The sequence below is a fragment of the Rhodococcus sp. NPDC019050 genome (genome assembly GCF_055664235.1).
The window spans coordinates 1-230,686 of record NZ_JBVOON010000002.1; the positions used below are offsets into that span (position 1 = coordinate 1).

Below are 230,686 nucleotides of genomic sequence, written 5' to 3' on the forward strand. Positions count from 1 at the left end.
CGTTTCGGATCCCTCAGTCAGGCAAGGGGGTTCATGATCGAGTTCACCGAATGGTACAACCACGAACATCGCCACACCGGAATCGGGTTGCACACACCCGCCGATGTCCACTTCGGTCTGGCCGCCGGCAAGGCGGCCGAACGCCGAGAGGTACTCGATACTGCTCGTGCCCGGCATCCGCATCGCTTCGGCACCACGGCAGCGCCGAAGATCCTCGACCTGCCCGACACCGTCTACATCAACCGGCCAGGCGATGATCCCGAGGCCACCGTGGAGGACGCCACGATAGCCGCCTGACACCCACTGGACTCAAACCCCTTGACACATTCCGGTTGGACGTAGAAGTCGAGCCTCCCTACCAGACATACACGCTGGGCGCAGGTGACTCGATCTTCTACCCCCAGAATGCTCGTTCACGCTGGACCGCTCTTGACCAGAAGCCGACGCGGCTACTCCACGTTGTGGCGCGGCCTCGGCAAGTCTGACGCGCATGGCACATCAACTTGAGTTAGCAGCCCCAGCGCGAGGGCGGTTCCGGGCAGTCGGTTGACGGTGGTCGTATGGGGCGCCGCGTGATCTGACGGCGCCCCGATATACGCCTAGCCCGCGGCGTCGGGAGTTTCCGTTGGTGTCGCGAACCGCACCGCCACCGCCGGTGACGGCACTACGGGTTGATCCGCAAGCGACAGCTGTTGCGGGCCCGCAACCCCAAATTCTAGGCCTGCGTCGTGGCAGATGGCAGGCCTGAGATTGGCGTGAGCCCATGCCCCGAGCTGTTGATCTACTGCGTGGTCGCGGCGCTCTCGATCCGTTCCTCGGGCCGGTTCCTTGATGCGGAATCGAGGGCTACCGTGGGTGTTACGCCATCTGAATTCCGCCGACTCGTTCTAGATCCACATAGAACGAGCACTGTCGTGCGCATTCGCGAAGGTGGTGATCAATACCTCTGATACCTCGAAGGACACCGAGGCGCATTCGGTGCCCTTCTGAATTCGTCAGCCAGGATCCTGCGGGATCGATGTGACTCATGAGGTTGTGACCACTCATGACAATACCCCTCTGCGCCCGGATAGGGCCAGGAAGCACGCGGTGCACTGCGCTATCCGATGACCTGGGTGATCGATGATGGCCGCGTACCGGCGCCGCACCGATGATCCGGAGTCGATTGCGGCGTGTATCAGGAACTTTGAACCACGATCGGTTGATCCGGGCGCGTGGGCGGTGGTGGGGCCGTGGGTGCGGGAGACGGTCGAATTGTCTGCACCGACGCTGCTCAGTCAGGCTGCGAACGCGCTCAAGGTACTCACCCGGCTGGCGGTGTGGGCTCTCGACGAGGGACTCGGACTCGACAGGGAGGTGGTGCTGACCCCGGATGTGCTCGAGCGGTACCGCCTGGTCGGGATGAGGGAGTTGGCGCCGACGTCGCGGGCTGCGGAGATGTCGCGGCTGCGGCGGCTGGCCCGGGTGGTGACGGTGCGGGCCCCGTGGCCTCCCGCCGGTGAGCGTTCGTCGCGACACGAGCTGTCGCCGCCCTACACCGATGCCGAGATCGCGGCATTCTGGAGATGGGCGCCGCGCCAGAACGGGCCGTTCCGGGTGCAGGCCATGACGGCTGTCCTGGCGCTGACCTTGGGAGTGGGCGCAGCGGGGAACGGCGGTTCCTTTTTCTCGCCTCGACTCTCCTTTCGGCGGGGCGCCGCAAGAGCCGATACCGGCCGTGACAGCCCAGAGGCGCGAGGCGTATCCAAGTGGGCTGGGACGTCCCACCGGAGTCCGGTGACGGGTTCAGCCGACAGCCCAGGTCAACAGGCCGAGCAGACGCACATCGGTCAGGGTCGCGATCCCGCGTACCTGCTCAGCTTCGGACCGCGCCAGGCGGCGGAGCAGCGGGAGGGCATGACGGGCGACGACGGCTTCGAAAATTCCGGTCCAAGCCGGGAATATGACGCTCAGTGCTTGGTGGTTCGGAAGTCGTAATCCTCATCCATCCCGCTAGAAAGCCAAATTTCCTCGGCGCCAGCGAAGCCGGACTTGGGGTGGGAGTCGTCCTCGTCACCCCACGACGAATCGTCGGCTAGGTGGTCCTCACCCTGCATGCACCTGCACGGAAACACCTGCTGCGCAACTACCTCTCCATTGACGACCTCATTAACAATGCGTTCGTGTGCTGGCCCAGTTGGCATGTTGTGATGATATGAGCTTCTGGACAATGCCGGGTATGTCGTTAGCGTCACCTTGAAGTCAGAGAGGATCATCAACGCACTCTCGGCAACTGGTGTCGGCGACCAGAATCACCGGGATATTCAGGGGCAGTATCGCTTTCAGCAGTCGAAGGCGCACTGCGTCATGCACGAGCGGAAGGTCCAAAGGTTGGCCGGCCGCGTCTCGTGCCACGGCGACCGCGTCGGGGCAGTCCCATAGCACCAGCGAGGTGCCGCCGTAGTAGGCGGTGCGGTACCGGATTCCCTCGATCTTCTCCCTGGCCGGTTGATCCTCGTAGATTGCCCGCGCCCACTCCTGGGTTCGTTCGCGAGGCAGGTCGGCGTCGGCCAAGGCAGGAAACGCCCCGAGCGCCATCGCCGCCCCGGGGGTGTCCATCGCATAGGTCTGCACCTCGCGGGTCGGGACGACCTGGCTGATTCGTCGCCGCGAGCACAGCGGTGCGACCCCGGCCTGGCCGAACACTTCGCATGCGGCGGTCGCCAGATCCTCGCCCACATACAGCACTGAACGTCCGGCGGGATCGAGCGCCGGGGCTCGAAACGGTGGTGTGTGGTGGTCGAAGCGATGCAACGGGCCGTAGGAGCGGAAGGTGACCCCGTCCGGAGTGTGGGAGGCCTGGTGATAGACCCGGAACCAGGGACGTTGGGCACCGGTCGACTCCGGAGCCCAGGTCCACCGGAAATCTGCGTGGGGCAGCGGACGGGTGGGGCTGGGTAGCGGACGCGCCATCAAGCCGCCGTCAGAGCATGGATCACCGCGAACACATGCTCGCGATCACGCAGCATCTCCTGCTGGGGGGTGCGGCCGTCGAAGTCGACATTCGGGCGGGTCATCCACCGCGACAGGCTCACCACTCCGCCGGGGAAGTCGCGCACGAGCCGGGCCAGGTCCGGCAGTACCGGTTCGGCGTCGTCCGGGGTGAACTGCCAGGCAGGAAACCGCCATTCCCGCCCGTCCCTCAGACCGATCAGCCGGTTCTGCACGCGCATGTCCGACACCGTCTGTGTCGAGACGTCGAGCATCTCGGCAACCTCGGCGCGACTGAACGAGGCGGTGAGCTGCTCTCGCCGTTGTCGGGCCTGCAGGTGCAGGTTCTCGCGTTCGAGCGTCTGGGCCTCCTCGACGTCGATCACGGGCCCCCAACTGTCCTGAACCTCGGCATCGCGGGGGTGGGTGTCAATACCTGATAAGGCATCGGCGAGATGTCGCAGCGCAGAACTTACTGCTTCGGCCACCGGTTCAGGCAGGTCGAGACCTCGGTCAGCGGGATTCTCGCTTGCCGGTACGTGATCGCAGAGCTGTATGCGCACCTCGGTCGTTGCCGGGGTGGACACGGACCTCGTGCTCGCAAGATCTTGCTCCGGTGCGGTGCAGGCTGTGAGTAGGACATACGCTCCGGTGCTGGCATCGCGCCGCGTGCTAGGGATCGGCATGTGTCCTCCTCGGAACTCACTACACTTTCCATGATACGCGGGATATGCGGGTAATGCGCCTCTGCTCTCGGGAGAAGGGTAGCGAGGAGACGGGCCCAACGTGAGGCTCGGTAACGTCATCCCGCGAGCAGGATCGCCGACGGCGAATTCGCTGCCACCACGGCCGCCGTGTTGCCTCGGACCCCCACGGTGCAGCACGTCGTCACCGTCGGCCCGGCCACCGAGGTGGACTGGGGGAGTGTGCCCGCCGTCGACTTCCACAAGGCTGCCACCCCGGAGTCCTCCGAGCGTGATTTCGAGGCGCGAAGCGACGATGATCTGTTCATCATCTACACCGGCGGCACCACAGGAATGCCGAAAGGCGTGATGTGGCGCCACGAGGACTTCTTCCACGCCGCTCTCACCGGCGGGAACCCGTTCGGCGACCCGTACGGCAGCGCGGAGCAGGTGGCAGCCGCGGTCCCGCATATCCCGGAAATGTCGTGGATGCTCACCGCGCCGCTGATCCACGGGGCGGCGTTGTACAGCCTGTTCACCGCATTCTGTGTCGGTGCCACACATGTGCTGATGCCCGCCTTCGATGCGACCGAGGCGCTTTCGCTCATCGAGCGCGAGCGGGTCATGACGTTGACCCTCGTGGGTGACGCCATGGCCCGTCCACTCGCCGATGCCATCGCCGCATACGGAGCGGACTACGACCTGAGCTCTCTCATGGTGCTCGGGTCCGGTGGAGCTCTGTTCTCGAAAGGGGTACGCGAGCAACTGGTCTCACTCCTTCCGGGCACGACGGTCCGCGACGGATTCGGTTCGTCCGAGTCCGGGGTGGACGGCAATCTCGAGATCGGTGCCGACGGGGTCATGCGGATCGCGGCCAAGCCGACCGTGCGGGTGGTCGACGAGCGGCTTCGTCCCGTCGAACCGGGTTCGGGCGAGATCGGGTACATCGCCCGGGCCGGCCACGTCCCACTCGGGTACTGGGGGGATCCGGAGAAGACCGCGGCAACCTTTCCCGTCATCGACGGCGTGCGGATGTCGATCCTCGGAGACATGGCGCGGGTCGAGGAGGACGGCACCATCGTGTTGCTGGGTCGTGGGTCGATGTGCATCAACACCGGTGGCGAGAAGGTCTATCCGGAAGAGGTGGAGATGGCCATCAAGAGTCATCCCGCAGTGATGGACGCGCTGGTCGCGGGCGTCGACGACGAGCGTTACGGCCAGAAGGTCGGCGCGGTGGTCCAGCCCCGCGACGGGCACGAAGTCCCCTCGCTCGACGAACTGATCGACCATGTCGCTTCCCTTGTCGCGCGGTACAAGGTTCCCCGCACAGTGGTCGGTGTCGAGGCGATCGTCCGGTCACCCGCAGGCAAGGCCGACTATCGCTGGGCGAAGGCAACTCTCCAGTCGGCCGAGTGACCGGCCCACCCGTGCGCGTCCCCGGGGCGGCTGCCGGAGATCGGTAGACCCGGACTCCGGGCCGAACGTGTGAACTGCAACACCCGGTGGCGCCGGTTGAAGAGATCTGTCCCAGTGCGACAAGCGATGTCGACACCGGCGCGCCTTTCCGGTCATCGGAGCGGAGTGGTGTCCGGTACCGGTGGATGAGAGTATTCATCCTCGGTGTCGTCCGAATGGGGAAGGGTGGCGGACATGCCGAGACTTGCGGAGATGCGCGACGCCGCCGAGCCCTCTTCGGCCGAGCAGCGCGCGCGGCACGCTCGGATTCTCCGTGTAGCGGCCCAGTTGGGCGCAGAGAAAGAACTCGAACGCGTCCAGATGCAGGAGGTCGCGAAATTGGCGGGCGTCGCGCTCGGCACGCTCTACCGGTACTTTCCGTCCAAGACGCATCTGTTCGTCGCGGTGATGCTGGACCGGATCGATCGGCTGGACGCGCAGGCCGAGCGGCGCTCGCCCACATCGTCGTCGCCGTGCGACGCTGTCTACGAGACGCTCGTGAGGGCCGGCAGGGCGCTGCTGCGAGCGCCGTTGCTGGCCAACGCGATGCTCCAGTCCGCGGGGACCTCGAATGCGGCCACTGTCCCGGACGCGGCGAAGATCGACCAGCATTTCCAGCGGTTGCTTCTCGACGTTGCCGGCATCGACGAGCCCACCACGCGTGATGCCACCGTATTGCGGCTCGTGGTGGCACTGTGGTTCGGCCTGCTTCAGTCGGCGCTCAACAACCGTACTTCGATTCCCGAGGTCGAATTCGACCTGCGGGTCGCGTGCGAGCGGCTTCTCGGCGATCTGCCCGGCAACCCGCGCTGACCCTCGATCCCGCGTCCGATCGACCCCTGCGGACGCCCTCTTACGTGCACAGTCCCGCTCGGTGGGACGACACGGTTCCACACCCTGCTGCTAAATAGAATAAATTTCAGTAATTCCGAAATGGCAAGGGAGTGGCATGAGCAACGTCGTCATCGTCGAGGCCGCGCGGACACCGATCGGGCGCCGCCGTGGTCAATTGGCGGGAGTCCATCCCGCGGTGCTGCTCGGCGCCGCACAAAAGGCACTGCTCGACCGGACGGGTCTGCCGGCGGACCGAATCGGTCAGCTCGTCGGCGGCGCTGTCACCCAGGCGGGGGAGCAGTCGAACAACGTCACCAGGCAGGCATGGCTCCACGCGGGCCTTCCCTATTCGACGGGTGCGACCACGATCGACTGCGCGTGTGGCTCCTCCCAGCAGGCCGTCCACATGGTCGCCGGTCTCATCGCCTCCGGCCAGATCGATGCCGGTATCGGTTGTGGCGTCGAGGTCATGAGCCGGGTGTTCCTGGGTCAGGCCAACGCCCCGGGCACCGGCAACCCGTACCCCGACGACTGGGCCATCGATATGGGTGACCAGTTCACCTCCGCCGAGCGGATCGCCGCCAACCGCGGTATCGGACGCGGCGATGTCGACGCATTCGGACTGGAGTCCCAGCGCCGTGCCGCGATCGCATGGGCCGAGGGCCGCTTCAACCGCGAAATCGTGCCGGTCGACGCACCCGTCGTCACGAAGGAGGGCGAACTCACCGGAGAGATCGCCACCGTTACTCGCGACGGTGGACTCCGCGAGACCACTGCGGAGGGACTGGCGGGGCTGCGGCCGGTCATCGAGGGAGGCATCCACACAGCCGGCAACTCGTCGCAGGTCAGCGACGGCGCGGCTGCGGTTCTGCTGATGAGCGAGGACGCAGCGCGGGAAGCCGGACTCCGGCCGCGCGCCCGGGTCCTCGCCTCCACACTGGTCGGTTCCGATCCGTACTACCATCTCGACGGCCCGATCGAGTCCACCCGCGCGGTCCTCGAGCGGGTCGGAATGACGTTGTCGGACATCGACATCGTGGAAATCAACGAGGCGTTCGCTTCAGTGGTGCTCTCGTGGGCCCAGGTGCACAAGGCCGATATGAGCAAGGTCAACGTCAACGGCGGTGCGATCGCACTCGGCCATCCGGTCGGCTCGACCGGGTCGCGATTGATCACCAGTGCCCTGCACGAACTCGAGCGTTCCGACCGCTCCACGGCATTGATCACCATGTGCGCGGGCGGCGCGCTCTCGACGGCCACCGTCATCGAGCGCATCTGACACCCTGTTCGGCCCGGCGGTACGCCATGTCGGAGGCGTACGTCCGCCGGAAAATTGGAATTTCTTCTAACAAAGGATGCGTTCATGACTCTGGGCTTGAGCGATGAGGACCGCGACCTTCGCGACTCCGTGCGTGGCTGGGCCGGACGCCATGCCACACCCGCGGTGATCCGCGAGGCTGTGGAGGCGAAGACCGAAGCTCGGCCTTCGTACTGGGGTTCGCTCGCGGAACTCGGAATGCTGGGTCTCCACCTGCCGGAGTCGGTCGGTGGTGCCGGGTTCACGCTGCTCGAAACGGCAATCGTGGCCGAAGAACTCGGCCGCTCGATGGTTCCCGGACCTTTTCTGCCGACGGTCGTCGTGTCGGCCGTACTTCACGACGCCGGGCGCACCGACGAACTCGCGGGCTTGGCGGACGGTTCGGTGTTCGGTGCTGTCTCGCTGCAACCGGGCGGGTTGAGGATCTCTCGCGACGGTGGCTCGGTCACCTTGTCAGGTACGTCGAGCCACGTGCTCGGCGGACAGGTGGGGGATCTGTTCCTGCTCGCCGCAAACGATGCCGGAGAACTCGCCTTCGTGCTCGTGCACCGCGACCGGCTGGAGGTCACCGACCTGCCCGGCTACGACGTGGTCCGCCGGAATGCCGAAGTGACCGTGGACGACTTGCCTCTGGCCGCCTCCGAGGTACTGGAGGCTTCTCCCCAGAGGGTGCTCGACATCGCCGCGACGCTGTTCGCCGCGGAGGCAGCGGGCCTCGCCGACTGGGCCACGACCACCGCTGCGGACTACGCCAGAGTTCGTCGACAGTTCGGCCGGGTCATCGGCCAGTTCCAGGGCGTCAAGCACAAAGCGGCACGGATGCTCGGCCTCACCGAACAGGCACGCGTCGCGGCCTGGGACGCGGTGCGCGCGCTCGGTGAAGATGTCCCGGCAGCCGAATCCTCGCTGGCCTCTGCTGTTGCCGCCGCCGTCGCACCCGAGGCCGCATTCCAGGTCACCAAGGACTGCATCCAGATCCTCGGCGGAATCGGATACACGTGGGAACACGATGCCCACTTGTACATGCGCCGCGCACAGACCCTGCGGATCCTGTCGGGCTCGACAGCATCCTGGAAGCGCCGAGTCGCCGGACTCACCCTCGGCGGTGCCCGGCGCGTGCTGGGCATCGAACTGCCTCCCGAGGCGGAGAAGATCCGCGCAGACGTGCGGATCGAGCTCGAACCCGCATCGGACCTCGAGGGCGCCGAGCGCACCGCATACCTCGCAGAGAAGGGCTACACCTCACCGCATCTGCCGGCACCGTGGGGCAAGAGCGCCGACGCGGTGACCCAACTCGTCATCGCCGAGGAATTGCGCGCCGCGGGACTCGAACCGCACGACATGATCATCGGCAACTGGGTGGTGCCCACTCTGCTCGCTCACGGTAGTGAGGAGCAGATCGAGCGTCTGGTGCCGGGGTCGCTGCGCGGTGACATCGTGTGGTGCCAGCTGTTCTCGGAACCCGGCGCGGGATCCGACCTTGCATCGCTGTCCACCAAAGCCACCAAGGTCGAGGGTGGCTGGAAGCTGCAAGGACAGAAGGTCTGGACCTCGATGGCACGGGTCGCGGACTGGGGAATCTGCCTTGCGCGGACGGACGCGAGCGTGCCGAAACACAAAGGGCTGTCGTACTTCCTGATCGACATCAAGAACACCGAGGGCCTCGATATTCGTCCACTGCGCGAGATCACCGGTGAGGCGCTGTTCAACGAGGTGTTCTTCGACGAGGTGTTCGTCCCCGACGACTGCCTGGTCGGTGAGCCGGGTGACGGCTGGAAACTCGCTCGTACGACTCTCGCCAACGAGCGGGTGTCCTTGTCGCACGACTCGTCGCTCGGAGCGGGCGGGGAAGCCCTGCTGGCACTGGCCGAGTCGATCCCCGGTGGACTCGACGACGAACAGCTCACCGTGCTCGGCAAAGTGCTGTGCGACGCCCAGTCCGGCGGCCTCATGGGTCTGCGCTCCACGCTTCGTACCCTGACCGGTGCTCAGCCGGGCGCCGAATCGTCGGTGGCCAAACTGCTCGGAGTCGAGCACATCCAGCAGGTGTGGGAAGTGGCGATGGAGTGGGCCGGCCCGTCCTCGCTCGTCGGCGGACAGGACCGACGGTCTGCGACACAGATGTTCCTCAACGTGCAGTGCATGTCGATCGCCGGTGGCACCACGAACGTCCAGCTGAACATCATCGGTGAACGGATCCTCGGCCTGCCGCGCGATCCCGAGCCCGGAAAGTGAGAGCCCCCGCATGAATCGCACCTTCGTGGTCGGCGTCGGCATGACCAAGTTCGAGAAGATCGAGACCCGTGATTGGGAGTACCCCGACATGGTCACCGAGGCCGTGTCCAACGCGCTCGCGGACGCCGGTGTCGACTACGCACAGGTCCAGCGCGCGGCGGTAGGTTACGTCTTCGAAGCGTCCACCGCCGGGCAGCGGGCACTGTACGAAACGGGCCTGACGGGTATCCCGATCGTCAACGTGAACAACAACTGCGCCACCGGATCGACGGCGCTGCTGATGGCCCGTGAGTGGGTTCAGGCGGGGTTCGTGGACTGTGCGCTCGCCGTGGGTTTCGAGAAGATGACCAGAACCGCGCTGACCGGCACGGGGGAGATGCCGAAGGTCACCACTCTCGACGACCAGCTGAAGATCATGGTCGAGAAGTTCGGCTGGGCCTCCGGTCCGATGACCGCGCAGCTCTTCGGCAACGCCGCAGCCGAGCACATGGAGCGGTACGGCACCACCGCCGAGCAGATCGCCGCGGTCGCGGTCAAGAACCACGCGCATTCGGTGAATAACCCGTACGCGCAGTTCCGGGACGAGTACACCCTGGAGCAGGTCCTGGCGGACAAAATGATCCACGCTCCGCTCACACGCTCACAATGCTCGCCCACCTCGGATGGCGCCGGCGCCGCGATCGTGGTCAGCGAGACGTTCGTACGCGAACACGGGCTCGAAGACCGGGCGGTCGAGATCGTCGGACAGGCGATGACCACCGACGGTGCCGCGGCGTTCGCGGAGAACTCGATGATCGACGTCGTCGGCGCGCCGATGACCCGTGCGGCCGCGGAGCAGGCATTCGCGCAGGCAGGACTGACGATCGCCGATGTCGACGTGATCGAACTGCACGACTGCTTCGCCATCAACGAGATCATCACCTACGAGGGCCTGGGCATGTGTGCGCCCGGCGACGGTGGAAAGCTTGCCGAGTCCGGCGCCACCACCTATGGCGGGCAGTGGGTGGTCAACCCCTCAGGAGGACTGATCTCGAAGGGACATCCTCTCGGTGCCACCGGTCTCGCACAGTGCGCCGAGTTGACCTGGCAGCTGCGCGGAGCAGCGGACGCCCGCCAGGTCGACGGCGCTTCCGTCGGCCTGCAGCACAATCTCGGTCTCGGCGGGGCGTGTGTCGTTACCCTCTACCGGTCCGGAACCCTCTCGAAGGAGTCGTAACCCATGCCGATCGATGTGACCGCCGCGCTGACGGCCGACCCGACCGTCCGCGAAGCCGGCTGGACCGAGCGGGACGTGATGCTCTACCACCTCGGCCTGGGTGCGGGTGTCGACTCGCTGGACCCGGCCGAGCTGGGATGGGTCTACGAGAAGAACCTGCGGGTCCTTCCCACATTCGCCATGGTTGCGGGACAAGGAGTCTCGGCCGGCGCGGTCACACCCGCCGGGCTGAATCTGCCGGGAATCGACATCGATCTGCGCAAGATCCTTCACGGCGGGCAGTCCCTCACCGTGCACGCCCCCATCCCGGTCTCGGGCGCCGCGACGATCTCGTCGCGTGTCGCCGACGTATGGGACAAGGGCAAAGCGGCGGTGATCGTGCTCGAGCAGTCCGCGCAGGACTCCGGTGGAAACCCGTTGTGGACCACAGCGATGCAGATCTGGGCGCGAGGCGAGGGCGGCTTCGGTGGCGATGCCGGGCCTGATACGTCGAACGCGGTGCCGGAGCGGAGCGCGGACAAGGTCCTCGTGTCCCCGACGAGTACGCAGCAGGCACTGGTGTACCGGCTCAGTGCCGACATGAACCCTCTGCACGCGGACCCGGCATTCGCGAAGATGGCAGGTTTCGACCGGCCGATCCTGCACGGGCTCGCCTCGTACGGCATCGTCTGCAAGGCGGTGGTCGACGGCGTGCTCGACGGAGACCCCACCCGGGTCCGGACGTTCTCGGTGCGGTTCGCCGGATCGTTGTACCCCGGAGAGACGATCGAGACCGCGGTGTGGCGCGACGGCGACACCCTCACCGTGCTCGCGACCTGCCTCGAGCGCGACGGGCAACCGGTGCTCACCCACGCCACGATGGAGATCCGATGAGAGTCGATCCGAACGTCCACCCCACCGTCGGGAATGCGCCCGACGGCACGATTCTGACGTCGGCCCCGCAGGACACCGCCGTCGATCGGGCCACTGCCGCCGCTCGGCGCGTGGTGGACGCACTTCTGCGCACCGATCGCACCAACGCGAATCTCGAGCGGGTCGCGGAGGAACTCGACAACATCGCCGAGCATCTCGAGGAGCACGCCCCGGAAGTGCAGGAGCGGCTGGTCGACATGTGGCACGGGGAGGGTGTCACCCGGCACGATCCCGTCACCGGGCCGGAGAATGCGCTGGCGCCGCCGTTGGTGCTCGCCGGTCGTGCGGACGGATCGGTGGAAGGGGTTGTGACGCTGACCTTCCCGTACCAGGGCCCGCCCGGGCACGTGCACGGCGGTGTGTCCGCGCTGCTGATCGACCACACGCTCGGGGTGGCGAACGCCTGGGCCGGACGAAGCGGAGCCACCGCGCAACTCAACGTCCGATACCACCGGCCCACCCCGTTGTTCGAACCGCTGACCGTGACAGGCCGGTTGGTTCGGCAGGACGGCCGCAAGATCGACACGGTGGGAGAGATCAAGACCGCCGACGGCACCGTATGTGTGTCCGTCGAAGCGCTGTTCATCGACAAGACGGTTCCCCGTCCGCGCTGACGGTCACCCACCACCATTGAGCGTCAACGAGATCCGGGAGTGAACACGATGGGCAAACTCGACGGGCGGGTCGCCGTCGTCACCGGTGCGGGCATGGGCATCGGCCGTGGAGTCGCCGGCGCACTCGCTCGTGAGGGTGCCGACATCCTGGTCGCCGAGGTGGACTCGGAGGCGGGCGCCGACACCGCGCGGTGGCTCACCGACCGGTGGGGCGTCCGCGCGGAGTTCGTCCACACCGACGTCACCGATCGGGAGCAGGTGCACGCGATGGTCGACACTGCCACCCGGGAGTTCGGCCGCCTCGACATCCTGGTCAACAACGCCTGGCGGTCGCTGGGATTCGCGCGGATGGAGAAGACGCCGGAGGACTCCATACGGGCAGGCTTCGACATGGGCGTGATGGCCGCGTTCTGGGCGATGCAGGGCGCCTACCCGGAACTGGCGCGGCACGGCACCGGACGGGTGATCAACATGTGCAGCCTCAACGGCGTCAACGCGCACATGTACTCGGTGTCGTACAACGCTGCGAAAGAAGCGTTGCGCAGCATGACCCGCACCGCGGCCCGCGAGTGGGCGCCGAAGCAGGTGTGCTGCAACGTGATCTGTCCCGGAGCGCAGAGCGCAGCCTATCGGCGGGTGGCGGAGGCCGATCCGGAGATGGCGGCAACGCAGGCCGCAGCGAACCCGATGGGCCGGATCGGTGACCCGCTCGACGACATCGGCACCGTCGCGGCATTTCTCGCGAGCGACGACTCGCGATATCTGACCGGCAACACGCTGTTCGTCGACGGCGGCAGCCACATCAACGGCGTGCAGTGGGCGCCGAACGTGGACTGACCGCGCCTGCTCAGCCGACCTTGACGCGCTCGGTTGCGGTGTAGACGTTCATCGTGTCGCCCCGCAGGAATCCCACGAGGGTCAATCCCGACTCGGCGGCCAGGTCCACGGCGAGCGACGACGGTGCCGAGACCGCGGCGAGCATCGGCACCCCGGCCATGACCGCCTTCTGGACGAGTTCGAACGACGCGCGCCCGCTCACCATGAGCACGCTGTTCGAGAGTGGGACCCGGCCGCTGGTGAGCGCCCAGCCGAGAACCTTGTCGACCGCGTTGTGCCGTCCGACGTCCTCGCGCACCGCGAGTAGTTCGCCGTCCGGAGTGAACAGCGCCGCGGCGTGCAGACCGCCGGTCGAGGCGAACACCTGCTGCTTGCTGCGCAGGGTGTCGGGCAGCGTGGTGAGGGTTCCGGCCGCGAGCATGGGCGAGTCCGCGTCGGTGAGCGGGAACCGGGTACGGGTGCGCACCTGATCCAGCGACTCCTTGCCGCACACACCGCACGCCGACGTGGTGGTGAAGGAACGCCGGCCGACTCCTTCCCCGATCGTGACACCGGGGGCGAGCGCGACGTCGAGGACGTTGTAGGTGTTGGCGCCGGTTTCGTCGACTCCGTCGCAGTACCGGACCGCCGCGATGTCCTCGCGGTCGCCGATCATGCCTTCGCCGAGCAGGAAGCCGTGCACCAGATCCACATCGTGGCCGGGCGTTCGCATCGTGATCGTCAGCGCGTCGCCGCCGATCCGGATCTCGAGCGGTTCCTCGACGGCGAGGGTGTCGGGTCGCCGAGACACTCGGCCCGCCGTGATGCGCAGTACGGGTCGACGGGCGGTCACGCGTCCCATCATTCACCTCCGGTGCCGGAGCGGGATCTCCCGGCAGTGCTGTAATCGCTGCGCTGGCAGCGGCGTTCGTATTCGTTGCGGGTCGTGCGTCGGCGTACGGTTTTCTGCCCGGCCGGACACGGGGTCGCTCCCGGACGAGGTGTCGTCTTCCCACGATACGGAAGTCCCGCCCGGAACGCTCCCACGGCCGGGTCGGGCCGGATACGTCGTCAGTCGCGGCGGATCCAGCCCGTAACGAGATCTTCACGGCTCGGGAGCGTGCGGGTTTACATGCCCGGTCCACTCTCAGGGAACGGTGATGAACAAGGAAAGACCCTCGCCGATCGATGGGCCGAAAGGTCTTCCCTCAGGACTGGACAAGGTGACCCTATGGAACAGGCACTTGCTGCTGCGGATACCGCCTGGATACTGGCGGCGTTCACGGCCGTCGCACTGATGGTCCCGGGCCTCGCGCTGTTCTACGGCGGCATGCTCGGCGTCAAGAGTGCGCTCAACATGATCATGATGGTGCTCGGCGGGTTCGCGGTGGCGGGCGTCGTGTGGGTGTTCTTCGGCCCCGCGGCCGTCCTCGGCGACAGTGTCGGCGGACTCGGCCTGATCGGCAATCCGTTCACAGATGTCGGACTCGGCTCGCTGCTCGAAGAAGATCCCGCCGGTGGGATTCCGGCCGCCCTCACCGCCGCCTTCCACCTGCTCTTCGCCGGAATCACGGTGGCCATCATCGCGGGCGCGGTGGCGGACCGGATGAAGTTCTCCGCATGGCTCGTGTTCTCGGGGATCTGGCTCGTGCTCGTCTACTTCCCCGTTGCGCACTGGGTGTTCGCCTTCGACGACGAAGACGCCGGCACCAAGGGCGGATGGATCGCCAACACGCTCGGCGCGCACGACTTCGCGGGCGGCACAGCCGTCCACATGAACGCCGGAGTCGCCGCGCTCGCGGTCGCCCTCGCACTCGGTGTCCGGCGTGGCTTCCCGCATGTGGCGCGGCCCCACAGCCTGCCCCTCGTCGTCCTCGGCGGCGGCATCCTGATGTTCGGCTGGTTCGGGTTCAACGGCGGATCCGCGGGCGGTGCCAACCACACCGCCGGTGTCGTCGTACTCAACACGATGGCCGCGGCCGTGGCCGGCTTGCTGGGCTGGATCCTGGTCGAACGCATCACGGAGAAGCACGCCACCACTCTCGGTGCGGTGTCCGGCATGATCGCCGCCCTCGTGGGCATCACCCCGGCTGCGAGCCTCGTCTCGCCGCTCGGCGCCCTCGCGGTCGGCGTCGTCTCGGGTGCCGTCAGCTGTTTCGCGGTGGGGTGGAAGTTCAAGATGGGCTACGACGACTCCCTCGACGTGGTCGCCATCCACCTCATGGGTGGTGTCGTCGGCACGACTCTCATCGCGTTCATCGCGACCGCCGCTGCTCCGGCCGGAGTCGACGGCCTGTTCTTCGGCGGCGGCATCGATTTCCTCGGTCGCCAGATCGTCGCGATGGCTGCGGTGTTCGCGTACTCGTTCGCGGTGACTTTCCTCATCGCGAAGGTCCTCGACAAGATCATGGGTATCCGGGTGGACGCCGAGACCGAGAAGATCGGCATCGACGTGCCCGTGCACGGCGAAACGGCGTACGTGATGGATTCCTTCGCCACCGGTACGCAGTCGAAGATGCGTCCGTCCGACTTCGCGGAGGACCGCGACATCGTCGTACCCACCAACTAGCGACGGTGCCCTGAGCATCCCTGACGGGCGAAGTGCCCCCGCCGGTGTCTTCCGGCGGGGGCATCGTCATCCCTGGTGGTTGTCCGGGTAGGCGGTCACGGCGAGGAAGCGGATCGGCAGTGTGACGAGTTCGTTCGGGCCGTGCACGCCCTCACCGTCGAGCAGAAGCGAGTCCCCGGCAGTGAGACGATATTCCGAATCGCCGTGGCCGTAGAGCATTTCGCCCTCGAGCATGTACAGCAGTTCGGTGCCGGGATGCTGGAAGAGCGGGAAGACGTCGCTCGCGTCGGTGAGCGTCACCAGCACCGGCTCGAGACGCTGGTGTTGCCCGCGGAGCGCGCCGAGCAGCTCGTAGTGGTGACCGGCGCGGGTGCCGCGGCCGACGATCTCGGCGCCCTGGCCACTCTTGGTGAACACTGCTTCGCGGTGTGCGTCGGCGCCGCGGAACAGCGAGGTGACGGGCACGTCGAGGCCCGCGGCCAGACGTGCGAGCGTCGACAGGCTGCACGAGGTCTGTGCGTTCTCGATCTTCGAGAGCATCGCTTTGGAGATCCCGACCTTCGCGGCCATGTCGCCGACGGAGAGTCCGCTGGCGAGACGCAGCGCCCGCACCTGATGCGCGATGGCGCGTTCGAGGTCGACGCCCGTGGGGGTGTCCCGGGGGACCTCCCGACCGGAGGTGTCGTGGAGGACGGCGCGGTCCGGTCTGGTCATATCGGCAGACTACATCCTGTTTCCCGACAGTAGACAGCCAACGGCACCTCCGACCGGAGCATCGGAGGTGCCGTGGGGAAGCAGGGTCAGAACGCTCGTCCTGGAATCCATTCGGTGCCCGCGAGGGGTACGCGGGCCATCGCCGCGGATTCGATCGTCAGGGCCACCAGGTCCTGCGGTTCGAGGTTGCGCAGGTGCGACTTGCCGCACGCGCGCGCGATGGTCTGAGCCTCCATAGTGAGAACCCGCAGATAGTTCGCGAGCCTGCGTCCACCCTCGACAGGATCGAAGTTCTTCTGCAGTTCCGGATCCTGGGTCGTGATGCCCGCCGGATCCTTGCCGTCCTGGAAATCGTCGTAGAAACCGGCGGCCGAGCCGAGCTGCTCGTACTCTGCCTGGTACCTAGGGTCGTTGTCCCCGAGTGCGATCAGCGCGGCCGTCCCGATCGCGACGGCGTCGGCGCCGAGTGCCATCGCCTTCGCGACGTCGGCACCCGACCGGATGCCGCCCGAGACGATGAGTTGCACCCCACCGGGAGTGCGATGCACGCCCATCTCCTGCAGGGCCTGTACCGCCTGCGGGATCGCGGAGAGGGTCGGGATCCCGACGTGCTCGATGAAGACGTCCTGAGTCGCTGCGGTGCCGCCCTGCATGCCGTCGACCACTATCACGTCCGCCCCGGCCTTCACCGCGAGTTTGACGTCGTAGTACGTCCGGGTCGCGCCGATCTTGACGTAGATCGGCTTTTCCCAACCGGTGATCTCGCGAAGCTCGATGATCTTGATTGCGAGGTCGTCCGGTCCCGTCCAGTCCGGGTGCCGGCACGCGCTGCGCTGATCGATACCGACGGGCAGGGTGCGCATTCCCGCAACCCGTTCGGTGATCTTCTGGCCCAGCAGCATGCCGCCGCCACCGGGCTTCGCGCCCTGCCCGAGAACGATCTCGATGGCGTCGGCTTTGCGCAGGTCGTCCGGGTTCATTCCGTACCGCGACGGAAGGTATTGGTAGACGAGAGTTTTGGACTGACCGCGTTCCTCGGGGGTCATTCCGCCGTCGCCGGTGGTGGTGGAGGTGCCGACTTCACTCGCACCTCGTCCGAGCGCTTCCTTGGCGCCGCCGGACAGTGCTCCGAAACTCATTCCGGCGATCGTGACCGGGGTGTCCAGATGCAGCGGGTACTTGGCGTGACGATCGCCGAGTACGACGTCGGTGTCGCACCGCTCCCGGTAGCCCTCCAAGGGATAGCGGGACATCGACGAACCGAGGAACAGCAGGTCGTCGAAGTGGGGGACCTTGCGTTTGGCGCCCCAGCCGCGGATGTCGTAGATGCCGGTGTCGGCGGCACGCTGGATCTCGTGGATGACGTTGCGGTCGAAGGTCGCCGATTCGCGCAGTCCGGGCCGGAAGGTCATGGAGGTCTCCTCGCTGTCGTGCGGGTCGGGTTCAGTACGCCGACGCGTTGTCGACATGGAAGTGGTAGAGGGTGCGGGCGGAGCCGTAGCGAGTGAATTCGGCCGGGTCGGCGTCGAAACCCGCGGCGTCGAGCAGGTCCTGCAGTTCGGCGACATGCTCGGGGCGCATCTCTTTCGCGACACAGTCGGCACCGAGCGAGGCAACGGTGCCCCGCACGTAGATCCGCGTCTCGTACAGCGAGTCGCCAAGCGCCTCGCCGGCGTCGCCGAGCACGACCAGTCGTCCGGCCTGTCCCATGAACGCACTCATGTGCCCGATGTCGCCGCCGACGACGATGTCGACTCCCTTCATCGAGATCCCGCACCGCGCTGCGGCGTTGCCCTCGATCACGAGCAGGCCGCCGTGGGCCGTCGCCCCCGCGGACTGGGACGCGTCGCCCCTCACCCGCACGGTGCCGGACATCATGTTCTCCCCGACGCCCACCCCGGCGTTCCCGTCGATCGTGACGTGGGCGTGCTGGTTCATGCCGGCGGCGTAGTACCCCGCGTGCCCGTCGATGTGCACGTCGATCGGCCGGTTCAGTCCGCATGCGAGTGCGTGCTGCCCTCGGGGGTTGGTGACGTGCACGGCGGCGGGTGCTTCGGTCGCCTGTAGTGCCGCGTTGAGTTCACGTGTCGTGGTCACACCGAGGTCGTAGGCGGTGATGGTGGGAAGCGTGTCGGTGGTCATGGAATTCTCCGGCGTCGAAGTGGAAGCGGCAGAACTGGTCAGCGGTGCCATACGTAGACCCGTTCGGGTTCGGGTTCGAAGATGTGCGCGTCGGAGATTCCGGGAAGCTCTGCCAGAGCTCGGAACTCGGATGCCATGGCGACATAGCCGTCGGTTTCTGCGACGATCGCAGGTTTGCACGCGATCGGGTCGCGCACCACGGCGAACGAATCGGCGGTGGACACGAGCAGGGTGTAGAAGCCGTCGAACCGCTCACCGAGCAATCTCAGCGCCTTGTCGAGGTCGGCGCCTTCGGCGAGGTGCTTGGCCACGAAGCGAGCTCCGACTTCGGTGTCGTTCTCACTGTCGAACACCACGCCCTCGTCTTCCAGTTCACGTTTGATCGAGAGATGGTTCGAGAACGAACCGTTGTGCACCAGGCACTGGTCCGGGCCGACGGCGAACGGGTGCGACCCCGCGGCGGTCACCGCGGATTCGGTGGCCATGCGGGTATGGCCGACACCTTGGTGACCCGACGCTCCGGGAAGACCGAAGTGTTCGGCGAGTTGCAGCGGATTGCCCATTCCCTTGAGCACCGTGACGTCGGCACCGAATCCGATCACGGTCGCGCCGGGGTCCACCCGGCGGACCGACTCGGCGAGCAGCGCCGCCGGAACCGGGGCGTGCAGGACGGTGGTCGGCGCGAGGTCGATCCCGGTGACGGGCACGCCCAGTGCCTCGCCGAGGGCCGCGGGCAGGGACGGGTCGGCGCCCAGGACGGACACCGAGGAATGCCCCTCCGGGGAGAACACCGGGTCGCCGTAGATGGCGACGCCCGCCGAGTCCGGGCCACGGTCCACCATCCGGCCGAGCATGCCGGTCAGCAAGTGACCCAGCCGTGGTTCGAGTGAGGCGTCACGAAGGTGAAGCCCGACGATTCCGCACATGTCGTCTCCTGTGAGTGTCAGAAAGCGGTCAGATAGTTGTCGATCTCCCACGGCGTCACGGTGCTGTGCCACTGGAAGAACTCTTCGCGCTTGAGAGAAGTGAAGTACTCCGCGACCCCGGGGCCGGCTGCGTCGAGCGCTGCGGTCACGACGGGGTCGCCGGCGAGAGCGTCCATCGCGTGGAGCAGCGTCATCGGCAACGCATCGGACGCGACGCCGTCGCCGGGAGTGCCGGGATCGAGTTGACGGTCGATGCCGTCGAGTCCGGCGGCCACGGTGACGGCGGTCGCCAGGTACGGGTTGGCGGCGCCGTCACCGCCGCGCAGTTCGATCCGGTGACGGTCCGGTACCCGCAGGTAGTGGGTGCGATCGTTTCCTCCGTAGGTCGCGTGACGCGGCGACCAGGTGGCACCGGAGGTGGTCGCGGTCGCACCCGTGCGTTTGTACGAGTTCACCGTCGGTGCCAGCACTCCTTGCAGGGCGCACGCGTGATCGAGAATTCCGCCGATGAAGGAGTAGGCGAGGTCGGACAGTCCCAGTCCCCGCGGGTCGTCGGGGTCCGGGAATGCGGCGTGGTCGCCCTTCCACAGCGACATGTGCAGGTGCATGCCGGAACCGGTCCGATCGGCAAATGGCTTGGGCATGAATGTTGCTGTCATACCGCGTTGTTCGGCGAGAACGGAGATCAGATAGCGGAGAGTCATCACGCGGTCGGCGGTGACGAGGGCTTCGTCGTAGCGGAAGTTCTGTTCGAACTGCCCGTTGCCGTCCTCGTGGTCGTTGGCGTAGTTGCCCCAGCCGAGGGTGTTCATCGCCGACGAGATGGAGGTCAGGTGCTCGTACATGCGAGTGACGTCGCGGGCGTCGTAACAGGGCTGGCGCGAGGTGTCGAGGAGGTCGGCGGTGCGCAGGGTGCCCTCCTGACCGCGCTGGACGAGGAAGTACTCGATCTCGGCGCCCACCTTGACCGTGAGCCCTCTGTCGGCGGCGGCGGCGAGCGCCTTCTTCAGGATGACACGCGGAGCGAACGGCCAGGGTGCACCTTCGACGTGGGGATCGCAGTGGACGAGGGCGAGGCCCTCGCGGATGAAGGGCACGGGCGTGAACGAGGAGAGGTCGGGGAGTGCGACCAGGTCGGGATCCTTCGGTACCTGGCCGATGGCACCCGCTGCGTATCCGGCGAACCCGACACCCTCGTTCTGCAGTTCGTCTGCCGATTCGACGGGAACCAGCTTGGCGCAGGGCTTTCCGGACAAGGTGGTGAACACGGCGAGGATGAAACGGGTATCGGTGGCGCGTGCGAGGGACGCGAGGTCGGTGGCGTGGTCGGGGGCGGCGATGGCGGAACTCTCGAGCGGATGTCCGTTCGTCGACTGCAACCGCCGGGTGGTGAGGTCGGTGGCTTCGAGCGTCATGGAAACTCCTGAGTTTCGGCGGCGGCGAGGTTTCGTGGGTTGTTTCATGGGGTGAATCGGCGTCGAATGTAATGAAACACCGCAGGCATGACGGAGGTGTTACACAGCGGAGAAACGTTGGTGACGCTGCCTCTGTTCGATTCGATCGGATCGGATCGGATCGGATCGGTGCGGGTGGCTCAGCTGCCCCAGTGAGCCGGGGCCGAGAGGCGACGCGGGAGTTCGGTTTCCCGGTTTCCCCGCGCGGCCGCGATCTGTGGCTGCGTCACGTACAACGCGGTCGACAGATCTGCGCCCTCGAGCCGGGCGTCTCTCAGGTCGGCGCCGAGGAGATCCACCCCGGACAGAGTGCATTCGCGCAGATCAGCCGCGATCAGGCACGCACCTCGCAAATCGGCACCGAACAAGTTGTACGAGCGCAGATTTCTGCCGGCCAGGTCCACATCCGGACGTGCCTCGGGAAAGATGTCCCGCCCGTCCGCCCGGTACGCGGATCGCACTTCTTCACTGATGTCCCGCAGCATGGTTGCGACCGTCCTGTGCAACGAGTCCATGTCCGTCGCCAACAGTGCGTCGAGGGGCCCGAGCGATGTGGCCGCGACGAGGGCTTCGAGACGCTGCGCTGCGCGCGCGGTGTCGGGATCGAAGGTGCGTGCCCGGGCTTCCGCCAGGTGCCAGAGCATCTCGTGGAGTTGCCGGGTGATCGTGAAGGCCGCGAACATCGTGCGCCGATCGTCGGGGTGGTGCGGTTCGGTGCCGCCGAAGTGCCGCTGGGAGACCGCTTGCCCTGCGCCGAAGCAGTCGAAGACCGTGCAGCCGCGGAATCCTCTGGCGCGCAGCGAGCTGTGGATCAGGCACGAATGGTCCGGCCCGAGGTTCGGGCACGGTGCTCCGGCAGGCTTGTCGATGGGGAAATCCGCCGATCCGGAAAACCCGAAGGCGTTACAGCACAACGCGAAACAGTTCGCGCAATCGGATTTCAGCGACGAGGGGAGGGGGATGGACGAGGGGAGGGGGATGGACGAGGGGAGGGGAACGGTGACGGACATGGGTGCTCCAGAAGGTGATGCGGGTGCGGATCGGGGAAGGGGGAACCAGGGTCCGGTTCCCTGCCGAAGCACACGGAATCACCACACCGCGGAGAAGCGACGAGTAGTCGTCGCGGTGGGTTCGGCTCACAAAGACAGCATGCGTATCACTGCCGACACCGTAGCAAGTGCGGCGACCGGCCATCAACAAGCGCAGTCCTAGACGAGGTCGGCAGTCGCCGGTGGTGCATCGTCGCGGAAAGCACTGATCATCGGAGCCGGCACCGCGGTTTCGCCGAAGATGCCCATGTGCGATGTCGCCGACAGGATGACCAGGCGCGCGGACGGTGCCTTCTGCGCTGTCCCCGCCGCCGCTTCCTCGTCACCGCCGCCCCGCATTCGGAACATCGCCACCGCATGCTCCGGCTTCACGCCGTCCGCATCACCCACCACGACCATCGTCTTCGCGGAGATCGACCGCAACTGTGCAACACCGATGTTGTGATCTTCGGTGTTGAGTCCCTTCATCTTTTCGATATAAGTCGCGAACGCGCCGTCGTGCGGCGTGTGGTCCACGAACGCTTGCTCCAGGGGAGTGCCGGCGAGGTGCTCGGCGCCGAGATTCTCGATGGCCGCGAGCACCGACGGGTACGAGCCGTCCCGGCGGTAGGTGGCGGACAGCAAGACCAGCTTGTCGACGAGGCCGGGGTGCCGGAGCGCAAGTGCAGCGCGACCCGGCCACCTCGCGAGTACCCCATCACGTCCGCGCGTTCGATCTCGAGAGCGCGCAGCAGTGCTGCAGCATCGTCGGCGAACTGTTCGTACGACATCGCGCGCGGGGTGTCCGGGGTGCGGCCGTGCCCTTGCTGATCGAAGACGATCACCGGACGTTCGTCTGCGAAGGCGGATACCCACGACGCCATGGAGTCGGTCCCCATGAACGCGCCCGGTATGAGCAGCAAAGGGAGCGCCGAGGAATTGCCGAGTGCGCCGTGTACTTCGTGATAGAGACGCAACCCGTTGATCGAGACATGACCACTGCGAGAGGCCTTCACATCCATGTTGTCCTCCGCGACCACTACTCGGCCTCCGTCCCCGGTCCGTACAGCCGGGCGACATCGGGGGAGTCGAGCCAGTTGGAGTAGGTGGGGGATTGTGGCCAGCCTTCAGGCGAATCTTGCCACTCCTCCTGACGTCCCCACGGCAGCACGTCGACCAGTGGGAAGGTGTAGGTGAGCTGTTCGGTGCCGCGTCCGGTGGTGTGCCAGGGTGCGGTAGACGGTGTCGCCGTCGCGGAGGAACACGTTGACCGCGAAGCCCCCGCCCGGGGGCGCGTCGACGTCGGCGCCGAACGAACTCTCCGACGACGAATACCATTCCATCTTGTTGCCGACCTTGGCCTTGTAGGCAAGCGCTTCGTCGATGGGGCCGTTGGTGACGACGACGAACCGAGCGTCGTAGTTGTCGAGAATGCCGAGCCGCGTGTACTGCGGCGTGAGGCCGGTGCAACCGGGGCACTGCCATTCGTCGCCGTCGGACCACATGTGGTTGTAGACGATGAGCTGGGAACGGCCCTGGAACACGTCGACGAGCCGGATCGGGCCGTCCGGTCCGATGAGCGTGTAGTCGGGTAGTTCGACCATCGGCAGCCTGCGGCGCTGAGCGGCGATGGCATCGAGTTCGCGGGTGGCGGCCTTCTCCCGCATGCGCAGGTCGTCGAGCGCGCTCTGCCAGGTCTCACGGTCGACGATCGGGGGGGAGGGCACGGGCGGTCTGCTGAGTCATGGTGTCTCCCGGAGTCGGAGGTTCCGTTCCCCGGTGTCGACCTGATACGGACCCGAAAGTCATCGCGGCCGTGTCGCCCGGAATGTCTTCGTCGGTGCCTGCCTCCCGATTCCGTGGCCGGATGCCGCAGTGTCGATGAGATCGGAGCTCTCCTCCGGTCAGTCCGTATGAAGATCGACCCCTGTCCCGACCTGGAGAGGTGACCGACAGATGACAACCGTCCACATCGGCGAGATCGACCTGGGCATCGAAGCCTTCGGCGACGAGAAGGCACCTCTCGTCCTCCTTGCGGGCGGGCCGACGATGCTTTCCTGGCCGGACGAGCTGTGCGAGCATCTCGCAGCGGGAGGTCGACGGGTCGTGCGGTACGACCTGCGCGACAGCGGCGAGTCGACGAGGGACGACCCTGCCGCACCCGCCTACACGCTGCGAGACCTCGCCGGCGACGCGGCGGCTCTCGTCGATGTGCTAGGCGGTGGGCCTGCCCACTTGGCGGGAATCGGGGTCGGCGGAATGGTCGCCCAGGTCGCGGCGCTCGACCACCCCGCTGTGTTCCGGGCACTCACCCTGGTCGGCACCCGCGCGGTTGCGCCCGGACAGTGTGACCCGGACCTCCCCGATCATGACAAAGAGACGATGGAGAGCCTGTTTGCGCTGCGGATTCCCGACTGGAACGACCGGCAGGCGGTGGCGGAATTCGGCGCCGCTCAGGCGGAGCGCCTCGGTAACGATCCCGACGTCGCACGCGCGACTGCCGCCCGCATCTGGGACAGAACGCCCGGCACCGCACCGGCGACGCACGCGGCGGACCAAATGGGGACGGTCTTCGCCGCGCTCGACTGCACACCGCGCTGGCGCGAGCGGCTTCCCGACATCGAGGTCCCCGCACTCGTCGTCCACGGTCGCCGGGACCCCTTCTTCCCTCTCGGCAACGGTGAGGCGATCGCCCGTGAGATCCCGGGTGCACGACTACTCGTTCTCGACGACGCCTCGACAGAAATCCCGACGGCATCTGTCGGCGAGGTCGCCGACGCGATGCTGTCGCTGCCCTGAACCGCTATCGCATCTCGCCGGCGCCGATATAGGGGTGGAGGCTCGCCAGAGGCTTGCCCTCGTCGAAGCGGGAGAAGCGGAAGTCGTCACCGTCGACCGCTGGGTCGCTCGAGATGCCGTCCAGTAGAAGGTCGGCGGCGAGGCGCCCGACGGCGGGAGAGATCTTGTAGCCGTGACCGCTGAAACCGGCCAGCAGGAACAGACCAGGAACGGGGGACGGCCCGATGACGGGATTGTAATCGGGTGTCACGTCGTAACATCCGGCATAGGACGACGACAGTCGGGGGTCGGGCATGTGGGGGAGCAGGCGGTCGAGTTTGCCGATCGCGGTGGAGACGACATCGTCGTCCGCCCGGTTGGAATACGTGTCGGGGTCGGCCCATTCGGGATCGGAATGGTCGCTGTTGCCGACGAGGAGGTCGCCGTTCGGTTCGCGTCTGATGTATTGCAGATTCACCAGGTCCGAGAAGGTGGGAACGTCAGGGGTGGGTGTTCCCTGATCGACGAGCAGAATCGACTCCCGCTGCACTCGTACGGGAACGTCGATTCCGGCGGTGGCGCCGAGCGTGGGGGACCACACTCCCGTGGCGAGAACGACTGTTTCGGCGTGGATTTCGGTTCCGTCGGCGAGAAGGACACCGTAGACCTCGCCGTTCTCGCGCTGCCTCAGAGAGACGACCTCGGCCGACTGCCGGATCCGGACTCCGAGGCGCCGTGCCTGCGTGGCGTAGGCCATGCCCGTCATATACGCGTCGCCGTGCCCGCCGAGTGGTTCGTACGCAAAGGCCGAAAAATCGTCGAGTGCGATACCGGGCCACAAGTGCGCGACGTCGTCACCGTCGAGTGATTCCACGGGCACGCCCAGTTCGCGGTGCATCGCTGTGTTCGCGATCAGGGGAGCGACGTTGTTCGCTCCGACTCCGACGACGTATCCGGTCCGACGGAATCCGATGTCCGTGCCGAAGATCTCGTCGGCCGACGCGAAGACCTGCACCCCGTGCCAGGCCATCGCGGCAAGTGATCGCACCCCGTAATGGCACCGGACTATTCCGCTCGATTTTCCGGTCATGCCGGAGCACAACGTATTTCGTTCGAGGACGAGGACATCGGTTTCCCCGCGTTCGGCCAACGACCAGGCGGTGGCCAATCCCTCGAGTCCGCCTCCGACTATCACTACGCGGGCACTCTCTGCCATCGCTGTCCTCGCAATCGCGCTGGTGTTTCCTGATGGCAAACAGTGTTGCATATCGAGAAACGCGCCGGGAGTGCGGCAGTGTGACAGCAAGGTAAACGATCACGGGGCAGCCCGGCGCGATCGGTGGAGGACTCGATCGCGCGCCGTCACAACCTCCGGCTCCGGCGAGTGTCGTCGCGACCCGTGGGGTCCGGGTCCGACCCGAGGTGGGGGACGGTGACCGGACGCTTCTGGGACCGCCACCACGCTGTCGTGGCGTGCGATCGCAGGACTTCGACGGTGCGAGTGATCGCTTCGGGATCGCGCAATTCGCCACGCGCTTCGGGGTTTTCCATGTAGTGCTCGACGGCTGCGTCGATGATTTCGGGTGCGATCCGGAAGGGCCGGCGGTCGACACGCACAGCAAACCCCTCACCGTTGGTGTGGGAAGCGACTGTGAGCACGGTGTTGTCGAATCTTCTCCACAGGGGAACCGGCGACGAGAAGGTTGCGTGGTGGCCGGGACGGACCCAGACGGTGAGGAATTTCCAGTGGCTGTTGATTTGGACGAGCAGGAGGTCATCCCACGGTATCCACGCGTCGTGGGCGTAACCCCGGAGGTGGAGTCCGTCGTGCCGGATGGCGATGTGGCCGGCGCGGACACGTCCGAGAAGGATCAACACGACCATGAGTGCCTGATACCCGCACATGGCTACGAGGAGAATTGCCAACAACGAGGGCTTGAACTCCTCCTCGGTCGCATAGATATCGGTGGCGGACATGTCGGCAGGGGGCGTGTCGGCTTTCAGCAGGAACACCGCGAAGACGGTGAGTGCAGGCAGCGCCACGAACATGGTCAGGTTGTAGATCAACCGTGATTGACGGAGCAGGAGAGCCGGTGTGCCCTCGTCGGTCCCGACGGTGATGTCGGAACGCCGGGTGCGAGGGCCGTGCATCAACAAGACCAAGACCGGGAGGAGCCAGATGAACACCCCGAATCCGAGCGTGAACCAGAGCTGATCGGTCGCGTAGGTCGGACCGAACACGATCCCGCTCGGACCGACATGCACCGCATCTTCGAGGGCGACGACGAGCATGCCGATGCTGAGAAAAATCAATGCAGCAGCGGTCATGCAATGCCCGTAGACCGTGAGAGTTCCGTAGACCTTCTGCCGGGGCCAGGTATCCGCCTCCGTCGGCGCATCGTCAGTTGCCATCGGTCAGCACCTCTCGGACGGATTCGCCGAGGCTCACCAACGCATCTTTAGCTTCGGTCAGTTCGCGGACTCCCGCATCGAACGTGCTGAGGAACGTCGCGGACGAATCTTCGTAGAGGTGGTCGACGCTGCCGGAGGCCATGATGCCCGCCGCTGTTCCCGCCAGTGCGCCACCCAGCGTGCCTACGCCGGGCGCGATGGATCCGGCGACCGCTCCCGCGATTATCGATGCGGCGAGCCCGGCCGAATTGGAGACCACAGCCTGCTCGAGAGGCTCACCACCTCCGAAATAGTCGAGTCCGACACCGGCAACGACGCCCAGGGCCCCCGTTCCCACGGCCACCCTGGTCGGAACCGGCGCCAGATCGGCGTGTTTCGCGAGCGCGGAAAAAACATCGTCGGTGGATGATTTCGCCTGTCCGAACAGGCGCCGCACCTCGTCGTACGGGGTACCCGGCGCGAGATCGAGCACGGCCTCCATCGACCGCGCCGAATTCTCGAGACACATGGCCGCTCGATCTGCCAGCAGCCCGACGCGTTGGCGCATTTCGGCGGTGAGATAGTCGAATCCGGTGGTGGTGGTGAACAGTGCGGCCCACGCGGGACTCGTCCACCGGTGGGTGACCTCCGCGATGTCGCGCGCCCACCGACGGTGCACATCCGTTGCGGCATCCGCGATCTCTTCGTACGTGCGGAGCAGCGACTCGTCCGAATGCGGGCCGGGATCGCCGATGGTGTCGCACACGACCGGCAGTCCGGCACTCGCGGCGCGGTCGCGAATATCCGACATATCCGCGAGAGCCGAAGCGAGCGCAACCGACAGTGTGTCGAAATCGTCCGCAGCGGAGAGCGTCCTCGCGTGAAGTTCGTCGATGACCTGCACGATCCGCGAGGCCTCGCGCAGATACCGGTCGGACGCCTCGCCCTCCCACGCATCGTCGGCGATGCGGCGGGCTTCTTCGGCGTCGTCCCCGGTCGCTGCGACGGCGGCCGCGAGGTGTCGGCGGATCGAGTGCCCGACGCGCGAGATGTCGGCGGGGTCGCCGTCGATGAAAGTATCGATCGGCACGGCTCACTCGCCCCGGTCGGGCCAGGCGGTAACGATCCGCGCGGCGGTGCCGGCGTCGCTGTCGCGGTACGCCTCGGCGCAGGAATTGAGCATGCCCGCAGTGATACCGAGCGTCTGCACGAGACCGGCGACATCAGCAGCGGCTCGACCGAGTATTCCGGCGAGCGTGCCGGTGGCCGCACCCCCTCGCACCGTCTCGGGAAGCGGGTCGAGTGCCGTCGCCACCACCCGGGCGGAGTCTTCGTATCGTGCTGCGGCACGCAGGAGTTCGCCCGGATCGACGCCCAGGCTCAACGCGTCGCCTGCCGGCGCATCGCGTCCCCGGTGCCAGTGTGAGGGTCTTCGCGGTCGTAGGACCCTGGGGCACAAGGACTTTGCAGAAATGGTGCTGGTTCATGCGACGGTAAGGTCACGACGATCCCCCTGATCGGCCGGCGACGCCGGACCCCCCGTCCGGCGACATCGGCGACAGGGTATCAAGATCGAATCGATTGTGCGCGCTGTGGGCTACACGCCCGCGCGTACGGTGCTCAGGCGCCCTGCCACACCGTGTCGAAGGGGGTGTTGCCGGAAACGCGGCCTTCGATGCCCTTGGTGACGAAGTCCTTCGCGATCTGCACCGCGCGAGTCACCTCGGTGCCCTTCGCCAGCTCCGCGGTGATCGCTGCGGCGAGAGTGCATCCGGCACCGGAGACGCGCTCACTGCCGATCTTGGGTGCCGAGAGCAACGTCACCTCTCGGCCGTCGAACAGCACATCCACCGCATCGTCGCCGGTGAGTTCGACGCCGCCCTTCGCGATGACGTACTGCGGGCCGAGGTCGTGGATGCGCTTTGCTGCCTCGACCAGATCGTCGACGGAATCGATGCTGTCCATGCCGGACAGCGTGCGTGCCTCGAACAGGTTCGGCGTGACCACGGTGGCGTGGGGGAGTACTTGGGTGCGCAGCGCGTTGTCGGTGTCGAGTGCCGCGCCGGGTTCCTGCCCCTTGCAGATCAGTACCGGGTCGAGCACGACGTGCCGCCAGGTCCGGCGGCTCAGTGCGTCCGAGACCACGTCGATCGTCGCGGGAGTGCCCAGCATGCCGATCTTCACGACATCGAGGTCGTGGGCCGCCGTCGCCGCCTCGATCTGGTCCGCGATGACCTGCGGTTCGATCGGCACGAACCGGTGGCCCCAATTGTTGTTCGGGTCGAATGACACGATGCAGGTGATGGTGCCGACGCCGTACACGCCGAGTTGCTGGAACGTCTTGAGGTCCACCTGCAACCCGGCACCGCCGGTGGCTTCCGATCCGGCGATGACGAAGGCGAGATCGACCACGATGAGTTCTCCGTTCGGCTGGGGTGATCGCGGACGGCTCACGCGATCGGTAGCAGGCGTCCCAGCCTAACAACAGGGCCCTGGCCGCCTGTACGGGTCATCGGGCGAAACGCCCGGTGTGCGCGGTCTGTGTCCTGCAGCATGGAGATATGTGACGGATGAGGCGAGGGACGATGACACGCTTCTTCGGTGTGGTGCTGGTGCTCGTGGCGGTCGTCGCTGCCGGTTTCTACTTCGCCTTGCGGGGCGTATCCGACTCCGAGTCGACCCGGTCCGTCGAGGACACCGAGGTAGTTCTCGACGGCACTCCCACGACATGCGGCGAGTTGTTCGGCGCGCCGTGCAGCGTGGACGTGCAGACGACCTACAACCGGATCGCTCCGCGACTGGACGATTTCGTACGGGGCGCCGACTTCGGGCCGTGGGCCGCGACGATCGGTTTCGACGAGTCGGCGATCCTCGTCGTCGAGGCATGCAACCTCATCGGCCGGCCGGGGCAAACCGACCTCGAATTCGTCGACCTCGCCCGCGTCCGGTATCCGAATGCCGGAAGTCCGGAGCTGTTCCCTTTCTGGCAACGCGCACGGGAGGGGCTGTGCCCGCCTCCGTCGTGACCAACCCGTGAGGTGTGCTCCGACGCTAGGGTTCCGGCATGACTGCCTTCGACGACCTCGACGACTACCTCGCGTTGCCGCGTGCCACAGCCCTGGTGATGTCGCCCGACGGGACTCGGCTGGTCCTCGCGCAATCGGCGCTCGACGAGAAGGCCACCGCCTTCACCGGATCCCTGTGGGAAATCGACCCGGCCGGTCACGCGCCTGCCCGTCGACTGACCCACCGCGTGACCGGTGAATCGAACCCGGCGTTCACAGTGGAGGGCGACCTGCTGTTCACGGCGTCCCGGGTCGACGGAGAACCGGCCTCGCTGTGGCGGCTTCCCGCGGCCGGAGGCGAAGCAGCACCGGTCGCCGGTCGCAAGGGTGGCATCGCGACGGTGCATGCCGCGACCGGTGCAGACCGCATCGTCGCCACCGCGAGCGTGCTCGGTCATCAGGAGAGCGACGACGAACGGATTCGGGAAGCGCGCGACGAGGCGAAGGTCACGGCGATGCTGCACACCGGATACCCGGTGCGGTACTGGGATCACGACCTCGGACCGGACCGCCCGCATCTGTTCGTCGTCGGGAACAACGCAGAACTCGTCGACCTGACGCCGGGTATCCGGGGTGCTCTGCGCGACGCGCAACTCGATCTTGCCGCCGGCGGGTCGTTCGCAGTGTCCACCTGGGTCGTATCCGGTCCGCGTGCGTCCCGGCGGACCACCCTCGTGCGGATCGACCTCGCGACCGGGCTGCGCACACCGCTCGTCGACGATCCCAGCGGAGACGCGCTCCACCCCGTTGTCTCGCCCGACGAGACCAGGCTCGCTTACCTGCACGAGGCGGCAAGCGATCCCGACACGCCCCCGAAGGCGACCTTGCGCGTGCTCGACCTCGCGACCGGCACCACTACGGTTGCGGCACCGGGCTGGGAGCGTCTGCCCACCTCGATCGCGTGGCTTCCCGACGGGTCCGGACTCGTCCTCACCGCGGACGACCACGGACGCGCGCCGATCTTCGTACTTCGCTCGGGAGTCGACCGTCCCGTCGCTCTCACCGGCGGGGACGAGGCGTACACGGATGTGCGTGTCGCACCCGACGGCACTTCGCTCTACGCACTGCGCGCGTCGTACCGCATGCCGCCCCACCCCGTCCGCATCACCCTGACAGGATCCGACGCCGGCACCGTGACTCCGTTGCAGGCAGCCACCGAACTACCGGACCTGCCGGGCCGGCACACCGAGGTCACCACGACCGGGGCCGACGGAACGCCGCTGCGCGGTTGGCTGGTGCTGCCCCACGACGCGAGCGACCGGTCACCCGTCCCGCTGCTGCTGTGGATTCACGGAGGACCGATGGGCAGTTGGAACACCTGGTCGTGGCGGTGGAATCCGTGGCTGATGGTGGCGCGCGGGTACGCCGTGCTGCTGCCGGACCCCGCACTGTCCACCGGGTACGGCGAAGAGTTCGTCCGGCGTGGCTGGGGCCGGTGGGGTGCCGAACCGTACACCGACCTGATGGCGATCACCGACGAGGCTGTCGCCCGTACCGACATCGACGCCGAGCGCACCGCGGCGATGGGTGGATCGTTCGGCGGCTACATGGCGAACTGGGTGGCCGGGCATACCGACCGTTTCCGCGCCGTCGTCACCCATGCTGGGCTGTGGGCGCTCGACCAGTTCACGCCGACCACCGATGTCGCCTGGTACTGGCAGCGGGAGATGACCCCCGAGATGGCCGTCGAGAACTCTCCGCACCTTTTCGTTGCCGACATCGTCACTCCGATGCTGGTCATCCATGGTGACAAGGACTATCGCGTGCCGATCGGCGAAGCCCTGCGGCTGTGGTACGAGTTGCTCGACGAATCCGGCTTGCCCGCGGAGGACGACGGCACGACCGTCCACCGGTTCCTTTACTTCCCGTCCGAGGGCCACTGGGTGCTCAGCCCTCAGCACACCAAGCTCTGGTACAGGGTGGTCGAGGCGTTCCTGTCCGAGCATGTCCTGGGCCGGCCACTCGAACTGCCGGAGTTGCTGGGCTGAGGACTGCTGCGGATCGGTCCCGTACCGGGTCCCGGACGCGGGCGGCGGCAGACGGGCCGTGTCCAGCCGGTTTGTGCTCGACGCTTACGATTGGCTGGTGACCAGTGCGCCAGAGAACCCCCAGAATCCCGCAGATGCCCTCCCCAAGAGCTGGGACCCCAGCGCTGTCGAGGCCGAGCTCTATCAGGGGTGGGTGGACGCCGGTTACTTCGAGGCGGACCCGGCAAGCGACAAGCCGGGCTACTCCGTCGTGCTGCCGCCGCCCAACGTCACTGGCAGCCTGCACATGGGGCACGCACTCGACCACACGTTGATGGATGCGCTGACCCGCCGCAAGCGCATGCAGGGCGCGGAGGTGCTCTGGCTCCCCGGAATGGACCACGCGGGCATCGCGACCCAGACCGTGGTGGAGAAGCAACTCGCCGCCGACGGCAAGACGAAGGAAGACTTCGGCCGCGAACTGTTCATCGAGAAGGTGTGGGACTGGAAGCGCGAGTCCGGCGGAACCATCCAAGGCCAGATGCGGCGCATCGGTGACGGAGTCGACTGGTCTCGCGACCGTTTCACGATGGACGACGGCCTCTCCCGCGCCGTCCAGACGATCTTCAAGCGCATGTACGACGACGGCTTGATCTACCGCGCCGAACGCCTGGTCAACTGGTCGCCGGTGCTGCAGACCGCGATCTCCGACATCGAGGTCAAGTTCGAGGAGGTCGAAGGCGAACTCGTGTCGCTGCGCTACGGTTCCCTCGACGACAACGAGCCTCATGTGATCGTCGCGACCACCCGTGTCGAGACCATGCTCGGTGACACCGCCGTCGCGGTGCACCCCGAGGACGAGCGGTACAAGCACCTCGTCGGAACGACGATCTACCACCCCATCACCGGCCGGCAGATCCCCGTGATCGCCGACGACTACGTCGATCCGGAGTTCGGGACGGGCGCGGTGAAGATCACCCCCGCGCACGATCCCAACGACTTCGAGATGGGCCTGCGTCACAACCTCCCGATGCCGACCATCATGGACAAGACCGGCAAGATCGCGGACAGCGGAACGCGTTTCGACGGCATGGACCGTTTCGAAGCGCGCGTCAAGATTCGTGAGGAACTCGCCGAGCAGGGCCGCGTCGTCGCGGAGAAGCGTCCGTACGTCCACAGTGTCGGCCACTCGGAGCGGTCCGGTGAGACGATCGAGCCGCGCCTGTCGATGCAGTGGTGGGTCAAGGTCGACAAACTCGCCGAAGCCGCCGGTGACGCAGTGCGCAACGGCGACATGGTCATTCACCCCAAGAGCCAGGAACCGCGCTGGTTCGCGTGGGTCGACAACATGCACGACTGGTGCATCTCGCGGCAGTTGTGGTGGGGTCACCGCATCCCGATCTGGTACGGCCCCGAGGGGCAGGTGGAGTGCTTCGGCCCCGACGAGACCGCGCCGGAAGGCTGGAAGCAGGACCCCGACGTGCTCGACACGTGGTTCTCCTCCGGCCTGTGGCCGTTCTCCACGATGGGCTGGCCCGACAAGACCCCGGAACTCGAAAAGTTCTATCCCACAAGTGTTCTCGTCACCGGCTACGACATCCTGTTCTTCTGGGTCGCCCGCATGATGATGTTCGGCACGTACGTCGCCGGCGACGACGCGGTCGGCGGCGGCAAGGTGCCCTTCAAGGATCTGTTCCTGCACGGGCTCGTGCGTGACCAGTACGGCAAGAAGATGTCCAAGTCGCGCGGCAACGGCATCGATCCGCTCGACTGGGTGGACCGTTTCGGCGCCGACGCGCTGCGCTTCACTCTCGCGCGCGGTGCGAACCCCGGTGCCGACTTGTCCGTCGGCGAGGATCACGCGCAGTCGTCGCGGAACTTTGCGAACAAGCTGTTCAACGCGACCAAGTTCGCGCTCATGAACGGTGCTGTGGTGAGTGAGATCCCTGCGCGCAGCGACCTCACGGACGCCGACCGGTGGATCCTCGACCGGCTCGAACAGGTGCGGACCGAGGTCGACGAGGCCTTCGAGAAGTTCGAGTTCTCCAAGGCGTGCGAAGCGCTCTACCACTTCGCGTGGGACGAAGTCTGCGACTGGTATCTCGAGCTTGCCAAGGTCCAGTTCGCGGAGGGTGATGTCCGGGCCGCGAACACGAAGGCCGTCCTCGGCACGGTGCTCGACCAGTTGCTGCGGATGCTGCACCCGGTCATCCCCTTCGTCACCGAAACGCTCTGGAAGGTGCTCACCGGGGGTGAGTCGCTGGTGATCGCGTCCTGGCCGGCCGCGAGTGGTGTGCCCGCCGACGTGGACGCCCTGCGCCGCGTCGAGGACATGCAGAAGCTCGTCACCGAGATCCGCAGATTCCGCAGCGACCAGGGGCTCAAGCCCTCGCAGAAGGTCGCGGCCCGGCTCGCGGGTATCGAGGACGCAGATCTCGTCGCCCAGGTCCCGGCGGTGCGGTCGCTGGCGCGTCTCACCGACCCGGACGACGGATTCGCAGCCACCGCGTCCATCGAGGTGCGCCTGACCCGTGCCACCGTCACCGTCGAGCTCGACACCTCGGGCAGCATCGACATCGGAGCCGAGATCGCACGGCTCCGCAAGGATCTCGCGGCGGCCGAGAAGGATCTCGCTGCCACGTCCGGCAAGCTGTCCAACGACGCGTTCCTCGCGAAGGCGCCCGAGCCGGTGGTCGCGAAGATCCGCGCGCGCAAACAGGTCGCCGAAGAAGAGATCGCCCGTATCGACGCCCGTCTGAAGGAGTTGGGCCAGGCGTGAGCACCGACAATGCCGGGGGACCGTCCCCGGTCGACGTCGCCGAACTGGCGCTGGTCGAGGCCGAACTCGACCAGCGCTGGCCGGAGACCAAGATCGAGCCGTCGCTGGCGCGGATCGCGGCACTGATGGACATCCTGGGCTCGCCGCAGAACAACTACCCGACGATCCACGTCGCGGGCACCAACGGCAAAACCTCCGTCACCCGGATGATCGACGCACTCCTGACGCGGATGCATCATCGCGTGGGCCGGACCACGAGTCCGCACCTGCAACTCGCGACAGAGCGCATCAGCATCGACGGCGCTCCCGTGTCTCCGCGCACCTACGTCGACACCTACCGTGACATCGAGCCCTACGTACGGATGGTCGACGAGCAGTCCGAGGCCGCGGGCGGGCCGAAGATGAGCAAGTTCGAGGTGACAACCGCCATGGCGTTCGCGGCGTTCGCGGACGCGCCGGTCGACGTCGCGGTCGTGGAGGTGGGTCTCGGAGGCCGCTGGGATGCCACCAATGTGGTGACCGGCCAGGTCGCCGTGATCACCCCGATCGGGATCGACCACACCGGCTATCTCGGGGAGACGCTCACCGAGATAGCGGGGGAGAAGGCAGGGATCATCAAGAAGGCCCGCGGCGACGATCTCGTCCCGCGCGACACCGTGGCCGTCATCGCGCAGCAGGAACCGGAGGCCATGGATGTCCTGCTGCGGCAGTCCGTCGAAGCCGACGCTGCCGTGGCGCGCGAGGGGTCGGAGTTCGCGGTCGCGCGTCGCGCCGTGGCGGTCGGCGGCCAGCAACTCGACCTCCAGGGCCTCGGTGGCGTCTACACCGACATCTTCCTGCCGCTCCACGGCGAACATCAGGCGCACAACGCCGCGGTGGCGCTGGCTGCGGTCGAAGCGTTCTTCGGCGCCGGACCGCAGAAGCAACTCGATGTCGACGCCGTACGCGACGCGTTCGCCTCGGTCGTCAACCCCGGACGACTCGAGCGCGTGCGTAACGCACCGACCGTCTTCCTCGACGCCGCACACAATCCGCACGGCGCGAAAGCGCTCGCCGCCGCGCTCGCCGACGAGTTCGACTTCCGTAAGCTCGTCGGAGTCGTCAGCGTCATGGCGGACAAAGACGTCGCGGGACTCATCGAGGCGCTCGAGCCGGTGTTCGACGAGATCGTGGTGACCCACAACGGCTCGCCCCGCGCGATGGACGTCGAGGAGCTTGCCGACATCGCCGTCGCGCGGTTCGGCGACGAACGGGTGGTTACCGCGGACACGCTCCCGGATGCGATCGAGACCGCCATCGCGATCGCCGAGGAAGTCGGCGAGGCCGGTGAGGCAGTATCGGGTGCGGGCGTCGTGGTGACCGGCTCGGTGGTGACCGCAGGTGCTGCCCGCAGTCTGTTCGGAAAGGAACCCGCGTGACCAACCAGAACCCGGCGGAACCGGAGTTCGGACCGCCCGCCAAAGACCCGTGGAAGGGTTTCCGGGGTGTGATGGCCGGAACGCTCGTCCTCGAAGCGATCGTCGTACTGCTCGTACTTCCGGTGATTTCCTCTCTCGGTGGCGGCCTGACCGCCTGGTCGGGCGGTTACGTCGTCGGGATCGCCGTGGCGATGATTCTCGGGGCGGGAGTGCAGGGACGCTCGTGGGCGATTCCGTTCAATCTCACGTTGCAGGCTCTTCTTCTGCTCGGGTTCCTCATCGACCTCGCACTCGGCGCGGTCGGCGTCATCTTCGGTGTCGTGTGGGCCTACCTGCTCTACCTGCGGAAAGACATCAAGGACCGGGAAAGCAGGGGTCTGCTTCCGGGTCAGCGGGGCTGACCTCTACGCTTGTCGGGTGACTGAGCGCACCCTGGTACTGATCAAGCCCGACGGCGTTGCCCGCCGGCACGTCGGAGAAATTCTGTCGCGCATCGAGCGCAAGGGCCTCGACATCGTGGCTCTCGAGCTGCGTGTTGCGCCCGTGGAGGTCGCCGCGGCCCACTACGCGGAGCACGACGGCAAGCCGTTCTACGACTCGCTGATCGAGTTCATCACCGGCGGCCCCCTCGTGGCCGCCGTCCTGGAGGGTCCCCGCGCGATCGCGGCGTTCCGTCAGCTCGCGGGCGGCACCGATCCGGTGGAGAAGGCGGTGCCGGGCTCGATCCGAGGCGACCTCGGTCTCGATCCGGGCGAGAACCTCGTTCACGGCTCCGACTCGGTGGAGTCTGCCGAGCGCGAGATCGCACTGTGGTTCCCGGCGCTGGCGGGTAACTAGCCCAACCGGCGGTGGTCGTCCGACCACCGCGAGTGTCGCTGCGGCAACCGCCCGCGACGACCCGAAAACGAGCTTCGCAGACCGACCGACGGCGCCCCACGGGGCGCCGTTGGCGTATCCGCGCACACCTGTGTGGGATACTGGGGGAGGTTGCACCGTGCGAAACCCGTCCGGGGCGACCGAACGACATCACGGATCGATGCCCGACATCGCTGTGGCCGAGGACGAAGGAACCACCTCGCTCCGCGACATGCTGGATGTTCCGGCGCTCGAACCGCGATCAAGCCAGGCATCGCTCGGCTGTGCAGTGATAACGGGCACCGCACGACCGCGTGATGCGCGACCGGATGAACTCGCGCCCCCAGGCGCGGGCATACAAGCAGCGCCCTCGCGTGGCCGCTCACATCGCACGAGTCGGTGATGGACGCGCCCGGGGGCTTAGGAGACTTACGTGGCCGATCAAGAGCCGCCGGAGAACACTTCCATCGGGTCATCGGACGCCGTCGTCGACGGTACCGAGACGCCCAGTCTGCCCGCGAAGATTCGCGTGCATGCGCTCGCCAAGATGCTGGGACTGACCAGCAAGCAGGTGATCGCCAAGGCCACCGAGCTCGGCACGCAGCTGAGCAGCGCACACGCGACGCTGCATCGGGACGTCGCCCAAGAGGTGTACGCGGCACTGAGCACCCCCTCCGGCGCAGCGACGCCCGAGGCGCGCTCGGACACGGCCCCGCCGGCGGAGACACCCACGCCGGATACCACCCCGGCCGAGGTCACCGAGACCCCGAGCACTGCGACGACCGCCCCGGCCGACGCCCGCGTTGCTGAGCCCGTGCCCGCCGAAGAGCACGAGCCGACCACCGAGCGGGAAGCGGTTCAGGAGTCGGCGGTCGGCGGACCGGCCGGGCTGTTCACCTCGCCGGAGCAGCACACGCCGCTGTTCACGCCGCCCGAGCCCGCCGCGGCCGATGCGGTCGCCGCCCCGCTGTTCCTGCAGCCGGTTGCTCCCGCAACCCCCGAGGACGACGCCGACGAGGAGCCCGTGCGCCCGCGCCGGCGCCGGGCACGCCGTGGTGCAGCGGCCAAGGACGCCGACGAGCAGACCGTCGAGAAGAACGTCGAGAAGACCTCCGGAAAGACGACCGGAAAGTCCGGTGACCCCGAGGCCCCGACCGAGCAGGCCGACGAGACCGAGAGCCGCGAGACGAGCACCGACGGTGCCCGGACCCAGGGGCCGGACGACGACCAGGACGAGCATCCCCGTCGTCGCCGTCGCGGACGCCGCGGCAGGGGCCGCGGACGCGGCGACAGCGGCGACACCGATCAGCACGACGAGTCCGAGCACGACGAGAAGGCCACCGAGGACGACGACCGCACCGAGGGCGTCGCGGCTGCGGACTCCGGCGACGAGCGCGCCGACAAGGCAACCGCCACGCCCGACGAGGAGTCGTCGGACCAGGCCAAGACGGATCACGCCGGCTCCGACGACGACAACTCGGACGACGACGAGCACAGCGACGGCACCTCGCGTCGCCGCCGGCGTCGCCGCCGTCGTCGTGGATCGGCCGACACCGATACCGACACGACCAGCGACGACGATTCGGTACCCACCGTCGTGCACGAGCGTGAGCCGCGTCCGAAGGCCCGCGTCAAAGACGAGGTACAGGGCATCAGCGGCTCGACGCGGCTCGAAGCCAAGCGTCAGCGCCGCCGGGACGGGCGCGAAGCGGGCCGTCGCCGCCCTCCGATCCTCACCGAGTCCGAGTTCCTGGCACGCCGCGAATCGGTCGACCGGGTCATGGTCGTCCGCGAGCGCATGTCGGGTGCCCACGCGGGCATGACGCAGGTCGCCGTGCTCGAAGACGGCATTCTCGTCGAGCACTTCGTGACGACCTCCGGGTCCGCGTCGATGGTCGGCAACATCTATCTCGGCCGCGTCCAGAACGTGCTGCCGTCCATGGAAGCCGCATTCATCGACATCGGCCGCGGCCGCAACGGCGTGCTGTACGCCGGTGAGGTCAACTGGGAGGCCGCGGGCCTGGGAGGCAACTCCCGCAAGATCGAGCAGGCACTCAAGCCCGGCGACATGGTGGTCGTGCAGGTCAGCAAGGATCCCGTCGGTCACAAGGGCGCGCGTCTGACCACACAGATCAGCCTCGCGGGCCGCTTCCTGGTGTACGTCCCGGGTGGTTCGTCGACCGGCATCAGCCGGAAACTGCCGGACACCGAGCGCAAGCGTCTCAAGGACATCCTGCGGGAGATCGTTCCGGCCGAGGCCGGCGTGATCATCCGGACCGCCGCGGAAGGTGTCAGCGAGGACGAGTTGGCGCACGACGTCACCCGCCTGCAGACGCAGTGGGAGACGATCAGCGCCCAGGCCGACAAGGTTCAGGCCGAGGCGTCCGGGCATCCGAAGGCGCTGTACGAGGAGCCCGATCTTCTCGTGAAGGTCGTCCGCGATCTGTTCAACGAGGATTTCTCGAAGCTGGTCATCGAGGGCGACAACGCCTGGAACACCGTCGAGTCCTACATCCGGACCGTCGCACCCGATCTGCTGCCCCGCGTGGAGCGATACCGCTCCAACAACTCGGTGGACGTGTTCGGCGCGCACCGCATCGACGAGCAACTCGCCAAGGCCCTCGACCGCAAGGTGTGGCTGCCTTCGGGTGGCACGCTCGTGATCGACCGCACCGAAGCGATGACCGTGGTCGACGTCAACACCGGCAAGTTCACCGGGTCGGGCGGCAATCTCGAGGAGACCGTCACCCGCAACAACATCGAAGCGGCCGAGGAAATCGTTCGCCAGATGCGGTTGCGCGACATCGGCGGCATGATCGTGGTCGACTTCATCGACATGGTGCTCGAGTCCAACCGCGACCTCGTGCTGCGCCGTCTCACCGAAGCCCTGGGCCGAGACCGCACCCGCCATCAGGTGTCGGAAGTCACCTCGCTGGGCTTGGTGCAGATGACGCGCAAGCGCCTCGGCACCGGTCTGGTCGAAGCGTTCTCCACCACGTGTGAGCACTGCAACGGCCGCGGCATCATCGTGCACTCGGAGCCGATCGAATCGAAGCCGCAGGAAGAGTCCTCTCGCTCGCAGAGCGGCGGTTCGCGACGCAAACGAGGTCGCGACAAGAGTGCTCCGGAACCGGTTCCCGAGGTCGCGGAAGAAGCTGCGGCACCGGCACCCTCCCAGGAGGAACTGGCCAGGCGCGCCGCACATCCGGTGGCGCTGGCGATGGCCGCGCATCGTCCGGATCACAGCGAAACGGAATCCGCGGACTCTGCTGTGGCCGAGTCGACGGAGTCGCCGGTCGGTGAGGCCGCCGGTACTCCTGCAGCCGAAGCCCCCGAGGCAGTGGCCGTGGACAGTGCTGTGTCACCTGTCGCGGCTGCATCACCTGTCGCGGAGTCTGCGGCGGAAGAAGACGTCGCGGAAGTGAAGACCCGGACCCGGAGCCGCCGTAGAGCGGATCGGGTGAAGGTCTCCGAACCGTTGCGGGCGGCCGACCCGGTGAAGGTCGCCGAGAGCGCCCGCAGCGAATCGGCCACCGGCGAGGACGCGACCACGGTCACGACCGCTGCCGACGAGCCGGAGGAGGTGGCGGAGGAGATTGCCGCCGCCGAGGCCGCAGTCTCCGGATCCGCTGCCGATGCTCCGAAGAGTGTTGAGGCGGAGAAGGTTTCCGACGCGGAGCCCGCTCCTCGTCGTCGTCGGGCGCGCCGTGTGGCGCGGCCGGCTGCACCCGCGGGTGACTCGGAGGCGGCAACGGTCTTCGTTCTGCCCGCTCCGGCGGCCGACTCGGCGCCGGCGTCACCGCCGGAAGCTGCCTCGGTCACCGCGCCCGACGCGGCGCCCGCGAGCACCGAGGAACCGCCCGTCAAGGTGGTCCGCCGGACACGTTCGCGGCGGGCTGCGGGACGCCCCGCGGGTCCGCCCGTGGACGCAGAAGCATGACCGGGTTCCCCGGACCGGATGGTGCCGGTCCGGGGGCCTCGACCCGGTTTGACCCTGGCCTCCACTTTCCCGTAAACTTGTTCAGTCGCTACTCGGCGATACTGCCCAGCCGCGCCTGGATTCGGGATGGCGGCGGGACCGAGTGAGCACCATACAGACCAGTCGCGACCGCAAGACTGTGGCGCGAGCACGTTCGAAGAAGCAAGGGGTAGCCGTCCGATGGCAACGTACGCGATCGTCAAGACCGGCGGTAAGCAGTACAAGGTCGCTGAAGGCGACCTCGTCAAGGTCGAGAAGATCGAGGGTGAGCCCGGCGCTGCTGTCTCGCTTGCCCCGGTCCTCGTCGTCGACGGGTCCGAGCTGACCACCGACGCCGACAAGCTGGCGAAGGTTTCGGTCACCGCCGAGATCGTCGAGCAAACCAAGGGCCCGAAGATCCACATCCACAAGTTCAAGAACAAGACCGGGTACCACAAGCGCCAGGGCCACCGTCAGAAGCTGACGGTCGTCAAGGTCACCGGCATCAAGTAACTCGAGCTTCGAGCTTCAACCCCCAGGAGGGTTCGTCATGGCACACAAGAAGGGTGCATCAAGCTCCCGTAACGGTCGCGACTCGAACGCCCAGCGCCTCGGCGTCAAGCGTTTCGGCGGCCAGTCCGTCAGCGCCGGTGAGATCCTGGTGCGTCAGCGCGGCACCCACTTCCACCCCGGTGTGAACGTGGGACGTGGCGGCGACGACACGCTGTTCGCCCTCGAGGCGGGTGCTGTCGCGTTCGGTACCAAGCGTGGACGCAAGACGGTCAACATCGTCCCGGTCGCGGCAGACGCCTGATCTGCCGTCCGACAGGACACTGCGAGGGCAAACCTCGCGACATACACCCATTAGGGGCGGGCCAGGGTCGCACACACCCTGTCCCGCCCTTGTTGGTTTTCGCACAGCAAGTTCGTTTTCACACAGCAAGTTCGCCAGTAGATATCGGGAAGCTTCGACAGTTCTCGGACGGAAAGAGGTACACCATGTCCCGCTTCATCGACCGGGTCGTGCTGCACGTCAGCGCCGGTAAGGGTGGCAACGGTTGCGCCTCCGTCCATCGCGAGAAGTTCAAGCCCCTCGGCGGACCGGACGGCGGCAACGGAGGCAACGGCGGCGACGTCATCCTCGAGGTGAGCGGAAACGTTCACACGCTGCTCGACTTCCACTTCCACCAGCACGCCAAGGCCACCAACGGCACCCAGGGTGCAGGCGGCAACCGCAGCGGCGCCAACGGCAACGACCTGGTGCTCGAGGTTCCGGACGGCACCGTGATCCTCGATACCGACGGCAACGTCCTCGCCGACCTCGTCGGCGTCGGCACCCGGTTCGTCGCAGCCCAGGGCGGACGCGGTGGGCTCGGCAACGCCTCGCTCGCGTCCAAGGCCCGCAAGGCTCCCGGCTTCGCGTTGCTCGGCGAGGACGGCGAGGAACGCGACCTCGTCCTGGAACTGAAGTCCGTCGCGGACGTCGGCCTGGTCGGGTTCCCGTCGGCGGGCAAATCGTCGCTCGTGTCGGTGCTGTCCGCGGCCAAGCCGAAGATCGCCGACTACCCGTTCACCACGCTCGTTCCCAACCTCGGCGTCGTGCAGTCCGGTGACACCACGTTCACCGTCGCCGACGTGCCGGGCTTGATCCCGGGCGCGAGCCAGGGCCGCGGACTCGGCCTCGACTTCCTCCGGCACATCGAGCGCTGCGCGGTACTCGCGCACGTCGTGGACTGCGCGACACTCGACCCGGGCCGCGACCCGATCTCCGACGTCGACGCGCTCGAAGCGGAACTCGCCGCGTATCAGCCGGCGCTGTCGGGGGACAACAGCCTCGGGGACCTTGCGGATCGCCCCCGCATCGTCGTCCTCAACAAGGCGGACGTCCCCGACGCCGCCGAACTCGCCGAGTTCGTGATGCCCGAGTTCGAGAAGCGTGGCTGGCCGGTGTTCACCGTCTCCGCGGCGACCCACGAAGGCTTGCGGCCGCTGACGTTCGCGCTCGCGAAGATGGTCGAGGAGTACCGGGAGGCCCATCCGCCTGCCGAGCCCACCCGTCCCGTGATCCGGCCGATCGCGCGGAACGAGAGCGGATTCTCCGTCGTCGCCGATCCCGACGTGCCCGGTGGATTCATCGTGCGCGGCGAGCGCCCCGAACGCTGGGTGCGCCAGACGGCCTTCGACAACGACGAAGCCGTCGGCTACCTCGCCGACCGGCTCGCGCGTCTCGGTGTCGAGGACAAACTGGTCAAGATGGGCGCCCAGCCCGGAGCGTCCGTCACCATCGGCGACGTCAGCTTCGACTGGGAACCGCAGACCGCGGCCGGCGTCGACGTCGTGCGTACCGGCCGTGGCACGGATGCCCGGCTGGATCAGGTCGATCGCGTCGGTGCCGAAGAACGCCGCCATGCCAAGAAGGTCCGTCGCGGCCTCGCTTCCGACGACGACGACTTCTGATTTCGAGTTTTCCGAGGAGAGTTGTGAGCGACACGCGAGAGGTCATCTCCGACGCACGCAGCGTGGTGGTCAAGATCGGTTCGTCGGCGATCACCAGCCTGGTGGGCGGCCTCGACCGCGCCCGGCTCGACCGCCTGGCCGACGCGATCGAGTCGCGGATGCAGGCGGGTTCGAGCGTGGTGGTGGTGTCGTCGGGTGCTGTCGGTGCGGGCCTCGCGCCGCTGGGGCTCACCAGCCGGCCCCGCGACCTGGCCACCAAGCAGGCGGCCGCCAGCGTCGGTCAACTCGCGCTCGCCCACGCCTGGGGCACCTCGTTCGCCCGGTACGACCGGACAGTCGGCCAGGTGCTGCTCACCGCCGACGACATCGCTCGGCGTATCCAGCACCGCAACGCGCAGCGTACCCTCGACCGCCTGCGGTCGCTGGGCGCCGTGCCGATCGTCAACGAGAACGACACCGTCGCCACCGCGGAACTGCGGTTCGGTGACAACGACCGGCTCGCAGCCCTCGTCGCGCACCTCGTCGGCGCGGAGGCGCTGATCCTGCTGTCGGATGTCGACGGCCTCTACGACGGTGATCCGCGCAAGGGCGCGGCCCATTTCATCCCCGAGGTCACCAGTCCCGAGGACCTCGACGGTGTGGTCGCCGGGTCGGGCGGGGCACTGGGCACCGGGGGAATGGCATCGAAGCTGTCGGCGGCGCGACTCGCCGCGGACTCGGGGGTGCCGGTACTTCTCGCCGCCGCATCGGACGCGGCCAGGGCGCTGACCACCGCCGACGTCGGAACGGCCTTCACGCCGCGTCCCGACCGGCTGTCGGCGCGGCTGTTCTGGGTTCGGCACGCCGCCGACACCCACGGCGCACTGCACCTCGACGAAGGAGCGGTCCGCGCGGTCGTCGATCGCCGGAGGTCGCTGCTGCCGGCCGGGATCACCGGAACCAGCGGCAACTTCCACGCCGGGGACGTCGTGGCGCTCATCGCCCCGGACGGCCGGACGGTTGCCCGCGGCGTGGTGGCCTACGACGACACCGAACTCGCCTTCATGATCGGTTTCTCGACGCGAAGCCTGCCCGCCGATCTGCACCGGCCGGTCGTGCACGCCGACGATCTGGTGCGTATCTAGCCGCTACGCGGTCGGCGTCGGCTCGGTGACGTGAGATGCCAACGCTGCCAGCGACTCCGAGGTGCCGGCCTCGATCTTGAGTGCGGCGAGAGAGTCACCCCGCGTCGGTCCCCGGTTGATGATCACCACCGGAATGCTCCGCGCGACGGCCCGCCGCACGAACCGGAGACCGGACTGCACGGTGAGGGAACTCCCGGCGACGACGAGTGCTTCGGCGTCGTCGATCACCTCGAACCCGTCGTCGACGCGTGGCCGGGGCACGATCTCACCGAAGTACACGATGTCCGGTTTGAGCATCCCGCCGCAGCGATCACAATCCACCACCACGAAGTCGTCGGTGTTCGCGACGACCGCGTCTGCATCGGGGGCCACTTCCAGGCCGCTCGCGACACGCGCGCGTTCCGCGAAACCGGGATTGGCGAGGGTGAGACGCTCGTGCAGGGTGAAGCGGGAGATGCGGTGCTCGCATTCCAGGCAGCGCACCTGCGCGTACGTACCGTGCAGGTCGATGACGTGGCGGCTACCGGCTTTGGTGTGGAGCAGATCCACATTCTGGGTGATCACTCCGGATACGCCGCCCGCGCGTTCCAGTGCCGCAAGAGCGCGGTGACCGAGGTTGGGGCGCGCGGAGTCCATGTGCTTCCAGCCGACGTGGTTGCGCGCCCAGTAGCGCCGCCGGAACACGGGGTCGCCGGCGAACTGCTGGAACGTCATGGGGGTCCGCGGCGGAGAACCGGGCCCCCGGTAGTCCGGAATGCCGGAGTCGGTGGAGACACCTGCTCCGGTGAGCACAGCCACCCGCTTGCCGTCCACCAGGGACCTCAGGGCGTCGAGGGAACGTCGAACATCGATCACCCCTCCTACGGTAGGCCGTCCTCGCGGACGGGGGAGCCGGGCAGCAGTGCGCGCACCGCGTCGATCGTGTCGGCTTCTGCCGCAGATTTGTCGGGCCGGTAGCGCAGGACCCGCGCGAACCTCAGTGCCACACCGCCCGGGTACCGGGTACTGACCTGTGCGCCGTCGAGTTCGATCTCCACCACCAGTCTCGGCTCGAGGAACACGGTGTGCGCGTCGCGGTGTGACTCGTGCAGGGGGAATTCGCTTGTCTGCCAGCGCAACAACTCGTCGGTCAGACCCTTGAACGTCTTCCCGACCATGATCGGCGGCCCGCCGTCGGGATCTCGGGCACCCAGGTGCAGGTTCGACAGATACCCGGTCCGCCGTCCGTAACCCCATTCGGCGCCGAGCACCACCAGGTCGAGCGTGTGCTCCGGCTTGACCTTCTGCCACGCCCGTCCTCGTCGACCTGCGCTGTAGAGGGAGGTGAGGGACTTCACCATGACGCCTTCGTGCCCGTGCTCGAGTGACGCCTCCAGATGCGCCTGGGCACCGTCCGGGGAAGGCGACGTGACGGCAGGTATCCGGTGTCCCGCTGCCACCCGGTCGAGGGCCGCGAGCCGCTCGGACAGGGGGGCGTCGAGCAGATCGTCCCCGTCGAGATGCAGACAGTCGAAGAAGTACGGATGCAACAGCAGTTCGCGCTCGCTGCGCGCCCCGAACCGGCTCATGGTCTCCTGGAACGGCCGGGGGCGACCCGAGTCGGTCAGCGCGAGCGTTTCGCCGTCGAGCACCACACCGGTACACGGCAACCCCGCGACGAGTGCCACCAGTTCCGGAACGGAGTCGGTGATGTCGCGCAGCGTGCGCGTGAACACCCACACGCGCTCTCCGGCACGGTGCACCTGGATCCGGGCACCGTCGAGTTTGTATTCGACGCGCACGGCGCCGTCGAACTCGTCGAGGGCCGAGGCGAGGGACTGCGCCGGAGAGGCAAGCATGGGCCGTACCGGACGGCCGACCTCGATCCGGAACGCGGCGAGAGCATCGAGACCACCCTCGAAGGCGGCCGCTGCCGTACCACTCAGTCGTCCGGAGAGCATGAACGCCCGTCGTACCGGCTCGACCGGCAGTTCTGCCGCAGCGGCGACGGCGTCGGTCATCACTCCTTCGAGCGCACCCTGCCTCAGGTCGCCACCCAGCAGACGAACGAGAAACTGCTGTTCTGCGGCGGTCGCGCGGGAGAACAACTCCTCGAGGTGTGCGCGCCGCGCCGCAGCCGAACCGGGGCCCGAGGTCTTCGCGAGGGCATCGAGAATCGCGGCCACTTCGGACACCTCGAGCGTGGCCGACGGCGCGGGGGCGAAGGCGAGCCCCGCGAGCGTGCGGAATCCGACTCCGATGCGCCCCTGCGACAGTTCTCCGGACAGCCACGACACCACCGACTCGACTTCGGTGGGGTCGGCGAGCATGAGCAACCCGCGCAGCGCCTCGGTCTTCGCGCGCCGTGAGCGGGTCGCGGCGACCGCGTCCGACGTCTCCACCACGCTCTCGAGCAACACAGCTCGACGGTAACGCGGCAGCGCGGCCACGGCACCGGAAAACGATGCGGGGTGGTGCCCGACGCGCGAGGATGGGTGCACCTCACCGGGTCGCACGCGGCGGTCCGCGAGCGTACGAGGAGGGGACCTCATGGGGAAGGACTCGTCGGAAGCCGTCGAACTCGACGTGGACGGCTACACGGTGCGGCTCTCACATCCCGAGCGCGTGTACTTCCCTCAGGCCGGGTTGACGAAGCTCGACGTCGCGCACTACTACCGGTCCGTCGGCGACGGGATCGTGCGGGCGTTGCGGGAACGTCCGTGCATGCTGCACCGGTTCCCGTCCGGGGTGGAGGGGGAGAAGGTCCACCAGAAGCGGCTCCCCCAGGGCGCGCCGGACTGGGTCGAGACGGTTCGGGTGCACTTTCCCCGCTACAACCGCGACGCCGACGAGTTGTGCGTGACCCGCGTTGCCGACGTGGTCTGGGCGGTTCAGATGTCCACGGTGGAGTTCCATCCGTGGAACTCGCGCCGCGCCGACGTCGAACGACCCGACGAATGGCGTATCGACCTCGATCCGATGCCCGACTGCGGGTTCGACCGTGTGGTGCGCGTCGCGGGAGTAGCGCAGGAGGTGCTCGGCGAACTCGGTGCGGTCGGATGGCCCAAGACGTCGGGTGGGCGAGGGCTGCACATCTACGTGCGCATCGAGCCGCGGTGGGGATTCGACGACGTGCGCCGGGCCGCGTGCGCATTCGCGCGGGAGGTCGAACGCCGCGCGCCCCGCGACGTCACGACGACGTGGTGGCGCAAGGACCGCGATCAGTCGGCGGTGTTCGTCGACTACAACCAGAACGCTCGGGACCACACTCTTGCGAGCGCGTATTCGATTCGCGGCGTCGCCGACGCGCGGGTCTCGGCGCCGGTCACGTGGGACGAGGTGCCCGACATCGACCCCCGGGATTTCACCGCCGTGACGATGCCCGACCGGTTCGCGAAACTCGGCGACCTGCACGCGGGGATCGACGAGGCCGTCTTCTCGCTCGACGCTCTCCTCGAGTGGGCCGACCGGGACGAAGCGGAGAACGGCGCCGCCGATCGCGCCGACAAGTGATCGGCGGGCGACCGGCGCGGTCAGTACCCGGCGCTCGGATCGATCACGGCGACCGGGACGAGCCCGGAAGCGAACCGGGTGACGTTCTCGGCCACGTGATCGACGTAGGCGGGAATGCGCACCGCCGGCGGATTGGAATCGTGGGGCGTGATCATCGCGTTCGGCAACGACCAGAGGGGATGATCGTCGGGGAGCGGTTCGGGATCGGTGACGTCCAGGCCCACTCCTGCGATGGATCCCCGGCGTAGCGCCTCGACCAGCGCATCGGTGTCGACGAGACGGCCCCGGGCCACGTTGATCACCCACGCGGTCGGCTTCATGGCGGCGAGTTCCGCAGCGCCGACGAGCTGTTCGGTCTCCGTGGTCGACGGCGCGGCGACCACGAAATGGTCCGCGAGGGGCCATATTTCGTCGATCCGCTCGACGGGATAGGTTTCGATCGCACCGGGCACGGGACGGCCGCTCCGCGTCACGGCGAGAGCGTGGGCGCCCAGCGCCGCGAGCATGGGGATCAGCGCGCGCCCGATGCCACCGGCACCGATGATGCCGACGGTCGAACCCCGCAACGTTCCGAGCGTGGGGTAGAAGGCGTCGGGATCCCACGAGGTCGCTGCCAGGTGCGCCGGCAGTGCCCGCACACCGGCCAGGAGCAGCATGAGCGCGTGCTCGGCGACGGTGGCCGAATACGCGCCCGCCGCAGACGTCCAGGTCACCTGCGGATGCGCTCGGATGATCCCTTCGGAAAGCCAACTCTCCACCCCGGCGGCCGGTAGCTGAACCCAGCGGACCGACTGGGGGAGAGAGGTGGGGAACGAGTCGGGTCCGCCGGTCCAGATCACAGCGTCGGGAGCGTCGTCGAGACCGCAGACGATCCCACCGCTGCCGGTGACCGCCCGGTCGAAACGCTCGTCCGGTGCCGGGCCGACAGCAATGCGGGGCGAACGCTCGAAAGTCATGATCCGACTCTAAGCGTCCGCCCCGCAATTGGTCACGTGGTCGCGCCGTGCGCGACGACCCTCCGGAGGTGTCAGGCAGGTTCTACGACGAGGGGGTAGACACCGTTCTCGTCGTGGACCTCGCGGCCGGTCACCGGGGGATTGAACACGCACATCATCCGCATCTTCGTGCGCGGCAGGACGCGGTGGCGTTCGTGGCCGTTGAGCAGGTACATCGAGCCCGGCCCGAGTTCGTACTCCACGTCGTTGTCGAGGTCCTGGAGGGTGCCCTCGCCTTCGACCAGCCACACCGCTTCGATGTGGTTCGCGTAGTGGAACTCGTTGACGGTGCCCGCCTGAATGGTCGTCTCGTGGAAGGAGAAACCGACCTTGTCTCCGGCGAGCACGATCCGCTTGCTGGTCCAGTTACCGTCCTCGGACGTGACGTCGCGGTCGGTACCGGTGATCTCTTCAGTCGTACGAACGATCATGGGTGTCGAAAATCCTTACGGGTGAGAAGTTTTCGGGGAGCGGAAGCGAAATGCGCTCAGGCCTGAACCTTGGCGGTCGCCTCGGCGAGGATGTTGAGCCCGAATTCCAGCTCGTCGTCGGTGATGGTCAGCGGCGGGAGCAGCTTGACCACCTCGTCGGACGGCCCCGACGTCTCGGCGAGAAGGCCTTCCTCGAACGCGAGGGCACAGACCTTCTGCGCGTTCTCGTGGTTCTCGAACACGAGTCCCTGGACCAGACCGCGACCGCGGGTGGAGACGCCGTCGAACATGTCGGACAGGTTCATGAAGGTCTGCCGGATGCGCTCGCCCTTGCGCAGTGTTTCGCGCTGGAGCTTGTCGTCGGCCCAGTAGTGCTTGAGGGCGGCGGTGGCCGTGACGAACGCGGGGTTGTTACCGCGGAAGGTGCCGTTGTGCTCGCCGGGGCCCCACACGTCGAGTTCACGCTTGAACAGCGTGAGCGCGAGCGGCAGGCCGTAGCCACCGATCGACTTCGACAACGTGACGATGTCGGGGGTGATGCCGGCGATCTCGAAGGAGAAGAACGGACCGGTACGGCCGCAACCCATCTGCACGTCGTCGACGATCAGCAGGATGTCGCGTTCCTTGCACAGATCGGCAAGCGCGCGGAGCCATTCGGGACGGGCGATGTTGACGCCGCCTTCGCCCTGAACGGTCTCGACGATGACCGCGGCGGGGCGGTTGAGGCCGCTGCCTGCGTCGTCGAGGACGCGGGAGAACCACTGGAAGTCCTCGGTGACGCCGTTGAAGTAGTTGTCGAAGGGCATCGGCGTGGCGTGCACGAGAGGAACGCCCGCACCTGCGCGCTTCATGGAGTTACCCGTGACCGACAGCGCACCGAGCGTCATGCCGTGGAAGGCATTGGTGAAGTTGATGATCGACTCGCGGCCGGTGACCTTGCGGGCCAGCTTGAGCGCAGCTTCGACCGAGTTGGTGCCGGTCGGGCCGGGGAACTGGACCTTGTAGTCGAGTCCTCGGGGCGCGAGGATGTACTGCTCGAACGTCTCGAGCAACTCCCGCTTCGCGACCGTGTTCATGTCGAGGCCGTGGGTGATGCCGTCGCTCATGATGTAGTCCACGAGCGCGGACTTGAGGATCGGGTTGTTGTGCCCGTAGTTGAGGGCACCGGCGCCGGCGAAGAAGTCGAGGTAGTCCTTGCCGCTCTCGCTGCGGAGCCAGGAGCCGGAAGCCTTCTCGAATACTGCGGGCCAGGTGCGGCTGTAGCTGCGCACCTCCGATTCGAGATGCGCGAAGATATCGGTGTCGCCCGTGGTGCTCGGCTTGTGTTCCAGGATGGTCATGTGGTGGTCCTCCTGCGATAAATAAAATTCGAAGTGATCATTACTCGATTTTTCGAGCGATCACTCTCCGATCGTGTAGAGATCCTCGGCCAGGTGAGAATCCGGAAAATCGTCGGGCGCGAACAAATCGCTCCGGGTGATATGGGTTCCACGGCGGCGAGCCAACGCCGTGAACATCGCGATCGACGCGGCGTTGTCGGGACTCACGGTGGTCTCGAGGCGCGTCACGCCGAAGGGGGCGAGCCGGTCGAGCAGGGTGTCCAGCATCCGGCCGGCTACGCCACGACCACGCTGATCGGCGTCGACGGCGACCTGCCACACAAACAACGTCTGTGGAGAGTCGGGTCGCACATATCCGGTCACGAACCCGACGGGTCGGTCGTGCTCGTCGGTGGCGACCACGGACGACTCGGCGAAATCACGGCACCACAACACATACGCATAACCGGAATTGACATCGAGTACCTCGGAGTCGCGGGCAATCTGCCACAGCCGTTTTCCATCGGCGATGCGCGGGCTCCGGAAACTCAATTCAGCCGGTTCGTCAGACGGGGTACTACTTTCCGTAACAGGCTTCATAAGTCCTCGTAACTTAACAAGAGTTGATGTCGAATTCACCCTTTTCGCCCGGCTCGGGTGCTAAAGTCCGCGCTTCCTGCAGGTAGAGCATGTGGTGTGATACCGGTCACAAACATGTAGCGTCTGGTCTCCTCGTAGCGATTACTTGGGGCTCGCGAGCGCGAACGGCAACACCGCGTCTGCCCCCGCGGCGACGAGAGTTCTCGCCGCCATCGTGAGCGTCCAACCGGTGTCGGTCACCGCATCGACGAGGAGGATCGGACCGCTCACTCCGCTGAGGTCGGGCGCTTCCCACGCGTCGACGAGCGCGGCGATCCGATATGCCGAATTCGCGGCCGTCGCCTCGGGATGCCCGGTTCGGCGTCGTAATACACCTAAATCCTGCAGTCGGCCGAGATGTGACAGACGCGACGCCAGCGAGGCGGTCAGGATCGGATGCGTCGGAGACTCGACCGCCATGACCGCGGTGGGGCGTTGCGCCCAGTCCCACGACGCGAGCACCGCCACCGAAGCCTGCACCACCGCGTCGGGCACGGGGCCGTCCGGCGCGTCGAGAAGGGCGCGGAGGCGGGGACCCCAACCGAGATCGGACAACCTGCCCAGCACCCGGCCCGGTTCGGGACCGTCGGTGATCCGCCCCGACAGTTTCACCCCGAGCGTTGCCATACCGGTGGGCCACTGTCGTCGCGGTGGAAGGTCGACGCCCGGTCGTTCGAGGCGCGCCTTCGTCCGGGCCACTTCCTGCTCGTCCACGGCGTCGGACCACCGCGACCCCGCGCAGTTGTCGCAGCGCCCGCACCCCGGGGTGTCCGCGGACAGTTCCGGATCGTCGAGTTGGCGACGAAGGAACACCATCCGGCACTCGGTGGTGCGCTCGTACTCGATCATCGCGTTCTGTTCGGCGGTGCGTGCCTGCTCGAGCCGGGCGTACCGATCCGCGTCGTACACCCACGGCTGCCCCGTCGCGATCCACCCGCCCTTCACGCGGCGGACCGCTCCGTCCACGTCGAGCACCTTGAGCACCATTTCGAGTCGGGACCGGTTGAGGTCGACCCGCGGCTCGAGCGCCTGGGTCGACAGTGGCCGTTCGGAGTCGAGCGCATCGATGACACGCCGCACCAGCGACTCCTCGGGGAACGCCACGGACGCGAACCACTGCCAGATCTGCCGGTCCTCGGGGCCGGGGAGAAGCACGACCTCGGCACGATCGGTGGAACGCCCGGCCCGGCCGACCTGCTGGTAATAGGAGATCGGCGAGGACGGTGCCCCGAGATGGACGACGAACCCCAGATCGGGCTTGTCGAACCCCATGCCCAGCGCGGAGGTGGCGACGAGCGCCTTGACGCGGTTGGCGAGAAGGTCCGCCTCGAGTTGCTCACGTTCGGCCGGGTCGGTCTGACCGGTGTACGCCGCGACGGCATAGCCGTGGTCGGAGAGCAGGGCGGCAAGGTCGCGCGCGGCCGACACCGTCAGGGTGTAGACGATGCCCGAACCCGGAAGCTCGTTCAGATGCTGGGCCAGCCACGCGGCGCGCCGGGCGGGTTCGTCGATACGAACGACCGACAGGTGCAGCGACGGCCGGTCCAGCCCTCCCCGCAGCACCAGGGTCCCGTTCGACGACGACTCGTCGGCACCGTCGGGTCGCACCGACGCCCCGACCCCCAACTGCGCGGCGACGTCGGCAACCACCCGGTCGTTGGCGGTCGCGGTGGTAGCCAGGACCGGTACCCCGTCACCGAGGTCCGCGACGAGAGTGCGGATGCGCCGGTAGTCGGGCCGGAAGTCGTGGCCCCAGTCGGACACGCAGTGCGCCTCGTCTACCACGACGAGACCTGCATCCCGCGCGAGGGCCGGCAGCACCTGGTCGCGGAAGTCAGGATTGTTGAGCCGCTCGGGGCTGACGAGAAGGACGTCGACATCACCCGATCGGATCCGCTCGTGGATTTCGTCCCACTCGGTCATGTTGCCGGAGTTGATGGTCGCGGCCCGCACGCCTGCTCGCTCGGCGGCGGCGACCTGATTGCGCATCAACGCCAGCAGGGGGGAGACGATCACGGTGGGACCGTGGCCGTGTGCCCGCAGCAACTTGGCGGAAATGAAGTAGACGGCGGATTTTCCCCAGCCGGTGCGCTGGACCACCAGTGCACGCCGCCGGTGGACGACGAGCGCCTCGATGGCGGTCCACTGGTCGTCGCGCAGGCGGGCCTGTGGTCCGGCAAGCTCGCGGAGGAGATGTTCGGCGTCGTCGCGCAGGCCGTCGGTGGGGATGCTCATCGTCCCATCGTGCCCGACGGCACCGACCCGAACGGTGACACCGCGTGCCGGGCCGCTCCAACCGGGGCGGGGCGGGCAGGCGTATTTCTACGACGAACGGACGGTTCGGTCGGTGAGTGGTGCCGAGTGCGCGACGAACGCACTCGCGGTGTGCTCGCGGTCGGGCGAGTCGAGCGCCTGGTCGGGGTGGCGCTTCGTGCCAACCCCTCGGTCGGCAATATGTTCGAAACACTTTGCGGTACAGCTGTTTCCCGGTCCGGTACCCCCGAGGATCACTCGTCTCCGGAGTCCACCGGGAACGTGATCGGCATCGCGCCGGCTCCGCGAGTGTGATCGGCGATTCTCCCGCTCCCTCTATTCTCATCGCCATGCACGCACCCACCCTCTCTTCTGCGCCGTCGAAGGCGGAGACAGTCGCCGGAGTCACCTCCGCAGGCCGCATCCGTAACGAATCCTTCAGGCGCAAGATCGTTTCCGCCGAGGAAGCGGTGCGGCACATCCGGTCCGGCGACACCGTCGCGATCAGTGGATTCGCGAGCGCGGGCACCCCGAAACGGGTCACCCCCGCCCTCGCCGACCACATCCGGCGCGCCCGAGCCACCGGGGACGACTTCACGATCAATCTGCTCACCGGCGCGTCCGTTTCGGCGGAAACCGAACGACTGCTCGCCGAGGCGGACGGGATCGCGCTGCGGATGCCCTACCAGGCCGAACCCACGGCGCGCGGGCGCATCAACGACGGCCGGATGGATTACGTCGACATCCACCTGTCGCATGTCGCTCAACAGGTGTGGGAGGGCTACTACGGCCACGTCGATGTCGCGGTCGTGGAAGTCGCCGGTATCACCGAATCCGGCGAACTGATTCCCGCGACGTCCGTCGGGAACAACAAGACGTGGCTCGATGTCGCCGAGAAGATCGTCCTCGAGGTGAACTCCTGGATTCCCGACGCGATGTCCGGTGTCCACGACATCTACTACGGCACCGCACTCCCTCCGCACCGCACACCGATCCAGCTCACCGACGTCGAGGACCGGATCGGACAGCAGACGTTCCGCGTCGATCCCGCACGCGTGGTCGCGGTGGTGGAAACCGACGTGTCCGACAGCGCCAACCCACTGACCGCACCCGACGCGACCAGCCAGGCCATCGCCGGGCACGTGCTCGACTTCTTCGCGCACGAGGTCGCCGCCGGCCGCCTCCCGGCCGACACGCTGCTGCCGTTGCAGTCCGGCATCGGGAATGTCGCCAACGCGGTACTGGCCGGACTCTCCGATGGCCCCTACCGCGGGCTGACCTGCTACTCGGAGGTCATTCAGGACGGCATGCTGGAACTCATCGCGAACGGAACGGTGCGCTACGCGTCGTCCACCGCGCTGGCGCTGTCCGAGGCGGGACTGGACGAATTCGTCCGCAACATCGACTTCTACCGCAATCACATCGTGCTGCGGCCGCAGGAGATCAGCAACCACCCGGAGATCGTGCGCAGGCTCGGCATCATCGCCATGAACGGGATGCTCGAGGCCGACATCTACGGCAACGTCAATTCCACGCACGTCATGGGTACGCGCATCATGAACGGCATCGGCGGTTCGGGTGACTTCACCCGCAACGGATACCTTTCGATGTTCCTCAGCCCGTCGACCGCGCGCAACGGAGCCATCTCGTCGATCGTGCCGATGGTGCCGCACGTCGATCACACCGAACACGACGTTCAGGTGATCGTCACCGAGCAAGGACTGGCCGACGTGCGTGGCCTGTCGCCGCGGCGTAGGTCCCGCGTCGTCATCGAGCGGTGCGCCCATCCGGATTTCCGCGCCGAACTACACGACTACGTCGAGCGTGCCGAGGCATTACCCGGCGCCGGGCAGACCCCGCACCTTCTGGGTGAGGCGTTCTCGTTCCACGACAGGTTCGCGCGCACCGGCACGATGCGCGCGAACCCGGAGCAGTAACAGAAACCGGAAGCAGACCGGTAGACGCAGCCTCGGGGTGAGGACCCCGGTCGGGGTGGCTCAGGGCCCTTCGACCGGGGCGGGATCGATGTCCTGCTGCGGAAGCGTTTCAGCAATCGCCGCCGAAATGTCCTGCAGGGGAGTTGGTCCCGATCCGTTGGGGACGGTCAGCGCGACGTAGACGGGCCGGTCGACGGCGAACCATGTGCTCGCTTCGATGCCCTCCTGCGCACCCGAGACCTCGAACCACTGGACCTGGTCGACGACCTGCAGCGCGGCGGCCTGATCGAACTCGGCGGGTCGCTCGAGCCCGCACCGCAACACGACCTCGGCTCCGTCCGCGGACTGCCACGCGGCGGCGCCGACCGGCGCGGGGTCGACGAGTTCGGCCCGCTTGTAGTCGCCCAGGTCGTCGGGGAGTGCCTCGACCAGCACCGAGCAGGAGTCGGATTCGGCGTCGGGTGCGGGCACCGGGCCCAGTCCCACCGGCGAGTTCACCGGCGTCCGGGCGACGAAGACGGCGGCGACCACCACACCCACGAGCAGTGCCACCGGCAGTGCGATCGCCGTTGCGATCAGTGCCGGATGACGACGCGCTTCCGCGGGTGTCTCGGTCGGCTCGGACCCTGCCGTGTCGGTGGGTTCCGGCTCGTCGGGATCCTGCTCGGAAGAAGTTGTGTTGTTCATGGTGTCCAGCGTCGGAGGGATGGTGTCGGCAAACGGTAGCGTGAACGAACGTAGCAGGGGGCCTACCGGCCCGTATCCGCTGCCGACCGAGAAAGAGGCGCCCATCACCGTGGCAGATCAGACCGGACCGACCGTCGCCGATATCGGCGAGTTTCCCGCCATCGCCCGCGCGGTCGCGGGGCGCCGGCAACCAGGCACCACGCTGGTGGGGCCGGGCCACGACTCGGCGGTCGTCGCCGCAGCCGACGGGAGGATCGCAGTCTCGACCGACATGCTCGTCGAGGGCCGCCACTTCCGGTTCGACTGGTCGAGCCCGCACGACGTGGGACGCAAAGCGGTCGCGCAGAACGGTGCCGACGTCGCCGCGATCGGTGCCCGTCCGGTTGCATTCGTAGTGGGGCTCGGCTGCCCTCCGGAGACACCGGCCTCCGTGCTCGACGAGATCTCCGCCGGTCTCGGTGAGGCGGCAGAAGCGCTCGGCGCAGGTGTCGTCGGCGGCGACCTCGTCCAGGCGCGCGAGGTGATCGTCTCGGTCACGGTGCTGGGCGACCTCGCCGGCCGCGCTCCGTTGCTCCGGTCGGGTGCGCGCGCCGGTGACACGGTCGCTCTCGCCGGAGCCGTCGGCCGGTCGGCGGCAGGTCTCGCGCTGCTGGTCGCCGGACACGACGGTCATCCCGATCTCGTCGACGCACATCGCGTTCCCGCGCCTCCGTACGAGGCGGGGCCCGCTGCGGCCGACGCCGATGCCCACGCGGGGACCGACATCTCCGACGGCCTCGTCGCCGACCTCGGCCACATCGCCGCCGCGTCGGGTGTTGGGATCGATGTCGACAGCACCGCGATCGCCCCCGACGCGCGACTTGTCGCCGCCGGGGCAGACCTCGGCGCGGACCCGTGGGAATGGGTGCTCTCCGGTGGTGAGGATCACGCGCTGGCAGCGTGCTTCCCGTCCGGCGTGACACTGCCGCCCGGGTGGCGGCGTATCGGAACGGTGCAGGAGGGACAGGGTGTGACGGTGGACGGCCGGCGTCCGCCCGGGCCGGGAGGGTGGCACAGCTTTTCGGCCACTCCCTCGAGATAGGTTGGGCTGCATGGCTGTCTATGCACTCGACGATCGTGTCCCGGATATCCACCCCGATGCCTGGGTTCATCCCGACGCGGTGGTGATCGGGAGCGTCACGCTCGGCGCCCGCGCCTCGGTCTGGCCCACCGCGGTACTGCGTGCCGACTACGGCACCATCACCGTCGGCGAGGAAACCAACATCCAGGACGGCACGATCATCCACTGCACGGCAATCGAGGCCACCGTCATCGGAGCGCGGTGCGTGGTGGGCCACAACGTGCACATCGAGGGCGCGACCATCGGTGACGGGGCGCTCATCGGATCGGGGTCGCTCGTGCTAAACGGGTCGACCATCGGCGCGGGCGCCCAGGTCGCGGCCGGCGCGCTGATCCCACCCCGGTTCGAGTTGCCGGCCCGCCGCATGGCGATGGGCGTGCCCGCGAAGGTCCGCGACGGAGTGGAGATCCCGGAGGGGAACTTCGACGCGAACGCGAAGATGTACGCGGCCAACGCGGAGTACTACCGCACTGCGCTCCGCCGCATCGACTGACCGGCCCTCACCGACCGGCGTATCCGCGACCCGGCACTCCGGCCGCCCGCATTGCAGAAGAGTCCCTGCGATGACGGCACCGGCAGACCGTGCCCCATGATCAGGAGTAGAAGACGTGACCGAGCAGACCGCCCGCATGGGAAAGCCGTTGGCGGAGATCATCGACCCAGGGTGGGCGCAGGCGCTCGAGCCGGTGGCCGACGACATCGCCGCGATGGGGCAGTTCCTCAGGGCCGAACTCGCGGCCGGTCGCCACTACCTGCCGGCCGGGCCCGACGTCTTGCGGGCGTTCACGCAGCCCTTCGAGGACGTGCGCGTTCTCATCGTCGGACAGGACCCGTATCCCACGCCGGGACATGCTGTCGGACTGAGTTTTTCGGTGAACCCCGAGGTGCGTCCCATTCCCCGGAGCCTGACCAACATCTACCGCGAGTACACCGACGACCTCGGTTTGCCGCAGCCTCCGAACGGTGATCTGTCTCCGTGGACGCAGCAGGGCGTGCTGCTGCTCAACAGGGTTCTCACCGTGGCTCCCGGGCAAGCCGCTTCTCATCGCGGCAAGGGCTGGGAAGCCGTCACCGCACAGGCGATCCGCGCACTCGTCGCGCGGGGGACTCCGCTCGTCGCCATTCTCTGGGGTCGCGACGCCGCCACCCTGACGCCGATGCTCGGCGACGTTCCCAGCGTGCAATCGGCGCACCCGTCGCCGCTGTCGGCGTCGCGCGGATTCTTCGGTTCACGCCCGTTCAGCCGGGCGAACGCCCTGCTCGTCGCGCAGGGCGCGGAACCGGTGGACTGGCGACTGGCCTGACCACCGGTTCCGGTAACGGGGGTCAGGACCGGGCGCGCACGGCGGACCAGTCGGGGCGGCGCTTCTCGACGAACGAGTCGACACCCTCGATGCCCGTGGGTGTGGTGGCGGCTGCGGAGATGGCCGCGGCTTCCGCGTCGAGGTGATCTGAGAGCGACCGGGAATCCGACTCGGCGACGAGCCTGCGGATTGCCGCGTACGACTGGGTGGGACCGTGCGCGAGGGTCCGGGCGATGCGCAGCGCCTCGCTCCCGATCTCGTCGTCGGCGACGGTCCGGCTGAGGAGTCCGAGCCGAACGCCCTCGTCTGCGCTGATCACCGCGTCGGTCATGATGATCTCGCGGGCGCGCGCGGGACCCACGATCCGGGGCAGTGTCCACGACATGCCGCCGTCGGGGGAGAACCCGATCGACGGGTAGGCCGCGCGCAGCTTGGTTCCGGGGCCGGCGAGTGCGATATCGGCGTGCAGGACGATGCTCATTCCGGCGCCGGCAGCCCAGCCGTGTACGGCGGCCACGACCGGAACGCCGATCGCGTCGATTTCCCGGATGAAGTCGTGGAACAGGTTGGCGATGTCGAAGAGATGCGCGCCTCGGTCTTCGGCACCTGCGAAGCCCCGGACGTTGCCCCCCGCGCAGAAGTTGCTGCCCTCGCCGACGAGCAGAACCGCGCCGATCTCGGGGCCGGCGGCCCGGAGCGCTGCCGTGCCCTGCTCCATGCCGGCGGGCGACAGGGAAGTGCCGTGTTCGGCGGTCGCCACAGCGATCCGCAGCACTCCGTCCTCGACGTGAACGAGGGACTGATGATTTTCACTCATCCCGGCACCATATCCGGCACCGATACGAACGACGAAGGCCCCCTGCGCTTTACGCGCCGGGGGCCTTCGTTTGCAGCTCGACCGAGGTCAGCGCGTGACCTTGCCTGCCTTCAGGCAGGAGGTGCACACGTTGATCTTGCGGGTGTTGCCCGGGGCAACCTGAGCGCGAACGCTCTGGATGTTCGGGTTCCAGCGACGATTGGTACGCCGGTGCGAGTGCGAGACCGACTTCCCGAAGCCGGGGCCCTTGGCGCATACGTCGCAGACGGCAGCCATGTCGCGAACTCCTTGTGTGTCTAGTGGATAATGCATCTTCTGGATCTTGCTCTGCGTCCTGCAAACACGGGGAACACGAGTCACCCGTGCGAGGCAACTCAAACAGCTTAGCGAACTCCGCGGCGGATGACCAAACCGGACGTGTGCACGGCGCCCGGCTACTCTTTCCGGCAGAGGATGAACAGCGACGTAGAGGGGTGTGAGCTGGTGCTCGAGGTCGGGGACACGGTCGGCGGGCGCGCGCTGCGGCGATGGGCCGAGATCGGGCTCGAAGCCCTCGAAGAGCGGCGCCAGGAGATCAACACTCTCAATGTCTTCCCCGTTCCGGACGGAGATACCGGCACCAATCTCGTGCTCACCCTCCAGTCCGCCGTCGACAACATCGGTGGTCCGGTGGACGGAGCTCTCACCGCCTCGGATGTGTCGGAGCGGCTCGCCCGGGGCGCGTTCCTCGGTGCCCGCGGGAACTCCGGAGTCATCGTCGCCCAGGCCCTGCGCGGTGTCGCCGACGCGGTGGCCGGGCACACGAGCATCGACGGCCGGGGACTGGCCGACGCCCTGAGGCGGGCGTCGGAACTCGTGATGAAAGCGCTGAGTACCCCCGCGGAAGGCACCATCGTCAGTGTTCTCGAGGCTGCGGCGGTAGGAGCCGAGAAGGCAGCCCGCGGCACCGACGCCACCGTCTGCGACGTCACGGTCGCTGCGGCCGACGCTGCGGCGGACGCCCTGCAACACACGCCGGCCCAACTCGACGTCCTGGCCGAAGCGGGAGTCGTCGACGCCGGCGGTCTCGGATTGCTGATCCTGCTCGACTGCCTGGTGGAGATCACCACCGGGCAGCGACCCCAACGGCGCCTCCAGATCACTCGTTCACCTGCCCCGCCCGTCACCGCATCCACTACCGATCGCTCCACGCCGCCGCGTACGGAGACCCAGCAGGACTACGAGGTCATGTATGTCGTCGAACGAGCGGAGAGCGAGGACATCGACGTCCTCCGCGTCCGCCTCGACGCCCTCGGAGACTCGGTGGCGGTGGTCGGGGACGGCGCCGGATCCTGGTCGGTCCACGTCCACTGCTGCGATCCCGGCGCCGCCGTCGAGGCCGGGCTCGCCGCAGGCTCTCTCATCCGCATCGACATCACCTGCTTCGCGCTCGGTGCCGAGACCGACGGCGGGTGCGTGGCGCCGTCCCGCACGCCTGCCTCGGTGGTGCCGCTGCACGCCACGTCCGCCGGGCGGCGCGCAGTGCTCGCCGTCGTGGCCGGACACGGCACGAGTGACCTGTTCGAGAGCGAGGGCGCCTCGGTGCTGCACGCGGATACCGAATTCGGCCCGGACCGGCTGCTCGAGGCCGTGCGGGCACTGCCGGCAGGGGACGTGGTCGTGCTGCCGAACGGCTCGCTGTCGGCGCAGGACGTCGTCGCCGTGGGCGTGCAGGCCCGGTCCGAGAACCGGAACGTGATGTTCCTGCCGAGTTCGTCGATGGTGCAAGGGCTGGCCGCGCTCGCCGTCCACGACCCCGGCCGCGCCACCGTGGACGACGCGTTCACGATGTCCGAAGCCGCCGCAGCCGTCCGGTGGGGATCGCTGCAAATCGCACAAGAACGTGCCCTGACCTGGGTGGGACAGTGCGAACCGGGTGACAGCCTCGGGTTGTCGGGCCATGATGTCGTGGTCATCGAGCATGATCTGGTGGCAGCGGGAGTGTCGCTGCTCGACAAGATCCTCGCCGCGGGCGGCGAGCTCGTGACGATGCTGGTCGGCGCCGACGCTCCCGGCGGACTCGCCGAGCAACTGACCGAGCACCTCGATCACAGTCATCCCGCACTGGAGGTCGTGGTGTACCGGGGCGGTCAGCGCAGCGACCTGTTGCAGCTCGGCGTCGAGTAGTCGGTGCGCCCGCGGGCCACCACACGGAAAAAGCGGAAGGGACGGCAGTGGCGACACTCGCGGACCGGCTCGATCATCTTCTCGGCCGTAAGACGGCGGACGCCCTGTCCGACGCGTTCGGGATGAGCACGGTCGAGGACCTGTTGCGGCACTACCCGCACCGCTACGCCACGCAAGGGGCGGAACTGGGAGACAGCAGCCCCGCCGAGGGGCAGCACATCACGATCATCGCGCGCGTCGAGTCGGCGCAGGAAGTACCGATGAAGTCGCGCGCGGGCAAACGACTGGCCGTCCGGTTGCGCTCCGATCGGCACACCATCGACGTGACCTTCTTCAACCCGCACCGCGTCAAGCACAACATCAAACCCGGTGTGCGCGCGATGTTCTCCGGCACCGTCAAATACTTCCGGGACAAGTGGAGCCTCACCCACCCCAGCTACGTGGTGCTGCCCGAGCCGCGCGACGCCGAAGACCTCGTCTCGGCGGCCCCGGCCCCCGCCCGCGTCCGCGGCGCCGGTGCACTTGCCGGTCTCGCCCGTACCGCCCAGGACGGAAGTGGTGTGGACATGTCGGTGTTCGACCGCGCGCTGATCCCGATGTATCCGGCGACCCGCGACGTCGAGTCCTGGACGGTGATGCGATGTGTGCGCCAGGTCCTCGACCAGCTCGATCCGGTCGCGGATCCGTTGCCGGACTGGGTGCTGAAGGAGCAGGGGTTCATCGGGCTCGACGAGGCCCTCCGTCTGATCCATCTGCCGGACACCAAAGAAGAAGTGGACCGGGCCCGCGATCGCCTCAAGTTCGACGAAGCCGCCGCGGTGCAACTCGCGCTCGCGCAACGCCGCCACGACGTGGAGGTGCGCTCGGCCCCGCTCTGCTCGCATCGCGACGGGGGATTGGCCGACGAATTCGATCGCCGTCTGCCGTTCGAGTTGACCGAGGGCCAGCTCGCCGTCGCCGACGAGATCGCCGCCGACCTCTCGCGCCCGCACCCCATGAACAGGCTGCTGCAGGGCGAGGTGGGCTCCGGCAAGACGATCGTGGCGTTGCGCGCGATGCTGCAGGTCATCGACTCGGGACACCAGTGTGCGCTGCTCGCCCCCACGGAGGTGCTCGCAGCGCAGCACGCACGGTCGCTGACCGCGATGCTCGGCGACCTGGCGTCGGCGGGAGAACTCGGCGCCGACGAACTCGCGACGCGCGTCACCCTCCTCACCGGGTCGATGAACACGGCGCGCAAGCGGAAGGCACTCAACGAAGCGCTGACCGGAGACGCCGGAATCGTCATCGGGACGCACGCGCTCATCCAGGAGGGTGTCGAGTTCTTCGACCTCGGCCTCGTCGTGGTCGACGAACAGCATCGGTTCGGCGTCGAACAACGCGACTCATTGCGCTCGCGCGGTCGGGACGGTGCGTCCCCGCACGTGCTCGTGATGACGGCGACACCGATCCCGCGCACCATCGCGATGACGGTGCTCGGCGACCTCGAAGTCTCCACGCTCCGGGAACTGCCTCGCGGCCGCTCACCGATCGTGAGCAGGGTGGTGCCGGCAAAAGTGCACCCGACGTGGGTCGACCGCGCCTGGGAACGCATCCGGGAAGAAGTGGCGGACGGCCGGCAGGCCTACGTGGTGTGCTCGAGGATCGGTGACGGAGACGCCGAGGACCTCGAGTTCGACCCGGACGCAGAACCCGCAACCCAGCCGAAGGGACGCAAGAGCAAGTCGGGTGCGCAGGAACCGCCCGAGACCACGTCCGTGCTCGAACTGCACGAGATGCTCTCGTCGGGTCCGCTGCGCGACCTGAAGGTGGGATTGCTGCACGGCCGGCTGCCGGCCGACGAGAAGGACGCCGCGATGAGCGCGTTCAACGACGGCGCCCTCGATGTGCTCGTCTGCACCACCGTGGTCGAGGTCGGCGTCGACGTGCCGAATGCGACGGTGATGGTGATTGTGGACGCCGACAGGTTCGGCGTGAGCCAGCTGCACCAGCTCCGCGGGCGCGTCGGCCGAGGTGGTCACCAGGGTCTGTGCCTGCTGGTGACCGATACGAAGCCGGGATCGCCCACCATGACGCGCCTCGAGGCCGTCGCGGGAACGACCGACGGTTTCGAGCTCGCACAACTCGACTTGCAGTTGCGGCGCGAGGGCGACGTGCTCGGCAAAGCGCAGTCCGGCACGGTCACAACTCTGCGATTGCTCTCGCTCGTCGACGACGTGGCGGTCATCGAGGCCGCCCGGGCGTTCGCGCGCACCGTCACCGAGCAGGATCCCGGACTGCGGGAACACCCGGGGCTGGCGAGCATGGTGACTGCCGCGATCGACCACGAGCGCATCGAGTATCTGGACAAAGCCTGAGCCGGGAACCGCCTGTTACGGAGCGCGCACCGCCGCGCGTAAGGGAATGAGAGGTTACCTCCGACACACCCGCACGATTGCCCCGGTGTTACAACTGAGGCGACTGAATTGTTCCAGTCGTCACAGGTAGCCGCGCTTTCCCAGCATATGGAACCGGCCAGCCGATTCGATTGTTACGTCACGGTACCGTCATCCCATGTTCTCCAAAGTGCTTGTCGCCAACCGTGGCGAGATCGCAATCCGGGCGTTTCGTGCCGCCTACGAACTGGGCGCAGGAACCGTCGCGGTGTTTCCGTACGAAGACCGCAATTCGCTCCACCGGCTGAAAGCCGACGAGTCGTACCAGATCGGGGAGGAAGGACACCCCGTCCGGACCTACCTGTCGGTGGACCGGATCGTCGAGACCGCGGTGGCCGCGGGCGCCGACGCGATCTACCCGGGTTACGGATTCCTCTCGGAGAACCCCGATCTGGCAGCGGCCTGTGCCAACGCCGGAATCACCTTCGTCGGTCCGTCCGCCGAGGTTCTCGAACTGACCGGCAACAAGGCCCGCGCGATCGCCGCTGCGAAGGCGGCCGGATTGCCGGTGCTCGCGTCGTCGGAGCCGTCGGCTGATGTCGACGCGCTGGTCGCCGCGTCGGAGGACATGCACTTTCCGATCTTCGTCAAGGCCGTGGCCGGCGGCGGTGGCCGCGGAATGCGTCGCGTCGCCGAGCCGGACCAGCTGCGCGAGGCGATCGAAGCCGCTTCCCGTGAGGCCGACGCCGCGTTCGGTGATCCCACCGTCTTCCTCGAACAGGCCGTGATCAACCCCCGGCACATCGAGGTGCAGATCCTCGCCGACACGTACGGCAACGTCATCCACCTCTACGAGCGCGACTGCTCGCTGCAGCGGCGGCACCAGAAGGTGATCGAGCTGGCGCCCGCACCGAACCTCGACCCCGCGTTGCGCGAGCGCATCTGCGCGGACGCGGTCGCGTTCGCCCGCCAGATCGGCTACCAGTGCGCCGGTACCGTCGAATTCCTCGTCGACGAACGCGGCAACCACGTGTTCATCGAAATGAACCCGCGGATCCAGGTCGAGCACACGGTCACCGAGGAGATCACCGACGTCGACCTGGTGCAGTCGCAGTTGCGCATCGCAGCCGGCGAATCGCTCGAGGATCTGGGGCTGAGCCAGGACAAGATCACCATCCGCGGTGCCGCGCTCCAGTGCCGCATCACGACGGAGGATCCCGCGAACGGGTTCCGGCCCGACACCGGACGCATCACCGGCTACCGGACTCCCGGCGGCGCCGGTATCCGCCTCGACGGTGGCACCTCGGTCGGCGCCGAGATCTCGGCCCACTTCGACTCGATGCTGGTCAAGCTCACGTGCCGGGGCCGCGACTTCGAGGCCGCGGTCGCGCGTGCTCGCCGCGCGGTCGCGGAGTTCCGTATCCGCGGGGTGTCCACCAACATCCCGTTCCTGCAGGCCGTCCTCGTCGACGAGGACTTCCGCGCGGGGCGCATCAACACCTCCTTCATCGAGCAGCGCCCGCAGCTTCTGACGCTGCGCTCGTCGGCGGACCGGGGAACGAAGATCCTCACCTACCTCGCCGACGTCACCGTCAACAAGCCGCACGGTGAGCGGCCGACGACGGTGTACCCGCACGACAAGCTTCCCGACATCGATCTGAGCACCGAGCCGCCCGCAGGGTCGCGCCAGCGCCTCCTCGATCTCGGCCCGGAGGGCTTCGCTCGCGCGCTGCGTGAACAGAAGGCGCTCGGCGTCACCGACACGACCTTCCGCGACGCGCACCAGTCGCTGCTCGCCACCCGCGTGCGCAGCAAGGACCTGCTCACGGTGGCGGGGCACGTTGCCCGGATGACGCCCGAACTGCTGTCCATCGAGGCGTGGGGCGGCGCGACGTACGACGTGGCACTGCGTTTCCTGCACGAGGACCCGTGGGAGCGGCTGGCGGCGCTGCGTGAAGCGATCCCCAACATCAACCTGCAGATGCTGCTGCGCGGCCGCAACACCGTCGGGTACACCCCGTACCCGGAAGCGGTGACCCGCGCCTTCGTGCAGGAGGCCGCTGCGACCGGCATCGACATCTTCCGCATCTTCGACGCCCTCAACAACGTCGACCAGATGCGTCCGGCGATCGACGCGGTCCGCGAGACCGGGACAACGATCGCCGAGGTCGCGATGTCGTACACCGGCGACCTGTCGAATCCGAACGAGACCATCTACACGCTCGACTACTACCTGAAGCTGGCCGAGCAGATCGTCGACGCGGGTGCCCACGTGCTCGCCATCAAGGACATGGCCGGACTGCTGCGCGCACCGGCAGCGGCGACTCTGGTCTCGGCACTGCGTAAGAACTTCGACCTGCCGGTCCACGTACACACCCACGACACCCCGGGCGGTCAGCTCGCGACCTACCTCGCGGCATGGCACGCGGGTGCCGACGCGGTCGACGGTGCGTCGGCGGCGCTCGCCGGAACCACGAGCCAGCCGGCACTGTCGGCGATCGTGGCCGCAGCGGCGAACAGTGAGTTCGATACCGGCCTCGACCTGCAGGCGGTGTGCGATCTCGAGCCGTACTGGGAAGCGCTGCGCAAGGTTTACAAGCCGTTCGAGTCGGGTCTGCCGGCGCCGACGGGCCGCGTGTACACCCACGAGATTCCGGGCGGTCAGCTGTCGAACCTGCGCCAGCAGGCCATTGCGCTGGGACTGGGCGATCGGTTCGAGGACGTCGAAGCGGCCTACGCCGGCGCCGACCGGCTGCTCGGGCGGCTCATCAAGGTCACTCCGTCGTCGAAGGTCGTCGGCGACCTGGCGCTGCACCTCGTCGGTGCGGGCGTGTCGGTCGACGACTTCGCGGCGGACCCGGGCAAGTTCGACATCCCGGATTCGGTGATCGGCTTCCTACGCGGTGATCTCGGCACCCCGGCAGGTGGGTGGCCGGAACCGTTCCGAAGCAAGGCGCTCGCGGGCCGAGCCGACGCCAAGCCCGAAACGCCGCTCACCGCGGACGAGGAGAAAGGCCTGGCCGGATCCTCGCTCGAGCGGCGTCGCACGCTCAACCGGTTGCTGTTCCCCGGCCCCGCCAAGGAGTTCGAGAACCACCGCGAGCAGTACGGCGACACCACCGAGTTGTCGGCGAACCAGTTCTTCTACGGACTGCGGCAGAGCGACGAGCACCGGGTGCGCCTGGACAAGGGCGTCGAACTGCTCATCGGCCTCGAAGCGATCTCGGACCCCGACGAGCGTGGCTTCCGGACGGTCATGTGCATCCTCAACGGCCAGTTGCGTCCGGTGTCGGTCCGCGATCGATCGATCGCGTCCGAGGTCCCGGCCGCAGAGAAGGCCGACCGGAACCATCCGGGCCATGTCGCGGCACCGTTCGCGGGCATGGTGACCCTCGTTGTGGCCGAAGGCGACGCGGTCTCCGCCGGCGACACGGTGGCGACCATCGAGGCGATGAAGATGGAGGCGGCCATCACCGCACCCCGCGGCGGCCGTGTGACACGTGTCGCGATCGGGCCCGTCCAGCAGGTCGAGGGCGGCGACCTGCTCGTGGAGGTGTCGACGGGGGACAGCTCCGAGTGACACGCATCGTTGCCGGGAGTGCCGGGGGGCGGCGCCTGAAGGTGCCGCCCCGCGGAACCCGGCCCACATCGGAGCGGGTGCGCGAAGCACTCTTCAGTTCTCTCGAAGCCCGGATGGATCTCGACGGTGCCGCGGTACTCGACCTGTATGCCGGGTCGGGCGCCCTCGGCCTCGAGGCGCTGTCGCGGGGCGCCGCGCACGCGGTCCTCGTCGAATCCGACGCCAAGGCGGCGGCGGTGATCCGGGAGAACATCGCGACCGTCCGGGTGCCGGGCGCGGTGCTGCGCACGGCGCCGGTCGCGACCGTGCTCGCCACAACCGCCGACCGGGTGTACGACCTTGTCTTCGCCGACCCCCCGTACGCGGTGGACGAGAAACAGATCGCCGGGATCCTCGACGCGCTCCTCGCCGGCGGCTGGGTGGGGGACGGCTCGGTAGTGGTGCTCGAGCGGTCGTCCCGGTCGCCGGAAACGGTGTGGCCGGAGGCGTTCGAGCCGGGACGCATCCGCAAGTACGGGGAGAGCAGGATCGAAATCGCCACCTGCTACGGTGCTGGGTCATGAGCCGCGCGGTCTGCCCAGGATCCTTCGACCCGGTGACCAACGGGCACCTCGACGTCATCGGACGGACCGCCCTCCAGTTCGACGAACTCGTGGTCACCGTGGTGATCAACCCGAACAAGCAGGGCATGTTCACGGTGCCCGAGCGACTCGAGATGCTGTCGGAGGCCACCGCCCACCTCGGAAACGTGACGGTCGATTCGTGGCAGGGCCTGCTCGTCGACTACGCGCAGGCGAACGGCATCTCCGCGATCGTCAAGGGTCTGCGCGGTGCCAACGACTTCGACTACGAACTGCAGATGGCCCAGATGAACCACAAGCTCACCGGGGTCGACACACTGTTCGTAGCGACCAATCCCGCCTTCGGGTACCTCTCGAGTTCCCTCGTCAAAGAGGTCGCGACCTACGGTGGCGACGTCGCCGACATGCTGCCGCCGGCAGTCCACGAGCGGTTGCTCGCCCGCATCGCGGAACGCGCTGCCGCGCGTAACGGCGGCCGCTAGCGACCTTTCTCACTCTCTTCACGGTTTCTCGCGGTTTCTCGACACACCGGCGCGGGGAACACAGCCCTGGGCCGCGCTGCGGCAGACTGGATGAGGCGCGGTCGCAACGACCGGGTGAAGCGAGTGATTGGGGTAGAACGTGTACCGGGTATTCGAGGCACTCGACGAACTGGTCGCGATCGTCGAAGAGGCGCGCAGCGTCCCGATGACCGCTAGTTGTGTGGTTCCGCGCGGAGACGTACTCGAGCTTCTCGACGACGTCCGCGATGCGCTGCCGCCCGAACTCGACGACGCGCAGGACGTCCTCGATCATCGCGACAAGCTGATCGACGACGCGCGTGCGCAGGCCGACAAGACCGTGGGCGACGCCGACGAAGAGGCCCGCATCCTCCTCGAGAACGCGCGAGCGGACGCCGACCGGATGCTCGCCGACGCCAAGGCGCAGGCCGACCGGATGGTGGGGGAGGCCCGCGCCCACGCCGGCGAACTGGTCCAGGACGCGCAGGTAGAGGCGGACGACCTCATCGCCGACGGCAAGCAGCAGTACGAAATCCTCACCGGCCGGGCACGCGCCGATGCCGAACGCCTGGCAGAGGCAGGGCAGGCGTCGTACGAGCGGTCGGTGGCCGAGGGTGAGGCAGAAAAGGCCCGGCTCGTGTCGCAGGCCGAGGTGGTCCAGGCCGCCCACGCGGAATCCGCCCGCGTCATCGACTCGGCGCACGCCGAATCGGACCGGCTCCGCACCGAATGCGACGAGTACATCGACAGCAAGCTCGCCGAATTCGAAGAACTGCTCGGCGGGACACTGCGCTCGGTGGGCCGCGGACGTCAGCAGTTGCGCACCTCCGGCGTTCCCGACTACGCCGAGGCCGACCATCGGGCGGCCCGGCGCCGCTGAGGGGGAGTGCCCGACGGTTTCCTGCAGGCGGCCGGATCGCGTATTATAGAGCGGTTGCCCAAGCACTTGGCAGCGCCGTCTATCCGAAAGTGAGTTTTCGTGTCCTCCCGCCATACCAACGCGCCTCGTCGCGAACGAGAGGGCGGTCTGGTTCTGGATGCGCTCTCCCTGGGCAGGCGCCCCGGCTCCATGCGTACGGTAGAGCGCGTCGTTCCGTCTCCGGCTCGGATCGGGCTCGACCTGATCGCTATCGAGCCGGGTACCGACATCGCACTCGACCTCCGGTTGGAGGCGGTGTCCGAAGGTGTTCTGGTCACGGGTACAGTTCGTTCCGAGGCTGTCGGTGAATGCTCGCGTTGTCTCGAGCCGTTCACCGAACCTGTGGATCTGTATCTCACCGAGTTGTTCGCCTACCCGGACAGCGTTACGGATCAGACTTCCGCCGAAGATGAGGTCTACCGGGTCGAAGACGACCTGATCGACCTCGAACCCGTCCTCGTCGATGCGGTGGGCCTGGAGCTTCCACTCCAGCCGTTGTGCAGCGACGATTGTGCGGGCTTGTGTCCCGAATGCGGCATTCGCCTGGCGATTGCGGAATCCGGGCACGGGCATGAGACAATGGATCCTCGCTGGGCTGGGTTGGCAGCCAAAATCGGTGCAGGCTCCGAAGAACCCAGCAGTGAAATCGACAGCATGAACAACGAGGAGAAGTAGACGTGGCCGTCCCCAAGCGCAGAATGTCGCGTTCCAACACCCGGTCGCGGCGCAGCCAGTGGAACACCACTGCGCCGACGCTCGTCACCTGCCCGAACCGTGGTTGCGGCGAGAAGAAGCTGCCCCACGTGGCGTGCCCGTCGTGCGGTACGTACAACGGCCGTCAGGTGACCGCGCCCGTCTAAGACCGGTACTCACGTGACGAGCAAGTCGACCAATACACCACCCGTGGGCGACGAGGAGGAGTACGAACCTCTCCTCGTCGCCCTCGGCGTGACTTTGGAACCCGAATTATTGATCCTGGCGCTGACGCACCGCTCGTATGCCTACGAGAACGGCGGTCTGCCCACCAACGAACGCCTCGAGTTTCTCGGCGACGCGGTCCTCGGCCTCGCCGTCACTGAAAAGCTGTATCTGACCCACCCGGACAAGTCCGAAGGTGAACTCGCCAAGATCCGCGCGAGCGTCGTCAACATGCATGCTCTCGCGGAAGTCGCGCGCAAGCTCGGCCCCGGCGGACTCGGCGCACATCTGCTCCTCGGCAAGGGTGAAGAACTCACCGGGGGCAAGGACAAAGCCAGCATTCTCGCCGACGGCATGGAATCCCTGCTCGGCGCCGTGCATCTACAGCACGGCATCGACGTCGCCCGCGAGGTCGTGCTGCGACTGTTCAGTGACCTCCTCGAACGCGGCCCTCGCCTCGGTGCCGGCCTCGACTGGAAGACGAGCCTCCAGGAACTCACCGCCGAACGCGGCCTGGGCGTCCCCGTCTACGAGATCACGGCAACCGGACCGGATCACGACAAGGAATTCACCGCCACCGCGATCATCGGCGGCACTCCACTCGGCGTCGGCGTCGGCCGGACCAAGAAGGAAGCCGAGCAGAAGGCCGCCTCCACAGCGTGGCAGGCCCTCTCCGACCGGTCTTCCGGCGACACCACAGAGGCGGACTCTTCTTCCGAGGACGCCTGACACGTGCCCGAACTTCCCGAGGTGGAGGTCGTTCGCCGGGGTCTCGAGGCGCGCGTCCTGGGCGCGACCATCGAGTCCGTCGAGGTGCTGCACCCGCGTGCGGTCCGTCGGCACGAACCGGGCCCGCGCGATCTCGCACTGCAACTGACCGGGCAGCGCATCGACGCGGCGGAGCGACGCGGCAAGTATCTGTGGCTCGTGCTCGAGCCCGGCGACCTCGCACTCGTCGTACACCTCGGCATGAGCGGTCAGATGCTCGTGCAACCGCCGGCGGTGCCGCAGGAGAAACATCTGCGTATCCGCGCCGTCCTCGACAACGGCGCCGACCTCCGATTCGTCGACCAGCGGACGTTCGGCGGATGGGCACTCGCCCCGCTCGTCGACGTCGACGGGGACCGTCTTCCGGTGCCCGTCGCGCATATCGCGCGTGATCCCATGGACCCGCGGTTCGATCCGGCTGCTGTCGTAAAGGTGTTGCGCGGCAAGCACACCGAGATCAAGCGAGCGCTGCTCGACCAGACGGTTGTCTCCGGGATCGGGAACATCTACGCCGATGAAGCGTTGTGGCGCGCGAAGATCCACGGAAACCGCCTGACGGACAGCCTGTCCGCACCGAAACTGAAATCGGTGCTCGAGTCCGCCCGCGAGGTGATGGGGGAGGCCCTCGCCGTCGGAGGGACTTCGTTCGACGCGCTGTACGTCAACGTGAACGGCGAATCGGGTTACTTCGAACGGTCGCTCGATGTCTACGGCCGAGAGAACCTGCCGTGCAGGCGGTGTGGCGCGCCCATCCGTCGCGAGAAATTCATGAACCGCTCCTCCTACAGTTGCCCGAAGTGTCAGCCTCGGCCGCGCGCCGCGACCGGACCGGTGCGCCGCCTCTCCTAGAGTCCTGCCTTCCGTTGCCAAGGCCGGGTAAGCGGTCCTGCGTGCCGTGCCTGTCGGTCGCGCATGGGAAGATTCCCGGTATGGCTGATCCGACTCCTGATACCCCGCCCACCGAGTTGTGGGTGGAGCGCACCGGCACCCGTCGCTACACCGGCCGCAGCTCGCGCGGCGCGGAGGTCGCCATCGGCTCCGAGAGTGTCGACGGCGTGTTCACCCCCGGAGAGCTGCTGAAGATCGCGCTCGCCGCGTGCTCGGGTATGAGCTCGGACTTTCCGCTCTCCCGCCGGCTCGGCGACGACTACGACGCCACCATTCGCGTCGCGGGTGCCGCCGACCGCGAGAACGAGGTCTATCCGCACCTGGCCGAGAACATCGAACTCGACCTGTCGGAACTCGACGCCGACGCGCAGCAGCGCCTGATCGCTCTCGTCGAACGTTCCATCGCCAAGGTGTGCACCGTCGGCCGCACGCTCGAACGGGGCACGAAGGTGACCCTGACCATCACACCGGACGCGTAGGCACGCCGTGACCGAGACACCGCAGCGGCTGACCGCGTGGGTCCACGGACGCGTCCAGGGCGTCGGATTCCGCTGGTGGACGCGGGCGCGAGCCCTCGAACTCGGTCTGGTCGGGCACGCCACCAATCACGCCGACGGACGGGTCCTCGTCATCGCCGAGGGTCCGCGCGCCGACCTCGAACGGCTCCTCGAGTTGCTCCGTTCGCCGGGCACGCCGGGAGACGTCCAACTCGTCGTCGAGAGCTGGGAACCTGCGCGGGGCGGGCTCAACGGATTCGTCGAGCGCTGATTCGCCGGTAAGGTCCTAACCCATGCATTTGAAGAGTCTGACGCTGAAGGGCTTCAAGTCTTTCGCGTCGTCGACGACTCTGCGTTTCGAGCCCGGTATCACCTGCGTCGTCGGACCCAACGGTTCCGGCAAATCGAACGTGGTCGACGCCCTGACATGGGTGATGGGCGAGCAGGGCGCCAAGGCGCTCCGCGGCGGCAAGATGCAGGACGTGATCTTCGCGGGCACCGCGGGCAGACCCCCGCTCGGCCGTGCCGAAGTGACCCTCACCATCGACAACAGCGACGGCGCGCTGCCCATCGAGTACTCCGAGGTGTCCATCACCCGCCGCATGTTCCGCGACGGAGCCGGCGAGTACGAGATCAACGGCAGTTCCTGCCGGCTCATGGACGTGCAGGAACTGCTCTCGGACTCCGGCATCGGACGCGAGATGCACGTCATCGTCGGGCAGGGACGGCTCGCCGCCATCCTCGAGTCGCGGCCGGAGGACCGCCGGGCCTTCATCGAAGAGGCGGCCGGTGTCCTCAAACACCGCCGACGCAAGGAAAAAGCGGTTCGCAAGCTCGACTCGATGCAAGCGAATCTTGCCCGCCTCACCGACCTGACCGCAGAACTGCGTCGCCAGCTCAAGCCGCTCGGCAGGCAGGCCGAGGTCGCGCGCCGCGCCCAGACGATCCAGGCCGACCTGCGCGATGCGCGGTTGCGGCTCGCGGCCGACGACCTCGTGACCCGGCGCGCCGAACTCGCCGGTCAGGACGAGCAGGAACGCACGATCCGGGAGCGCCTCGACCACATCCTGTCGGCGCTCGACGACGCGAACATCGAACTCGCCCACCACGAACAGTCGCTCGCGCAGCTCACCCCGGGTGCGGAAGCGGCGTCGCAGGCGTGGTTCCGGCTGTCCGCGCTGGCCGAGCGGGTGTCGGCGACCGTGCGGGTCGCGCAGGAACGGGCCCGCCACCTGCACAGCGAACCGGAGGACCGCTCCGGGCAGGATCCCGACGAGATGGAAGCTCGCGCCGACCGCATCGCGGCCGAGGAGGCCGAACTCGTCGAAGCCGTCGAGATCGCGCACGGAACCCTCGAGGCGGCGCGGGAACAACTCGCCGCGCAGGAAGAACTCGCGGTCGCCGCGGAACGCGCGCACATGGCTGCGGTTCGCGCCATCGCCGACCGGCGCGAAGGACTCGCCCGGCTCGCCGGACAGGTCGACACGTTCCGCACGCGTGCCGACTCCATCGATTCGGAGATCGCGCGGCTGACCGTCGCGATCGAGGAAGCACGACTGCGCGGCGTCGAAGCCCAAGCTGAGTTCGAGACCGCGCAGGGTCGCATCGACGACCTCGACGCCGGAGAGATCGACGCCGACGCACAACACGAGCGTGCCGTCGCGGCGCAGCGACTCGCCGACGAGCGGGTCACCGAACTGCAGCAAGCCGAACGCGCGGCCGGCAAGGAAGTCGCCTCGCTCGAGGCCCGTATCGACGCATTGTCGATGGGTCTCGAACGCAAGGACGGTGCGGCCTGGCTGCTCGACAACGATCCCGCGGGCGCCCTGCTCGGGTCGCTCGCCGAGAAGATTCAGGTGTCGCCCGGCTACGAGGCCACGATTGCCGCGGCGCTCGGACCGGCCGCCGACGCTCTCGCCGTTGCCTCGGTGCAGAACGCGAACGACGCCGTCGCAGCCCTCGCCGCCGCCGACCAGGGCCGCGTCGCATTCGTCGCGGAGCATGCGTCCGCGCCGGGCGACGCAGGCGATCCGCCCGCGGGTGCGCTCTGGGCGCGGGATGTCGTCGAGTGCCCGGCCGGTCTGCGGGGAGCGCTCGACGCCCTGCTCGCGCGCACGGTCGTCGTCGACGATCTGGCCGCCGCAGCCGAGGTGTGCGCCCGCCGTCCCGACCTGCGCGCGGTGACCCGTGGCGGAGATCTCGCCGGATCCGGGTGGGTGATCGGCGGATCGGATCGTGCCCCGAGCACCCTCGAAATCCAGGCGGCCATCGATACTTCCCGCGCGGCACTCGACCGGGCGGTGCGCCGGTCCGAAGAACTCTCCGCAGCGCTCGCCGGGGCACTCACCGAACAGAAGGATCGCGCCGAACACGTCGAGCAGACGCTCGCCGCCCTCAACGAGTCCGACGCGGCCATGACGGCGGTGTACGAACAGCTGGGACGGCTCGGGCAGGTCGCGCGGACCGCGCACGCCGAATCGGAACGGCTGTCCGCGCAACGCTCGGCGGCGGAGAGGGAACGCGACACCGCCCGGGAAAAGCTCGTCGAGCTCGAAGAACGCCTGCGGCTCGCCGAGGACGAACAGTCCGGCGGCGACGGCAGCGGCACCGACTCGACGGCGGCCGAGCGAGAGATGACAGCAGCGGCCCTCGCCGAGGTGCGCGCGGTGGAGGTCGAAGCCCGGCTCGCCGCCCGCACGGCCGAGGAACGCGCGGAATCTCTACGAGGCAAAGCAGATTCTCTGCGTCGCGCAGCCCGGGCCGAACGAGAGGCTCGCGCCCGCGCCGAGCGCGCCCGGCGGAGTCGCCGTCAGGCCGCGGCGGTCGCAGCGGCGGTTGCGGAAGCCGGTAGCCGGGTCTCCGCGCATCTCGAGACGGTGGTCGCCGAGGCCCTCGCACACCGGGAAGAGCTCACCCGCCTGCGCACCGAATGCACCGAGAAACTCGAGCACGCACGTTCCCTCGTCCGGGAACTCACCACGCAACGCGACCAGCTCACCGACTCCGTGCACCGGGACGAGGTCGCCCGCGCTCAGGCGGCACTGCGCATCGAGCAACTCGAGCAGACGATCCTCGAGCAGTACGGCATCGCCCTCGACGATCTGGTCGCGGAGTACGGACCCGACGTACCGCTGCCCCCGAGCGATGTCGAGATCGCCGAGTACGAGCAGGCGCGGGAACGCGGCGAGCAGGTGGTCGCACCTCAGCCCATGCCGTACGACCGGACCACCCAGGAACGCCGCGCCAAGCGCGCCGAAAAAGATCTCAACACCCTGGGCAAAGTCAATCCGCTGGCGCTGGAAGAGTTCGCGGCACTCGAAGAGCGGTACAACTTCCTCGCCACCCAACTCGAAGACGTGAAGAACGCCCGCAAGGACCTGCTGGCCGTCGTCGAAGACGTGGACGCGAGAATCCTGCAGATCTTCACCGAGGCGTACGTCGACGTCGAGCGCGAGTTCGAGCAGGTGTTCGCGAAACTGTTCCCGGGTGGCGAAGGCAGGCTGGTGCTCACCGAGCCCGGCAACATGCTCACCACCGGCATCGAGGTCGAGGCCCGGCCACCGGGCAAGAAGGTCAAGCGCCTGTCGCTGCTGTCCGGTGGCGAGAAGTCGCTGACCGCGGTGGCGATGCTCGTCGCGATCTTCCGGGCACGGCCGTCGCCCTTCTACGTCATGGACGAGGTCGAGGCGGCGCTGGACGACACCAATCTGCGTCGGCTCATCGGGCTTTTCGAGCAGTTGCGCGAGAAATCCCAGCTGATCGTGATCACACATCAGAAGCCGACGATGGAAGTCGCCGACGCGCTCTACGGCGTCAGCATGCGAGGCGACGGCATCACCCGTGTCATCTCACAGCGCCTGCGCGGACAGAACGTCCCGACATCTGTCCCCGGACCGGAGGAAGACACGCAAGCCTGACAGTATGGGGGCGTGAGTACCGGAGCTTGGATAATCATCGCGGCCGCACTGGCGGTTGTACTCGTTGCGCTCGTCGTCGGTCTGACGCTGTACCGGCGTCGGCAGGTGTCGTTGCAGGTGAAAGACACGCCTGCGCTCGACACGGCAGAGGCGAAGGACCGCTCGGGCGGATACAAGGCGCAGACCGGGTTCAGTTTCACCCAGGGACCGACGGCCACAGCGCCGCCGCAACCGGTCGAGCGGCCGGCGCCGGAGAAGAAGGCACCCGCGCCTCGCACCGTGCCGTTGCCGGAGGAGGTCACGGAGGCATCCGCGCCGACCGCGCCGCCGGTCACGCCGCCGAAGCCTGCGCCCGAGACCGCTCCTGCTCCCGCACCCGAGGCAGAGCCCGAGACCGCGGCGCCCGAAACCGCGGAACCCGAGACTGCGGAGCCCGTGCCCGCAGAGCCCGTGCCCGCAGAGCCCGAGACTGCGGAGCCCGTCGAGCCCGTCGTGGTGACGCAGCCGAGCACCGACACCACCGTCGAGCCCGAAGTGGCCCCCGCACCGGCGGCACCCGAACTCGACGAGATCGAACCCACCGCCGGCCGTCTCGTCCGTCTGCGCGGCCGCCTCGCCCGCTCGCAGTCCGCAGTCGGCAAGAGCCTGCTCGGCCTCATCGGCGGCGGCGACCTCGACGAGGACTCCTGGGAGGAGATCGAGGACACGCTGCTCGTCGCCGACCTCGGCGCCGCGACCACGACCAAGATCGTCGACCGTCTGCGTGAACAGATCGCACTGAACACCGTGCGCACCGAGGCGGAGGCCCGCGCACTGCTGCGCAGCGTCCTCGTCGACGAACTGCGACCCGAACTCGATCGGTCCATCCGTGCGCTGCCGCACGACGACCATCCGGCCGTACTGCTCGTCGTGGGTGTCAACGGCACCGGCAAGACGACCACCACCGGCAAACTCGCTCGCGTGCTCGTCGCCGACGGTCGCCGGGTGCTCCTCGGCGCGGCCGACACCTTCCGTGCCGCTGCGGCCGACCAGTTGCAGACCTGGGCCGAACGGGTCGGCGCCGAGGTCGTGCGCGGCAAGGATTCCGCCGACCCCGCCGCTGTGGCGTTCGACGCGGTCGCGAAGGGCATCGACAACGGTGTCGACGCGGTGCTCATCGACACCGCAGGACGTCTGCACACCAAGGTCGGCCTGATGGACGAACTCGGCAAGGTCAAGCGTGTCGTGGAGAAGAAGGCGGCAGTCGACGAGGTGCTTCTCGTGCTCGACGCCACCATCGGCCAGAACGGGCTGATGCAGGCCCGGGTGTTCGCCGACGTCGTCGACATCACCGGAGTCGTCCTCACCAAGCTCGACGGCACGGCCAAGGGCGGCATCGTGTTCCAGGTGCAACACGAACTCGGCGTGCCGGTCAAGCTCGTCGGTCTGGGAGAGGGCGCCGACGATCTCGCCCCCTTCGAGCCCGAGGCGTTCGTGGACGCACTGCTCGGCTGACCGTCGTCGTTCTTTTTTCGTGTGGCCGCTTCCCTCGACAGAGGGGAGCGGCCACACACCACTTCCACGACCCAGCACCAAGATTTCGGTCGAATCCGGTTTGTCCGGTTGTGATCGAGAGGCCCGCGCGGCCGGTGAAACACAGACGAAACACACTCCGGATCGTCGTTCACACCCTCGAAACAGTGCGGCGCCCCCGATGAAACATGGCACCACCAAGCTTTCCCTCGATGACGACGCGCCGTCCGGCGCGACCAACAGGGAGGTTGCAAGTGGAGGAAGTGGTGAACACCGGGGACGCAGCATGGATGCTGATGGCAGCGTCACTCGTGCTGTTGATGACACCGGGTCTGGCGTTCTTCTACGGCGGAATGTCCCGGGCGAAATCCGTCCTGAACATGATGATGATGTCGTTCGGGGCGATGGCCGTGATCGGTGTCATCTACGTGCTGTGGGGCTGGTCCATGTCCTACGGCTCCGAAGACATCGGCGGCATCTTCGCCAACCCGTTCCAGCACTTCGGTCTGCAGGGTGCGATCTACGACGAGAACGGTGAGTTCCTTCCCGGCCTCGGCGACTACCCGCAGATCATCGACATCGGCTTCCAGGTGACCTTCGCGATCATCACCACCGCGCTGATCAGCGGTGCGCTTGCCGAGCGTGTCAAGTTCGGTACCTGGATGGCGTTCGCAGCAGTCTGGGTCACCTGCGCCTACTTCCCCCTCGCCCACATGGTGTGGGGCGGCGGCCTGCTCTCCGGTTCGGAAGACGGCCTCGCAGCCAAGATCTTCGGCACCTCCGACGACGGTGAAGGCGGCCTCGTCGCCACGGTCTCCCCGATCGACTTCGCCGGCGGCACCGTGGTCCACATCAACGCAGGTATCGCAGCACTCGTCCTCGCACTGGTGGTCGGCAAGCGCACCGGCTTCGGTCGCACCGCGTTCCGTCCGCACAACCTCCCGTTCGTCATGCTCGGCGCAGCACTGCTGTGGTTCGGCTGGTTCGGCTTCAACGCCGGTTCGGCATTCGCCGCGGACGGACTCGCGGGTCTCGCCTGGGTCAACACCACCACCGCTACCGCCGCTGCGATCCTCGGCTGGCTCCTCACCGAGCGTCTGCGTGACGGCAAGGCCACCAGCCTCGGTGCCGCGTCGGGTGCAGTTGCAGGCCTCGTGGCCATCACCCCCGCTGCCGGTTCGCTGAGCCCCGTCGGCTCGATCGCCCTCGGTGTCATCGCAGGTGTGCTGTCCGCCCTGGCCGTCGGCTTGAAGTACAAGTTCGGTTACGACGACTCGCTCGACGTCGTCGGCGTGCACCTCGTCTCCGGCCTCTGGGGCACCGTGGCCATCGGATTCCTCGGAACCGAGACCGGCCTGTTCTACGGTGGCGACTACAAGCAGCTCGTCGTTCAGATCGTCATCGCGGTTGTCGCCCTCGTGTTCACCGCAGTGGTCACCCTCATCATCGCCTACGCCCTCAAGCCGCTCGGCTGGCGTGTGACGGACGAGGAAGAAGCCCGTGGAATCGACGAAGCCGAGCACGCGGAATCCGCGTACGACTTCGCCACCGCGTTGAAGTGACCGAACTTCTTCAACGCACCGAAGTGATAAGAAGACCAAGACAACGGGCAGTGATCGCAGTAGCCAGTGGGCACTGGGAAGGATGAGGATATGAAGCTGATCACGGCAATCATCAAGCCGTTCACGCTCGAGGACGTCAAAGCAGGTCTCGAACAGGCGGGTGTGCTCGGCATGACCGTCAGCGAGGTGCAGGGCTACGGACGCCAGAAGGGCCACACCGAGGTCTACCGCGGCGCCGAGTACTCCGTGGACTTCGTGCCCAAGGTGCGCGTGGAGGTTGTCGTGGACGACTCCGCGGTCGACAAGGTCGTCGAGACCATCGTCGAGGCGTCCCGCACCGGCAAGATCGGCGACGGCAAGGTGTGGATCACCCCCGTCGAGTCGGTGGTGCGAGTGCGCACGGGAGAACGAGGAACGGATGCACTCTGACCCAAACGGGTCCGGAACTCGAGGCCCTGGCCCCGCCGCTTCGGCGGCGGGACCGGGGCCCTCGGTGTCTTCGGGCCACGACACCGTCCACGCCGGAGCCGCCGACCTCACCGCAGCCCGCGACGCCCTCCTGGCCGGCACCTCACGGAACCGCCGCCTCGACACGCCTGCACTGCGACACGCACTGGTCGACCTCCACGAATTCTGGCTGACCACCAAGGGTGCGGAACTGGGCATCAAGCACGACTGCGGCTTCGCGATCGTCGCCGTCGGAGGCCTGGGCCGGCGCGAGATGCTGCCCTATTCGGACCTCGACCTGATCCTGCTGCACGACGACATGGACAGTGCTGTCGTCTCCCGCGTCGCCGACAAGCTCTGGTACCCGTTGTGGGACGCCCACATCAAACTCGACCACAGTGTCCGCACGGTCCCGCAGGCGCTGCAGGTGTTCTCGTCGGATCTGACAGCGGCTCTCGGCATGCTCGAGGCCAGGCACATCGCCGGTGACGTCGAGCTGAGCAACCTGCTGATCGGTGGGGTCCGGCGCCAGTGGCGCACCGGAATCCGGTCGCGGTTCGACGAACTGCTTGAAATGACCGAAACCCGATGGCGGCGCACCGGGCAGATCGCGCACCGCGCCGAACCCGACCTCAAGAGCGGTCGCGGAGGGCTGCGGGACGTACAGCTGCTCAATGCTCTGTCCGTCGCGCAGCTCACCGATGGCATGCCTGGTCTCGGACCGGAGGTACCCGGCGGCGGTCTCGCTGTCGCGCACCGCCGGCTCCTCGATGTGCGCACCGAGCTGCATCGCGTCGCAGGGCGCGGACGCGATCAGCTTCGCGCCCAGGACGCCGACGAGATCGGCGCCGCTCTCCGTATCGGAGACCGGTTCGACCTCGCCCGCGTACTCACCGAATCCGCACGGACGGTGAGTTATTCGGTGGACGTCGGGCTGAGGACCGCCGCGAACTCGCTGCCCCGCAGGGGATTGTCGCGGCTGCGGCGCGGGCCGGTGCGCAGACCGCTCGACGAGGGTGTCGTCGAGCACGGGGGAGAGGTGGCACTCGCCCGCGACGCACATCCGCGGCGGGACCCGGGACTGATCACCCGCGTCGCGGCCGCCGCCGCCCAGGCCGGTCTGCCGATCTCCGCCGCCACACTGACCCGGCTCGCCGACAACGCACCTGAACTCCGGGAACCGTGGCCGCGAGAGGCGCTCAACGATCTGCTCGTCCTGCTCGGCTCCGGGCGACGCGCGGTGGACGTCATCGAATCCCTCGACCGGACGGGCCTGTGGGGCCGGTTGCTCCCCGAATGGGGTGCGGTGCGCGACCTGCCGCCGCGCGATGCCATCCACACCTGGACCGTCGACCGGCATCTCGTCGAGACCGCGGTGTACGCGAGCGAACTCACCACGCGCGTGGCACGTCCCGATCTGCTCGTCCTCGGGGCGTTGCTGCACGACATCGGTAAGGGCCGGGGTGGGGATCACAGCGTCGTGGGGGCCGAACTGGTCCAGCAGATCGGCCGTCGGATGGGTTTGTGGCCCTCCGACCTCGGCATGCTGACCGCGATGGTGCGCCACCACCTGCTGCTGCCGCACACCGCCACCCGGCGCGATCTCGACGACCCCGAGACCGTGGCGTCGGTCGTCGAAGCACTGGACGGCGATCCGGTGCTGCTCGAACTGCTCCACGCGCTGGCGGAAGCCGATTCGCAGGCCACCGGCCCGGGAGTGTGGGGCGACTGGAAGGCATCGTTGCTCCGGGAACTGGTGCGGCGGTGCCGCATGATGATGGCCGGCGAGGAACTCCCCGTTCCGGACCCCATCGATCCGGAACTGGCGGCGCTGGCCGCGGAGGGTGCCACGCACGTCGCGCTCGATCCCCGCGAGGACGGCCGCACCTACGAAGCGACCTTCATCGCTCCCGACGAACGCGGTGTGTTGTCGGACGAGGCTGGGGTCCTGGCCCTGCACGGGTTGCGGGTGCTGTCCGCGTCGATCGGCAGCCATGCAGGCAGCACGGTCAACACGTTCGTGGTGGTGCCACGGTTCGGTGCGCCGCCGGAGGCGAGCCTCCTTCGCCAGGAACTCGGGCGTGCCCGATCCGGCGACCTGGATCTGTTGTCCGAACTCGACGCGAAAGACCGCGCCGCGAGGGAGGGCCGCACCCCGGAGCGGCCCGAGCAGGCCGTGCCCGGCACGTATGCGCAAGCACCACCGCGCCTGATCTGGTTCGACGCATCCGAGCCCGGCCAGGTGGTGCTCGAACTGCGGGCGGAGGACCGCCTCGGCCTGTTGTGCCGGTTGGCCGACGTGTTCGAACGGGTGGGCGCCGACGTCCGCTGGGCACGGGTGACGACGCTCGGCACGACCGTCGTCGATGCCTTCGGAGTGGACCTGACCGGGCTCGACACGCGCGCGTCGCGGGAGCGCCTCGAGCGGGAACTCCTCGCCGTCCTGCCCGCCCCGGAGCCGAAGAAGGCCGGAACGGAGACCTGAACGACCGCGATCCTGCCGCATGGGTGGCCGCACTCGATGCTCATGTATCGGGAGCGGCTACCCTGGTTCGCAGAATTGTCCGCATCTTCGTCATAGCCCAGGAGCGCATTCGGTGTTCGAATCCCTTTCCGACAGGTTGACAGGGGTCCTGAAGGACCTGCGGGGCAAGGGGCGCCTGTCCGACGCAGACATCGACGCGACGTGCCGCGAGATCCGCCTCGCGCTCCTCGAAGCCGACGTCGCCCTGCCCGTCGTGCGTGATTTCATCAAGAAGATCAAGGAACGCGCCAAGGGTGCCGAAGTGCACGGCGCCCTCAATCCTGCCCAGCAGGTCGTCAAGATCGTCAACGAGGAACTCGTCAAGATCCTCGGTGGCGAGACCCGCCGGCTGCGGTTCGCGAAGACCCCTCCGACTGTCATCATGCTCGCGGGTCTGCAGGGTGCCGGTAAGACCACCCTCGCGGGCAAGCTCGCCAAGTGGCTCAAGGACCAGGGCCACACCCCGCTGCTCGTCGCGTGCGACCTGCAGCGACCCGGCGCCGTCACCCAGTTGCAGGTGGTCGGCGAACGCGCGGGTGTCTCGGTGTTCGCACCCCACCCCGGCACGTCCATCGGTGGCGGCGAGAACGCACTCGGCATCACGGCGGCGGATCCCGTCGAGGTGGCCGAGCAGGGCATCACCGAGGCCAAGACCAAGCAGTACGACGTGGTCATCGTCGACACCGCCGGTCGCCTCGGTATCGACGAGGAACTGATGGCTCAGGCCGCCGGGATCCGCGACGCGGTCCACCCCGACGAAACGCTGTTCGTCCTCGACGCGATGATCGGCCAGGACGCGGTCAGCACCGCCGAAGCCTTCCGCGAAGGTGTCGGCTTCACCGGCGTCGTGCTCACCAAGCTCGACGGCGACGCGCGCGGTGGTGCCGCACTCAGCGTCCGTGAGCTGACCGGACAGCCGATCATGTTCGCGTCCACCGGCGAAAAGCTCGAAGACTTCGACGTCTTCCACCCCGAGCGCATGGCGAGCCGCATCCTCGGCATGGGCGACGTCCTGACCCTCATCGAGCAGGCCGAGCAGGTTTTCGACGCCGAGCAGGCCGAAGCGACCGCCAACCGGATCGGTTCGGGCGAGCTCACCCTCGAAGACTTCCTCGAGCAGATGATGGCCGTCCGGAAGATGGGACCCATCGCCAATCTGCTCGGCATGCTGCCCGGCGCCGGACAGATGAAGGACGCTCTGGCCAACGTCGACGAGAAGCAGCTCGACCGGATCCAGGCGATCATCCGCGGTATGACCCCCGCCGAACGGGCCAACCCGAAGATCATCAACGGTTCGCGCCGCCTCCGCATCGCCAACGGCTCCGGTGTGAAGGTCTCCGACGTCAACCAACTCGTCGATCGCTTCTTCGAAGCCCGCAAGATGATGACGGCGATGGCCGGCCAGATGGGCGTCGGTTCCCGCAAGAACCAGCGGTCGAAGAAGGGCAAGAAGGGCAAGAAGGGCGGACGCGGCCCGACTCAGCCGAAGTTGCGGGGCGGCTTGCCCGGCGGATTCCCGGGCCTGCCCGGTGGACTGCCGGGTGGCATGCCCGACCTGTCGAAGATGCCGAAGGGTCTCGACGAGCTGCCTCCGGGCCTCGAAGGATTCGACTTCTCGCAGTTCAAGATGCCGAAGAAATAACTCTCCGTGACAGCGGGGAGCGTCGCGCCGCTCGCGGTGCGGGGCAGGACACTCGACGGCGAGCCCGTCGACCTGTGGGTCGGCTCGGACGGGATGTTCACGTCCGAGTCGATACCCGGCGCGGAGACGGTCTCGGCCGACGGCTGGATCCTGCCGGGGCTCGTCGACGCGCACTGCCATGTCGGCATTCGCTACGGCGGGGGAATCGAAGACCTCGCCGGTGCACGCGCGCAGGCGATCGTCGAACGGGACGCGGGGGTCCTCCTGCTCCGGGACGCCGGATCTCCCGCCGATACCCGCAGCTTCGACGACGACCAGGACCTGCCCCGCATCGTCCGGGCCGGTCGGCACATCGCCCTGCCGAAGCGCTACATCCGGGGCCTTCCGGTCGAACTCGACGACGAATCGCAACTCCCCGACGAGGTCGCACGCCAGGCGCGTGCCGGTGACGGCTGGGTCAAACTCGTCGGCGACTGGATCGACCGCACGACCGGCGACCTCGCGCCGCTGTGGAGCGACGCGATTCTCGTCGACGCGATCGCGGCAGCACATCGAGAGGGTGCGCGCGTCACCGCCCACGTGTTCGGTGAGGACGCACTACCGGGCCTGCTCGCGGCCGGAATCGACTGCATCGAGCACGGCACCGGCCTGACCGACGAGACCATCGCGACGATGGCAGCCGCAGGCACTGCGCTGGTCCCCACGCTCGTCAACATCGACAACTTTCCCGAGATCGCCGACTCCGCAACACGTTTCCCCGTCTACGCGGCACACATGCGCGATCTGCACGCCCGCGTCGGAGACACCATCGGCGCCGCTCACGATGCCGGTGTCCCCATCTACGCGGGGACCGACGCCGGAGGACACGTCCGGCACGGCCGGATCGCCGACGAGATCGCCGCCCTCGGGCGGGTGGGTCTCGACCCGACCGAGGCATTCGCTGCGGCGAGCTGGGCGGCCCGCGCGTGGCTCGGGCACCCCAGCCTCCAACCGGGAACGCCCGCCGACTTCGTCGTCTACGCCGACGACCCGCGCCGCGACCCGGCAGCAGCGTCCCCGGACCTCGTCGTGCTCCGGGGCGCGGTCGTCGGACGGACCCGGGCACTCGCGTGAGCACCGGTTTCGTCCTTTGCTCAGCCATCTGGCAGAATGGACCGCTGTCGTCGCATCCGGTTACGTACCGCGCGGCGGTCACAGGTTAGAGGCAAAACCGGGCGTGCCAAAAGGGCACGTCGTCCGAATTGCACGTGACATGCGCCTAGCGCGCCTCGAAGGAGAAAACAGCCATGGCTGTGAAGATCAAGCTCACCCGTCTCGGCAAGATCCGCAACCCGCAGTACCGCGTCGTCGTCGCGGACTCGCGTACCCGCCGTAACGGCCGGGCCATCGAGACGATCGGCAAGTACCAGCCCAAGGAAGAGCCCTCGCTGATCGAGATCGATTCGGAGCGCGCGCAGTACTGGCTGGGTGTCGGCGCACAGCCGACCGAGCCGGTCCTCAACCTCCTGAAGATCACCGGTGACTGGCAGAAGTTCAAGGGCCTGCCGGGCGCCGAGGGCACCCTGAAGAAGGCAGAGCCCAAGCCGTCCAAGCTCGAGCTGTTCCAGGCCGCTCTGGCACAGGCCGAGAACGAGCCGGCCGCCGCAGCGACCACCCCGAAGAAGAAGAAGGCTGCCAAGGAAGAGGCCACCGAGGCCGAGTCCACCGAGGCCGCCGAGTAATGAGCACCGTGGTCGCCGACGCCGTCGAGCATCTCGTTCGTGGAATCGTCGCCAACCCCGATGACGTCCGCGTCGACCTGATCACGGGTCGACGGGGACGGACCGTCGAGGTCCACGTCAATCCCGACGATCTCGGCAAGGTGATCGGCCGGGGTGGACGTACCGCCACAGCGCTGCGGACCCTCGTCACCGGCATCGGTGGCCGGGGCATTCGCGTCGACGTCGTCGACACCGACCGATAGGCGTACGCAGGTGGAGCTCGTGGTCGGCCGTGTGGCGAAGTCGCACGGCATCAAAGGTGAGGTGGTCGTCGAGGTTCGCACCGACGAACCCGAGGATCGCTTCGCCGTGGGTTCGGTCCTCCGTGGCCGTAAGCCCCGCGAGAAGAACCTGCAGGACTACACGGTGGAAGCCGCCCGGGAGCATTCCGGGCGGCTTCTGCTGCGCCTGAGCGGAGTCGTCGACCGCACCACGGCAGATGCGTTGCGCGGCACCCTGTTCGTCGTCGACAGTGCCGACCTGCCGCCCTCCGACGACCCCGACGAGTTCTACGATCACGAACTCGAAGGGCTGACCGTGCGTATCGTCGCGAACCGGCCCGACGGCGGCACCGTCGTGGGCACCGTACGCGAAGTCCTGCACACCGCCGCCGGGGAACTGCTCTCGCTGCGCCCCGCCGACGACGAACGCGCCGAACTGCTGATCCCGTTCGTCACCGAGATCGTGCCGACCGTGTCGCTCGCGGACGGGATCGTCGAAATCGATCCGCCCGAGGGCCTGCTCGATCCCGACTTCGGGGAGCCCCCTTCGAAGGCGTCACAGCGGGACGGCAAGGGAGACAGGTAGTTCCGTGCGACTCGATGTCGTCACCATTTTTCCCGAATACCTTGCGCCGATGCGCGCAGCCCTGCTCGGTAAGGCCATCGACAAAGGCCTGATCTCCGTGGGCATCCACAATCTCCGCGACTGGACGCACGACGTCCACAAGGCGGTCGACGACTCGCCGTACGGCGGCGGCCCGGGCATGGTCATGAAACCGACCGTCTGGGGCCCGGCGCTCGACGAGGTGCTCGCCGCACCCGACGGGGACACCGACCCCGACGTCCTTCTCGTCGTGCCCACCCCTGCGGGACGGCGTTTCGACCAGGCCACCGCTCAGCGCTGGTCACAGGAGAAGCGCATCGTCTTCGCGTGCGGACGATACGAAGGCATCGATCAACGAGTCTTCGACGACGCTGCGCGCCGGGTGCGCGTCGAGGAAGTGAGCATCGGGGACTACGTACTGATCGGTGGCGAGGTAGCAGTCCTCGTCATGGTCGAGGCCGTCGTCCGGTTGCTCCCCGGAGTCCTCGGCAATCAACAGTCGCACCAAGAGGATTCGTTCTCCGACGGGCTCCTCGAAGGACCGAGCTACACGCGGCCCGCGAGTTGGCGCGGACTCGACGTCCCGCCGGTGCTGCTCTCCGGCGACCATGCGAAGGTCGCCGCCTGGCGCCGGGAGCAATCGCTCGCCCGCACCCGCGACCGCCGCCCCGACCTGCTCACCGGCGAGGACTGACCGCTCGAGCGGTCACTGGTCCGTCGCGCCGCCGAACGCCGTCTCCACCGCGAGGGACATCGTGTCGCGTGCGTGCAGAGCACTGCCGTCGTCGGTGACGTCGTAGAGCGCCAGGTCCGGAAGGATCCCCATGCCGAATCGGGGATCGCCCTCCTCGTAGGTGACCTCTTCCCGCGACGTCACAGCAACGACGAAACGATGGTCCTCACCGAAGAATCCGGTGGACAGGTGCACCCACTCGCCGTTGACGCAGCACATCCACCCTTGTTTCACACCCAGACCGGCCACCCCGGGCAACCCCGCGGGCAGGCCGAACGTCTGGTCGTACCCGTCCGCACCAGTGGGTGTGAAGTCCGTCAGATACCCGATGATCCGGGCGCTCGCCTCGGCGTCGAGGCCGCCGCGGCCGGCGAGCACGTCGTCGTACCAGGTGAGCAGATCCGACGCGGTCGTCGTCGTGTTCCACCACCACGACGAGTAGGGAGGCGTCGTGCCGGTCAGATTGTGACGTTCGGCTACTCGTTCGACCATTTCCGAACCGCCGTGCTGTTCCCACAGCAGACTGGCAGCGGTGTCGTCGGACGCGCGCAGCATGTTCTCGATGAGGTCGTGGTCGTCCTCGCTCAGCGCCACTTTGCCGATCGACTCACGGAAGAGCAGATCGTCGGCAAGGAACAGTTTGACCACCGACGCGGTCTCGATCGGTTCGTCCACGCCACCCATCGTGCGCGCACCCGTGCTGCGGTCCAGCACCGCGACGGTCATCTGCGCGCCCCTGCTCTCGGCGAGAGCCGCGGCCGCGTCGATCCGGTCTCCCAGCGACTCCGGGTCCAGCGACGCCGAACCCAACTGCATGGCGACAACGGACGTGTCGAGATCCGCCACACCCGGCTGGAGTGCGGCCAGAGCAGGCACGAACTCCTTCGACCCGTCGGACTGCGATCCACACGCAACTACCGTTGCTGCTGCAAGCAGCACCGTTGCGTACGACCGAGCACCGGTCCGGCGACCCCGATTCATCGATAGCTCCTATATGCCATTGTGCGGCGCGCAGCTCCAGATCGTCCACGCGTCCGTCGTCGATGCTCCTTCGTCCGGCCCGATGTGGCGCCGGGGGAGCCTCGCAAGGATAAATGTAGGGTCGAGCGTCGTGACAACCGAACCCGACACCGTCATCCGGCGAATCGCCGACGAACTCGACGTCCGCGAACACCAGGTGGCCGCGGCGGTGGCACTGCTCGACGGCGGCGCCACCGTGCCCTTCGTCGCGCGCTACCGCAAGGAAGCAACCGGCGGACTCGACGATGCCCAGCTCCGCACCCTCGAAGAGCGGATGCGATACCTGCGAGAACTCGACGAGCGCCGCGCCGCGATCCTCGAATCGATCGAGGCCCAGGGCAAGCTCGACGACGAGCTCAGAGCCCAGATCCGGCAGGCGGACACCAAGGCCCGGCTCGAGGACATCTACCTGCCCTACAAGCCCAAACGGCGCACCAAAGCCCAGATCGCCCGCGAAGCCGGCCACGAACCCGTCGCCGACGCCCTCTACTCGGACCCCACCACCGATCCCGCCGGATACTCCGCCGAGCAACTCGACGGCGCGCGCGCGATCCTGGTGGAACGATTCGCCGAAGATCCCGATCTCGTCGGTGAGTTGCGTGAGGCCATGTGGACCCGCGGCTGCATGAAAGCTGCCGTGCGGCCGGGCAAGGAGACCGAAGGCGCGAAGTTCGCGGACTACTTCGAGTTCTCCGAACCGTTCACCCAGCTTCCCTCGCACCGCATCCTCGCGATGCTGCGCGGCGAGAAGGAAGAAGTCCTCACCCTCACCCTCGTTCCCGACGCCGACGAGCCGGAACCGGGGCAGCCGTCGTACTTCGAAGGCCGCATCGCCACCCGCTTCGGGATCTCCGACCAGGGCCGGGCAGCCGACCGATGGCTGCTCGACACCGTCCGGTGGGCATGGCGCACCCGACTGCAGGTCTCGCTGGGCGTCGACCTGCGGATGCGACTCAAGCAGTCCGCCGAGAAGGACGCCGTCGACGTATTCGCCGCGAACCTCAAGGACCTGCTGCTCGCGGCCCCCGCCGGAACACGACCCACCATGGGTCTCGATCCCGGTTTCCGGACGGGCACCAAAGTGGCCGTCGTCGACGCGACCGGCAAGGTCGTCGACCACGCCACCATCTACCCGCACCAGCCCCACAACAAGCGAGACCAGTCGCTGGCGACTCTCGCGCAACTCGTCGCGAAGCACGGCGTCGAACTGATCGCGATCGGCAACGGCACGGCGTCCCGGGAAACCGATGCTCTCGCCACCGAATTGATCGCGAAGCTGGGCACCGCGGGCCTCACCAAGATCGTGGTGTCCGAGGCAGGGGCGTCGGTGTACTCGGCCTCCGCGTACGCCTCGCAGGAACTGCCCGACCTCGACGTCTCGATCCGCGGCGCGGTGTCCATCGCGCGGCGCCTGCAGGATCCGCTCGCCGAACTCGTCAAGATCGATCCCAAATCCATCGGCGTCGGCCAGTACCAGCACGACGTGTCGGAGACGATGCTCGCCCGGTCGCTCGGCGCCGTCGTCGAAGACGCGGTGAACGCGGTCGGTGTCGACGTCAACACCGCGTCGGTGCCGCTGCTCTCCCGCGTCTCCGGAGTGACCTCGTCGCTCGCGGAGAGCATCGTCGCCCACCGCGACCAGAACGGGCCGTTCCCCAGTCGCAGCGCCCTCAAGAGCGTCCCGCGACTCGGGCCCAAGGCCTTCGAACAGTGCGCCGGATTCCTCCGCATCCCCAACGGTGACGACCCGCTCGACGCGTCCGCCGTGCACCCCGAGGCCTATCCCGTCGTGCGACGGATCGCCGAACGCAGCGGGACCGGCGTCCGTGACCTCCTCGGCAACACCACGACGCTCCGGGCGCTGCGTCCCGGCGAATTCGTCGACGACAAGTTCGGCCTGCCCACGGTCACCGACATCATCGGAGAACTCGAGAAGCCCGGTCGCGACCCGCGCCCGGAATTCAAGACCGCCACGTTCGCCGCGGGTGTCGAGAAGGTCGGGGACCTGAAGCCCGGCATGGTGCTCGAAGGCGTCGTCACCAACGTCGCCGCCTTCGGTGCGTTCGTCGACGTGGGCGTGCACCAGGACGGTCTCGTCCACGTGTCCGCGATGTCGCGGAGCTTCGTCAAGGATCCGCACGACGTCGTCAAGTCCGGCGAAGTCGTCAAGGTGAAGGTCCTCGAAGTCGATGTACCGCGCCAGCGCATCGCCCTGACCCTCCGTCTCGACGACGAACTGCCGACGGCGTCGCCCGACGCGTCGGACGGCCGTCCGTCCCGCGGCGGTGCACGACGTGGTGGCGCCCCGGCCGGTGGCAAGGGCAGGGGCAACACGCCCGAGGCAGGAAACGGACGGAACAATCGGTCCCGCGACGGGCAGGGCGCCGGCCGGCGCGCCGAGAGTCCGGCCGCGGGGTCGATGGCGGACGCACTGCGACGGGCGGGATTCGGAAAGTAGTCGCACGCTCGTGCGGGGTCGCGTTGCGCCGCGGCGCGGCCCCGCACCTGCGATGCTGAGCAGCATGGGTTGGCCGCCGGTTGTGCGGTAACCGGGATGCTCGACTGGTTCCGCCGCGAAATCGTCGACGAGGGACGCTTGCCCCTGCTCTGCTTCCTCGTCGGCTTCGTGATGGCGTTCGCCTTCATCCGGCTCAGCGTGCGGATGATCCGCGCGAACGTGCGGTGGTGGCCCGGCAACGTCACCCCCGGCGGAGTCCACGTGCACCACGTGGTGTTCGGCGTGGTGGCCATGGTGATAGCCGGAGGTGGCTTGATTGCCTTCTACGAGGACGGGAACCGTGCGGCCGGGGTCGTGTTCGCCGCGCTCTTCGGAATCGGTGCCGCCCTCACCCTCGACGAATTCGCACTGATCTTCTACCTCAACGACGTCTACTGGGAGAAGGAGGGGCGCATCTCGGTCGACGCGGTGTTCGTCGCGATCGCCGTCACCGGCATGCTGCTCGTCGGGCTGCGGCCGCTGGACCTCGGTGATCCGGCAGAGTTCGAGGACACCGGCGACCTGGTCGGCAGGGCTGCGCTCGTGGTGTCCGTGATCGTCGATCTGATCCTGGCGACCATCGTGCTGGCCAAGGGAAAGATCTGGACCGGCCTGGTGGGGCTGTTCTTCGCTCCGCTGCTGTGGGTGGGCGCGATCCGGTTGTCGCGGCCGGCGGCGCCGTGGGCGCGGACACGGTATGCACCCGGTTCGCGCAAGATGACCCGGGCACTCACTCGGGAGCGCAGGATCCGGCGGCCCGTGATCCGCGTGAAGATCGTCGTGCAGGATCTCGTCGCGGGCGCTCCGACACTCGAAACCGTCCGTGGAAGCGTCGAGAATTCGAAGACCGAGGCCGAAGAGGTACTCGACCGGCAGGTGCATCCGGCAACGCCGCCGTCCTCGATTTCACCTGCGGGGGCGTCGTCTGGCACAATTGACGGGTTGCCCCGTTCGGGCACACCTACCTGACCTGGGTACGAACCGGTCGAGCCCGCCTCACGGCGGTTGCCGCCAGGTTCCTCTGCTCGAGCGAACAAGAGGATGTAACCGATGAACACCCTGGACTTTCTGGACGCCAAGTCGCTGCGCGACGACATCCCGGACTTCCGTCCCGGCGACACGCTCGACGTGCACGTCAAGGTTATCGAGGGCTCCAAGGAGCGCGTGCAGGTCTTCAAGGGCGTCGTGATCCGGCGTCAGGGCGGCGGCGTCCGCGAGACCTTCACCGTCCGCAAGGTCTCGTTCGGCGTGGGTGTCGAGCGCACCTTCCCGGTGCACAGCCCCAACATTGCCAAGATCGACGTCCTCACCCGCGGTGACGTGCGTCGCGCCAAGCTGTACTACCTGCGCGACCTCCGCGGCAAGGCTGCGAAGATCAAGGAAAAGCGCTGATCTCCACGCGCTGAACCAAGCGTTCGACAACCCGGCACGGACCTTCGTCCGCGCCGGGTTGTTGCCGTTCGGGGGGTGCGAGGGCACAGACGCTAGGCTGTCGTCGTGGCAGATTCTCCGCACGATCCGGCCGGTCCGGGTGCGCACCGTTACCGCGACGACGCCGTCGCATCCCACGACCGAACATCGGGTGCCCACCACCGGCGTGAGGACACCGAATCGGGTGGCGGATTCTCCCGCAAAGACGACAAGAAGAAGGAAAAGTCCTTCTGGCGTGAACTACCGATCCTCATCGTGGTCGCGCTGGCACTGAGCTTCCTGCTGCAGACTTTCGTTGCGCGGGTGTACCTCATCCCGTCCGAGTCGATGGAACCCACGCTCCACGGATGCCCCGGATGTACCGGTGACCGGATCGTGGTCGAGAAGATCAGCTACCGCTTCAGCGATCCCCGTCCGGGCGACGTCATCGTGTTCAAGGGACCCGATTCGTGGTCCGAAGGATACGTCTCCACCCGCTCCGACAATGTCGTCCTCCGCGGTCTCGAGGAGGTCGGGTCTCTCGTCGGTGTCGTGCCTCCCGACGAGAACGATCTCGTCAAGCGTGTCGTCGCGGTCGGGGGTCAGACGGTCGAGTGCTGCGACGATCAGGGACGCGTCCTCGTCGACGGAAAACCGCTCGACGAGCCGTACGTGACGATGGACTACCCGTTCACGCCCGGCGTCGTCGACTGCGACACCGACGTGCCGTCCGGGCGCTGCTTCGGACCGGTCACCGTCCCCGACGACGCCGTGTGGGTGATGGGCGACAACCGCAGCAACTCCGCGGACTCCCGCTATCACGTCGGCGACGAATACCAGGGTGCCGTTCCCCTGGACAATGTGATCGGTAAGGCCCAGTTCATCGTGCTGCCCCCCGGAAGGTGGGGCCTGATCGACTCTCCGGAGATTCAGCCCTCGTGACCGTTCAGAACAACTGGCCCCCGCGGCCCGTGATCCGCCGATCCTCCGGCCTGCGAACGATGGAGTCCGCGCTGGTGCGGTGTGGTCTCGGTCCGGTCGCGGGCGTCGACGAGGCCGGACGGGGCCCCTGCGCCGGGCCGTTGGTCGTCGCGGCCTGCATCCTCGGCCCGAAACCGCACCCGTCGCTCGACCGGCTCGACGACTCGAAGAAGCTGACCGAGAAGACTCGCGAGGAGTTGTACGAGGTCATCACACGACGCGCTCTCGCCTGGAGTGTCGTGGAGGTGCCGGCCGCGGAGATCGACGCGATCGGCATCCACGTCGCCAACATCGAAGGCATGCGACGCGCCGTGGCCGGCCTGTCGCTGGCACCGGGTTACGTGCTCACCGACGGATTCCGGGTGCCCGGTCTGCCCGTGCCGTCGCTTCCGGTGATCGGGGGAGACGGCGCGGCGGCCTGCATCGCGGCGGCCAGCATCCTCGCCAAGGTCACACGCGATCGCATCATGGTGCAACTGGACCGGGAGATACCGGGGTACGGTTTCGCGGTACACAAGGGATACAACACACCGACCCATCTGGCCGCGCTGAGGGATCGCGGCCCGTGCCCGCAGCATCGACGATCATGGGCGAACGTCTCGGCGGTGTCCGGGGAGGGCCCGTTCCGGCGGCGATTGTTCATCGACGAGGCAGATGCGGGATGATGACAGGACACACCAGACTGGGAGGACACCGAGAGCGATGAGTGCCGAGGATCTCGAAAAGTACGAAACCGAGATGGAGCTCTCGCTGTACCGGGAGTACCGGGACATCGTCGGTCAATTCGCGTACGTCGTGGAGACGGAGCGACGGTTCTATCTCGCCAACGCGGTCGAATTGCTGCCGCACAACGCGAGCGGCGAGGTGTATTTCGAAGTACGCATGTCCGATGCGTGGGTGTGGGACATGTACCGGCCCGCCCGCTTCGTCAAGCATGTCCGGGTCATCACCTTCAAGGACGTCAACATCGAAGAACTCGACAAGCCCGAGTTGAGACTGCCCGACAAGCTGGGATAGCCCCGCTGGAGGGCTTGTCCACAACGCCCGTCCTCATCCACAGATCACGCTGTCTGCGTCTTTCCTGCGCTCGTCCGGTGCCTGCCCCGCTGCACAGTAGGTGCACGCAGGGGGAGGAGTGGGCATGGGACGCAATCAGGATCTGGGGATACGCGGGGAAGACCTCGCCGCCGAATTCCTCGAGTCCACCGGAATGGTGGTCCTCGAACGCAATTGGCGGAATCGGTACGGAGAACTCGACCTGATCGCTCAGGACGGCGCGGTTCTCGTGTTCGTGGAGGTCAAGACCCGCTCGGGGCTCGGCTACGGGACTCCTGCCGAAGCTGTCACCCACCGTAAAGCCGAACGCATCCGGCGTCTTGCCGGCATGTGGCTGGCGGCGCAGACCCGGCGCTGGTCGCACATTCGGGTCGATGTGGTGACGGTGTTGCTGCGACGCGGTCACGCGCCTGTGGTCACCCATCTGCGGCAGGTGCTGTGATGGCGCTGGGACGAGCATGGTCGGTGGCCGTCTCGGGTGTCGACGGGCAGGTCGTGGAGATCGAGGCCGACATCGGCCGGGGACTGCCGGGCGTGACCATGGTGGGTCTGCCCGACACCGCGCTCCAGGAGTCGCGCGACCGGGTTCGGGCTGCGGTGTCCAACTCGGGCGCCAAGTGGCCGGATTCGAAGGTCGTGCTGGCGTTGTCGCCCGCGACCTTGCCGAAGGTCGGCAGTGTCTACGACGCGGGACTGGCGTGCGCGGTGCTCAACGCCGCCGACGTCGTCCCTCTGGCCGCGCTCGAAAAAACCATCCTGCTGGGCGAACTCGCACTCGACGGCAGGCTGCGTCCCATCCGGGGAGTGCTACCGGCGGTGGTGACCGCGGTGAACCACGGGTGGCGCCGGGTTGTGGTGCCCACCGCGACGATGATCGAAGCCGCGCTGGTGGAGGGAATCGAGGTCTACGGTGCCGATACCCTCGCCGACCTCGTGCGCTGGCTCCAGGGCGACGGACCCCTCGAACGCCCCGGCGAGCGCAGCACGCCTGCTCGAGCGGCCCGCGGAGATCTGAGTGAGGTCGTCGGGCAGTACGAAGCACGTCGCGCGCTCGAAGTCGCCGCTGCGGGTGCGCACCACATCATGCTCACCGGTCCTCCGGGTATCGGGAAAACAATGCTCGCGCAGAGGCTTCCGGGGATTCTGCCGGGCCTCACCGAGCAGCACGCGCTCGAGGTGACCGCGATCCATTCGGTCGCCGGCACGCTGACCGCCGATCGTCCTCTCGTCACCGAACCGCCCTTCATCGCCCCGCACCACACGGCGTCGGTGAGTTCGCTGATCGGTGGTGGCACCGGAATGGCGAAGCCCGGAGCAGTCAGCCGGGCGCACCGCGGAATACTGTTCCTCGACGAAGTCGCCGAGATGGGCACGAAGACACTCGAAGCGCTGCGAACGCCCCTCGAAGACGGCGAAGTCCGGATCGCGCGGCGTGACGGCGTGGCACGATACCCGGCACGATTCCAACTAGTCCTCGCCGCGAATCCGTGTCCGTGTGCCCCAGCGCGCGACGCCGACTGCGTGTGTACACCCACGGCGCGGCGCCGATACCTCGGACGCCTCTCGGGCCCGTTGCTCGACCGCGTCGATCTGCGCATCCGCATGGAATCCGTCGCGACGAGCGCGTTGATGGACGAGACGGGAGAAAGCACCGACGAGGTCCGCGCGCGGGTCGCGAATGCGCGCGATGCTGCACGTCAACGATGGGCGGAGTTCGGCTGGTCGACCAACGCCGAGGTCCCCGGACCTGCTCTGCGGCAGAAGTTCCGGCTCCCACCGGCGGCGTTGCGGCCCGTCGAACGAGCGCTGCGAAAAGGTGCGATCACCGCGAGAGGCGCAGACAGGGCGTTGCGCGTCGCATGGTCGCTCGCCGATCTCGCTGGGGCGACCACACCGTCGGAGGTGCACGTCGCGACGGCGCTGCAGTTCCGCGACAGGGGACTGGTGTGACCGCCGCGGACGAGAGACGCCTTGCGTGGGCGTATCTGTCCACCGTGGCGCAGGGAGCCTCCCGGTCGTTGTCCGCGGCGATCCGGGAACGCGGTGTCGTCGACGTGGCCGCGTCCGTCAGGCGCGGTGTCCTCCCCGGCGGGCTGTCGTCGCGGTTTGCGGCGCGAGCCCACCTAGATACTGCGGCGGCGGATCTCGAGCGCCTCGAGCGCGCAGGTGGGCGTCTGGTCACCCCTGACGATGCGGAGTGGCCGGCGTGGCAATTGCACAGCTTCGAATGCCTGACGACCACCTCCGATGCGGATGCACCGCCTCTCGCGCTCTGGGTGTGGGGTGAGCGAAGGATCGACGAACTGACCGACCGGTCCGTGGGCATCGTCGGTACACGCGCGGCGAGTGGGTACGGCGAGCACGTGACGACGGAGATCGCCGGGGATCTCGCTGTCGACGGGTGGACCGTGGTGTCGGGTGCTGCGTTCGGGGTCGATGCTGCAGCGCATCGGGCGGCGCTGGGGGTCGGGGGGCCGACGCTGGCCGTCCTTGCGTGCGGCGTCGACCGGGCTTATCCCGCCGCGCATTCCGCGCTGCTGCGATCGGTCTCGGAAACGGGCCTGGTTGTGAGCGAGTACCCCACGGGCACTACGCCTGCCCGGTACCGATTCCTGGCGCGCAATCGCCTGATTGCGGCGTTGTCGGCGGGCACGGTCGTGGTGGAAGCGGGATGGCGCAGCGGCGCCCGCAATACGGCCACGTGGGCCCGACGGCTCGGTAAGCCGGTGATGGCGGTGCCCGGACCGGTGACCTCCGCGTCGTCGCAGGGGTGTCACCGGATGATTCGGGAGGGTGAGGCGCGCCTGGTGGGCAGTGCGCACGAGATCGTCGAGGAATGCGGTCCGATGCTCGGGCGTGACGACGGACGTGATGCGTTGTTCCGCCGCGATCTCGACGGTCTGTCGCGGGAGAGTTCTCTTGTGTACGAGGCGTTTCCGGCAACCGAACCCTGCACGCCGTCGGTTTTGGCGGAGTCGGCGGGTTTGCCGGTCGAGCAGGTTCGTGCGGCGTTGACGCTGCTGGAACTGGACGGGTTCGTGGTGCCGGCGGACGGTGGGTGGCGGCGTGCGTGAATCTCACCGGCGCGGGTCAGTTTTCGCGTGGGCGGTGTGCCAACTGCTCGAGCATGCGTTCGCGGAGACTGTCGTAGATCGGTGGCGATCCCATCAACTGTGCTATGGCGAACGCCCCGCCGACCCCGACGAGCATCGGGACGGCGACACTGGTTGTCGCTGTCATCTCCATGACGAGGACCGCCCCCGTGATGGGCGCCCGCACTGCGGCACTGAACAGCGAGGCCATTCCCACGATTGCCATGGGAACCGCAACGGAGGAATCGATTCCGGGCACGATGGCGTGGCAGATCCCTGCGTACAGCACGCCCCACAGAGCACCGAGGGCGAGGAGCGGGGCGAACAGACCACCGGGAGTTCCTGCTGCATACGAGACCGGTCCGGTGGCGAACCGCAACGCGGCGTACAGCGCGACGAGGGGAATCGCGAGCGCGCCACCCGAGAGCACGTGTTGAACCAGGGAGTCGCCGCCCCCGGTGGCGGGCGGCGAGGCTGCGGACAACAGGCCGATGGCGCCGCCGATCGCAGCGGCCTTCACCAACGGAGGGACCGAGCGGAGAGCATCTGCGACGTCGAGGGATCCCATCACCGCACGGTTGTAGGCAGCGCCGAGAACTCCGGTGAGGAGACCGAATACGACGAACACCGGGAGCAGGGTGATCGAGGGCGGATCGACGGGCCCGACCGAGAAGTCGGGCGCATCCCCGACGATCAGCCGCGAGCACGCGACTCCCACGGCGACAGACACCAGAACGGGCACCACGGTCCGGAGCCGGAACGAGTGCAGGACTTCCTCGAAGACGAACAGCGCCCCACCGATCGGCGCATTGAATGCCACCGCCAGTCCCGCTCCGGACACCGATGTCTGCAGGAGTCGCTGGTGATCGTCGTCCATGCCCGCGCGGCGAGCAGTCTCGGCACCCGCGACGGCTCCCATGTGCACGATGGGGCCTTCACGGCCGAGCACGAGACCCGACCCGATGGAAAACAGACCGCCCACCAACGTTGCAGGCAATATCCGGAATTGCGGTGGGTCGACCTCCCCTCGGGCGACTGCCTCGACGTGCTGAATACCGCTTCCGGACGCGAACGGCACCCAGCGGACTATCAACGCGGCGACCGTGGCACAGACGGCCGTGACTCCCATCGGGATGAGCCATCCCGGCCCGGGCAACTCGTGCGCCCAGCTCAGAAGATCGATCCGGGCTGCGTCGGCTCTTTCCAGACACCATCGGAACGCTCCTCCGACGAAACCGATGAGAGCGCCGGCAACCGCAGCGACGAGGCAGATCACCGCGAGTTCGCGTGCGGATATGGACGGCTCGTCCGTTCCGTCGCGTGAATCCGCCATGCGTTCTCCAGGGCCGGGGGTGGTGGCTACGACCGTCGGCCGCGCCGTGGTGGCGTCCCCGCGACCGCATCGAACGCAGGTGATCGAGAAGGATCCACCTCGGCAGTATGGCTACCGGAGTCTGCCGTTCGTTGTCGTTCGGGCGTTTCGGCCGCTGCCCCGTCCCTGGAGTAGGGGGATCGCTGTCAGTCTTCTGTTGCCTCGGCTGCCGAGTCACCCTCGGCTGCGGAGCTCTCGGATTCGGGGGTCGACTCGTCCACGTACCAGGCGCGACCCTCCCGGTCCCACTTCACGCCGCCTTTGTGGGCTTTGCGGAACTCCCGGAGGACGGCGCGGTCGATCGACACGTGACCGTTGTCGTTGACGTACGTCCACTCGGGGCCGAACTTCGCCTCGATGGCGTCGACCATGTCGGTCTGGGTGACCTTCTGTTCGGTGGTGATGATGTCGGTCATCCAGGTGGCGATCTCGGTCGCGGTGGTGCTCATGGGTATCGAGCCTAGAGCGTAGCGGAGGGTGACGTAGCCGCCGGACCGCTGCGCCGAGTACGGTGGCGCCGGAATAGGTAACCCTTACCAGGAGGCGCAGTGGCCCGGAATTCCCCCTCATCGACGACCTTCACCGTGTTGCGCACGGAGATCGTCGCCGAGCACTTCGTCCGGGTCGTGCTCGGCGGCGACGGTTTCGGCGACTTCGCCGCGCGTGCCGACACCGACAGCTACGTCAAGATCGAACTTCCCGCGGGGGAGGAAACGGTGGTCCGGACCTACACGGTGCGCCGGGTCGACCCCGCTGCGCGCGAGATCTGGATCGACTTCGTCGTGCACGGCGACGAAGGCGTCGCCGGACCGTGGGCGCGCACCGTGCAACCCGGCACGGACGTCGTCGTACGGGGACCGGGTGGCGGATACCGGCCGGATCCCGCAGCCGACTTCCACCTGCTCGCGGGCGACGAGACGGCGCTCCCGGCGATCGCGGCGGCACTCGAGTCGTTGCCCGAGGACGCTCGGGGAGCAGTCTTCGTCGAGGTCGCGGGTGCGTCCGACGAACTGCTGCTCGCCGCGCCGGCAGGTGTCGAGGTGCATTGGGTGCATCGGGGCGTCGCCGCAGGTGAGGCTCCGGCCGACCTGATCGACGGCAATGCGCCGCTCGTCGCCGCGGTGAAGTCGCTTCCGTGGCCCGGCGGCGACGTCCACGTGTTCGTGCACGGCGAGGCGGAAACGGTGATGAAGCACCTCCGTCCGTACCTGAGGAAGGAACGCGGGGTGAGTGCGGCCCGCGCCTCGATCTCCGGATACTGGCGTCGTGGCCGTACGGAGGAAGGTTTCCGTACCTGGAAGCAGGACTTGGCGACCGCCGAAGCGCAGTAGGCGCATCCCACGACGACAGTGCGGCCCGGTTCCCCGACGAAGGGGACCGGGCCGCACTCGGTCACGAAAAGGTGCGTTGTGTCAGTGCGCAGGCTCGCGGGCGGGCTCGACGCGCGATTCCCGGGTGAGCACGGTGAACGCGGTCAGTGCGAGAGCCCCGCACACGAGGATCGAGATCGCCATGGGCACCGCGGTGCCTTCGCCGCCGAGTCCCACGAGGGGCGACACCAGTGCTGCCAGCCCGAACTGGGACGCGCCGATCACCGCGGAACCCGTTCCGGCCGCCTTGGGAACCTGCGACTGCGCGAGCGCGGTGGCGTTGCCGAGGATGAAGCTGAGGCTGCTGACGCACACGAACATCAGCGGGAGGATCAGCCACGGCGTGTACCCGACCACCAGGATCGACAGCAGGAGAAGTGCTCCGCCGCAGAACAAGGTGGTGACGCCGGTGCGGAGCAGCGACCTGGTCGGGAAACGTCCGATCAGCCGGCTGTTGACGATGTTGCCGCCGACGAGACCGACCGAGTTCACGGCGAAGACGAGGGAGAACTGCCCCGGGCTGAGTCCGAGGATCTCCTGCGTCACGAACGGTGACGCCGAGATGTAGGAGAACATCGCACCGAAACTCAGGGCGAAGGTCGCGGCGTAGCCGACGAATCGCCGCTGCGACAGGACGTACCCGAAGTTGCCGGCCAGAGCCGAGAAGCCGCCGCCGTGCCGTTTCTCCGGCGGCAGTGTCTCTGGGACGAAGACGAGCACCGCGACGGTCATGGCCACGGCCAGTGCGGTGAGGACCCAGAAGATGCCGCGCCACCCGATCGGACCGAGAAGCGCGCCACCGAGCAGGGGAGCGGCGACCGGCGCGATTCCGCCGATGATCATCATGATGCTGAAGAGCTTGGCGGCCTCGTTGCCCCGCGCGCGGTCCGCGATCACCGCGCGGGCCAGGACGATTCCGATTCCGCCGCTGAATCCTTGGATCAGACGCGCGGCGATCAGCACCTCCACGGTCGGTGCGAGCGCGCAGAGTGCACTGCTCGCCACCAGGACGAGTGTGCCGATGATCAGCAGGCGACGTCGTCCCCAGCCATCCGAGAGCGGGCCGATCAGCAACTGACCCAGACCGAGACCGGCCATGAACGTCGTCAGCGTGAGCTGCACACCGACCGTGGTCGTGCCGAGGCTCTCCGACATGACGGGCAGGCCGGGAAGATACATATCCGTGGAAAGCGGTGCGATTGCCGACAGCAGCGCGAGCGCGCAGAGCATCGACAGCGGGATTGTTTTGCTCACTAACGAACTGTAACGGCGTGGCTCGTTGCGCAGGTGAGTGACTCCGCGCACCGTAGGCGTATGCGATCCGACAGCACGAGTGCACTCCCGGCGACACTCGAGATCCACCTCGACGACTTCGCGGACCACCTTGCCCTCGAGAACAACCGCTCCGCGCACACCGTCCGCGCGTACTCCGCCGACGTCCGTTCGCTCCTCGCCCACCTGGCAGACGTTCACCCGGACGCCCGGATCAGCGACCTGGACCTGGAGACGTTGAGGTCGTGGCTGGCCGGGCAGGTCGCCGCGGGTGCGGCACGGACCACGATCGCGCGGCGCACGTCGACGGCGCGTTCGTTCACCGCATGGCTGGTCCGGACGGGGCGGCTCGAACATGATCCGGGGACGCGACTCGCGTCGGCGCGCCCGCACCGGACCCTTCCGCCGGTGCTGCAGGGCGAGCAGGCGATCGAGGTGATGGAGTCCGCGAAGTCGGGTGCGCGGGAACTCGACCCGATGGCCCTGCGCGACCGGGTCATCGTGGAGGTCCTGTATGCGACGGGAATCCGTGTCGGTGAGTTGTGCGGGCTGAACCTCGGGGACATCGACGACAGCCGGCGCGTCCTGCGGGTGCTCGGCAAAGGCGACAAGGAGCGAGTCGTGCCCTACGGCGCTCCCGCCGCCGAGGCACTCGACGCGTGGCTCCGCGACGGGCGGCCCCACCTGTTGTCCCCGTCGTCCGGTGACGCACTGCTCCTCGGTCGACGTGGCGGTCGGATAGATCAGCGGCAGGTACGCACCGTGGTGCACGACGCGGTCTCCGCGGTGCCCGGAACGCCCGACCTCGCGCCGCACGGACTGCGGCACAGTGCCGCCACGCATCTGCTCGAGGGCGGAGCGGATCTGCGGGTGGTGCAGGAAGTGCTCGGGCATTCCAGCCTGGCCACCACCCAGCTCTACACGCATGTCTCCGTCGCGAGACTGCGCGCCGTGCACGAGCAGGCGCACCCGCGAGCCTGACCGCCGAGCAGCGTCCCGTGTAGAACGTGCGCGGTGCCGCCCGGATTGATAGCGTGCGCGCCGCACCATCGAATCGGGGGGATCAGATGAGACGCGACGAACCGGGCCATGCTCTGCCCGCATGGCTGCAAGACCAGCCGCGAACCGACCTCGAGCCGGCACCGGCTCGCAAGGCAGCGCGCAGGGTGGCCAGGCCGCCGGAAGCCGACCCGGTTCCGACCGCCGACCGCATCGAAATCCCGCGTCCCACAGCCACTCTCCCCGACACGCCGGTCGCGTCGGTTCCCTTCGGGCTGCCGTCACCCTCGCCGACCGAATCTGTCCCATCCGTCGACGCGCCGGCCCCGAGTGCGGAGTCGCCGTCCGAGGACACCCCGGCTGCCGCCGATCCGGACCCACAGGTCGTCGAGGAAAAGACTCCGGACCCGGTGGTCGAAGAGCCGTGGACACCGCACGACGACGGCGGCGCACCCGAGGCCGAGTCGATCCCGTCACCGTTTCACGATCACCAACCGTCCACCGTCGACCTGTCCTCGGATGTTCTCGTCCGGCGATCACGCCGTTCCGCGTCGGTGGGGTGGCGCCGGGGCGTGCAGCGCTTCGCGAAAGGGCTTCTCGATCCGGGCGACTCGGCGGGCGGTAACCGCTACGACGACCTGGTCGCGCGTATCCGGCAGCCGATCTCGGGGGATTACCGGATCGCGGTGCTCTCCCTCAAGGGCGGGGTGGGCAAGACGACCACGACCGTCGGTCTCGGGTCGACGTTCGCCTCGTTGCGGGGTGACTGTGTGGTGGCGGTCGATGCGAATCCGGACTTCGGCACGCTCTCGCAGCGGATTCCGCAGCAGACCGGCGCGACCGTCCGGGACCTGCTTGCGGCCGCACCGACGATCCGGCGCTATTCCGATGTTCGAGCACACACGTCCCAGGCACCGAGCCGACTCGAAGTCCTCGCCGGCGAGCGCGACCCCGCGGTCTCGGAGGCGTTCAGCGAGGACGACTACCGCGCGGTGGTCGGGATCCTGCAGGTCTTCTACAACATCATCCTCACCGACTGCGGTACCGGCATCATGCATTCGGCCATGCGCGGGGTGCTGGATCTGGCGAACGCGCTCGTGCTGGTGGGGTCGCCTGCGCTAGACGGTGCGCGCAGCGCCGCAGCGACCCTCGACTGGTTGCAGGCCCACGGCTACGACGACCTCGTAGAGCGCACGGTGGTGGTGGTCAGCGCCCCGCGTCCGGGCACGTCGGCGATCGACCTGGAGGCGCTGACACGGCACTTTCTGGCGCGTTGCCGGGCGGTGCACGTGCTGCCCTTCGACGAGCATCTGGCAGAGGGGGCGGAGATCGACCTCGAGCGCTTGCGGCCCGCTACACGACGCGCGTTCGTCGAACTGGCCGCGATCGTGGCCGACGACTTCCCGCCACTGTCCGGCCGGCACGCCGGGCGCGGTTGACCGAGCGCTGCGGAGTTCCATCGACAGGAATCTGCGGGACGGGTGCGGTCACACCGGGTGGAGCCGGATCACCGGACGGTCCACCAGGGGGAGAGGGTCGAGATAGTCGTCGCGATCGCGCCTCAGGCCCCAGTGCAGGCACGCAGCCGACGCGCACCCTTCGTGACCGGCTTCGACGGTGCCGATCGGATCGCCGCGCCCGACCCGCCGCCCGGCCTCGACCGCGGCGACGACGGGTTCGTAGGTGGTGCGCAGACCTCCGGGATGGTCGACGGACACCACCGGCTTCCCCGCGACCGTGCCCGCGAAGACCACGATGCCGTCCCCGGCGGAGCGCACCGTCTGTCCGGGTGCGGCGGTCAGGTCGACCCCGCGGTGGCCGGGCAACCAGTTCCGGTCGGGCGGATCGAAGGCGCGGGTGACGGCCGGCCGCGGATCGAGGGGCCAGCCGAACAGCCGGTCGGCGGGCAGTGTGTCCATGTCGTGAGGAGCGGCAGCGCCGGTGCCCACCGCCGTCAGGAGTGTGAGCACCACGAGGCACACGATCCGGCGGGCTGCGGCAATACTCATGGACGAAGGGTGCCGCGCGACGCGGGTGAGGTGACAGGGCCGGTTCGGAGGGTGTGGAGAAATTGCCCATCGCTCCACAGGGACACGTGCCGGTTTAGTGATCGGGCACCTCGACACGTACACTTGTCGGGCGGTCTGTGTTCGCAGATCGACTTCGCGCGTCCGCGCATGGTGTCACCCGTTCGTTCGGTGTGCACCTGATGGCCGTCGTTCGGTCCCGTAAGGGTTCGACGGGCATGCGGACGCCAGGGCGGGGATCGCAAGATCGCCCGCGTCAACCGACACGAAAGAGAGACAACAGCCATGGCTGTCGTAACCATGAGGCAGCTGCTCGACAGCGGCGCCCACTTCGGTCACCAGACTCGTCGCTGGAACCCGAAGATGAAGCGGTTCATCTTCACCGACCGCAACGGCATCTACATCATCGACTTGCAGCAGACGCTGACGTACATCGACAAGGCGTACGAATTCGTCAAGGAGACCGTCGCCCACGGTGGCACGATCCTGTTCGTCGGCACCAAGAAGCAGGCGCAGGAATCCATCGCCGAAGAGGCCACTCGCGTCGGCATGCCGTACGTGAACCAGCGCTGGCTCGGCGGCATGCTCACCAACTTCTCCACCGTTCACAAGCGCCTGCAGCGCCTGAAGGAACTGGAGGCGATGGAGCAGACCGGTGGCTTCGAGGGTCGCACCAAGAAGGAAATCCTCATGCTCACGCGTGAGATGAACAAGCTGGATCGCACCCTCGGTGGTATCCGCGACATGGCGAAGGTTCCGTCGGCCGTGTGGGTCGTCGACACCAACAAGGAGCACATCGCCGTCGGTGAGGCTCGCAAGCTCAACATCCCGGTCATCGCGATCCTGGATACGAACTGCGATCCCGACCTCGTCGACTACCCGATCCCGGGTAACGACGACGCGATCCGTTCGGCTGCGCTCCTGACCAAGGTCGTCGCCTCCGCCGTCGCCGAGGGACTCCAGGCGCGCGCCGGTAAGAACACCGACGCCGACGCCAAGCCCGAGGCCGGCGCAGAGCCGCTCGCCGAGTGGGAGCAGGAACTGCTCTCGCAGGCCACCCCGGCTGCCGAGACCGAGGCTCCGGCCGCTGAGGCGCCCGCCGCCGAGGCTCCCGCTGCCGAGGCTCCTGCCGCGGACGCAACGCCCGAGGCCTGATACCGATGGACGGCCCCGACCGGTAGATCGCAAGATCCATGGTCGGGGCCGTCTGTTCGCGGGCGGACCGGGAAACTGCCGCGTCGCCCGCACTCCGAGACTTTCCACCACAGACACAGGAGGCTCGCTTCCATGGCGAACTACACCGCCGCCGACGTCAAGCGTCTCCGTGAGCTCACCGGCTCCGGAATGCTGGACTGCAAGAACGCTCTCGCCGACAACGACGGCGACTTCGACAAGGCCGTCGAGCAGCTGCGCATCAAGGGTGCCAAGGACGTGGGCAAGCGCGCCGAGCGCTCCACCGCCGAGGGCCTGGTCGTGTCCAAGGACGGCGTGCTCGTCGAGCTGAACTCCGAGACCGACTTCGTCGCCAAGAACGACGAGTTCAAGGCTCTCGCCGACACGATCGTCACCGCGGCCGCGCAGGCGCGTCCCGCCGACGTCGACGCCCTCAAGGCCGTCGAGATCGACGGCAAGACGGTCGACGCGCTGGTCCAGGAGATGTCCGCGAAGATCGGCGAGAAGCTCGAGCTTCGCCGCGTCGCTTCGTTCGACGGCCAGACGTCCGTCTACCTGCACAAGCGTGCGTCGGACCTGCCGCCGTCGGTCGGCGTGCTCGTCGAGTACACCGGTGAGGGCGACGCTGCCGCCGAGGCTGCGCGTGCCGCCGCGATGCAGATCGCTGCGCTCAAGGCCAAGTACGTCACCCGTGACGAGGTCCCCGAGGACATCGTCGCCAACGAGCGTCGTATCGCCGAGGAGACCGCAAAGGCCGAGGGCAAGCCCGAGGCTGCGCTCCCGAAGATCGTCGAAGGCCGCGTCAACGGCTACTTCAAGGATGTCGTGCTCACCGAGCAGGCTTCCGTGACCGACTCGAAGAAGACCGTCAAGGCGATCCTCGACGAGGCCGGAGCCACCGTCGTCCGCTTCGTGCGGTTCGAGGTCGGCGCCAGCTAGAACGTGCGTTTCTCGACCCCGCCGGCTTCCTGCCGGCGGGGTCGAGGCATGTCGGGACACCCCCGTACGCATGCGCGCCGCCATCGCGTGCACGGTCCACCGCCGCGCGAATGGTCCCAACAAGGCGTGTCGTCTCGCGCCCGGTCTCGGTTCCACCGGGTCGATGAGGCAGGATGAAAGGGCCGATTCATGTGCAACCAGAGGAGAGTCATGTCCGAACACGCCCACGAACGGCCCGGTTTCCGCCGGGTGCTCCTCAAGCTCGGCGGCGAGATGTTCGGCGGCGGCACCGGCAAGGTGGGGCTGGATCCCGACGTCGTGACCACGGTGGCAGAGCAGATCGCCGAGGTCGTCCGCAGCGGAGTGGAAGTTGCCGTGGTGATCGGCGGCGGAAACTTCTTCCGCGGCGCGGAACTGCAACAGCGCGGTCTCGAGCGTGCACGTTCGGACTACATGGGCATGCTCGGCACGGTCATGAATTCCCTTGCCCTCCAAGACTTCCTGGAGAAGCAGGGTATCGACACCCGCGTGCAGACGGCGATCACGATGGGCCAGGTCGCCGAGCCGTATCTCCCGCTTCGTGCCCGCCGGCACCTGGAGAAGGGCCGCGTCGTCATCTTCGGCGCGGGTATGGGCATGCCGTACTTCTCCACCGACACCACCGCGGCCCAGCGCGCACTCGAGATCGGCGCGGACGTCGTGCTGATGGCGAAGGCCGTCGACGGCGTCTACTCCGCCGACCCGCGCTTGGTTCCCGACGCGGTGATGTTCGAGGAGATCACCCACCGCGAGGTCATCGAGAAGGACCTCAAGGTCGCCGACGCGACCGCCTTCAGCCTGTGCATGGACAACTCCATGCCGATCATGGTCTTCAACCTGCTGACCAAGGGCAATATCGCCCGGGCCGTCAACGGTGAGAAGATCGGAACGCTCGTACGGTCATGAATGGACAACGGAACATGGAGGAACTGCCGTGATCGATGAAGCCCTCTTCGAAGCCGAGGAGAAGATGGACAAGGCCGTCACGGTGGCCAAGGACGAGCTCGGTGGCATCCGCACCGGTCGCGCGAACCCGGGCATGTTCAACCGCATCGTGGTCGACTACTACGGCTCACCCACGCCGGTGACGCAGATCGCCAGCATCAACGTGCCCGAGGCTCGGATGGTGATCGTCAAGCCCTACGAGCAGTCGCAGCTGAATGCGATCGAGACCGCGATCCGCAACTCCGATCTCGGCGTGAACCCGAGCAACGACGGACACATCATCCGCATCTCGGTCCCGCAGCTCACCGAGGAACGTCGCCGCGAACTCGTCAAGCAGTCGAAGGCGAAGGGTGAGGACGCCAAGGTTGCCGTGCGCAACGTCCGCCGGAAGGCGATGGAAGAACTCGGTCGCATCCAGAAGGACGGCGAAGCCGGCGAGGACGACGTCAACCGCGCGGAGAAGGAGCTGGACAAGACCACGGCCAAGTACGTGGCGCAGATCGACGAGCTGATCAAGCACAAGGAAGCCGAGTTGATGGAGGTCTGACGGTGGGCAGAGCCGACGGGTCTTCCACCCCGCAGCTTCCACTCGGTGCCGAAGGCGACTCCGGCACCACCCCCGCAGTCTCGGACTCGCCATCCGGTACCGCACCCGCGAAGCCGGCCTCACGTGCCGGCCGAGATCTCCCTGCCGCGATCGCGGTGGGGGCCGGACTCGGCGGTCTTGTCATCGTGATTCTGCTGTTCGCCCCGACCGCGTGGCTCGCGGTGGTTGCCGCCGCCATCGGGATCGCCACGTGGGAAGTCACCAAGCGCCTGCGCGAGGCCGACGTCTCCGTTCCGCGGGTACCGCTGCTGGTCGGCGGGCAGGCGATCATCTGGCTGGGCTGGCCGTACGGCACGACCGGTGTGCTCGGTGCCTTCGCCGGCACCGTCGTGGTGATCATGCTGTGGCGACTGTTCGAGCGTGGTTTGGCGGCGCAACCGCACAACTACCTCCGGGACACCGCGGTCGCGGTGTTCACCGCGGCGTGGCTGCCGCTGCTCGCCTCGTTCGCGACACTGATGGTTCTCGAGGATCAGGGTGCCGCGCGCGTCTTCTGCCTGATGCTGGTGTGCGTGGCGTCCGACATCGGTGGCTACGCGGCCGGTGTGTTGTTCGGCAAGCACACGATGGCCCCGGCTATCAGCCCCAAGAAGTCCTGGGAGGGGTTCGGCGGATCCCTGGTCGCCTGCGTGACCGTCGGAATTCTGTCCGTCACGTTCCTGCTCGAAGGCCCGTGGTGGGTCGGTGCCGTCCTCGGCGTGGTCCTGGTATTCACGGCCACCGCCGGCGACCTGATCGAATCCCAGGTCAAGCGAGAACTCGGCATCAAGGACATGGGCACCATGCTGCCCGGCCACGGCGGAATCATGGACCGGCTGGATTCGATCCTGCCGTCCGCATTCGTCACCTGGCTGATTCTCACCGCCTTCATCTGATGGCACGCCGCGGCAGAGGCGCGGTCGGGGGCGTGATCGCGAGCCCCAACATCTGGCACTGGCCGGCGGTCTACGAAGAGGAGAACCGCGCCCAGGACACCCGCGGCGCCGTGTATGCGGCGCTGCGGGAGTCGTTCGACTGGGCAGGACGTGACGTCGTCGACCTCGGCTGCGGCAGCGGGTATCACCTCCCGATGTTCGCGCGTACCGCCCGCACCGTCACGGGCATCGAACCCCACCCGCCGCTCGTGGCCGCCGCGCGGCGCCGCGTCGAAGACCTCACCACCGTCCGGGTTCTGCCCGGGTCGGCCGAGAATCTGCCGCTGCTGGACGGCTCCACCGACCTCGTGCACGCCCGCACCGCGTACTTCTTCGGCCCGGGATGCGGAGCCGGGATTCTCGAAGCGATGCGAGTGCTGCGGCCCGGGGGAGCGCTCGCCGTCGTCGATCTCGACGCGACCGCCCATCCGTACGGAGAGTGGATGCGCGCCGACCTACCGCACTACGACCCTCCTGCCGTCGAAGCCTTCTTCCGAGCCCAGGGGTTCGATCTGCAGCGCATCGACACCGAATGGGCGTTTCCGGACCGCGCCGCGCTCGAGCGCGTGCTCCGCATCGAATTCGGACCCGGCATCGCTGCCCGCGCAATCCGGGAAACCCCCGGCACGACGCTGACCGTTCGCTATCGCCTCCACATCCGCCGGAAACCGGCGGGCGTCGAAACATGCTGAGCCGGACCGCGACGTACCGTTCAGCGCGATAGGCCGACGTGGAACGCCTTCGCGAGTTCGGTGATCTTCTTCGCTTTCGCCAACGTGGGCAGGTCGCTGCCGTCATGCACACCGTGGCCGTCCTCGCCCAGTTCGTCGATCACCTGGCGAGCCCACCCGACCTCGTCGGCGCTGGGACTGAGCGCCGCGTTGACGTACGACGTCCGCTCGGGCGTCATACAGAGCTTTCCGGTCATGCCCATCGAGCGCGTGTGCTCGGCGTCCTGCCGCAGCACGTCCGGGTCGTCGCCCAGCGACGGGCCGTCGACGGGCCCGGGCAGGCGCGCGGCACGACTGGTGACCACCAGACGAGAGCGCGGGTAGGCGAGAGCGAGCGCCGAATCGCTCATGCCGGTGTCGCGCCGGAAGTCTCCGCTGCCGAAGACGAGGCGGAACGTGCCGTCCGCCCGGGCGATCTCGGGCGCGGCCTCGAGACCCGTCGCCGATTCGATGAGCACCAGGATCCGGGTGCCCTCGGGCATCGCGTCGGCGGTGGCGTCGACCTGCTGGCCGCTTTCGGTTTTCGCGAGCATGACACCGGCGAGACCGGAGAGTCCGCTCAGAGCCGTGACGTCGTCTGCCCAGTGCGGGGTGCTGGTGTCGTTGATGCGCACCCACGCCGTGCCGCCGTCTCTGATCCAGCGCGCGACTCCGGCGCGGGCTTCGGCCTTGCTCGCGGCCGGAACCGCGTCTTCGAGATCCAGGACGACCGCGTCGGCGGGCGACGCCGCTGCCGCGTCGAATTTTTCGGGTGCGGCGCCGGGCACGAGCAGCCAGGATCGGGCGAGTTCCGGGGCGATGCTGGTGGACATACAGCCATCGTCCCCCCGCAGGTAGGCGAGCATCACAGCAACGCCGAGCCCGGCCGGTTCCGAAGCGTGGAACAATGGATCATTATGGCTTCTCCTCTGCCCCTGGTATTCGACGCACCCAAGCGCGGCATGCCGCCGCGCCACCTCGCCGACCTCGACTCCGAGCAGCGACGCGAGGCGGTGCGTGAGCTGGGTCTGCCGGCGTTCCGCGCCGACCAACTCGCTCGCCAGTACTACGGGCGACTCGAGGCGGACCCGGCCAAGATGACCGACCTGCCGGCGACGGTGCGGGACACGGTGGGGACGGCTCTGTTCCCGCCGCTGCTCACCGCGGTCAAGCACATCGCCTGCGACAAGGGTGAGACCCGAAAGACCCTGTGGCGCGCCCACGACGGCACACTCCTCGAAAGTGTGCTCATGCGCTACCCCGACCGCGCGACACTCTGCATCTCGAGCCAGGCCGGATGCGGCATGGCGTGCCCCTTCTGCGCGACCGGCCAGGGCGGTCTCGACCGCAACCTGACGACGGCGGAGATCGTCGACCAGGTGCGTGCCGCCGCCGCCGCGTTGCGCGACGGTGAAGTTGCGGGCGGACCGGGACGGCTGTCGAACGTCGTGTTCATGGGAATGGGCGAACCCCTCGCCAACTACAAGCGCGTCGTCGCCGCGGTACGCCGCATCACCTCACCGGCACCCGACGGCCTCGGCTTGTCGCAACGGTCGGTGACCGTCTCGACGGTCGGACTGGCACCGGCGATCCGCAAGCTCGCCGACGAAGGGTTGAGCGTGACCCTCGCGGTGTCGCTGCACACCCCCGACGACGAACTGCGCGACACCCTCGTGCCCGTGAACAATCGCTGGTCGGTGAAGGAGGTGCTCGACGCCGCGCGGTACTACGCCGACAAGACCGGGCGCCGGGTCTCCATCGAGTACGCGTTGATCCGCGACGTGAACGACCAGCCGTGGCGCGCCGACCTGCTGGGCAAGAAGCTGCACAAGGCGCTCGGTGCTCTGGTGCACGTCAATCTGATTCCCCTCAATCCGACACCGGGTAGTGAGTGGGACGCCAGCCCCAAGCATGTCGAGCGCGAGTTCGTGCGGCGTGTGCAGGAGCAGGGCGTGTCGTGCACCGTCCGTGACACCCGTGGCCAGGAAATCGCCGCGGCGTGCGGACAGCTCGCCGCCGAGGGCTGATACCGGGGCGTTCCCGGGAAGCGCTTTCCTTTTCCGTCAGCGGGCGTCCGCGGCCCCGAAATACGCGGCTTCGAGTCGATCCCGGTCGGCCGGCAATGTCGCCGCGTCGCCCTTGAGAACCACCCGGCCGTGCCCGAGCACGATCGCGCGGTCCGAGACGGCGAGTGCGAGTTCGACGTGCTGTTCGACCAGCACGACGCCGATGTGCTCCTCGCGGGCGAGATCCCGGATGGCGGGCAGCATTTGCTCCACGACGAGTGGTGCCAGCCCGAGACTCATCTCGTCGACCATGAGGATGCGCGGCTCCGCGAGCAGTGCCACCGCGATCGCGAGCATCTGCTGCTCACCACCGGACAGGAGACCGACGGTCCGCGACTGCAACAGGGCCAGAGCCGGAAACCTGTCGAGAACGAGTTCTTCTCGTGAGCGTTCGGCACTCGTACGGGCGAGACGGAAATGGTCGCGGACGGTCATGCTGGAAAAGAGCCCCCGGTCGTCGGGGACGAGCCGGATTCCGCGCCGCGCCATGCGGTACGGCCGACGGTAATCGACCGGCGCACCCATAGCGGTGACCTGTCCGCCCATCGCCGGAATCAGCCCGGCGAGTGTGAGCAGAGTCGTCGTCTTGCCCGCACCGTTGGAACCCAGGATCGAGACGACCTCACCGGCGGAGACGGTCAGGTTCACGTCGGAGACCGCGGCGACGCCGTTGTAACCGGACGTCATGGATTCGGCGGTGAGCACCACGTCAGCCATGAGTGGTCTCCATCGGTGTGCCGAGGTACGCAGCGATCACGGCGGGGTCCTTTCTGGCATGTTCCGGTGTGCCCGAGAAGATCACCTTCCCGAACTCCATGACATCGATGCGGTCGCACACACCGAGAACCAGCGACATGTCGTGGTCGATGAGCAACAACCCGGGACCGCCTCGCGCCACGGCGCGGATGCGCGCGGCGAAGTCGAGGCTCTCCTGGCTGTCGAGGCCTGCTGCGGGCTCGTCGAGCAGGAGCACGCCGCAGTTCCCGACGAGGGCACGGGCTACTCCGACGAGTTTCTGCTGTCCGAGGGTGAGATCGCGCGCCGTGGTCGCTCCGAGGTCGCCCAGACCCACTGCGTGCAGCGTCGAGGCCACGAGTTCGTCCGTGCCGGTCTTATTGCGGCCGAACAGATCCCGCCACAGTGTTGCCGGCCCGCCGGGGCGCAGCGCAGCGACGACATTCTGCGCGACGGTGAAGGGCTATGACAAGGGTCCGTACCGACACGGCGATCGACGTCCGCTAGTTCCTCCGCCGGGGCGACCATATCGTTGTCGGCCAAGCGTGCGGCGAACCGTCGACCTTGCTCGAGGCACTGATCGAGCAGGGCCGCGACGTCGGCGATCTGACGGTCATGTCGGTCAGGTCGGCCCCATGATCGGGGCCGGAATCATCGGCTGCGACGTGGCATTCGTACAGGTCAGTCCCGCCGACAACGACGGCAACCACAGTTTCGGGCTCGTCAGCGACTATGTGCGGGCCGCCGTCACGCGGGCGCGCGTGGTGGTCGCAGAGGTCAACGATCAGGTGCCTTTCACCTTCGGCGAAACGATCGCGTCCTCCGATATCGACTACGCCGTGCACGTTTCCCGGACGCCGGTGCAGGTGTCTCCCGCGGCGATCGGCGAGACCGACGCAGCGATCGCGCGGCACGCCGCCTCGTACATAGACGACGGGTCGGTGATCCAGATGGGGGTCGGAGGTGTACCCGACGCCGTCCTTCGTCTGCTGTCCGACCGCCGGGATCTCGGGGTGCACTCGGGGATGCTGGGAGACGGACTCGTCGATCTCGTCGAAGCGGGAGCAGTCACCAACGCCCGCAAGGCAATAGACCGCGGAGTGTCCGTCACCGGTGCCCTGATCGGCACCGGGAGACTCTACGACTTCGCGCACCGCAACAGCGATATCCGGATGTGCACCACCGCATACACTCACGACGCCGGCATCCTGGCGCAGTTGGAGAAGCTCGTCACCATCAACTCGGCGATGGAGGTGGACCTCACGGGACAGGTCAACGCCGAGCAGAGCGGATCGGCCTACCTCGGCGGCACGGGCGGGCAGGTGGATTTCGTCCGGGCAGGTGCACGATCGCCGGGTGGCCACGCGATCATGGCGCTGCCCGCCACCGCGAAAGGTGGCACCGTCAGCCGCATCACCGCCGGACTGTCGGGTCCGGTCACCACCGCGAGAAGCGAGGTGGACGTGGTCGTCACCGAGTTCGGCGCTGCGGAACTGCGGGGACAAACCCTCGCCGAGAGAAGCAGGCGGTTGATCGCCATCGCCCACCCGGACTTCCGCGACGCGCTCGACCGCGAGGCTCACGTGATCCGACAGAGAGGTTTCTGATGAGCGGAGTTGTCCGATGACCGGGGACCCGGCTGAGGGCGCAGCATTGTTGAACGCGGCAGTGCTGTTCGATGCCCGGGACGACGGCATCGCCGTCATCACCTTGAACCGCCCGGCGACGCGCAACTGCCTCACCGCGGAGGTACGCGCGGGACTCTACGATGCGTGGGACCGCTTCGAGAGCGATCCCCACCTTCGGGTGGCCATCCTGACCGGGGCGGGGGAGAAGGCATTCTGCGCGGGCGGCGATCTCAAGGAGATGGTGGAGACCGGAATGCGGGTGCCGCCGCGGCCACTGATCCCCGTCCCGTACGACACCGTCGAACTGTCGAAACCCACGATCGCGGCGGTCAACGGGGCCGCGTTCGCCGGGGGTTGGCTGATCGCGCAGTCGTGCGACCTGTGCGTGGCGAGTACCGGTGCGATGTTCGCGGTCACGGAAGTGAAAGTGGGCAGGAGTTCACCGTGGGCGTCTCCACTGATCCACATGATCCCGCAGCGGATCATGATGGAGACCCTGCTGACCGGAAAGCCGATCACCGCGCAGCGTGCCTACGAGATCGGGTTGGTCAACAGGCTCGCGGAGCCCGACGCTCTCCTGCCCGCGGCCCTCGACCTGGCTCACGAGATTCTGGCGGGCGCGCCCCTGTCGGTGCGCGCGGCGCGGGAGACCGTGATGCTCTCCACCGAGATGGGACGCTCGGCCGCGCTGGCAGCGGCGCGACACGCCTCCGAACTCTGCTACAACAGCGAGGACGCGCAGGAGGGGCCGCGAGCCTTCGCAGCCAAACGGGTTCCCCAGTGGCGGGGCCGCTGATACTGCCGGTGGCGTGCAGCGGGGACCGCGACGGCGAGGGCTGTCGAACAGCAGGGCCCGCCCGGATCGCTCCGGGCGGGCCCTGCTGTTCGTCGACTGTGGTGTTACCGCATGCGGCGGCGCGCGACGATGTCACGCACGAGGATGAACACGATCACCGCAGCGAAACCGATGAGGTAAAGGTCTTCGACCTTGCCGCTGTGGTTGCCGATCATCATCAGGAGGAGGAAGGCCGCGAACACCCAGCCTGCGGCACGGAAGGCGCGCGGTGCTTCGCCGCTCCAGCCCCATTCCGCCGAGGGCACCTCCGCCACCGTTCTGTCATGGTTGGACTCCAGCTCGGTACCGGCCACCGTTTCCTCCTGCTTGCCAGTTGGTCCTGTTGCCGGTAATCGTGACATACGACCGCCCGTCGTATGAAGTGGGGGCGCTCTCACGGCAGGTCAGGTACGGCCCGTCACACCGGTTCATGACGTACACACCGGCGTCGGGAAGAATGCATCCGTGGCCGAAGCAGAGAACTCTTCCCGTACGCGCGTGCTGCTGCTGGGCAGCACCGGTTCCATCGGAACCCAGGCACTCCAGGTGATCGGAGCCAACCCCGACCGGTTCGAAGTTGTCGGCCTGGCTGCGGGCGGAGGCAACATCGACCTGCTGGCCGAGCAGATCCGCGCGTTCGGTGTGTCCGAGGTCGCCGTCGCCGATCCCGGTGCCGCGTCGCGTCTCGACCTGCCGGTCCGCAGCGGTCCCGATGCCGTGACCGCACTCGTACGGGAGGTGGAGGCCGACGTCGTGCTCAACGGGCTCGTCGGCTCGCTCGGGCTCGCGCCGACCCTTGCCGCGCTGGAAACCGGCGCGCGGCTGGCACTGGCGAACAAGGAGTCCCTCGTCGCGGGTGGCGCCCTGGTGACCGCCGCAGCCGCCCCGGGGCAGATCGTGCCCGTCGACTCCGAGCACTCCGCGATGGCACAGTGCCTCCGCGGCGGCACCGCCGACGAGGTCGCACGCCTGGTCCTCACCGCCTCGGGTGGGCCGTTCCGCGGCTGGACGGCCGACCGCCTCGAATCGGTCACACCGGAGCAGGCCGGCGCACATCCGACGTGGTCGATGGGCCCGATGAACACACTCAACTCGGCGACCCTCGTCAACAAAGGACTCGAGCTCATCGAGGCGCACCTGCTGTTCGGTATTCCGTACGAGCGGATCGACGTCACCGTCCATCCCCAGTCGATCGTGCACTCGATGGTGACCTTCACCGACGGATCCACACTGGCCCAGGCGTCGCCGCCGTCGATGACCCTGCCGATCGCACTCGCGCTCGGCTGGCCGCACCGGGTGCCGGACGCTGCCCCGGCACTCGATTTCTCGACGGCGTTCACCTGGGAGTTCGAGCCGCTCGACAACGAGGTGTTCCCTGCCGTGGAGCTCGCGCGCGCCGCCGGAAGCCGAGGCGGGTGCCTCACCGCGGTGTACAACGCAGCGAACGAAATCGCGGCGGAGGCGTTCCTCGAGGGACGGCTGTCGTTCCCCCGGATCGTGCGGACCGTGGAGGCCGTGCTGGGCGAGGCGGACGAGTGGTCGGCGCAACCCAGTACCGTGGACGATGTGCTCGCAGCCGACGGCTGGGCCCGCAGCCGGGCGCGCACACTCGTCGACTAGGAGGATCGGCCACACATGATGTTCGCACTGGGCGTGCTCGTTTTCGCCTTCGGCATCGCCGCCTCTGTCGCGTTGCACGAAGCCGGTCACATGTGGACCGCACAGAGACTGGGCATGAAAGTCCGGCGGTACTACATCGGCTTCGGCCCCCGCATCTTCTCGTTCCGCCGCGGTGAGACCGAATACGGCCTCAAGGCGGTACCGGCCGGCGGCTTCTGCGACATCGCAGGCATGACCGCGCTCGACGAACTCGCACCCGACGAGTACGACCGCGCGATGTACAAGCAGAAGACGTGGAAGCGCCTCGTCGTCATGACCGGCGGCATCGGCATGAACTTCGCGCTGGGCATCGTCTTGATCTATGTCCTCGCGGTCACCTGGGCGCTGCCGCAACTGCGTCCCCAGGCCACGGTGGCGGAGGTGTCCTGCGTCGCGCCCAGCCAGGCAGGCGCGGAAGGCAACTACGCCCTCGCGCCGTGTACCGGCAGCGGACCGGCCGGAGAAGCCGGGATCCGGCCCGGTGACGTCATCGTCGCTGTGGACGGGCAGGAGGTCGAGGGGTTCTATTCGCTGGTCGAGGCGACGCGCGCCGCCACGGGCACCGTCGACTTCACCGTCGAGCGGGGCGACGAGACCCTGACCGTGCCCGTCACCGTCGAACAGGTCCAGCGGTACGTGGAGGACACCCGCACCGGGGAGATCACCTCGGAGACCGTCGGCGCGATCGGCGTGACGGGAGAGGAGAACCGGCCCACCGAATACAACGCCCTCACGGCCATCCCGGGAACACTGAAATTCACCGGCGATCTGATGGTCATCACGGCGCAGTCGCTCATGGATCTGCCCAGCAAGGTGTCGGATCTGTGGACCGCCGTGACGGGAGGGGAGCGTGCCGTCGACACCCCCGTCAGCGTGGTCGGTGCCAGCGTCATCGGCGGCCAGTTCGCGGAACGGGGAATCTGGCAGTCGTTCGTACTGCTGCTCGCCCAGCTCAACTTCTTCCTCGGTGCCTTCAACCTCCTGCCGCTGCTCCCGCTCGACGGCGGACACATGGCCGTGGCCGTCTATGAACGCGTCCGCAACTGGATTCGCGGACTGCGCGGACTCCCGGACGGAGCACCCGTCGACTACATGAAACTGCTCCCGCTGACCTATGTCGCGGTGGTGATCGGCGGCGCGTTCATGATCCTCACCCTCACCGCCGACATCATCAACCCCATCCAGCTGTTCTGACCTGCGCGGCTAGACTTGCCGGGTAGCTACGAAAGAAGGCGAACTGTGACCAGCCCCGTCGGATTGGGCATGCCCGAACTGCCTGCGGTCCTCGCACCGCGACGCAAGACACGCCAGCTCATGGTCGGCAATGTCGGTGTCGGCAGCGATCACCCCATCTCCGTGCAGTCGATGTGCACCACCAAGACGCACGACATCAACGCGACTCTGCAGCAGATCGCCGAGCTCACCGCCTCGGGCTGCGACATCGTGCGTGTCGCCTGCCCCCGGCAGGAGGACGCGGACGCTCTCGCGACCATCGCGCGGAAGAGCCAGATCCCGGTGATCGCCGACATCCACTTCCAGCCCCGGTACATCTTCGCGGCGATCGACGCGGGATGCGCGGCGGTGCGGGTGAACCCCGGCAACATCAAGGAGTTCGACGGCCGCGTCAAGGAAGTCGCCAAGGCCGCCGGCGACGCGGGCATTCCGATCCGCATCGGCGTCAACGCCGGTTCGCTCGACCCGCGCCTGATGCAGAAGTACGGCAAGGCGACTCCCGAAGCCCTCGTCGAGTCCGCGCTGTGGGAAGCGAGCCTGTTCGAGGAACACGGCTTCGGCGACATCAAGATCTCGGTCAAGCACAACGACCCGGTGATCATGGTCGAGGCGTACCGCCAACTCGCCGCCCAGTGCGACTACCCGCTGCACCTCGGGGTGACCGAGGCAGGACCGGCGTTCCAGGGCACCATCAAGTCCGCGGTCGCGTTCGGCGCACTGCTGAGCGAAGGCATCGGCGACACCATCCGGGTCTCGCTGTCCGCACCGCCGGCGGAGGAGATCAAGGTCGGCACGCAGATCCTGCAGTCGCTCAACCTGCGCCCACGCAAGCTGGAAATCGTCTCGTGCCCGTCGTGCGGGCGCGCCCAGGTCGACGTGTACACGCTGGCCGACGAGGTCTCCGCCGGACTCGAGGGCATGGAGATCCCGCTGCGCGTCGCCGTCATGGGCTGCGTCGTCAACGGGCCGGGTGAGGCACGCGAGGCCGATCTCGGTGTGGCATCGGGCAACGGCAAGGGCCAGATCTTCGTCAAGGGCAAGGTCATCAAGACGGTGCCGGAAGCGCAGATCGTGGAGACACTGATCGAAGAGGCGATGCGGATCGCCGAGGACATGGAGGGCGAAGCCGGAGCCGGAAACCCCGTTGTGTCCGTCGGCTGATACCCCGATTTCCATGTGCGGGTGACGCGTGGCACCCTGATCTCGTATCAGCTTGTCGACGGGTGGTGAGCGAGTGCTCAAGCTTCTGGGTGTCCGGTCGCTGGGCGGCCGGGACACGGCCTCGGTGTTGCGGGTGCTCGCGCGAGACCCCGTGGCGTCGTGCATGGTGGCCGGGCGCATCGAGGAATACGGACTCGACGGTCGCGCCGTCGGCGGCGACATGTGGAGCCGCGGCGGACCGGAGTCCTCGCTCTGCTTCGCGGGAGCCAATCTCATCCCCCTGCTGGGAAACCCCGACGACATACAGGCATTCGCCGAGCGTGCCGTTCGCGGGCCTCGTCTGTGCTCGTCGATCGTGGGCCGCGCGGAGTACGCCCTGCCGATGTGGGACGCGCTCGCGCCGGCGTGGGGACCTCCGCGGGAAGTCCGCGCCGAGCAACCGCTGCTGGTGCTCGACCGGGAACCGCGCGTCGACCCGGACCCACGCGTGCGCCGGGTGCGCCCGGAAGAACTCGACGCCTACCTGCCTGCCGCGATTTCGATGTTCATCGAGGAAGTCGGTGTCGACCCGCGTCTCGGCGACGGGGGAGCAGGCTACCGCCGCAGGGTGGCGAGCCTCATCGCGGCCGGACGGGCCTGGGCCCGGTTCGAGGATGGCCGCGTCGTGTTCAAAGCCGAGGTCGGTTCACAATCCTCCACGGTCGGGCAGATCCAGGGTGTCTGGGTCGATCCGGAAAAGCGTGGTCTCGGGCTGGGTTCCGCCGGCACGGCCGCGGTCGGCGCGGCAGTGACCGCCGCCGGGCGGCTGCCGAGCCTGTACGTCAACAGCTTCAACACCCGGGCCCGGGCCGCGTACGAACGGGTGGGTTTCCGCCAGGTTGCGACATTTACGACGGTGCTTCTCGACTGACGCGTTCCGGCCGTTTCGGGCGTTCCTCCGCTTACGATGACGGGCGATGAGACCACGAGGTTCGAACTCGGTGCCTGCACGCGGGGGCCGTCTCCGGGTCGTTGCGGCCTGGGCGGCGACGGCGTTGCTGTGCGGTCTCGTCGTGGCGTGTACGCCTCGCGCCTCCGGTCCCGACGCGGCTGCGCAACTGTTCTTCTCGGACTTCGCATCACAGGATTTTGCTGGAGCCGCCGCACGCTCCGACCGGCCGGACGAGGCCGAGACCGCGCTGGCCGAGGTTTGGGACGGGCTGCAAGCCGAATCGCTCGTGGCGCGCACGACGTCCACGCGCATCGACGGTGATTCCGCGACCGTGGGATACAGCTACGAATGGCACCTCCCGCGGGAGCGGGTGTGGCAGTACGCCGGTGAGCTGCACATGGGGCGAAGCGGCGATCAATGGTCGGTCAGATGGGCGAAATCCGCCGTTCATCCGCAACTCGGCAACCGCCAAACCGTACAGTTGCGCAGCACTGCGGCGCCGCGTGCCCGTGTCAACGAGCATGCGGGCAGCGACGTGCTCGTGCCCGGCACCGTCTACGGGGTGGCGTTCGACGCGGCCCGGAGCGAGGACGTGTCCTCGGCCGCCAGGGCGCTGGCATCCGCACTCGGGCAGTTCGATTCGTCGCTCAGTGCCCAGGCCATCGCGGAGTCGGTGACCGCGGTGTCCGGGCCGCGTTCGGTGGTGCGACTCGGTGAGGAGGACTACGAGCGCGTCGCCGATCGGCTTGCCGCGATACCCGGTGTGGTGGTCACCGAACAGGCGGACCTCGTCTCGACCGACCGTACGTTCGCGCCCGATCTCGTCGGTCAGGTGAAGAAGACCGTCATCGACGAAGTGGACGGCACCGCAGGGTGGAGCGTCGTGATCGTCAACCAGTACGGCGTCGACACCGATGTGCTCACCGAGACGCAACCCCGTCCGGTGCCGTCTGTTTCGATCAGCCTCGACCGCCCGATCCAGGTCGCAGCGCAGAACGCGGTGAATGCCCGTGCCGAACAGGCGATGACGGTGGTCGTCGAGGCTTCCACCGGTGCGGTGCTGGCAGTGGCGCAGAACACGGCGGCCGACCGGGACGGGCCGGTGGCGCTCGCGGGACAATACCCGCCCGGCTCGACATTCAAGATCGTCACCTCGGGTGCCGCGATGGCGAGCGGTCTCGCGTCACCGGAGACGACGGTGCCGTGCCCCGGCCGCATCGTCATCGGTGACCGCAGCATCCCGAACTACAACGAGTTCGCGCTCGGCACCGTCTCGCTGGCCACCGCGTTCGCACGGTCGTGCAACACCTCGTTCGCTCACCTCGCGTCGGAAATGACTCCGGACGCATTGAACGTCGCCGCGGCCTGCTTCGGAATCGGTGTCGACTACGAGGTGGTCGGCATGCCCACGTTCACCGGTTCCGTGCCACCGGCCGAAGACCTCGTCGAACGCACCGAAGACGGATTCGGGCAGGGCAAGGTGGTCGTCAGCCCGTTCGGAATGGCCCTGGCTGCGGCTACCGTCGCCGCCGGGCGCACGCCCGTTCCGTATCTGATCGAGGGCCGGGAGACAGTGGTGCAGGGCGATCCGTCACCGGTCGATCCCGACGTCGTGGCCGGCCTGCGCGACATGATGCGTCTGGTGATCACCAGCGGCACCGCCGACCGCATCCGTGATCAGGGCGATGTGTACGGCAAGACCGGTGAAGCGGAGGTCGAAGGGGGATCGCACTCGTGGTTCGTCGGCTACCGGGGCGACCTCGCGTTCGCGACCCTGGTGGTGCGGGGCGGCAGTTCGGACAACGCCGTTGCCGTCACCCGGGACATGTTCGCCGCTCTCCCGCCCGGCTACCGCGACGACGGAGCGTGACCGTTCATCTCGCGGGCGGCTCCGCCCGGTCGAGTGTGCGATGGGTGAGTCCGCCGCGTCGTCCTGCCACCCACGTGACCAGCCACAACAGCGCTCCGATGCCGAGCAGAACCCCCGCGATCCGGTATTGGGTGCCCGGCCGATCGACGAACGGGGACACGAGGAACAGGCAACTCGCAGCACCCAGCACCGGAAGTACCGTGGGCGCGCGGAAATGCTCGTGGTCGACGTGATCGCGGCGAAGTACCAACACGACCACGTTGACGATGGCGAAGACCATGAGCAGCAGTAGCGCGGTCGTGCCGCCGAGTTCGGGGATCTCCCCGACGAAGGTGATGAGGCCGATCGCGAGCAGGGTGGTGAATGCGATCGCCACGTGCGGCGTGTGGCGCGTCCGGTGCACCTTTCCCAGCGCCGCGGGAACGACGCCCTCGTGCGAGATCCCGTACAGCAGGCGGCTCGCCATCAACATGTTGATCAGAGCGGTGTTGGCGACCGCGAACATGGTGATGAAGGCGAAGATCCCGACCGGAAAGGCCGGTGCGCCTGCCTCCACCACTCGCAGCAGCGGGGTCTCACCTTCGCCGAGCAGGTCCGGCGGTACCAGCGCCACGGCGGTGACGGACACCAGGACATAGATTAGGGCGGTGATGCACAGGCCGCCGAGCAGCACCTTCGGGAAGATCCGGGTGGGGTTCTTGCATTCCTCGGCCATGTTGACCGAGTCTTCGAAACCGACCATCGCGAAGAACGCGAGTGCTGTGCCGGCCACGACGGCGGTGAACACGGAACGGTCGCCGGTGTCGATGTCGACCACCCGCGAGAAGTCACCGTTGCCGAAGCCCAGCGCCCACATCCCGATGAAGACGATGATCAGAAGACCGGAGAGTTCGACGACCGTGAGCACGACATTCGTCTTCACGCTCTCGCTGACCCCGCGCATGTTGATGAGGGCCACCGCGAGCACGAATCCCAGTGCTACCAGGGTGATTCCGATTCCGCCCGTGATGTCGAGTTCGAACGCCTCGGCGAAATTCGCGGCGAACGCTCGTGCCGCCGTCGACGCCGAGGTGATGCCGGAGGCCATCACCGTGAATGTGACCATGTACGTGAGGAACTGGATCCCGAAGGCCTTGTGCGTGTACAGCGCTGCGCCCGCGGCCTGCGGGTATTTCGTGACCAGTTCGAGGTAGCTGAACACCGTGATGGTCGCGACGGCGAATGCCACCAGGAACGGTAGCCACACCACCCCGCCGACCTCGTTCGCGACATTGCCGGTCAGAGCGTAGATCCCGGTGCCGAGGATGTCGCCGACGATGAAGAGCAGGAGCAGACCTGGTCCCATCACGCGCTTCAATTCGGGTGCTGCGGTGGTCTCGGGCATCGAACACTCTCCTTTCCGATGCCCGCCGATCCGGTGCCGAACAGGTCAGGGCAGCAGACCCGATTTTCGCGCGGCGACCACTGCTTCGTGGCGGGAATGAACGTCGAGTTTGCTCATCGCGCTGCGCAGATAACTCTTGACGGTCTCCGGGCCGACCGACAGTCGACGCGCGATCTCGGGATTGCTGCACCCCAGCGCGACGTAGGAGAGGACATCGGTCTCGCGCGGGGAGAGCGTCACCTCAGCCCCGGCACCGCCACCGCCCGCCAGTGCTGCGGCGAGTCGCTCCGACAGCGAACGCAGACGACTCTGCAGCGCCTCGTCCTCCGTTTCGTGCGCCAGCGTGCGCAATTCGGCGTGGACCTCGCGAACGTGCGCGGTAGCCACGGGATCGGGGTCACCGGATCCGAGGTGCACGAGCATCGCCATCCGTCGATCCACTTCGTCCCGCACGGCGATCTCGTCGGCAAGCCGTCCCGCGGTCTGCATGAACGCGTTGACCGCGCGTTCGCCGAGCGGCCCGCATTCCCGTGCAGCGCCGTACAACACGGCACGGGCAACGCCGCCGACCATCACCGGCACCGCAACGATCGATCGGAGTCCTTCGCCGAGTACCGGACGGTCGAAGTGATGGGTGATCGACGACGACCTCCCGTAATCCGCCACGGTCACGGGGCGGCCCTCGGACAGCACTCGTCCGCCGAGACCGGCGCGAGGAGGCACGACGACACCGGCGAGGCTGTTGGTCCGAGTTCCGAAGAACTCGCTCAGGTGCAGTTTGTCGTGCTGAACCTCACCGGCGAACACGACGGGCAGTTGTGACTGCGAGGCGGTACGACGCAACTCGAGGCGCAGCGCGTCGCCGTCGCGGGGGCGCAGCAGCGGCGACGAGACGACCGGCACGTGGGCCACCCCTTTCCGGGGGTATCGGAACCATGGTGTGATTCGGATCATAGAGCGGTAGGGCGAGCGCGTGGACATCGGCTCGCCGCGCGAGCCAACGAGAGGACGGACCCCATGGTCGACACAGCGATCCGAGTTCGGGAACTGCTGAACCGTTACGACACTCCCGACGCGTGCGCCGCACGGTTGCTCTGCGACGACCATCCGGCCGACGCGGTGGCATTCACGGTGATCGACCCCGATCTGACGTCCGTCGATCTCACCTACGGTGAGCTGCGAGAACGATCGGAGCGCTTCGCCGCGGCGCTCGCGCACCTCGGTGTCGAACCCGGTGACCACGTTGCGACGCTGATGGGGAAGTCCGCCGACCTCGTCGTCGCGGTGCTCGGTATCTGGCGTCGCGGCGCGGTGCACGTTCCGTTGTTCACCGCGTTCGCGCCTCCCGCCATCGCGTTCCGGTTGCAGGCCAGCGGTGCCCGCGTCGTGATCGCGGACGGCGACCAGGTGGGCAAACTCGCGCCGGGCGAGGACATGCCCGACGACGCTCCCTGGCAGGTCGTGGTCGCAGGCGAGAGCAGCGGCGTCGGCCTGCGTTTCGCGGACCTGCTCGCGTCCCATTCCGCGGACGACCCGCGGGCCGCCGCAGTCTCGGTGGGGGCCACCGGTGGTCTCGTGCAACTGTTCACCTCGGGCACGACGGGCACACCGAAGGGTGTGCCGGTACCGGTGAAAGCGCTCGCATCGTTCCACGCGTATCTCGAGTTCGGACTCGACGTGCGCGAGGACGACGTGTTCTGGAACGCGGCGGATCCCGGCTGGGCCTACGGCCTGTACTACGCGTTGCTCGGCCCGCTGGCGGCAGGGCGACGGAGCATCCTTCTGCACGGAGGGTTCTCACCCGCGCTGACATGGCAGATCCTCGACCGTTTCGGCGTCACCAACTTCGCTGCCGCCCCCACGGTCTACCGGAGCCTGCGGGCCGATACCGCGGCGCACCCGGCAGTCTCGCTGCGACGCGCGTCGTCGGCGGGAGAGCCGCTCACCCCCGACGTGCTCGCGTGGTCGTCGGAGACCCTCGGCGTGGTGGTGCGCGACCAGTACGGACAGACCGAGCACGGCATGTTCGTCGTGGACGCATGGGCGGACGAACTGCGCGAACAGGTTCCGTCGCAGTCGATGGGCAAGCCACTGCCCGGCTGGACCTGCGCCGTATTGCGCGACGACAGCGACGAGGTCGCAGCGCCCGGAGAAATCGGCAGAGTCGCGATCGACGTCCACGCGAGCCCCCTCGTGTGGTTCACCGGGTATGTCGACGCACCGGAGAAGACTGCGGACCGGTTCACCGACGACGGCCGGTGGTATCTGACCGGCGATGCCGGCAAGGTCGACGAGAACGGGTTCTTCTACTTCTCCTCACGGGACGACGACGTCATCATCATGGCCGGATACCGCATCGGTCCCTTCGACGTCGAGTCGGTGCTCGTGATGCATCCCGACGTGGTGGAGGCCGCGGTGGTGGGAGTGCCCGACGAGCTTCGCGGCGAGGTCCTCGAGGCATTCGTGGTGGTGCGGGATGGTGTCGAGGGTGACGACGCTCTCGAGCGCGACCTGCAGCAACTGGTGAAGAAGAAGTTCGCGGCCCACGCCTATCCGCGGACCGTGCACTTCGTGCCGCACCTGCCCAAGACACCCAGTGGCAAGGTGCAGCGCTACATCCTGCGCCGCGGGCACGACGTGACCTCCTAACGCCGACGACGGGCTCGGCCGGGTGTCGGTGGGAGCGGGGCACGGCGGGTTAATCTGATTCCATGCCTACCCGCGCCCCGCTCGTCCCCGGTACCGCGACACCGATCCGTGAGGTGCCCAAGTCGATCGAGCGTCCCGAATATGTGTGGAAGCCGACCGCGAACGAGGGCAACGAGCCGTGGGTGCAGACACCCGAGACCATCGACAAGGTGCGGATCGCATCGAAGATCGCTGCGCAGGCACTGATCGAGGCAGGGAAAGCGGTCGCGCCGGGAGTCACCACCGACGAGATCGACCGTGTCGCACACGAGTACATGTGCGATCACGGTGCGTATCCGTCCGACCTCGGATACCGCGGATTCCCGAAGTCGGTGTGCGTGTCGCTCAACGAGGTAATCTGCCACGGGATCCCGGACACCACGGTGATCGAGGACGGCGACATCGTGAACATCGATGTGACCGCGTACATCCACGGCGTGCACGGGGACACCAACGCGACGTTCTTCGCCGGTGATGTGTCCGAGGAGGCACGGCTTCTCGTCGAACGCACTCGTGAGGCGACGGCCCGTGCGATCAAGGCGGTCGCGCCCGGCCGGGCACTGAATGTGGTCGGCCGCGTCATCGAGTCGTACGCCAACCGATTCGGGTACGGAGTGGTGCGTGATTTCACCGGCCACGGGATCGGCGAGACCTTCCACAACGGTCTGATCGTCTTCCACTACGACCGTCCGGACATCGACACGGTTCTCGAGCCGGGCATGGTGTTCACCATCGAGCCGATGATCAACCTGGGCACTCCGGACTACGAGATCTGGGACGACGGCTGGACCGTCGTGACCAAGGATCGCAAGTGGAGTGCTCAGTTCGAGCACACGCTGGTCGTGACCGACAACGGCGCGGAGATCCTCACCGTCGCGTGACGGTCGCCGGCGGCGACGCGGCGGCAACCGTCACACGGGCGGTGTCACCCTTCGGCGGCCTGCTGTGCGCGGGCGTACGCGAGGTGGAGGAAATCCGCACCGGTGAGCGCCGCGAGCGCGTCGACGATGACGGCCGTGGCTCTCGGGACGAACACCCTGCCGACGGTGACAGCGGTGATCGCCCACACGTCGAAGCAGAACGGGCACGTCAGCAACTCGCCGATGCTGTGCTTGAGACCGGTGCGCCCGACGGGCCGGTCCATGACCTCGCCGGGGCCACCTTTTTCGCCGGGTTTGGTGAACGGGGCACGAAGTGGTCGCGTGACCGAAGTCTTGGTCACCGTCCGCGACAGTTTGTGGGCCGCGGCGGCGGAGACGACGAGGTCCCGGACACCCATCCGGTCCGGTAGGCGCTTCGGGGTGACCGCCGTGAGGACGGCGACCACAGTCACGAACAGGCCGTACAGCAGGAGCGTCGCCACGTAGCCGCCGAGTTCCGAGTTCTCGGAACGGTCGGCCTCCGGCGGTTCTGCAGGTTCTGCCGCTGCGTCACGTTCCGCACGACCGTGGGCCGGGTCGAGAGCGGAGACCATGTCGTGGGCGGACATATCGGGGGCGGACACGGTGCCGGACGGATCGTTTCGGGGTGAGCCGTCACCATTGTTCGTCGGAGTCATAGCGCCCGGTTTCCCGGGCAGTTCGCAATTAAACAGGCGATGTGGACCCGCGAGTCGCGCGTGCCCTACCGGCCGGTCCGGGCGGCGGAGACACACCCGGTCGGCCGGAGGGAAGCGTGTAGCGTTCCGGGGCATGGAATCGACGACTGTGACCACGGATTCGGGTTCGTTCCAGGTGCGCATCGACGGACCCGAAAGCAGGCACACCGTGCTCCTGCTGCCCGACGCAGGACAGGGAGCCGGCGTATTCGACGCGGTGTGCGAACGGCTGCACAACTCCGATCTGCGTACGGTCGTGCCGGAAAGCCTCGACGGTATGAACCCGGACGATGTGTTCGCAGTGCTCGATCACTTGGCCCTGCCGTGGGTGCATCTCGCCGGCACAGGCGCAGGCGCCGAACTTGCGTGGGCAGTCGCCTCGGGCCGGTTCGGCCGGTTCGCGAGTCTGGTCGTCGTGGACCGCGGTCACCCGGTCGTCCCGATGGCCGACGGCACCGTCCGCGATTCTGCGGCGCAGGTGGCCGAGGTCCCCACCACCATCGTGGTCGGAGATCCCGCACGCATGCCGGAAGCGGACGCTTCGATGAGGTACGTGACCGGTGAGTTCCGCGTGGTCGACCTCGGTGACATCGACGACGTGCCCGCGCGCGCCGCGGCGGAATTCGCGTCGGCGATCGCCCTGCGCACCGGGAGCTGGTAGAGCACAGCGCATTCCGGCCCCCGCGCCCCGGAGAGCGGCGAGGGCCGGACGGACGGGTAGTGCCTACAGTCCGAGCAGGGCGTTCTCCACCAGTTCGGGAAGGGCCGGGTGGATCCAGTACTGCTGGGTCGCCATGTCGCGCGCGGTGATGCCGAAGGCCATCGCCTGGATGAGCGGCTGGATGACCGTCGACGCCTGGGCGCCGATGATGTGGGCGCCGAGGAGCAGTCCGGTGGACCGATCGGCGATCAGTTTGCAGAAGCCCTCGGTGTCTTCCATCGCCCAGCCGTAGGCGACGTTTCCGTAATCCTGGATCTTCACCGAGATGTCGTATCCCGCGGCGAGTGCCTCCGCTTCGGTGAGTCCGACCGTCGCGATCTGCGGTTCGGTGAACACCGCGGCGGGAACGAACCGGTGATCGGTGCGCTGCAAGGCCGAGGTGTCCGGTCCCCACGCGTCGTGGAGGAGATTGTGCTGCACGACTCGCGCTTCGTGATTCGCGACGTGCTTGAGTTGATGCGGCGACGACACGTCGCCCAGTGCGAATACGCCCTCTGCCGTTGTGCGCTGGAATTCGTCGACGACGATGCTCCCGGCCGCGTCGAGTTCGATTCCCGCCGCCGCGGCGTCGAGCAGATCGCCGTTGGGCCGGCGGCCGGTCGCGACGAGCAGCACGTCACCGGCCACCACGGTGCCGTCGGCGAGTTCGACCTCCACGCCGTCACCCACCGGCATGAACGCGCGTGCCGGGTTCTCCAGATGGACGTCCCACTTCTGCTGCGCGAGTGCGGTGAAGCGTTCGGAGAGGTCGGTGTCGAGGTGGCGCAACAGCCTGCTGCTCCGTCCGATCACCGACACCTTCGTGCCGAGGGCGGAGAAGACGTGGGCGAACTCCATTGCGATGAAGCCGGTTCCGAGAATCACCATCGATTCGGGGAGCTTCGGGAGCCGCATGATGTTGTTGCTCGTGTAGTAGGTCACCCCACCGTCGAGCACTTCCTGCGGGATCTCGGAACGCGCGCCCGCCGCGACGACGATCTGGTCCGCGGTGATGGTTTCGCCTGTTCCGGTGTCGAGTGTGCGCTCACCGACGAACCGGGCCCGGCCGTTGTAGACGGTGACGTTCGCGCACCCCTCGCGCCGATACTGTTCGCCGCCGGCGGCGATCGGATCGATGCGGCCGAACACCCGGTCGACGATGTCGTTCCAGCGGACACCGTCGATCGTGGCGTCGATTCCGTACTTGGATGCCGAACGGATCGTGCTCGCGACGTCGGCTGCGTACACGTACATCTTCGTCGGGATGCAGCCCACGTTCAGGCAGGTGCCACCGAAGGTGCCCTCCTCCAGCAGTGCGACGCGCTTACCGTCGTAGCGCTCGTCGATGATCGAGTTTCCCGATCCGGTGCCGATGATCGCGAGGTCGTAGTGGGTCACGCGTGTTCTCCCGTGGGTCGTGGCGGTGCGGAAACATCCCCGGCGCCGGCGGGCTCGCCCGCGGTACCGTCTCCGTTCAACCATTCCAGCCACTGGTCCAATTCCCGGAATGCGGTGGCCAGGGGGCCGGGTGTGGAGAGAAACACATCGTGTCGCGCCCCGATGATCGGCACGATCGTGGTGCGGTCACCGAGGCAACCCGCCCACCGGGCGATCTGCCGCACGTCGAGGACCGCGTCGACGGTGTCGATCGTGGCGTCGTATTTCGGCGCGAAGCGCGACGCTCCCGACCGCAGGATCAACGACGGGACGCCTACGTCCAGACCCCGGTGCAAGCGCGCCTGCCCGATGCGTACGGCGCGCAACCATCCGAATCTGACGGGGAAGCCGGTGAGCGGTTTCAGATCGAGGTCGTAGGTCCAGCCGCCGTGTTGCAGGCTCGCGCCGTAGGTGTCGAACTTCCGGCCGGGCACGGCGGCGTGAGGCCGGAGCCGCCCGAGGACGTCGATCGCGGCGGTGCCGACGTTGCGCAGGTACGACGGGCCCTGCAGATCGAACCAGGGGCTGTTGAGAACGAGTCCCCGTACGCCGGCGGCCTCGGTTCCGCCCGGCTGCCGGTTGAGGCGGTCGAGCCACAGCGGAAGCACCAGACCGCCGGTGGAGTGCGCGGCGAGTACGACGCCGCCACCGGAAACCTCGGCGGAGACGATGCGCAGGGCTTCGTCGAGTTCCTGGTCGTAGTACCCGAGGTCGGTGACGAAATGGGGCGTCTGGCCAGGTGCCCGCGAGCGCCCGCATTTTCGCAGGTCGAGTGCGAAGAACCGGTAGCCCTGCGCCGCGGCATGCTCCGCGATGTGCTGCTGGAAGAAGTAGTCGGTGAACCCGTGTACGTAGAGAACGGCCCGGTCGGGCAGGTCTCGCGTCTCCGCGGCACCGCCGCTGTTCGGCTGGTACCGCACCAGGGTCGCCGTGATCTCGCCTTCCCCGTCGGGGTCGTCGCCCAGGGGCAGCACGAGCTGCTCGTATCCGTCGCCCAGGATGTCGGGCTGCCAAGTAGTCACTATCACACTCTAGGAGGCTTCGGACGTAGGTCGCGTGGGTACACAATTAGGTGAAATGAAGGGGCGGTAAACGCGCGGGTAACCTGTGCGTCGCAGTCGCGCGACTGTGGACGAATCCTGAACTCGAGGATTGTGTGCGGGCGCGTTCGGGACACTCACGTGAGCGGTGCGCGATAGCGCGGCGGCACGTGCGAACAGACAAGGAAGTCGATTTCCCCGTGTCAGAGAACGTGGTAGAGGCGAAAACCGATGTAGTGCTCGTGGGCGCGGGCATCATGAGCGCGACCCTCGGCGCGCTGATGCGTCAACTCCAGCCGGACTGGTCGATCACCGCCTTCGAGAGGCTCGACGCCGTCGCAGCGGAGAGCAGCGACCCGTGGAACAACGCGGGCACGGGCCATTCGGCACTGTGTGAGCTGAATTACACTCCGGGCAAGCCCGACGGCTCGGTGGAGATCGCCAAGGCCGTCAACGTCAACGAGCAGTTCCAGGTTTCGCGCCAGTTCTGGTCGTACGCGGTCGACAACGGCATCCTGTCCGACCCCAAGAACTTCATCAACCCGATCCCGCACGTGAGCTTCGTGCATGGTGCCGACGACGTGAAGTACCTGCGGGCGCGGTACGACGCGCTGGCAGGCCACCCGCTGTTCGCGGGCATGGAGTACTCCGAGAGCCCCGAATTCTTCGCCGAGCGGCTGCCGCTCATGGCCGCGGGCCGCGACTACACCGACCCGGTGGCACTGAACTGGACCGAGACCGGAACCGACGTCGACTTCGGTGCACTGACAAAGCAGCTCATCAACAACGTCGCCGCGTCCGGCGGCACGGTGTTCTTCGGCCACGAGGTCACCAACATCACCAAGCAGTCCGACGGCAGCTGGATCGTCAAGGTCCGCAACCGCCGCACCGGCGAATCGCGCAAGGTGCACGCGAAGTTCGTCTTCGTCGGCGCCGGCGGCGGAGCCCTCCACCTGCTGCAGAAGTCCGGCATCTCCGAAGCCAAGGGCTTCGGCGGATTCCCCGTGTCCGGCGCGTTCCTGCGCTGCACCAACCCCGACGTGATCGCCCGGCACAGCGCCAAGGTGTACGGCAAGGCAGCGGTGGGTGCGCCCCCGATGTCGGTGCCGCACCTCGACACCCGCGTGATCGGCGGCAAGCAGGGTCTGCTGTTCGGCCCGTACGCCGGCTGGTCGCCCAAGTTCCTCAAGCAGGGCGGTGTCATGGACCTGCCCAAGTCGATCAAGCCGAACAACCTGATGTCCATGCTCGGCGTCGGTGTGACCGAACTCGGCCTGGTCAAGTACCTCGTCGGTGAGCTCACCCAGTCGCCGGCCGACCGTATCGGCACCCTCGCCGAGTTCGCCCCCGAGGCACGACTCGAGGACTGGGAGCTGATCGTCGCCGGACAGCGCGTGCAGGTGATCCGCCGCAAGGGTGCGGGCGGCGTGCTCGAGTTCGGTACCGCCGTGGTCAGCGCCGCCGACGGGTCGATCGCCGGTCTGCTCGGCGCGTCGCCGGGTGCCTCCACCGCCGTTCCCGCCATGCTCGACGTGCTCGAGCGCTGCTTCCCGCAGCAGTGGGCCGGCTGGCAGCCCAAGCTTCGCGAGATGGTTCCCTCCCTGGGCGTGAAGCTGTCCGAGAACCCGGATCTGTTCCGTCAGGTGTGGGAGGACAGCACCAAGAAGCTTCAGCTCGACGTCGTCCCCGGTCGCGGACAGGTCGCCCCCGTGGAGCCTGCCGCCGTCTGACGCACGGCACGGATATCGCGGCCCGGCGGTTCGCCGCCGGGCCGCAGTCGTCCGCTACCGGCGGGCGATACGAGGAGCGCTCCGGGGATTCGCCTTCCGCGGTCGGTTCCGACAGAGAAAAAAAGACGATGGGGAGTACCGGTGCCGGTTGCCGATCACGAGACCAATTACCTGGTGGGGCTCGATCTCCACGGACGACGCGTGGTCGTCGTCGGCGGCGGCAGCGTCGCACAACGTCGGCTGGGGCTGCTGGTGGCCTCGGGGGCGAACGTGCACGTCGTCGCGCGTGCCGCGACCCCGGCGGTGGAGAGCCTGGCGACGAAGGGCCGAATTTCACTCGACGTCCGCGACTACCGTGACGGCGACCTCGACGGCGCCTGGTACGCGATGGCCTGCACGAACGAACCTGACACCAACGCCGCGATCGTCGCCGAGGCGGAGCGCCGCAGAATCTTCTGCGTGCGCGCCGACAGCGCCCGCGGAGGAAGTGCGGTCACACCCGCGACCACCCGGTACGACGGTCTGTCCGTCGGGGTGCTTGCCGGTGGTGACCACCGCAGATCCGCATCGGTGCGTACCGCGATCCGGGACGCGTTGGCCGGCGCGGCACTGTCCGACGTCACGGACGACGCCGCACCCAAGCCCACCGGTGTGGCACTGGTCGGCGGCGGCCCCGGCGACCCGGACCTGATCACCGTCCGGGGGCGGCGATTGCTGGCCCGCGCTGATGTGGTGGTTGCGGACCACCTCGCCCCACAGGAACTGCTCGCCGAACTGGATCCGCACGTCGAGGTGATCGATGCGGCCAAGTTGCCCTACGGCCGGGCGATGGCACAGCAGGCCATCAACGACATCCTGATCGACCGGGCGAAGGCCGGAAAGTTCGTCGTCCGGCTCAAGGGCGGCGACCCGTACGTGTTCGGACGGGGATACGAAGAACTCGAGGCCTGCACGGCCGCCGGCGTACCGGTCACCGTCGTGCCGGGCATCACCAGCGCGATCTCCGTGCCCTCGGCGGCGGGGATCCCCGTGACCCACCGTGGGGTGACGCACGAATTCGTCGTGGTGAGCGGACACGTCGCGCCCGACCACCCCGACTCGCTCACCGACTGGGACGCGCTGGCGAAACTGCGCGGCACCCTCGTCCTGCTCATGGCCGTCGAACGTATCGGTGCGTTCGCCGATGTCCTGACGGCCGGCGGCAAGCCCGCGGACACCCCGGTGACCGTCGTGCAGGAAGGCACCCTGGCCACGCAGAAGGTGCTCCGGACCGATCTGGGCCACGTCGCTGCCCGAGTGCGGGAGGAGGGTACCCGCCCGCCCGCCATCATCGTCATCGGTCCGGTCGCCGGATTCGGTCGGGAGGGTCGGTAACGTTGGACCCCGTGGCACACACCTCGGAAACCGCACCCGCCTCGGGCGCCGCGCACCCCATGACCGCTCGTGCACTCGCGCTGGCCACGTTGGTCCTCAGCGGATTACAGCTCATGGTGGTGCTCGACGGCACCGTCGCCAATCTCGCGCTCGCGCCGTTGCAGGCCGACCTCGCGCTGTCCGACGCCGGCCGGAACTGGGTCCTCACCGCGTACGCGCTCGCCTTCGGCGGGCTGATGCTGCTCGGCGGCCGCCTCGGCGACAGTTTCGGCCGCAAACGCATGTTCATCACCGGCGTCGGCCTGTTCACCCTGGCATCGCTGCTGTGCGGGCTGGCCACCAACGAGGCGATGCTCATCGGTGCGCGAGCACTGCAGGGCGTCGGAGCGGCGATCGCGTCGCCGACAGCCCTCGCGCTCGTCGCGACGACCTTCGCCGCCGGGCCGGCACGTAATCGCGCCATCGCCGTCTTCGCCGCTATGACGGGCGTCGGATCGATCGCGGGTCTCATCCTGGGCGGGGCGCTCACCCAGGTGTCGTGGCGATGGATCTTCCTCATCAACGTTCCGATCGGTGTCGTGATCGTCGTGCTCGCGCTCAGCGCACTGCGCGAAACCTCCTCGGAGCGTCTGGCGCTGGATGTGCCGGGCGCCATCCTCGCGACGCTCGGATGCACCGGCATCGTGTTCGGCCTCACCGAAGGCCCCGAACTCGGCTGGGGGAGCGTCGCCGTGATCGGTGCGCTCACCGCCGGCGTCGTCCTGCTCGGGATCTTCCTGCTGGTCGAACGCCGCGCCGAGAACCCACTCCTCCCGTTCGTGCTGTTCCGCAACAAAAACCGCGTGGCGACCTTCGTGGCGATCTTCTTCGCCGGCGCGGTGATGTTCAGCCTCGCGGCCTTCGTGGCGTTGTTCGTGCAGGACGTCCTCGGTTACACCCCGCTGCAGGCGGGCCTCGCGTTCGTGCCGTTCGCATTCGGTCTCGGGGGAGCGGCCGCGGCGTCGTCCAAGCTCGCGGCCCGCATACAGCCCCGGTGGCTGGTGGTCACCGGTGCCGTCATCATGGCCCTGAGCCTGCTCTACGGGTCGACGATGGACGAGACGGTGCGATACTTCCCGACTCTGTTCGTCCTGGTGCTCGTCGTCGGCTTCGGGGTGGGTCTGGCCGTGGTCCCGCTGCCGCTGTGCGCCATCGCGGGCGTCGGTGCGCACGAGATCGGACCGCTGTCCGCGATCGCGCAGGTCGCGCAGACGCTCGGTGGACCCATCGGCCTCGCTGTCATCGGCGCGCTCGCCACTTCGAGGACGATGTCGCTCGGAGGCACATCGGGTGCCGTCGCCGAGATGACCGCCGCGCAACTCACCGCGCAGGGCGAGGGGTACATGTTCGCGCTCGTCGGATGCGCCGCGTGCGCGGTGATCGCGGGCGTCGCGGCATTCTTCATCCGGCTCACCTCCGAAGAGGTGGCGCAGGCCCAGGAAGCGGAGAAATCCGCGCAGACGAGCTGAGACTGCCTGCCCCGCCTCGACGCCGTCGCGCGCGGGGCGGGTTCTCAGGTGAGGACGACCAATTCCGTCGGCGAGGCGATCTCCACCCGCAGTCCGGCCTTCGACGCCACGCGCGCGAGACCCCGCACATCCGACGGCTCGGCGCGGGTCTGCACCAGAGCACGGGCGAGCAGGCCCTTGTGGTGCTTGTTGAAATGGCTCACGACCGCCCGCGTGCCGTCGGGCTTCTCGGTGAGAACCGTCGCTGTGACGGCGCCGGGAACCGGACCGAGTTGCTGATACGCACCGGAACGGAGATCGACGACGAGGTCACCGGCGGCCTCGGCGACGAGCGCGGCGGTCAACTCGGGCCGCCACAACGCCGCGAGAGTGCCGAAACCCGGAAGCTTCGAGCCGCCCGAGAGGCGATACGCCGGAATGGGGTCGCTCGCACGCACGGCACCGAACAGCGCCGAGCCGACCGCGAGCCTCCGATAGGCCTTCTCCCGCTGCACCTTCGTCAACGTCGGGGCATCGAGAGCATCGAACAGTACTCCGGTGTACCGCTCGAGCGCGGGCCGCGTGGGGGAGACCCACAACTTGGCGTTGCGTTCGATCTCGTCGGCTCCGTTGGCGCCCAGGCCGAGAGCCCGGCTCGACGCGTCGAAGTCGGCAGCGAGCTCGACCAGAGCCCGAACGAGCAGTTCCCGGGTCTCGGTCAACTGCGGCATCGAGAGGTCGCCGAGATCCAGCGGCGCGCCGTCGCCGCCGGTGGATTTGGTTTCAGAAGGGGGGAGAAGCACCAGCACAACAGCCCACCGTACCGAGGAGCCGGATCGGGCGAGCGGTAGGCTCCTCTACCGTGATCACTCGCATGTCCCACCTGTTCCTCCGCACCCTCCGTGACGATCCGGCCGACGCCGAGGTCCCCAGTCACAAACTGCTTGTCCGGGCGGGATACGTCCGGCGCATCGCGCCGGGCATCTACTCGTGGCTGCCACTGGGTCTGAAGGTGCTGCGGCAGGTCGAGCGAGTGGTCCGCGAGGAGATGAACAGCATCGGAGCGCAGGAGATCTCCCTGCCCGCGTTGCTGCCGCGCGAACCCTACGAGACGTCGAACCGGTGGACCGAGTACGGCGCCGGACTGTTCCGCCTCCAGGACCGCAAGGGCAACGACTACCTGCTCGGCCCGACACACGAGGAACTCTTCGCCCTCACCGTCAAGGGTGAGTACAACTCGTACAAGGACTTCCCGGTCACCCTCTACCAGGTGCAGACCAAGTACCGCGACGAGGAGCGCCCGCGCGCCGGCATCCTGCGCGGCCGCGAGTTCGTGATGAAGGACTCCTACAGCTTCGACCTCACAGACGAGGGGCTTGCCCAGTCGTACCAGGCGCACCGCGACGCCTACGAGCGGATCTTCACCCGCCTCGGCGTGAAGTACGTGATCGTCTCCGCCACGTCGGGGGCCATGGGCGGCAGCGCCTCTGAGGAGTTCCTGGCCGAGAGCGAGGTCGGTGAGGACACCTACGTCCGCTGCGTCGAGTCCGGCTACGCCGCCAACGTCGAGGCCGTCAAGACGCTCGCCCCCGCAGCGATCCCGTTCGACGGACTGCCCGACGCGGTCGTGCACGACACCCCGGACACCCCGACGATCGGTTCGCTCGTCGAGGCAGCCACCAAGATCCTCGGCCGCGAGGTCGACGCGTCCGAAACCCTGAAGAACATCCTCGTCAAGGTTCGGCAGCCCGGCGGCGAGTGGGAGCTTGTCGGAATCGGCATCCCCGGTGACCGCGAAGTGGACGACAAGCGTCTCGAGGCGTCGTTCGAACCTGCCGAGGTCGCGTTGCTCGACGACGCCGATTTCGCGGCGAACCCGTTCCTCGTCAAGGGCTACATCGGTCCGAAGGCGCTGCTCGCCAACGACGTCCGTTACCTCGTCGATCCCCGCGTGGTCGACGGAACGGCATGGATCACCGGCGCCGACGAGCACGGCAAGCACGTGTTCGGGCTCGTCGCCGGTCGTGACTTCGTCGCCGACGGCACCGTGGAGGCCGCAGAGGTCCGCGACGGTGACCCGTCGCCCGACGGCGCCGGACCGCTGGTCTCCGCCCGCGGCATCGAGATCGGCCACGTCTTCCAGCTCGGCCGCAAGTACACCGACGCTTTCGCCGTCGATGTGCTCAACGAGAACGGCAAGCCGGTGCGTCCGACGATGGGGTCGTACGGCGTGGGTGTGTCGCGGCTGGTGGCCGTGATCGCCGAGCAGCAGCACGACGAGAAGGGCCTGCGCTGGCCGTCCGAGGTCGCGCCGTTCGACGTGCACGTCGTCATCGCCAACAAGGACGAGCAGGCTCGCGCCGGTGCGGAAAACCTCGTCGAGGAACTGTCGAACGCAGGTCTGGACGTGCTCTTCGACGATCGCAAGGCCTCGCCCGGTGTGAAGTTCAAGGATTCGGAACTGCTCGGGATGCCCCTCGTCGTCGTGGTCGGACGCGGATTCGCCGACGGCAACGTCGAGGTGCGCAACCGTCTCACCGGAGAGTCGAGCGAGGTGCCGGTGGGCGAGGCCGTGCGGGAGATCCTCGGCCGCTGATCCGTACCCGGATCCGGTGAGCCAGAATGGGCCCATGTCCGAGAACTGGAGCGCGACCGACACCTATCTCGCCGATTTCCTCATCGGCGACGATCCCGCCCTCGACGCCGCCCTCGAGGCGAACGCGGCGGCGGGACTGAGGCCCATCGACGTCGCGCCGGTGCAGGGCAAGTTCCTGCACCTGCTCGCCCGGATCCGCGGTGCCCGCCGCGTGCTGGAAATCGGGACGCTCGGCGGATACTCCACCATCTGGCTGGCGCGCGCGGTGGGGGAGTCGGGGCACGTGACGACGCTCGAATACGAACCGCGGCACGCCGAGGTCGCGCGCGCCAATCTCGATCGCGCCGGCGTCGGGGCACGCGTCGACATCCGTGTCGGCGCGGCCCTCGACACCCTGCCGGATCTCGACGGCCCGTTCGACCTGGTGTTCATCGACGCCGACAAGGAGAACAACAGCAACTACGTGCGCGAGACGCTGCGGTTGTCGAGGCCGGGAACGGTGATCGTCGTCGACAACGTGGTTCGCGCCGGTGCGATCAGCGATCCGGAGGACGACGACTCGAAGGTTCGCGCGTCGCGGGAACTGCTCGCCGTGCTGGCGGCCGAACCGCGTCTCGACGCCACGGCGTTGCAGACCGTGGGGGTCAAGGGCTGGGACGGTTTCGCGTTGGCGCTCGTCGTCGAGCCGCAACCGTAGCCGGGTACCCCCGGGCCGGCCGAAAATCGGTGGCGCTCGGGGGCTGGACTGCCGAACATTGTTCGTGTGAGCGACATCCGGGGAACCGCCGACGCCGAGCGCTTCATCGAAGAGGGATACCTGCGGATCGAAGGTGCCGTTCCGCGGGAGGTCACGGAGCGGTGCTGCGAGCTCCTCTGGGAAGAACTCGACGCCGACCGATCGGATCCGGGCACCTGGACCGAACCCGTCGTGCGGGTCGGGGGTCGGTGGGATCCACCGTTCGTCGAGGTCTCCACGATGCCGGTCCTTCTCGACGTCTACGACCGCCTGCTGGGAGCGGGCCGCTGGGTTGTGCCCCGCGGCCTCGGCACGTTTCCCATCCGGTTTCCGCATCCCGCCGATCCCGGAGATACCGGATGGCACGTCGACGGTAGTTTCGCCGTCGAGGGACAGACCTGGCCGTACGTCGATGTCCGCTCACGCGGCCGGGGTCTGCTGGTGCTGTTCCTGCTCACCGATGTTGGACCGGACGACGCTCCTACCAGGATCAAGGTGGGTTCCCACCTCGACGTGCCCGGCTACCTCGTCGACCACCGCGACGGGCGTTCGGTGCTGGAGTTGTGCCGCGCCATGGACGAGGACGGCATGCTCGATGCACCCGCCCGGCCCATGGTCGAGGCGACCGGTGCCGCGGGCGACGTCTACGTGTGCCACCCGTTCCTGATTCATGCGGCCCAGCCGATGCGCAGTGCCCGGCCGCTGAACCTTGCCGGGCCGGGGAGCGGAATTCGGCGACCGCGCATCATTGCGCAGCCACCGATCGAGACGGTCACACCCTTCCGGCTCGACGCCACCGGCACGACTCCCGTCGAGAGAGCGGTGCGGCGCGCGCTGAACCGGTGAAGACACCGGTCACGCGCCCCGACCTCTCGGCGGCGGCGTGGCACGGGCGTCGAGCCGCCGGGCGGACTCACGCAACGCGCCGTGCAGCATGATCTCGAGATCGCCGACCACGCGGTACGGATGCTCGACCATGCCGTCCGACACCCACCTCAGCACCACGGCGAGGACCGCCGAGGTGTAGAAGTCGACCACCAAAACGCGGTCCTGCTCGCGCTTCGGTCCGCCGCCGTCCTGGTCCATCACGGCCTCGGTGATGGGCCGCATCTGTGCGAACAGGAAGCGCTCGAGCCCGGATCTGCCCAGCCCGTCGAGCACCCCGAGCGTCGACGAACGGTTGTCACGCATGTACAGCATCAGCCGGACGAGGCCGTCTGCCCATCCCTCCTCCGACGCGAACGCGCGGACCCGGCCGGCGACCTCCCTCTCGAACACCCAGACGGCGAGGTGCCGCACGTCGGGGAAGTGGTAGTAGAACGCCTGGCGGGTCAGTCCGCAGTCCCGCGTCAGTTCCGTCACCGTCACCTTGTCGAGCGGCTCGGACCGTAGGCGAGCCTTGAGCGCGGAGGCCAGGGCGTCGCGTGCACCCGCACGTCGCCGCGCCTCGGCGCTCTCGTCGGCCATGGCTCACGGTACCGCCGCACGTCCCTGGACACATCGCATCGATTGTCTAGTGACCCTCCGGGCCGGATTTCCTACCTTGGATATCGAAACGGCACACATACCGCGAGCCGCGAAAGATATCCGGACGGCACGCATTCCGCGAGCCGCGAAGAGGAGCTCCGATGTTCTTGTTCGAATCCATCCCCTGGTACTCCTGGGTGATGTGGTGCGTCGTGCTTGCCGCCCTCATCGCCCTCAACGAGGTGACGCGCCGCTGGAAGTGGGCCGGTCTCGGCTTCTTCGTGGCGCTGCCAATCTTCCTGACAATTTTCGTGTGGCCCACGACGGCCGGCGCAGGCTCGTCGACCGGCACCTGGTTCCACTGGGTGAAGGTCTACTCGGCACTCATCGGGTGCCTGGGCTTCATGCTCATCCGGTACGTCCCGCGTTTGGCGAAGAACCGCTGGATGCTGATGTTCCCCGCCCTGATCCTGGCGATCAACATCGGCGAGGCAGTCATCCGCGACTTCGAGGTGGCGGGCATGCAGGGCATGCACGACGGCGTCTTCATGGTCGGCGGTCCGTGGAACTACATGAACGGCATTGCCGGGATCCTCAACCTGATCACCATCTGCGGCTGGGCAGGCATCATCGTCTCGCGCGACCGGTCCAAGGACATGATCTGGCCCGACATGATGTGGTTCTGGATCATCGCGTACGACCTGTGGAACTTCGCCTACGTCTACAACTGCGTCGGTGACCACTCCTTCTACGCCGGTGCGGCCCTGCTCATCTCCTGCACCATCCCCGCGTTCTTCATCAAGAAGGGCGCCTGGCTGCAGCACCGCGCCCACACGCTGGCCCTGTGGATGATGTTCACGATGGCAGTCCCGACGTTCGTGACCTCGTCGCAGTTCGCCGTCGAGTCGTCGCACAACCCGACCGCGCTGTTCGTCGTGTCGGCCCTGTCGCTCGCGGCCAACATCGCCGTGGTGGTCTACCAGGTGTTCACCATCGTGAAGCGGCACCGCAACCCGCTGCGCGACGAGCTGTACACCCACCTGCGCCAGTACCGCGAGGTGCGCGACGCGAACCTCCCCGTCGAGTCGCCGGCGGTCCTGCCGGAGTCCCGCGAGAAGGACCGACTGGCCACGGTCTGACAGCCGCTCATCCGGCCCCCGGCCGGGCGAGCACCGAACAACCACGCGCCGTGGTCGAGCCCGAGGGCTCGGCCACGGCGCCGCTGTCAGGGCCGGCCGGGAAAGGCGACGGTCGGGGGAACCCCTTCGACGACACGCCAGCGGGCGGCGCGCAGGGCAGCTTCCCGGAGGGCGTCGAGTGCGTTGCCGCGCGTCGCTTCGCTGCGTGCCCGTTCGACGACCGATCGCCACGCGATCGCGGTGTCGCTCTCGATCTGTACGGCCAGTCGCGCCGCTTCGACCGGGTCGGTCACCGGGAACGGCACCGTGTATCCGGGCGCGGCGACCGGAGGTGTCACACCGGCGGCCTGCAGAGCATCGATGGTGCCGTCGCGGCGAGCGCGGTGCGCGGCCGCGTCGGCGGCCACCTCGCCCGCCCGGGAGAGGTCCGCGAACGCCGCGACGACTCCGTACCCGAACACGGCCGAATGCTCGGCCTCGAGTGCGTCGACGAGGGCTTGCTGCTCGGAACCGAGCTCTTGCGAAGTGGTGGGCTCCGGAGAAGTCACAGCAGAACCTCCGTCTGTACGCCGCATGCCGCGCTGATCGAGGCGAGCAGACCCGCCCGGAAACCGGTGAGGGTACGGGCGAGGTCCGCCGAGGTGCGCTGTGATCGGACCAGCATGTCCCGCAGCTGTTCGACGGTCGGGGCCTCTCCGACGGCCGGTGCAGTGGTCGACGAGGTACTCGAGGTGGTCGCGTCGGGAGTGATTCCCGCCATGCGGGAGACCTCGGAGTCGAGTGCGTCGGCGTGCGCGGTGCGCTCGTCTGCGATGACGCCGAGGGCGCCGGCCCGGTCCGGGTAGATCGCCGTGAGTGCACGGGCGGTCGCGGCATCCTGCCGCGCGCTCGCTGCCTGCGCCAACAGCGGATCGGGCTCGGATTCGGTGTCGTCGTCGGAGAGCCCACATCCGGCGACTCCCAGGACACCGACCCCGCCGATCGTCGCCGAGGACCATCGCAACAGGGCTCGTCGGGACAGGGTGGTACGGGTAACTGGCATCGGCACGGCACCATCGTGCCAGCAGACCCCGGCCTCGAGCGACGGCGGCCTGGTCACGGCACCGCGATTCGCGCGTTACGCTGGAAGCCGGCCGGTTCGGATCCGTATCGGCCGGATGTCCGCTGCGACCACAACTGAACGAGGAGCCCGCCCGCAATGCCTGTGCCGCCCCCGGAAAGGATCGTCGAGCTCGTCTCCGATCTTCTCACCGAAGAGGGATACGACCTCGAGGACGTGGTGGTGACCGCGGCCGGAAAACACAGCACGGTCCGACTGCTCGTCGACAGTGATGCGGGTCTGAGCCTGGACGAAGCCGCGCGACTGAGCCGGCTCGTCTCGGAGACCTTCGACGGAGTGTCGGACTTCGGGGAATCGCCCTACATGCTCGAAGTCACCAGCCCCGGTGTGGGCAGGCCGCTCACCCGGGATCGGCACTGGCGGCGGGCGCAGGGACGCAAGGCCAAGATCCAGCTCGCCGACGAGACGATCGTCGCGCGGGTCGGAGAACTGGTGGGCGAAGAGATCCGCGTCGTGCTGCCGGATCGTTCCGGGCCGGTGGTGCGTGCCATCCCTCTGAGCGAGATCCGCCACGCCGTGGTGGAGGTCGAGTTCGCCAAGCCGAATGCGCGCGAACTCGAACTGGCCGGCGGGCTGCCCGACGGAAGGGCAGCCGCGGGCGAGATAGCCGAGGTCGTCGGTGACGGCCGAGACGAAGAAGACGAAGAAGACGTGAACGAAACGAGGCTGGACAAGTGAATATCGAGATCGCGGCTCTGCGAATGCTGGAGTCCGAGAAGAACATTCCGTTCGAAGAACTGATTGAGACACTCGAAACCGCGCTGCTGACGGCGTACCGCCATGTCGACGGTCATCAGCCGCACGCCCGGGTAGCCGTCGACACCAAGACGGGTGCGATCCAGGTGCTGGCCGAGGAACGCGACGAAGACGGCAACGTCGTCGCCGAGTGGGACGACACCCCCGAGGACTTCGGCCGGATCGCGGCGACCACTGCGCGTCAGGTCATCATGCAGCGCATCCGCGACGCCGAGCACGAGCAGCGGTTCGGGGAGTTCGCCACCCACGAGGGTGAAATCGTCAGCGGTGTCGTCCAGCGCGACTCCCGCGCGAACGCCCGCGGCATGGTGGTGGTCAAGATCGGCGGCGAGACCACGAGCACCGAGGGCCTCATCCCGCCCGCGGAGCAGGTCCCCGGCGAGACGTACGAACACGGCGACCGGATCAAGTGCTACGTCGTGGGTGTCTCCCGTGGCCAGCGCGGACCGCAGATCACCCTGTCGCGCACGCACCCGAACCTGGTCCGGAAGCTGTTCGCCCTCGAGGTGCCCGAGATCGCCGACGGGTCGGTGGAGATCGTGGCGGTTGCGCGCGAGTCCGGCCACCGGTCGAAGATCGCCGTGCATTCCCTCGTCCCGGGCCTCAACGCCAAGGGCGCGTGCATCGGTCCCATGGGCCAGCGTGTGCGCAACGTGATGCGCGAACTGGGTGAGGAAAAGATCGACATCATCGACTACGACGAGGATCCTGCGAAGTTCGTCGGAAATGCCCTGTCGCCGTCGAAGGTGGTATCGGTCACGGTCGTCGATCCCGAGGCGCGCGCCGCGCGGGTCGTCGTGCCCGATTTCCAGTTGTCTCTGGCGATCGGTAAAGAGGGTCAGAATGCACGCCTTGCTGCGCGCCTGACCGGCTGGCGAATCGATATTCGCAGCGACGCCGCACCCACCACCGACGAGGCTTCCGGTAACGCGCCGACAGGCAGGTAGGCGTGGAATGCGGGATTCTTCGCAAAACAACGGTAGAGTGGTCGATGGTTCAGCATGAACTGCCCTCGGCCCATGGGTCTCGCACCGAATCGGTGCGTACCTGTATCGGTTGTCGGCAGCGAACGCTGGCTGCCGAGCTGCTGAGGGTCGTGGCACGCGAACACGGATCGCGAGTGTTCGTCGTGGTTCCCGACTCCGGGCGCAGGCTTGACGGACGAGGTGCATGGTTGCATCCCACCCCGGAGTGTCTGAGCCAAGCCGTTCGGCGCCGAGCATTCGGCAGAGCACTGAAGGTATCCGGAAACCCGGATACAGCGGCGCTGGATCAGCTGGTCGGGTCCGCGGCGGCGGCATCTCACGACGTGGCGGAGTCCGGGGATCGTCACCGGACTGCGTGACAGCGAAATCGCCGACGAGGCACCAACAGTGACATCGAACTCTGAGAAGAACAGGTACGAACACTCATGAGCACACCGTGAAGCACCAGCGATGAACGTCCATCGGAGATAACCCGAGGTCGTGCGGGCATTGGCCGGCTCGACCTCATCAGTGAGGAGAGCAGTGGCAGGCAAGGCCCGCGTGCACGAGTTGGCTAAAGAACTCGGTGTCACCAGTAAGGAACTACTCGCAAGGCTCAAGGAGCAGGGCGAGTTCGTGAAGTCGGCGTCTTCGACCGTCGAGCCCCCGGTCGCGCGCCGTTTGCGCGAATCGTTCGGCGGCGCGAAGGAAGACGGCGCTGCGGCCGGTAAGGCCGCTCCCACCCCGGGACCCCGTCCCGGAGGACCCCGCCCGGGCCCGCGCCCGGCACCCGCGCCGGCGGCTGCGGCCCCGGCACCCGAAACAACACCGGCAGAGACCACCTCGGCTCCGAGCCCGGCCGCTGCGTCGCGTCCGAAGCCCGGTGCCCCCAAGCCGGCTCCGGCTCCCAAGCCCGCTCCGGCTGCCCCCGCGGCTCCGGCTGCGCAGGCTCCGGCCGCTCCCGCTGCCCAGGCTCCGGCCGAAGCAGCTCCCGAAGCGTCGGCTCCCGCCGCCGCGTCTGCTCCGCAGGCACCTTCGGTCAAGCCCGGCCCCAAGCCGGCGGGCCCGCGTCCCGGCCCCAAGGCCCCGCGTGTCGGTAACAACCCGTATTCGTCTGCTCCGGCAGAGCGTCCGGCTCCGCGTCCCGGCGGTCCCCGCCCGGGTGCGGGTGGTCCGCGTCCCGCTCCCGGCCAGGGCGGTCCCCGCCCGACTCCGGGTCAGGGTCGTCCCGCCGCCGGTCAGGGCGGTCCCCGTCCGGCTCCCGGTCAGGGTGGACCCCGTCCGGCTCCCGGTCAGGGCGGACCTCGCCCGACTCCGGGCTCGATGCCTCCTCGCCCGAATCCGGGTGCCATGCCGCAGCGCGCTGCACGTCCGGCTCCGGCCGGCCGGCCGGGTCGTCCCGGCGGTGCTCCGGGCGGTCGTCCCGGTGGCGGCGCCGGTGGCGGCGGCGGTTACCGCGGTGGCGGCGCCGGTGGCGGCGCACCCGCAGGTGCCGGTGCTCCCGGTGGCTTCCGTGGTCGTCCCGGTGGCGGTGGCGCCGGTGGTCGTGGTCGTGGCGGTGCAGCCGGTGCGTTCGGTCGCCCCGGTGGCGCTCCCCGTCGTGGCCGCAAGTCGAAGCGGCAGAAGCGGCAGGAATACGACTCGATGCAGGCGCCGTCGGTCGGCGGCGTGCGGCTGCCCCGCGGCAACGGTGAGACCATCCGTCTCGCCCGTGGCGCATCGCTCTCGGACTTCGCCGAGAAGATCGACGCGAACCCGGCAGCACTCGTGCAGGCCCTGTTCAACCTCGGTGAGATGGTCACGGCCACTCAGTCGGTGAACGACGAGACTCTCGAGCTGCTCGGCTCGGAGATGAACTACGTCGTCCAGGTCGTCTCGCCCGAGGACGAGGACCGCGAACTGCTCGAGTCGTTCGACATCCAGTACGGCGAGAACGAAGGCGGCGAGGAAGACCTCCAGCAGCGTCCGCCGGTGGTCACCGTCATGGGTCACGTCGACCACGGCAAGACCCGACTGCTCGACACGATCCGTAAGGAGAACGTCGGCGAGGGCGAGGCCGGTGGCATCACGCAGCACATCGGTGCCTACCAGGTCATGACGCACCTCAACGGTGAAGATCGCCTGATCACCTTCATCGACACCCCGGGTCACGAGGCGTTCACCGCCATGCGTGCCCGTGGTGCGAAGTCCACCGACGTCGCGATCCTCGTGGTCGCGGCGGACGACGGCGTCATGCCGCAGACGGTGGAAGCGATCAACCACGCCCAGGCGGCCGACGTGCCGATCGTGGTCGCGGTGAACAAGATCGACAAGGAGGGCGCGAACCCGGACAAGATCCGGCAGCAGCTCACCGAGTACGGCCTGGTCACCGAGGAGTACGGCGGCGACACCATGTTCGTCGACATCTCCGCGAAGCAGGGGCTGCACATCGACGAACTGCTCGAAGCGGTCCTGCTCACGGCAGATGCGTCGCTCGACCTGCGGGCGAACCCCGACATGGAGGCGCAGGGCGTCGCCATCGAGGCACACCTCGACCGCGGTCGCGGTCCGGTTGCCACGGTGCTCGTCCAGCGCGGCACCCTGCGGGTCGGCGATTCCATCGTCGCCGGCGATGCCTACGGTCGTGTCCGCCGCATGGTCGACGAGCACGGCGAGGATGTCCTCGAGGCACTCCCGTCGCGTCCCGTGCAGGTCATCGGCTTCACGTCGGTGCCCGGCGCCGGCGACAACCTGGTTGTCGTCGACGAGGACCGCATCGCGCGGCAGATCGCCGACCGGCGCAACGCCCGTAAGCGCAACGCGCTGGCAGCGAAGAGCCGCAAGCGGATCAGCCTGGAAGATCTCGATGCCGCTCTCAAGGAGCACAACGAGCTCAACCTCATCCTCAAGGGCGACAACTCCGGTACCGTCGAGGCCCTCGAAGAGGCCCTCATGGGGATCCAGATCGACGACGAGGTTCGGCTGCGGGTCATCGACCGCGGTGTCGGTGGCGTCACCGAGACCAACGTCAACCTGGCTGCGGCTTCCAACGCGGTGATCATCGGCTTCAACGTTCGCGCCGAAGGCAAGGCGACGGAGCTGGCGAACCGCGAGGGTGTCGACATCCGCTACTACTCGGTCATCTACCAGGCGATCGACGAGGTGGAGAAGGCTCTCAAGGGCATGCTCAAGCCGGTCTACGAGGAGGTCGAGCTCGGCCGCGCCGAGATCCGTGCGATCTTCAAGTCGTCGAAGGTCGGCAACATCGCGGGTTGCCTCGTGCAGTCCGGCATCGTCAAGCGCAACGCGAAGGCCCGTCTGCTCCGCGACAACAACGTTGTCGCCGAGACGGTCACCATCTCGTCGCTGCGACGCGAGAAGGACGATGTCACCGAGGTCCGCGAGGGCTACGAGTGTGGTTTGACGGTCACCTACTCCGACATCAAGGTCGGTGACGTGATCGAGGCGTACGAGCTTCGCGAGAAGCCGCGCGACTGATACACCTGACGCCTGTGGCGGTGGACGATTCGTCGTTCGCCGCCACGGGCGTGTCGGGACGACACCGCCGACACCGAGGATGCGCATGTATCTGGGAGCACTCGAGCTGGATATCCTGCTCGGCGACGTGCATTCGCTCAAGGAGAAGCGGTCGTACATCCGGCCGGTCCTCGCCGAGCTCCGGCGCTTCGGAGTGTCGGTCGCCGAAACCGGTGAGCACGACCTGTACCGGCGCTCGACCCTGGCTGTGGCGGTGGTCGCAGCCGACTTCGCGCACGTGCGCGACATACTGGACACCTGCGAGCGACTGGTCGCACAGCGCCCCGAACTCGACTTGCTGTCCACCAGACGAAGACTGTTCGGCCCGGAGGACTGACCCGGCCGAAGAAGATCGCGGCCGCCGACCGAGGCGGCCGAGGAGAGGAACGAACGACATGGCCGATCCAGCACGGGCCCGCCGACTTGCCAAGCGCATCGCCACCATCGTGGCCACGGCGATCGATACCGAGATCAAGGATCCGCGACTCGAGTTCGTGACGATCACCGACGCGAGGGTCACCGCCGACCTGCACGACGCGACCGTCTACTACACGGTGCGCGGTGCCGACCTGGACACCGAACCGGATGTCGAGGCGGCCGCGGCCGGGCTCGAGAAGGCCAAGGGCGTCCTGCGCACCATGGTCGGCGCGGGCACAGGTGTACGTTTCACACCGAGTCTGACCTTCGTCACCGACACCGTGCCGGATACCGCACGGCAGATGGAGGAGCTGCTTGCGCGGGCACGCGCAGCCGACGAGGATGTGGCCCGCGCCCGCGAGGGCGCCGTCCCCGCCGGTGATCCCGATCCGTACAAGGAGCCCCGTGAGCGTGACGCCGGTGACGACGCCGAGTAACGAGCCGCAGAACGACGGGCCGACGGCCCGTTCTGCTCACCCCGGCGACGCCGCCCCCACGGGCGGCGCGCCGGCGGATATTCGCCGCGCGGTGGCGTTGCTCGACGCCGCGTCGACGGTGACGGTGCTGTGCCACGTCCAGCCCGACGCCGACACCCTCGGCAGTGGGCTGGCCCTCGGGCTCGCGCTCGAACGACGAGGCGTCGCGGTGCAGGTCGCGTTTGCCGCGCCGGCCGAGGTCCCCGAGTCGATGCGGTCACTGCCCGGGGGGCATCTCGTCACGCCCGTCGCGGCGGTACGCCGGGAGGTCGACCTCGTGGTGAGCGTCGACTGCGGCACGGTGGGGCGTCTCGGTAGCCTGCGCGATCGCCTGGCCGGTGCCGCGCACACCCTCGTGATCGACCATCACGTCTCCAACACCAGGTTCGGGACCGACAATCTCATCGAACCCGAGGCGGAAGCCACCGCCGTGGTGCTCGCCGACCTCTTCGACGAGTGGGGTGTCACCGTCGATGCGGACATCGCCCACTGCCTGTACGCCGGACTGGTGACGGACACCGGTTCCTTCCGGTGGGGTCGCCCGGCGTCGCATCGTCTCGCCGAGCGTCTACTCGCCACCGGTATCGACGGGGCCGCCATCACGCGCGAACTCCTCGACACCCATCCGTTCGGCTGGCTGCCGATGCTCTCGTCGGTCCTGGCGTCCGCCACTCTGGTGCCCGACGCCGTGCACGGCAGGGGACTCGTCTACGCGTTCGTTCGTCGCGCCGATTCGGCACACCTCGGTTCGGAGGAGGTCGAGAGCGTGATCGACATCGTGCGCACCACCGCGGAAGCGGAGGTCGCCGCGGTGTTCAAGGAGGTCGGGCCCGAGGTGTGGACGGTGTCGCTGCGGTCGAAAACCGCCGTGGACGTCTCCGCCGCCGCAGCCGATCTCGGCGGTGGCGGCCACAGGTTCGCGGCCGGCTACACCGCGCACGGCGCACCGGACTCGGTGGTGGCCGCACTGCGTGGCGTCCTCGAGTGACGACGGAACCCACGGGACAAACCGCGACGCCGGAGATCTCCGGCCGTCGCATTCTCGGTCTCGCTCTACCCGCGCTCGGAGTCCTTGCCGCCGAACCGCTGTATCTGCTGTTCGATATCGCTGTCGTGGGGCGCCTCGGCGCGTTGCCACTCGCGGGACTCGCGATCGGCGGACTCGTCCTCGCGACCGTCAGTACCCAGCTGACCTTTCTCTCGTACGGAACCACGGCCCGCTCCGCCCGGCTCCACGGCGCCGACCGGCACCGCGACGCCGTAGGCGAGGGCGTGCAGGCCACGTGGCTCGCTGTCGGAGTCGGACTGCTCATCCTGCTTGCCGGCCAGATCCTCGCCGGACCCGTCGCACGGCTGATCGCGGGTGACGACGAGATCGCCGCCGAAGCCGTGTCCTGGCTGCGGGTGGCACTGTTCGGAGTCCCCCTGATCCTCATCGGGATGGCCGGAAACGGCTGGATGCGAGGAGTCCAGGACAACTTCCGCCCGCTGCGGTACGTGATCGCCGGTCTCGCCCTGTCGGCAGTGTTGTGCCCTGTGCTGGTGCACGGCCTGCTGGGAGCACCGCGCTGGGAACTCGTCGGCTCCGCAGTCGCCAACGTGGTCGGGCAATCGATTTCCGCCACGCTTTTCGTCATCGCCCTGCTGCGGTCGGGGGTGCCCCTGCGTCCCCACCCCGAGGTGATCGGAGCCCAGTTGCGTCTCGGCCGGGACCTCATCGCCCGCAGCCTGGCATTCCAGGCGTGCTTCCTTTCCGCCGCCGCGGTCGCCGCCCGGTTCGGCGCTGCCGCGGTGGCCGGTCACCAGGTGGTCCTGCAACTGTGGAACTTCGTCACGCTGGCGCTGGATTCGCTGGCCATCGCGGCGCAGGCCCTGGTCGGTGCCGCGCTGGGAGGTTCGGATCGTCGCGGCGCCACCCGGCTCGCATGGCGGGTGACCACGTGGTCGGCGGTGTTCGCTGCGGGTCTTGCCGTCGTGTTCCTGCTCGGCCGCACGGTGCTGCCGACACTGTTCACCTCGGACGCCGCGGTTCTCGATCAGATCGACGTGGCATGGTGGTTCTTCGTGGCGATCATGCCGTTCGCCGGTGTGGTGTTCGCTCTGGACGGGGTGCTTCTCGGCGCGGGCGACGCCGCGTTCCTGCGCACGGCGACCCTGGCGTCGGCGCTGTTCGGGTTCCTGCCGCTCATCTGGTGCTCGCTCGTCTTCGACTGGGGTCTCGCGGGGATCTGGACGGGCCTTACGGTGTTCATCGTGTTCCGGATGATCGCCGTGGTGGTACGCACCGTGTCGGGACGGTGGGCGGTGACGGGCGCGGACCGGCAGGTCCGCGCGCACAACGAGTCGGGAGGTTAGTGCCGGTGGCAGCGAAGCTGTGGGCGATCAGCGATATCCATGTGGGCCATCGAGGGAACCGGCCGGTCACCGAAGATCTGTACCCGGAGTCGCCCGACGACTGGCTGATCGTGGCCGGCGACGTGTCGGAGAAAACCGACGACATCCGCTGGGCGCTGTCGCTGCTGAAGAGCCGATTCGCCCAGGTGATCTGGGTGCCCGGCAACCACGAACTGTGGACGACGGCGAAGGACCCCGTGCAGATGTACGGTGTGGCGCGCTACGACTACCTCGTCACGATGTGCCGTGAAATCGGCGTGCTCACCCCCGAAGATCCCTACCCGGTGTGGGAGGGGGAGGGCGGACCGGCGGTGCTCGTCCCGATGTTCCTGCTGTACGACTACTCGTTCCTGCCCGACGGCACGACGACGAAGGCCGACGGGCTTGCGCTCGCCCGCGAGCGCAACGTCGTCGCCACCGACGAGTTCCTGCTGCGTCCCGACCCTTACGTCACCCGCGACACGTGGTGCAAGGTGCGGGTCGATCAGACGCGCGAACGGCTCGATGCCCTCGATCCGGCCCTGCCGACGGTCCTGATCAATCACTTCCCGTTGGTGCGCGAACCGACCCGGATGCTGTTCTATCCGGAGTTCGCGCTGTGGTGCGGCACGACGGAGACGGCCGACTGGCACTTGCGGTACCGCGCCCTGTGCAGCGTGTACGGGCACCTGCACATCCCGCGCACGACGTACTACGACGGCGTCCGCTTCGAGGAGGTGTCCGTCGGTTACCCGCGCGAATGGCAGCGGCGCGGCCTGCCCGATCGTCTCCTCCGGCAGATCCTGCCGGTGCCCGAGTATCCGCCGGGAACACTGAACAAATGGGGTGGCCACTTCACCGTGACCCCCGAGATGGAAGCCGAAGTCGAGAAGATGCGAGCAGAACGACAGAGGGAGTTGCGGTGACGGAACCGTCCGCCGGAGAAAAGGTCGAGACGCACGAAGCGCTGATTTCGCGCATCGTGCCGGAGGGTGTCGCCGCCGCGGAACTCTTCGCCGACCCGCCGGGGCTGCAACCGCACCCCCAGGAAGAGGCGCTCGTCGCGCGTGCGGTCGACAAGCGCCGCCGCGAGTTCGCCGCTGCCAGGCACTGCGCCCGGTTGGCGATGCAGCGACTCGGCGTGGAACCCGGTCCGATCCTGCGCGGCGAACGGGGAGCGCCGCTGTGGCCGCGCGGACTCGTCGGCAGCCTCACCCATTGCGACGGGTACCGGGGCGCCGTCCTCGGGTACTCGTTGCAGGTGCGGTCGCTGGGCATCGACGCCGAACCTCACGACGTGCTTCCCGACGGCGTCCTGCCCGCCGTCAGTCTCGAGCCGGAACGGGAATGGCTCGCGTCGGCCGGCGATGACGTGCACTGGGACCGGGTGTTGTTCTGCGCGAAAGAAGCCACCTACAAGGCGTGGTTCCCGCTCACCGGTCGCTGGCTCGGATTCGAGGACGCCCACATCGCGTTCGAACGCGACACCACCTCCGACGCTGTGACCGGCACCTTCCACTCCCGCATCCTGATTCCCGGCGACACGCTCGACGGTCCGCCGGTGACGGGATTCGACGGACGCTGGCTCGTCGCCGACGGTCTCGTTCTCACTGCGATCGCGGTGCGCTGAACCATGACCGACCGCAATAACGAATCGACCGAAAATTCCGCTGTGGCGCGGGCCGGTCTGCTCATCGTCGACAAGCCCGCCGGTATGACCAGCCACGATGTGGTGGCGCGGTGCCGCCGTCTGCTCGGCACCCGCAAGGTGGGTCACGCCGGCACGCTCGACCCGATGGCTACCGGTGTGCTCGTGCTCGGTGTCGAGCGCGCCACCAAGCTTCTCGGTCTGTTGTCGCTGACCACGAAGTCCTACTCCGCGACCATCCGTCTGGGCCAGAGCACGGTGACCGACGACGCCGAGGGCGACGTGGTGGAGACCTCGGACGCGTCGGCTGTCACGGACGAGCAGATCGCCGCGGTGGTGGAGACGCTCACCGGCGACATCGAGCAGGTCCCCGCCAGCGTCAGCGCCATCAAGATCGACGGCAAGCGCGCGTACGCGCGGATGCGCGAGGGAGAAGCCGTGGAGATTCCGGCGCGACCGGTGACGGTGTCCCGGTTCGAGGTGCTCGCGCGCCGCGACGAAGGAGGGTTCGTCGATCTCGACGTCGAGGTCGACTGTTCGTCGGGGACCTACATCCGCGCGCTCGCTCGCGATCTGGGTGCCGCGCTGGGTGTCGGGGGTCATCTGACGGCGCTGCGACGCACCCGGGTGGGCCCATTTGGGCTCGAGCACGCCCGCACCCTCGAGGCGCTTGCCGACGATCCGGTGCCGAGTCTCGGAATCGACGAGGCGATCCGCACAGCATTCGAGTGCCGGACGGTGAGCGACGAAGAGGCCGCGGTGCTCGCGAACGGGCGATGGCTCGAACCGGTGGGCATCGCGGGTGTCTATGCCGCGGTGGACGAGCACGGACGCGCTGCCGCGCTGGTCCAGGAGAAGGGACGCCGCGCGGCGTCCGTGTTCGTCGTACGACCCGCGAACATGTGACGGCTCAGACGAGCCAGATCGCACCGGCCGCAAGGGTGCCCAGTTCCACCGTCTCGCCGTCGGGGCCGATCCGGATCGACATCGTGCCCGCGAAGTCGCGTCGTTCGACGACTTGGATGTCGGTGTCGAGGGATATGCCGACTTCGTCGAAGTAGCGCAGCATCGCCGGGTCGGCGTCGGAGATCCGGGCGACCCGTCCGTGCTCGCCGTCGGCGAACGCAGTGAGGGGCCGGGCGGGCGGCGCATCGACACGACCGTCGTGTGACGGAATGGGGTCGCCGTGCGGGTCGCGTTCCGGATACCCGAGTTTGGCGTCGATCGCGGCGACCATCCGTTCGGACACGGCGTGCTCGAGCACCTCGGCCTCGTCGTGCACCTCGTCCCAGCCGTAGCCGAGTTCGCGGACGAGGAACGTCTCGATGAGGCGGTGCCGCCGGACCATCGAGACGGCGGCCGTGCGGCCCGCGTCGGTCAGTGCGATGGACCCGTAGCGGGCGTGGTCGAGCAGTCCCTGATCGGCCAGGCGGCGAACGGCTTCCGACACGGTCGACGCCGAGACGCCGAGCTTTTCTGCGAGGAGTTTGGTGGAGATCTTCTCCCCGGACCACTCCTGGACCGTCCAGATGATCTTCAGATAGTCCTGGGCGACCGAGGACAGGGCCTCGGTCGCGGTGGTCTCGCTCGTGTCCGTCACGGGTTCAGTTTAGGTAACCGGCAGCGCGGATTCACCCGGGTCGGTTGCCCCGGCGCGGTGCCGTACCGCTTTGGTGATCACGCCGTGGCGCGGCGAGAACAGATACACGGCGGCGAACACCACGGCTTGCGCCAGCACCACCACACCACCGGTTGCGGCGTCGGTGTAGTAACTCGTGTACACCCCGACGATCGACGCGACAGCGGCGAGCACCGGCGCGATGACGAGCATCCGGGCGAGCCGGTCGGTGAGCAGGTAGGCGGTGGCTCCCGGGATGATGAGCATCGCCACCACCAGGATGACCCCGACTGCCTGGATCGCACTGACGATGGTGACGGCGAGCAGCGCGAGCAGCAGGGCAGACAAGCGCCAGGGGGAGATTCCCAGCGCGTGTGCCTGCACCCGATCGAACGCGAACAGCGTCAGGTCGCGGCGCTTGACCACCAGCACGACCAGCACGACTGCCGCGAGCGCGGAAACCTGCCACACGTCGCTGGAGGAGAGCCCCAGCAGATTGCCGAACAGCACGTGGTTGAGGTCGATCTGGCTGGGGTTCTTGGAGATCAGCACGACACCGAGAGCGAACAGTGTGGTGAACACGATGCCGATCGCCGCGTCCTCCTTGACCCGGCTGGTGTTGCGCACCAATCCGATCAGGGCGACCGCGATCCCGGCGAACAGCAGAGCACCGAGCGCGAAGGGCGCTCCGGTGAGGTACGCGAGCACGACGCCGGGCAGCACGGCGTGCGACACCGCGTCACCCATGAGCGACCACCCGATCAGGACGAGCCAGCAACTGAGCAACGCGCAGACCACCGTCGCGGCGACCGCGACGATCAGGGCGCGCTGCATGAAGCCGTACTGCAGCGGGTCGAGCAGTAGATCGAACATCACTGCACCTCTCGAAGGGTGGACGCGCCTGCCGGCGACTCGGCCGGGGAGGCGCCGAACGCGAGCGCCAGGTTCTCGGGACGCAACACTTCCTCGGGTGAACCGTGCACGAGGAGACGTCGTTGCAGCAGGACCGCTTCGTCGCACAGGACCGGCAGCCCGGTGAGGTCGTGCGTCGCGACGAGGACGGCGTGTCCCGACGCAGCGAGATCGCGGATCACCGCTGTCAGTGCTTGTTGCGTCGTCGTGTCGACGCCGGCGAACGGTTCGTCGAGCAGAAGCAGGGGAGCTTCCTGCGCGATCGCCCGCGCCACGAACACGCGTTTGCGCTGGCCTCCGGAGAGTTGGCCGATCTGCCGCGTCGCGAAGTCGGTCATGCCGACGCGCTCGAGAGCCGCCTCGACGGCTGCGCGGTCGGCAGGTCGTGGCCGGCGCATGAATCCCTGGTGCCCGAAGCGTCCGGTCATGACCACTTCCCGGACGCCGATCGGGAAATCCCAGTCGACGGCCTCCGACTGCGGCACGTATGCCACCGCACCGTTGCGGCGCGCGGCGGCGGTGGACCCGCCCGTGATCGACACGTGTCCCGACACGGGGCGGACCAGACCCATGATCGTCTTGAACAAAGTGGATTTACCCGAGCCGTTGGTCCCGACGAGGCCGCACACGGTGCCGGGTTGCAGGGTCAGAGACACCCGGTCCAGTGCGGTGACGGAGTCGTAGCGCACGGTGACCGTGTCGATGTCCAGGGCGGGTGTCGTCATCGGGTCAGTCCTGCCGTGATGGTTTCGATGTCGTGACGCAAGAGATCGAGGTATGTGGGGACGGGACCGTCCGGACCGGACAGCGAGTCGACGTAGAGGATGCCGCCGAATCGCGCCCCGGTGTCGGCGGCCACCTGCTGCTGCGCCTTGTCCGAGACCGTCGACTCGCAGAACACCGCCGGTACCCGGTTGTCGCGCACGAAGTCGACGGTCTGCGCGATCTGCTGGGGTGTGCCCTGCTGGTCGGCGTTGACCGGCCACAGATACGCCTCCTTCAGACCCGCGTCCCGCGCGAGGTAGCTGAACGCGCCCTCGCAGGTCACCAGCGCTCGCTGCGCTTCGGGAAGTGCGGAGACGCCGGCGACGAGTTGCTCGTGGAGAGCCGAGAGTTCGGCCTTGTAGGCGGCAGCGTTGGCGGTGAAATCCGCTTCGTGTTCCGGCGCGAGGTCGATCAGGGCGGCGGTGATGTTGTCGACGTAGATCGCGGCGTTGAGGGGAGACATCCACGCGTGCGGATTGGTCTGCCCGGCGTAACTGTCGCCCGTGATGAACTCGGGTTCGATGCCGTCGCTGAGCACCACGTGCGACGCGTCGGCGTCTTCGAGGAACTGCTCGAACCAGCGCTCGAGTCCGAGTCCGTTGTCCAGGACGAGGTCGGCGTCGGCGGCGTTCCGGAGGTCGCTGGGTGTCGGCTCGTATCCGTGGACCTCGGCGCCCGGTTTGGTGATGGACTCGACGCGCACGTGGTCGCCCGCGACGGCGCGGGTCATGTCGGCGATGACGGTGAACGTGGTCAGCGCGAAGGGCCGCTCGTCGGCGTCCGTCGGGGAGGCGCAGGCGGCGAGGGTTGCCGCGGCGGCCACCAGGACCGCGGTTTTGACCCATCCAATCGAAATGTTCGGCACCCCGAAATTATGCATTCGGGTCACAGATGCTGTCTATGTGGGCTGCGCGACCGGGCGAGGATGACCGTCCGGCCCGTGCGCCGTAGGCTGCCGATGTGCAGAGATGGCGAGGTCTGGACGAGATACCTGCGGACTGGGGTCGTTGTGTGGTGACGATCGGCGTGTTCGACGGCGTACACCGGGGGCACCAGCAGTTGATATCGAGCGCTGTGAAAGCCGCGTCGGAACGGGGTGTTCCGAGCGTGCTCATGACGTTCGACCCGCACCCCATGGAGGTGGTGCGGCCCGGCAGTCACCCGGCGCAGTTGACCACACTGGCGCGACGCGCCGAGTTGGCGGAGGAACTGGGAATCGACGTGTTCTGCGTCGTGCCGTTCACCCCCGAATTCATGAAGCTCTCACCCGAGCGGTACATCCACGAGATTCTGGTCGAACGCCTGCATGTCGCCGAGGTGGTGGTGGGCGAGAACTTCACGTTCGGGAAGAAGGCCGCCGGAACCGTCGACCTGCTGCGTTCGGCCGGGACACGCTCGGGCTTCGCGGTGCAGGGCCTGACCCTCGTCGCCGAGCACGCGGTGACCTTCTCGTCCACCTACATCCGGTCCTGTGTCGACGCGGGCGACGTGGCCGCGGCCGCCGATGCACTCGGCCGTCCGCATCGTGTCGAAGGGGTGGTCGTGCACGGTGACGGGCGCGGGCGCGGACTCGGTTTCCCGACCGCCAACGTCGCCCCGCCGATGTACGCGGCGATTCCCGCCGACGGTGTCTACGCCGCCTGGTTCACCGTGCTCGGCTCGGGATCACCCGTCGAAGGTGTCTCGGTGGGGGAGCGGTACATGGCCGCGGTGTCGGTCGGAACCAACCCCACGTTCTCGGGACGCAAACGCACCGTCGAGGCATACGTCCTCGACGAGGAGGCAGACCTGTACGGCCAGCACGTGGCCGTGGACTTCGTCGAGCGCCTGCGGGGGATGGAGAAGTTCGATTCCGTCGAAGCTCTGATCTCGGCGATGCATCGTGATGCGGACCGTGCACGCGAGGTGCTCGCGGGCTGACGGCCTCGGGGCAGGGCGGCACCGGTGAGGACCGGAGGACCGGCTCTGGTAAGGTTGTCCGTTGGTGTGTGCTGCGGTTCGCGGCGGCCGCACCGGCGGACCCGGTCCGCTTTCTGTCACGCGGACGTCAGTTGTTCAGGAGTATTACCAGTGGCATTGACCACCGAACAGAAGAAGCAGATCCTCGGCGAGTACGGCCTTCACGAGACCGACACCGGGTCGCCCGAGGCTCAGGTCGCGATGCTCACCAAGCGCATCGTCGATCTCACCGAGCACCTCAAGCAGCACAAGCACGACCACCACTCCCGCCGCGGCCTGCTGCTGCTGGTCGGTCGTCGTCGCCGCCTGCTGAAGTACGTCGAGAAGGTCGACGTCGAGCGTTACCGCTCGCTCATCCAGCGTCTGGGCCTGCGTCGCTGACGCAGCCGAGAAGCGACACGATCTGCATCCGCTGATCTTTTCCGACAGCCAACGGGGCACCCACTACACTGGGCCCCGTTGGCTATCGGTGTTTGTGCCGCGATAGCCGGCACACCACACCGCCGACGGCGGTGAACCGTATGCACCGATGGTGTCGGTCCTCGGTAGTGACTTTCCGGTCCAGGCACGGTGTCCCTGAGGGACACCCCGGCCGGAAGGTTTCGATCGACGACCGCCTCCGTGAATCGGTGCGCAACCACGGCCAAGGGGGCCGTGGAGCCCGCGCGGGTACGGCGAAGACGAAGAGGGAAGAGAAAACAAAAAGATGACAAGCAATTCCGCAGTCGAGACCGACGAAGGCGTCTACGAAGCCGTCGCGACACTCGACAACGGTGCCTTCGGCACCCGCACGATCCGTTTCGAGACCGGCCGCCTCGCACAGCAGGCCGCCGGCGCCGTCGTCGCCTACCTCGACGACGAGACCATGCTGCTTTCCGCCACCAGCGCGTCGAAGCACCCCAAGGACCACTTCGACTTCTTCCCGCTGACGGTGGACGTCGAAGAGCGCATGTACGCAGCCGGACGCATCCCGGGGTCGTTCTTCCGTCGCGAGGGCCGCCCGTCCACCGACGCGATCCTCACCTGCCGCCTGATCGACCGGCCGCTGCGCCCGTCGTTCGTGGACGGTCTCCGCAACGAGATCCAGGTCGTCGTCACGGTTCTGAGCCTGAACCCGAACGACCTGTACGACGTGGTCGCGATCAACGCGGCGTCGGCCTCGACGCAGCTCGCCGGCCTGCCGTTCTCCGGCCCGGTCGGTGGCGTGCGCGTCGCGCTCATCACGTCCGACGACAACAAGGCCGGCCAGTGGGTCGCGTTCCCGACCGTCGAGCAGCTCGAGAACGCCGTGTTCGACATGGTGGTCGCGGGCCGCATCGTCGGTGGTGGCGACAACCCCGACACCGCTGACGTCGCGATCATGATGGTCGAAGCCGAGGCGACCGAGAACGTCATCTCGCTCGTCGAGGGTGGCGCCCAGGCGCCGACCGAGGCGATCGTCGCCCAGGGCCTCGAAGCGGCCAAGCCGTTCATCGCCCGCCTCTGCGCGGCCCAGCAGCAGCTCGCAGCCGCTGCCGCGAAGCCCACCGGCGACTTCCCGCTGTTCCCGCCGTACGCGGACGACGTCTACGCCGAGGTCGAGGCCGCTGCGTCGACCAAGCTGGCCGAGGCGCTGACCATCGCGGGCAAGCAGGAGCGCGACGATCGCACCGACGAGATCAAGGTCGAGGTCCTCGAGCAGATCGCCCCGAAGTTCGAGGGTCGCGAGAAGGAGATCGGAGCGGCCTTCCGCGCGCTCACCAAGAAGCTGGTCCGCCAGCGCATCCTGCGCGATCAGTTCCGTATCGACGGTCGCGGCATCACCGATATCCGTGCGCTGTCCGCCGAGGTCGCGGTCGTTCCGCGTGCACATGGTTCGGCGCTGTTCGAGCGCGGCGAGACCCAGATCATGGGTATCACCACCCTCGACATGGTCAAGATGGCCCAGCAGGTCGACTCGCTCGGCCCGGAGACCAGCAAGCGTTACATGCACCACTACAACTTCCCGCCGTACTCGACCGGTGAGACCGGCCGTGTCGGTTCGCCGAAGCGTCGCGAGATCGGCCACGGCGCCCTCGCCGAGCGGGCCCTCGTGCCGGTGCTTCCGAGCCAGGAAGAGTTCCCGTACGCGATCCGTCAGGTGTCCGAGGCGCTGAGCTCCAACGGCTCGACGTCGATGGGCTCGGTGTGCGCGTCCACCCTGTCGCTGCTCAACGCGGGTGTGCCGCTGAAGGCGCCGGTCGCCGGTATCGCGATGGGTCTCGTCTCCGACGAGGTCGACGGTGAGATCCGCTACGTGGCACTGACCGACATCCTCGGAGCCGAGGATGCCTTCGGCGACATGGACTTCAAGGTCGCCGGCACGAAGGACTTCGTCACGGCCCTGCAGCTCGACACCAAGCTCGACGGCATCCCGTCGCAGGTGCTCGCGGGTGCGTTGTCGCAGGCCCACGACGCTCGCGCCACGATCCTCGAGGTCATGGCCGAGGCCATCGACAGCCCGGACGAGATGAGCCCGTTCGCGCCGCGCATCACCACGATCAAGGTTCCGGTCGACAAGATCGGCGAGGTCATCGGGCCCAAGGGCAAGATGATCAACTCGATCACCGAGGAGACCGGCGCCAACATCTCGATCGAAGATGACGGCACCGTCTACGTCGGTGCAGCGGACGGCCCGTCCGCGCAGGCCGCGATCGACAAGATCAACGCCATCGCCAACCCGCAGCTGCCCAAGGTTGGCGAGCGATTCCTCGGCACCGTGGTCAAGACCACGGCGTTCGGCGCGTTCGTCTCCCTGCTGCCCGGCCGCGACGGCCTGGTGCACATCAGCAAGCTCGGCAACGGCAAGCGCATCGCCAAGGTCGAGGACGTCGTGAGCGTCGGATCGAAGCTCCGCGTCGAGATCGCCGACATCGACAACCGGGGCAAGATCAGCCTCGTGCCTGTCGAGGACGACGCCGCCGCCGAGGCCGCTCCGGCCGAAGCGACCACCGAGTCCTGATCGGCCCTCCCCGTAGCCCTGCGCTACGGACCGGGTAACCACCGCGCGCTGTTCCTTCCCTTTCGGGGAGGACCAGCGCGCGGTGTCGTTGTAGCGCACGACCGGGGACCGGGCGGTGCTCCTCCCCGCCACGGTGCCTGTGAGCCCACTCGTGCTCGCACGAACCGATGCCCGTCCCCGTGTAAACCTTTCGGCAAAAGCCGCACAGTGACTCTGCCCAGGGTGTTCCCTGGGTGATGTGAGCACGATTACAGCTGCTGGAATCGGGGCACGGCCGGGCGTCAATCTCGCGTTGGCGACGTGGGTATCGGCGATGAATTTCTGGGCCTGGAATCTGATCGGGCCGTTGTCCACCACGTATGCCGGCGACATGTCGCTCAGTAGCTCCGAGACGTCGATGCTGGTGGCGACACCGATCCTCGTCGGCTCCCTGGGCCGCATCGTGGTGGGCGCGCTCACCGACCGCTACGGCGGCCGGGTCATGTTCATCGCCATCACTCTCGCGTCGATTCTGCCGGTCCTCGCCGTCGGCTTCGCAGGCAACGCGGGCTCGTACCCGCTGCTGCTCGTCTTCGGATTCTTCCTGGGAATCGCCGGCACGATTTTCGCCGTCGGGATCCCGTTCGCCAACAACTGGTACGACCCCTCACGACGCGGTTTCGCCACGGGTGTATTCGGTGCGGGCATGGTCGGCACGGCACTGTCGGCCTTCTTCACGCCGCGTTTCGTCGGATGGTTCGGGCTGGTCGCCACCCACGTGATCATCGCGGTCGTGCTGGCACTCACCGCTGTGCTGTGCGTGACCGTCATGCGGAACGCGCCCGCATTCGTTCCCAACACCCAGCCGGTGGTGCCCAAATTCCTTGCGGCATGCAAACTCCGGGTCACCTGGGAAATGTCGTTCCTGTATGCCATCGTCTTCGGCGGTTTCGTCGCGTTCAGCAGCTACCTGCCCACCTACATCAGGACGGTGTACGAGTTCTCCGCGGTGGATGCAGGTACCCGTACCGCGGGGTTCGCCGTCGCCGCGGTGATCGCCCGCCCCATCGGCGGAACCCTCTCCGACCGGATCCCACCGAAGTACGTGGTGATCGCGTCGTTCGCCGGCACCGCCGTGACCGCATTCATCGCCACGTTCAAGCCACCGCCGGACTTCTGGTCGGCCGTTGTCTTCATCTCGATGGCGATCTTCCTCGGCATCGGCACCGGAGGCGTGTTCGCCTGGGTGGCGCGGCGTTCGCCTGCGCAGTCCGTCGGCAGCATCACCGGAATCGTCGCGGCGGCAGGTGGCCTCGGCGGATACTTCCCGCCCTTGGTCATGGGCGCGACCTACGACCCGGTGGGCAACGACTACACCGTGGGCCTGTTGCTCCTGGTCGCGGCGGCTCTCATTGCACTGGTCTACACCGCGGTCTGGCTGAAGGCACGTGAACCTGCCGCATCGCGGGACGCTCCACACAGGCAACCGGAGGAGAGCACGTGACTACGGAAAAAGTCGCTGTGGGTGGGACGCTCGAGGAACTGCTGGTGCGTAGCGGCCGGTTCTTCACGCGTGGCGAAGAATCCGCCGACACCCGCAGCATCCTGCACCAGGGCGGCAGAGAAGGTGACATCTTCTACCGCGACCGGTGGAGCCACGACAAGGTGGTGCGATCGACACACGGCGTGAACTGCACCGGTTCGTGCTCGTGGAAGATCTACGTCAAGGACGGGATCATCACCTGGGAAACCCAGGAGACGGACTATCCCACGGTGGGAGCGGACCGCCCCGAGTACGAACCGCGCGGTTGCCCCCGAGGAGCGGCCTTCTCCTGGTACACCTACTCTCCGACACGGGTGCGGTACCCGTACGCGCGCGGAGTCCTCGTCGAGATGTATCGCGAGGCCAAACAGCGTCTCGGTGATCCGGTACTGGCGTGGGCGGACATTCAGAACGACCCGGAACGCCGGCGCCGGTACCAGCGTGCGCGAGGCAAGGGCGGGCTGGTGCGGGTCACCTGGGCCGAAGCCACCGAAATGGTCGCCGCGTCCCACGTGCACACCATCAAGGAGTACGGGCCCGACCGCATCGCCGGTTTCTCCCCGATTCCCGCCATGTCGATGGTGTCGCACGCAGCCGGTTCCCGGTTCGTCGAACTGGTCGGTGGCGCCATGACCTCGTTCTACGACTGGTACGCGGACCTGCCGGTCGCCTCCCCGCAGGTCTTCGGGGACCAGACCGACGTCCCCGAGTCGGGCGACTGGTGGGACGCGTCGTACCTGTTGATGTGGGGTTCCAACGTCCCGGTGACACGTACCCCCGACGCACACTGGATGACGGAGGTGCGGTACCGCGGGACCAAGGTTGTCGCGATCAGCCCGGACTACGCGGACAACACGAAGTTCGCGGACGAGTGGATGCCGTGTGCTGCCGGAACCGACGGTGCCCTGGCGATGGCGATGGGCCACGTCCTGCTGCGCGAGTGCTACGTCGAGAAGCCCGTACCTTTCTTCACGGACTTCTCCGCGCAGTACACCGATCTGCCCTTCCTGGTGAAACTCGAAGAGCGCGGCGGAAAGTGGGTGGCGGGCAAGAACCTCACCGCGGCCGACCTCGGGCAGGACGTGGAGAACGCCGCGTTCAAGCCCGTGCTGCTCGACAGCGCCACCGACAGCGTGACGGTTCCTCACGGTTCCCTCGGATTCCGCTACGGCGAGGAGGGTATCGGCAAGTGGAACCTCGAACTGGGTGACCTGTCGCCCGCCCTCACGGTGGCACCGCCGGCCGGCGGCGCAGCGGAGGTCCTCGCCGTGCATCTGCCGAGTTTCGACACGATCGACGGTCGGGGCGGAAGCCTCGAGCGCGGTGTGCCGGTCCGCCGGGTGGGTGAGCACCTGGTCTGCACGGTGTTCGACCTGATGCTCGCCCAATACGGCGTGCAGCGGGCAGAGTTGAATCTGCCCGGGCAGTGGCCGACCGGGTATGACGATCCGTCGACGCCCTACACGCCGGCATGGCAGGAATCGATCACCGGAGTGTCTGCGGCGCAGGCGATCCGGGTGGCCCGGGAACTCGCGCGAAACTCCGAGGAATCGGGCGGGCGCTCCATGATCATCATGGGAGCCGGAATCTGCCAGTGGTTCCACGGCGACGCGACCTACCGGGCCGTGCTGTCCCTGCTGCTCCTGACCGGAGCGATGGGACGCAACGGCGGCGGCTGGGCGCACTACGTCGGGCAGGAGAAGTGCCGAACCGCAACCGGGTGGGCCACGATGGCGATGGCCACCGACTGGAGCAGGCCACCTCGTCAGATGGCGGGCACCTCGTACTGGTACGTGCACACCGACCAGTGGAAGTACGACGGGTACCGGGCGGACGCCCTCTCGAGCCCGCTGTCGCGGGGGCGCTTCCGGGACAAGCACACCATGGATGTGATGGCGTCGGCCGTCGCGATGGGCTGGTCGCCGTTCTATCCGCAGTTCGACCGCAACACACACGATCTGGCGGACGAGGCTCGTGCGGCCGGTCGCGACATCCCCGAATATGTTGCCGAACAACTGGCCAAGGGGACGGTGAAACTCGCCGTCACCGATCCCGGGTCGCCGCGTAACTGGCCGCGCGTGCTGAGCGTGTGGCGGTCGAATCTTCTCGGCTCCTCCAGCAAGGGCAACGAGTACTTCCTGCAGCATCTGCTGGGTACCGACTCGAACATTCAGGGTGCTCAGACCGCGCCGGATTTGCGGCCCAACGACGTCACCTGGCGGGAGGACGTCCCCGACGGCAAACTCGACATGCTCATGTCGATCGACTTCCGGATGACGTCGACGACGCTGTTCTCGGATGTCGTGCTGCCCGCGGCGACCTGGTACGAGAAGGGGGACCTGTCGAGTACCGACATGCACCCCTACGTGCACGCGTTCAGCCCCGCGATCGATCCGCCCTGGGAGACCCGCTCGGACTACGAGGCGTTCGGTGCGGTCGCGAAGGCGTTCAGCGCCCTGGCACGCACGCATCTGGGAACGCGGACCGACGTGGTGATGGGGACGCTCCAGCACGACACGCCCGGTGCGATGGCGTATCCCGGTGGCACGGAGAACGACTGGAGGAAAACCGGTGAAGTGCCCATCCCGGGGAAGACCATGGGGCCTCTCGTGGTCGTCGAGCGGGATTACACCGCCGTCGCCGACAAGTGGGCCACGCTCGGGCCGCTCGCGGAGTCGGCAGGGCTGACCACCAAGGGGGTGACCACCCACCCCGACCAGGAGGTCGCCGAACTCGCCGTCAAGTTCGGCGTCATGGATTCCGGTGCCGCCGCCGGGCGCCCGGCGATCACCACTGCGGAACGGATGTGCGACGTGATTCTCGCGCTGTCCGGGGCGTCGAACGGCCGTCTCGCCGTGCAGGGGTATCGGGAACTCGAGAAGCGAACCGGGCGCAGGCTGGTCCACCTCGCCGAAGGCAGTGAGGAACGCCGGATCACCTACGCCGACACGCAGGCCCGGCCGGTGCCGGTGGTCACGAGCCCGGAATGGTCGGGCAGCGAGACCGGCGGGCGCCGCTACGCGCCCTTCACCACCAACATCGAGGAACTCAAACCGTTCCACACCCTGACGGGCCGGATGCACTTCTACCTCGACCACGACTGGCTCGAGGAGATGGGCGAGCAACTTCCGGTCTACCGGCCCCCGCTGGACATGAACCGTCTGTTCGGTGAGACATCGATCGGCGACGGTGACGGAGTGGGGTTGACGGTGAGATACCTGACCCCGCATTCGAAATGGTCGATCCACTCGGAGTATCAGGACAACCTGTTCATGCTCTCGCTCTCGCGCGGCGGACCGACGATGTGGATGAGTCCGGCGGACGCGGCGAAGATCTCGGTGCGCGACAACGACTGGATCGAGGCCGTGAACCGCAACGGCGTGGTGGTGTGCCGGGCCATCGTGTCGCAGCGCATGCCCGAGGGCGTGGTGTTCGTCTACCACGCGCAGGAGCGAGTCATCGATGTCCCGCTCACCGAAACCACCGGAAAGCGTGGCGGGATCCACAATTCGATCACGCGGATCCTGATGAAACCGAGTCATCTGGCGGGCGGTTACGCGCAGACCTCGTATGCCTTCAACTATCTCGGACCGACCGGCAACCAGCGTGACGAAGTCACGGTCGTGCGCCGCCGGTCTCAGGAGGTGACGTACTGATGTACACCATCGGACCCCACGAACGGGGGCACTCATGAAGGTCATGGCACAGATGGCGATGGTCATGAACCTCGACAAGTGCATCGGATGTCACACGTGCTCGGTGACCTGTAAACAGACCTGGACCAACCGTTCCGGAACCGAGTACGTCTGGTTCAACAACGTGGAGACCCGTCCGGGTCAGGGGTACCCCCGCACCTACGAGGATCAGGACAAGTGGCGCGGCGGCTGGATCAGGGACAAGAAGGGCAGGATTCGGCTGCGCGACGGCGGCCGCCTCCACAAGCTCAGCCGGATCTTCTCCAACCCCAAGATGCCGTCGATCGACGACTACTACGAACCGTGGACGTACGACTACGAGACCCTCACCAACGCCCCTGCGGGGGAGAACATCCCGGTGGCGCGACCGCGCAGTCTCCTCAGCGGCGAACCGATGAAAGTGGAGTGGTCGGCCAACTGGGACGACAACCTGGCGGGCTCGCCCGAGATCGTTCCGGACGACCCGATCCTGGCGAAGATCAACGAAGAGGTCAAGACGTCGCTCGAAGAGACGTTCATGTTCTACCTGCCCCGGATCTGCGAGCACTGCCTCAACCCCTCGTGTGTCGCGTCGTGCCCGTCCGGAGCGATCTACAAGCGCTCGGAGGACGGCATCGTCCTCGTCGACCAGGACCGGTGCCGCGGCTGGCGGATGTGCATCTCCGGATGCCCGTACAAGAAGGTCTATTTCAATCACAAGACCGGCAAAGCCGAGAAGTGCACGTTCTGTTATCCCCGCATCGAGGTCGGGCTACCGACGGTGTGTGCCGAAACCTGCGTCGGGCGTCTGCGCTACATCGGGCTGGTGTTCTACGACGCCGACCGGGTGCTCGACGCGGCGGCGGTGGAGAACGAACAGGATCTCTACGAAGCCCAGCGTCAGGTCCTGCTCGACCCGAACGATCCGGAGGTCATCGCAGGGGCCCGGGCCGAAGGAATTTCCGACGAGTGGATCGCCGGCGCGCAGAAGTCGCCGATCTACTCACTGATCAACGTCTACAAGGTCGCGCTGCCGTTGCATCCGGAATACCGGACCATGCCGATGGTCTGGTACGTGCCGCCGCTGTCGCCGGTCGTCGACGCGGTCAGCCGTGACGGTCACGACGGGGAAGAGCTCGGAAACCTGTTCGGAGCACTCGAGTCGTTGCGCATTCCCATCCGCTACCTGGCGGAGTTGTTCACGGCGGGCGACACCGCGACCGTGGAAGCCGTCCTGCAGCGACTCGCCGCGATGCGGTCCTACATGCGCGACATCAACCTCGGCCGCGACACTCAGCCGCACATCCCGGAGGCCGTGGGGATGACGGAGGAACAGATCTACGAGATGTACCGTCTGCTCGCCCTGGCCAAGTACGAAGAGCGCTATGTGATCCCGACGGCGTACGCGACCGAAGGACACAAGCTCGAGGAATCCGCGACGGACTGCTCTCTGTCGTTCGCGGGTGGACCGGGAATGTACGAGTCTGGCCCGTTCGGTGAATCCAGCGGGGGACCGGTGCCGGTGGCAGTGGAGACCTTCCATGCGCTCGCGGAGCGTCAGACGACGGAAGGTCTGGCCGTCAACGAGCGCGAACCCTCCCGTGTGAATCTCCTCAACTGGGACGGCAAGGGCGCACCCACGGGCATGTTCCCGAATGCCTGGCCGGGCGACGGCAAGGACGAGCGATGAGTCTGTTCCGGCGCCCGTCGCGCCGGGACGATCCCGCTCTCCGGCTCCGGAACCGGCTGGTGCGTCAGAGCGCCTCGCTGCTGTTGGCGTATCCGGACGAGCACCTGCCGGACCGTCTCGCGACCGTCGAGGCGTTGGTCGGGCACCTCGACGAACCCGAACGCAGCAGGCTCGCCGGGACCGCCGCGTACCTGCGGGGCAGCAGTCTGCTCGAGGCGGCGCAGGCCTACGTGGACACGTTCGACCTGCGTCGCCGGTCGACGATGTACCTCACCTACTGGACCGCGGGAGACACCCGCAACCGCGGATCTGAGATCCACGCGTTCGTGCAGACCTATCGGGAGGCGGGCGCCGAACCCCCGATCGACGAAGCGCCCGACCATCTTCCGGTGGTCCTCGAGTTCGCCGCCACCGTCGCGCCCGATGCGGGGGAGCGGTTGCTCGTCGCGCACCGCGTTCCGATCGACGTACTGCACCGCGCCCTGGTCGACGACGAGTCGCCCTACGCGGACACCATCGCCGCGGTATGTGCCACGTTGCCTCCGGTCGACGAGATGCAGGAGCAGCGGGCGCGGCAGTTGATGCACGCGGGACCGCCGGCCGAAGCGATCGGCCTGCAACCGTTCACCCTGACCGTTCCGCCACGCCGGGACTCCACGACCGAGGGACTCCACGACCGACGAGAAGGGCGGTAGACGATGAGCGCCGGTGCAATCTTCTGGGACATCGTGCCGTACGTGACACTCGCGATCCTGATCGTCGGCACCTGGTGGCGCTACCGGTACGACAAGTTCGGCTGGACCACACGGTCGTCGCAGCTGTACGAAAGCCGCTTGCTGCGAATCGGCAGTCCCCTTTTCCACTTCGGCATTCTGGTGGTGATCATCGGCCACTTCATCGGCTTGGTGATCCCCAAGCAATGGACGTACTCGATCGGCATCAGCCAGCACGCCTATCACGTCCAAGCCCTCGTACTCGGCGGCATCGCGGGCGCCGCCACGCTCATCGGGGTGTGCCTGCTGGTCTACCGCCGGCGCACGAACGGTCCCGTCTATTCCGCCACGACCATCAACGACAAGGGCATGTACGTGGTGCTGGTCGCCGCGATCGTCGCGGGACTGGCGACCACCCTCATGGGTGCCGGTGTGGTCGGCGAGCACAACTACCGCGACACCGTTGCGCCGTGGTTCCGGTCGATCTGGATTCTGCAGCCCAAGGGAGAACTCCTCGTCGAGGCACCAGTCTCGTTCCAGATCCACACCCTCATCGGTCTGGTGCTGTTCGCGATCTGGCCGTTCACCAGACTCGTCCACGCGTTCAGCGCACCGTTGGGATACCTGTTCCGCCCGTACATCGTCTACCGGAGCAGGGACGAAGCGCGAGACGGCGACCTGGTCGGTGCGCGGCCCCGGCGCCGCGGTTGGTGACCGACGCAGTATCCGGGCGCGCATGTATCGTGTGATGTTCCGTTCCGGGACGTACGTGCCCGAACCCGACCGCAGGACCACTGAACTCACACATGGCTCGTACCCAGCAGGCTTCACCTTCCGATCCGGCTCCCGCAGTGGAGTCCGGTGTCCGCCGCACCATGCTGCCCGGAGGGGTCCGCGTGGTCACCGAACACGTGCCGGGAGTGCGCTCGGCAGCGGTGGGCGTCTGGGTGGGGATCGGGTCCCGCGACGAGCAACCGTCGGTCGCAGGCGCGGCGCATTTTCTCGAGCATCTGCTGTTCAAATCCACCCCGACGCGCACGGCACTCGACATCGCCGAACTCGTCGACGGGGTGGGAGGTGAACTCAACGCGTTCACCAGCAAGGAACACACCTGCTACTACGCGCACGTCCTCGACGACGACCTGTCGCTCGCGGTCGATGTGGTCGCCGACGTGGTGCTGCGAGGACGCTGCCGCAGCGTGGACGTCGACGTCGAGCGTCAGGTCGTGCTCGAGGAGATCTCGATGCGCGACGACGACCCGGAAGATCTCCTCGGTGACGCATTCCTGACCGCGTTGTACGGAGACCATCCCATCGGGCGTCCGATCATCGGCTCGGTCGAGTCGATCGAGGCGATGACCCGCAACCAGTTGCACTCCTTCCACGTGCGCAGGTACACCCCGCAGCGGATGGTGGTCGCGGTCGCCGGGAACGTCGATCACGAGCACACCGTCGAACTGGTGCGTCGCGCGTTCGCCGGTCACCTCGACGACGACGCCCGCCCCGTTCCCCGCCGGGAGGGCCGGCTCGAACTGCGCACCGCGCCCACGCTGAGCATCACCGAGCACGACGGGGAACAGGCGCACCTGTCTCTCGGAGTCCGGTCGTTCGGCCGGCACGACGACAGGCGCTGGGCGCTGTCGGTTCTCAACGCCGCGATCGGGGGCGGTCTGAGCTCTCGTCTGTTCCAGGAAGTGCGCGAGAAGCGGGGCTTGGCCTACTCGGTGTACTCCGGTACCGACACGTTCGCCGACACCGGAGCGTTCTCCGTCTACGCCGGGTGCCAGCCCGAGAACGTCGCCGAAGTCGCGACGGTGATCCGGGAGGTACTCGCCGCCGTTGCGAAGGACGGCATCACCGACGCCGAATGTGCTCGCGCGAAGGGGTCGTTGCGCGGTGGCCTGGTCCTCGGACTCGAAGACACCGGGGCTCGTATGCACCGGATCGGCCGCAGTGAGCTGAACTACGGCCGGCACTGGAGCCTGACGGAGACGCTCGAGCGCATCGCGACGGTGTCGACGGAACAGGTCCGGGAGGTCGCGGCCGATCTGCTGCACAGGCCGTTCGCCGCCGCCGTGGTCGGACCGTACCGCCGCCCGCGGGATCTTCCCGCCGCGGTGCGCGACATCGTGGGCTGACGCCGCGTGCAGACCACCGCGCCGATTGCGTACCCTTTCCTCGGAAAGACGTGACGGGAAGGTCGTGGACTCAACAGTGAACGCAGCAGCAGTTCGGGTCGGTGTGCTCGGGGCCAAGGGCAAGGTCGGGCAAGCCATCTGCGCAGCAGTCGAGGCGGCCGCGGACCTCGAACTCGTCGCAGAGGTGGACCGGGGCGACAGCCTCGAAGACTTCGTGACGTCCGGCACCGAGGTCGTCGTCGATTTCACGCACCCCGACGTGGTGATGGGCAACCTCGAGTTCCTGATCGGACACGGCATCCACGCTGTCGTCGGCACCACCGGTTTCGACGAGACCCGGCTCGAGCAGGTGCGCAGCCTGCTCGCCGGCAAGCCCGAGGTCGGTGTGCTCATCGCACCCAACTTCGCGATCGGCGCCGTGTTGTCGATGCGCTTCGCGCAGGCCGCTGCCCGCTTCTTCGATTCCGTCGAGGTCATCGAACTGCATCACCCCAACAAGGCCGATGCGCCCTCCGGCACCGCCTACCGCACCGCGGAACTCATCGCGCAGGCTCGCGCCGCTGCGGGTGTGGGCCGCAGCCCCGACGCCACGAGCACCGAACTGGAGGGTGCGCGCGGCGCGGATGTCGACGGCGTGCGGGTGCACTCGGTCCGTCTCGCCGGTCTGGTGGCGCATCAGGAGGTGCTGCTCGGAACCCAGGGCGAGACGCTCACGATCCGCCACGACTCGATCGACCGTTCGTCGTTCGCTCCGGGCGTGCTTCTCGGCGTCCGTGAAATCGCGTCCCGTCCCGGGCTGACGCTCGGCATCGACCCCCTCCTCGACCTGTGAAAAAAGATCTGCTCAAAGTCCTCGTGCCGATCGCGTTCATCGTGGTCGCCCTCGTCTTCTACTTCGTGTTGCTCGGTAGTCGCGGGCTCGAACTCGTTCGGTCGGGCGGCGTCGCTGCGGTGGGCCTCGGTATCGGCGTGCTGCTGCTGCCGCTCGTCGGCGTGTGGATCGTGTACGCAAGCCTGCGTGCTGGCCTGCAGCATCAGCAACTTGCGCGCCGGATCCACGACGAGGGCCTCGAACTCGACGTCACCGATCTGCCTCGCCGCCCGTCCGGAAAGATCGACCGCGACGCGGCGGATGCTCTGTTCGAGAAGGTCAAGCACGAGTGGGAAGCCGATCCCGACAACTGGCGCAACTCCTACCGGTTGGCGCGTGCGTACGACTACGCGGGCGACCGGGGCCGTGCCCGCGAGACGATGCGACGCGCGGTGGCACTCGAGCGGGCCGAGCGCGAGGCCTGAGGTTTCCGGCCGGCCCGGTGGGATGCCGGACTCGCGCCGTCGGGCGTGGTCGTAGTCTTCCGATGTGACCGAAGAAGTCAAGGCCGCGGGCCGGACGCTGCTCGTCGTCCACCACACCCCGTCCCCGGCGACGCGTGAACTGCTCGAAGCGGTGCTTGCCGGGGCGAACGACCCCGAGATCGACGGTGTGACGGTGCGATCGGTGCCGGCACTCGGGGCGACCGTCCCCGACGTCCTCGCCGCCGACGGCTACCTGTTCGGCACTCCTGCGAACTTCGGATACATGTCGGGCGCGCTCAAGCATTTCTTCGACACGGTGTACTACCCGTGCCTCGACGCGGTCGCAGGGCGTCCCTACGGGATGTGGGTCCACGGCAACGATGACACTGCCGGGGCAGTGTCGTCGGTGCGTCGTCTGGTGACGGGGATGGGACTGAGCCAGGCCGCCGCCGATCTCGCGATCACCGGTCCGCTGGACGCGCAGGTCCGCGAACGCTGCTACGAACTCGGCGGGACGGTCGCGGTGACCGTGGCCGACGGGACGTGAGGCGCGACCGTCAGCGGAAGTTCTCCTCCACGAATTTGGTCAGACCCTTGCCTGCGGTCTCGATCGCGGTCTTCTCCGCCCGCCGGACGAGGAATCCGGGGACCGGGATCTTCGGGTCGATGGTGAGGCTGAACTCCACTTTCGTCGCGCCGCCCACGGGTGTGAGTGTGTAGGCGCCGTCCTGCTGGTTCTGCTGGGTGCTTTCGACGAGCGTCCAGGACATCGACCGGTCGCCGTCCCAGGTGTAGTCGACGACCTGCTCGTCGGTGAGCCCGATGATCGAGACGGTCATGCGCACGCGCTGTGGACGGCCGTCGGGGTAGGTGGACTCCACCACGACCTTCTTGTGCGTCGACGACCAGTCGGGCAGACGGTCGACCGCCGCGATGGCTGCCATCACCTGCTCCGGTGTCGCCTTGATCTCGAAGCTTCTGGTGTTGCTGACGGCCATCGGTTCGGTGTCCTCTCGGTTCCCGTGCACGGTGCGACCGGAATGTACCGCACACGAGTCCCTTTCAGGCTGTATCGGCGTCCGTACCGTCCTGGCCCTGCTCGGGATCGCGAGGTGCCGGCGCAGGGGGAGGGGTGGGCGTGGTGCCCTGCCGGCGCCACTCTTCGGCGCGCTTCTGATACCGCTTCTGGTCCTTCAGTGCGCCCTGCACGGCTTGCGCCACCCAGGAGTTGAGGGAGACCCCGCTCTGCGCGGCCGCCTCCTCGGCGCGGGACTTGATCTGTTCGACGAGACGCAGGGTGACCCGGCTGATGTCCCCGGTCATCTCTTCGAAGGTCGGGGTCGGCGGATCGACGTGCGGCGTCGCATCGCTGCGTACGTCGACGACGGCTTCGGCCCCGTCGAGACGAACCGTGACGGTGTGGTCGTCGAGTTGTTCGCTGATCTCGCCGGCCATGTCCGACAGTGCGCTGAGAACGGCGAGGCGGGCCGGCGCGGCGAGGGCGGCCGAGAGCGCGGCCGCGGTGCGGCGGGTCTGTTCGTCGCCGAGTTCGGCGGCGTTGAGCACGGCGTCGGTGATCGCCGAGGTGTACGTGTCGATGTTCATGACGTCAGTGTGACGCCATTCATGACATCAGTCAACGACACGATGATGTCGCGGATGCTGTCGTGGTGATGTCATCGCCAGTGCGAGGTGAACGCCGCGCATGCGCAGTCGCTAGTGTTCGATCACGCACCGGGAGGAGACGCGCATGGTTCCCGAACCCGCCACCCTGAAGGTCAGGCTCATCGCCAAGACCGAATTCGTGCCGCCGGACGACGTCCCGTGGGAGACCGACGCCGACGGCGGCGAAGCACTCGCGGAATTCGCCGGACGAGCGTGCTACCAGAGTTGGTCGAAGCCGAACCCGCGAACAGCCACCAACACCGGTTACCTGCGGCACCTGCTCACCGTGGGACACCTGTCGGTCCTCGAGCACGCGACCGTGACGTTCTACATCACCGGGATCTCCCGATCGTGCACACACGAACTGATCCGGCACCGGCACTTCTCCTACTCGCAACTGTCGCAGCGCTTCGTCGCGGACGGAGACGCTCCGGTCGTGGTGCCTCCGGCGATCGCGGGCGATCCGGAACTCGAGGAACTGTTCTTCGCGGCAACGCGCCGCAGTCGCGACGCGTACGTGGAGTTGCTCGATGCCCTCGACGAGAAGATGGCCCATCTGCCGCCGGGTCCGTTGCGGGCCAAGCAGGTGCGTGAGGCCGCGCGAGCGGTTCTCCCCAACGCGACCGAGACGCGCGTCGTCGTCACCGGCAACTACCGGTCCTGGCGACATTTCATCGCCATGCGGGCCACCGAGCACGCCGACGTGGAAATTCGGCGGCTCGCGGTCGAGTGCCTGCGGCAACTCATCGATGCCGCGCCGAACGCGTTTTCGGACTTCACCATCGAAGCGCTGCGCGACGGCAGCGAAATCGCCGCTCCCACCTTTGCCGTAGAACACTGAGCCACCCGGCGGGGGCGGGCGTGTGTCGGGCGCCTGCCCTCACGCGGTAGCCTTCTGACCATGACCAACGGTGAATCCGCAACTGCCGTCGAGCTTCCGTTCGGCACTGTCGCCACTGCGATGGTGACCCCGTTCACTGCCGACGGCAAGCTCGACGTGGACGCGGGTGTGCGTCTTGCGAACTACCTCGTCGAGGGTGGCTGCGACGCGCTGGTACTCGCGGGTACCACCGGCGAGTCGCCTACCACCAGCGAGACCGAGAAGCTGGAGTTGATGCGCGCCGTGCTCGCCTCCGTCGGCGACCGCGCGAAGATCATCGCCGGAGCCGGCAGCAACGACACCGCACACAGCGCCGAACTGGCACGCGACGCCGCGCGCGCCGGCGCGCACGGCTTGCTGGTCGTCACGCCGTACTACTCCCGGCCGCCGCAAGCGGGGCTCTACGCGCACTTCGTCGCGGTCGCCGACGCCACCGACCTCCCGGTGATGCTCTACGACATTCCGCCGCGCTCGGTGGTACCCATCGAGACCGACACCCTGCGCCTGCTCGCCGAGCATCCGCGGATCGTCGCGGTCAAGGATGCGAAGGGTGATCTCAACGCCGGAGCCGAGCTCATCGGCACGACCGACCTGAAGTTCTACTCCGGCGACGACCCTCTCAACCTTCCGTGGTTGTCGGTGGGTGCTGTCGGATTCGTCAGTGTCATCGGTCATCTCGTGCCCGGCAGGCTGCGAGAACTGCACACCGCGTTCGAAGCGGGCGATCTCGACCTGGCCCGCAGAATCAACCTTTCCATGGTGCCGATCTACCGCGCGGTCGCTCGCCTCGGCGGCGTCAGCGCCTCCAAAGCAGGGCTGAGGCTGCTCGGCATCGACGTCGGCGAACCGCGGCTTCCGCAGGTCGCACCGGTATCGGCCCAGATCGACGCCCTCGCGGCCGATCTTCAAGCAGCAGGGGTTTTGTAAATGAGTCGTCCCACCACCAGTCGTGGCCGCGCCACCCGTAACGCCGGACCGCCGGCATCACGGCCGCAGCGCCGCGTCGCCCAGAACTCGGCAGCAACGCAGCGTCCCGACCCGCGTCCGCCCGTCGACCCCACCGGTCGGCTCGGCACCCCGCCCAAGGCGCCCAAGCACGGCCTGCGGATCGTCGCGCTCGGCGGCATCGGCGAAATCGGCCGCAACATGACGGTCTTCGAGCACCAGGGCCGTCTCCTGATCGTGGACTGCGGTGTCCTCTTCCCCGAAGACCAGCAGCCCGGCGTCGACCTGATCCTCCCGGACTTCCGGCACATCGAGAACCGGATGGACGACGTCGAGGCGATCGTTCTCACCCACGGTCACGAAGACCACATCGGTGCCGTCCCGTTCCTGCTGCGACTGCGCCCGGACATCCCGGTCGTCGGATCGAAATTCACACTCGCCCTCGTCGCCGCGAAATGCCGCGAGCACCGGCAGCGGCCCAAGCTCGTCGAGGTCACCGAGGGTGAACGCACCGATCACGGCCCGTTCGAGTGCGAGTACTTCGCGGTCAACCACTCGATTCCCGACGCCCTCGCCGTGGCCATCCGCACGTCGGCCGGACTGGTGCTGCACACCGGCGACATCAAGCTCGACCAGTTGCCGCTCGACAACCGCCTCACCGACCTCGCCGGCTTCTCCCGGCTCGGCGACGAAGGCGTCGACCTGTTCCTCGTCGACTCCACCAACGCCGAGGTGCCCGGATTCGTCACGCCCGAACGCGAAATCGGCGGGGTGCTCGACAACGTCATCGGCAAGGCCAAGAACCGCGTGATCGTCGCCTCGTTCGCCAGCCACGTGCACCGGATCCAGCAGGTCGTCGACGTCGCCCACCGGTACAACCGGCGGGTCGCCTTCGTCGGACGGTCCATGGTGCGCAACATGCAGATCGCGCAGGACCTCGGCTACCTCCACGTTCCCGACGGCGTCGAGGTCGACCTCAACGCTGCCGCGTCCCTGCCCGACGACCGCGTCGTGCTCGTCTCCACCGGCTCGCAGGGCGAGCCGCTGTCGGCGCTGTCGCGGATGGCGCGCGGTGAGCACCGGCAGATCAACATCCGCGCCGACGACCTCGTCGTGCTGGCGTCGTCGCTCATCCCGGGCAACGAGAACTCCGTGTTCGCGGTCGTCAACGGCCTCGCCAAGCGCGGCGCCACGGTCGTGACGCAGCAGAACGCGAAGGTGCACGTCTCCGGGCACGCTTCCGCGGGCGAACTGCTCTACCTGTACAACGCGGTGCGGCCCACCAACGCCATGCCGGTCCACGGCGAATGGCGCCACCTGCGGGCCAACGCCGCACTCGCCGAGGCCACCGGTGTGCCCAAGGAACGGATCGTGCTGGCCGAGGACGGCGTAGTCGTCGACATGGTCGACGGTCTCGCCGAAATCGTGGGCCGGGTCCCCGTCGGCTACGTCTACGTCGACGGCTTGTCCGTCGGTGACGTCGGCGAATCGACGCTTTCGGATCGCCTGGTGCTCGGCGAGGGTGGATTCATCTCCATCTCGGTCGCCGTGGACGCGACCACCGGACGGGCGGTGAGCACCCCCGAGGTCTCCGGACGCGGATTCTCCGACGACCCGACCGCGCTCACGGAAGCCGCGCAACTCGTCGACAAGACCCTCAGCGAACTCGCGGCCGAAGGCGTCACCGAAACCCACCGCATCGCGCAGGGGATCCGCCGGGTCGTGGGCAGGTGGGTCGCCGACACGTACCGTCGCCGCCCGATGATCGTGCCCACCGTCATCGCGGTGTCCTGAGAACCGGGACCGCATTGCGGTCCCGGAACAGCAATCGTGGCGATCGCCGCGCGGCACACTCCCGTGCCGCGCGGCGATGCCGTCGTTAGAGTGGCCGAATGAGCCTTGCCCGCACCGAACGACACGCCCTCGTCCACACGATGTCCGAAGTCGGCCCCGATGCGCCCACACTGTGCGGCGACTGGACGACCCGCGATCTCGCGGCGCATCTCCTCGTCCGGGAGCGCCGGATCGACAGCATGCCTGGCATCATGATCCCGGCGTTCGCAGGCCACACGGAGAAGGTGCGGAGTGCCGCCACCGACAAGCAATGGGCGCACATGCTCTCCGAGATCGACTCCGGACCGCCGAAGTGGTCTCCGCTGTTCCTCCTCGACTCCGTCGCCAACGCCGCGGAGATGTTCGTCCACCACGAGGACGTGCGCCGAGCCGAGCCCGGCTGGGAACCGCGGACCCTTCCTTCCGACGTTCAGGACCAACTCTGGCGGACCGCGCGCATGCTCGGCCGCAACAGCTACGGCGGAAGCGACGTCACCGTCGTCTTCGAACGTCCCGGGGGTGAACGCGCGACCGTACGCAAGCGCGGACCCAGAACCGTCGTCCTGCGCGGCGAACCCGCCGAACTGCTGCTTCACGCTTTCGGGCGCGACGCCGTGCGCATCGGGAAGGAAGGCGACCCGGAAGCCCTCGCCGAGATCGACGGGTCCAAGCGCGGGATGTGAAAACCTGCGGCTCGCCCGACCCGCCACCCCGCCGAGACCCCGGAAGCTGTGACCAGGCACGCCGCGCGTTACCTGTGTTGCAAATGGTTCAGCAGAGGTCCGGCCGGTTACCCTGGCGGTTATGGCAGGAAAGTCGGGCAGTCGCGCTTCGTCCTCTACGACCTCACGGTCGCGGACGGGGGCACGCGGCTCGTCGGGCGGTGCCAACCGCTCCCGCGCGGCTTCCGCCAAGTCGGGAAACGCCAAGACCGGTAGGGGATCGGGCAGGAACTCCACGGCCAAGACGAACTCCACGGCCAAGGCGTCGGGCAACTCCCGGAAACCTCGCGGCACGGGTGCGGCCGCGACCCGGCGGGCCCCGGCTCCCCGGCCCCGGGCCTCCGCATCGCGCAAAGCTCCCGCCCGCCGGCCCCACAATTCCGGCGGAGTGCTCGGCGCGCTCGGCAAAGGTGTCGCGGCCGGATGGTTCATGACGGCCCGCGCACTCGGCGCGACCACGCGCACGATGGGCATGGCCACCGACATCGAACACGGCCACCGCCGCGACGGCATCGCACTGGGTCTCGTCGCCGTCGGCGTGGTCGTCGCGGGGTCGTTGTGGTTCGGTGTCGGCGGACCCGTCGGCGACTGGGTCGAGATGGTGGTCCGGGCCGGTGTCGGTGGCACGGGCGCGGTGCTTCCGCTCGTCGCCATCGGAATCGCCGTGACCCTGATGCGTACCGAGCCCTTTCCCGAGATCCGCCCGCGGCTCGTCCTCGGCGGGCTGCTCGTAGCTCTCCCGGCCTTCGGACTGTGGCACGTCGCGTCGGGTCTGCCGGCCGACGCCACCGGGCGCTCGGAAGGCGCCGGTTTCATCGGTGCCGCGGTGGGCGGACCGCTCACCGCCGGGCTGACGGCGTGGCTGTCCGTTCCGCTGATGCTTCTCGCCGTCGGCTTCGGCATCCTGCTTCTCACCGGCACCACCATCCGCGAATTGCCTGATCTGTTCCGTGAGTACTTCGGCCTCGGATACCCCGCCGACGACGAATACGGGGATTACGACGAATACGGCGACTACGACGACGAGCCGGGTGTGTACGACGACGGGTACCGCACGGAGAAGCCCAGGTCGCGTCGCCGGCGGACGCCCGTCGAGAACTACCCACCCGACGAGTTCGACGAAGCCGACACCGAGATACTGCCCCTCTGGACGGACGAACCCGCTGCGGCCGAAGCACCCGAACCCGAACCGGAGCCCGTCGCCGCCCCGCCACGGGCCCGTCCGAAACGGGCGGTACCGGCCGTCGCGGTCCCCGAACCGGAACCCGTGCCCGAGCCTGCCGAGTCGGATGCTCTCGTCGTGCCGGACCGCCAGGTCGACGGCGATTACGTCCTGCCCTCGCTGAGTCTGCTCACCAAGGGTGATCCGCCCAAGAAGCGGTCCCCGGCGAACGACGAGATGATCGAGTCGATCACCGAAGTCCTCGAGCAGTTCAAGATCGATGCAGCGGTCACCGGGTTCACCCGCGGGCCCACCGTCACGCGCTACGAGGTCGAACTCGGACCCGGCGTGAAGGTCGAGAAGATCACCGCGCTCGCCCGCAACATCGCGTATGCGGTCGCAACGGACAACGTCCGGTTGCTCGCACCCATCCCGGGCAAATCGGCGGTCGGTATCGAGGTGCCGAACTCCGACCGGGAACTCGTCCGGTTGTCGGACGTGCTCGCCGCCCCGTCGACCCGACGCGATCACCATCCGCTCGTCATCGGTCTCGGCAAGGACATCGAAGGAGACTTCGTCTCGGCGAATCTCGCGAAGATGCCCCACCTGCTGGTCGCGGGTTCGACCGGATCCGGCAAGTCGAGCTTCGTGAACTCGATGCTGGTCTCGCTCCTCATCCGGGCGACACCGGAAGAGGTCCGCCTCATCCTGATTGACCCGAAAATGGTCGAACTGACGCCCTACGAAGGCATCCCGCACCTGATCACGCCCATCATCACGCAGCCGAAGAAGGCCGCGGCGGCACTGGCCTGGCTGGTCGAAGAGATGGAACAGCGCTACCAGGACATGCAGGCCAACCGCGTGCGTCATATCGACGACTTCAACGCGAAGGTGAAATCGGGGGAGATCACCGCTCCGCTCGGCAGCGAACGTGTCTACCGGCCCTACCCGTACATCCTCGCGATCGTCGACGAGCTCGCCGACCTGATGATGACGGCACCGCGCGACGTCGAAGAGGCGATCGTCCGGATCACCCAGAAGGCCCGCGCCGCCGGCATCCACCTCGTCCTGGCCACGCAGCGTCCCTCGGTGGACGTGGTCACCGGCCTGATCAAGACCAATGTGCCCTCGCGCCTCGCTTTCGCGACCAGCTCGCTCACCGACTCGCGCGTCATCCTCGACCAGCCCGGCGCGGAGAAGCTCATCGGTATGGGCGACGGGTTGTTCCTCCCGATGGGTGCCGGCAAACCGGTCCGCATGCAGGGCGCCTTCATCACCGACGAGGAGATCTCCGCGGTCGTCGACGCCGCGAAGAACCAGGCCGAGCCCGAGTACCACGAGGGCGTCACCGCCCCCAAGGCAGGCGAGAAGAAGGACGTCGACGCAGACATCGGCGACGACCTGGATGTCTTCCTGCAGGCCGTGGAACTCGTGGTCACGAGCCAGTTCGGCTCGACGTCGATGCTGCAGCGCAAGTTGCGCGTCGGGTTCGCCAAGGCCGGCCGGCTGATGGACCTCATGGAGACCCGTGGGGTGGTCGGTCCGAGCGAGGGCAGCAAGGCGCGTGAGGTGCTGGTCAAGCCGGACGAACTCGACGGACTGCTCTACTCGATCCGCGGTGGTGGCGATCCCGCCGAAGTCGCGTCAGGTGACTCCTGATTCACATATGGCACAATCGGGTCAGCTGTGGAGGGGAGTATCCCCTTACTCGCGGCGGTCTCGTCAACACGGATGGCATCATTGCCGTTCCGGGGCCGTCGGTCCGGCATTCGTGCGGGGCGGGAGAGACCTCCGGCAGGTAAACACCTACCGGAAGGCCGAGGTATGCACGTAACCCTGACGACCTGGTTGATCACGATCGCGGTGATCGTCGGACTGTTCGTCTTCGACTTCTACGCCCACGTCCGCAAGCCGCACGCGCCGACATTGCGCGAATCCGGCTTCTGGTCCGTGGTGTTCATCACCATCGCCGTCATCTTCGGCGTGGTTGTCTTTCTGGTCTGGGGTCCGACGTACGGCGGCGAGTATTTCGCCGGGTATGTCACGGAGAAGGCACTGTCGGTGGACAACCTCTTCGTGTTCGTGATCCTCATGGCGACCTTCGCGGTGCCACGGGAATACCAGCAGAAGGTGCTCACCATCGGCATCGTCCTGGCCTTGGTGATGCGCGGTCTGTTCATCGCCGTCGGTGCCGCGGCCATCAACGCGTACAGCTGGGTCTTCTACCTGTTCGGCATCTTCCTGATCTACACCGCCGTCAAGCTGATCCGTGACCACGGTGAAGAGACCGAGAGTGTCGGCGAGAACAAGATGGTCGTCCTCGCAAAGAAGTTCCTGCCGGTTCACAACGAGTACGACGGCGACAAGCTGGTGACCCGTATCGACGGCAAGAAGATGGTCACGCCGATGTTGCTGGCCCTCATCGCGATCGGCTTCACCGACATCCTGTTCGCGCTCGACTCGATTCCCGCGATCTACGGTCTGACCGAAGAGCCGTACCTGGTGTTCACCGCCAATGCCTTTGCCCTCATGGGCCTGCGGCAGCTCTTCTTCCTGATCGGCGGCCTGCTCGAGCGGCTGGTGTACCTGTCGTACGGACTCTCGGTGATCCTCGCGTTCATCGGCGTCAAGCTCGTGCTGCACGCGCTGCACGAGAACACGCTCGGCTGGATCAACGGCGGCGAACACGTGGCGGTCCCCGAGATCTCCACCGGGCTGTCGCTGGCGGTGATCGTCGGGGTCCTCGTCATCACCACCGTCGCGAGCCTGCTGAAAACGCGGCAGACCGAGGCAGCTAAGCGCTGAAGGCGCCCATCACCGGATTCCATCCGGTGATGCGCACGGCATCGATGAGGTCGCGTTGCGCGAACGGATCCTGAGCCATCAGATCCCGCGCCGCGGCCTCATCGGCTACGTCGATGAGGATCAGCGCACCGGATCCGTCCGTCCACGGACCCGTCGATCGGACGCGTCCGTCGTCGACGAGACCGCTCAGCCACGCCCGGTGCTTCGGGCGGTGCTCGTCGCGGGCCGCGGCGGTGGAATCGGAGTACGTGTATTCGACGGCGAACAGTGCCATGGGTTTCCTCGATTTCGTCGGATGCGGGTGTCGCGCGCTCAGAGTGTGAGCAACATCCGGGTGTTCCCGAGCGTGTTCGGCTTCACGTAGCTCAGGTCCAGGAATTCGGCGACACCGGTATCGTACGACCGGCACATCTCGGCGTAGACCTCGGCGGTGACCGGGGTGCCCTCGATCTCGGCGAACCCGTGGCGGGCGAAGAAATCCACTTCGAAGGTCAGCACGAAGAGCCGCTCGAGTTCGAGTTCCCGGGCGACCTCGATCAACCGGGCGACCAGCAGATGACCTGCTCCGCGCCCTTTGACCTGCGGATCCACCGCTACCGTGCGGACCTCGCCGAGGTCGGCCCACAGCACGTGCAGGGCACCGCAACCGACGACACGCCCGTCGAACTCGGCAACCCAGAACTCCTGGACGGCCTCGTACAGAGTCACGAGGTTCTTCTCGAGAAGAATCCTGCCCGAGTAGATGTCGATGAGCCGCTTGATCTCCGGCACGTCCGACGTTCGGGCCCGACGCACGACCATACGATCGGTTGTGCTGGATTCCGGCGCCGCTGAAGTCATGCGGTGAACAGTAGCGCGTGCCCGTAGCGATATTGTGGGGCCTATGAGCACGCCCCGCCAGCACGTCGCCGCATCGGGCGGGAGCGGCGCCGCCCCGGGACCGAACGCCGGTTCCCCGCACGATCCGGTGCCGTTGTGGAACATCGCGAACATCCTGACGGTGCTGCGAATCGCGCTGGTCCCGGTCTTCCTGGTGTTGCTCTTCGTCGGCGACGGACACGACACCGGATGGCGTCTCGCGGCCACGGCCGTCTTCGCGATCGCGGCGGTCACCGACCGCATCGACGGACAGTTGGCACGCCGGTACGGCCTGGTGACCGACTTCGGAAAGCTCGCGGACCCCATCGCCGACAAGGCGCTGATCGGAGCCGCGCTCGTCGGATTGTCGCTGCTGGGAGACCTCACCTGGTGGGTCACCGCCGTCATCGCGGCTCGCGAACTCGGGATCACCGCGATGCGTTTCGCGGTGCTGCGGCACGGGGTCATCCCGGCCAGCAGGGGTGGCAAGGCCAAGACCTTCGTGCAGACCCTCGCCATCGGGATCTACCTGCTTCCGCTGCCGGACGCGATCGCGCCCGTGGCGGTGGCGATGATGGCCCTCGCCGTCGTGCTGACCGTCGTCACCGGACTCGACTACGTCGTGCAGGCGGTCCGCCTGCGGACAGCCGTGCGGACCGGTGAACACCCGCACGGCGACACCGGTGGCCGGACGTCGTAGTGACCACGCCCGACCCGCTCGTCTCGGCAACCCGCGCAGCGGACCTCGTCGCGGAACTGGCGGCGCGCGGCCAGACGGTCGCGACCGCGGAGTCGCTCACCGCCGGCCTGCTCTCGGCCACCATCGCCGGTGTGCCGGGCGCGAGCGCTGTTCTGCGTGGTGGGCTGATCGTGTACGCAACCGACCTGAAGGCGACTCTGGCCGACGTCGACGCCGGGAAACTCGCGCACGACGGGCCCGTCTCCGAATCCACCGCGGCAGCGCTCGCCGACGGCGCGCGCGTTCGATGCGGTGCCACCTGGGGGCTGGGACTGACGGGGGTCGCGGGTCCGGACGACCAGGACGGACGTCCACCCGGGACGGTGTATCTGGGCATCAGCGGCCCCGGCGGCACCGTGGTGAGCCGGCCGCAGGTGGCCGGAAGCCGGTGGGACATCCGGCTCGGATCGGTCGACGCCGCCGTGTCTGGGCTACTCGCCCGCCTACTCGCGACCTCGGCGTTGTAATCTCTGGACACCGCGTTCTCCAAGTTCGAACGGGGAGCGGGAACCTGGCAGCTCTCCGGGACGTTGTCGGGGTATAGGTACGAAGGACGAAGGAGGATGCGATGGCGCTGTTGCTACGCGAAGCACTAGGGGACAGCCTTCGGCGTACCCGTGTGTCGCAAAGCCGCACCCTGCGCGAAGTCTCCAGCAGCGCCAGGGTCAGCCTCGGATACCTCTCCGAGATCGAACGTGGGCGCAAGGAAGCGTCGAGTGAGCTTCTCGCGGCGATCTGCGACGCGCTCGCCGTCCCGCTCTCCGACGTCCTTTCCGACGTGAGCGAGTCGCTGGCAGACGCAGTTCCCCGGCGCAGTGGCATGAACGAACGGGTCGGCGAGGTCGGGATCTCCGAACTCGCGGGATCCGACGGGGTCGCGAGGGATTCTGCGCTCATTGCGCAGGAGACCAGAGTTGTGATCCCCGCACCGGCGGCGCGCGCGCTTGCTGCCGCCTAACATGGACTGAAGTGAAGATCGCTCCGGGTATCCGGCGCGGACGAGGACTTATCCCGGCTCGCCTCCAGCGGTGATCCGGGCTCGGCAGGTGGGACCGCCGGGACACGACCGGCAGGGCGGTCCGGAATCGGTGCGCGAGGGCCGCGCACCGGGTCGCGTTCGGCGCGGCGTACCAGATGGAGGCGGGATCACACCCATGGCTAATCCGTTCGTCAAGGGTTGGAAGTACCTGATGGCGCTTTTCAACTCCAAGATCGATGAGAAGGCCGATCCGAAGGTCCAGATTCAGCAGGCCATCGAGGATGCCCAGCGTCAGCACCAGGCTCTTTCGCAGCAGGCCGCCTCCGTCATCGGAAACCAGCGGCAGCTCGAGATGAAGCTCAATCGTCAGCTGGACGAAGTCGAGAAGCTCAATGCGAGTGCGCGCCAGGCCGTGATGATGGCGGACCAGGCCAACGCGGCGGGCGACACCGAGAAGGCCATCCAGTACACCAACGCCGCCGAGGCGTTCGCGGCGCAACTCGTCACCGCCGAGCAGTCGGTCGAGGACCTGAAGGTGCTGCACGATCAGTCCCTGCAGGCTGCGGCGCAAGCGAAGAAGGCTGTCGAGCAGAACGCGATGGCGCTGCAGCAGAAGGTGGCCGAGCGCACCAAGCTGCTCAGCCAGCTCGAGCAGGCAAAGATGCAGGAGCGGGTCAGCGAATCCTTGCGGTCGATGGATTCCACCCTGTCCGCCCCGGGCACCACGCCGAGCCTGGATGCGGTGCGCGAGAAGATCGAACGTCGCTACGCGAACGCGCTGGGTTCGGCCGAACTCGCCCAGAACACCGTGCAGGGGCGGATGCTCGAGGTCCAGCAGGCCACCGTCCAGATGGCCGGCCACAGCCGTCTCGAGCAGATCCGCGCCTCGATGAAGGGCGACGCACTGCCCGGTGCGCCCGCAACGCCCGCCGTCGACATCGGCAAGGAGCCGCCCGCGGCTGCAGGCAGCGCCGGCAGCCAGTAAAGCTCGCGAACCTGCCAGGAGCATGACATCGCTATGAACGCACCCGGAAGCGGCCGGGCCGGAAGCATTTCCGGCCCGGCCGCTGCCGCACTCAGAGACGCCACCGGTGCTGCGGTCGACGCCGCGCGCCGCTGGCGTGACCCCGCTGCGCGGCTTCGCCGGAAGAAGCGACGCGCACAGCGTCGCGCGCGGTTGTTCGGCGCAGCCGGCGGCACGGGTGGAATCGGAACGGCCACGCTCATCGCTGCGTCGGCGCCCGACTGGACGATCGTCGCGACCGGCGGAGCGACCGCCGCGTTCGTCGTGCCCGCGGTCATGGCGGTGCGAACATTCCGCCGGCTCGATGTTGTGCCGTTGCCGCCACCCGGACCGGGCCTGCGGAAGCTGCCACCCGCAGGGTCGGTGGCGCGTGCGCCTATGGAGCGACTGTCGGCCGACGAGCAGAGCCTGTACCGATTGCTCACCGTCCTCGCACGCTCTGGGGCGGTCGCGGCGGACGATCTCGAGGAGATCGGCGAAGCGGCGCGGGCGGCCTCCTCCGCGCTCGACGCGGTGGTCGAAGACGTCGTCGCTCTCGAAGCAGCTTCGCGGGGAAGTGCGGCCGCAGGTGCGCACCTCCACACAGCGATCAACGCAGCGGGTCAACGCATCGAATCGGGCGTCGACCAGTTCGAGGAACTCGTCGCGGCGGCGGCACGCCTGGCCGCCGCACCCGAGGGCAGCCGTTCCATGGCGCTGCTCGAACAGCATCGCGCCGAGTTGATCACCACTTCGGACAAGCTCGAAAGCTGGGCGCTGTCGTGGCAGGAGGTCGCTCGGATCGAGCGACCGTACCGCGACCGTCCCTGATCCCGACACTGCACACCGGGCCGGACGCGGCCGTCAGTCGTCGACGCCGCGGGCGGCGAGTGCTTCCCCCATCGCTTCGGCGGTCATGAGCGCCCCGACCACAACGGGGACGACGAGTGCGCGCAGCGAGAATCCGAGACCCCGGGCCTTCCGTGCTTCGGTCACCCGGGCGACGACCGCACCCAGCAGCGGAATCGCGCGGATCGTCATCACGAGGACGAGCCCGACGCGATCCGGATCGACGCCGACGCGACGCAGTGGGCGTGCGGCGGTGACGATGGCGTCGAGCATGTCGGTCATGCGGGTCGTCAGGGTGACGAGCGCGGCGAGTGCGACGGCCACGAACAGCGACCCGCAGATCACCACGGCGCGTTCCCATCCCGCGACGATCCACTGGAACGCGCCGACGAACGCGAGCATCCATACGATCGGCCGCAACTGGACCACGGTGAGCCGCAACGGTATCCGGGCTGTGAAATAGGCGATCACCGCAAGTGCCGCCGCCGGTAGAATCTGCCAGGGTTGCCGGATCCACAGGCTCAGCACGACGATCACCACCGCGGTGACCAGGAGTTTCGGCCCGGCGGGAAGCCGATGCAGTATCGACGACCCCGGGTGGTAGAGACCGAAGGTGTTCACCCGATCAACTGCCGGTAGTAGCCCAGGGCAGGCCGGGGCTCGTCGTCGGCGACGACGAGGCCCGAATCCACGACGAGGACGCGGTCGAAGTCGGTGAGCAGATCCAGATTGTGGGTCACGACCACCAGTTGCTGGCGGAGCGCGGCGAACGTCCGCGCGATCAGTTTGGTGTTGCGCAGGTCCAGCAACGTGGTGGGCTCGTCGGCCACCAGCACGTCCGGATCGGTGACCATGATCGCGGCCAGCGCGAGCAACTGCTTCTGGCCTCCCGAGAGCAGGTGACTGGGATGGTCATGGTGGCCCGAGAGACCGAACTCGCCGAGTACCTCCCGGACCCGGTCGGCGCGCTCCGCCTTGCCGAGTCCGCTGCGCCGCAGGGAGAAGGCCACATCTTCGGAGACCGTCGGCATCACGATCTGATGGTCGGGGTCGGTGAAGACGAACCCGACACGTTTGCGCACTTCCCGGCCCTTTTTCGCGGTGTCGAATCCGTCGACCGTCACGGACCCGGCCGAGGGCACCACGAGGCCGTTGATCATCCGGGCGAGTGTCGACTTGCCGCTGCCGTTCGCCCCCACGATCCCGACGCGCTGCTCGGTCAACGTCAGATCGATACCGTCGATGACGGTCCGGTCACCGTAGGAGTGACGGACCTGCCGGAAGCAGATTTCGCTCATCGACCGGGATGCTCCGTCCGTCAGTGGGTCGGATCGGCGGCAGGCCGCTGGGGGAGTCGCGCGGACAGTAGTGCCGGGTACGCACGATGCACCTGCGCAGCGACCGCGGCGGCGACGACCGCTTTGATCAGGTCACCGGGCAGGAAGGCGACGTTCGCGGCGGTCGCGGCCCACACCGTCAGGTCGGTGCGGAGCACCATACCGGCGATACCCAGGGCGTACAGCACGACGATGCCGCCGAGCACGTTCACGCCGACACCCAGAACCGTCCGGTACCGGGGGAGCATCCGCATGCTGAGCCAGCCGATCACCGCGACGGCGGGAATCCAGCCGATCAGGAAGCCGGCGGTGGGTCCGGCGAGGGAGGTGAGAGTCGTCCGGCCGCCGGCGAGGACGGGCAGGGCGAGACCGAGCACGATCACCGTCGTCACCGACAGCACGCCCTTGCGGGCGCCGAGAAGCGCACCTGCCAGCATCACACCGAGGGACTGCAGTGTGATGGGGACACCGGACGAACCGATGGTGATCTGGCCGGGCAGACCCAGCGCGATGATCAGAGCCGCGAACACAGCGATCTGCGCGAGATCGCGGGCAGGGATACGACGGGACGAGGACACGTATTCTCAGCCTTCTGACAGCGGGTCGGGAGCGACGGGATCGAACGTGTAGAGCGTAAGGGTCCGGGACGCTCCCTACGCGACCGCCCCTGCTCGGGGTGTACCCCCGAGCCCGCGGGCACGCGCTCTGCGGGTATCCCCTGATCTTTTCCTGATCTACGCGCTGACGTGGTGTTTTTCTGCCGCGTCGGGTGCAGGATCGGATGTGTAGGACAGAGACGGTGCCTCAGGTGCCAGGTGGGAGAAACCGATGTTCTGGAAGATCGTAGGAATGGTCGCGCTCGTGTGGATCGGCCTCGCGGTGATCGGCGCACTGTTCGACCACCTGTTCGGCATCCTCGTGCTCAGCGCGATCATCTTCGGCGGCTATCTGCTGTACAAGGCGATGTCGGGCAAGGACAGCAAAGACGACCTCAGTCGTTTCTGACCGCTCCGACGTGAAGTATCGGGCTGTGACCCGGCGGTACCCACCGCCGGGTCACGCTCGTGTTGTCTCCTCGTGCGCCCTCCGGGAGACCGCGCTCGGGTGGATAGTGGACGGATGGAACCCGTACCAGAGGACTGGCACCGCGGCGTCGTCGTGGTGGCGCATCCGGACGACATCGAATACGGAGCCGCCGCGGCGGTGGCGCGGTGGATCCGTCAGGGCAAGGACATCCGGTATGTCCTCGCGACGAGTGGTGAAGCGGGTATCGCCGGTGTGCCGCCGTCGCAGTCGGCACCGTTGCGCGAGGACGAGGAGCGGGAATCCGCACGAATCGTCGGGGTCGACTCGGTCGAATTCCTGGGGCATCCCGACGGGCGGCTCGTCGCCGGCCCGGAACTGCGGCGAGACATCGCGGCGGCGATCCGGCGGCACCGGCCGGAGATGGTCGTCACGCTCCACTTCGGAGCGACGTGGTTCCCCGGGGCACTCAACAGCGCCGACCATCGAATTCTCGGACTCAGCGTTCTCGACGCGGTGGCCGACGCCGCCAACGAGTGGATCTTTCCGGAGTTGACGCGGTACGGGCTCGAACCGTGGGCGCAGGTGCGCTGGATCGCAGTGAACACGACAGCGCCCACGCACGCGGTCGACGTCACGGACACCGTCGAGATCGCCGAACGTTCGCTCGCGGCGCACCGGCGCTATCTCGAAGCATTGAGTACGACGGACGTCGCAGAGCAGGCACGTGCCCAGCTGCAGATGGCCTCGCAGGCGCTACCCGGGTTCCCGGCCGAGCGTGCCGTCGGGTTCGCACTGTTCACCGTCGGGGGGTAGCGGCCGACCGGACGGATCGGCGTGTGGCAGTCTGATCAGCGTGCGAGTGGCTGTGGTAGCAGGACCCGATGCGGGGCACGCGATTCCGGCGATCGAATTGTCGCGCCGTTTCGCGGCCGCCGGTCACGAGGCGATTCTGTTCACCGGCGAGCGCTGGTTCGGTATCGACGTGCCGGGAGTCACGGTTGCGGAACTGAAGGGCCTTGCTCCGCGGGCCGCCGACGACGACTCCGACGCCGGATCGAAGATCCATGCACGCGCCGCTCACATCGCGACGGAGATGCTCCAGGACCTCAGTGCCCTGCTTCCCGACCTCGTGGTGTCCGACGTGATCACCTCCGGGGGAGGAATGGCTGCAGAGCGGCTGGGGATCCCCTGGGTCGAATTGTCGCCGCATCCGCTCTACCGGCCCTCTCGCGGGTTGCCGCCGGTCGGAAGCGGACTGGCCGTGGGCACCGGTCTGGCAGGACGGGCGCGGGACAGCATCCTCAGGGCGATGACCGCCCGGTCGGTACGTCAGGGCGACCGGGACCGGGCGGTCGCGCGGGTGGGCATCGGTCTGCCGGCGGAGGATCCCGGACCCAGGGCGCGGCTTGTCGCGACCGTGCCCGCGCTCGAGGTGCCCCGGCCCGACTGGCCCGTGAACGCCCATGTCGTGGGCCCGCTGCTGTGGGAACCCACCGACACGGTGCTCGAACCGCCACCGGGCACCGGGCCGTTGGTGATGGTGGCGCCGTCGACCGCCACGACCGGTGTGGTGGGAATGGTCGAGGCGGTGTGTGAAGGACTGGCCGGTGCGGGGATGAGGGTGGTGGCAACCATGCTCGAACCACCGCCGGGTTCGCTGCCGGACTGGGCGGTCGCGGGTCGGGGTCGTCAGGACGTGCTGCTCCGCGCCGCGGACGTGGTGGTGTGCGGCGGGGGACACGGAATGCTCGCGAAAGCGCTGAGCGCCGGAGTGCCCGCCGTGGTCGTCCCCGGTGAAGGTGACCAATGGGAACTGGCGAACCGGGCCGCCCGGCAGGGCAGCGCCGTGGTGGTGCGGCCGCTCGATGCGGGAGCGGTGCGGACCGCGGTGGACACCGTCCTGTCGAGGCCGGAGTTTGCGGCGGCCGCCCGTGCCGCGGCAGCGACCGCAGGAAGCGTCGAAGACCCGGTCGCCGTGTGTGAAGCCGTACTCCTCTGAACCCTATGTGGTGCAGCAGTCGAAATGCTGCCGGCAGATGCGGCGGCGTCCCGGTGGGGACGACTACCGTGGGGCGGGTGCGCTTGACGGAATTCCACGAGATGGTCAGAGACGAGTTCGGGCAGATGCACGGTGACGCCCTGCTGCGAGACCACGTGCTCCTCGAACTGGGCGGCCGTACCGCCGCCGAGGCGATCGAGGCGGGGCAGGAACCCCGGGAGGTGTGGCGGGCACTGTGCGAGGAGTTCGATGTGCCGCCCGTGCGGCGGTGACCGCAGGTCGGCGCACCCTGCAGGCACCCGAATCAGGGTATTCGAACAGATGTTCGTCTATGCTGGTGTGGCCGGACGGTGACGACGCCGTCCACACGAAGCGAATCCATCCACAGAAGAGACGTTCTGTGCTCGCCGCACCGAACTTGTCGGTACCGGCTTCTAACGTCGTCGACAAGCAGGACGAGATTCGATGAAGGGGACCAACATGGCAGCACAGACACACGATCGCGAAAAGGCGCTCGAACTCGCCCTCGCACAGATCGACAAGAATTTCGGCAAGGGTTCGGTGATGCGACTGGGGGAGGAAGCCCACCAGCCCATCGCCGTGATTCCGACGGGATCGATCGCCCTGGATGTCGCACTCGGCATCGGCGGTCTCCCGCGTGGTCGCGTCGTCGAGATCTACGGCCCGGAATCCTCGGGTAAGACGACGGTTGCGCTGCATGCGGTGGCCAACGCGCAGGCGAACGGCGGCCTCGCCGCGTTCATCGACGCCGAGCACGCCCTCGACCCGGAATATGCCCGCAACCTGGGCGTCGACACCGACGCGCTGCTGGTCTCCCAGCCCGACACGGGTGAGCAGGCGCTCGAGATCGCAGACATGCTCATTCGTTCCGGCGCTCTCGACATCATCGTGATCGACTCGGTGGCGGCTCTCGTACCGCGTGCCGAGATCGAAGGCGAGATGGGCGACAGCCACGTCGGCCTGCAGGCGCGTCTCATGAGCCAGGCCCTGCGCAAGATGACCGGTGCGCTCAGCAACTCCGGCACCACCGCGATCTTCATCAACCAGTTGCGCGAGAAGATCGGTGTGATGTTCGGCAGCCCGGAGACCACCACCGGTGGTAAGGCTCTGAAGTTCTACGCCTCGATTCGTCTCGACGTACGCCGGATCGAGACGCTCAAGGACGGCGGCGACGCCGTGGGCAACCGCACTCGCGTCAAGGTCGTCAAGAACAAGGTGTCGCCTCCGTTCAAGCAGGCAGAGTTCGACATCTTGTACGGGCAGGGCATCAGCAAGGAAGGTTCGCTGATCGACATGGGTGTCGAGCACGGCTTCATCCGCAAGTCGGGCTCCTGGTACACGTACGAGGGTGATCAGCTGGGGCAGGGCAAGGAAAACGCCCGCAAGTTCCTGCTCGAAAACACCGATGTGCGCGACGAGATCGAGAAGAAGATCAAGGAGAAGCTCCGCATCGGGGCGGTAGTGACCGCCGGAGAAGCCGAGGAACCGGCAGACTTCTAGACACTCGGTCTTCTAGAACACTCGGCCTTCTGGATACGACGCTCTCGGGCGTTCACGACGGTAGGGATCGACCGCCATGGTCGGTCCCTTCGTCGTATCCCCGGCCGGTGCCGTCCACCCGGACCGGTCGGTGCCCTCGTCTAGGGTCCGAACCATGGACGAGAGCAGTCGAGGGGGCGACCGGGGGAGTACCCGGCGCCGGAACAGTCGTGGTCCCCGCAACGACCGGGGCGCCGGCACAGAACCGGGTGGCGGCACCGAAGCTCAGGCGAAGGACGTGTGCCTTCGGCTGCTGACGGACCGTGCCCGCAGCCGCGCCGAACTCGCCACCAAGCTCGAGCAGAAGGGTTTCACCGCCGAGGTCGCCGAACGCACTCTCGATCGCCTCACGGAGGTCGGCCTGATCGACGACGCGGACTTTGCCGCGCAGTGGGCGCGATCGCGCCACCTGTACTCCGGAAGAGGCAAGCGGGCGATCGCGCTCGAGTTGCGACGCAAGGGCGTCGACGCCGAGGACGCCGAAGCGGCCCTCGACCAGATCGACAGCGACGACGAACGACAGCGCGCCGTCGAACTGGTCCGAAAGAAACTTCGTACCCAGCCGCCGCTGTCCACCGAGGGCGATCGGCGCGAACGTGCGCTCGAGCGCGACAAGGTGGTGCGGCGGCTGGTGGGAATGCTGGCCCGGCGCGGCTACCCGCAGGGGATGGCCTTCGACGTGGTCCGGGAGGAACTCGCGGCTCACGGTGCCGACACCGGCGATCTGTCCGCCGACTGAGGGGTTACCGCTTGTCGGTGATGTCCAGCCCCGGGACGGCCAGCACCGGGATGGTCTGCGGGCTCTCTGCGGGGACCGGGCCCTTCTTGTTGCGACCGGATCGCAGGCGCTTCTCGAGGCGCGTCGCGAACTGTGTCAGCGCACTGTTGAGGACGATCATGATCGCTGCCACAACGAGCAGCGACGGCAGGTAGTTGGAGAAGAACGAGCCGAGCTGCTGCCCGGACCGCACCACTTCGACATAACCGATGAGGTAGCCGAGGGCGGAGTCCTTCAGCGCGATCACCATCTGCGACACGATTGCCGGCAGCATCACGGTCACGGCCTGCGGAAGCAGGATCAGCCGCATGATCTGGTTCTTGCGCAGCCCGATCGCGGACGCGGCCTCGGTCTGACCCCGCGGGAGCGAGTTGATCCCGGCACGCACGATCTCGGCGATCACGGAACCGTTGTAGAGCGTCAGGCCGGTGATCACTGCCGCGAGGGCCAGGTAGTCGGACTTGAACACCCGGTACTCGGCGAAGACCTGGTACGCGAAGATCATCAGGATCAGGACCGGAACGGCCCGGAACAGTTCGACGATCGTCCCCGAGACGATCCGCACCCAGCGGTGATCCGAGAGCCGGGCGATACCGAGCACGGCACCGAGCACCAACGCCAGAACGATCGAGGCGGCCGCGGCGATGAGCGTGCCCCGGATGCCGGGCAGGAGATAGGTCGTCCAACTGCTCGCTTCGAGGAACGGCTCCCACTTCGCCGCGGTCAGCTGACCTTGGCTGTCGAGCGCCCGGTAGACGAACCACGCGGCGAGCAGCAGCAGTGCGACCACCACCACCGACAGGATCCGGTAGATCGCCTTGGCGCGGGGACCGGGCACGTCGTAGAGAACACTTCCGCGTGCACTCATCGTGCCACCTCGAATCGCTTGCTCAGCCAGCCGAAGATCAGGCCGGTGGGGAGGGTCAGGATCACGAAGCCGATTGCGAAGATGCCGCCGATGGCGAAGATCGCTGCCTCGTTCTCGATCATCGTCTTCATCAGCAGCGACGCCTCGGACACGCCGATCACCGACGCGATGGTCGAGTTCTTCGTCAGGGCGATCAGCACCGAGCCCAGCGGCGCGATCACCGCACGAAATGCCTGGGGCAGCACGATGAGCCGGAGGTTCTGCCCGAAGGTCAGGCCCAGGGACCGTCCCGCCTCGGACTGGCCGAGCGAGACGGTATTGATGCCCGAACGCAGGGATTCGCAGACGAACGCCGCGGTGTACACGGTCAACCCGAGCACGGCGAGGCGAAAGTTGTTGTCGACGAGGAAGGTCGGCGAGGACTCCGGCGCGAGCTTCACGCCGAGTGTCTGCGACAACCCGAACAGGCAGAAAATGATGATCAGCGTCAGTGGCGTATTACGGAAGATCGTGACGTACGCGGCACCGAGGGCCCTCGCGACAGGGATGGGGGAAACCCGCATGCCCGCGAGGATCGTTCCGAGTATCAGCGCGCCGATCGCCGACACGACCGTCAGCTGGATGGTGGTCCAGAACGCATCGAGCAGCTGGCTTCCGTACTTGCTCAACAGATCCACAGGTCAACTCCGGATCGAGGGGAGGGCGGTTGCCGGAGCTTCCCGGCCGGCTCGCGACGTCGTCGACGAACCGGCCGGGGAGTGCTTCGGCGGGGACTACCGGCACCGGGTCGAACCCGGTGCCGGGGTTAACTCAGTACCGGTCGACCTGCGGTGCCTCGGGGAGCGGGTAGCCCGATGCGCCGACCGTCTCCTGGAACGCAGCCTCCCACGCACCACTGGAGATCATCTCGTCGATCGCGTCGTTGATCGCGGTGCGCGACTCGTCGTCTCCGAGGGCCAGGCCGATGCCGTAACGCTCCTCGGTGAACGGCTCACCGACGACCTTGAACTCGCCGGGGCTCTGCGCGGCGTAACCGGCGAGAATGATGTCGTCGGTGGTCACCGCATCGACGGCGCCGTTGCGCAGTGCCTCGACGCACGCCGAATAGGTGTCGAATTCCTGCAGCTGGACGTCCTGTGCGTAGGTGTCCTTGACCTTCTGAGCCGGCGTCGATCCCGCGACCGAGCACAGGCGCTTGCCGCCGTTGAGCGACTCGGGTCCGGTGATGTCGGTGTTGTCCGCGCGCACCAGCAGCGACTGGCCGGCGACGAAGTACGGTCCGGCGAAGTCGACCTTCTCCTTGCGGGCGTCGGTGATGGAGTAGGTCGCGACGACGTAGTCGACCTCACCGTTCTGGATGAGGGTTTCGCGCTGCGCGGACGGCGATTCCTTGAACTCGATGTTGTCTTCGGAGACACCGAGCTGCTCGGCGACGTACTTCGCCACCTCCACGTCGAATCCGCTGAACGTGCCGTCGGGGTTGCGCAGACCCAGTCCCGGCTGATCGAACTTGATGCCGACGGTCAGGTTGCCGTTCTCGGCAGAGTTCGACACGCTGCGCGTCTCGTCGCCGCCGCAGGCCGTCGCGGTGACGGCAACGGCGAGGATGCCGATGCCCAGGCGGATCGAGCGGGACAGTTTCATCGAGTACCTCCGGTTGCGGGTGTCGTGCTGTGGAAAACGACGCGGACAGCTCCGCGCCGGCGTTGCAGGGATTCCGCGCGGGCGCCGGCCCGCGCGGGGTCGATCAGTGGCTGAGAATCTTGCCGAGGAAATCTTTGGCGCGATCGGAGCTGGGCGAGGTGAAGAAGCTGTCGGGGTCGGTGTCTTCGACGATCCGGCCGTCCGCCATGAACAGCACGCGGTCGCCGGCCTTGCGGGCGAAACCCATCTCGTGGGTCACGACGACCATCGTCATGCCCTCCTTCGCCAGCGCCGTCATGACGTCGAGGACTTCCTGAACCATCTCGGGGTCGAGCGCCGAGGTCGGTTCGTCGAACAGCATCACCTTCGGGTTCATGGCGAGCGCCCGTGCGATCGCGACGCGCTGCTGCTGGCCACCCGACAACTGCGCGGGGTACTTGTCGGCCTGGTTGGCGATGCCCACGCGTTCGAGAAGCTTCAGGGCGGCCTCGCGGGCCGCGTCCTTCTTCATCTTCCGCACCTTCACGGGCCCGAGCATCACGTTCTCGAGGATCGTCTTGTGGGCGAACAGGTTGAAGGACTGGAACACCATTCCGACATCGGAGCGGAGCTTCGCGAGTGCCTTGCCCTCGGCGGGAAGCAACGTGCCGTCCACCCGGATCTCTCCGGAATCGATCGGTTCGAGGCGGTTGATGGTGCGGCACAGGGTGGACTTGCCCGACCCGGACGGCCCCACCACGATCACCACCTGACCGCGCGGAACTTCGACGTTGATGTCCTGCAGCACGTGAAGGTCGCCGAAGTGCTTCTCGACCCGGGAGAGAGAGATCATCGAGGTCGTGCTGTCCGCTTCGTCGGACGGCTTCTCCGTCCCCGCTGCCGCTGATGTCATGGGATGACACTATGCCGTCCCCGACCCGATTCCTCGCATTTCGGGCCGTGGAGCGATCGTCGTCACGGAAAATTTACGGCTGCCGCAAAAAAAGACCGCCCGGTCGGCCATCGCCGTCACCGGCGGGAGGTCACCTCGTGCGCGTGAGCTACCCTGAGACGTGTCACTGATCGACGAGAATGTCTCCCACGCCGCCCCTCGGACCTACGAAGTCCGCACGTACGGCTGCCAGATGAACGTGCACGATTCCGAGCGTCTGTCCGGATTGCTCGAGGACGCCGGTTTCCACCGTGCCACTCCGGGAACCAACCCTGACCTGGTGGTGTTCAACACGTGTGCTGTGCGGGAGAACGCCGACAACAAGCTCTACGGCAACCTCAGCCATCTGCGGCCGGTCAAGGACGAGAACCCCGACATGCAGATCGCAGTCGGCGGCTGCCTCGCTCAGAAGGACCGCAGTCTCGTCGTCCAGAAGGCCCCGTGGGTCGATGTGGTCTTCGGCACGCACAACATCGGTAATCTGCCTGCCCTGCTCGAGCGCGCACGTCACAACCGCCGCGCGGAGGTCGAGATCCTCGACTCTCTCGAGGCCTTCCCGTCGACGCTCCCCGCCAAGCGCGAGTCCGCGTACGCGGGCTGGGTGTCCATCTCCGTGGGCTGCAACAACACGTGCACGTTCTGCATCGTGCCGTCGCTGCGAGGCAAGGAAGTCGACCGTCGTCCCGGCGACATTCTCGCCGAGGTCAAAGCCCTCGTCGACGAGGGCGTTCTCGAAGTGACGCTGCTCGGACAGAACGTCAACTCCTACGGCCGGTCGTTCGCCGACCCCGAACAGCCCCGCGACCGGGGTGCGTTCGCGTCACTGCTCCGGGCCTGCGGCGACATCGAGGGATTGGAACGGGTCCGCTTCACCTCGCCGCACCCGGCGGAGTTCACCGACGACGTCATCGAGGCGATGGCGCAGACGCCGAACGTCTGCCCGCAGTTGCACATGCCGCTGCAGTCCGGCAGCGACCGGATCCTGCGGGCGATGCGCCGCTCGTACCGCAAGGAGCGGTTCCTCGGCATCATCGACCGGGTCCGCGCCGCCATGCCGCACGCGGCCATCACCACCGACATCATCGTGGGCTTCCCGGGCGAGACCGAAGAAGACTTCCAGGAGACGCTCGACGTCGTCGAGAAGGCCCGCTTCACGAGCGCCTTCACGTTCCAGTACTCCAAGCGTCCCGGCACACCGGCGGCCGAGATGGACGATCAGGTGCCCAAGGCTGTCGTGCAGGAGCGCTACGAGCGGCTCATCGCCCTCCAGGAACGCATCACCCTCGAGGCGAACCGGGAACTGGTCGGCACCGAGGTGGAACTGCTCGTCGCGGCCGGGGAAGGGCGCAAGAACGCCGAGACCGCGCGGATGAGCGGGCGCGCCCGCGACGGCCGTCTCGTGCACTTCCGTCCCGAGGGGAACATCGACACCGCGGTCCGTCCGGGCGACGTGATCACGGTGGTCGTGACCGGCGCTGCACCGCACCACCTCGTCGCCGACGACGCGATACTCACCCACCGCCGCACCCGCGCGGGGGACCATTTCGAACAGGGCAAGCTCCCCAAGACGCCGCCGATCGGCGTCGGACTCGGACTGCCCACCATCGGCGCTCCCGCCGACCTCCCGACCCAGATGGGATGTAACGCATGACCGAGGAGATTCGCGCCGGCCTCGAGGCAGCCGAACGCGACGCCGCCAAAGAAATCGATCCCGGCGCCCGCGCGATGTTCGTGGCGATCGCTGTACTCGCGCTGCTCGGATCGTTCGCGCTCCCGCACGCGGGTTCGGCGAACGGCTGGGAGGCGCTGGCCTTCGCTCCCGATGCGATCGAGCAGGAGATCGCCCTGCCGTCGCGGCTGTTCGTGTGGTTCGCCCTGATCTTCGGCGCACTCGGCTCGATCCTCGCGCTGCTCACCCGCAGGTGGGTCGCCGCGTGGGTGACGCTCGCCGGCTCGTCGGTGACCCTCGTGTTCGGGATGCTGTCGATCTGGACGCGTCAGACCCTGCCGGTCGAGTCGACGGCCGGAGGCCCGGGTTTCGGGATCGTGCTGGGCTGGCTCGCGATGATGGTCATCGTCTTCCACTGGGCACGCGTCGTGTGGGCGCGGACGTCCGCACAGCTCGAAGCCGAGAGCGACCTCCGCCGCGTCGTGGCAGAAGACGACCGTCCGAGGCTCTTCCGCGACAACTAGCCCTACAGACGACGGTGCCCCTCTCCGGATCCGGAGAGGGGCACCGTCGTGTCGGTGGCCGGTTCGCAGCTGTCAGAGTTCGCCGACCGCGCCTTCGGCTGCCTCGGCCCATTCCCGCCACTGCGAAGCCTGGGCGAGGGCTTGCTCGGCTTCCTTCGTGCGACCGTTCGCGGAGGCCTTGGCTGCCTGCTCCTCGAACTGCTGCACCCGCTCCCGGAACTGAGCCGCGCGGGCGAGCGCCTCGGGATCGGTGCGACGCCACTCCGAGTCGGCTGCCTCACGCACGCGCTTCTCGACGGCGCGCAGGCGGCTTTCGAGATCGTGGGTGCGCTCGCGCGGAACCTTGCCGATCGCTTCCCACTTGTCCTGAAGCTCCCGCAACTGCGCCCGCGCAGCCTCGACATCCGAGGATGGATCGATGGTCGCCGCCGATTCGAGCAGGGCTTCCTTCGCGCGCGCATTCTCCTCGAACTCGGCTTCGCGCTCGGCGTTCGCATTGTTGCGCGCCGCGAAGAACACGTCCTGCGCACCCTTGAAGCGCTTCCACAGTTGGTCGTCCGCTTCGCGTGGCGCCCGACCTGCGGCCTTCCATTCCGCGAGCAGGTCGCGGAAGGTGGCTGCGGTCGCACCCCAGTCGGTCGAGTCCTGCAGCGACTCGGCACGGGCGACGAGTTCCTCCTTGCGGCTCTTCGCCGACGCCCGCTCGCGGTCGAGTTCGGCGAAGTGTGCACCACGGCGACGGTTGAACGCCTCGCGGGCCTTGGAGTACCGGCGCCACAGGACGTCGTCGACCTTCCGGTCGACCCCGCGGATGGACTTCCACTCGTCGAGGATCTCCCGGAGCCGGTCGCCCGCGGCCTTCCACTGCGTGGACTCCGCTCCGATTTCCTCGGCTTCGGCGGCGAGCGCCTCCTTGCGCGCGGTGTTCTCGGCGCGCTGTTGCTCCTTCTCCTGCTTCGCGGCGACCGCAGCCTGCTCCGAGGCCGTGATGATCTCCGTCAGACGCGCGGACAGAGCGTCGAGGTCCCCGATGACCGCGGCCGTCGGAAGGGATTCGGCGAGTGCTTCGGCGGCGGCCCGTGTCTTCTTGATGTCCCCGGTTCCGGAGGCGAGCCGGGTCTCGAGGATCGCCACCTCGGTGGCGAGGTCGTCGTATCGACGGCCGAAGTGGGCGAGCCCTTCGGCGGCGTCGCCGGCCTGCCACGAACCGATGCAGCGTTCTCCGGCGGCCGTGACGACCCACGCGGTGCCGTCCTCGTCCACCCGCCCGAATCGGCTGGGATCGCTCGCGGGGACCGCGGGCATGTGAGGATGGTTCTGGGATGAGACCGGGTGCGGCTTCGGGTGGGAACCGGCGGTCTGCACACCGGACGACGCCGTCGCCTTCGTCGGGCCGGGGCGTGGGCCACCGGGCTTGGGCGGTCCGGGCCGCGCTGCGTCACCGGGTGTCGGCCCCACTGCCTGTTCCTGTGCATTCGGGTCGCTCATCAGTACCTCATCTCTGCCGCGCGGCACGGCTGCCTGGTCGCATCGCTCTACCGCAGGTCGGGTCACGGGACTCCGTGACCACACATCCGCCCCCTATTGAAACAGGTCGCGGCTGTGCAGGGCGCCGGGTCCGGTCGACTACCGTTGCCGGTGTGTTCATCGCCGGGGCGTTCGTGCCCTCCCCACCGTTGCTCGTTCCGGAGCTGAGCGGTCTCGCCGCGGCCGAAACCGACGACCTGCGGACAGCAGTGCTCGACACCGTTCGGGAACTCGCGGCAGCGACCGACTGGCTCGTCGTCGGCACAGGAGACATCGCCGCCGAGGTTCCCGCCACGGCGCGCGGCACCTTCCGTGGATACGGTGTCGACGTCCCGGTCGCGCTGGGCCCCGGCACCGCGGGCGAACCCGATCCGGACCTGCCCCTGGCCGCGCTCGTCGCCGGATGGATCCGCGACCGGGTCGCCCCGAAGACCTCGATCGAGGCGCACATACTGAGCGCCGACACCGACCCCGGTACCTGCACAAAGGTGGGCGCAATGCTGCGCGAGCGCCTCGACGCAGGCTCGCGCCCGCGTGCCCTGCTCGTCGTTGCCGACGGCCCGGCGACCCTCACGGCGAAGGCCCCCGGAGCGTTCGACCCGCGAGCGGGAGACGTCGACGCCGAACTCGCACAAGCGCTGACCTCGGGTGATCCGGATGCTCTGAGTGCGCTCGACCCGATCTTGTGCGCGGAGGTCCTGTTCGCCGGTCGCGCGGCGTGGCAGGCATTCGGCGCGGTGTTCACCGACGCTCCGGCCTCCGCGACGACCACCTACACCGGAGCGCCCTACGGCGTCGGTTACCACGCGGGGGTGTGGCGACCGTGAACGGCGAGGTGCGCCCCATCGCCGTCGTCGGACCCACCGCGACGGGCAAGTCCGATCTCGGACTCGACCTCGCAGAAGCGCTGGGCGGCGAGATCGTCAACATCGACGCGATGCAGCAGTACCGCGGGATGGACATCGGAACCGCGAAACTCCCGGTGGAGGAGCGACGCGGGATTCCCCATCATCAACTCGACGTTCTCGACGTCACCGAGACGGCAACGGTCGCGCGGTATCAGCGCGCGGCGACCGACGACGTCGAGGAGATACGCGCTCGCGGTCGCGTGCCGATCGTCGTGGGTGGCTCGATGATGTACGTGCAGGCGCTGCTCGACGAGTGGCAGTTCCCCGCGACCGACCCCGAGGTCCGGGCGAAGTGGGAGGCGGTGCTCGAGGACGGCGGTCCCGCGGCGGTACACGAAGCACTGCGTCTCGCCGACCCCGTCGCGGCCGAGACGATCCTGCCCACCGACGGCAGACGGATGGTGCGGGCACTCGAGGTCGTCGAACTGACCGGGAAGCCGTTCGCCGCGTCGCAACCGACGATCGGGGATCCCCGATGGGACACCGTGATCCTCGGTGTCGACCGGGAGACCGGAGAACTCGACCGGCGTATCGCCGAACGCACCGACACGATGTTCGAGCAGGGACTCGTGGACGAGGTCCGGACGCTGCTCGAACGCGGGTTGCGCGACGGCGTGACGGCCCCCCGGGCGATCGGCTACGCCCAGGTGCTCGAGCATCTCGACGGCGAATACGACCTCGCTCACGCCCGGGAGCGCACGTTCATCGGGACCCGGCGCTACGTGCGCCGTCAGCGTTCGTGGTTCCGGCGCGATCCGCGCATCCACTGGCTCGACGGCGCCGATCCGGACCTCACCGCCTCCGCGCTCCGGGCTGTGACGGACGCGCGGACGGGTGGAATGCCCGGTACTCGATAAGGTGACCGGTATGGAGTTCAGCAAAGGGCACGGCACCGAGAACGACTTCGTGATCCTCCCCGACCCGGACGCACGGCTGGATCTTGCCGCCGAGCGGGTCGCGGCACTGTGCGACCGCCGGCGCGGTCTCGGCGCCGACGGGGTTCTGCGGGTCGCACGGGCCGGTGCGCTCGTCACCGCCGGTGTCCTGTCCGAACTCCCCGACGGCACCGCCGACGACGACTGGTTCATGGACTACCGCAACGCCGACGGGTCGATCGCCGAGATGTGCGGCAACGGCGTGCGGGTCTTCGCGCACTACCTCACCGCCCACGGTCTCGTGACCGCACCCGACTTCGTGGTCGGCAGCCGGGCGGGTGGAAAGCCGGTACAGGTCCACGCGGCCGGGCCGGTGTTCGGCGACGTCACCGTGGACATGGGTGTCGTGCGGCAACTCGGCGACTCCACCGCAACGCTCGACGGCCGTGTCTACAGCGGGATCGGCATCGACGTCGGTAACCCCCATCTGGCCTGCGTGGATGCCAACCTGACCGAGGCGGGACTCGCGGCGCTCGATCTGACGGCGCCCGGCTTCGATCCCGGCTTCTTCCCCCAGGGCGTCAATATCGAGTTCCTCACGCCGATCCTGTCCGGTTCCGTGCACATGCGCGTCCACGAGCGGGGCGTAGGGGAGACCCGCTCCTGCGGCACAGGGACCGTGGCCGCGGCTGCGGCGGCGCTGCGATACGACGGCAGTGACGAAGGGGTCGTTCAGGTCTGTATCCCCGGCGGCTCCGTCGACGTCCGCATCGAGAAGGGCCGGGCGTGGCTGCGCGGACCCTCCGTTCTCGTCGCTTCGGGCGAGCTCGGTGACGGATGGTGGGCGTCCCTCGCGTGACCTGGTGAAGCCCCAGGTGACGGCGACAAGAAACTCGAATGCATCTGTCAGGGCTTCATGGGAACATGGACATGTATGACAAACACATCGCGCACCGAGCGTGCCACCCCAGAAGACACATCCGACAGTGCCTACAGCGCACACGGAGACTGGTCCGTCGACGATCCGTCCGTCGGTGAGATGCAACTGGACGATCGCAGCGCCCTTCGGCGCGTGGCCGGTCTGTCCACCGAACTCGAAGATGTCACCGAGGTCGAATACCGCCAGCTCAGGCTCGAGAGAGTCGTGCTCGTCGGCGTGTGGACCGGTGGCACGGCGGCGCAGGCCGACGCGAGCCTCGCCGAACTCGCCGCGCTCGCGGAAACCGCGGGCTCGGAGGTCCTCGACGGGCTGATCCAGCGTCGCGACAAGCCCGACGCGGCAACCTACATCGGCTCCGGCAAAGCCGAGGAACTTCGCCAGATCGTGCTCGCCACCGGCGCCGACACCGTCATCTGCGACGGCGAACTCACCCCGGCACAGCTCACCGCGCTGGAGAAGGTCGTCAAGGTCAAGGTCATCGACCGGACCGCGCTGATTCTCGACATCTTCGCGCAACACGCGACGTCCCGCGAAGGCAAGGCGCAGGTCTCGCTCGCCCAGATGGAGTACATGCTGCCCCGGCTGCGCGGCTGGGGTGAGTCGATGTCGCGCCAGGCCGGTGGTCGTGCCGGCAGCAACGGCGGCGTCGGCCTGCGCGGTCCGGGTGAGACCAAGATCGAAACGGACCGTCGCCGAATCCGCGAGCGGATGGCGAAACTGCGGCGCGAGATCAAGGGCATGAAGGCCGCCCGCGACACCAAGCGCACCAGGCGCCTGCGCAACCGGATCCCGTCCGTGGCGATCGTCGGCTACACCAACGCCGGCAAGTCGAGTCTGCTCAACGCCCTCACCGGCTCGGGCGTCCTGGTGCAGAACGCGCTGTTCGCCACCCTGGACCCGACGACGCGCCGGTCGGCACTGCCGGACGGCCGCGAACTGGTCCTGACCGACACCGTCGGCTTCGTTCGGCACCTGCCGACCCAGCTGGTCGAGGCGTTCCGGTCGACGCTCGAAGAGGTCGCAGACGCGGATCTGCTGTTGCACGTCGTGGACGGCTCCGATCCAATGCCCACCGAGCAGATCAAGGCGGTTCGTGAGGTCGTCACGGAGGTGCTGCGGGAAAGCGATGCCCCGCCGCCGCCCGAGCTGATCGTCGTGAACAAGATCGACGCAGCCGATCCGGTGACCCTCACCCAGCTCCGCGGGCTCCTCACCGATGCGGTGTTCATCTCCGCCCGAACGGGAGAGGGGATGGAGGAACTGCGCACGCGGCTGGCCGACATTCTCGAGGATCCCGACGTGGAGGTGAAAGTCCTCGTTCCGTACACCCGGGGAGACCTGATCGCCCGCATCCATTCCGATGGGCAGATCCTGGACTCGGCACACGAAGCGGACGGCACCCGCGTGCATGCCCGGGTTCCGATGGCGCTCGCGTCGGCATTGGGCGAATACGCCGCCTGATGCGCGGTATGCGCAGCGCGGCTGCGGGGGTGCCCCTGCTCGTCGCCGTGGCGTTCGCCGCTCCGGCCGCAGCCGACGACGCGCAGGTTCCGTCCGCGGATCTGACGCCGGAGGTGCTGTGCGCCCCGGCCGATCCGGCACTGGCCGAACTGTCCGGTCTGGCGGCGCCGGGCGGGCGGCTCTTCGCGACACCCGACGCCGGCGCCGACGAGCGGATCGTCGAACTCGGTTCCGATTGCACTGTGCTGCAGCGTGTCCCGGCTCCGGTCGATCCGTACGACGTGGAGGACATGGCGGCCGGGCCCGACGGCCGGTTGTGGCTCGCCGATGTCGGTGACAACTCCCGCAGCAGGGAGACCGTCGCGCTGATCTCGGTCGATCCCGACTCGGGCACCGGCGACCTGTATCGCCTCCGGTACCCCGACGGTCCCCAGGACGCGGAGACGCTGCTCGTGCCGGCCGACGGGATTCCGGTGATCGTCACGAAGTCGTTGTTCGGGCCGAGCGGTATCTACCGGCCCGCCGGGAATCGCGCGCTGACCGCAGCGGATTCGCCCGGGCCGACGGATCTCGAGCGAATCGGGACTCTCGCTCTCGGCCCCACCGACACGCCCGGCGGCCCGATCCCCGGCGCGTCGTCCTCGATGATCACCGGGGGAGCGGTCAGCGAGGACGGAACGGTGGCGGCGGTCCGGACCTATACCGATGTCTATCTGTTCCACGCACCGGACGGTGACGTCGCTGCGGCACTGTCGTCGGGTCCCGATCTGCGGATCGCCGTTCCCGGAGAGCCCCAGGGCGAGGCGATCGCCTTCACCTCGGACGGTGACCTGCTGACCGCCTCCGAAGCGGCCCCCGAGTCCTCGGTCCTGCCCCCGATTCAGGTTTTGCGCGGGGTGACCGACCTCTTCGTCGCCGACACCCCCGAGGGCGCCGGCGACGAAGAGAGGTCGACTGCGGTGTTACCGGTGGCGGGCGGCGTAGCCGTGGCGATCGCCGTGCTCGCCGCCGTTGTGGCGGTGACGGTCAGGCGTCGAGGTCGGTAGCCACCAGTTTCGCCACCTGGTCGAGCACCGCTTCGTCGTCACACGTGACGGTGACCTCTGCGCCCTGCGATGCGCCGAGCGTCATGATCATCAGAGCCGAACCGGCATCCACCGGTTCACCTCCGGCAACCGAGAGAGTGACGGGAACTCCCGACGCCACAACGGCTTCGGCGATGATTCCGGCGGGACGGGCGTGCAGGCCGATCGACGAGCCGACGGCAACGGTGGTGCTGGGCATGGGTTCTCCTCGGTTTGTGAACGCGCCTGGTCAGGAACGGACGGTGGTGTCTTGCAGAACGGGTTCGTCGGCGATCGCGTCGGTGGTGTGGGTGACCTGCTTGGCGATCGTGACGGCGAGGCCTGCCACGATCGTGCCCGCCGCCAGAGCGACGAGGAACCACACCACGTGGTCCATCGCGAAGAGGACGAACAGTCCTCCGTGCGGTGCCGACAAGGTGACCCCGGCGGCCATGACCATGCCGCCGGTGAGGGCACCGCCGAGCATCATGGACGGGATCACCCGGATGGGGTCTGCCGCGGCGAACGGGATCGCGCCCTCCGAGATGAACGAGGCACCCAGCAGCCATGCGGCCTTACCATTCTCGCGTTCGGCCTCGCTGTAGAGACGTGGCCGGATCTGCGAGGACAAGGCCATTGCGAGCGGCGGGACCATACCGGCCGCCATGACCGCTGCCATGATCTGCAGCGACGCGAGGTTGTTCACGTCCAGGCCGGCGACGGCGAATGCGTACGCGGCCTTGTTGACCGGCCCGCCGAGGTCGAAGCACATCATCAGGCCCAGGATGACGCCGAGGAGCACCGCCGAACCGCCCGAGAGGCCGTTGAGCCAGTCGGTCAACCCGGTGGTGACGGCGGCGAGCGGACGGCCGAGCAGCAGGAACATCAAGCCACCGACGATAAGGCTCGCCAGCAACGGGATGATGACCACGGGCATCAGACCGCGCGCCCATGCGGGCAGCGGGATACGGGCCACCCACAGTGCCGCGAAGCCACCGATCAGACCGCCGATCAGGCCGCCGATGAAACCGGCGCCCACGAAGACGGCAACCGCACCGGCCGTGAAACCCGGTGCCAGGCCCGGCCTGTCGGCGATCGCGAAGGCGATGTAACCGGCAAGCGCCGGTACCAGGAACGAGAACGACAGCGACCCGATCTGGTACAGGACCGCGCCGAGGTACGCCCCCAGACCACCCTCGGGCAGGTTGGTGAGGCTGTTGTCCAGGACGATGCCACTGGCGACATCGCCGATGTCGTGCCCACCCAGCAGGAAGCCGAGCGCGATGAGCAGACCGCCCGCGGCCACGAACGGGATCATGTAGCTCACACCGGTCAGCAGGATCTGCCGCAGGCGGGTGCCCCATCCCAGTTCGGATCCCGTGTCGCCACCTTCCGGCGTGGCAGCCGTGGAGGAAGATTCGACGGTGCGTGCGGACGGATCGGATGCTGCCCGCAGCGCCTCGGCGATCATGACGTCGGGTTCGTTGATGGCACGCTTGACCCCGGATGCGATCACCGGTTTGCCGCCGAAGCGTTCACGTCCCTTCACACCGACATCGGTCGCGAAGATCACGGCGTCCGCGTCGGCGATCGCCGACGCGGGAAGCGGTGTGCTTCCGCTCGACCCCTGAGTTTCGACCCGCAGGGTGACGCCCGCTCGTTCGGCGGCGGCGGTCAACGCGTCGGCTGCCATGTAGGTGTGGGCGATACCCGTCGGGCATGCGGTCACCGCGACGAGCGTCCGGGATCCGCCGCCTTCCGATTCTCCGGCACCGCCGCTCGGCGGCGTCCCCACGACAGCACCCGTCGGCGCCTTGGGTGCGTCGTCTCCCGGCGCCGCAGTGCTGCCCGCCGTCTGCGAGTCGTTTCCGGTGGCGGCCGACTCCGGGGGCAGTACTCCCTGGACCAGCGAGATGACGTTGTCGGCGGAGTTCGCCTCGCGCAACGACGAGACGAAGTCGGGCCGCACCAGCGCCCGTGCGAGCGCGGTGAGTACCTTCATGTGATCGGCGCCGGCGCCTTCCGGGGCGGCGATGAGGAACACCAGGTCGGCCGGCCCGTCGGGGGCGCCGAAGTCGACCTTCGGCGACAGTCGCGCGAAAGCCAGCGACGGCGTGGTGACGGATTCGGCTCGGGCGTGCGGAATGGCGAGTCCACCGGGAAGTCCTGTGGCGGACTTCGATTCCCGGTCGAGCACCGACGCCGCGAGCGCCTCGGCGTCCGAGGCACGGCCCGCAGACGCGAGGCGTCCCGCGAGTGCCGCGATCACCGACGACTTGTCGGAACCCAGATCGACGTCGAGTGCGATGAGGTCAGCGTCGATGATCGCCGGGCGACTGCCGGGACCGGATGCGCTGTGTGTCATGGCGTGTCCTTACGGGTGGGAGGGTAGAGCATGGGCGGGTGGCTCCGGCCGGTCCTGGAATCCGGTGACGCGCACGGCGTCCGGATCGACGGACTCGGGACCGGGAAGTTCGGTGCCGGGCAGTGCGACTGCGGCGCTGCCGTACGCCACCGCGTGCCGCAGGCAATCGGGCGGCGTGTGTCCGGCATTCTCGGCGACGAGGTACCCGGCCAGGGACGAATCGCCCGCCCCCACGGTGCTGCGCACGGTCGCGGAGGCCGTCGACGCGTGCCAGGCACCGTCGCCGGTGACGAGAACCGCACCTGCGGCGCCGAGGGTGGCGAGCACCGCGCCGACGCCGCGCTGGACCAGTACGTGCCCTGCGTCGATCACCGGGCCCAGATCGCCGGCGGCAGCGCCGGCTTCCAGTGCGGTGGCGTCCGCGCCGGTGAGCTGGGCGAGTTCGTCCGAGTTGGGCTTGATCAGGTCGGGCGCCGCGGCAGGTAGCCGGTCGGCGAGCGCGAGCAGCGGTGCCTCCGAGGTGTCGACGGCAACCCGGCACCCGAGGCTTCGGAGGGCCGTGACCAGGTCGGCGTACCAGCTGTCGGGAATACCGGGCGGCAGGGAACCGCACAGGACCGCCCAGGACGCACCGCACGCGGCGTTCAGGACAGCGGTGTGGAGTTCACCCAAGGTGCGGCCGGTGCAGGTGTGCCCGGGTTCGTTGAGCTTGGTCGTGGTGCCGTCCGGTTCGGCAATGGTGATGTTGTTGCGCGCCGGCCCGGAGGTCGCGACGGCCACGTAGGGCACCGCGCGTTCGTCGAGCGCGGTGAGCAGCGGATCACCACTGTCGGCGGGGAGGACGGCGACAACCTCCAGACCGGCACGTCGCAGGACCCGGGCCACGTTGATGCCCTTGCCTCCGGGGTCCACGGTGGTTCCGGTGCTCCGGAGAACCGCGCCACGAACGAGTGTCCCGTTGAGCGCGACGGTGCGGTCCAGGCTGGGGTTGGCGGTCAATGTGACGATCATGCGATCACCACCTCGATTCCGAGTTCGGCGAGTTGCTTGTGGTCCGTTTCCTCGATGTCGCTGTCGGTGACGAGGACATCGACGGCGGAAATGGGCGCGAAACGGAGAAGATTCCGGCGTCCGACCTTCGATGAATCTGTCACCACCACAACGCGTTCCGCGCAGCGGACGATGGACCGTTTGACGGCGGCTTCGTCCGCATCGGGAGTGCTCAGCCCGTGCTCGACGGTCAGCGCGTTGGTTCCTACGAAAGCGACATCGACATGCAGGGTGTCGAGGAACTGCAGTGCGTCCGCCCCCACTGCGGCCTGTGTCACGCCCCGCACTCGTCCGCCGGTCAGGTGCAGCGCGACGGAGGGGAGTGCCGCGAGACGGGCGGCGATGGGAACCGAGTTCGTCACGACTTTCAGATCGGTGTCGGTGGGCAGCGCCGAGACGATCCGGCCGGTCGTGGTTCCGGCATCGAACAGGACGCTTCCACCGGACGGGGGGAGGAAGGCGGCAGCGGCGGCGGCTATCCGGTCCTTCTGGTCGGCCCGCGAGTGCTCCCGATCCGCGAGCGCCGGTTCGCTGACCGTGAGTGCAGCGAAGGGAATCGCGCCGCCGTGGACCCGGCGGACGTGCCCGAGTCGCTCGAGCAGGGCGAGGTCGCGCCGCACCGTCTCGGTGGTGACGCCGTATCGCTCGGCGAGCGCGGCGACGGACATTCGTCCCCGTCGGCCGATCAGGTCCGCTATGGCCTGCTGGCGTTCCTCCGCGTACACCCTCACCCCTATCCGAATCTGTTGCTTTATGTTGTTTTACGCCCGTCTGTGTTGACATGTCAAGGGTTTGGAGTAATCTCGATCACATTGATCCCTGCGAGGAGGTATTCATGGACAACACGCCACGCGTCCTGTCCGGAACGCCGGTTGTGCCGGGCATCGGCTTCGGACCGGTGATCCGCCCTGCACCGCGGCCGGTCGTGTCACCGGAGCCCGTGTCGATTCCCGATACCGTCCGGGAAGCAGAGGTCAGCCGGTTCGAGAACGCGGTCGCCGACGTCGCGGAACGTCTCCGCGTCCGGTCCTCCCGCGCGACGGGAGCGGCCGCCGAGGTCCTCGCGGCGACCGCCATGCTCGCCGAGGATCGGGCGTGGCGCGGTGCTGCGTCGACCCGCATCCGTAACGGATCCGATGCCGTCTCGGCCGCCACCGCCGCCACCGAACAGTTCGCGGGAATCTTCGAGAAGATGGGTGGGCTGCAGGCCGAACGGGTCACCGACCTGTTCGATGTGCGCGACCGGGTGATCTCCGAACTGCAGGGTCTACCCGAGCCCGGCCTCGAACTCCCGGAGGTGCCGTCGGTCCTGTTCGCCGACGACCTGGCGCCCGCCGATACCGCGGGCCTGGACCCTGCTCTCGTCGTGGCAATCGCCACCACACTCGGTGGCCCCACCAGTCACACCGCGATCATCGCGCGCCAACTCGGGATCCCGTGCGTCGTCGCCGCCGTGGGGCTCGACGACGTGCCGACCGGAACCCCTGCCCTGCTCGACGGCTCGACCGGCCGGATCGTGATCGAACCGGACAAGGACGAAGCCGACGCGGCGGTCCGGCGCGACCGTGCCGAGCGTGAACGCACCGCCGCGTGGACGGGCCCGGGAGCCACGGCCGACGGTCACCCCGTCGACATCCTCGCCAACGTCCAGGACGGAGCGGGTGCCCGCGCCGCACGCGAAACCCCGGCACAGGGCGTCGGGTTGTTCCGCACCGAATTGTGTTTCCTGGACCGGGAAACCGAGCCGACGGTCGCCGAGCAGGCCGACATCTACGCGGAGGTGTTCGACGCGTACGCCGGACGGAAGGTCGTCGTCCGCACCCTCGACGCCGGCTCCGACAAGCCGCTGCGCTTCGCGAACCACCCCGAGGAGCCGAACCCCGCACTCGGCGTGCGAGGCATCAGGATCACCACAGCCGCGCCCGGCATCCTCGAGCGCCAGCTCGACGCCGTGGCCGAAGCAGCAAAACGGTCGGGAGCGTCCCCGTGGGTGATGGCCCCCATGATCGCGACCGTCGGCGAAGCGGCGGAGTTCGCGGCACTGGTCCGCGAACGCAACCTGTCTCCGGGCGTCATGATCGAGATTCCCGCTGCCGCGCTGCTCGCCGAGCGCGTGCTCGAGCACGTGGACTTCCTCTCGATCGGCACCAACGATCTGGCCCAGTACACGATGGCGGCGGACCGGATGTCCTCGCAGCTCGCTGCCCTCACCACAGCCTGGCAGCCGGCAGTTCTGACCCTCGTGGCACACACGGCCCGGGCCGGGGCAGCAGTGGGCAAACCCGTCGGCGTCTGCGGAGAGGCGGGAGCAGACCCGCTTCTCGCCTGTGTCCTGGCCGGCATGGGTGTGACGTCGCTGTCCTGTGCGGCGTCCGCGGTCGCGCCGGTGGGCGCCAGGCTGGCGACGGTGACGATGGACCGCTGCCGGGAGGCAGCCGAGGCGGTGCTCGCGTCCGGTGATGCGATGTCCGCGCGATCGGCGGCGACCCGGATCCTGGAGTGACCTGACCGCCGTATCCGCCGACTCCCGAAAACGGGCCCGTTGATCTCGAGCCTCCGAACGCGCCATAGGCGCTGCGGCAGCGTGATCTACTTCAAGAACGGGCCCGATATGCACCCGACCGACTCCACCGGTAGGTGGTCGACGGTCCTCATATGAACGCTAGGTCGACGTGCCCCGAACAAGAGGTCGTGATCGTCGTGAACTATTGGGTGAGTGTTCTTTTCCGGGCCATCCCGCTGATGATGATGGCGCTGTGTCTCGGCTTCGGCATCTACGTCTGGACAGCGGCAGACGACCCGGCAAACTTTGTCGCGGGCAGGGTGGTGACATTCCTCGGGGCGATCTGCCTCTGCCTGTTCTGCACCGCGGCTACCATCATCCGCCAGTTGATCGGCCGGTTCAACGCGACCGACCGGATCCTCTATCCGGTGCTCGGATACGCGGCAGCGATCGGAACCGCCGCGTACGGCATCTGGCTCTTCGTCGGAGCCTCGAGCTCGGGACCGGGCCCGGAGTATGTGGCGGGGCACGTGGTGTTCGGCCTCGGCCTGATCAGCGGGTGCGTCGCCACCGTTGCCACCGCATCGACGAAGTTCTCGCTCATCCCGCAGAATTCGCAGTTGCCGGAGGGTGACAGGACGCCTCCGGACTCTGCCTTCTCGTCGAGTGTCGCGACGGTACTCTGCGTGATCCCGGTGCTGCTCGCGATTGTGGCCTGGGCATTCGCCATCACGAATCTGGTTCTCTCGACCACGCCCGCACGGTTCACCGTGGGACACGTCGTCGCGGGTCTGGCCATGATCTGCACCGCGCTGATCGGGCTGGTGTTCAGTATCGCGCGACAGATCCAGGACTCTTACGGCCCCGGGGACCGGACCTTGTGGCCCTGGCTCGTGATCGCCATGGGAACGCTCGCTCTCGTCTGGGGCATCGTGCTGCTCGTGTGGGACGGGGCGGACTACTACCGGACACCGGGTTTCGTGATGATCGGCCTGGGCCTCGTCTGTTTCAGCGTTCTGAGCAAGGTCGGCCTGCTCGCCCTCGTCTGGCGCCGAACGTTCCCACTCGCCAACAGGGTTCCACTGCTGCCGGTCATGACCGCGCTGGCGTGTCTCTTCCTGGCCGCATTCGTCTTCCAAGCGGGCGTCGACGACGCGAGCGTGTTCATCGCCGCCCGCGTGCTCGTAGGCCTCGGGGCGATTTGCTTCTCGCTCTACTCCATCGTCAGCATCCTCGAGAGCGGCACGTCATCGGGGGACTGACCCGCGCTGCGCCCCCGCCTTCGTGAGCCCGGGCGGGGCGACCTGCGCGGGGAGGGACGCGGAGCCTTACCATTGCGTTTCGTGAACGAAGAGACGAAAGAGACCGAGCAGCGAGGGTTTGCCGGTCTGGGATGGTCGCTGCACGGCGACGGGCGCCACATCAGCGAGGGCGCGGTCGTCGCGCCCCACGAGCGGTTGTCGTGGCCGCGGACCATCGGCATCGGGATGCAGCACGTCATCGCGATGTTCGGAGCGACGCTGCTGGTGCCGACGATCACCGGATTCCCGGTCACCACGACGCTGCTCTTCTCGGGCATCGGCACGGCACTGTTCCTCCTCCTCACCCGCGGGCGGGTACCGAGCTACCTCGGATCGTCCTTTGCGTTCATCGCGCCCCTCAGTGCATCCGCAGGCTCCGGACCGGCCGCGCAGCTCGGTGCGATTCTGGTGGCCGGCGTCGTCCTGGCGCTGATCGGCCTGCTCGTGAAAGCCCTCGGCGCGCACGTCATCGACGCGGTCATGCCTCCGGTGGTCACCGGCGCCGTCGTGGCGCTCATCGGCCTCAATCTCGCCCCCACAGCGGCAGGTTCGTTCGAGGCGCAGCCGCTGGTCGCCCTTGTGACACTGGTCGTGATCCTCCTCGTCACCGTGGTAGGGCCGGGCATGCTCGGGCGACTGGGCATCCTGGTCGGCGTCGTCGTCGGGTGGATCTTCGCCGCGTTGACCGGATCGCTCGCATCCGAGCGCGTCGACGCCATGCGCGAGGCAGCGTGGTTCGGGCTGCCCGAGTTCCGTGGCCCGACGTTCGAACTCTCCGTGATCCTGCTGACGCTCCCCGTGGTCATCGTCCTGGTCGCCGAAAACGTCGGGCACGTCAAGGCGGTAGCCGCCATGACGGGGAAGAACCTCGACGACGTGGCGGGCAATGCGCTGCTGGCCGACGGACTCGCCACCACGCTCGCCGGCGCCGGCGGCGGATCCGGAACCACGACGTATGCCGAGAACATCGGTGTCATGGCTGCCACTCGTGTCTACTCGACCGCCGCCTACTGGGTTGCGGCGATCACGGCCGTGGTCCTGGCCTTCTCGCCGAAATTCGGCGCACTCGTCTTCACCGTGCCCGACGGGGTGCTCGGCGGCGCAACGCTCGTGCTCTACGGCCTGATCGGCCTTCTGGGCGTGCGGATCTGGATGGAGGCGAAGGTCGACTTCACCGACCCGGTAAACCTCACCGTCGTTGCGGCCGCGCTGGTCGCGGGCATCGGCGACCTCACGCTCTCCATCGGTTCCGTGGAACTCGGCGGTATCGCGTGGGGCTCGATCGGCATCCTCGTCGCGTACCCGATTCTGCGTCGATTGAGCGCTCTTCGTCGCTGAGGGGTGCGTGCGCGGTCACAGAACTCGCTCGGTCCTGTCAGCGTCACCACACATTTTCGTGCCTACGGTTGGTGTGTCGAAAGCCGTCACACACAGGAGCGCAGATGCAACGCACCCTTTTCGAGCCCGAGCACGAACTCTTCCGGGAGTCGTACCGGAAGTTCCTCGAACAGGAGGTGGCCCCCTTCCACGAGCAGTGGGAGAAGGACAAGATCGTCGACCGTGAGGTGTGGAAGAAGGCCGGCGAGCAGGGCTTCCTCGGCATGGCCGTGCCGGAGGAGTTCGGTGGCGGCGGGGTGGACGACTTCCGTTACAACACCGTCCTCACCGAGGAAACCACGCGTGGCGGCTACAGCGGCGTCGGATTCATGCTGCACAACGACGTTGTGGCGCCGTACCTCCTCGCACTCACCAACGACGAGCAGAAGAAGCGCTGGCTGCCCGGCTTCTGCTCCGGCGAGATCATCACCGCGATCGCGATGACCGAGCCGGGCACCGGTAGTGACCTGCAGGGCATCAAGACCCGCGCGGTACGCGACGGTGACGACTGGGTGCTCAACGGTTCGAAGACGTTCATCACCAACGGAATCAACGCCGACCTGGTGATCGTCGTGGCCTGCACCGACCCGGAGAAGGGCGCGCAGGGCTTCTCGCTGCTCGTCGTCGAGCGCGGCATGCCCGGCTTCGAGCGGGGACGCAACCTCGACAAGATCGGGCTCGACGCCCAGGACACCGCGGAGCTGCACTTCACCGACGTGCGGGTGCCCGCGGCCAACCTCCTCGGCCAAGAGGGCCTCGGCTTCATCTACCTGATGCAGAACCTTCCCCAGGAGCGCCTGTCGATCGCCGTCGTCGCTGCCGCTGCCATGGAGAAGGTCCTCGAGGACACGATCCAGTACTGCCGCGACCGCAAGGCGTTCGGCAAGCCGATCGGCAAGTTCCAGAACACCCGCTTCGAACTCGCGGAACTGGCGACGGAAACGAAGCTCGCGCGCGTGTTCGTCGACAAGTGCATCGAAGAGCTCAATGCCGGCACGCTCACCGTGCAGGAAGCCGCCATGGCGAAGTACTGGACGACCGACAAGCAGGTCGAGCTCATCGATCGCTGCCTGCAGCTGCACGGTGGCTACGGCTACATGCGTGAGTACCCCGTGGCTCGCGCCTACCTGGACGCGCGCGTGCAGAAGATCTACGGCGGAACGAACGAGATCATGAAGGAAGTCATCGGGCGCGGACTCGAGATCTGACCCGATTCCTGCCGGCCCCAACGGTGCCGGGATGACAGAAAGGCCGGGGTGCCCCGCATTACGCGGAAGGCGCCCCGGCCTCGTCGTATCGGTGATGTCGTATCCGGTGCTACGGAGGTCAGATCTTCCGGATGACCGTGACGACCTTGCCGAGAATGACGGCGTCGTTGCCCGGAATGGGTTCGAACACCGGGTTGTGGGGCATGAGCCACACGTCGTTCTTCACCCGCTTGAACGTCTTGACGGTGGCCTCACCGTCGAGCATGGCTGCGACGATGTCGCCGTTGTCGGCAACGTTCTGCTGACGCACGACCACCCAGTCTCCGTCGCAGATCGCCGCGTCGACCATGGACTGGCCGACGACCTTGAGCAGGAACAGCGACCCCTGGCCGACGAGTTCGCGGGGGAGGGGGAAGACGTCTTCCACCGACTCCTCGGCGAGAATCGGGCCACCTGCGGCGATCCGTCCGACCACCGGAACCATTGCGGCCGAGGCCATGTGGTCGGGATCGGAGGTAGCGACGATCGTGGTGGAAGCGCCGGTGTCGGCCGAGGTCGAGACGGACCCGGTCTCGTCGAGTCCGCGGATGTCGACGGCCCGGGGGCGGTTGGCATCGCGCCGCAGGAACCCCTTGCGCTCGAGCGTGCGCAGTTGGTGCGCGACCGAAGAGGTCGAGTTCAGCCCGACCGCGTCGCCGATCTCCCGGATGCTCGGGGGATAACCCCGCACGGTGAGGGAATCCCGGATCACTTCGAGAACGCGGCGCTGGCGCTCGGTGAGCCCGGGTGCCGGGTCGTCGGCCGCGTTCCGGCTCCGGCCGGCCGCGGAGTTGCCGTCCGCCATGGTCGTGACCTCCGTGGGTCGAGTGTCGGATGCGATTGGTGTTACCTACCGAATCTATCGAGATCGCGCACGTATATCAAACACCTGTTCGACATTCGTCGTCGGAACCCGCGACGCACGACACGCCGACGTGGTAGAAATTCGAACATGCTTTCGTTCGAACGGATGATCGAATAACCTGACGTTCGAACACATGATCGACGAAGCGAACGCACACGGAGGTTCCGATGGGTGCAACAACGGTTCGGCGGAGTACTGCCCAGATGCGCCAGACCGGTGAGGTCCGGCCGGCGAGTCAACGTCCACAGCATCTGAGGCTGGTGCCGTCCTCGGCGTCGCCGGGTGCCGGCGCTGCGCGGGGCACACGCGGGGAGCGAACCCGGCCGCGCCGGACCGCCCACGTCGATCCGATCTACCGCCGCGCGGCCCTCGCACCGACGCACTCGGCGCAGCGACCGGTGTCCGACGGCGTCTCCTGGCGCCAGATGCTCACCGCGGTGCTGTTCACCGCACTCGCAACCGCAGCGCTGCTCACGATCGCGCATGTGCGCACCACACAGGTCGCCGCCGGGGCAGGGGCGGCGGTCGTGACCGTCGTCCGGGAGGGGGAAACTCCTGCTGCGCTGGCCTTGCGGGTCGATCCCGACGCCCCCTTGGACGTCACCCTCGCGAAGATCGCGGAGATGAACACCGGGCAGATCGCGGAGACGGACACCGCCGGCGTGGGGGGACTGACAGCGGGGCACCGGCTTCTGGTGCCCGCGCCGGACCAGGAGTGACCGACGTGGCGGCGACGTCCGGCAACCCGCCTCACTCGGCCGAATCGGACATGCGGGTATTGTCGTGGACTGTCAGTCATACCACCCCGTGTGGTCGCGTCGGCATCGCTACACCCGAGGGTGGCAACGATTCCGGGAAGACGGCATCGGTTCGTCGCCGGCGTCGCGGCCCTCACGGCAGCGACGAAGGAACCTACATGCACTGCCCGTATTGCCGCCATCCCGATTCTCGGGTGGTCGATTCGCGCGAGGCAGACGAGGGTGCCGCGATCCGTCGTCGCCGGGCGTGCCCCGAATGTGGCCGCCGCTTCACCACCGTGGAGACCGCCGTGCTGTCGGTGGTCAAGCGCAGCGGCGTCACCGAACCCTTCAGTCGCGAAAAGGTCGTCCGGGGTGTCGCCCGTGCCTGCCAGGGACGCGATGTCGACAACGACGCGCTCAACAAGCTTGCCCAGCAGGTGGAAGACGCGATCCGCGCCAAGGGATCGCCCGAGGTACCGAGCCACGAGGTCGGTCTCGCGATCCTCGGACCGTTGCGCGATCTCGACGAGGTGGCGTACCTGCGTTTCGCCTCGGTGTACCGATCCTTCAGTTCCGCAGAGGATTTCGAGCGCGAGATCAGCGAGCTTCGTCAGCACCAGAGCCGGCACGACGCCGACGCCGACTGAGGTTCGGCGACCGGTCGCGGCCGACCGTCAGCGAACAGCCTCGATCGCCTTGAGGACCCGCTTCTCGGATACCGGGACGCGGGTGCCCAAGCCTTGCGCGAACAGGCTCACCCGCAACTCTTCGATCATCCAGTAGATGTCGACGACATCGGTTGCCGTACGGCGTTCCTCGGGAAGCCGGGCGAGCAACCGGTCGTAGGCGGCGTACACGCGGTCGAGTACGTCCATTCCCTGCGCATCGCGATGTGCGCCTCCGGCAAGCGCCTCGAGTCGCTGCACCGCTGCCGCGAGGTACCGCGGGAGATCGGCGAGACGGCGCGAACCCAGGTCGGTCACGAATCCGGGGAAAATCAGCGACGACAATTGCTCTCGGACGTCGTCGGCGGCCTCGCCGTCGACCCGTTCGAGTGCGACGGCCACCTCGTGGGCGCGCGACAGGACCGGCACGACTGCCCCGAGTAGGCGTGCGACGGCGCCGGGCAGCCTGCTGCGGACCGACTTCGCAAGTTCCTCGAACTCGGCCGGGGTGCGCACCGGTTTGCCGTGCGCCGCGATCATCTCGTCCACCGCGCATGCCCGGCAGTCCTCCACGAGCGCGTCGAACGAGCCGTCGGGGTTGCGGCCGAGGGCGAGGCGCTCGGCGTTGCTGAGGCCGGAGGTGACGGCCCTCGCCTTCGTCGGGGCGGTCGCCAGCAGCAGATTCCGCAGGCCGAGCCGGGTCGCGGCAGCCTGGGCCGACGGGGTGCTCAGGACGCGCACTGCCACTCCGGACCCCTCGGGTACGAGGGCCGGGTAACCGGTGACCTGCTGACCCCCGACCTTGCGGGTCACGGTGGGTTCCAGCGTGCCGAGCGTCTCCGCCGTCCAGACGACTGCGGGTGCTCGTTCGGTTCCCGACGCGGCGCGCGACACCTCGGCGTCGACCCGCGAAGACAGGCGGGCCCGGAGTTCGGTGAGGCTCTTGGTCCGCGCGAGGACCTTGCCCTTCTCGTCCACCGCCGCAAACGTCATGCGGAGATGGTCGGGCAGAGCGGCAAGATCGAAGTCACCCGGTTCGATGCGGCAGTTGCCGAGCCGCGAGCATTCCCGGGCGACCGCGTTGACGAGAGGTTCGGAACGCGGGGTCACGGACGCCAGGGCGGCGGCAGCGTAGTCGGGAGCTGGAACAACCTGGCGCCGAAGATGTTTCGGCAATGTCTTGATCAGGGCTGTCACCAGATCCTGTCGCATCCCCGGTACGAGCCAGTCGAATCCGACGGGCCGCACGTTCGCGAGCAGAGCGACCGGGATCCGCACCGTGACACCGTCGTCGTCGGTGCCGGGTTCGAATTGGTACGTGAGCGGGAACTGCATCTCGCCTTGTCGCCACGCGTCGGGATAGTCCCCGTCGAGAACCGCGGCGGCATCCTGGTTGACCACCGTTTCCGGAGTGAACGTCAACAGGTCCGGTTGCGATTGCCGGGCCTTCTTCCACCACGTGTCGAAGTGGCGGGCGGAGACGACGTCCGGTCCGACCCGCTCGTCGTAGAACTCGTAGAGCGTCTCGTCGTCGACGACGATGTCGCGCCGGCGCGCACGGTGCTCGAGTTCTTCCACGTCGTCGAGCAGTGCCCGGTTGGCGTGGAAGAACTTGTGCCGCGTCCGCCACTCGCCCTGCACGAGCGCATGCCGGATGAACAGTTCGCGCGACACCTCGGGGTCGATCCGCCCGTACTGGACGGGCCGCTGGGCCACGAGTGGGATCCCGTACAGGGTGACCCGCTCGTACGCCATCGCCGACTCGTGCTTGATAGACCAGTGAGGCTCCGAGTAGGTGCGCTTGACCAGGTGGGGAGCGAGTTTCTCGACCCATTCCGGTTCGATGCGTGCCACCATCCGCGCCCACAGGCGGGAGGTCTCCACGAGTTCGGCGGCCATCACCCACCGTGGGGGCTTTTTGAACAGGGACGAACCCGGGAAGATCGCGAAATGGGCGCCCCGAGCACCGAGGAAATCGCGCTTGTCTCCTTCCCGGAGACCTACGTGCGACAACAATCCGGCGAGGAGCGAGCGGTGGATCGCATCCTCGCTCACTTCCCGGTGATGTGTCTCCCAGCCGAGCGAGACGGTGATCTGGCGCAGCTGTCCCTGAAGATCCTGCCATTCCCGGATGCGGAGCCAGTGCAGGAACTCGTCGCGGCACATTCTGCGGAACCGATTGGAGGACAGCTCTTTCCGCTGTTCCTTCAGGTAGTCCCAGAGTCGCAGGAATGCGAGGAAGTCCGACCCGTCCACTGCGAAGCGGGCGTGTTTCTCGTCGGCGGCCTGCTGGAACTCCGCGGGCCGCTCCCGGACGTCCTGGATCGACAATGCCGAGACGATGATGAGCACCTCGCGCAGGCACCCGTTGCGGTGGCCCTCGACGATCATCCGGGCCATCCGCGGATCGACCGGCAACCGCGCGAGTTCGCGTCCGGTCGCGGTCAGGCGCGGCGGGTGCCCGGTCTTCGCCGGTTCGAGTGCCCCCAGTTCTTCGAGCAACGCGATACCGTCGCGGATCGCCCGCGGGTCCGGCGGTTCGACGAAGGGGAACGACTCGATCTCTCCGAGACCGAGTGCCGTCATCTGCAGCACGACCGACGCCAGGTTGGTACGGAGAATCTCCGGCTCGGTGAACTCCGGACGGCTCTCGAAGTCCTCTTCCGAATAGAGCCGGATGCAGATGCCGTCGGCGACACGTCCGCAGCGGCCCGCCCGCTGGCGCGCGGAAGCCTGGGAGATCTCCTCGATCGGGAGGCGCTGCACCTTGGTGCGCACCGAATAGCGCGAGATGCGTGCCGTACCCGGATCCACGACGTAGCGGATCCCCGGCACCGTCAGTGACGTCTCGGCGACGTTGGTCGACAGGACCACCCGGCGCCCGGTGTGCGGCGCGAACACCCGGTGCTGTTCGGCGGCCGAGAGCCTGCCGTACAGGGGGAGGATCTCGGTGTTGCGAAGCTTGCGGTCGTGCAGGGCGTCTGCGGTGTCCCGGATTTCACGTTCGCCGGAGAGGAAGACCAGGATGTCGCCGTCGCCGGCCGACTGGAGTTCTTCGACGGCCTCGCACACCGCGTCGACGGGATCGCGGTCGACGAGTTCGTCGCCCACCTCGACGGTGAGCGGCCGGTACCGCACCTCCACCGGGTAGGTCCGCCCCGAGACCTCGACGATCGGCGCCGGTGTCCCGTCCGCGTCCGCGAAGTGCCGCGCGAATCGCTCGGGATCGATGGTCGCCGAGGTGATGATCACCTTCAGGTCGGGCCGTCGCGGGAGCAACTGACGCAGATAGCCCAACAGGAAATCGATGTTGAGACTGCGCTCGTGCGCTTCGTCGATGATGAGGGTGTCGTACTGCCGCAGCATGCGGTCGCGTTGGATCTCGGCGAGCAGGATGCCGTCCGTCATGAGTTTGACCAGCGTCGAGCCGGAGACCTGATCGGTGAAGCGCACGGTGTACCCGACGGTCTCGCCGACCTCCGAGCCGAGTTCCTCGGCGAGGCGCTCCGCCACCGCGCGAGCCGCGATCCGGCGGGGCTGGGTGTGGCCGACGAGTCCGCGCACGCCACGGCCGAGTTCGAGACAGATCTTGGGGATCTGAGTGGTTTTACCGGAACCCGTCTCGCCGGCCACGACCACGACCTGGTGGTCGCGGATGGCCGCAGCGATGTCGTCCTTCCGCTGGGAGACGGGCAGGTCCTCGGGATACGTGATCGCCGGGACCGTGGCCGCACGGTCGGTGAGCCGCGCCCGAGCGCGCTCGATCTCGGCGGCGATCTCGGCGAGTGCGTCCTCGCCGCGCGCGCGGTCGAGGCGGCGGCGGAGGCGGTGCTCGTCGCGGAGGGACACGTCGGCGAGCGCCGACTTCAGGTCGCGACGGTTCGGGGCGGGGGAGATGGACATGCTGAGTACACAGCCTAGCGAAACGCCCGGGCACGGGGCTCGCGCAGGCCCGCCACGGGCCCGGGAACCGCCGGCTTCGGGGATCGCCGGTGGGGGACGGGCCGTCCGCGCCGCAGTTGCAGTGCCCGCATACGATGGCCGACGTCAATCTTGGTCGTGGACAGGAGCTGGTCGTGGGCGCGTTGTGGCACGGATTTGCCGATATGGGCGTGGTCGAACGTGACGGCGCGTTCGTCGTCGCCCGGGGAGAGGGCGCCTACATCTGGGACGACGCGGGAACCCGCTACCTCGATGCCACCGCCGGCCTGTGGTTCACCAACGTCGGGCACGGACGCACCGAGATCGCGGACGCCGTCGCGGAACAGATCGGAAAGCTCGCCCACTATTCGAACTTCGGCGACCTCACCTCCGAACCCACCGTCGCACTCGCCGAACGTCTCGCCGCGATCGCTCCCGTTCCGGGCAGCAAGATCTTCTTCACCTCCGGTGGCTCCGACTCGGTGGACACCGCCGCGAAACTGGCGCGACGCTACTGGCAGGAAGTGGGCAAGCCCACCAAGACGCTGCTCGTCGGGCGCGAAAAGGCCTACCACGGAATGCACGTGGGCGGCACCTCGCTGGCGGGTATCCCCGTCAACGGCGACGGATACGGCGCCCTGTGGGACGACACCAAGACGGTGGCCTGGGACGACGCGAAGGCGCTCCTGGCCTTGATCGAGAAGGTGGGCGCCGACAACATCGCGGCGTTCTTCTGCGAGCCGATCATCGGTGCGGGCGGGGTCTACCTTCCGCCGGACGGCTACCTGGCCGAGATCCGCGACATCTGCCGCGACCACGACATCCTGTTCGTCGTCGACGAGGTCGTCACCGGCTTCGGCCGGATCGGCGGCTCGTGGTTCGCGTCCTCCCGGTTCGATCTGCAGCCGGACATGGTCACCACCGCGAAGGGCCTGACGTCGGGTTACCTTCCGATGGGCGCGGTGTTCATCGCGCCACGCGTCGCCGACCCGTTCTTCGCGGGCGGCGTCTGGTGGCGTCACGGGTACACCTACGGAGGTCACGCCGCTGCCGCGGCCGCCGCGCTGGCGAACCTCGACATCATCGAGCGGGAGAATCTGCTCGACGAGTCGGCCCGTCTCGAGAAGACCCTGCACGAGGCGCTGGCACCGCTCGCCGACCATCCGCGCGTCGCGGAGGTCCGCAGCGGCCTCGGCGCTGTCGCGGCGGTGCAGCTCACCGACCCCGCAGCCGCACCCGGGTTCGTGAAAGAGCTCCGGGCGCACGGAATCTCGGGACGCGCCGCAGGGCAGGGCGCGTTGCAGATCTCACCGTCGTTCGTCATGACCGACGAGCAGGTCCACGATCTCGCGGACGGATTCGCTGCCGCGCTGGGTTGATCGGCTGCCGGGCTGATTCGCTCAGCCGTGCCCCCGGATCCGCCGCAACGTCCGGCGGATCCGGGTCGGCGCGCCGGTGGGAACCTGCGTGAGCGGGAGATCACCGCGTCCGTCCTGCTCGGCGACGGCCCGCGCGTACCTTTCGTGTAGTCGCGCGCGCACCTCGTCGGGGGTGTAACTGCGGCGCTTGCGTTCCGCGCGCAGCGTCACCGCTCCCGTCGCGGCCACACCGACCACGCCGGCCAGGCCGAGGAGCTTCCACCACTGTCTGCCGCGAAGTGCCATGACCCGACCCTAGCGGCGTGCCCGTCCCCGGCGTGGAAGGCTGTCGGGTATGGACCGCTTTCCGGCTCGTTCGCAGATCACCCTCGACGATGCGGTGTCGATCGCCCGCACCGGCGATCTCTGGATCTTCCGGGGCAGCAGCGGCGCGGACCGTGCGATCCAAGCACTGACCAACGCACCGGTCAATCATGTCGGTATGGCTGTGGTCCTCGACGACCTGCCCCCGCTGATGTGGCACGCGGAACTCGGAAAAACCCTGCCCGACATGTGGACCGGACGGCATCAGCGCGGTGTGCAGTTGCACGACCTGCGTTCTGCCGTGCAGGTGTGGAGCGCCCGCTACGGCCAGCGGGCGTGGCTTCGTCAGATCTCGGTGCCGGTCAGCGCCGAGCAGGAGGACCAGTTGCTCCGGGTCGTCGCCCGCCTCGACGGCACTCCGTTCCCGTCCACGGCGAAGCTCACCGGGCGCTGGTTCGCGGGGCGCCTTCCGCTGAGCCGCAAGACCGCGCGAGACCGCGTGCCGGGAGGCTCGGGACTCGAGAGCGCCTACTGCGCGGAGGTCGTGGCGGTGACGATGGAAGAGATGGGATTGCTCGAGCAGCGGCGCCGCGGCAGCAACTGGTACGACCCGGGCCGGTTCTGGAGCGGTGACCGGCTTCCACTCGCACCCGGCGTGGACTTCGGCGGCGAGATCGAAGTGCTGCTGGGCGAGGAGGATCTCGCAGCCGGGCGTGCGCTCGGCGGCGCCGGGACTTCCGCTCCCGAATAACCGAATCGGCTACGACGCGAAAAGGACCCCTCCGAAGAGGGGTCCTTTTGCGCGAACGGTAGAGCGGATCAGACGCCGGCGAGAAGCTCGGCCGAGGTGATCGTCTGAGCGACACCCTGGAGGGTTGCCGCGATCTTGACGGCCTCCCAGACCTGCTCCTTGCTGAGGCCCTCCTTGCGGACGACGTTGTCGTGCGCAGCAGTGCAGTCGTGGCATCCGTTGATCGTGGACACCGCGAGCGACCACAGTTCGAAGTCGGACTTCTCGACGCCGGGGTTGCCGATGATGTTCATCCGCAGACCCATCCGCACCTGGGCGTAGTCGTCACCGAGGAAACCCTTGGCGCGGTAGGCGACGTTGTTCATGCCCATGATGGATGCGGCACCGAGAGCGGCGTTGTACGCCTCCGCCGACAGCACGTCGGCAGCTTCCTCGGAGATCTCCTTGAGCACGGTCGCCGACTTGGTGGCCGCCGCGGCGGCGAGGAACGTGCCCCACAGCTGCTGCTCGTTGAGCTCCGTCGAGCGCGCAAGGGAACCGAGGTTGAGCTTGAGGTCCTTGGCGTACTCGGGCAGAGCGTTCTTCAGGTTTTCGACACTCACTGCAGCGCCGCCTTGACGAGCTCACCCGCGTTGAGGGTCGGGTCGTTCTTCTTCCAGTTGCAGGCGCACAGCTCGTCGGACTGCAGCGCGTCGAGGACACGGAGGACCTCGTCGACGTTGCGGCCCACGGAACCGGCGGTGACGGAGACGAACTGGATCTCGTTGTTCGGGTCGACGATGAACGTCGCGCGGTCGGCGACGCCGTCCTTGTTCAGGACACCGGTGGCCGAGACGAGCTCACGGTTGAGGTCCGACAGCATCGGGAAGGGGAGGGTCTTGAGATCCTCGTGCTGTGCGCGCCACTGGAAGTGAACGAACTCGTTGTCGACGGAAGCGCCGAGCACCTGGGCGTCACGATCGGCGAACTCTTCGTTCAGCTTGCCGAACGCGGCGATCTCGGTGGGGCAGACGAAGGTGAAGTCCTTCGGCCAGAAGAAGATGATCTTCCACTTACCGGCGTAGTCGTCGCTGGTGATCGTGGTGAAGTAGTCATCGGGCTGGGTGGCGTCGACCTGGGTCAGGTCTCCGCCGACGAGGGCCTTCAGGTTGAAAGCGGGGAACTGATCGCCAATGGTCAGCAGTGCCATTCTCGGTCCTCTCGATAAGTCGTGAACAAGCGAGTCGATCACGCGCTTCCGCGCCGGTCGGCGCGGAATCATGCGTTACCGGACGATCCTGTCGGACCGTTCTCCGGTATGAAAACCATCTTGCCGGAAACCATTCAGAAGGTAAAGGTGATCAGTGGCACTAGACTGATAGGCGTGTCCGATCAGAGTTATCAGCCCACCCTGTCGCAGCTGCGTGCCTTCGTCGCAGTCGCCAAGTATCGCCACTTCGGTACTGCCGCTACCAGATTGAGTGTGAGCCAACCCACTTTGTCGCAGGGGCTGGCGGCGCTCGAGAACGGCCTCGGGGTCCACCTGATCGAACGGAGCACCCGTCGCGTGCTCGTGACCCCCGCCGGTGCGCGGCTCCTCCCACAGGCCCAGGCGATCCTCGACGCCGCCGACGGGTTCGTCGCCGCGGCCGCCGGCGCGTCCGATGGACTGTCCGGCCCGCTCCGCCTCGGCTTCATCCCCACCGTGGCGCCGTACGTGCTGCCCGACCTGCTTCCCGCGCTGGGGGTGACGATGCCGAACCTGGTACTCCATGTCGTCGAGGACCAGACCGCGCGGCTCCTCGGTGCGCTGCGCGCCGGAACCCTCGACGCGGCCGTGGTGGCGTTGCCGTCCGAGATTTCCGGGGTGGTCGAGATGCCGTTGTATTCGGAGGATTTCGTGCTCGTCGTGCCCACGGGCCACGAGTTGGCGGGCCGAGTGGACGTGCCGGTGTCCGCGCTCGACAACGCGCCGTTGCTGCTGCTCGACGAGGGACACTGCCTGCGCGACCAGACTCTCGACCTGTGCCGGTCCGTCGATGTCCGTCCGATGGCGGGTGACACGCGCGCGACCTCGCTCGCGACTGTGGTGCGGTGCGTCGCCGGGGGACTGGGGATCACGCTCGTCCCCGCGTCGTCGATACCCGTGGAGACCGCGCGCGGCGATCTCGCAATGGCTTATTTCGCTTCGCCCGCGCCGAGTCGCACGATCGGTCTGGTCGTGCGGTCGTCCACCGCCCGCGCAGCCGACTACCGAGCGCTGGCCGACATCATCAGGGCGCAACTGCCCGCGCAGGTGCGCCCCATCGGGTGAGCCGGATCAGCCCCGGCCCTTGCGGGGCCTGCCGGAACCTTTGGGGCGGTTGGTGTTGCCACCACGCCGTGCCTTGGGCTTCTTGTCTCCCACGACTCGTTTGGGCTGGGACCCTTGGCGTTCCCCGCGCCGCGGACCCTTGCGGTCTTTGATGCTGTCCGCCGGAGCCTCCGAATCCTGTTGGCGCCCCCGCGAACTGTTGGCGGTGCGGCCGCGGACGATACCGACGAACGTATCGACGAGGTCGGTGGTGTTCTCGGTGATCCACACGAGCCCGACCTGCGACGCGGGCGCATCGGTGACAGGCCGGTAGGTGAGGTCCTTGCGATGGTGCAGGCGGGCGAGCGACTGGGGGGTGACGAGCACACCGACCTCGGACGCCACATGGGAGACCGCGGTCTCCGTATCGGCGGGGCGCTCGAACGCCTCCTCGCCCGGGAAGGTTGCCCAGTCGAGTACGTCGTCGAGGGGGTGCAACACGGTCTCGTCTGCGAGGTCCGCCACCGAAACCTGGTCCACCGCGGCGATCGCATGCTCCTTCGGGACCACCACCACGGAAGCCTCCGTGTAGAGGTTGATCACCGACAGACCGTCCCGCTCGAGCGGCAGGCGCAGCAGCGCGATGTCGGCCGTCCCGTCCCGTAGCGGTTCCGCGCCCGAGGTGGGCTCGACGGGGACGAGTTCGATCGGGACGTCCGGCATACGTTCCGTCCACACCCGGACCCATTTCGTGGGGGTGACCCCGGGGACATAGGCCAGCCGGAACGCCTTCGCGGACTCTTCGTTCACCTGGTCAGGCTACCGGTAGGGTGCGCGGCCGGACCGATTCAGCCCTCCGCGACCTCGAACTCGTCGAACACCACCTCGCCCGCGGCATCGGACTCCGCGAGGTTGACCTCGGCCAGGAGCGCCCATCCGTGATCGCCCTGAGGGTCGTGCAGCGTCTGACGCACCCGCCACACCTCGGTGTCCATTTCGACCGAGAAGAGTTGCGGCCCGCGGGCATCGGGACCGGTCCCGATTTCGGAGTACTCGTCGAAGTACAGCTCGAGAAGATCCTCCCAGTCCTCCGCGTCCAGACCGTCGCCGAGTTGCGCGAGATCGTACCAACGGCGACGTGCCGCGAGTTCGACGCGCTTGAACATCGCATTGCGCACCATGACCTTGAACGCGCGCGTGTTCGCGGAGAGCGGCCGCGGGACATCCGCCCCGAACGCGACCTGCTGGTCGTCCGATTCGACACCCGGGTTCGTGAGGGATTCCCATTCGTCGAGCAGCGACGAATCCACCTGCCGGATGAGCTCACCGAGCCACTCGATGATGTCCTCGAGTTCCTCCGTGCGCGCCACGTCCGGCACGGTCTGCCGCAGCGCCCGGTAGGCGTCGGCGAGATACCGCAGCACGAGGCCTTCCGAACGCGCGAGCCCGTAGTGGCTCACCAGTTCCGAGAAGGTCATCGCGCGCTCGATCATGTCCCGCACCACAGATTTCGGTGACAACGGTGTCTCCGCGACCCACGGGTGGCCACCGCGATACGTTTCGAACGCCGGGTCGAGGAGTTCGGCGAGCGGCTTGGGCCAGGTGATCTCTTCGAGCAGTTCCATGCGCTCGTCGTACTCGATGCCGTCCGCCTTCATCTGCGCGACGGCTTCACCCCGTGCCGCGTGCTGCTGGGCCATGAGGATCTGACGGGGATCGTCGAGCGTCGACTCGATCACCGACACGACGTCGAGCGCGTAATCGGGAGCGTCGATGTCGAGCAGTTCGATGGCGGCGAGTGCGAACGGCGAGAGCGGCTGATTCAAAGCGAAGTCGCGCTGGAGATCAACGGTCAGTCGTGCCATGCGACCGTATTCGTCGGGCTCGTCGAGTTGCTGGACGACGCCGGCCTGCAACAGGCCGCGGTAGAGCGAGATCGCCTTGAGAATGTGCTTGCGCTGGGCCGGGCGGGGCTCGTGGTTGTCCTCGAGGAGATGTCGCATCGCCTGGAAGCAGTTGCCGGGACGCGCGATGACGTTGAGCAGCATCGAGTTGCTCACCGAGAATCGCGACTGCATCGGCTCGGGGGACGCGACGATGAGCTTATCGAAGGTGCCCTCACCCCACGAGACGAACCCTTCGGGCGCCTTCTTCCGCTGCACCTTGCGGCGCTTCTTCGGATCCTCGCCGGCTTTGGCCAATGCCCGGACGTTCTCGATCTCGTGCTCGGGTGCCTGCACGACGACCGTGCCCATGGTGTCGTACCCGGCGCGGCCCGCCCGCCCCGCGATCTGGTGGAACTCACGCGCCTTGAGCTGCCGGGTGCGGGTGCCGTCGTATTTGGTCAGTCCCGTCAGCAGCACCGTGCGGATAGGCACGTTGATCCCGACGCCGAGCGTGTCGGTACCGCAGATGACCTTCAGAAGTCCGTCCTGCGCGAGCTTTTCGATCAGTCGCCGGTACTTGGGCAGCATTCCCGCGTGGTGCACGCCGATGCCGTGGCGGACCAGACGCGAAAGCGTCTTGCCGAAGCCGGTCGAGAAGCGGAACTCGCCGAGAGCGGAGGCGATCGCCTCCTTCTCGGCTTTCGTGCACATGTTGACGCTGGTGAGTGCCTGCGCTCGTTCGAGGGCGGCCGCCTGGGTGAAGTGGACGACGTACACCGGAGCCTGATGCGTGGTGATAAGTTCCTCGATGGCCTCGCCGATCGGGGCCTGGGAGTACGAGAAGGTCAGGGGCACCGGCCGCTCGGACCCGGCGACCTCGACGGTGGGTCGTCCGGTGCGCCGGGTGAGATCCTTCTGGAGGAACGACACGTCCCCGAGCGTCGCGGACATCAGCAGGAACTGTGCATGCGGCAGTTCGATGAGGGGCACCTGCCAGGCCCAGCCGCGGCCCGGCTCGGAGTAGAAGTGGAATTCGTCCATCACCACCTGGCCGATGTCGGAGTCGGCGCCTTCGCGCAGCGCGAGATTCGCGACGATCTCGGCGGTCGCGCAGATGATCGGGGCAGTCGGGTTGACCGACGCGTCTCCCGTCATCATTCCGACGCGGTCGGCTCCGAACACCTCGCACAGCGCGAAGAACTTCTCGCTGACGAGCGCCTTGATCGGCGCCGTGTAGAACGTGCGCTTACCGGCGGCAAGGGCGAAGAAGTGAGCACCGATCGCCACCATCGACTTGCCCGATCCGGTCGGCGTCGCCAGGATCACGTGCGAGCCGCTCACGAGTTCGAGGAGCGCTTCTTCCTGCGCCGGGTAGAGCGTCAGTCCCCGATCCGTCGTCCATGAGGTGAATGCGTCGAAGAGGGCGTCGTCGTCGACGGGGTCGGGTATCAGATCGGGAAGCAGCACTGTTCCAGGCTAGTCGCCCCGGCGGTGCGCACTCTCCGCGCACGTCGTGCCCGCGGAGAGTTGTGCCGCCACATGTCGATCCGGGGCGACGGCCCCGCTAGGTGGCGCTGCGCTCGTCGGACTCCATCACGTCGAGTACGGCCATGCGGGTGGCCGGGCCGCCCTTGATGCCCGCTTCGCTCACACCCGAGACGAGGAGCCGTCGCCAGCTTTCCTCGTCGAACTGGAGAGGAGTGGTGGTGTCGAGAAAGTTCTCCACGACCTTCAGGAACCGCATCGGGTCGTCCCGGAAGGGGAAATGGCCGGCGCCGCGGAAGACCTCGAGACGGGAACCGGGCATCGCGGAATGCGCGAGGTAGGCGTGCCCCACCGGAATGACGCTGTCGCGGTCACCCCAGATCAGCTGCACCGGCAGATCTTCGGTGAGATAACTGCGGTCGAGCATCGTCACCACCTGGCCGCGCCAGTCGACGACCGCGCGAAGGGTCCGCAGGTAGGCCTCGCACGCCGTCGGATCGGGAAGCCCACCGAGGATGCGCACCAGGTCCGAGGCGTCGTGGAGCAGTGCGCCGGGGCGCAGTGGCGTTTGGTTGAGCTGGCTCAGCGCGGAACCGGCGAGTCTCATCGCGGGCATCGCGCCCGGTATGCGAAGGAGTTTGAGCACCTCGCTGACGACGGGCACCGACACCATCCGCAGCACGGGGTGGACGTCCTTGGTGACTCCGCCGGAGGACACGAGCACGAGACGCTCGACCTTGCCGGGGAACTGGTACGCGAACTGCATCGCGACGCCACCGCCGAGC

214 protein-coding genes and 2 pseudogenes (1 of these 216 cut by a window edge) are annotated in these 230,686 nt (G+C 67.7%); 143 read left to right on the plus strand and 73 right to left on the minus strand.

Annotated elements, in window-relative coordinates; all coding sequences use genetic code 11:
- Together AC0B44_RS02595 and AC0B44_RS02600 are read left to right on the plus strand one after the other, a co-directional pair.
- Positions 1–297 (plus strand): annotated as a pseudogene (locus tag AC0B44_RS02595) (IS3 family transposase); the annotation flags it as partial.
- A 957-nt stretch (positions 298–1,254) separates the two neighbouring features.
- The gene (locus AC0B44_RS02600) at positions 1,255–1,977 is read left to right on the plus strand and encodes a hypothetical protein (RefSeq protein WP_471901381.1); all 723 of its coding nucleotides are present in this window, start codon (positions 1,255–1,257) and stop codon (positions 1,975–1,977) included.
- A gap of 264 nt (positions 1,978–2,241) precedes the next feature.
- Here AC0B44_RS02600 and AC0B44_RS02605 read toward each other — a convergent pair whose 3' ends face one another.
- Positions 2,242–2,952, minus strand: coding sequence for an RES family NAD+ phosphorylase (locus AC0B44_RS02605; RefSeq protein WP_471901382.1), 711 nt, complete (start codon positions 2,950–2,952; stop codon positions 2,242–2,244).
- A complete protein-coding gene (locus AC0B44_RS02610) occupies positions 2,952–3,356 on the minus strand; it encodes a helix-turn-helix domain-containing protein (protein WP_471901383.1) in 405 nt (134 codons plus the stop codon). The genes AC0B44_RS02605 and AC0B44_RS02610 overlap by 1 nt, the downstream gene beginning before the upstream one ends.
- A 468-nt stretch (positions 3,357–3,824) precedes the next feature.
- Here AC0B44_RS02610 and AC0B44_RS02615 point away from each other — a divergent pair, with 468 nt between their 5' ends.
- The 8 genes from AC0B44_RS02615 (at position 3,825) to AC0B44_RS02650 (ending at position 13,074) form a co-directional block, all read left to right on the plus strand.
- Entirely contained in the window at positions 3,825–5,069 is a 1,245-nt protein-coding gene (locus AC0B44_RS02615) for an AMP-binding protein (RefSeq protein WP_471901384.1), read from the plus strand.
- Positions 5,070–5,303: 234 nt separating this feature from the next.
- Positions 5,304–5,921: a TetR/AcrR family transcriptional regulator gene (locus tag AC0B44_RS02620; RefSeq protein WP_471901385.1), complete on the plus strand. Its 618-nt coding sequence runs from the start codon at positions 5,304–5,306 to the stop codon at positions 5,919–5,921.
- A 136-nt stretch (positions 5,922–6,057) separates the two neighbouring features.
- The gene (locus AC0B44_RS02625) at positions 6,058–7,221 is read left to right on the plus strand and encodes a steroid 3-ketoacyl-CoA thiolase (protein WP_471901386.1); all 1,164 of its coding nucleotides are present in this window, start codon (positions 6,058–6,060) and stop codon (positions 7,219–7,221) included.
- Between the two features lie 84 nt (positions 7,222–7,305).
- Complete coding sequence (locus AC0B44_RS02630) at positions 7,306–9,495, plus strand: acyl-CoA dehydrogenase (protein WP_471901387.1); 2,190 nt, start codon at positions 7,306–7,308, stop codon at positions 9,493–9,495.
- 10 nt (positions 9,496–9,505) lie between these two features.
- A complete protein-coding gene (locus AC0B44_RS02635) occupies positions 9,506–10,711 on the plus strand; it encodes a lipid-transfer protein (protein WP_471901388.1) in 1,206 nt (401 codons plus the stop codon).
- Between the two features lie 3 nt (positions 10,712–10,714).
- Entirely contained in the window at positions 10,715–11,584 is an 870-nt protein-coding gene (locus AC0B44_RS02640; protein WP_471901389.1) for a MaoC/PaaZ C-terminal domain-containing protein, read from the plus strand.
- Positions 11,581–12,237 carry a PaaI family thioesterase gene (locus tag AC0B44_RS02645; protein WP_471901390.1) on the plus strand — a complete coding sequence of 219 codons (657 nt, stop codon included), beginning with the start codon at positions 11,581–11,583 and terminating at the stop codon, positions 12,235–12,237. Before AC0B44_RS02640 ends, AC0B44_RS02645 begins: the two co-directional genes overlap by 4 nt.
- Positions 12,238–12,285: 48 nt before the next feature.
- Positions 12,286–13,074 carry an SDR family NAD(P)-dependent oxidoreductase gene (locus tag AC0B44_RS02650; RefSeq protein WP_471901391.1) on the plus strand — a complete coding sequence of 263 codons (789 nt, stop codon included), beginning with the start codon at positions 12,286–12,288 and terminating at the stop codon, positions 13,072–13,074.
- A gap of 10 nt (positions 13,075–13,084) precedes the next feature.
- Here the strand turns inward: AC0B44_RS02650 and fdhD are convergent, their stop codons facing one another.
- Positions 13,085–13,915 (minus strand): formate dehydrogenase accessory sulfurtransferase FdhD, encoded by an 831-nt coding sequence (gene fdhD, locus AC0B44_RS02655; RefSeq protein WP_471901392.1) that lies wholly within the window; start codon positions 13,913–13,915, stop codon positions 13,085–13,087.
- A gap of 369 nt (positions 13,916–14,284) precedes the next feature.
- Between fdhD and AC0B44_RS02660 the strand changes: the two genes are divergently transcribed.
- Positions 14,285–15,622, plus strand: coding sequence for an ammonium transporter (locus AC0B44_RS02660; protein WP_471901393.1), 1,338 nt, complete (start codon positions 14,285–14,287; stop codon positions 15,620–15,622).
- A 66-nt stretch (positions 15,623–15,688) separates the two neighbouring features.
- On the opposite strand, the gene AC0B44_RS02665 is transcribed toward AC0B44_RS02660, so the two are convergent.
- From AC0B44_RS02665 to AC0B44_RS02705, 9 genes and pseudogenes are all read right to left on the minus strand, one after another.
- Positions 15,689–16,336 carry a helix-turn-helix domain-containing protein gene (locus AC0B44_RS02665; protein WP_471901394.1) on the minus strand — a complete coding sequence of 216 codons (648 nt, stop codon included), beginning with the start codon at positions 16,334–16,336 and terminating at the stop codon, positions 15,689–15,691.
- Positions 16,337–16,422: 86 nt separating this feature from the next.
- Entirely contained in the window at positions 16,423–17,748 is a 1,326-nt protein-coding gene (locus tag AC0B44_RS02670; protein WP_471901395.1) for an FMN-binding glutamate synthase family protein, read from the minus strand.
- A 31-nt stretch (positions 17,749–17,779) separates the two neighbouring features.
- Positions 17,780–18,478 carry a GltB/FmdC/FwdC-like GXGXG domain-containing protein gene (locus tag AC0B44_RS02675; protein WP_471901396.1) on the minus strand — a complete coding sequence of 233 codons (699 nt, stop codon included), beginning with the start codon at positions 18,476–18,478 and terminating at the stop codon, positions 17,780–17,782.
- 38 nt (positions 18,479–18,516) lie between these two features.
- Positions 18,517–19,404, minus strand: coding sequence for a class II glutamine amidotransferase domain-containing protein (locus AC0B44_RS02680; protein ID WP_471901397.1), 888 nt, complete (start codon positions 19,402–19,404; stop codon positions 18,517–18,519).
- 17 nt (positions 19,405–19,421) lie between these two features.
- A complete protein-coding gene (glnT, locus tag AC0B44_RS02685; protein WP_471901398.1) occupies positions 19,422–20,819 on the minus strand; it encodes a type III glutamate--ammonia ligase in 1,398 nt (465 codons plus the stop codon).
- Between the two features lie 179 nt (positions 20,820–20,998).
- Positions 20,999–21,868, minus strand: coding sequence for a pentapeptide repeat-containing protein (locus AC0B44_RS02690; protein ID WP_471901399.1), 870 nt, complete (start codon positions 21,866–21,868; stop codon positions 20,999–21,001).
- 198 nt (positions 21,869–22,066) lie between these two features.
- On the minus strand, positions 22,067–22,375 hold the full coding sequence (locus AC0B44_RS02695) for a hypothetical protein (protein WP_471901400.1): 309 nt from the start codon (positions 22,373–22,375) through the stop codon (positions 22,067–22,069).
- Positions 22,372–22,908, minus strand: a complete 537-nt coding sequence (locus AC0B44_RS02700; RefSeq protein ID WP_471901401.1) for an alpha/beta fold hydrolase — start codon at positions 22,906–22,908, stop codon at positions 22,372–22,374. Before AC0B44_RS02700 ends, AC0B44_RS02695 begins: the two co-directional genes overlap by 4 nt.
- A 17-nt stretch (positions 22,909–22,925) precedes the next feature.
- A pseudogene (locus AC0B44_RS02705) lies at positions 22,926–23,632 on the minus strand (DUF899 domain-containing protein).
- Positions 23,633–23,842: 210 nt separating this feature from the next.
- On the opposite strand from AC0B44_RS02705, the gene AC0B44_RS02710 reads away from it, so the two are divergent.
- Positions 23,843–24,685, plus strand: coding sequence for an alpha/beta fold hydrolase (locus AC0B44_RS02710; RefSeq protein WP_471901402.1), 843 nt, complete (start codon positions 23,843–23,845; stop codon positions 24,683–24,685).
- A gap of 4 nt (positions 24,686–24,689) precedes the next feature.
- Here the strand turns inward: AC0B44_RS02710 and AC0B44_RS02715 are convergent, their stop codons facing one another.
- The 5 genes from AC0B44_RS02715 to thiD form a co-directional block, all read right to left on the minus strand.
- A complete protein-coding gene (locus AC0B44_RS02715) occupies positions 24,690–25,880 on the minus strand; it encodes an NAD(P)/FAD-dependent oxidoreductase (RefSeq protein WP_471901403.1) in 1,191 nt (396 codons plus the stop codon).
- 146 nt (positions 25,881–26,026) lie between these two features.
- Complete coding sequence (locus AC0B44_RS02720) at positions 26,027–27,076, minus strand: hypothetical protein (RefSeq protein ID WP_471901404.1); 1,050 nt, start codon at positions 27,074–27,076, stop codon at positions 26,027–26,029.
- On the minus strand, positions 27,066–28,145 hold the full coding sequence (locus tag AC0B44_RS02725; protein ID WP_471901405.1) for a hypothetical protein: 1,080 nt from the start codon (positions 28,143–28,145) through the stop codon (positions 27,066–27,068). The genes AC0B44_RS02720 and AC0B44_RS02725 overlap by 11 nt, the downstream gene beginning before the upstream one ends.
- Before the next feature lie 3 nt (positions 28,146–28,148).
- Positions 28,149–28,439: a hypothetical protein gene (locus AC0B44_RS02730; protein ID WP_471901406.1), complete on the minus strand. Its 291-nt coding sequence runs from the start codon at positions 28,437–28,439 to the stop codon at positions 28,149–28,151.
- A gap of 236 nt (positions 28,440–28,675) precedes the next feature.
- Positions 28,676–29,467: a bifunctional hydroxymethylpyrimidine kinase/phosphomethylpyrimidine kinase gene (thiD, locus tag AC0B44_RS02735; protein WP_471901407.1), complete on the minus strand. Its 792-nt coding sequence runs from the start codon at positions 29,465–29,467 to the stop codon at positions 28,676–28,678.
- 173 nt (positions 29,468–29,640) lie between these two features.
- Here thiD and AC0B44_RS02740 point away from each other — a divergent pair, with 173 nt between their 5' ends.
- The 11 genes from AC0B44_RS02740 (at position 29,641) to proB (ending at position 44,678) form a co-directional block, all read left to right on the plus strand.
- Positions 29,641–30,081 carry a hypothetical protein gene (locus AC0B44_RS02740; protein ID WP_471901408.1) on the plus strand — a complete coding sequence of 147 codons (441 nt, stop codon included), beginning with the start codon at positions 29,641–29,643 and terminating at the stop codon, positions 30,079–30,081.
- 38 nt (positions 30,082–30,119) lie between these two features.
- Entirely contained in the window at positions 30,120–32,108 is a 1,989-nt protein-coding gene (locus AC0B44_RS02745; RefSeq protein ID WP_471901409.1) for a S9 family peptidase, read from the plus strand.
- Positions 32,109–32,202: 94 nt separating this feature from the next.
- Positions 32,203–34,866: a valine--tRNA ligase gene (locus AC0B44_RS02750; RefSeq protein WP_471901729.1), complete on the plus strand. Its 2,664-nt coding sequence runs from the start codon at positions 32,203–32,205 to the stop codon at positions 34,864–34,866.
- Entirely contained in the window at positions 34,863–36,284 is a 1,422-nt protein-coding gene (folC, locus tag AC0B44_RS02755; protein WP_471901410.1) for a bifunctional tetrahydrofolate synthase/dihydrofolate synthase, read from the plus strand. Before AC0B44_RS02750 ends, folC begins: the two co-directional genes overlap by 4 nt.
- Before the next feature lie 71 nt (positions 36,285–36,355).
- A complete protein-coding gene (locus tag AC0B44_RS02760; RefSeq protein WP_471901730.1) occupies positions 36,356–36,685 on the plus strand; it encodes a DUF4233 domain-containing protein in 330 nt (109 codons plus the stop codon).
- A 16-nt stretch (positions 36,686–36,701) separates the two neighbouring features.
- Positions 36,702–37,121, plus strand: coding sequence for a nucleoside-diphosphate kinase (ndk, locus tag AC0B44_RS02765; RefSeq protein WP_471901411.1), 420 nt, complete (start codon positions 36,702–36,704; stop codon positions 37,119–37,121).
- Between the two features lie 451 nt (positions 37,122–37,572).
- The gene (locus tag AC0B44_RS02770; RefSeq protein WP_471901412.1) at positions 37,573–41,079 is read left to right on the plus strand and encodes a translation initiation factor IF-2 N-terminal domain-containing protein; all 3,507 of its coding nucleotides are present in this window, start codon (positions 37,573–37,575) and stop codon (positions 41,077–41,079) included.
- Positions 41,080–41,298: 219 nt separating this feature from the next.
- Entirely contained in the window at positions 41,299–41,610 is a 312-nt protein-coding gene (gene rplU, locus AC0B44_RS02775) for a 50S ribosomal protein L21 (RefSeq protein ID WP_072698676.1), read from the plus strand.
- Between the two features lie 37 nt (positions 41,611–41,647).
- A complete protein-coding gene (gene rpmA, locus AC0B44_RS02780; RefSeq protein ID WP_471901413.1) occupies positions 41,648–41,911 on the plus strand; it encodes a 50S ribosomal protein L27 in 264 nt (87 codons plus the stop codon).
- Positions 41,912–42,096: 185 nt separating this feature from the next.
- Positions 42,097–43,554, plus strand: coding sequence for a GTPase ObgE (gene obgE / locus AC0B44_RS02785; protein ID WP_471901414.1), 1,458 nt, complete (start codon positions 42,097–42,099; stop codon positions 43,552–43,554).
- Between the two features lie 23 nt (positions 43,555–43,577).
- A complete protein-coding gene (gene proB, locus AC0B44_RS02790) occupies positions 43,578–44,678 on the plus strand; it encodes a glutamate 5-kinase (protein ID WP_471901415.1) in 1,101 nt (366 codons plus the stop codon).
- A 3-nt stretch (positions 44,679–44,681) separates the two neighbouring features.
- On the opposite strand, the gene AC0B44_RS02795 is transcribed toward proB, so the two are convergent.
- A complete protein-coding gene (locus tag AC0B44_RS02795) occupies positions 44,682–45,533 on the minus strand; it encodes an NAD-dependent protein deacetylase (protein ID WP_471901416.1) in 852 nt (283 codons plus the stop codon).
- Positions 45,534–45,538: 5 nt separating this feature from the next.
- The gene (locus tag AC0B44_RS02800; protein ID WP_471901417.1) at positions 45,539–47,077 is read right to left on the minus strand and encodes an ATP-dependent DNA ligase; all 1,539 of its coding nucleotides are present in this window, start codon (positions 47,075–47,077) and stop codon (positions 45,539–45,541) included.
- Between the two features lie 130 nt (positions 47,078–47,207).
- Here AC0B44_RS02800 and ligD point away from each other — a divergent pair, with 130 nt between their 5' ends.
- Positions 47,208–48,170, plus strand: a complete 963-nt coding sequence (ligD, locus tag AC0B44_RS02805) for a non-homologous end-joining DNA ligase (protein WP_471901418.1) — start codon at positions 47,208–47,210, stop codon at positions 48,168–48,170.
- Positions 48,171–48,190: 20 nt separating this feature from the next.
- On the opposite strand, the gene AC0B44_RS02810 is transcribed toward ligD, so the two are convergent.
- The 5 genes from AC0B44_RS02810 to AC0B44_RS02830 form a co-directional block, all read right to left on the minus strand.
- Complete coding sequence (locus AC0B44_RS02810) at positions 48,191–49,126, minus strand: D-isomer specific 2-hydroxyacid dehydrogenase family protein (RefSeq protein WP_471901419.1); 936 nt, start codon at positions 49,124–49,126, stop codon at positions 48,191–48,193.
- Positions 49,127–49,197: 71 nt separating this feature from the next.
- Positions 49,198–49,596: an ectoine synthase gene (locus tag AC0B44_RS02815; protein ID WP_471901420.1), complete on the minus strand. Its 399-nt coding sequence runs from the start codon at positions 49,594–49,596 to the stop codon at positions 49,198–49,200.
- Between the two features lie 56 nt (positions 49,597–49,652).
- A complete protein-coding gene (ectB, locus tag AC0B44_RS02820; protein ID WP_471901421.1) occupies positions 49,653–50,936 on the minus strand; it encodes a diaminobutyrate--2-oxoglutarate transaminase in 1,284 nt (427 codons plus the stop codon).
- A 60-nt stretch (positions 50,937–50,996) separates the two neighbouring features.
- The gene (ectA, locus tag AC0B44_RS02825) at positions 50,997–51,515 is read right to left on the minus strand and encodes a diaminobutyrate acetyltransferase (RefSeq protein ID WP_471901422.1); all 519 of its coding nucleotides are present in this window, start codon (positions 51,513–51,515) and stop codon (positions 50,997–50,999) included.
- 141 nt (positions 51,516–51,656) lie between these two features.
- Positions 51,657–53,789 (minus strand): RecQ family ATP-dependent DNA helicase, encoded by a 2,133-nt coding sequence (locus tag AC0B44_RS02830; protein WP_471901423.1) that lies wholly within the window; start codon positions 53,787–53,789, stop codon positions 51,657–51,659.
- A gap of 368 nt (positions 53,790–54,157) precedes the next feature.
- Between AC0B44_RS02830 and AC0B44_RS02835 the strand changes: the two genes are divergently transcribed.
- Positions 54,158–55,744, plus strand: coding sequence for an acetyl-CoA hydrolase/transferase family protein (locus AC0B44_RS02835; protein ID WP_471901424.1), 1,587 nt, complete (start codon positions 54,158–54,160; stop codon positions 55,742–55,744).
- Positions 55,745–55,804: 60 nt separating this feature from the next.
- Here AC0B44_RS02835 and AC0B44_RS02840 read toward each other — a convergent pair whose 3' ends face one another.
- Positions 55,805–56,431, minus strand: coding sequence for a DUF3515 domain-containing protein (locus tag AC0B44_RS02840; RefSeq protein WP_471901425.1), 627 nt, complete (start codon positions 56,429–56,431; stop codon positions 55,805–55,807).
- A 109-nt stretch (positions 56,432–56,540) separates the two neighbouring features.
- Between AC0B44_RS02840 and AC0B44_RS02845 the strand changes: the two genes are divergently transcribed.
- From AC0B44_RS02845 to AC0B44_RS02855, 3 genes are all read left to right on the plus strand, one after another.
- A complete protein-coding gene (locus tag AC0B44_RS02845; protein WP_471901426.1) occupies positions 56,541–57,512 on the plus strand; it encodes a thiamine-phosphate kinase in 972 nt (323 codons plus the stop codon).
- A gap of 10 nt (positions 57,513–57,522) precedes the next feature.
- Positions 57,523–58,044, plus strand: coding sequence for a gamma carbonic anhydrase family protein (locus AC0B44_RS02850; RefSeq protein WP_471901427.1), 522 nt, complete (start codon positions 57,523–57,525; stop codon positions 58,042–58,044).
- Positions 58,045–58,180: 136 nt separating this feature from the next.
- Positions 58,181–58,855, plus strand: coding sequence for a uracil-DNA glycosylase (locus AC0B44_RS02855; RefSeq protein ID WP_471901731.1), 675 nt, complete (start codon positions 58,181–58,183; stop codon positions 58,853–58,855).
- Between the two features lie 22 nt (positions 58,856–58,877).
- Here AC0B44_RS02855 and AC0B44_RS02860 read toward each other — a convergent pair whose 3' ends face one another.
- Entirely contained in the window at positions 58,878–59,672 is a 795-nt protein-coding gene (locus AC0B44_RS02860; protein WP_471901428.1) for an enoyl-CoA hydratase/isomerase family protein, read from the minus strand.
- An 87-nt stretch (positions 59,673–59,759) separates the two neighbouring features.
- Complete coding sequence (rpmB, locus tag AC0B44_RS02865; RefSeq protein WP_072698660.1) at positions 59,760–59,948, minus strand: 50S ribosomal protein L28; 189 nt, start codon at positions 59,946–59,948, stop codon at positions 59,760–59,762.
- A gap of 177 nt (positions 59,949–60,125) precedes the next feature.
- On the opposite strand from rpmB, the gene AC0B44_RS02870 reads away from it, so the two are divergent.
- The 23 genes from AC0B44_RS02870 (at position 60,126) to trmD (ending at position 87,747) form a co-directional block, all read left to right on the plus strand.
- Positions 60,126–61,838, plus strand: a complete 1,713-nt coding sequence (locus tag AC0B44_RS02870) for a DAK2 domain-containing protein (protein WP_471901429.1) — start codon at positions 60,126–60,128, stop codon at positions 61,836–61,838.
- A 47-nt stretch (positions 61,839–61,885) separates the two neighbouring features.
- Entirely contained in the window at positions 61,886–64,195 is a 2,310-nt protein-coding gene (gene recG, locus AC0B44_RS02875) for an ATP-dependent DNA helicase RecG (protein ID WP_471901430.1), read from the plus strand.
- 196 nt (positions 64,196–64,391) lie between these two features.
- A complete protein-coding gene (locus tag AC0B44_RS02880; RefSeq protein ID WP_471901431.1) occupies positions 64,392–67,793 on the plus strand; it encodes a pyruvate carboxylase in 3,402 nt (1,133 codons plus the stop codon).
- Positions 67,790–68,356 carry a 16S rRNA (guanine(966)-N(2))-methyltransferase RsmD gene (gene rsmD, locus AC0B44_RS02885; protein ID WP_471901432.1) on the plus strand — a complete coding sequence of 189 codons (567 nt, stop codon included), beginning with the start codon at positions 67,790–67,792 and terminating at the stop codon, positions 68,354–68,356. The genes AC0B44_RS02880 and rsmD overlap by 4 nt, the downstream gene beginning before the upstream one ends.
- Complete coding sequence (coaD, locus tag AC0B44_RS02890) at positions 68,353–68,856, plus strand: pantetheine-phosphate adenylyltransferase (protein WP_471901433.1); 504 nt, start codon at positions 68,353–68,355, stop codon at positions 68,854–68,856. The genes rsmD and coaD overlap by 4 nt, the downstream gene beginning before the upstream one ends.
- A 139-nt stretch (positions 68,857–68,995) precedes the next feature.
- Positions 68,996–69,754 carry a DivIVA domain-containing protein gene (locus tag AC0B44_RS02895; RefSeq protein ID WP_471901434.1) on the plus strand — a complete coding sequence of 253 codons (759 nt, stop codon included), beginning with the start codon at positions 68,996–68,998 and terminating at the stop codon, positions 69,752–69,754.
- 189 nt (positions 69,755–69,943) lie between these two features.
- Complete coding sequence (locus tag AC0B44_RS02900) at positions 69,944–70,468, plus strand: YceD family protein (RefSeq protein WP_471901435.1); 525 nt, start codon at positions 69,944–69,946, stop codon at positions 70,466–70,468.
- Positions 70,469–70,470: 2 nt separating this feature from the next.
- Positions 70,471–70,653, plus strand: a complete 183-nt coding sequence (gene rpmF / locus AC0B44_RS02905; protein WP_006551208.1) for a 50S ribosomal protein L32 — start codon at positions 70,471–70,473, stop codon at positions 70,651–70,653.
- A 13-nt stretch (positions 70,654–70,666) separates the two neighbouring features.
- Positions 70,667–71,440: a ribonuclease III gene (gene rnc, locus AC0B44_RS02910; RefSeq protein ID WP_471901436.1), complete on the plus strand. Its 774-nt coding sequence runs from the start codon at positions 70,667–70,669 to the stop codon at positions 71,438–71,440.
- 3 nt (positions 71,441–71,443) lie between these two features.
- Positions 71,444–72,328: a bifunctional DNA-formamidopyrimidine glycosylase/DNA-(apurinic or apyrimidinic site) lyase gene (mutM, locus tag AC0B44_RS02915; RefSeq protein WP_471901437.1), complete on the plus strand. Its 885-nt coding sequence runs from the start codon at positions 71,444–71,446 to the stop codon at positions 72,326–72,328.
- An 80-nt stretch (positions 72,329–72,408) separates the two neighbouring features.
- Entirely contained in the window at positions 72,409–72,846 is a 438-nt protein-coding gene (locus AC0B44_RS02920; RefSeq protein ID WP_471901438.1) for an OsmC family protein, read from the plus strand.
- Positions 72,847–72,853: 7 nt separating this feature from the next.
- Complete coding sequence (locus AC0B44_RS02925) at positions 72,854–73,135, plus strand: acylphosphatase (RefSeq protein WP_471901439.1); 282 nt, start codon at positions 72,854–72,856, stop codon at positions 73,133–73,135.
- Between the two features lie 22 nt (positions 73,136–73,157).
- Positions 73,158–76,781, plus strand: a complete 3,624-nt coding sequence (gene smc, locus AC0B44_RS02930) for a chromosome segregation protein SMC (RefSeq protein WP_471901440.1) — start codon at positions 73,158–73,160, stop codon at positions 76,779–76,781.
- 12 nt (positions 76,782–76,793) lie between these two features.
- Positions 76,794–78,275 (plus strand): signal recognition particle-docking protein FtsY, encoded by a 1,482-nt coding sequence (gene ftsY / locus AC0B44_RS02935; RefSeq protein WP_471901441.1) that lies wholly within the window; start codon positions 76,794–76,796, stop codon positions 78,273–78,275.
- Positions 78,276–78,547: 272 nt separating this feature from the next.
- Positions 78,548–79,855, plus strand: a complete 1,308-nt coding sequence (locus AC0B44_RS02940; protein WP_471901442.1) for an ammonium transporter — start codon at positions 78,548–78,550, stop codon at positions 79,853–79,855.
- Between the two features lie 90 nt (positions 79,856–79,945).
- Positions 79,946–80,284, plus strand: coding sequence for a P-II family nitrogen regulator (locus tag AC0B44_RS02945; protein WP_072698645.1), 339 nt, complete (start codon positions 79,946–79,948; stop codon positions 80,282–80,284).
- On the plus strand, positions 80,274–82,787 hold the full coding sequence (locus AC0B44_RS02950; RefSeq protein ID WP_471901443.1) for a [protein-PII] uridylyltransferase: 2,514 nt from the start codon (positions 80,274–80,276) through the stop codon (positions 82,785–82,787). Before AC0B44_RS02945 ends, AC0B44_RS02950 begins: the two co-directional genes overlap by 11 nt.
- 112 nt (positions 82,788–82,899) lie before the next feature.
- Positions 82,900–84,468: a signal recognition particle protein gene (ffh, locus tag AC0B44_RS02955; protein ID WP_471901444.1), complete on the plus strand. Its 1,569-nt coding sequence runs from the start codon at positions 82,900–82,902 to the stop codon at positions 84,466–84,468.
- Positions 84,469–84,474: 6 nt separating this feature from the next.
- Positions 84,475–85,581 (plus strand): amidohydrolase family protein, encoded by a 1,107-nt coding sequence (locus AC0B44_RS02960; RefSeq protein WP_471901445.1) that lies wholly within the window; start codon positions 84,475–84,477, stop codon positions 85,579–85,581.
- Positions 85,582–85,754: 173 nt separating this feature from the next.
- Positions 85,755–86,189: a 30S ribosomal protein S16 gene (rpsP, locus tag AC0B44_RS02965; protein WP_072698642.1), complete on the plus strand. Its 435-nt coding sequence runs from the start codon at positions 85,755–85,757 to the stop codon at positions 86,187–86,189.
- The gene (locus AC0B44_RS02970) at positions 86,189–86,431 is read left to right on the plus strand and encodes an RNA-binding protein (RefSeq protein WP_072698641.1); all 243 of its coding nucleotides are present in this window, start codon (positions 86,189–86,191) and stop codon (positions 86,429–86,431) included. Before rpsP ends, AC0B44_RS02970 begins: the two co-directional genes overlap by 1 nt.
- A 10-nt stretch (positions 86,432–86,441) precedes the next feature.
- Positions 86,442–87,035 carry a ribosome maturation factor RimM gene (gene rimM / locus AC0B44_RS02975; protein ID WP_471901446.1) on the plus strand — a complete coding sequence of 198 codons (594 nt, stop codon included), beginning with the start codon at positions 86,442–86,444 and terminating at the stop codon, positions 87,033–87,035.
- Between the two features lie 4 nt (positions 87,036–87,039).
- The gene (gene trmD, locus AC0B44_RS02980; protein WP_471901447.1) at positions 87,040–87,747 is read left to right on the plus strand and encodes a tRNA (guanosine(37)-N1)-methyltransferase TrmD; all 708 of its coding nucleotides are present in this window, start codon (positions 87,040–87,042) and stop codon (positions 87,745–87,747) included.
- Between the two features lie 12 nt (positions 87,748–87,759).
- On the opposite strand, the gene AC0B44_RS02985 is transcribed toward trmD, so the two are convergent.
- The gene (locus AC0B44_RS02985) at positions 87,760–88,662 is read right to left on the minus strand and encodes a serine hydrolase (RefSeq protein ID WP_471901448.1); all 903 of its coding nucleotides are present in this window, start codon (positions 88,660–88,662) and stop codon (positions 87,760–87,762) included.
- Between the two features lie 235 nt (positions 88,663–88,897).
- On the opposite strand from AC0B44_RS02985, the gene AC0B44_RS02990 reads away from it, so the two are divergent.
- The 9 genes from AC0B44_RS02990 to dprA all read left to right on the plus strand — a co-directional run bounded on the left by AC0B44_RS02990 (position 88,898) and on the right by dprA (position 97,824).
- The gene (locus AC0B44_RS02990; protein ID WP_471901449.1) at positions 88,898–91,264 is read left to right on the plus strand and encodes a Tex family protein; all 2,367 of its coding nucleotides are present in this window, start codon (positions 88,898–88,900) and stop codon (positions 91,262–91,264) included.
- Between the two features lie 96 nt (positions 91,265–91,360).
- Complete coding sequence (locus AC0B44_RS02995; RefSeq protein WP_471901450.1) at positions 91,361–92,272, plus strand: hypothetical protein; 912 nt, start codon at positions 91,361–91,363, stop codon at positions 92,270–92,272.
- A gap of 81 nt (positions 92,273–92,353) precedes the next feature.
- Positions 92,354–92,695, plus strand: a complete 342-nt coding sequence (rplS, locus tag AC0B44_RS03000; protein WP_072698636.1) for a 50S ribosomal protein L19 — start codon at positions 92,354–92,356, stop codon at positions 92,693–92,695.
- Positions 92,696–92,800: 105 nt separating this feature from the next.
- Complete coding sequence (gene lepB, locus AC0B44_RS03005; protein ID WP_471901451.1) at positions 92,801–93,655, plus strand: signal peptidase I; 855 nt, start codon at positions 92,801–92,803, stop codon at positions 93,653–93,655.
- A complete protein-coding gene (locus AC0B44_RS03010; protein WP_471901452.1) occupies positions 93,652–94,359 on the plus strand; it encodes a ribonuclease HII in 708 nt (235 codons plus the stop codon). Before lepB ends, AC0B44_RS03010 begins: the two co-directional genes overlap by 4 nt.
- 37 nt (positions 94,360–94,396) lie before the next feature.
- Positions 94,397–94,711, plus strand: a complete 315-nt coding sequence (locus tag AC0B44_RS03015; RefSeq protein ID WP_072698634.1) for a DUF2469 domain-containing protein — start codon at positions 94,397–94,399, stop codon at positions 94,709–94,711.
- A 124-nt stretch (positions 94,712–94,835) separates the two neighbouring features.
- Positions 94,836–95,192 carry a YraN family protein gene (locus AC0B44_RS03020; RefSeq protein WP_471901453.1) on the plus strand — a complete coding sequence of 119 codons (357 nt, stop codon included), beginning with the start codon at positions 94,836–94,838 and terminating at the stop codon, positions 95,190–95,192.
- Positions 95,192–96,700 carry a YifB family Mg chelatase-like AAA ATPase gene (locus AC0B44_RS03025; RefSeq protein ID WP_471901454.1) on the plus strand — a complete coding sequence of 503 codons (1,509 nt, stop codon included), beginning with the start codon at positions 95,192–95,194 and terminating at the stop codon, positions 96,698–96,700. The genes AC0B44_RS03020 and AC0B44_RS03025 overlap by 1 nt, the downstream gene beginning before the upstream one ends.
- Positions 96,697–97,824 carry a DNA-processing protein DprA gene (dprA, locus tag AC0B44_RS03030; RefSeq protein WP_471901455.1) on the plus strand — a complete coding sequence of 376 codons (1,128 nt, stop codon included), beginning with the start codon at positions 96,697–96,699 and terminating at the stop codon, positions 97,822–97,824. The genes AC0B44_RS03025 and dprA overlap by 4 nt, the downstream gene beginning before the upstream one ends.
- Before the next feature lie 16 nt (positions 97,825–97,840).
- Here the strand turns inward: dprA and AC0B44_RS03035 are convergent, their stop codons facing one another.
- Positions 97,841–99,175, minus strand: coding sequence for a ClC family H(+)/Cl(-) exchange transporter (locus tag AC0B44_RS03035; RefSeq protein WP_471901456.1), 1,335 nt, complete (start codon positions 99,173–99,175; stop codon positions 97,841–97,843).
- A gap of 185 nt (positions 99,176–99,360) precedes the next feature.
- Entirely contained in the window at positions 99,361–99,663 is a 303-nt protein-coding gene (locus tag AC0B44_RS03040) for a DUF6953 family protein (RefSeq protein WP_471901457.1), read from the minus strand.
- 99 nt (positions 99,664–99,762) lie between these two features.
- Here AC0B44_RS03040 and AC0B44_RS03045 point away from each other — a divergent pair, with 99 nt between their 5' ends.
- The gene (locus tag AC0B44_RS03045; protein ID WP_471901458.1) at positions 99,763–100,545 is read left to right on the plus strand and encodes a siderophore-interacting protein; all 783 of its coding nucleotides are present in this window, start codon (positions 99,763–99,765) and stop codon (positions 100,543–100,545) included.
- Between the two features lie 81 nt (positions 100,546–100,626).
- On the opposite strand, the gene AC0B44_RS03050 is transcribed toward AC0B44_RS03045, so the two are convergent.
- Entirely contained in the window at positions 100,627–101,814 is a 1,188-nt protein-coding gene (locus AC0B44_RS03050; RefSeq protein ID WP_471901732.1) for a multidrug effflux MFS transporter, read from the minus strand.
- A gap of 84 nt (positions 101,815–101,898) precedes the next feature.
- On the opposite strand from AC0B44_RS03050, the gene AC0B44_RS03055 reads away from it, so the two are divergent.
- Together AC0B44_RS03055 and AC0B44_RS03060 are read left to right on the plus strand one after the other, a co-directional pair.
- On the plus strand, positions 101,899–102,837 hold the full coding sequence (locus AC0B44_RS03055) for a tyrosine recombinase XerC (protein ID WP_471901459.1): 939 nt from the start codon (positions 101,899–101,901) through the stop codon (positions 102,835–102,837).
- Positions 102,838–102,923: 86 nt separating this feature from the next.
- Entirely contained in the window at positions 102,924–104,294 is a 1,371-nt protein-coding gene (locus AC0B44_RS03060) for a MinD/ParA family ATP-binding protein (RefSeq protein WP_471901460.1), read from the plus strand.
- A 48-nt stretch (positions 104,295–104,342) separates the two neighbouring features.
- Here the strand turns inward: AC0B44_RS03060 and AC0B44_RS03065 are convergent, their stop codons facing one another.
- Positions 104,343–104,864, minus strand: a complete 522-nt coding sequence (locus AC0B44_RS03065; protein ID WP_471901461.1) for a M23 family metallopeptidase — start codon at positions 104,862–104,864, stop codon at positions 104,343–104,345.
- 303 nt (positions 104,865–105,167) lie between these two features.
- Here AC0B44_RS03065 and rpsB point away from each other — a divergent pair, with 303 nt between their 5' ends.
- The 6 genes from rpsB (at position 105,168) to AC0B44_RS03095 (ending at position 110,191) form a co-directional block, all read left to right on the plus strand.
- Positions 105,168–106,037, plus strand: coding sequence for a 30S ribosomal protein S2 (rpsB, locus tag AC0B44_RS03070; RefSeq protein ID WP_471901462.1), 870 nt, complete (start codon positions 105,168–105,170; stop codon positions 106,035–106,037).
- A gap of 132 nt (positions 106,038–106,169) precedes the next feature.
- Positions 106,170–106,994, plus strand: coding sequence for a translation elongation factor Ts (gene tsf / locus AC0B44_RS03075; protein WP_072698617.1), 825 nt, complete (start codon positions 106,170–106,172; stop codon positions 106,992–106,994).
- Positions 106,995–107,204: 210 nt separating this feature from the next.
- Positions 107,205–107,939: a UMP kinase gene (gene pyrH / locus AC0B44_RS03080; protein ID WP_471901463.1), complete on the plus strand. Its 735-nt coding sequence runs from the start codon at positions 107,205–107,207 to the stop codon at positions 107,937–107,939.
- A 28-nt stretch (positions 107,940–107,967) separates the two neighbouring features.
- The gene (gene frr, locus AC0B44_RS03085) at positions 107,968–108,525 is read left to right on the plus strand and encodes a ribosome recycling factor (protein ID WP_471901464.1); all 558 of its coding nucleotides are present in this window, start codon (positions 107,968–107,970) and stop codon (positions 108,523–108,525) included.
- Positions 108,526–108,527: 2 nt separating this feature from the next.
- Entirely contained in the window at positions 108,528–109,460 is a 933-nt protein-coding gene (locus AC0B44_RS03090; RefSeq protein ID WP_471901465.1) for a phosphatidate cytidylyltransferase, read from the plus strand.
- On the plus strand, positions 109,460–110,191 hold the full coding sequence (locus tag AC0B44_RS03095) for a class I SAM-dependent methyltransferase (RefSeq protein ID WP_471901466.1): 732 nt from the start codon (positions 109,460–109,462) through the stop codon (positions 110,189–110,191). Before AC0B44_RS03090 ends, AC0B44_RS03095 begins: the two co-directional genes overlap by 1 nt.
- A 20-nt stretch (positions 110,192–110,211) precedes the next feature.
- Here AC0B44_RS03095 and AC0B44_RS03100 read toward each other — a convergent pair whose 3' ends face one another.
- Positions 110,212–111,042, minus strand: coding sequence for an HpcH/HpaI aldolase/citrate lyase family protein (locus AC0B44_RS03100; protein ID WP_471901467.1), 831 nt, complete (start codon positions 111,040–111,042; stop codon positions 110,212–110,214).
- Between the two features lie 84 nt (positions 111,043–111,126).
- Here AC0B44_RS03100 and rlmN point away from each other — a divergent pair, with 84 nt between their 5' ends.
- On the plus strand, positions 111,127–112,236 hold the full coding sequence (gene rlmN / locus AC0B44_RS03105) for a dual-specificity RNA methyltransferase RlmN (protein WP_471901468.1): 1,110 nt from the start codon (positions 111,127–111,129) through the stop codon (positions 112,234–112,236).
- Between the two features lie 36 nt (positions 112,237–112,272).
- Here the strand turns inward: rlmN and AC0B44_RS03110 are convergent, their stop codons facing one another.
- Both AC0B44_RS03110 and AC0B44_RS03115 read right to left on the minus strand, forming a co-directional pair.
- Complete coding sequence (locus AC0B44_RS03110; protein ID WP_471901469.1) at positions 112,273–112,992, minus strand: ABC transporter ATP-binding protein; 720 nt, start codon at positions 112,990–112,992, stop codon at positions 112,273–112,275.
- A complete protein-coding gene (locus AC0B44_RS03115) occupies positions 112,985–113,368 on the minus strand; it encodes an ABC transporter ATP-binding protein C-terminal domain-containing protein (protein ID WP_471901470.1) in 384 nt (127 codons plus the stop codon). The genes AC0B44_RS03110 and AC0B44_RS03115 overlap by 8 nt, the downstream gene beginning before the upstream one ends.
- Positions 113,369–113,645: 277 nt before the next feature.
- Between AC0B44_RS03115 and AC0B44_RS03120 the strand changes: the two genes are divergently transcribed.
- Entirely contained in the window at positions 113,646–114,617 is a 972-nt protein-coding gene (locus tag AC0B44_RS03120) for an acetyl-CoA hydrolase/transferase family protein (RefSeq protein ID WP_471901471.1), read from the plus strand.
- 16 nt (positions 114,618–114,633) lie between these two features.
- Complete coding sequence (locus AC0B44_RS03125) at positions 114,634–115,434, plus strand: enoyl-CoA hydratase/isomerase family protein (RefSeq protein ID WP_471901472.1); 801 nt, start codon at positions 114,634–114,636, stop codon at positions 115,432–115,434.
- A 104-nt stretch (positions 115,435–115,538) separates the two neighbouring features.
- Here the strand turns inward: AC0B44_RS03125 and AC0B44_RS03130 are convergent, their stop codons facing one another.
- Positions 115,539–115,787: a DUF2631 domain-containing protein gene (locus AC0B44_RS03130; RefSeq protein ID WP_471901473.1), complete on the minus strand. Its 249-nt coding sequence runs from the start codon at positions 115,785–115,787 to the stop codon at positions 115,539–115,541.
- Positions 115,788–115,971: 184 nt separating this feature from the next.
- Here AC0B44_RS03130 and dxr point away from each other — a divergent pair, with 184 nt between their 5' ends.
- The 5 genes from dxr (at position 115,972) to AC0B44_RS03155 (ending at position 122,327) form a co-directional block, all read left to right on the plus strand.
- A complete protein-coding gene (dxr, locus tag AC0B44_RS03135; protein WP_471901733.1) occupies positions 115,972–117,093 on the plus strand; it encodes a 1-deoxy-D-xylulose-5-phosphate reductoisomerase in 1,122 nt (373 codons plus the stop codon).
- A 15-nt stretch (positions 117,094–117,108) separates the two neighbouring features.
- Positions 117,109–118,326, plus strand: coding sequence for a M50 family metallopeptidase (locus tag AC0B44_RS03140; protein WP_471901474.1), 1,218 nt, complete (start codon positions 117,109–117,111; stop codon positions 118,324–118,326).
- 45 nt (positions 118,327–118,371) lie between these two features.
- A complete protein-coding gene (ispG, locus tag AC0B44_RS03145) occupies positions 118,372–119,526 on the plus strand; it encodes a flavodoxin-dependent (E)-4-hydroxy-3-methylbut-2-enyl-diphosphate synthase (RefSeq protein WP_471901475.1) in 1,155 nt (384 codons plus the stop codon).
- Positions 119,527–119,599: 73 nt separating this feature from the next.
- A complete protein-coding gene (locus tag AC0B44_RS03150; protein ID WP_471901476.1) occupies positions 119,600–120,436 on the plus strand; it encodes a GNAT family N-acetyltransferase in 837 nt (278 codons plus the stop codon).
- A 46-nt stretch (positions 120,437–120,482) separates the two neighbouring features.
- Positions 120,483–122,327: a penicillin-binding transpeptidase domain-containing protein gene (locus AC0B44_RS03155; RefSeq protein ID WP_471901477.1), complete on the plus strand. Its 1,845-nt coding sequence runs from the start codon at positions 120,483–120,485 to the stop codon at positions 122,325–122,327.
- 4 nt (positions 122,328–122,331) lie between these two features.
- On the opposite strand, the gene AC0B44_RS03160 is transcribed toward AC0B44_RS03155, so the two are convergent.
- Both AC0B44_RS03160 and AC0B44_RS03165 read right to left on the minus strand, forming a co-directional pair.
- The gene (locus AC0B44_RS03160; RefSeq protein WP_471901478.1) at positions 122,332–123,711 is read right to left on the minus strand and encodes an APC family permease; all 1,380 of its coding nucleotides are present in this window, start codon (positions 123,709–123,711) and stop codon (positions 122,332–122,334) included.
- Between the two features lie 45 nt (positions 123,712–123,756).
- Positions 123,757–124,665 (minus strand): LuxR C-terminal-related transcriptional regulator, encoded by a 909-nt coding sequence (locus AC0B44_RS03165; protein WP_471901479.1) that lies wholly within the window; start codon positions 124,663–124,665, stop codon positions 123,757–123,759.
- 63 nt (positions 124,666–124,728) lie between these two features.
- Here AC0B44_RS03165 and AC0B44_RS03170 point away from each other — a divergent pair, with 63 nt between their 5' ends.
- Both AC0B44_RS03170 and map read left to right on the plus strand, forming a co-directional pair.
- Positions 124,729–126,360 (plus strand): AMP-binding protein, encoded by a 1,632-nt coding sequence (locus tag AC0B44_RS03170; RefSeq protein ID WP_471901480.1) that lies wholly within the window; start codon positions 124,729–124,731, stop codon positions 126,358–126,360.
- Between the two features lie 62 nt (positions 126,361–126,422).
- Positions 126,423–127,280, plus strand: coding sequence for a type I methionyl aminopeptidase (gene map / locus AC0B44_RS03175; protein WP_471901481.1), 858 nt, complete (start codon positions 126,423–126,425; stop codon positions 127,278–127,280).
- Positions 127,281–127,324: 44 nt separating this feature from the next.
- Here the strand turns inward: map and AC0B44_RS03180 are convergent, their stop codons facing one another.
- Positions 127,325–127,903: a DUF1360 domain-containing protein gene (locus AC0B44_RS03180; protein ID WP_471901482.1), complete on the minus strand. Its 579-nt coding sequence runs from the start codon at positions 127,901–127,903 to the stop codon at positions 127,325–127,327.
- 187 nt (positions 127,904–128,090) lie between these two features.
- Between AC0B44_RS03180 and AC0B44_RS03185 the strand changes: the two genes are divergently transcribed.
- On the plus strand, positions 128,091–128,657 hold the full coding sequence (locus tag AC0B44_RS03185; protein ID WP_471901483.1) for an alpha/beta fold hydrolase: 567 nt from the start codon (positions 128,091–128,093) through the stop codon (positions 128,655–128,657).
- 63 nt (positions 128,658–128,720) lie between these two features.
- Here the strand turns inward: AC0B44_RS03185 and mtr are convergent, their stop codons facing one another.
- Together mtr and AC0B44_RS03195 are read right to left on the minus strand one after the other, a co-directional pair.
- Positions 128,721–130,094, minus strand: a complete 1,374-nt coding sequence (gene mtr, locus AC0B44_RS03190; RefSeq protein ID WP_471901484.1) for a mycothione reductase — start codon at positions 130,092–130,094, stop codon at positions 128,721–128,723.
- On the minus strand, positions 130,091–131,155 hold the full coding sequence (locus AC0B44_RS03195) for an alpha/beta hydrolase (protein WP_471901485.1): 1,065 nt from the start codon (positions 131,153–131,155) through the stop codon (positions 130,091–130,093). The genes mtr and AC0B44_RS03195 overlap by 4 nt, the downstream gene beginning before the upstream one ends.
- Positions 131,156–131,373: 218 nt before the next feature.
- Here AC0B44_RS03195 and mqo point away from each other — a divergent pair, with 218 nt between their 5' ends.
- The 3 genes from mqo (at position 131,374) to AC0B44_RS03210 (ending at position 135,785) form a co-directional block, all read left to right on the plus strand.
- Positions 131,374–132,903, plus strand: coding sequence for a malate dehydrogenase (quinone) (gene mqo, locus AC0B44_RS03200; RefSeq protein WP_471901486.1), 1,530 nt, complete (start codon positions 131,374–131,376; stop codon positions 132,901–132,903).
- Positions 132,904–133,044: 141 nt separating this feature from the next.
- Positions 133,045–134,277 (plus strand): uroporphyrinogen-III C-methyltransferase, encoded by a 1,233-nt coding sequence (gene cobA / locus AC0B44_RS03205; protein ID WP_471901487.1) that lies wholly within the window; start codon positions 133,045–133,047, stop codon positions 134,275–134,277.
- A gap of 59 nt (positions 134,278–134,336) precedes the next feature.
- Positions 134,337–135,785 (plus strand): MFS transporter, encoded by a 1,449-nt coding sequence (locus tag AC0B44_RS03210; protein ID WP_471901734.1) that lies wholly within the window; start codon positions 134,337–134,339, stop codon positions 135,783–135,785.
- 44 nt (positions 135,786–135,829) lie between these two features.
- On the opposite strand, the gene yaaA is transcribed toward AC0B44_RS03210, so the two are convergent.
- Complete coding sequence (gene yaaA, locus AC0B44_RS03215) at positions 135,830–136,573, minus strand: peroxide stress protein YaaA (protein ID WP_471901488.1); 744 nt, start codon at positions 136,571–136,573, stop codon at positions 135,830–135,832.
- A gap of 53 nt (positions 136,574–136,626) precedes the next feature.
- On the opposite strand from yaaA, the gene AC0B44_RS03220 reads away from it, so the two are divergent.
- From AC0B44_RS03220 to AC0B44_RS03230, 3 genes are all read left to right on the plus strand, one after another.
- Positions 136,627–138,360 (plus strand): proline--tRNA ligase, encoded by a 1,734-nt coding sequence (locus AC0B44_RS03220; protein ID WP_471901489.1) that lies wholly within the window; start codon positions 136,627–136,629, stop codon positions 138,358–138,360.
- 34 nt (positions 138,361–138,394) lie between these two features.
- Positions 138,395–139,057 carry an O-methyltransferase gene (locus AC0B44_RS03225; RefSeq protein ID WP_471901490.1) on the plus strand — a complete coding sequence of 221 codons (663 nt, stop codon included), beginning with the start codon at positions 138,395–138,397 and terminating at the stop codon, positions 139,055–139,057.
- A gap of 66 nt (positions 139,058–139,123) precedes the next feature.
- Positions 139,124–139,942 (plus strand): phytanoyl-CoA dioxygenase family protein, encoded by an 819-nt coding sequence (locus AC0B44_RS03230; RefSeq protein ID WP_471901491.1) that lies wholly within the window; start codon positions 139,124–139,126, stop codon positions 139,940–139,942.
- Positions 139,943–139,951: 9 nt separating this feature from the next.
- Here the strand turns inward: AC0B44_RS03230 and AC0B44_RS03235 are convergent, their stop codons facing one another.
- The gene (locus AC0B44_RS03235) at positions 139,952–140,563 is read right to left on the minus strand and encodes a TetR/AcrR family transcriptional regulator (RefSeq protein ID WP_471901492.1); all 612 of its coding nucleotides are present in this window, start codon (positions 140,561–140,563) and stop codon (positions 139,952–139,954) included.
- A gap of 161 nt (positions 140,564–140,724) precedes the next feature.
- On the opposite strand from AC0B44_RS03235, the gene AC0B44_RS03240 reads away from it, so the two are divergent.
- Positions 140,725–141,702 (plus strand): DUF5692 family protein, encoded by a 978-nt coding sequence (locus AC0B44_RS03240; protein ID WP_471901493.1) that lies wholly within the window; start codon positions 140,725–140,727, stop codon positions 141,700–141,702.
- Between the two features lie 86 nt (positions 141,703–141,788).
- On the opposite strand, the gene AC0B44_RS03245 is transcribed toward AC0B44_RS03240, so the two are convergent.
- A complete protein-coding gene (locus AC0B44_RS03245) occupies positions 141,789–142,250 on the minus strand; it encodes a ferritin-like domain-containing protein (protein WP_471901494.1) in 462 nt (153 codons plus the stop codon).
- The gene (locus AC0B44_RS03250) at positions 142,247–142,744 is read right to left on the minus strand and encodes a hypothetical protein (protein WP_471901495.1); all 498 of its coding nucleotides are present in this window, start codon (positions 142,742–142,744) and stop codon (positions 142,247–142,249) included. Before AC0B44_RS03250 ends, AC0B44_RS03245 begins: the two co-directional genes overlap by 4 nt.
- Before the next feature lie 156 nt (positions 142,745–142,900).
- On the opposite strand from AC0B44_RS03250, the gene rimP reads away from it, so the two are divergent.
- The 11 genes from rimP (at position 142,901) to truB (ending at position 153,879) form a co-directional block, all read left to right on the plus strand.
- Positions 142,901–143,500, plus strand: coding sequence for a ribosome maturation factor RimP (gene rimP / locus AC0B44_RS03255; protein WP_471901496.1), 600 nt, complete (start codon positions 142,901–142,903; stop codon positions 143,498–143,500).
- Positions 143,497–144,525 (plus strand): transcription termination factor NusA, encoded by a 1,029-nt coding sequence (nusA, locus tag AC0B44_RS03260; RefSeq protein ID WP_471901497.1) that lies wholly within the window; start codon positions 143,497–143,499, stop codon positions 144,523–144,525. The genes rimP and nusA overlap by 4 nt, the downstream gene beginning before the upstream one ends.
- Positions 144,526–144,569: 44 nt before the next feature.
- Positions 144,570–144,923, plus strand: a complete 354-nt coding sequence (locus AC0B44_RS03265; RefSeq protein WP_471901498.1) for a YlxR family protein — start codon at positions 144,570–144,572, stop codon at positions 144,921–144,923.
- 163 nt (positions 144,924–145,086) lie between these two features.
- Complete coding sequence (infB, locus tag AC0B44_RS03270; RefSeq protein WP_471901499.1) at positions 145,087–148,020, plus strand: translation initiation factor IF-2; 2,934 nt, start codon at positions 145,087–145,089, stop codon at positions 148,018–148,020.
- A gap of 85 nt (positions 148,021–148,105) precedes the next feature.
- Positions 148,106–148,396, plus strand: coding sequence for a DUF503 domain-containing protein (locus AC0B44_RS03275; RefSeq protein WP_471901500.1), 291 nt, complete (start codon positions 148,106–148,108; stop codon positions 148,394–148,396).
- Between the two features lie 58 nt (positions 148,397–148,454).
- Positions 148,455–148,913 carry a 30S ribosome-binding factor RbfA gene (gene rbfA / locus AC0B44_RS03280; RefSeq protein WP_072698558.1) on the plus strand — a complete coding sequence of 153 codons (459 nt, stop codon included), beginning with the start codon at positions 148,455–148,457 and terminating at the stop codon, positions 148,911–148,913.
- A 79-nt stretch (positions 148,914–148,992) separates the two neighbouring features.
- On the plus strand, positions 148,993–149,940 hold the full coding sequence (locus AC0B44_RS03285) for a DHH family phosphoesterase (protein WP_471901735.1): 948 nt from the start codon (positions 148,993–148,995) through the stop codon (positions 149,938–149,940).
- Positions 149,937–151,307 carry an MATE family efflux transporter gene (locus tag AC0B44_RS03290; RefSeq protein WP_471901501.1) on the plus strand — a complete coding sequence of 457 codons (1,371 nt, stop codon included), beginning with the start codon at positions 149,937–149,939 and terminating at the stop codon, positions 151,305–151,307. Before AC0B44_RS03285 ends, AC0B44_RS03290 begins: the two co-directional genes overlap by 4 nt.
- Before the next feature lie 5 nt (positions 151,308–151,312).
- Positions 151,313–152,251, plus strand: coding sequence for a metallophosphoesterase family protein (locus AC0B44_RS03295; protein WP_471901502.1), 939 nt, complete (start codon positions 151,313–151,315; stop codon positions 152,249–152,251).
- A 41-nt stretch (positions 152,252–152,292) separates the two neighbouring features.
- On the plus strand, positions 152,293–152,955 hold the full coding sequence (npt, locus tag AC0B44_RS03300) for a 4'-phosphopantetheinyl transferase Npt (protein ID WP_471901736.1): 663 nt from the start codon (positions 152,293–152,295) through the stop codon (positions 152,953–152,955).
- Between the two features lie 3 nt (positions 152,956–152,958).
- The gene (gene truB / locus AC0B44_RS03305) at positions 152,959–153,879 is read left to right on the plus strand and encodes a tRNA pseudouridine(55) synthase TruB (RefSeq protein ID WP_471901503.1); all 921 of its coding nucleotides are present in this window, start codon (positions 152,959–152,961) and stop codon (positions 153,877–153,879) included.
- Positions 153,880–153,883: 4 nt separating this feature from the next.
- Here the strand turns inward: truB and AC0B44_RS03310 are convergent, their stop codons facing one another.
- From AC0B44_RS03310 to AC0B44_RS03325, 4 genes are read right to left on the minus strand one after another with little or no spacing between them, the layout of a single operon-like run.
- The gene (locus AC0B44_RS03310) at positions 153,884–154,573 is read right to left on the minus strand and encodes a metal-dependent transcriptional regulator (protein ID WP_471901504.1); all 690 of its coding nucleotides are present in this window, start codon (positions 154,571–154,573) and stop codon (positions 153,884–153,886) included.
- 9 nt (positions 154,574–154,582) lie between these two features.
- On the minus strand, positions 154,583–155,464 hold the full coding sequence (locus tag AC0B44_RS03315; RefSeq protein ID WP_471901505.1) for a metal ABC transporter permease: 882 nt from the start codon (positions 155,462–155,464) through the stop codon (positions 154,583–154,585).
- Complete coding sequence (locus AC0B44_RS03320) at positions 155,464–156,228, minus strand: metal ABC transporter ATP-binding protein (protein ID WP_471901506.1); 765 nt, start codon at positions 156,226–156,228, stop codon at positions 155,464–155,466. The genes AC0B44_RS03315 and AC0B44_RS03320 overlap by 1 nt, the downstream gene beginning before the upstream one ends.
- On the minus strand, positions 156,225–157,148 hold the full coding sequence (locus AC0B44_RS03325) for a metal ABC transporter substrate-binding protein (protein WP_471901737.1): 924 nt from the start codon (positions 157,146–157,148) through the stop codon (positions 156,225–156,227). The genes AC0B44_RS03320 and AC0B44_RS03325 overlap by 4 nt, the downstream gene beginning before the upstream one ends.
- Before the next feature lie 80 nt (positions 157,149–157,228).
- On the opposite strand from AC0B44_RS03325, the gene AC0B44_RS03330 reads away from it, so the two are divergent.
- The 12 genes from AC0B44_RS03330 to AC0B44_RS03385 all read left to right on the plus strand — a co-directional run bounded on the left by AC0B44_RS03330 (position 157,229) and on the right by AC0B44_RS03385 (position 172,787).
- A complete protein-coding gene (locus AC0B44_RS03330; RefSeq protein ID WP_471901507.1) occupies positions 157,229–158,188 on the plus strand; it encodes a bifunctional riboflavin kinase/FAD synthetase in 960 nt (319 codons plus the stop codon).
- A 150-nt stretch (positions 158,189–158,338) separates the two neighbouring features.
- On the plus strand, positions 158,339–158,608 hold the full coding sequence (gene rpsO, locus AC0B44_RS03335) for a 30S ribosomal protein S15 (protein WP_072698552.1): 270 nt from the start codon (positions 158,339–158,341) through the stop codon (positions 158,606–158,608).
- 325 nt (positions 158,609–158,933) lie between these two features.
- Positions 158,934–161,207, plus strand: a complete 2,274-nt coding sequence (locus tag AC0B44_RS03340) for a polyribonucleotide nucleotidyltransferase (protein WP_471901508.1) — start codon at positions 158,934–158,936, stop codon at positions 161,205–161,207.
- A 313-nt stretch (positions 161,208–161,520) separates the two neighbouring features.
- Positions 161,521–162,690: a nitrate/nitrite transporter gene (locus AC0B44_RS03345; protein ID WP_471901738.1), complete on the plus strand. Its 1,170-nt coding sequence runs from the start codon at positions 161,521–161,523 to the stop codon at positions 162,688–162,690.
- On the plus strand, positions 162,687–166,385 hold the full coding sequence (locus AC0B44_RS03350; RefSeq protein WP_471901509.1) for a nitrate reductase subunit alpha: 3,699 nt from the start codon (positions 162,687–162,689) through the stop codon (positions 166,383–166,385). Before AC0B44_RS03345 ends, AC0B44_RS03350 begins: the two co-directional genes overlap by 4 nt.
- Positions 166,386–166,419: 34 nt before the next feature.
- A complete protein-coding gene (gene narH, locus AC0B44_RS03355; RefSeq protein ID WP_471901510.1) occupies positions 166,420–168,093 on the plus strand; it encodes a nitrate reductase subunit beta in 1,674 nt (557 codons plus the stop codon).
- On the plus strand, positions 168,090–168,788 hold the full coding sequence (narJ, locus tag AC0B44_RS03360) for a nitrate reductase molybdenum cofactor assembly chaperone (RefSeq protein ID WP_471901511.1): 699 nt from the start codon (positions 168,090–168,092) through the stop codon (positions 168,786–168,788). Before narH ends, narJ begins: the two co-directional genes overlap by 4 nt.
- A gap of 3 nt (positions 168,789–168,791) precedes the next feature.
- Positions 168,792–169,520 (plus strand): respiratory nitrate reductase subunit gamma, encoded by a 729-nt coding sequence (gene narI, locus AC0B44_RS03365; RefSeq protein WP_471901512.1) that lies wholly within the window; start codon positions 168,792–168,794, stop codon positions 169,518–169,520.
- 92 nt (positions 169,521–169,612) lie between these two features.
- Entirely contained in the window at positions 169,613–170,944 is a 1,332-nt protein-coding gene (locus AC0B44_RS03370) for a M16 family metallopeptidase (RefSeq protein WP_471901513.1), read from the plus strand.
- Positions 170,945–171,020: 76 nt separating this feature from the next.
- On the plus strand, positions 171,021–171,776 hold the full coding sequence (gene dapB / locus AC0B44_RS03375) for a 4-hydroxy-tetrahydrodipicolinate reductase (protein ID WP_471901514.1): 756 nt from the start codon (positions 171,021–171,023) through the stop codon (positions 171,774–171,776).
- Positions 171,773–172,240 carry a hypothetical protein gene (locus AC0B44_RS03380; protein ID WP_471901515.1) on the plus strand — a complete coding sequence of 156 codons (468 nt, stop codon included), beginning with the start codon at positions 171,773–171,775 and terminating at the stop codon, positions 172,238–172,240. The genes dapB and AC0B44_RS03380 overlap by 4 nt, the downstream gene beginning before the upstream one ends.
- 64 nt (positions 172,241–172,304) lie before the next feature.
- Complete coding sequence (locus AC0B44_RS03385) at positions 172,305–172,787, plus strand: flavodoxin family protein (protein ID WP_471901516.1); 483 nt, start codon at positions 172,305–172,307, stop codon at positions 172,785–172,787.
- A 10-nt stretch (positions 172,788–172,797) separates the two neighbouring features.
- Here AC0B44_RS03385 and AC0B44_RS03390 read toward each other — a convergent pair whose 3' ends face one another.
- Both AC0B44_RS03390 and AC0B44_RS03395 read right to left on the minus strand, forming a co-directional pair.
- Positions 172,798–173,238, minus strand: coding sequence for an SRPBCC family protein (locus AC0B44_RS03390; protein WP_471901517.1), 441 nt, complete (start codon positions 173,236–173,238; stop codon positions 172,798–172,800).
- A gap of 64 nt (positions 173,239–173,302) precedes the next feature.
- A complete protein-coding gene (locus tag AC0B44_RS03395; protein ID WP_471901518.1) occupies positions 173,303–173,845 on the minus strand; it encodes a toxin-antitoxin system HicB family antitoxin in 543 nt (180 codons plus the stop codon).
- Positions 173,846–173,990: 145 nt separating this feature from the next.
- Here AC0B44_RS03395 and thyX point away from each other — a divergent pair, with 145 nt between their 5' ends.
- The 6 genes from thyX (at position 173,991) to AC0B44_RS03425 (ending at position 182,252) form a co-directional block, all read left to right on the plus strand.
- Positions 173,991–174,746 (plus strand): FAD-dependent thymidylate synthase, encoded by a 756-nt coding sequence (gene thyX, locus AC0B44_RS03400; RefSeq protein ID WP_471901519.1) that lies wholly within the window; start codon positions 173,991–173,993, stop codon positions 174,744–174,746.
- A 60-nt stretch (positions 174,747–174,806) separates the two neighbouring features.
- Positions 174,807–175,712 (plus strand): 4-hydroxy-tetrahydrodipicolinate synthase, encoded by a 906-nt coding sequence (gene dapA, locus AC0B44_RS03405; RefSeq protein WP_072698542.1) that lies wholly within the window; start codon positions 174,807–174,809, stop codon positions 175,710–175,712.
- Entirely contained in the window at positions 175,713–177,524 is a 1,812-nt protein-coding gene (locus AC0B44_RS03410) for a ribonuclease J (RefSeq protein ID WP_471901520.1), read from the plus strand.
- Positions 177,525–177,622: 98 nt separating this feature from the next.
- Positions 177,623–178,246, plus strand: a complete 624-nt coding sequence (locus AC0B44_RS03415) for a TIGR03085 family metal-binding protein (RefSeq protein WP_471901521.1) — start codon at positions 177,623–177,625, stop codon at positions 178,244–178,246.
- 121 nt (positions 178,247–178,367) lie between these two features.
- On the plus strand, positions 178,368–181,106 hold the full coding sequence (locus tag AC0B44_RS03420) for a DNA translocase FtsK (RefSeq protein WP_471901522.1): 2,739 nt from the start codon (positions 178,368–178,370) through the stop codon (positions 181,104–181,106).
- A 165-nt stretch (positions 181,107–181,271) separates the two neighbouring features.
- Entirely contained in the window at positions 181,272–182,252 is a 981-nt protein-coding gene (locus AC0B44_RS03425; RefSeq protein ID WP_471901523.1) for a TerC family protein, read from the plus strand.
- Here the strand turns inward: AC0B44_RS03425 and AC0B44_RS03430 are convergent.
- Both AC0B44_RS03430 and AC0B44_RS03435 read right to left on the minus strand, forming a co-directional pair.
- Positions 182,242–182,526 (minus strand): YciI family protein, encoded by a 285-nt coding sequence (locus AC0B44_RS03430; protein WP_471901524.1) that lies wholly within the window; start codon positions 182,524–182,526, stop codon positions 182,242–182,244. The two genes, AC0B44_RS03425 and AC0B44_RS03430, sit on opposite strands and share 11 nt — an antisense overlap.
- A 38-nt stretch (positions 182,527–182,564) precedes the next feature.
- Positions 182,565–183,053, minus strand: a complete 489-nt coding sequence (locus tag AC0B44_RS03435; protein ID WP_471901739.1) for an amino-acid N-acetyltransferase — start codon at positions 183,051–183,053, stop codon at positions 182,565–182,567.
- A gap of 82 nt (positions 183,054–183,135) precedes the next feature.
- Between AC0B44_RS03435 and pgsA the strand changes: the two genes are divergently transcribed.
- The 5 genes from pgsA (at position 183,136) to pspM (ending at position 186,662) form a co-directional block, all read left to right on the plus strand.
- Positions 183,136–183,810, plus strand: a complete 675-nt coding sequence (pgsA, locus tag AC0B44_RS03440) for a CDP-diacylglycerol--glycerol-3-phosphate 3-phosphatidyltransferase (RefSeq protein ID WP_471901525.1) — start codon at positions 183,136–183,138, stop codon at positions 183,808–183,810.
- Positions 183,810–184,316, plus strand: coding sequence for a CinA family protein (locus AC0B44_RS03445; RefSeq protein WP_471901526.1), 507 nt, complete (start codon positions 183,810–183,812; stop codon positions 184,314–184,316). The genes pgsA and AC0B44_RS03445 overlap by 1 nt, the downstream gene beginning before the upstream one ends.
- Positions 184,317–184,417: 101 nt before the next feature.
- Entirely contained in the window at positions 184,418–184,807 is a 390-nt protein-coding gene (locus AC0B44_RS03450; protein WP_471901527.1) for a helix-turn-helix domain-containing protein, read from the plus strand.
- Between the two features lie 196 nt (positions 184,808–185,003).
- Complete coding sequence (locus tag AC0B44_RS03455) at positions 185,004–185,813, plus strand: PspA/IM30 family protein (protein ID WP_072698531.1); 810 nt, start codon at positions 185,004–185,006, stop codon at positions 185,811–185,813.
- A 33-nt stretch (positions 185,814–185,846) separates the two neighbouring features.
- Complete coding sequence (gene pspM, locus AC0B44_RS03460) at positions 185,847–186,662, plus strand: phage shock envelope stress response protein PspM (RefSeq protein WP_471901528.1); 816 nt, start codon at positions 185,847–185,849, stop codon at positions 186,660–186,662.
- Positions 186,663–186,695: 33 nt separating this feature from the next.
- Here pspM and AC0B44_RS03465 read toward each other — a convergent pair whose 3' ends face one another.
- The 3 genes from AC0B44_RS03465 to AC0B44_RS03475 are packed head-to-tail and all read right to left on the minus strand — an operon-like array spanning position 186,696 to position 188,595.
- Positions 186,696–187,301: an energy-coupling factor transporter transmembrane component T family protein gene (locus AC0B44_RS03465; RefSeq protein WP_471901529.1), complete on the minus strand. Its 606-nt coding sequence runs from the start codon at positions 187,299–187,301 to the stop codon at positions 186,696–186,698.
- Positions 187,298–187,978 carry an energy-coupling factor ABC transporter ATP-binding protein gene (locus AC0B44_RS03470; RefSeq protein WP_471901530.1) on the minus strand — a complete coding sequence of 227 codons (681 nt, stop codon included), beginning with the start codon at positions 187,976–187,978 and terminating at the stop codon, positions 187,298–187,300. Before AC0B44_RS03470 ends, AC0B44_RS03465 begins: the two co-directional genes overlap by 4 nt.
- Positions 187,979–187,998: 20 nt before the next feature.
- Complete coding sequence (locus tag AC0B44_RS03475) at positions 187,999–188,595, minus strand: biotin transporter BioY (RefSeq protein WP_471901531.1); 597 nt, start codon at positions 188,593–188,595, stop codon at positions 187,999–188,001.
- Between the two features lie 250 nt (positions 188,596–188,845).
- Between AC0B44_RS03475 and AC0B44_RS03480 the strand changes: the two genes are divergently transcribed.
- From AC0B44_RS03480 to recX, 6 genes are all read left to right on the plus strand, one after another.
- A complete protein-coding gene (locus tag AC0B44_RS03480) occupies positions 188,846–189,022 on the plus strand; it encodes a hypothetical protein (RefSeq protein WP_471901532.1) in 177 nt (58 codons plus the stop codon).
- 114 nt (positions 189,023–189,136) lie between these two features.
- Positions 189,137–189,856 carry a PIG-L deacetylase family protein gene (locus AC0B44_RS03485; RefSeq protein WP_471901533.1) on the plus strand — a complete coding sequence of 240 codons (720 nt, stop codon included), beginning with the start codon at positions 189,137–189,139 and terminating at the stop codon, positions 189,854–189,856.
- Between the two features lie 40 nt (positions 189,857–189,896).
- Positions 189,897–191,042, plus strand: coding sequence for a glycosyltransferase (locus AC0B44_RS03490; RefSeq protein WP_471901534.1), 1,146 nt, complete (start codon positions 189,897–189,899; stop codon positions 191,040–191,042).
- Between the two features lie 77 nt (positions 191,043–191,119).
- Complete coding sequence (locus AC0B44_RS03495; RefSeq protein WP_471901535.1) at positions 191,120–191,314, plus strand: DUF3046 domain-containing protein; 195 nt, start codon at positions 191,120–191,122, stop codon at positions 191,312–191,314.
- 208 nt (positions 191,315–191,522) lie between these two features.
- On the plus strand, positions 191,523–192,563 hold the full coding sequence (recA, locus tag AC0B44_RS03500; protein ID WP_471901536.1) for a recombinase RecA: 1,041 nt from the start codon (positions 191,523–191,525) through the stop codon (positions 192,561–192,563).
- A 154-nt stretch (positions 192,564–192,717) separates the two neighbouring features.
- Positions 192,718–193,341, plus strand: a complete 624-nt coding sequence (recX, locus tag AC0B44_RS03505; protein ID WP_471901537.1) for a recombination regulator RecX — start codon at positions 192,718–192,720, stop codon at positions 193,339–193,341.
- A 4-nt stretch (positions 193,342–193,345) separates the two neighbouring features.
- Here the strand turns inward: recX and AC0B44_RS03510 are convergent, their stop codons facing one another.
- The 4 genes from AC0B44_RS03510 to AC0B44_RS03525 form a co-directional block, all read right to left on the minus strand.
- On the minus strand, positions 193,346–194,248 hold the full coding sequence (locus tag AC0B44_RS03510; protein ID WP_471901538.1) for an amino acid ABC transporter permease: 903 nt from the start codon (positions 194,246–194,248) through the stop codon (positions 193,346–193,348).
- Entirely contained in the window at positions 194,245–194,925 is a 681-nt protein-coding gene (locus AC0B44_RS03515; protein WP_471901539.1) for an amino acid ABC transporter permease, read from the minus strand. Before AC0B44_RS03515 ends, AC0B44_RS03510 begins: the two co-directional genes overlap by 4 nt.
- Before the next feature lie 133 nt (positions 194,926–195,058).
- Positions 195,059–195,892, minus strand: a complete 834-nt coding sequence (locus AC0B44_RS03520) for a glutamate ABC transporter substrate-binding protein (protein WP_471901540.1) — start codon at positions 195,890–195,892, stop codon at positions 195,059–195,061.
- A 103-nt stretch (positions 195,893–195,995) separates the two neighbouring features.
- Positions 195,996–196,724 carry an amino acid ABC transporter ATP-binding protein gene (locus AC0B44_RS03525; RefSeq protein WP_471901740.1) on the minus strand — a complete coding sequence of 243 codons (729 nt, stop codon included), beginning with the start codon at positions 196,722–196,724 and terminating at the stop codon, positions 195,996–195,998.
- A gap of 220 nt (positions 196,725–196,944) precedes the next feature.
- Here AC0B44_RS03525 and miaB point away from each other — a divergent pair, with 220 nt between their 5' ends.
- Positions 196,945–198,474, plus strand: coding sequence for a tRNA (N6-isopentenyl adenosine(37)-C2)-methylthiotransferase MiaB (gene miaB / locus AC0B44_RS03530; RefSeq protein WP_471901541.1), 1,530 nt, complete (start codon positions 196,945–196,947; stop codon positions 198,472–198,474).
- Entirely contained in the window at positions 198,471–199,016 is a 546-nt protein-coding gene (locus tag AC0B44_RS03535) for an Rv2732c family membrane protein (protein WP_471901542.1), read from the plus strand. Before miaB ends, AC0B44_RS03535 begins: the two co-directional genes overlap by 4 nt.
- Before the next feature lie 72 nt (positions 199,017–199,088).
- Here AC0B44_RS03535 and AC0B44_RS03540 read toward each other — a convergent pair whose 3' ends face one another.
- Complete coding sequence (locus AC0B44_RS03540) at positions 199,089–200,504, minus strand: DUF349 domain-containing protein (RefSeq protein ID WP_471901543.1); 1,416 nt, start codon at positions 200,502–200,504, stop codon at positions 199,089–199,091.
- Positions 200,505–200,656: 152 nt separating this feature from the next.
- Here AC0B44_RS03540 and AC0B44_RS03545 point away from each other — a divergent pair, with 152 nt between their 5' ends.
- The 5 genes from AC0B44_RS03545 to AC0B44_RS03565 all read left to right on the plus strand — a co-directional run bounded on the left by AC0B44_RS03545 (position 200,657) and on the right by AC0B44_RS03565 (position 205,773).
- Entirely contained in the window at positions 200,657–201,370 is a 714-nt protein-coding gene (locus AC0B44_RS03545; protein ID WP_471901544.1) for a class III extradiol ring-cleavage dioxygenase family protein, read from the plus strand.
- Positions 201,358–202,308, plus strand: coding sequence for a tRNA (adenosine(37)-N6)-dimethylallyltransferase MiaA (gene miaA / locus AC0B44_RS03550; RefSeq protein ID WP_471901545.1), 951 nt, complete (start codon positions 201,358–201,360; stop codon positions 202,306–202,308). The genes AC0B44_RS03545 and miaA overlap by 13 nt, the downstream gene beginning before the upstream one ends.
- A 10-nt stretch (positions 202,309–202,318) precedes the next feature.
- Positions 202,319–203,185 carry a diaminopimelate epimerase gene (gene dapF / locus AC0B44_RS03555; protein WP_471901546.1) on the plus strand — a complete coding sequence of 289 codons (867 nt, stop codon included), beginning with the start codon at positions 202,319–202,321 and terminating at the stop codon, positions 203,183–203,185.
- A gap of 75 nt (positions 203,186–203,260) precedes the next feature.
- On the plus strand, positions 203,261–204,727 hold the full coding sequence (gene hflX, locus AC0B44_RS03560) for a GTPase HflX (RefSeq protein WP_471901547.1): 1,467 nt from the start codon (positions 203,261–203,263) through the stop codon (positions 204,725–204,727).
- Entirely contained in the window at positions 204,727–205,773 is a 1,047-nt protein-coding gene (locus AC0B44_RS03565; RefSeq protein ID WP_471901548.1) for a hypothetical protein, read from the plus strand. Before hflX ends, AC0B44_RS03565 begins: the two co-directional genes overlap by 1 nt.
- On the opposite strand, the gene AC0B44_RS03570 is transcribed toward AC0B44_RS03565, so the two are convergent.
- From AC0B44_RS03570 to AC0B44_RS03585, 4 genes are read right to left on the minus strand one after another with little or no spacing between them, the layout of a single operon-like run.
- Positions 205,754–206,011, minus strand: a complete 258-nt coding sequence (locus AC0B44_RS03570) for an HPr family phosphocarrier protein (protein WP_471901549.1) — start codon at positions 206,009–206,011, stop codon at positions 205,754–205,756. The two genes, AC0B44_RS03565 and AC0B44_RS03570, sit on opposite strands and share 20 nt — an antisense overlap.
- 30 nt (positions 206,012–206,041) lie before the next feature.
- Positions 206,042–208,156, minus strand: a complete 2,115-nt coding sequence (locus tag AC0B44_RS03575; RefSeq protein ID WP_471901550.1) for a PTS fructose transporter subunit IIABC — start codon at positions 208,154–208,156, stop codon at positions 206,042–206,044.
- 9 nt (positions 208,157–208,165) lie between these two features.
- Complete coding sequence (locus tag AC0B44_RS03580; RefSeq protein ID WP_471901551.1) at positions 208,166–209,167, minus strand: 1-phosphofructokinase family hexose kinase; 1,002 nt, start codon at positions 209,165–209,167, stop codon at positions 208,166–208,168.
- Positions 209,164–209,931, minus strand: a complete 768-nt coding sequence (locus AC0B44_RS03585; RefSeq protein WP_471901741.1) for a DeoR/GlpR family DNA-binding transcription regulator — start codon at positions 209,929–209,931, stop codon at positions 209,164–209,166. The genes AC0B44_RS03580 and AC0B44_RS03585 overlap by 4 nt, the downstream gene beginning before the upstream one ends.
- A gap of 110 nt (positions 209,932–210,041) precedes the next feature.
- Between AC0B44_RS03585 and AC0B44_RS03590 the strand changes: the two genes are divergently transcribed.
- The 4 genes from AC0B44_RS03590 to AC0B44_RS03605 all read left to right on the plus strand — a co-directional run bounded on the left by AC0B44_RS03590 (position 210,042) and on the right by AC0B44_RS03605 (position 215,595).
- On the plus strand, positions 210,042–211,709 hold the full coding sequence (locus tag AC0B44_RS03590; RefSeq protein ID WP_471901552.1) for a phosphoenolpyruvate--protein phosphotransferase: 1,668 nt from the start codon (positions 210,042–210,044) through the stop codon (positions 211,707–211,709).
- 152 nt (positions 211,710–211,861) lie between these two features.
- Complete coding sequence (locus tag AC0B44_RS03595; protein ID WP_471901553.1) at positions 211,862–212,971, plus strand: DUF2776 family protein; 1,110 nt, start codon at positions 211,862–211,864, stop codon at positions 212,969–212,971.
- An 81-nt stretch (positions 212,972–213,052) separates the two neighbouring features.
- On the plus strand, positions 213,053–214,348 hold the full coding sequence (locus AC0B44_RS03600; protein ID WP_471901554.1) for a uracil-xanthine permease family protein: 1,296 nt from the start codon (positions 213,053–213,055) through the stop codon (positions 214,346–214,348).
- Between the two features lie 104 nt (positions 214,349–214,452).
- Positions 214,453–215,595, plus strand: a complete 1,143-nt coding sequence (locus AC0B44_RS03605; protein WP_471901555.1) for an acyl-CoA dehydrogenase family protein — start codon at positions 214,453–214,455, stop codon at positions 215,593–215,595.
- Positions 215,596–215,713: 118 nt separating this feature from the next.
- Here the strand turns inward: AC0B44_RS03605 and lexA are convergent, their stop codons facing one another.
- Positions 215,714–216,439, minus strand: a complete 726-nt coding sequence (gene lexA / locus AC0B44_RS03610) for a transcriptional repressor LexA (RefSeq protein ID WP_471901556.1) — start codon at positions 216,437–216,439, stop codon at positions 215,714–215,716.
- A 227-nt stretch (positions 216,440–216,666) separates the two neighbouring features.
- Between lexA and AC0B44_RS03615 the strand changes: the two genes are divergently transcribed.
- Both AC0B44_RS03615 and nrdR read left to right on the plus strand, forming a co-directional pair.
- Positions 216,667–217,218, plus strand: coding sequence for a hypothetical protein (locus tag AC0B44_RS03615; protein ID WP_471901557.1), 552 nt, complete (start codon positions 216,667–216,669; stop codon positions 217,216–217,218).
- A gap of 197 nt (positions 217,219–217,415) precedes the next feature.
- A complete protein-coding gene (nrdR, locus tag AC0B44_RS03620) occupies positions 217,416–217,886 on the plus strand; it encodes a transcriptional regulator NrdR (protein ID WP_471901558.1) in 471 nt (156 codons plus the stop codon).
- Positions 217,887–217,913: 27 nt separating this feature from the next.
- Here nrdR and hrpA read toward each other — a convergent pair whose 3' ends face one another.
- On the minus strand, positions 217,914–221,807 hold the full coding sequence (gene hrpA, locus AC0B44_RS03625; protein WP_471901559.1) for an ATP-dependent RNA helicase HrpA: 3,894 nt from the start codon (positions 221,805–221,807) through the stop codon (positions 217,914–217,916).
- Between the two features lie 134 nt (positions 221,808–221,941).
- On the opposite strand from hrpA, the gene AC0B44_RS03630 reads away from it, so the two are divergent.
- Complete coding sequence (locus AC0B44_RS03630; protein WP_471901742.1) at positions 221,942–223,204, plus strand: aminotransferase family protein; 1,263 nt, start codon at positions 221,942–221,944, stop codon at positions 223,202–223,204.
- 21 nt (positions 223,205–223,225) lie between these two features.
- Here the strand turns inward: AC0B44_RS03630 and AC0B44_RS03635 are convergent, their stop codons facing one another.
- Positions 223,226–223,489 carry a hypothetical protein gene (locus AC0B44_RS03635; protein ID WP_471901560.1) on the minus strand — a complete coding sequence of 88 codons (264 nt, stop codon included), beginning with the start codon at positions 223,487–223,489 and terminating at the stop codon, positions 223,226–223,228.
- Positions 223,490–223,538: 49 nt separating this feature from the next.
- On the opposite strand from AC0B44_RS03635, the gene AC0B44_RS03640 reads away from it, so the two are divergent.
- Positions 223,539–224,258 (plus strand): hypothetical protein, encoded by a 720-nt coding sequence (locus AC0B44_RS03640; RefSeq protein ID WP_471901561.1) that lies wholly within the window; start codon positions 223,539–223,541, stop codon positions 224,256–224,258.
- 68 nt (positions 224,259–224,326) lie between these two features.
- On the opposite strand, the gene ahpD is transcribed toward AC0B44_RS03640, so the two are convergent.
- Complete coding sequence (gene ahpD, locus AC0B44_RS03645; RefSeq protein WP_471901562.1) at positions 224,327–224,860, minus strand: alkylhydroperoxidase, AhpD family; 534 nt, start codon at positions 224,858–224,860, stop codon at positions 224,327–224,329.
- Positions 224,857–225,447, minus strand: coding sequence for a peroxiredoxin (locus tag AC0B44_RS03650; protein WP_471901563.1), 591 nt, complete (start codon positions 225,445–225,447; stop codon positions 224,857–224,859). The genes ahpD and AC0B44_RS03650 overlap by 4 nt, the downstream gene beginning before the upstream one ends.
- Before the next feature lie 174 nt (positions 225,448–225,621).
- Between AC0B44_RS03650 and AC0B44_RS03655 the strand changes: the two genes are divergently transcribed.
- Positions 225,622–226,551, plus strand: a complete 930-nt coding sequence (locus AC0B44_RS03655) for a hydrogen peroxide-inducible genes activator (protein ID WP_471901564.1) — start codon at positions 225,622–225,624, stop codon at positions 226,549–226,551.
- Between the two features lie 6 nt (positions 226,552–226,557).
- Here the strand turns inward: AC0B44_RS03655 and AC0B44_RS03660 are convergent, their stop codons facing one another.
- From AC0B44_RS03660 to AC0B44_RS03670, 3 genes are all read right to left on the minus strand, one after another.
- Positions 226,558–227,340, minus strand: coding sequence for a LysR family substrate-binding domain-containing protein (locus AC0B44_RS03660; RefSeq protein ID WP_471901565.1), 783 nt, complete (start codon positions 227,338–227,340; stop codon positions 226,558–226,560).
- A 38-nt stretch (positions 227,341–227,378) separates the two neighbouring features.
- Positions 227,379–229,883 (minus strand): DEAD/DEAH box helicase, encoded by a 2,505-nt coding sequence (locus AC0B44_RS03665; protein WP_471901566.1) that lies wholly within the window; start codon positions 229,881–229,883, stop codon positions 227,379–227,381.
- Positions 229,884–229,980: 97 nt separating this feature from the next.
- Positions 229,981–230,686, minus strand: the 3' portion of a protein-coding gene (locus tag AC0B44_RS03670; RefSeq protein ID WP_471901567.1) for an alpha/beta fold hydrolase. The gene runs 332 nt beyond the window's last position; only the last 706 of its 1,038 coding nucleotides appear in the window; its start codon lies off the right edge, out of view; the stop codon is at positions 229,981–229,983.

Excerpts from the sequence above, each read along its gene's own strand:
- AC0B44_RS03595 (WP_471901553.1), top strand. The coding sequence starts at position 211,862 with ATGAACGCTAGGTCGACGTGCCCCGAACAAGAGGTCGTGATCGTCGTG.
- AC0B44_RS02920 (WP_471901438.1), top strand. The coding sequence starts at position 72,409 with ATGGCTGATCCGACTCCTGATACCCCGCCCACCGAGTTGTGGGTGGAG.
- AC0B44_RS03510 (WP_471901538.1), bottom strand. The coding sequence starts at position 194,248 with ATGAGTGCACGCGGAAGTGTTCTCTACGACGTGCCCGGTCCCCGCGCC.
- AC0B44_RS03420 (WP_471901522.1), top strand. The coding sequence starts at position 178,368 with ATGGCAGGAAAGTCGGGCAGTCGCGCTTCGTCCTCTACGACCTCACGG.
- AC0B44_RS02870 (WP_471901429.1), top strand. The coding sequence starts at position 60,126 with ATGAACAGCGACGTAGAGGGGTGTGAGCTGGTGCTCGAGGTCGGGGAC.
- AC0B44_RS03060 (WP_471901460.1), top strand. The coding sequence starts at position 102,924 with ATGAGACGCGACGAACCGGGCCATGCTCTGCCCGCATGGCTGCAAGAC.
- AC0B44_RS03630 (WP_471901742.1), top strand. The coding sequence starts at position 221,942 with ATGGCCGACGTCAATCTTGGTCGTGGACAGGAGCTGGTCGTGGGCGCG.
- AC0B44_RS03275 (WP_471901500.1), top strand. The coding sequence starts at position 148,106 with ATGTATCTGGGAGCACTCGAGCTGGATATCCTGCTCGGCGACGTGCAT.
- AC0B44_RS02740 (WP_471901408.1), top strand. The coding sequence starts at position 29,641 with ATGACACGCTTCTTCGGTGTGGTGCTGGTGCTCGTGGCGGTCGTCGCT.
- AC0B44_RS03580 (WP_471901551.1), bottom strand. The coding sequence starts at position 209,167 with ATGATCGTCACATTGACCGCCAACCCCAGCCTGGACCGCACCGTCGCG.
- AC0B44_RS03485 (WP_471901533.1), top strand. The coding sequence starts at position 189,137 with ATGGAACCCGTACCAGAGGACTGGCACCGCGGCGTCGTCGTGGTGGCG.
- AC0B44_RS02860 (WP_471901428.1), bottom strand. The coding sequence starts at position 59,672 with ATGAGTGAAAATCATCAGTCCCTCGTTCACGTCGAGGACGGAGTGCTG.
- AC0B44_RS03640 (WP_471901561.1), top strand. The coding sequence starts at position 223,539 with ATGGACCGCTTTCCGGCTCGTTCGCAGATCACCCTCGACGATGCGGTG.
- AC0B44_RS02760 (WP_471901730.1), top strand. The coding sequence starts at position 36,356 with ATGGCCGGAACGCTCGTCCTCGAAGCGATCGTCGTACTGCTCGTACTT.
- AC0B44_RS02745 (WP_471901409.1), top strand. The coding sequence starts at position 30,120 with ATGACTGCCTTCGACGACCTCGACGACTACCTCGCGTTGCCGCGTGCC.
- AC0B44_RS02695 (WP_471901400.1), bottom strand. The coding sequence starts at position 22,375 with ATGAAGGGACTCAACACCGAAGATCACAACATCGGTGTTGCACAGTTG.
- AC0B44_RS03370 (WP_471901513.1), top strand. The coding sequence starts at position 169,613 with ATGGCTCGTACCCAGCAGGCTTCACCTTCCGATCCGGCTCCCGCAGTG.
- glnT (WP_471901398.1), bottom strand. The coding sequence starts at position 20,819 with ATGACGCTCGAAGCCACCGACCTCACCACCCGGCGGTTGCAGTCGACG.
- AC0B44_RS03430 (WP_471901524.1), bottom strand. The coding sequence starts at position 182,526 with ATGGCACTGTTCGCCGTCGAATACACGTACTCCGATTCCACCGCCGCG.
- AC0B44_RS03650 (WP_471901563.1), bottom strand. The coding sequence starts at position 225,447 with ATGGCACTGCTGACCATTGGCGATCAGTTCCCCGCTTTCAACCTGAAG.
- AC0B44_RS03125 (WP_471901472.1), top strand. The coding sequence starts at position 114,634 with ATGACCGGGGACCCGGCTGAGGGCGCAGCATTGTTGAACGCGGCAGTG.
- map (WP_471901481.1), top strand. The coding sequence starts at position 126,423 with ATGCCTACCCGCGCCCCGCTCGTCCCCGGTACCGCGACACCGATCCGT.
- tsf (WP_072698617.1), top strand. The coding sequence starts at position 106,170 with ATGGCGAACTACACCGCCGCCGACGTCAAGCGTCTCCGTGAGCTCACC.
- AC0B44_RS03140 (WP_471901474.1), top strand. The coding sequence starts at position 117,109 with ATGATGTTCGCACTGGGCGTGCTCGTTTTCGCCTTCGGCATCGCCGCC.
- AC0B44_RS03565 (WP_471901548.1), top strand. The coding sequence starts at position 204,727 with ATGCGCGGTATGCGCAGCGCGGCTGCGGGGGTGCCCCTGCTCGTCGCC.
- AC0B44_RS03100 (WP_471901467.1), bottom strand. The coding sequence starts at position 111,042 with ATGTCCACCAGCATCGCCCCGGAACTCGCCCGATCCTGGCTGCTCGTG.
- AC0B44_RS03590 (WP_471901552.1), top strand. The coding sequence starts at position 210,042 with ATGGACAACACGCCACGCGTCCTGTCCGGAACGCCGGTTGTGCCGGGC.
- lexA (WP_471901556.1), bottom strand. The coding sequence starts at position 216,439 with ATGGCGGACGGCAACTCCGCGGCCGGCCGGAGCCGGAACGCGGCCGAC.
- AC0B44_RS02625 (WP_471901386.1), top strand. The coding sequence starts at position 6,058 with ATGAGCAACGTCGTCATCGTCGAGGCCGCGCGGACACCGATCGGGCGC.
- AC0B44_RS03050 (WP_471901732.1), bottom strand. The coding sequence starts at position 101,814 with ATGCTCTGCGCGCTCGCGCTGCTGTCGGCAATCGCACCGCTTTCCACG.
- AC0B44_RS02835 (WP_471901424.1), top strand. The coding sequence starts at position 54,158 with ATGCACGCACCCACCCTCTCTTCTGCGCCGTCGAAGGCGGAGACAGTC.
- thyX (WP_471901519.1), top strand. The coding sequence starts at position 173,991 with ATGGTTCCCGAACCCGCCACCCTGAAGGTCAGGCTCATCGCCAAGACC.
- AC0B44_RS02715 (WP_471901403.1), bottom strand. The coding sequence starts at position 25,880 with ATGGCAGAGAGTGCCCGCGTAGTGATAGTCGGAGGCGGACTCGAGGGA.
- hrpA (WP_471901559.1), bottom strand. The coding sequence starts at position 221,807 with ATGTCCATCTCCCCCGCCCCGAACCGTCGCGACCTGAAGTCGGCGCTC.
- AC0B44_RS03160 (WP_471901478.1), bottom strand. The coding sequence starts at position 123,711 with ATGCCCGAGACCACCGCAGCACCCGAATTGAAGCGCGTGATGGGACCA.
- AC0B44_RS03170 (WP_471901480.1), top strand. The coding sequence starts at position 124,729 with ATGGTCGACACAGCGATCCGAGTTCGGGAACTGCTGAACCGTTACGAC.
- AC0B44_RS02675 (WP_471901396.1), bottom strand. The coding sequence starts at position 18,478 with ATGACCACCGACACGCTTCCCACCATCACCGCCTACGACCTCGGTGTG.
- AC0B44_RS02900 (WP_471901435.1), top strand. The coding sequence starts at position 69,944 with ATGCGTACGGTAGAGCGCGTCGTTCCGTCTCCGGCTCGGATCGGGCTC.
- AC0B44_RS02720 (WP_471901404.1), bottom strand. The coding sequence starts at position 27,076 with ATGGCAACTGACGATGCGCCGACGGAGGCGGATACCTGGCCCCGGCAG.
- AC0B44_RS03395 (WP_471901518.1), bottom strand. The coding sequence starts at position 173,845 with ATGAACATCGACACGTACACCTCGGCGATCACCGACGCCGTGCTCAAC.
- AC0B44_RS03450 (WP_471901527.1), top strand. The coding sequence starts at position 184,418 with ATGGCGCTGTTGCTACGCGAAGCACTAGGGGACAGCCTTCGGCGTACC.
- AC0B44_RS02945 (WP_072698645.1), top strand. The coding sequence starts at position 79,946 with ATGAAGCTGATCACGGCAATCATCAAGCCGTTCACGCTCGAGGACGTC.
- AC0B44_RS03605 (WP_471901555.1), top strand. The coding sequence starts at position 214,453 with ATGCAACGCACCCTTTTCGAGCCCGAGCACGAACTCTTCCGGGAGTCG.
- coaD (WP_471901433.1), top strand. The coding sequence starts at position 68,353 with ATGAGCCGCGCGGTCTGCCCAGGATCCTTCGACCCGGTGACCAACGGG.
- AC0B44_RS03570 (WP_471901549.1), bottom strand. The coding sequence starts at position 206,011 with ATGCCCAGCACCACCGTTGCCGTCGGCTCGTCGATCGGCCTGCACGCC.
- dapF (WP_471901546.1), top strand. The coding sequence starts at position 202,319 with ATGGAGTTCAGCAAAGGGCACGGCACCGAGAACGACTTCGTGATCCTC.
- fdhD (WP_471901392.1), bottom strand. The coding sequence starts at position 13,915 with ATGGGACGCGTGACCGCCCGTCGACCCGTACTGCGCATCACGGCGGGC.
- AC0B44_RS02830 (WP_471901423.1), bottom strand. The coding sequence starts at position 53,789 with ATGAGCATCCCCACCGACGGCCTGCGCGACGACGCCGAACATCTCCTC.
- narI (WP_471901512.1), top strand. The coding sequence starts at position 168,792 with ATGAGCGCCGGTGCAATCTTCTGGGACATCGTGCCGTACGTGACACTC.
- AC0B44_RS03065 (WP_471901461.1), bottom strand. The coding sequence starts at position 104,864 with ATGAGTATTGCCGCAGCCCGCCGGATCGTGTGCCTCGTGGTGCTCACA.
- AC0B44_RS03225 (WP_471901490.1), top strand. The coding sequence starts at position 138,395 with ATGTCCGAGAACTGGAGCGCGACCGACACCTATCTCGCCGATTTCCTC.
- AC0B44_RS02710 (WP_471901402.1), top strand. The coding sequence starts at position 23,843 with ATGACAACCGTCCACATCGGCGAGATCGACCTGGGCATCGAAGCCTTC.
- AC0B44_RS03210 (WP_471901734.1), top strand. The coding sequence starts at position 134,337 with ATGACCGCTCGTGCACTCGCGCTGGCCACGTTGGTCCTCAGCGGATTA.
- rimP (WP_471901496.1), top strand. The coding sequence starts at position 142,901 with ATGCCTGTGCCGCCCCCGGAAAGGATCGTCGAGCTCGTCTCCGATCTT.
- pspM (WP_471901528.1), top strand. The coding sequence starts at position 185,847 with ATGAACGCACCCGGAAGCGGCCGGGCCGGAAGCATTTCCGGCCCGGCC.
- AC0B44_RS03455 (WP_072698531.1), top strand. The coding sequence starts at position 185,004 with ATGGCTAATCCGTTCGTCAAGGGTTGGAAGTACCTGATGGCGCTTTTC.
- AC0B44_RS03435 (WP_471901739.1), bottom strand. The coding sequence starts at position 183,053 with ATGGTCGTGCGTCGGGCCCGAACGTCGGACGTGCCGGAGATCAAGCGG.
- truB (WP_471901503.1), top strand. The coding sequence starts at position 152,959 with ATGACCGACCGCAATAACGAATCGACCGAAAATTCCGCTGTGGCGCGG.
- AC0B44_RS02680 (WP_471901397.1), bottom strand. The coding sequence starts at position 19,404 with ATGTGCGGAATCGTCGGGCTTCACCTTCGTGACGCCTCACTCGAACCA.
- rplU (WP_072698676.1), top strand. The coding sequence starts at position 41,299 with ATGGCAACGTACGCGATCGTCAAGACCGGCGGTAAGCAGTACAAGGTC.
- rbfA (WP_072698558.1), top strand. The coding sequence starts at position 148,455 with ATGGCCGATCCAGCACGGGCCCGCCGACTTGCCAAGCGCATCGCCACC.
- AC0B44_RS03470 (WP_471901530.1), bottom strand. The coding sequence starts at position 187,978 with ATGAGCGAAATCTGCTTCCGGCAGGTCCGTCACTCCTACGGTGACCGG.
- AC0B44_RS02660 (WP_471901393.1), top strand. The coding sequence starts at position 14,285 with ATGGAACAGGCACTTGCTGCTGCGGATACCGCCTGGATACTGGCGGCG.
- AC0B44_RS03110 (WP_471901469.1), bottom strand. The coding sequence starts at position 112,992 with ATGGCTGACGTGGTGCTCACCGCCGAATCCATGACGTCCGGTTACAAC.
- AC0B44_RS02690 (WP_471901399.1), bottom strand. The coding sequence starts at position 21,868 with ATGTCCGTCACCGTTCCCCTCCCCTCGTCCATCCCCCTCCCCTCGTCC.
- AC0B44_RS02950 (WP_471901443.1), top strand. The coding sequence starts at position 80,274 with ATGCACTCTGACCCAAACGGGTCCGGAACTCGAGGCCCTGGCCCCGCC.
- AC0B44_RS03535 (WP_471901542.1), top strand. The coding sequence starts at position 198,471 with ATGACCGAGGAGATTCGCGCCGGCCTCGAGGCAGCCGAACGCGACGCC.
- AC0B44_RS03025 (WP_471901454.1), top strand. The coding sequence starts at position 95,192 with ATGGCGCTGGGACGAGCATGGTCGGTGGCCGTCTCGGGTGTCGACGGG.
- narH (WP_471901510.1), top strand. The coding sequence starts at position 166,420 with ATGAAGGTCATGGCACAGATGGCGATGGTCATGAACCTCGACAAGTGC.
- ectA (WP_471901422.1), bottom strand. The coding sequence starts at position 51,515 with ATGAAGCCTGTTACGGAAAGTAGTACCCCGTCTGACGAACCGGCTGAA.
- AC0B44_RS03095 (WP_471901466.1), top strand. The coding sequence starts at position 109,460 with ATGGCACGCCGCGGCAGAGGCGCGGTCGGGGGCGTGATCGCGAGCCCC.
- AC0B44_RS03165 (WP_471901479.1), bottom strand. The coding sequence starts at position 124,665 with ATGATCCGAATCACACCATGGTTCCGATACCCCCGGAAAGGGGTGGCC.
- ectB (WP_471901421.1), bottom strand. The coding sequence starts at position 50,936 with ATGACCATCCTGGAACACAAGCCGAGCACCACGGGCGACACCGATATC.
- AC0B44_RS03575 (WP_471901550.1), bottom strand. The coding sequence starts at position 208,156 with ATGACACACAGCGCATCCGGTCCCGGCAGTCGCCCGGCGATCATCGAC.
- AC0B44_RS03415 (WP_471901521.1), top strand. The coding sequence starts at position 177,623 with ATGAGCCTTGCCCGCACCGAACGACACGCCCTCGTCCACACGATGTCC.
- obgE (WP_471901414.1), top strand. The coding sequence starts at position 42,097 with ATGTCCCGCTTCATCGACCGGGTCGTGCTGCACGTCAGCGCCGGTAAG.
- AC0B44_RS02635 (WP_471901388.1), top strand. The coding sequence starts at position 9,506 with ATGAATCGCACCTTCGTGGTCGGCGTCGGCATGACCAAGTTCGAGAAG.
- AC0B44_RS03035 (WP_471901456.1), bottom strand. The coding sequence starts at position 99,175 with ATGGCGGATTCACGCGACGGAACGGACGAGCCGTCCATATCCGCACGC.
- rplS (WP_072698636.1), top strand. The coding sequence starts at position 92,354 with ATGAACACCCTGGACTTTCTGGACGCCAAGTCGCTGCGCGACGACATC.
- AC0B44_RS02995 (WP_471901450.1), top strand. The coding sequence starts at position 91,361 with ATGCTCGACTGGTTCCGCCGCGAAATCGTCGACGAGGGACGCTTGCCC.
- AC0B44_RS02605 (WP_471901382.1), bottom strand. The coding sequence starts at position 2,952 with ATGGCGCGTCCGCTACCCAGCCCCACCCGTCCGCTGCCCCACGCAGAT.
- AC0B44_RS03055 (WP_471901459.1), top strand. The coding sequence starts at position 101,899 with ATGCGATCCGACAGCACGAGTGCACTCCCGGCGACACTCGAGATCCAC.
- AC0B44_RS03120 (WP_471901471.1), top strand. The coding sequence starts at position 113,646 with ATGATCGGGGCCGGAATCATCGGCTGCGACGTGGCATTCGTACAGGTC.
- AC0B44_RS02640 (WP_471901389.1), top strand. The coding sequence starts at position 10,715 with ATGCCGATCGATGTGACCGCCGCGCTGACGGCCGACCCGACCGTCCGC.
- smc (WP_471901440.1), top strand. The coding sequence starts at position 73,158 with ATGCATTTGAAGAGTCTGACGCTGAAGGGCTTCAAGTCTTTCGCGTCG.
- AC0B44_RS03315 (WP_471901505.1), bottom strand. The coding sequence starts at position 155,464 with ATGTTCGATCTACTGCTCGACCCGCTGCAGTACGGCTTCATGCAGCGC.
- AC0B44_RS03390 (WP_471901517.1), bottom strand. The coding sequence starts at position 173,238 with ATGGCCGTCAGCAACACCAGAAGCTTCGAGATCAAGGCGACACCGGAG.
- AC0B44_RS03325 (WP_471901737.1), bottom strand. The coding sequence starts at position 157,148 with ATGCATAATTTCGGGGTGCCGAACATTTCGATTGGATGGGTCAAAACC.
- rpsB (WP_471901462.1), top strand. The coding sequence starts at position 105,168 with ATGGCTGTCGTAACCATGAGGCAGCTGCTCGACAGCGGCGCCCACTTC.
- AC0B44_RS02815 (WP_471901420.1), bottom strand. The coding sequence starts at position 49,596 with ATGATCGTTCGTACGACTGAAGAGATCACCGGTACCGACCGCGACGTC.
- ligD (WP_471901418.1), top strand. The coding sequence starts at position 47,208 with ATGGGGAAGGACTCGTCGGAAGCCGTCGAACTCGACGTGGACGGCTAC.
- pgsA (WP_471901525.1), top strand. The coding sequence starts at position 183,136 with ATGAGCACGCCCCGCCAGCACGTCGCCGCATCGGGCGGGAGCGGCGCC.
- dapA (WP_072698542.1), top strand. The coding sequence starts at position 174,807 with ATGACCAACGGTGAATCCGCAACTGCCGTCGAGCTTCCGTTCGGCACT.
- AC0B44_RS03265 (WP_471901498.1), top strand. The coding sequence starts at position 144,570 with ATGGTTCAGCATGAACTGCCCTCGGCCCATGGGTCTCGCACCGAATCG.
- AC0B44_RS02670 (WP_471901395.1), bottom strand. The coding sequence starts at position 17,748 with ATGACCTTCCGGCCCGGACTGCGCGAATCGGCGACCTTCGACCGCAAC.
- AC0B44_RS03240 (WP_471901493.1), top strand. The coding sequence starts at position 140,725 with ATGTTCTTGTTCGAATCCATCCCCTGGTACTCCTGGGTGATGTGGTGC.
- AC0B44_RS03320 (WP_471901506.1), bottom strand. The coding sequence starts at position 156,228 with ATGACGACACCCGCCCTGGACATCGACACGGTCACCGTGCGCTACGAC.
- AC0B44_RS03480 (WP_471901532.1), top strand. The coding sequence starts at position 188,846 with ATGTTCTGGAAGATCGTAGGAATGGTCGCGCTCGTGTGGATCGGCCTC.
- AC0B44_RS03040 (WP_471901457.1), bottom strand. The coding sequence starts at position 99,663 with ATGAGCACCACCGCGACCGAGATCGCCACCTGGATGACCGACATCATC.
- recX (WP_471901537.1), top strand. The coding sequence starts at position 192,718 with ATGGACGAGAGCAGTCGAGGGGGCGACCGGGGGAGTACCCGGCGCCGG.
- hflX (WP_471901547.1), top strand. The coding sequence starts at position 203,261 with ATGACAAACACATCGCGCACCGAGCGTGCCACCCCAGAAGACACATCC.
- rpmB (WP_072698660.1), bottom strand. The coding sequence starts at position 59,948 with ATGGCTGCCGTCTGCGACGTATGCGCCAAGGGCCCCGGCTTCGGGAAG.
- AC0B44_RS03015 (WP_072698634.1), top strand. The coding sequence starts at position 94,397 with ATGAGTGCCGAGGATCTCGAAAAGTACGAAACCGAGATGGAGCTCTCG.
- rlmN (WP_471901468.1), top strand. The coding sequence starts at position 111,127 with ATGGCTTCTCCTCTGCCCCTGGTATTCGACGCACCCAAGCGCGGCATG.
- rpmA (WP_471901413.1), top strand. The coding sequence starts at position 41,648 with ATGGCACACAAGAAGGGTGCATCAAGCTCCCGTAACGGTCGCGACTCG.
- recA (WP_471901536.1), top strand. The coding sequence starts at position 191,523 with ATGGCAGCACAGACACACGATCGCGAAAAGGCGCTCGAACTCGCCCTC.
- AC0B44_RS02880 (WP_471901431.1), top strand. The coding sequence starts at position 64,392 with ATGTTCTCCAAAGTGCTTGTCGCCAACCGTGGCGAGATCGCAATCCGG.
- AC0B44_RS03235 (WP_471901492.1), bottom strand. The coding sequence starts at position 140,563 with ATGGCCGACGAGAGCGCCGAGGCGCGGCGACGTGCGGGTGCACGCGAC.
- AC0B44_RS03635 (WP_471901560.1), bottom strand. The coding sequence starts at position 223,489 with ATGGCACTTCGCGGCAGACAGTGGTGGAAGCTCCTCGGCCTGGCCGGC.
- AC0B44_RS02850 (WP_471901427.1), top strand. The coding sequence starts at position 57,523 with ATGGCTGTCTATGCACTCGACGATCGTGTCCCGGATATCCACCCCGAT.
- AC0B44_RS03540 (WP_471901543.1), bottom strand. The coding sequence starts at position 200,504 with ATGAGCGACCCGAATGCACAGGAACAGGCAGTGGGGCCGACACCCGGT.
- AC0B44_RS02620 (WP_471901385.1), top strand. The coding sequence starts at position 5,304 with ATGCCGAGACTTGCGGAGATGCGCGACGCCGCCGAGCCCTCTTCGGCC.
- AC0B44_RS02700 (WP_471901401.1), bottom strand. The coding sequence starts at position 22,908 with ATGGATGTGAAGGCCTCTCGCAGTGGTCATGTCTCGATCAACGGGTTG.
- AC0B44_RS03525 (WP_471901740.1), bottom strand. The coding sequence starts at position 196,724 with ATGATCTCTCTCTCCCGGGTCGAGAAGCACTTCGGCGACCTTCACGTG.
- AC0B44_RS03345 (WP_471901738.1), top strand. The coding sequence starts at position 161,521 with ATGAATTTCTGGGCCTGGAATCTGATCGGGCCGTTGTCCACCACGTAT.
- rpsP (WP_072698642.1), top strand. The coding sequence starts at position 85,755 with ATGGCTGTGAAGATCAAGCTCACCCGTCTCGGCAAGATCCGCAACCCG.
- AC0B44_RS02810 (WP_471901419.1), bottom strand. The coding sequence starts at position 49,126 with ATGACTTTCGAGCGTTCGCCCCGCATTGCTGTCGGCCCGGCACCGGAC.
- AC0B44_RS03020 (WP_471901453.1), top strand. The coding sequence starts at position 94,836 with ATGGGACGCAATCAGGATCTGGGGATACGCGGGGAAGACCTCGCCGCC.
- AC0B44_RS03425 (WP_471901523.1), top strand. The coding sequence starts at position 181,272 with ATGCACGTAACCCTGACGACCTGGTTGATCACGATCGCGGTGATCGTC.
- narJ (WP_471901511.1), top strand. The coding sequence starts at position 168,090 with ATGAGTCTGTTCCGGCGCCCGTCGCGCCGGGACGATCCCGCTCTCCGG.
- AC0B44_RS02840 (WP_471901425.1), bottom strand. The coding sequence starts at position 56,431 with ATGAACAACACAACTTCTTCCGAGCAGGATCCCGACGAGCCGGAACCC.
- AC0B44_RS02665 (WP_471901394.1), bottom strand. The coding sequence starts at position 16,336 with ATGACCAGACCGGACCGCGCCGTCCTCCACGACACCTCCGGTCGGGAG.
- AC0B44_RS03185 (WP_471901483.1), top strand. The coding sequence starts at position 128,091 with ATGGAATCGACGACTGTGACCACGGATTCGGGTTCGTTCCAGGTGCGC.
- AC0B44_RS03410 (WP_471901520.1), top strand. The coding sequence starts at position 175,713 with ATGAGTCGTCCCACCACCAGTCGTGGCCGCGCCACCCGTAACGCCGGA.
- AC0B44_RS02970 (WP_072698641.1), top strand. The coding sequence starts at position 86,189 with ATGAGCACCGTGGTCGCCGACGCCGTCGAGCATCTCGTTCGTGGAATC.
- pyrH (WP_471901463.1), top strand. The coding sequence starts at position 107,205 with ATGTCCGAACACGCCCACGAACGGCCCGGTTTCCGCCGGGTGCTCCTC.
- AC0B44_RS02645 (WP_471901390.1), top strand. The coding sequence starts at position 11,581 with ATGAGAGTCGATCCGAACGTCCACCCCACCGTCGGGAATGCGCCCGAC.
- AC0B44_RS02630 (WP_471901387.1), top strand. The coding sequence starts at position 7,306 with ATGACTCTGGGCTTGAGCGATGAGGACCGCGACCTTCGCGACTCCGTG.
- AC0B44_RS02855 (WP_471901731.1), top strand. The coding sequence starts at position 58,181 with ATGGGAAAGCCGTTGGCGGAGATCATCGACCCAGGGTGGGCGCAGGCG.
- AC0B44_RS02650 (WP_471901391.1), top strand. The coding sequence starts at position 12,286 with ATGGGCAAACTCGACGGGCGGGTCGCCGTCGTCACCGGTGCGGGCATG.
- AC0B44_RS03155 (WP_471901477.1), top strand. The coding sequence starts at position 120,483 with ATGAGACCACGAGGTTCGAACTCGGTGCCTGCACGCGGGGGCCGTCTC.
- nrdR (WP_471901558.1), top strand. The coding sequence starts at position 217,416 with ATGCACTGCCCGTATTGCCGCCATCCCGATTCTCGGGTGGTCGATTCG.
- AC0B44_RS03520 (WP_471901540.1), bottom strand. The coding sequence starts at position 195,892 with ATGAAACTGTCCCGCTCGATCCGCCTGGGCATCGGCATCCTCGCCGTT.
- AC0B44_RS03250 (WP_471901495.1), bottom strand. The coding sequence starts at position 142,744 with ATGCCAGTTACCCGTACCACCCTGTCCCGACGAGCCCTGTTGCGATGG.
- AC0B44_RS03340 (WP_471901508.1), top strand. The coding sequence starts at position 158,934 with ATGACAAGCAATTCCGCAGTCGAGACCGACGAAGGCGTCTACGAAGCC.
- AC0B44_RS03615 (WP_471901557.1), top strand. The coding sequence starts at position 216,667 with ATGGGTGCAACAACGGTTCGGCGGAGTACTGCCCAGATGCGCCAGACC.